Origin of the sequence: Pseudomonas koreensis (genome assembly GCF_012986595.1) — a bacterium.
GTDB lineage: Bacteria > Pseudomonadota > Gammaproteobacteria > Pseudomonadales > Pseudomonadaceae > Aquipseudomonas > Aquipseudomonas koreensis.
The window spans coordinates 340798-560191 of sequence record NZ_JAAQYM010000001.1 but is presented as its reverse complement, the minus strand read 5'-3'; the positions used below and the strand labels follow the sequence as shown (position 1 = coordinate 560191).

Here is a 219394-nt window from a genome sequence, read left to right as displayed (position 1 = left end):
AGCGTGGTTTGCAACGCACCGATATCGAACTCGCCCTACGTGAAAGCGGTATCGACTGGCAGGAGCAGCTACGGGATACGTGGCAGCGCAAGTTCTCCGGGCACCTGCCCATTGATGCCAAAGAACGGGCCAAGCAAGGCCGGTTCCTCGCGTATCGGGGCTTCTCGATGGAGATGATCAACCGCTTGTTCAGCGGCAGAGGGATGGACGACTAAGTCGGATTAAATAGAAACGGCCCGCTATGAAAATAGCGGGCCGTTTTTTTTGCCTTCAAATGACCTTCGAGGGCTCACGTGCGCGTTGTGGGGTTGGCGGTCGGGTGTCGGCCCAGTTTTCCGGAAGGTTGATGTAGTCCACCAGCTCCCTGAGCCGGCCATGATTCCGGGCATTGAACGCGAAGGCCAACCGCACCAGATGGCTGTACTGCGCTTCGTCGTATTCCTCGCCGCTGTAGGCGTGTTGATGGAACTGGTCACTCAGGCACAGATCGGCGAAAGCCTCCTGCATATGCGCCAACGCCTGGTCGCTGAGTTTATGGTTCATGCGGATCACGAACTGGCGCTTGAGCCAGCGACTGGAGTGGAAGTTGCTGTAGAACTGGTTGATCTGCTCCACCGCCTCGTCGACGCTGTAGACCAGCCGCATCAGTTTCAGGTCGGTAGGCAGGATGTAGCGATTGTCTGCGAGTTGCTGGCGTATGAAATCCAGCGCGCCTTGCCAGAACGTTCCGCCCGGCGCATCAAGCAACACCACCGGCACCAATGGACTTTTACCGGTCTGGATCAGCGTCAGCACTTCCAGTGCTTCGTCCAGTGTGCCGAATCCGCCAGGGCACAGCACCAGCGCATCGGCTTCCTTGACGAAGAACAGTTTGCGGGTGAAGAAGAAATGGAATGGCAGCAGGTTGCCGGTGCCGTTCACGGTCGGGTTGGCATGTTGCTCGAAGGGCAGGGTGATGTTGAACCCGAGGCTGTGATCGCGACCGGCACCTTCGTGTGCAGCGGCCATGATTCCGCCGCCAGCCCCGGTGATGACCATCATGTTCGAGCGTGTCAGGGCCGCGCCGAGTTCTCGGGCCATTGCATACAACGGATGCTCGACCGGCGTGCGGGCCGAGCCGAACACAGTGACCTTGCGGCGTCCCTTGAATTGTTCCAGCACGCGAAACGCCTGTTCCAGCTCGCGCAAGGCTTGCAGGGTGATTTTGGCGTTCCAGCGATTGTGGTCTTCCTGGGCCATGCGCAGCACGGTCAGGATCATGTCGCGATAAATCGGCAGGTTCGGGCTGTTGGGGGAAATCTGCTTGAGCTGTTCTTCGACCTTGCTGATGAGGTCGGGGCCGCTTTCCTGAAAATGACGGCTGAGCAGGTCATTCGGTTGGTAAGGCATTCAACGTCTCCTTCTGCACAGAGCTTGTGGCCCTGACGTGCGGCGTCAGTGCCGCGCTGCAAAAAACACACACATTCGGCAGCTCCTTTTTTCTGCCGTGAACAGGTGATCGGAAATACTTTGAATCTAGACCCTCGCGAGCCATTGCGCTGAGTTGATCATTACGCCGCGAGGTCTTTTCTGGCAACCGCTGGTTATCGATTGGCAACAGCGTTCACCGCTCGTCCGAACGTCCGCCGTAGAGCAATCACTCTGATTTACTAACCTACAGGCACTGTACGACAGCTTGGAGTCAGTAACCGTACACAGGGTGCGCGCTTTATCAAGGATTCGCGGGTAGCAGGCAAGGAGGCGGGACAGATGGCCAGAGTGGTTCTGGAAATCGATACGCAGCTGTATCGGATGCTCAAAGCATCAGCCGAGACCAATCAAGTGAGTCTCGAAGAGGAGTGCTGCCGTCGGTTGGCAGGTGGAGAACGACGTTCTCGTTACTTGCAGGCCTTGGTGGCCGAATTGCGCGCCGAGGATGAACAGCGGCGCGCCAACACCGGGTGATTACTTCTTCTTCGCCGGGGCCGCTTTCGGGCAATCGGACTCTTGATAGCTGGCCGAGCCGATTGCGCGGTTGGTCTTCACTTCACTGAAGTCATAACGCATGATCGCGCCCTTGGCCATCAGCTTGCGGTAAGACGGGTTATTGCACACCGATGCACCCAGCTGGAAATACACGGCTTTTGGATCAGCACGCATTTTGTCGGCGTGGCTGGCTTGCACGCTCAGGTGGTTGATCAGGGTAACGCCCTCAACGGTGTAGCCTTGGTCAAGAATGTCTTCATTGATTGCCCGAGGCGTGCCGACGCTACTTTGGGCGGCGACGTTGCGCAGCTCTCTGTTCAGATTCTGCTCACTCAAGGACGCTGCCTGAGCGGTGAAGGACGACGCCAGCAGAATGGCAGCGGTAGGAACGATAAGGCGCAGCATGAAACTCTCCTGATTCAGTGACTGGTGGTTCGACCAGCCCTGTGGCTGTGCGTTCAGTGGCGGCGGATTATAGGGGAGCCGGTCGGGACGGTACAGGCTTGTGCCCGTCGCTCTGGTAAACTGCCGGCCTTTATTGCCTTGCCGAGTGCTGTGCGTGTCGAGTTTTCCTGCAGTGGGGCGTTGCCCGTGACCCATCATGCCCCCAACGCCGTAGCCCGCTTGCGCGACCAGCGCGAGGACGAGGGTATCAAGCCGATTCAGGCCCGTGGTTTTCGCTCCGAGCGTTGCCGCGACTGCCGGGTGATCATCAGCCATTGCCTGTGTGCCTGGCGACCGACGGTCGAAGCCCGCTCCGGTGTGTGCTTGATCATGACCGGTAAGGAAGTGTTCAAGCCGAGCAATACCGGCTGGTTGATTGCCGATGTGCTGCGCGACAACCACGCGTTTATCTGGTCGCGCACCGAGCCTGATCCGCAGATGCTGGCGCTGCTCAACGACCCGCAATGGCAGCCCTACCTGGTGTTTCCCGGCGAATACGTCGAGCCCTCGCGCGTGACCAACACCGTCGCTCTCGATAGCAGCAAGCGTCCACTGTTTATTCTGCTCGATGCGACCTGGACCGAAGCGCGCAAGATCTTCCGCAAGAGTCCGTATTTCGAGCGCTTGCCGATTCTCAGCCTGTTGCCCGACAAGCTCTCGCGCTATCGCCTGCGCCGCTCCACCCGCAGCGAGCACCTGTGCACCGCCGAAGTCGCGGCGTTGTGCCTGGAACTGGCCGGGGACAGCGACGCGGCGTCGGCGCTGGACGCTTATTTCGATGTGTTCAGCCAGCATTACCTGGGCGCCAAGCAACAGTTGGATGTCAATGAGTCGACCCCGGCCCACGCCGAGTTGTTGCCCTATATACGAAAGCCGCAAGCGGTGTTGGCCCCATAGTGGCCCATACTTCACCCAGCGCCGGCCGTGCTGCTTGACCACCCCGGCTACGCTGGGCATGCTTGGCGCCGATTGGGGTGCGGCCAAGGTTTGAAACGCCGTGTTTGCAAGTGATTGGCGTTGAACGTGCCCCTGTGGATAGCGCTGTGCGGCGGTATCTTGAGTTGCTTTGGCGAGACCCGAATGCGTCGGGTCTGCCATCAAAAACAGGATCATTTGAAAAATGGCCACATACGACATCCTGATTGCCGATGATCACCCTCTGTTTCGTAGCGCACTGCATCAAGCGCTGACCCTGGGCCTTGGCCCGGATGTACGACTGGTAGAGGTGGCGAGCATCGCCGAACTGGGAGCGCGCCTGACCGAAAAGGCTGACTGGGATCTGGTCCTGCTGGACCTGAACATGCCCGGCGCGTTCGGGTTTTCCGGTCTGGTCATGTTACGCGGGCAATACCCGCAGATTCCGGTGGTGATGGTCTCGGCCCAGGAAGAAGCCTCGGTCATGGTCAAGTCCCGGGAGTTCGGCGCCAGTGGCTTCATTCCCAAGTCCAGCGATCTGAAAGTGATCCAGGAAGCGGTGCGCAAGGTGCTCGATGGCGACGTGTTCTGGCCACCGCAGGCATTTGAAGCAGTGAGTGTTTCCGACGAGGCCAAAGCCGCCAGCGATGGCCTGGCCAGCCTGACCCCGCAACAGTTCCGCGTATTGACCATGGTCTGTGAAGGCTTGCTGAACAAGCAGATTGCCTATGAGCTGAGCGTGTCCGAGGCGACCATCAAGGCCCACGTCACGGCGATCTTTCGCAAGTTGAACGTGCGCACCCGTACCCAGGCGGCTTTACTTCTGCAACAACTTGAGTCAATTCCGAACCCATAAAGGCTGGCGTCTTCACGCTTTTTTGACTTTTGTTGCTCTAGCTTTCCCACTCCTTTTTGGTTGGTTTCTACTTTATGTCACCTTTCAAGGGCCAGACCGGCCTGAAACGCATCCTCAACGCTTCCGGTTACTCGCTGGACGGCCTGCGCGCAGCCTTCACCGGCGAAGCGGCGTTCCGCCAACTGGTGCTGCTCAATGTGGTGCTGATTCCGCTGACGTTCTTCCTGAATGTCAGCCGTGTCGAGCAGGCGCTGTTGATCGCCGTGTGCCTGCTGGCGCTGATCGTCGAGCTGCTGAATTCGGCGGTGGAAGCGGCCATCGACCGCATATCCCTTGAGCTGCACCCACTGTCGAAGAATGCCAAGGACATGGGCAGCGCCGCGCAATTCGTGGCCCTGAGCATGATTGCCTTGGTATGGGCGGTGATCCTGCTTTAAGCGATGCTCGGCAACACGATCTCGTCGCTGCGCTGCACCCCGGCGGTGAAGGCGCGGCACAGCTCGAGAAACTCGCGCATGGCCGAGGTCTGGTATTTCTGCTTGTGCCAGATGAAGTAGAACTGCCGGGACAGATCCAGATCCGGCGTTTCCACGGCCACCAGACTCCCGCGCCGAAATGCATCGCGCAGCGCCAGCCGCGAGATGCAGCCAATCCCCAGCCCTGATTCCACCGCGCGCTTGATCGCTTCGGTGTGCTCCAGCTCCAGACGGATATTCAGCGCGCTGCGATGGTGCCGCATGGCCTGATCGAAGGTCAGCCGTGTGCCCGAGCCCTGTTCACGCAGAATCCATGCCTCACGGGTCAACTCTTCCATGGTCGCGCTGCCGCGTTTGGCCAACGGATGTTGCGGCGCGCAGAACACTACCAGCTCATCCTCGACCCAGCTCTGCACTTCGATGTCCGGATGGCTGCAATCGCCCTCGATTAGACCCAGATCAATTTCGTAGTGGGCGACCTGGTGCACGATATTGGCAGTGTTCTGTACGTGCAGTTTCACCTGGCTTTCCGGATGGCGTTGCATGAAGCCGCCGATCAACAGCGTCGCCAGGTAATTGCCGATGGTCAGGGTAGCGCCTACCGACAGCGAGCCGAAACCGGATTTGCCGTTGAGCAGATCTTCGATTTCCTTGGACTGGTCGAGCAGGGCCACCGCTTGCGGCAACAGCTGCTTGCCGAGAGCGTTGAGGCTCAGCCGTTTGCCGGCGCGATCGAACAGCTGGCAGCTGGACTGGCGCTCCAGTTCGGTGATCGAGGTGCTTGCCGCCGACTGCGAGAGGTTGAGCAGACCCGCAGCACGGGATACGCTTTCCTGCTGGGCGACGGCGACGAAGACTTGCAGTTGACGAAGAGTAAATCGCATATCGATATAACCGATAACCCTTATCTTAATAATCCAGTTAACAGATATTGTCGTCGCTATTAGAATGCGATGCAATTGCGCACTGTCGGCCGCAAAGGCGAGCGCAGACCCAATATCCAGGAGTCCCACGTACATGAGCAACATGAACCACGAGCGTGTCCTCAGTGTTCACCACTGGAACGACACTCTGTTCAGCTTCAAGTGCACCCGCGATCCGGGCCTGCGCTTCGAGAACGGTCAGTTCGTGATGATCGGCCTGCAACAGCCCAACGGCCGCCCGCTTATGCGCGCTTACTCGATTGCCAGCCCGAACTGGGAAGAGCATCTCGAGTTCTTCAGCATCAAAGTGCCTGATGGTCCGCTGACTTCGCAGCTGCAGCACCTGAAGGAAGGCGATGAGATCATCATCTCCAAGAAACCTACCGGTACCCTGGTACTCGATGACCTGAACCCGGGCAAGCATTTGTACCTGCTGAGCACCGGTACCGGTCTGGCGCCGTTCATGAGCGTGATCCAGGACCCGGAAACCTACGAGCGCTTTGAAAAAGTGATCCTGGTGCACGGCGTGCGTTACGTCAACGAAGTCGCCTACCGCGAATTCATCACCGAGCACTTGCCGCAGAACGAGTTCTTCGGCGAAGCACTGCGTGACAAGCTGATCTACTACCCGACCGTGACCCGCGAGCCTTTCGAGAACCAAGGCCGTCTGACCGACCTGATGCGCAGCGGCAAGCTGTTCAGCGACATCGGTCTGCCACCGATCAACCCGCAGGACGACCGCGCAATGATCTGCGGCAGCCCGAGCATGCTCGACGAGACCAGCGAAGTGCTCGACAGCTTCGGCCTGAAGATCTCGGCGCGTATGCGTGAGCCGGGTGACTACTTGATCGAGCGTGCGTTCGTCGAGAAGTAAGCTCCACAAAAAAGCCCCCATTGCCTATGCAGGCAATGGGGGCTTTTTTATGCTCGAAATATTTCCTTGATGCCCGCCACCATCCATGTAGGAGCTGCCGAAGGCTGCGATCTTTTAAGATCAAGATCAAAAGATCGCAGCCTTCGGCAGCTTCTACATAGAGCGAGGTCTCAGGGTGTGGCGGGAATGACTTCGAGCACGCGTATCTGCTCCGCTGTCGGGTAATGCCAGCGCACGTCCAGGTCCCAGAACTGCGCGCCGTACTCGCGCTCCGGCGCCGGTGTCTGATACGCCGGGCGCGGATCCTGCGCCAGACATTGCTCGATCAACTCGACCAAAGGCTCGGCAAGGCGCTGCGCATGCGCGTGCGCCTGTTGCAATGCCGTCTCCGTCCACTGCACGGCGATCCGCTGTGGCGCGGCGCTGGCGATGCTGTTGGCGGCGTCAGGGATGATGTCGGCGTAAGGCACATACGGTTTGATGTCGAGAACCGGTGTGCCGTCGAGCAAGTCGATACCCGAGATGAACAGCCGGTTGGCCTCGACCTTGTCCAGCTTCACCACCGATTGACCGATGCCATTGGGGCGGTGCGTGGCGCGGGTGGCAAACACGCCCATGGACTTGTTGCCACCCAGCCGTGGCGGGCGCACCTTCAGGCGCGGTTTTTCTTCCAGCGCCTGATGAAACAGGAACAGCAGCCAGACATGGCTGACCTGCTCCAGCCCTTGCACAGCGTCACCCTGATCGAACGGCGCCACCAGTTCCAGCACGCCACGGGCGGCGGGGGCCAGTTGCGGCTGGCGCGGGATGGCGAACTTCTCCTTGAAGCAGGAACGCACGAAGCCGATGGGGGAGACGCTGTAAGTCATGTTCCGCGATCAGCCGCGAACGCGCAGGGTCAGGCCCTTGAGGAAGTTGCGCAGCAACTGGTCGCCGCACGGGCGGTAGTTGGTGTGGCCGACCTTGCGGAACAGTGCGCTCAGCTCAGGCTTGGACACCGGAAACTCGGCGGCCTTGAGGATAGCGTGCATGTCGTCTTCCTTCAGTTCGAAGGCCACGCGCAGCTTTTTCAGGATGATGTTGTTGGTCACCGGCACTTCGATCGGCTGTGGCGGACGGCTTTCGTCCTTGCCACGCTTGAAGATCACCAGGCCATCGAGGAAGTGCGCGATGACTTCGTCCGGGCAGCGCACGAAGCCTTCTTCGTCTTCTTCTTTCTTGTCGAGCCAGGTGATCACGTCGGCGAGGGTGACGTCCATGCCGCCGAGTTTGATGATCTCGACAACCTTCTTGTCGCTGATGTCGAGCATGTAGCGCACGCTGCGCAGTACGTCGTTATGAATCATGTGGGCAATCCTGATAATCGTTGTGGGCAGCACGCAGGCGCGCTGCCGGAATGTGTGACGGCAGTGGAAGTCTTAGAACTTCTCTTTGCCGGACAGGTAGCGCCATTGGCCGAGCGGAACCTTGCCGATCGACACACCGCCAATGCGGATGCGGCGAATACCGATGACCTTCAGGCCAACCGCTTCGCAGAACTGGGCGATGATCCCCGGCTGCGGGTTCTTCATGGCGAAGCGCAGACGGTTTTCGTTCTGCCAGCTGGCCTTGACCGGCGGCAGCTCCTTGCCCTTGTGGGTGAGGCCGTGCTGCAGGCGGTTGAGGCCGTGGGCGACCATGTCACCTTCGACTTCAACGATGTATTCCTGCTCGATCTTCGCTGCGTCGGCGGTGAGCTTGCGCAGCACTTTCCAGTCCTGGGTAAACACCAGCAGACCGCTGGCCTTGGGCTGCAGGTCGGCGCTGGCGGTCAGGCGCAGGAAGTGGCCGCGCAGTGGCCGTTTGCTAAAACGGTGCTCTTCGCTGAGGGTTTCGGCGCTGAGCGATTGCATGGCCGTGTCGACGTCCATGCCTGCCGGGACGTTGAGCAGGATAGTCACCGGCTCCGGCGCGGTGGCCTGAGCGTCCTTGTCGAGCTCGACTTTCTGGTCGCCGACCTTGAACTGCGGCTCGTCGATCACTTCGCCGTCCACGGTGACCCAGCCGCCCTCGATGAACAGCTCGGCCTCGCGGCGGGAGCAACCCACCAGTTCGATGAGGCGTTTGGAGAGGCGAATCGGGTCAGTCATGACAGGGCCGTAACAAAAAAGGGGTGAGCATTGTACCTGTGTGGCGCCGGTTAAGCCCGGTTCCATTTGTAGGAGCTGCCGAAGGCTGCGATCTTTTGATCTTTGAAAGCAAAGATCGCAGCCTTCGGCAGCTCCTACACAGGGCTTTGGGTTATGTCAGCCATTGCTGGAGCGCTGCTGATTCTGCCGCAAGCGCATATGCAGCAACGGGTACGGCTGGCCCATGCCATCCACCTCCGAGCGGCCGATCACTTCGAAGCCTTGCTTGAAATAGAACCCCAGCGCCTGCGGATTCTGTTCGTTGACGTCCAGTTCATCGGCGTTCAGGTGCTGCATGGCGTAATTCAACAGCTTCTTCCCCAGCCCTTGGCCTCGATGGGCGGGATCGATGAACAGCATCTCGATCTTGCCCGCCGCGACCCCGGCGAATCCGGTGATGCGCTGTTGGTGATCTTTGGTACAGATCAACATCACCGCGTCCAGGTAACGGGTGAGCACCAGATTGCGCAGCAACTGGATGTAGCTGTCCGGCAGAAAATCATGGGTCGCGCGAACCGAGGCCTCCCAGACCCGGGTCAGTTCCTGATAGTCGCTGAGTTTCGGCGTGTGGATGACCGAATGCTGACGCATGCCCGTCTGCCTCTTTTCAAGTGGATAAGCGGGAGTCCTTCCCACAGCAAACGATAGCCGTAAAAAAGCCCCGCATCTTGTAAAAAGAGCGGGGCTTTTGATATCAGCGCAATCCCTGTAGGAGCTGTCGAGTGAAACGAGGCTGCGATCTTTTCAAGATCAAAAGATCGCAGCCTCCGGCAGCTCCTACAGTGGCTTCTGCGTCAGATCTGTTCAGCCCACAGGTCGTATTCGTCAGCGTCAGTCACTTTGCACCAGACCTTGTCGCCCGGCTTCAGATTGCTGCCGTTGTCGATAAACACGTTACCGTCGATTTCCGGGGCGTCGAAGAAGCAGCGGCCGACCGCGCCTTGCTCGTCGACTTCGTCCACCAGCACTTCGATTTCACGGCCGATGCGCATTTGCAGGCGTGCCGAGCTGATTGCCTGCTGGTGCGCCATGAAGCGCTCCCAACGGTCTTGTTTGACTTCGTCCGGCACCACTTCCAGGTCCAGATCATTGGCCGGAGCGCCATCTACCGGCGAGTATTGGAAACAGCCAACGCGGTCGAGCTGGGCTTCGGTCAGCCAGTTCAGCAGGTATTGGAAGTCTTCTTCGGTTTCGCCCGGGAAGCCGACGATGAAGGTCGAACGGATGATCAGGTCCGGGCAGATTTCGCGCCAGTTCTTGATCCGTGCCAGGGTCTTGTCTTCGAACGCCGGGCGTTTCATCGCCTTCAGCACTTTCGGGCTGGCGTGCTGGAACGGGATGTCCAGGTACGGCAGGATCTTGCCGGCGGCCATCAGCGGGATCAGCTCGTCAACGTGCGGGTACGGGTAAACGTAGTGCAGACGGACCCAGACGCCGAGGGTGCTCAGCGCTTCGCAGAGTTCAGTCATGCGGGTTTTCACCGGCGCGCCGTTCCAGAAACCGGTGCGGTATTTGACGTCGACGCCGTAGGCGCTGGTGTCTTGCGAGATCACCAACAGCTCTTTGACGCCCGACTTGACCAGGCGCTGGGCCTCATCGAGTACGTCGCCGACCGGACGGCTGACCAGTTTGCCGCGCATCGACGGGATGATGCAGAAGCTGCAGCTGTGGTTGCAGCCTTCGGAAATCTTCAGGTAGGCGTAGTGGCGCGGGGTCAGCTTGATGCCTTGCGGCGGCACCAGGTCGATCAGCGGGTTGTGATCCTGACGCGGTGGCACCACTTCGTGCACGGCGTTGACCACTTGCTCGTACTGCTGCGGACCGGTCACGGCCAGCACGCTCGGGTGCACGTCGCGGATATTACCTTCTTCCACGCCCATGCAACCGGTGACGATCACCTTGCCGTTTTCCTTGATCGCTTCACCGATCACTTCCAGCGATTCAGCCTTGGCCGAGTCGATGAAACCGCAGGTGTTGACCACCACGACATCGGCGTCCTGATAGGTGGACACCACGTCATAGCCTTCCATGCGCAGCTGGGTCAGGATGCGCTCGGAGTCGACCAGTGCTTTCGGGCAACCCAGAGATACGAAGCCAACCTTTGGATTGGCCGGCGCAGGAGTGGTGGACATGTCTAACCTCGGTATTTTGTGACGTCGCTCACCGTGAGGGAAAGCCGACGGACGGGCGCTTAGGGCGCGCCTCTGATCAAAAAGTGCGCAATTCTAGCGGTGAGCAACGCACTTGACCAGCTTTATGCAGGGAAATACGACGAGTGCTGCGCTATGCTTCGCGCCGTTGAGCTTTACCAATTTTTTACAGTCAACAAAACGTCTGTAACAACGGGTAAAACAGCGCATGCTGCACCACAAAGCATAGTGCTTCATTCAAAGAAGCCGGTTCTGAGAAGTAGGAGTGTTGGATGGGTCAGGCAAGTAGTCAGGCGGCGGGCGCCGAGCATTCGGCTGCAAAACCGTTGAGCATGCTGGTCGCGGCAGTCGGGGTGGTTTACGGCGACATCGGCACGAGCCCGTTGTACACCCTCAAAGAAGTTTTCGCTGGTCACTACGGGGTGCCGGTCAATCACGATGGAGTCTTCGGGATTCTCGCGTTGATTTTCTGGTCGTTGATCTGGGTGGTCACGATCAAGTACGTGTTGTTCGTCCTGCGCGCCGACAACCAGGGTGAAGGCGGGATCATGGCACTGACCGCCCTGGCGCGGCGCGCATCGAGTCGCTATCCGAAGTTGCAGGCGGTTCTGGTGATTCTGGGGCTGATCGGTGCCGCGCTGTTTTACGGCGACAGCATGATCACGCCGGCGATTTCCGTGTTGTCGGCAGTTGAAGGTCTGGAGCTGGCGTTCGACGGTCTGGAGCGCTGGGTGGTGCCATTGGCACTGGTGGTGCTGGTCGGGCTGTTCTTGATTCAAAAACACGGTACCGATCGCATCGGCAAGCTGTTTGGCCCGGTGATGGTGGCGTGGTTCCTGGTGCTCGGCGGTCTGGGTGTCAGCGGGATCGTCAGACACCCTGAAGTGTTGAATGCGCTGAACCCGATCTGGGGCGTGCGTTTCTTCATGGTGCACCCGGGCATGGGCGTGGCGATTCTCGGCGCGGTGGTGCTGGCATTGACCGGTGCCGAAGCGCTGTACGCCGACATGGGCCACTTCGGTCGCAAGCCGATTGCCCGTGCGTGGCTGGCGCTGGTCCTGCCGGCGCTGGTGCTGAACTACTTCGGTCAGGGTGCATTGCTGCTGGAAAACCCGGAAGCGGCACGTAACCCGTTCTACTTGCTGGCGCCGAACTGGGCACTGGTGCCGCTGGTGGTGCTGGCAACCCTGGCCACGGTGATCGCTTCGCAAGCAGTGATCTCCGGTGCGTTCTCGTTGACCCGTCAAGCCATTCAACTCGGCTACATCCCGCGCATGCACATTCAGCACACGTCCAGTGCCGAACAAGGGCAGATCTACATCGGTGCGGTGAACTGGGCGTTGATGGTCGGCGTGATCCTGCTGGTGATCGGTTTCGAGTCCTCCGGCGCGCTGGCGTCTGCCTACGGTGTGGCGGTGACCGGCACCATGCTGATCACCAGTATTCTGGTGGCGGCGGTGATTCTGCTGCTGTGGAAATGGCCACCGCTGCTGGCGGTGCCGATTCTGCTCGGCTTCCTGCTGGTCGATGGCATGTTCTTCGCCGCCAACGTACCGAAGATCATCCAGGGCGGTGCGTTCCCGGTCCTCGCGGGGATTGTGCTGTTTATCCTGATGACCACGTGGAAGCGCGGCAAGGAGCTTCTCGTCGATCGCCTCGACGAAGGCGCGCTGCCGCTGCCGATCTTCATCAGCAGCATCCGTGTGCAACCCCCGCACCGGGTGCAGGGCACCGCGGTGTTCCTCACCGCGCGCTCCGACGCCGTACCGCACGCGCTGTTGCACAACCTGCTGCATAACCAGGTGCTGCATGAGCAGGTGGTGTTGTTGACGGTGGTCTACGAAGACATCCCGCGCGTACCACCATCACGACGCTTTGAGGTCGAGGCACACGGGGAGGGCTTCTTCCGGGTGATCCTGCACTTCGGCTTCACCGACGAGCCGGACGTGCCGCAGGCGCTGAAGCTGTGCCATCTGGATGATCTGGATTTCAGCCCGATGCGCACCACCTACTTCCTCAGCCGCGAAACGGTGATTGCCTCGAAACTCGAGGGCATGGCGCGTTGGCGTGAAGCGTTGTTTGCGTTCATGTTGAAGAATGCCAACGGCAATTTGCGCTTCTTCAATCTGCCGCTGAACCGGGTGATCGAGTTGGGGACGCAGGTGGAGATGTAAGATTCTCCTCAACTGAAAAGCCCCCGTCGGCCTTGTGGCTGGCGGGGGCTTTTTTGTGGGCGGCAACTTCAGATCAAAAGATCGCAGCCTTCGGCAGCTCCTACATGGAATGCGAAACCTGTAGGAGCTGCCGAAGGCTGCGATCTTTTGATCTTCAAACCTCTAAAACCTCACAGGCACATCTACTTCAGACTCGGTATCCGTTCGCGCAGGTCGATGGATCAGCGCTTGGATCACGTCATCAATCAAGGCTTTGCCCATCACCGTCAGGTAATGCGCAGCCCAGGCATGGCGGTCGGTGTCTTTGATGAAGGCAGCGTCCTCGGCGAAGGATTTGGCGAGGGACAGTAGGTCGGAGGATTGGGACAGGGCATCCATGATCGGGATGCCGGCGCGGACGTTGAAGAACGCTTGATCCGAGTTGTAGAGCAAAGGGGTGAAGCCGACGGTTTTAAGGTGTGCGAGTCCGTGCTGATCAGTTTCGGTCATCGTGTTACTCCTTGGTTCGAAGTGCCGCGACTTTCGTTACCACGCGAAAGGGAGGCAGCTGTACGCAGGGTGGTAAACCGGGAACCAAAGAAACCGGCACGCCCGAAAGCGTCCCACGCACAGCCGCCAAAACTCGATGAGCTTGCTGTCGTATTGGTTTCTCCGGGTTACCACACCCGATCGCTGAATGAGTCAGCGACGTCTGGAGAGTATCCCGTCAAAAAACAGCGCAACAGGGCAGCAAGCCGCTCAAATATGAGATTCGGAGTTTGCCTACAAGGTCTGTGGGCGTCATCCGATATTGAGAGACGGGAAGTAAACAAAACTACACGTCGGACACGCAATTCCCTGTAGGAGTGAGCCTGCTCGCGATAGCGGAGTGTCAGCTTGCAAATCAGTGACTGACACTCCGCTATCGCGAGCAGGCTCACTCCTACAGGGGAATGGGATCATCGTCCGAGATGTAAAAAGCCCCCGCAACCGTAAGGCTGCGGGGGCTTTTGGTTTTGTCTGCTCAGATCACTCTGCCGGTTGATCCTTGTTCTGACGTTTCTCGATCAAGTCCACCAGACGCTTGGCCAGCGCCGGGTAGTTCTCGTCGAAGTGGTGGCCGCCAGGAAGCTTCACAGCTTCGCCCACTGCGGTCTTGTCGGTGCAGCCGCTTTCGTCGGTTTCCTCGGCGCCGTAGATGCACACCACTTTGGCGGCTGGCAGCTTGGCCATTTCCGGGCCGGTGGCGGCTTCTTTACCAGCGTTGCCGAGCCAGCCTTCGACTTCGATTTCGAAGCTGCCGGTGCGGGCGAAGGCCAGCAGGATAATGGCGTCGACGCGCTGCTGCTCGGTGTCCGGCAGGCGGTTGTAGATCGCCGGCAACACGTCAGCACCGAACGAATAACCGGTGAGGATGAAGCGCTTGGTGCCCCACTTCTGCCGGTAGTGCTGCATCAGTTCGGTCAGGTCCAGCGCGCTTTGCTCCGGGCTCTTGTGCTGCCAGTAGTAGCGCAGAGTGTCGATGCCGACCACCGGATAACCGATCTTGGCCATCTCGCCCGCCACATCGCGGTCGAGGTCGCGCCAGCCGCCGTCACCGGAGAGGAACAGGGTCACAGTGTCTTTGGCCTGACCGGCCGGCACTTCAACCACCGGGATCGCCAGACCACCGTTGGCCTTGTCGCCGCCGACGAGGATTTTGCGCAGTTCGTTGTTCAGCACTTGCGGCAGGTTGATGTCGTAGTCGCTGATGCTGGTTTCGGCGTTCGGTTGATCGCGTACGAAACCGGCGCTGGTATCGTCCGGGTTATCGTTCCACGCCACCAGCCAGTGACCGTGGGCAGCGGATTTCGGCAGCAGGTGGGTGCAGCCGGGTTTTTCCAGGGCCAGGTCAACCGAGATGGCCTGGGCCTTGTCGTCCTTTTGCTCGGACAACCAGCGCCAGGCCAGCACGGCGCCAGGGCCGATACCGCTGACCAGCGTGGCCGGGCCATTCAGTTCGCGCAGGCCGGTTTGCAGGGCGCGGCTCTGTTGCAGGCAGTCCTTTGGCAGAATCACCTGAACGATTTGCGCCGAGGCGCTGCGGCTCAGGGTGCTCAGTTGGTTGTCGGTCAGCTTCTGGTCGTCATTGACCGCCACCAGCACCTGCGCCTTGGGCTGGGTGCCCGGAATGACGCGGGTCATGACCGTGCCGTCGGCGGCCGTCAGCGGTTGCAGGGTCGGTTGCGGTGCCGGGCGTTTGAGGTACCAGTAACCGCCGCCGGCAATCACGGCCAGCACGATCAGTGCGGCCAGGATGTACTTCAGGGAGCGTTGAATCATCAGCGTTTCACCAATCCAGTCAAGCCGCCCGCGATCAGGGCAGCAGTATCGGCCAGCGCCACCAGCGGATCGAGTCCGGCGGGCACGGCCATATAACGGGGTTCCCAGTCAGGCTGGAACTTGTCTTTGAAGCGGCGCAAGCCTTGGAAGTTGTACAGCTGCTCACCACGGCGGAAGACCATCGAGCCCAAGCGCTGGGTCAGCGGTGCACCACGCCGGGGTTGCAACCCCGACAACGGCACCATGCCCAGGCTGAAGCGCGCGTATCCGTGACTCTTATAGTGTTGAATCAGGCCGACCATCATGAATTCCATGGTCAGCTTGGGGGCGTCCGGGTGCGCGCGCATCAGGTCGAGACTGGCCAGGTCATGGCTGTAGGTCTCGAGCAGGTTGGCGAACGCCACCGGGCGGCCTTCGAAGCGAATCACCGCAATGCGGAAATGCTTCAGGTAATCGTCGCTGAAGCGGCCGAGGGAGAAACCTTTCTCACGCACGTTCTTGCCCGTCAGCCACGCATCGGAAATCACTTTCAGTTCGTCCATCGGCGCCTGGCCCGGCTCGTGGATTTCCAGCGACAGGCCATCGCGGGTGCCACGGTTCCAGGTGTAGCGCAGGTCCTTCATCTCTTTGCCCTTGGCTTCCAGATCAAAGCGATGCAGATCGACCCGGGCTTCTTCGCCAAGCTTGATCGCGGTCAGGCCGATGTCCATGTAGTACGGCAGGTTCTCCGCGCGCACTTGGTAGAACACAGGGCGGGCGTGATGGATGTCGCACAGGTCGCGGAACTGCCAGATCATTTCTGCGCGCTGCTGGCCAGGGCCGATCGGGTCGTACAGCGCCACGAGGCTGCGGCCACGGCGGGCGTACATCAAGAAAGCTTCGTCGTTCTGATGAAACAGCAACGCCTTGTCGCCGGTCAGGGCGAGGCCGCCGTCGGGTTGCGACGAGGCCATCAGAATCTTCGCGGCGCGATCCAGTTCGTCCGGAGTCGGCAGATGGATCACCGGACGGGCAGTGCGCAGCAGCCAGGTCAGGGCGATCACCAGCAACAGCACGGCGGCACCGAGCAACGAACGCAAGCCGCGCGGTGCGTCAGCGTCGAGGGTGAACTGCCACCACAACTGATGGCTGTACGGCACGTCTTGATAGGCGAACAGCAGCAGCCAGGTCGACGCACCGAGTACGCACAGGCTGGCCACCAGATACAGCGGCGAGAACGGCAATTCGGTCAGGCGGCTCGGGCGATAGAACGAGCGCCGGAACACACCCAGCAACGCCGCGGTAAGGGTCATCAGCGTGGCTTCTTCCCAGTCGAAGCCTTTAAGCAGGGAGAGCAGGGCGCCGACCAGCAACAGAATGGTGGTCAGCATCCACGCGGCCGACAGACGACGGCGCAGGCCCTGAGCGAGCATCAGGCACAGTACGCCGATCAGGCTGGCACCGAAGTGCGAGGCGTCGACCAGACGATGCGGGATCAGGAAGCCGATGTGTTCCAGACGAGTGTCGATCTCCGGTGTCGCGCCGGAAAACAGCAGGACCACGCCAGACAGGAACACCAATACCGCCAGAATCGGCGCCGCCAGACCAGACGCCGCGCGCATGGTCTGGGTCTGGAACAGGCGCTGGCCTTCGTTGATCAGCAAAAACAGGCAGGCCACCAGCAACGGCAGCACCACGTAGATCAGGCGATAGAGCAGCAGAGCAGCGGCCAGTGGCGCGGCACCGAGCGTGTCGGCGAATGCGGCCAGCAGGATCGCTTCGAAAACCCCGACCCCTCCCGGTACGTGGCTGAGGACGCCAGCGGCCAGGGCCAGCAGGTACACCAGCAGGAAGGCGCCGAACGGTGGGGCTTCCGGCAGCAGTAGATAAAGCACGGTGGCCGCAGCGGCGACGTCGAGGGCGGTGATGATCAGTTGCAGGAAGGTCAGGCGTCGGCCCGGCAGGCGCAACGTCCGGCGACCGGCCCGGACCAGCAGGTTGTCGCGGTACGGCTGCTCCGGCAGGCGTCGGCGATAGATGCCGATCGCCAGAATCGCGCCAAGCCCCAGCACCACCATGGCTATCGTGCCGAGCAGGCCTGCTGACAGGCCCAGGGCGGCAGAGGCAGCGGGCAGGTTGCTCAGGGTCGCGAGGGCGGCCAGCGGGGGCAGGGCGCAACCCAGCGAGAGGCTGGCGAACAGGGTCATGTGCGCGACTTCCGACGCCCCCAGACCATGTCTTGCATATAAACGGTAGCGTACCGAGCCGCCGGACAGCAGCGACAGGCCGATGGCGTTGCCAATTGCAAACGCGGTGAAGCCGCCCAGCGCCAGCGTGCGCGGCGGCAGGGTCACGCCGGCATAGCGGCTGGCCGACCATTCATAGCCGAGCAGGATAATGAAGCCGACGACCGTCGCACCCAAGGCACCGAGCAGAGCCGGTTTTGGCACAGCCAGGATCGAGTCGTGCAGGGCGTAGAGATCGAGTTCGCTCAACAGGTGGCGACAGGCAATCAGCGCAATGGCAAACAGCAGCAACGTGACCGCCAGACCGATCGGCTGGCGATATTTGCTCAACCGATCCAGCAAGCGCAGGCGCTCGGGCTTGATCGGATGGTCTGCTGTGACGGTGTCTTGTGAATCAGACGAGTTGGCGCGCATCAATCACCTCTTGGATTGTGCGCGACAGGATGGAGGTATCCAGCCAAGTTACCAATCCCTGTAGAAAAAAATAATCACAAAATACTACGCCTCTCATCGGGTATCGGCGAGGGCGGGTCATGGATTGCAGACGTCTTGCCTGCGACTCAAGCATAGTCGCAACGCGGTGGGTCTGACGATCCTGAGCGTTTCACTGCAGCGTGACAGATCATTGTTGCGAAAGGACTTTTTCCACAGATACAAAAAAGGCCACTCTTTCGAGCAGCCTTTTTTGATGTTTGGTTGCGGGAGCCGGATTTGAACCGACGACCTTCGGGTTATGAGCCCGACGAGCTACCAGACTGCTCCATCCCGCGTCTGTGTGGCGGCATTCTACAGGCGAACGGCGAGGTGTCAACCGCTAATCCCGTAAAGGGTCAAATAAGTGTGAATTTGCGTCAAACGGTCGCAGCGACGCGGTAAGTTTCGGAAATGCAAAGAATTCCTGTGCGCGTCTCAATGTGTGATGCAGAGGCTGGCTGGAAAAACGAGCACGCACAAAAAAGGCCACTCTTTCGAGTAGCCTTTTTTGATGTTTGGTTGCGGGAGCCGGATTTGAACCGACGACCTTCGGGTTATGAGCCCGACGAGCTACCAGACTGCTCCATCCCGCGTCTGTGTGTCGGCATTCTACAGAGGATCGCCGGGCTGTCAACCTTGAATCTGGATAAATCTGTTCCTGTTCAATTGGTTAGCGGCTTTTTGGGGGCTGCGTAAGGGGCCGCAGGGCAGGTGGGGCAAGGCTTTCAGCTCTATCAGTGTGCGATTTACGATTGAGAAAATAAATTCAACGGTATTTTCCTACAGCCGGAAAAGAACATTCAGACCACTGGTGCTATATACAGGTGTCAGTGAGATACTGCGGATCCGGCTCGCCATGTTTCCTTTTCTGTCATGACCCAGCGAAAAATCATCCACGTCGACTGTGACTGTTTCTACGCCGCCATCGAGATGCGCGACGACCCGAACCTGGCCGGCAAACCGTTGGCGGTGGGCGGCTCGGCGGATCGACGCGGGGTGATTGCCACCTGCAACTATGAAGCGCGGGCCTATGGCGTGCGTTCGGCGATGTCGTCCGGGCATGCGCTGAAGCTGTGTCCGGACCTGACCATCGTCAAGCCACGCATGGACGCCTATCGCGAAGCCTCTAAAGAGATCCACACAATCTTCCGCGATTACACCGACCTGATCGAGCCCCTGTCGCTGGACGAAGCGTATCTCGACGTCTCCGATAGCGCGCATTTCGGCGGCAGCGCCACGCGCATCGCGCAAGATATTCGGCGGCGGGTGTCCAATCAGTTGCACATCACGGTTTCTGCCGGGGTCGCGCCGAACAAGTTTCTGGCCAAGATCGCCAGCGACTGGAAGAAGCCCAACGGGTTGTTCGTCATTACCCCGGATCAGGTCGAGGATTTTGTCAGCGGCTTGCCGGTGAGCAAGTTGCACGGTGTCGGCAAAGTCACCGCTGACAAACTGGGCAAGCTCGGCATCGTCGATTGTTTGCAGTTGCGCGAGTGGGACAAGCTGGCGCTGGTGCGTGAATTCGGCAGTTTCGGTGAGCGAATGTGGAGTCTGGCCCGTGGGATCGATGACCGGCTGGTGCACAACGACAGCCGTCGTCAGTCAATCAGCGTGGAAAATACCTACGATGTTGATCTGCCGGATCTGCGCAGTTGCCTGGACAAGTTGCCGGAGCTGCTGGAAACCCTGAAGACCCGTATGGAACGGATCGACAGCAGCTACCGGCCGGGCAAGCCATTCGTCAAAGTGAAGTTTCACGATTTTACCCAGACCACCCTGGAGCAGGCCGGGGCGGGGCGGGATCTGGGCAGTTATCAGTTGATGCTGACGCAGGCGTTCAATCGCGGTGGGAAACCGGTGCGCTTGCTGGGAGTGGGGGTAAGGCTGGAGGATTTGCGCGGTGGGTTTGAGCAGATGGAGTTGTTTGAGCGTTAAAAGTCAAAAGATCCCAGCCTGCGGCAGCTCCTGCATTGGAATGCGTTCCCTGTAGGAGCTGCCGCAGGCTGCGATCTTTTAAGGCTTAATTCGGTCCCGGATCCGCCACTAAGCGCCCGGCATCCTTGGTCAGCGACTTGAGAAACTCCGCCTGCAACTCAGGATCGTTGCGCGTCAGTTCGATCAGGCTTTGTTCCAGCTCGCTGGCTTCTTCTTCCAGACCCAGTTCCGACAGGCGTTTGACCCGGTGCACCCACTGGCTCACTTCGTCATCTTCCAGATCGTCGTAGATCAGACCGTGCGCTTCGAGCAGTTTGCTGCGCAGGTGGCTGCTGATGGTCAGGGACGTGTCGCTGTGCACGTCATCCTTGCCGTCCTCGACGCTGATCTGCAGCTTGCCGACATGATTGAGGTCATTTTCGGCGAACGGGCTGTCCAGCAGGTTCAGGCGCAGCACGCCGTTGCGGTCGGTGGTCATGTCGAAGGTCTGCTTGCCGGCCTTGACCTGCACCGGTCGCTCGCTCCACGGCAGGCTTGAATATTCCATGCGCTTGTCGCGCTGGACTTCATCGATACCGGCCAGGTTCTGTTGCGCACGACCATGGGACGGCACGTTCATGAACGGGTTGATCCCGGCAATGCCGTAGCTCAGCCAGTCCTTGGTCACGCTGTCCGGCAGGTTGCCCAGGGCGAACACGTTGACCACATTCGCGCCGACACCCGCCACCACGGCCACCGCACCCAGCGGAATCTCGTAGATTTCGCGCCAGGGCTGGTAAGGCGTGTAACGGTCATAACGGCGGGTGACTTCGAACTCGGTGACTTCGAAGGTCTTCTGCTCGTTGATTTTCACGCGTCGCTCCGGCAGCTCAAGCACCTTGGGCTCACCGACATCGATCTGCAGGCTGTGATCGAGCAATTTGCGCTCGACCCGCTCTTCGTGCTCGCTGCGCTGTGACATTTGATTGGCACAGCCGCTGACCAGCAGGGCGCCGCACAGGGCGGCGCCACCGAGGCCCAAGGTGTTTCGCTTGAACATGAGGTCTCTATCTGGATTCAGCGGCGGATACGGGCCTGAAGGAAGGACACCACATCGGCGACCGGCAGCGCTTGCGCTTCGGACTCGGTACGGCTCTTGTATTCCAGGTTGCCTTCGGCAAGACCGCGGTCGCTGACCACGATCCGGTGAGGAATGCCGATCAGCTCCATGTCCGCGAACTTGATGCCCGGGCTGGTTTTCTTGTCGCGATCGTCCAGCAGCACTTCGAAACCGGCCGCAGTCAGTTCTGCGTACAGCTTGTCAGTGGCTTCGCGCACCTGCTCGGTTTCGTAACGCAGCGGTACCAGGGCGATCTGGAACGGCGCCAGGGTGTCGCTCCAGATGATGCCTTTTTCGTCGTTGTTCTGCTCGATGGCAGCAGCGACCACGCGGGACACGCCAATGCCGTAGCAACCCATTTCCAGGGTGACCGGCTTGCCGTTCTCGCCCAGCACTTCGCACTTCATCGCCTTGCTGTACTTGTTGCCCAGCTGGAAGATGTGCCCGACTTCGATGCCGCGCTTGATTTCCAGGGTGCCCTTGCCGTCCGGGCTTGGGTCGCCAGCGACCACGTTACGCAGGTCGGCAACGGTCGGAACCGGCAGATCACGCTCCCAGTTCACGCCGAAGTAGTGCTTGTCGTCGATGTTCGCACCGATGCCGAAGTCGCTCATCAGCTCGACCGAACGGTCGATGATGATTGGCAGCGGCAGGTTCAGCGGGCCGAGGGAGCCGGCGCCGGCGCCAATGGCGTCACGCAGTTCGGCGTCGGAAGCCATGACCAGCGGGCTGGCAACGCCTGGCTGCTGGGCGGCCTTGATTTCGTTGAGCTCGTGGTCGCCACGGATGACCAGGGCAATCAGCTTGCCTGGCTCTTCGGCGTGGACGATCAGGGTCTTGATGGTCTTTTCAATCGGCAGATTGAATTTTTCCACCAGTGCGGCAATGGTCTTGGTGTCTGGGGTATCGACCAGGCGCAGTTCTTCGGTCGGCGCTGGACGCGAGGTTTCCCGTGGCACGGCTTCGGCTTTCTCGATGTTCGCCGCATAGTCGGAGCCGTTGCTGAAGACGATATCGTCTTCGCCGGACTCGGCCAGCACGTGGAACTCGTGGGAACCGGCACCACCGATCGAACCGTTGTCGGCTTCAACCGGACGGAATTTCAGGCCCAGACGGGTGAACACGTTGCAGTACGCCTGATGCATGCGGTCGTAGGTGACCTGCAGCGAAGCCTGATCGGCGTGGAACGAGTAGGCGTCCTTCATGATGAATTCGCGGCCGCGCATCAAACCGAAGCGTGGGCGGATTTCGTCACGGAATTTGGTCTGGATCTGGTACAGGTTGATCGGCAGCTGCTTGTAGCTGCTCAACTCGTTGCGCATCAGATCGGTGATCACTTCTTCGTGGGTCGGGCCCGCGCAGAAGTCGCGACCGTGGCGGTCTTTGATGCGCAGCAGCTCAGGGCCGTATTCTTCCCAGCGCCCCGATTCCTGCCACAGCTCGGCCGGTTGGGTGCTCGGCATCAACACTTCAAGAGAACCGGCAGCGTTCATTTCTTCGCGAACGATGGCTTCAACCTTGCGCATGACCCGCAAGCCCATCGGCAGCCAGGTGTACAGGCCCGAAGCGAGTTTGCGAATCATGCCGGCGCGCAGCATCAGCTGGTGGCTGACGACGACCGCATCGGAAGGCGTTTCTTTCTGTGTGGCGAGCAAAAATTGACTGGTGCGCATGGTTGGCCGTTGTCGGTTGCTATGACTGGAAATGACGGAGCAGTGTACCGGCGAGAGTTGCCGACGTACAGGATTGCGCTCGGCGGTGAGGCTCAACGGCGGGATTCCTCCCGCCGTATGTGAAATGTCCTACGACTCTTCCACGACGGACGTCGGCAAAGGCTCGGGCGTTGGTGTCGGGCCTTCGCGGCGGTTTTCCTGGAACCAGTGCAGGGCGATCAGCAACAGGGTCGGAACACCGAGCAGCGCGGTGATCATGAAGAAGTTGTGATAACCGAACTTCTCGACCATCACCCCTGAGTAACCGCCGATCAGGCGCGGCAGCAACAGCATGATCGAGCTGAGCAGGGCGTACTGGGTTGCCGAGAACTTCAGGTTGGTCAGGCTCGACAGGTAGGCGACGAACGCCGAGGTCGCGAGCCCGGAACTGAAGTTGTCGAGGGAAATGGTCACCACCAGCATCTGCAGGTTCGGGCCCATGTCGGCCAGCATCACAAACAGCAGGTTGGTGGCGGCCGAGGCCGCGCCGCCGATGAACAGGATCGGCAGGATACCGAAACGCACGATCAGCAGGCCGCCCATGCCCGCGCCGACGAGGGTCATGATCAGGCCGAAAATCTTGCTGACGCTGGCAATCTGGTCCTTGGTGAAGCCCTGGTCGATGTAGAACACGTTGGCCATCACGCCCATCACCGTGTCGGACATCCGATAGGTGGCGATCAACCCTAGCAACAGCAGCGCCTGCCAGCGGTAGCGCACGATGAAGTCGTTGACCGGGGTCAGCACCGGCGCCAGGCCGCGACGGCCCATGGTCGACAGGCACAGGCCGGTCAGCAGCGTATAGAGGATGGCGCGCAGGAAGGCACGGTCTTCGAGCAGCAGGTCGAGCGGGCTCATGCTGCCGAACAGCACGCTGGCGAAATCAGTGTTGTACAGCTGGGTGAACATGGCCGGAACGGACACCAGCAGCACGATCAGCACGAACACCGAGGCCAGTTGATGCACGAAGCTGTAGCGGCCGGCCTGCAACTGTGTGCGCAGCGGCACCGGCGGTTCGCGCATCAGCAGCGAGGTCAGCAGGGCAGGGACCATCAATGCCCCGAACAGGGCGTAGGTGCCGGTCCAGGCCGAATGCTGATAGTTGAACCCGGTGGAACCGAAGCCCTCGGCGAAGAACAGCGCGCCCGCCGTGGCGAGCAGGGCGGCGACGCGATAACCGGACATGTAACTGGCGGCGAGCGCGGCCTGACGACTGTCGTCGGCGATCTCCAGGCGATAGGCATCGACCGCAATGTCCTGGGTCGCGGACGCGAAGGCGACGATGACTGCAATGGCGATCAGCCAGGACAGGTGTTTCTGCGGGTCACAGAAGCCCATGCCGATCAGGCCGAGGATCACCAGCGCCTGCGAGAGCACCAGCCACGAACGGCGGCGGCCCAGCTTGCCCAATAAAGGCAGGCGCCATTGGTCGAGCAACGGCGACCAGACCCATTTGAAGGCGTAGGCCAGGCCGATCAGGCTCGCGTAGCCGATGGTTTCACGGGCCACGCCGGCTTCACGCAGCCAGACTGAAAGCGTGGAAAATACCAGCATGTACGGCAGGCCGGCAGCGAAACCGAGCAACAACAGCACGAGCGTCGAAGGACTGGCATAGGCGGCGAGCGCGGCGCGCCAGGTTTTACGGGGCATGGGCTGAAGTCTGCCTCAAGATTGCGAAAACAAAGCGCGCACTCTAACCGCTGTGCTCTACCGGACGCCAGCCATGGCGCTGAATATCCACACGATTGTTCAGGACGGTGACCCCTTCAGCGCGCAAGCGTGCCCGTTGCTCGTCCCCTGAAGGACTGCCCAGCGGCAGGCTGAGCCGACCGCCGGCGCCCAGAACCCGGTGCCATGGCAGTCGCGTATCGGCGGGTAACTGGCTCAGGGTCCGGCCGACCCAGCGGGCGGCGCGCCCCAATCCCGCCAGTTCGGCCAACTGACCATAGCTGACGACTTTGCCTTCCGGCACTTGGGCGAGTGTCGAGTAGAGCACCGTGCGTCGGATTTGCGCTTCGCTGTCTGGCTCGCGGGGTGTGTCTGTCACGTGCGCAATTCCTGAACATGGGGTTGTTGATGAGGCCAAGCCTAATCCGTGATGTGCCCATTGAGAAATGAACTCAATGGAAATCGCCCGGTCAGTCCTTGTCACGGGCGTATTCCTACGGATAATGCCGACCTTTTTGTAATCCTGAGCCCTCGATCCGCTTATGTTGTCCAGAACCCTGCTGTGCCTTGCTGTCTTCAGCGCGTCCACGCCCCTGCTTGCCGATACCGTCTGGTTGAAGAACGGTGACAAGCTGAGCGGCAAAATTTCCCTGTTCGATGGCGGCAAACTGCTGATCCAGACCCAATACGCGGGTGCGGTCACGATCGACTGGAAGCAGGTCAAGACCCTGGAAAGTGATCAAGAGTTGTTGGTCAAACAGGACGCTTACAACGGCGAAAAAGCCAAATCACTGACCGCCGCCGAAGACGGCAAGGTCACCCTGGCCAATGGCGAAGCGCCGAAAACAGTGGAACTGGCGAGTATCCAGCAGATTCTCAAGCCTAAACCGGTGGTCGAGGATCTGGTCTGGAAAGGCAACGTCGGCCTGGCCCTGGATTATCAACGCGCCGAAAAAGACACCGACGACTACGACATCGACTTCAAGACCACGGCACGTCATGGCCGCTGGCGCCATACCGCCGAAGGCGAATACAACCGCGAAGTGCAGGACGAACAGGTCACCACCAATAACTGGCGCGCGGAATATTCCCTCGACCGCTTCCTCACCGACAAGTGGTTCTGGCAGGGTCGTCTGAACTACAAGCGTGACTTCGTCGAAGAGCTGTCGCGTCAGCGTGTGGTCGGTACCGGTCCGGGTTACCAGTTCTGGGATGACGAGTTGGGCGCCTTCTCGCTGGGTTCGCTGCTCAACCGTACCGATTACGAGTATAGCGATGGCGGCAAGGACAACTTCTACTCGGTCGCCATGAAGTGGGATTACAACCGCTACCTGATTGGCAAGAAAGTCGAGTTCTTCACCAATGGCGAATTGGGCAAGCCACTGTCTGACGTCGCCAACTACGCGCTGGATGCCGAGATGGGCCTGCGCTACAAGGTCACCGACTGGGCGTCGCTTAACCTCAAGGCCGAGCGCGACATCATCAGCGGCACCAGGGACGCGGATTTGAACAAGACCCGCTACACCGCAGGGTTTGGCGTGGCCTGGTAAGTCAACAGCAAAAGATCGCAGCCTTCGGCAGCTCCAACGGGATGTACATCAATCCTGTGCAGGCGCTGCCGAAGGCTGCGATCTTTTTTTGCGCCCGGAAAACAAGCGCCCACAAAAAAGCCCCGCTTTTGAGGGCGGGGCTCTTTTCTAAAGAAGCTACAAGTTAGATAACTTGTACTTCTTCAGCTTGCATGCCTTTCTGACCGCGGGTAGCGATGAAAGAAACCTGTTGGCCTTCTTTCAGGCTTTTGAAGCCGTCGGATTGGATAGCTTTGAAGTGAACGAACAGGTCGTCACCGGATTGTGGAGTGATGAAGCCGAAGCCTTTTTCATCGTTGAACCACTTAACGGTACCGGTTTGGCGATTAGACATGGTGTAACTCCTTGAACAAAGATAACTGCGACTCAGGAAGAACCCTGGCCGAGACTGAGTGCAAAGAGCAGGAAAAATTCTTGTAGATGGTTGGATCGAAATTCAACATATCGTGTAGAGATTCTCAGTGACACAAGCAACACAGTGGCGCCACCTTAACCCTTTTTCCGGAACGTGCCAATGTTTCTTGCGAAGGTTTCTCTGATTTAGGGATCGGCGGTGTGACAGTTCGTCGCCACAGCCCGTATTTCCGGCGTGTTCGGCGAGAATTGCAGCGCGCACTTTGAACCCGGCGGCGCGCCCGGTAAGATGCCGGACAGATTTTTTCCACCTCGCTATTCAGGACACCCGCCATGAGCATCAAATCGGACAAGTGGATTCGCCGCATGGCGCAGGAACACGGCATGATCGAGCCTTTCGTCGAGCGCCAGGTGCGTGGCAGCGACGACAGCCGTGTGATCTCCTACGGTGTGTCGAGCTACGGCTACGACGTGCGTTGCACCAACCACTTCAAGGTGTTCACCAACATCAATTCGGCGATCGTCGATCCGAAAAACTTCGACGCCGGCAGCTTTGTCGACATCCACAGCGACGTCTGCATCATTCCGCCAAACTCCTTCGCCCTGGCCAGCACCGTCGAATACTTCCGTATTCCGCGCAATGTCCTGACCATCTGCCTGGGTAAAAGCACCTACGCGCGTTGCGGCATCATCGTCAACGTCACCCCGCTCGAGCCAGAGTGGGAAGGCCACGTGACCCTGGAATTCTCCAACACCACCAACCTGCCGGCGAAAATCTACGCCAACGAAGGCGTGGCGCAGATGCTGTTCCTCGAATCCGACGAGCAATGCGAAGTTTCCTACAAGGACCGTGGCGGTAAATATCAGGGCCAGCGTGGCGTGACTCTGCCGCGTACCTGATCCATCCGGCAGTTCTCGGGAATTCTTTGGCGGGCAGACACTCTATGGGGTGTACTGCCCGTTTTTGCTTCTGCCAAAGCGGGCCTTCGCCGAGGAGGGTTCCATGAAGATCGATCCGCATATCACTGCCGAGCTGGCAAGGCTTGAGCCCAACCAGGTTGGCGTATTGGCCTGGTCGCTGCTGGCACACCCGTCTATTCACATGGCTGGCGGCATTCCCGGCCAGCCTGATCCCGATACCCCCAACGAACAACCGACCGAGCCTGGCGAGCCGACGCTGCCGGACGAACCGCCACCCGCGCCTGTCGCCTGATCGCTACCCCGACAATGGCCTGTCCGCTCTGGTTTGCCGAAGACCTCAGCTGACGGGCCATATTTCGTTATCGCCGATGACGAATATTCTGCACTGAAGGTCTTTCTCTACCTGATAGCCGCCGGTAAAGGCGCCAAAGGCCGGCAGCAGGCTCAACCGCTCACCCAGTCTGAAGCACGCCAGGCGCAAACTTTGCCGCCCCCGTCCATTGAGCCGATAAACCGGATGCACGTGCCCCGCCAGCACGTGGCGTTCGGGGTGTGGATCAGGTTCGTGTTGCAAGGCGAATGGCCCCAGCAGCAGCGGCTCGGGCACCACGCGGATGTTCAGCGATGCCGGTGGGTCGCCGGCGCGCTTGTCGTGGTTGCCGCGAATCAACGTCATCGGCAGATTCGCGTGACGTGCACGCCATTCGGCCAAGGCATTCAGTGTGCCCGCCGCATGCGAACCGGGGCCGTGCAGGAAGTCGCCGAGGAAAATCAGCTGCCGGCAAGGCAGCTTCGCCAGCAGACGGTCGAGCACCGCGATGTTCGCCGCCGTGGTGCCCAGCGGCACTGGCTGACCGAGGCTGCGATAGGCCGCGGCCTTGCCGAAGTGTACGTCGGCAATCAGAAGGGCCTCTTGCGCCGGCCAGTACAGGGCTTTTTCCGGCAGCAACCAGAGTTCTTCGCCCGCCAGACGCACCGGATAGCCGCTGCTCATCAGGCGTTACCCTTGTCGGCGGATTTCTCCAGGTCGCCGACCATGCGTCTGATGCGATCGGCGAGCTTTTCCGAGCTCATGCTTTCACGCATGCGCTCGACCAGCAGCGGAAAGCCCAACGGTGTAGGGCGTTTGATCAGGTGCAGGTCCAGTTTCATCCGGTTGATCCGTTCCAGTGTCTGTTCCAGACGACGAATATCCAGCTCTTCGCGCAGGACTTCTTCCCCGGCCTGGGCCAGCAGCAGGTTGTCGGCGTCGTATTGCTTGAAGACTTCAAAGAACAACCCGCTGGAGGCCTGCACCTGACGCGTGCTTTTCGGCGCGCCAGGGTAGCCGGCGAACACCAGCCCGGCGATCCGGGCAATTTCACGGAAGCGCCGCAGCGCCAGTTCTCCGGCATTGAGGCTGGCCAGTACATCGTCCAGCAGATGCAGCGGGCTGAGCAGCGCGGCATCGAGTTGCTCAGACCAGTCGACCGGCGTGGCGCAGAGCAATTCCAGGCCGTAATCGTTCACCGCGATCGAGAACGTCAGTGGCTGGCGCTGGCTCACGCGCCACGCCAACAGGCTGGCGAGCCCCAGATGCACCTGGCGGCCGGCAAACGGATAGAGGAACAGGTGCCAGCCCTCGCGGGACTTCAGTACTTCTGCCAGCAGGTTATGGGTGGTGGGCAGCCCCGACCAGCGCGCCTGGGTTTGCAGCAACGGTTGCAGCGCGTGCATTTCCGGTCCGGCAAATTCCCCCTGCGCAGCAGCACTGAAGCGGCTGACCACTGCGGCAGCCAGCTCGTTGGAGAGCGGCATGCGTCCACCATTCCAGCGCGGCACGGCGGCTTTTTTCGCCGTGCTGCGTTTGACGTAAGCGGTCATGTTTTCCACCCGCACCAACTCCAGCAGACGCCCGGCAAACAGAAAGCCGTCGCCCGGTTTCAGCCGCGCAATAAAGCCTTCTTCGACGCTGCCCAATTGCTTGCCGCCGCCACCCTTGCTCCAGAATTTCAGATTGATGCTCGCGTCGCTGACGATGGTGCCGATGCTCATGCGATGCCGGCGGGCGAGGCGTGCATCGGGTACGCGCCACACGCCGTGTTCGTCCGGCTCGACCCGGCGGTAATCCGGATAAGCCGTCAGAGAAAGTCCGCCGTGGCGTACGAATGCCAGTGCCCAGGCCCAATCCGCCGGCGTCAGGTCGCGATAGGCCCAGGCGCCACGGACTTCTTCGTACAGCTCCTCGGGAATAAAGCCACCGCCCAAGGCCATGCTGACCAGGTGTTGCACCAACACATCCAGTGGTTGGTGCGGCGACAGACGCGGTTCGATGCGCCGTTGCTCCACGGCATCGAGTGCGGCCACGGCTTCGATCAGCTCCAGGCTGTGGGTCGGCACCAGCGTCACCCGCGAGGTGCGGCCCGGCGCGTGACCGGAGCGCCCGGCCCGCTGCATCAGCCGCGCCACGCCTTTGGCCGAGCCGATCTGCAGCACCCGTTCCACCGGCAAGAAGTCCACGCCCAGATCCAGGCTCGAGGTGCAGACCACCGCTTTCAGCTGGCCGTTTTTCAACGCTTGCTCGACCCAGTCGCGGGTGTCACGGGACAGTGAGCTGTGGTGCAGCGCGATCAGCCCAGCCCAGTCTGGCCGTGCTTCGAGCAACGCCTGATACCAGATTTCCGACTGCGCGCGGGTGTTGGTGAACACCAGACTGCTGGCGCAGGCGTCCAGTTCAGCGACCACTTGCGGCAGCATCTTCAGGCCGATGTGCCCGGCCCAGGGAAATCGCTCGATGGCGGGTGGGATCAAGGTGTCGACCTGCAGCGTTTTGTCGCTTTGGCCCTGCACCGTCACGCCGCCGCCCTGTGGGATCAGTACCTGTTCGGCGTGGGATTGATTACCGAGTGTCGCGGAAACGCCCCACACGATCAGCTCGGGCTGCCAGTGGCGCAAGCGTGCCAGCGCCAGTTGCAGTTGCACGCCGCGCTTGTTGCCGAGCAGTTCGTGCCATTCATCGACGACGATCATGCGCAGGCTCGATAGCGCGGTTTTGGCATCGGCGCGGGCGAGCAGCAGGGTCAGGCTTTCCGGGGTGGTGATCAGTGTGGTTGGCAGGCGCCGGCCTTGACGGGCGCGTTCGGCGCTACTGGTGTCGCCGGTGCGCAGGCCGATGCTCCACGGAATCTGCAAGTCGCTGAGCGGCGCTTGCAGGGCTCGGGCGGTATCGGCGGCGAGGGCGCGCATCGGCGTGATCCACAACACGGTCAGTGGTTCGGCCGGGGCTTTGCGTTTTTGGGGGGCTGTGGCGGGTGGCTTCGTGCGGGCGAAGCGGTTGAGTGCCGCGAACCACACGGCGTAGGTTTTACCGGCGCCGGTGCTGGCGTGGAGCAACCCCGACTCACCGCGTTTGACGGCGGCCCACACCTGCTTTTGAAAGGCGAACGGCTTCCAGCCGCGTGCGCTGAACCAGGTTTTTGCGAGGTCGGGAAGTTTCGCCATGCCGGCTGCGCGCGCTCTGGAAGTGTTCTTCCAATGACCACGCCGACGTACGAAAGGTTTAAAAACACCGCAATCTCAATGTAGGAGCTGTCGCAGGCTGCGATCTTTTGATCTTCAAAGGCAACATCAAAAGATCGCAGCCTGCGGCAGCTCCTACAGGGGGATTCGCGGTTACTTGAGGTTACCGCTCAGGAACTGCTTCAGCCGCTCGCTCTTCGGGTTGCCCAGCACGTCTTCCGGCGCGCCTTCTTCTTCCACCAGCCCCTGATGCAGGAACAGCACCTGGCTGGACACCTTGCGTGCAAAACTCATTTCGTGCGTCACCATGATCATCGTCCGGCCTTCCTCGGCCAGCCCCTGAATCACTCGCAACACTTCGCCCACCAGCTCCGGGTCGAGTGCCGAGGTCGGTTCGTCGAACAGCATCACTTCCGGCTCCATCGCCAGCGCCCGGGCGATCGCCACCCGTTGTTGCTGGCCGCCGGAGAGAAACGCCGGGTACTGATCGGCGACCCGCGCCGGCAGGCCGACCTTGTCCAGGTAACGGCGGGCGCGGTCTTCGGCCTCCTGCTTGCTGCAGCCGAGCACCCGGCGCGGGGCCATGGTGATGTTTTCCAGCACGGTCATGTGGCTCCACAGGTTGAAGTGCTGGAATACCATCGCCAGGCGCGTGCGCAGGCGTTGCAGTTCATTCGGGTCGGCGACGTGCATGCCGTGGCGGTCGGTGACCATGCGGATCGCCTGGCCGTCCAGGCTCATGGCGCCGTCGTTGGGTTGTTCGAGGAAGTTGATGCAGCGCAGAAACGTGCTTTTGCCTGAGCCGCTGGCGCCGATCAGGCTGATCACGTCGCCAGTCTTGGCCTTGAGCGAAACGCCTTTGAGCACCTGATGGTCGCCATAGCTTTTGTGCAGGCCTTCAACGGTCAATTTGTACATGGGACAGACATCCTCAAGGCGAAAGTAGGTAGCCGCTGCGATAGGCTTCGGCGCCCGCCACGTGGGCGATCACCATGCCGGCAGTGGCCATGCGCCGCAGCGAGCGGGCGTACAGCAGGCCGGCGGCAGAGCAATGAATGGGGGTGACCCGGTCGTGGATCGGGTCGATGATTTCGGCAATCTGTTGTCCGGCCTGCAGGTATTGCCCGGCCGTGGCGGTGTACACCAGCAGGCCGCCCACCGGCGTGGTCACCGGTTCGACACCGGCCAGCGGCGTGGCGGGGAAGGGCAAGGGCGGCTGCGGCTTGGTCTCGCCGACGATTGCATCGAACTGGATCAGGTAATCGATCAGTGCCTGGCAATCACGGCTGGCCATCGGATGATTGACGTCGCCCTGGCCGCGCAATTCGACGGTCACCGAGAAACTGCCCAGCGGAATCTCGAAGTGTTCGCCAAAGCGCTCCTTCAGTTGCCACCACAGCAGGGTGAAGCATTCGTCGAACGACTGGCCGCCGGAATCGGTGGCCAGCAGGCTCGCCTGAGATTCGATGTAACGCGCCAGTGGCTCGACCTGCGGCCACGCCTCGGGGGTGGTATAGAGGTGCACCACGGATTCGAAATCGCAGTGCAAGTCCAGCACCATGTCGGCATCGCACGCCAGCCGTTGCAGGGTCAGGCGCTGGGATTGCAGTTGCGTGGCCGGTGTCTGGCGGGCGAGGGCGTTGCGCAGGCTGGCGCGGATCAGCTCAAGGTTGCGTTGCGGGTCAGCGCTCAGCTGGCCTTCGATGTCATTGCCGATTTCTTCGCTGAGGTCGATGAAACAGCGATTGAAATTCTGCCCGCTTTCCATCTCGTAGCGGCCCAGTGGCACGTCCATCAGCACTTGTTCGAGGCCGACCGGATTGGCCACCGGCACCAGCACGATCTGGCTGCGCAGGCGCCCGGCGGCTTCCAGCTCCGCCAGGCGCTGCTTGAGGTGCCAGGCCACGAGCATGCCGGGCATTTCGTCGGCATGCAGCGAGGACTGGATGTAGACCTTGCCTTGGGCCTGCTCCGGGCCGAAGTGGAAGCTGTGGATCTGTCGTGCGGTCCCCGGCACCGGGGCCAACAGGTCATGGATCTGGTGTCGCATTACAGGTTTTCCTAGTGGGACGGCCCGAGGAAGGCCAGCCATCGGCGTTCGGCGAGGCGGAACAGGCCGACCAGCGCAAAGGTAATGGTCAGGTAGATCAGCGCGGCGATGCCGAACGACTGGAAAGTCAGGTAGGTCGCCGAGTTGGCGTCCCGTGCGACTTTCAGGATGTCGGGAATGGTCGCGGTGAAGGCCACGGTGGTCGAGTGCAGCATCAGGATCACTTCGTTGCTGTAATACGGCAACGACCGGCGCAGCGCCGAGGGCATGATCACGTAGGCGTACAGCTTCCAGCCGGTCAGGCCATAGGCCTTGGCCGCTTCGACTTCGCCGTGGTTCATGCTGCGGATCGCCCCGGCGAAAATCTCCGTGGTGTAGGCGCAGGTGTTCAGGGCGAACGCCAGGATCGTGCAGTTCATCGCATCGCGAAAGAAACTGTCGAGCAGCGGCTGCTCACGCACGGCGGCGAGGCTGTAGATGCCGGTGTAGCAGATCAGCAACTGGATATACAGCGGCGTGCCCCGGAACAGGTAGGTGTAGAACTGCACCGGCCAGCGCACATAGAAGTGCGACGAGACTCGGGCAATCGACAGCGGGATCGACACCAGGAAACCGATGAAGATCGAGGCGCTGAGCAGCCACAGCGTCATCGCCAGCCCGGTGATGTTGGTGCCGTCGGTATAAAGGAAGGGTTTCCAGTATTCCTGCAGGAGTTCGATCATCGCACGGCCTCCCGTGCGCCCGCGGCGTAACGGCGCTCGAGCCAGCGCAGGATGACGTTCGAAGCACTGGTGATCAGCAGATAGATCAAGGCGGCGAGTACCAGGAAGTAGAACAGTTGATAGGTGCTTTTACCGGCGTCCTGCGCGGCTTTGACCAGGTCGGCCAGGCCGATGATCGACACCAGTGCGGTGGCCTTGAGCATCACCATCCAGTTGTTGCCGATGCCCGGCAGGGCGAAACGCATCATTTGCGGGAACACCACGAAGCGAAAGCGCTGGCCGCGTTTGAGGCCGTAGGCGGTCGCAGCTTCCACCTGACCGCGCGGCACGGCAAGGATCGCCCCACGGAAGGTTTCGGTGAAATACGCGCCATAGATGAAGCCCAGGGTGATCACCCCGGCGGTAAAGGAGTCGATTTCGATGTAGTCCCACTCCATGACATCGGTCAGGGCGGTCAGCCAGGTTTGCAGGCTGTAGAAGATCAACAGCATCAGCACCAGGTCCGGCACCCCGCGGATCAGCGTGGTGTAGAGCTGGGCAGGCAGGCGCAGCAGTTTGGATTTCGACAGTTTGGCACTGGCGCCCAAGAGGCCGAGCAACACGGCCACCAGCAGCGACAACGCCGACAATTTGATGGTCATCCAGGTGCCTTCCAACAGCAACGGGCCGAAGCCCTTGAGGCTGAAGGCGGAGAGCCCCAGATTTTGTAAGAGGTTTTCGAACATAAATCAGCAACCTGAGCGAACGGAAAAGGCGCCCATCGCGTGATGGGCGCCAGGGCATTATTTACCGCTGTACAGATTCAGATCGCCAAAGTGTTTCTTTTGAATCTCGGCGTATTTGCCGTCATCGTGTAACGCTTTGATACCTTTATCTAAAAGCGCCTTCAGGTCTTTGTTACCTTTCTTAATACCGACAGCGGTTTTGGCGGGCAGCAATTCGCTGTCGACCGGCTTGCTGACTTCGTAGTTGGCCCCATCAGGCGACTTCAAAAAGCCCAGTTCGGCTTGCAGCATGTCCTGGATCGAAGCGTCGAGGCGGCCGTTTTTCAGGTCGGCGTACACTTGGTCCTGGTTGGCGTAAGCCTGGATTTTCACCCCGGCCTTCTCCAGAACGGCCTTGGCGTAGGCTTCCTGGATGGTGCCTTGCTCGTAACCGACGGACTTGCCCTTGAGGGAAGCGACGTCATCGCTCAGGCCGGAACCCTTCTTGAACACGTAGGAAGTCGGGCCGGAGAACAGCTCGCTGGAGAAGTCGATCGCCTTTTCACGGGCCGGGGTCACGGTCATCGACGAGATCACACCGTCGAACTTGTTGGCGTTGAGGCCCGGAATCATGCCGTCGAAGTCGCTTTCAACCCATTTGCACTTGACCTTCAGCTCGGCGCAGATCGCGTTGCCCAGGTCGATGTCGAAGCCCACCAGGCTGCCGTCGGCCGCTTTCGACTCGAACGGTGCGTAGGAAGGATCAACGCCAAAACGCAGCTCTTTGTATTCCTTGGCCAGCGCGGAGCCGGCAGCCATGCACAACGCCAGTGCAGAAAGGGTCAGCAATGCTTTTTTCATTATTCAATCCCTAAGAACCAATATGAGCGCTTGTGGCGCAGAATTATTGTTACTGGAACGCGTACGACCTATAGAAAGTAGCAATTTCCGAACCAGAGTCCCGAACAAGTGTTTTAAAAGGTTGGGGGAGGGAGCAGCGAGAGGGATTGGTGCACGGAAATGGGCGGTGGGAATGGGCTGCACCATTTCGGGTCGTGTGCGGGATTTGTGGGCGTGAAATTTCCTGTGGCGAGGGAGCTTGCTCCCGCTCGGCTGCGCAGCAGTCGCAAACCTGTCAATGCCCTATGCAATGCCAGGGAGTGCTGCGCCCTCCAGCGGGAGCAAGCTCCCTCGCCACAGGATTTCATTCAGTTAAAAGTGATAAATGTCCCGGGAAACCGGGTCAGACCAGCAAGTCCTGCAGTGTCGCCAGGCTATCGGCCTCATCCACGCTCTTGTCCTGGCGCCAGCGCAGCATCCTCGGAAAGCGCACGGCAATGCCGCTCTTGTGCCGTCGCGACAGGGCGATGCCTTCGAAACCCAACTCGAACACCAGGCTCGGCTTGACGCTGCTGACCGGGCCGAATTTTTCCACGGTGGTCTTGCGCACAATGCTGTCGACCTGGCGCATTTCCTCATCGGTCAGCCCCGAATAAGCCTTGGCGAACGGCACCAGCGCTCGTTGGCTGGAGTCGGGCGGGCCGTCCCATACCGCGAAGGTGTAATCGCTGTACAGACTGGCCCGGCGGCCATGCCCGCGCTGCGCGTAGATCAACACCGCATCGACGCTGAACGGGTCGACCTTCCACTTCCACCACACGCCCATGTCCTTGGTCCGGCCCACGCCATACAGCGCATCGCGGGCTTTGAGCATCATGCCCTCGACCCCCAGCCGGCGCGAGGCTTCACGCTGGCGCGCGAGGTCGAACCAGTCGCTGCCGGTGAGAACCGGTGAGGGCAGTAACACCGGGTTGTTACCGTGGGCGATGACCTGTTCCAGTTGCGCGCGCCGTTCGGCTTGCGGGCGGTTGCGCCAGTCTTCGCCTTGCCATTCCAGCAAGTCGTAGGCGAGCACTACCACGGGCAGATCTTCGAGGATCTTTTTATCGAGGGTCTTGCGGCCGATGCGTTGCTGCAGCAGGGCGAACGGTTGCACCGCCGGTGGCGTTGTCGATTGCGGATCGAAGGCGTCTTCGGTGGTCGGGTGGGTGCTTTTCCAGACCACGATCTCGCCGTCGATCACCGTTCCATCGGGCAAGCTGTGCACCAGTGTGTCGAACTCGGGGAACCGTTCAGTGACCAGCTCTTCGCCGCGCGACCAGACCCACAATCGCCCCTCACGCTTGACCACCTGCGCCCGGATGCCATCCCACTTCCACTCCACCTGCCAATTGCTTGCCGGCCCCAACAGCCCTTCAAATTCCTCGACCGATTGCGACAAGCCATGGGCGAGGAAGAACGGGTAGGGCTGGCCGCCACGTTGTGCGTGTTCGTCGGCGGACTCCGGTGCGATCAGTTTCAGGTAGCTGGCGGCGTTCGGCCGGTTCGACAGGTCGGTGTAACCCACCAGGCGCTGCGCCACGCGTTTGCTGTCGAGGCTGGCCATCGACGCCAGAGCGCGGGTGACCAGCAGTTTCGACACGCCGACGCGAAAGCTACCAGTGATCAATTTGATGCACAGCATCAGGCTCGGCCGATCCAGCTGCGCCCACAGCGCCGGCAACTGGCGGGCGAGGTATTCCGGGGTTTCACCGCGCAGCGGCAGCAGTTTGTCTTCGATCCATTCGGCCAGGCCGGCTTCGGAACTGTGCGGGTTTTCCGGCAGCACCAACGAAATGGTCTCGGCCAGATCGCCGACCGCCTGGTAGCTCTCTTCGAACAACCAGGGTTCAAGCCCCGAGACGTCGACGGCCAATTCGCGCAGGGTGCGCACCGGCACCAGTTGCCGCGGGCGACCGCCGGACAGAAAGTACACCGCCCACGCCGCGTCCTGCGGTGCAGCCTGGGCGAAGTAGTTTTGCATGGCCGCCAGTTTGGCGTTGCTGGACGTCGTGGCGTCGAGTTCGGCGTACAACTCGGCGAACGCTTTCATGCTTGCACCTCGGCAATAACCGGTTCGGCGTCGATGTTTTCCTCCTCATCGTCGCCGTATTCGGTGGTGAACCCCTGGGCATCCAGACCTTGTTCGCGCAGATGACGGACCAGTACCCCGATCGAGCCGTGGGTGACCATCACCCGTTCGGCGCCAGTCTGTTCGATGGCCCAGAGCAGACCGGGCCAGTCGGCGTGATCCGACAGCACGAAGCCACGATCCACCCCGCGCCGCCGGCGAGTGCCACGCAGACGCATCCAGCCGCTGGCGAAGGCGTCGCTGAACTCACCGAAACGCCGCATCCAGGTGCTGCCACCGGCCGAGGGCGGAGCGATGACCAAGGCCTGACGCATGATCGGGTCTGACTTTTTCACGTCGCCGGCGTAGATCGTCGGCGGCAGATAAACCCCGGCCTCGCGGTAGACCCGGTTCAGCGGTTCGACCGCGCCATGACTGAGGATCGGCCCGAGGCTGGCGTCGATGCCATGCAGAATCCGCTGGGCCTTGCCGAACGAATAGCAGAACAACACGCTGGCCTTGCCGGCGGCGATGTTCGCCTGCCACCACTGGTTGATTTCGCTGAACACCTGCGCCTGCGGCTGCCAGCGATAAATCGGCAGGCCGAAGGTCGATTCGGTGATGAAGGTGTGGCAACGCACCGGTTCGAATGGCGCGCAGGTGCCATCGGGTTCGATCTTGTAGTCGCCGGAAGCGACCCAGACTTCGCCGCCGTATTCCAGGCGCACCTGGGACGAACCGAGCACGTGGCCGGCAGGATGAAAGCTCAGGGTCACCCCGTGGTGGGTCAGGCGCTGGCCGTAGGCGAGGGTCTGCAGGTTGATGTCCTGCCCCAGGCGTGCGCGCAAGATCCCTTCGCTGGCGCTGCTTGCCAGATAGTGCTGGTTGCCGGTTCGCGCGTGATCGCCGTGGGCATGGGTGATCACCGAACGCTCGACCGGGCGCCACGGATCAATATAGAAATCCCCGGCGGGGCAGTACAAACCTTCGGGGCGGGCAATAACAAGGTCCATGTCGTTACCAGAATGGAGGACTTGTTAGCTAAGAGGCTGGTGCGGGTCTGGAAGTTCTATCGATTTTTTTCAGGGCGACACTGCGCCCATGTAGGAGTGAGCCTGCTCGCGATCGCGTTACATCAGTGACTTTTTCAGAAACTGGCACACCGCGATCGCGAGCAGGCTCACTCCTACAAGGGGGCTGCGCTTATTTGCCCGGCGTCAGGGTCAAGCGCGTCTTGCCATACACCCGGTCAAAGTTCTGCGGCTGCATCGGCAAGCCGATGTACTGGCCCTTGAGCCAGGCATCGATGCCGTTAAGGTAGTTCGGGCTGGCCGGGTTGCCGGACTGGCCGGTGCCGTTCTGCCCCATCAGCGGCTCGGTCTGGCTGAAGTCGACGATGAAACGCATCGACGGCGCGCGCGTAGTGTTGAAATCTTTACCCCAGGCAAACGCCGCGGTATTGAGCGTGGTGTGATCGCCGCCGGCTGCCAGTGGGCCGCGAACGGTCTGGCCGCTGGCGTTTTTCCACGTGTAGCCATGCAGTTTGCCCCACTGCCAGGCCTTGTGATCGCCACCCAACTGGCTGTCGCCGGCGCTGATCGCTGCCGCCAGGCTGCGGGCGAGGATCACCGCTTTGTCTTCTTTCTGCGGGGTGCGGATGTCATCCCAGAACGGGCTGTCTTCGCGACCGAGCAGGTGGTCGGCTTGTGCTGCGTAGGACAGGTCGCCATTGGCGATAAAGGCTTTCCACGCCGGGCTCGACTCGGGGCCGAGCTCGTCGAGGAAGATCTGTTTCATGCTTTCTTGCAGGAACAGTTCGTAGATCGCCGCATCGGCCGACGTCGGGCTGAGTTTGCCGTCGAACGCCATCAACCGGCTGAACGCCTCACGGGCCTTGCTGCGATCGGCTTCCGGCAGGGCGTCGATCGCCTGTTTCAGCGGCTGCTTCATGCCCGGGGCTTCAAACATTTTCTTCAGCTTGGCGGCAAATGTCGTGGTCTGGTCGTACTGCATGGCGATCACGCTGCGCCCGTCCTGTTTGCCGCTGCCGGCCAGTTCTGCCAGGCGCTCGCCACGCTCCGGCGCGGCCCAGGAGTTGGACAGCTGCATGCCGTAGCCGTGAGGAATCACCCGCTGGTTGGCGGTGCCGAGCCAGCCTTGGCTCGGGTCTTGATCGTACGGGTGCAGCATCGGGTCGGCGTAACCGTCCCAATCGTAGCGACCTTCCCAGCCCGGCGATGGCAGCAGGCCTTCGCCTTCGCGGCGGTTGGGGAAACGCCCGGTGACTTGCCAGCCGATGTTGCTGGCGTCGGCGAACACCATGTTCAGGGCGATGGCGCGGATCTCGCGACTGGCGTCCGAGGCGCGTTCAACGTTCTGTGCGCGGGTCAGGTCAAAAAACGCGTCCAGCGATTTGTCGTCGGTGAAGCTCGGTGTTTGCAGGGCGAGGCCAAAGCCATTGCCCTGCGCCGCAGCCTGGGCACTGTTGAGCAGCGCACCGTGGCGGGTTTCGTACACCGCTTCGCGAATCGGCCGCTGGCCTTTGACGAAATAGGTTTCGTTGCGCACGCCCAGCGGCTGCCATTTACCATTGACCTCATAGGTCAGGCTGCTGCCCTGACGGCGGATTTTTTCCAGGAACAGGTCCTGGTTGTCACCGAGCACGCTGGTGGCGCTCCAGGCGACTTTGCCGTTGAAGCCGCCGAGGACCATCGGCAGACCGGCGATGGTGACGCCGGCGGCCTGATATTTCGGCGCGCGGATCTGCACGAAGGTCCACAGCGACGGCGCCGTCAGTGGGCCATGGCTGTCGCTGGCGAGAATGCTCTTGCCATTGCGGCTGCGTTGCGGGGCGATGGCCCAGTTGTTCGAGGTGCTGGTGCCCAGCGGATTCACTGCGGCCAATTGTTGACTGGCGTTGCTCAACTCGCTGAGGCCAGGGATCTGCCCGTTGAGTTTGAGGCCTTGCAGTTTGTCGGCTTCGGCCAGCGGCAGGTTCTCGTCCGGTGCGGACGGGGTCAGCCAGGCGAGTTTGTCGGTGGTCACGGTTTGCGCCAGCACCAGGGAGGCGATCTCTTCCGGCAGGTTGGCCGACTGGCTGAAGTTCAGCAGCGCGAAGATCAGCGCCGAATCTTCCGGTTTCCAGTATTCAGGCTTGTAGCCGCTGGAGGCGAGGTCGCCCGGCAGTTTGTCGGCATAGCGGAACAGGTAAGCGTTGACGCCCCGCGCATAGACTTCGAAGAACCGCTTGAGCCGTGGCGACGAGGCCTTGTACAGCTCGTCGGCGCTTTTCTTCAGGTTGACTGCGCGCATGTAGCGGTCGGCGTCGAGCATCGACGCGCCGGACATTTCCGCCAGACGGCCCTGAGCCAACAGGCGCAGGGTGACCATCTGATTGATGCGGTCGCTGGCATGCACGTAACCGAGGGTGAACAGCGCGTCGTGGAAGCTGTTGCTTTCGATCAACGGCATGCCCATGGCGTTGCGGCGGACCGAAACGTTCTGCGCCAGGCCCTTTAGCGGTTGCACGCCGGAGGTCGGCGGGAGGGTGTCCTGAGCGTTCCAGGTCTGGCAACCGGACAGGCTCAAGACACCGGCCACTGCTGCGGCAACGCCGAACCGGGGAAGAAAATGTGTAAGGGCTGGCGAGGCCATGGCAAAGCTCCTGCGGGGGTGTAGAGGCTGGGGGCGCAATAAAGCCGCTACGTTAGTGAGCAGGCGGTGGCCGCGCAAGCGGGGCGAGTGGTTATTTCTGTATTTGTCTGACCAACAGCCAATCAGCAGAGAGAGCAGTGCTTTTGTGGCGAGGGAGCTTGCTCCCGCTCGGCTGCGCAGCGGTCGTTATCCAGGCTGCGCATTTTTCTGATAAATCGCGGCGAACAGTCTGGGAGCGCTTCGCACTCCAGCGGGAGCAAGCTCCCTCGCCACAAAAAGGGTTCATCCAAATATCAGGATTTCGGCGGGTTGGCATACGTGTTCACCGTCGCCGGGTGATCGTTGATTGGGTTGAACCAGCCCTTGCTCACCCTGTGGCGATGATGCTGAAGTGCGGGAAATTCAATGACCCTGCGTGAGACACATCGCCATGGAGCTTCAGACCAACGCCGCACTGATCATCATCGACCAGCAACAAGGCATTCTGGAACCGCGCCTGGGGCGGCGGAATAACCCGCAGGCCGAAGAACGCATGCTCGATTTGCTGGGGGCATGGCGCAGCAGTGGGCGACCGGTGATTCATGTGCAGCATCTGTCGCATTCGCCGCAGTCGGTGTTCTGGCCCGAGCAGCCGGGCGTGGAGTTTCAGCCGCGGTTTGCGCCACAGAAGGGCGAGTGGCTGATTCAGAAGCGCGTACCGGATGCGTTCTGTGCCACGGGACTGGAAGCGCAGTTGCGTGAGGAGGGAATCGGGCAATTGATCATGGTAGGTGTGGCGACTAACAACTCGGTGGAGTCCACGGCGCGCACGGCCGGCAATCTGGGGTTTGAGGCGTGGGTGGTGGAGGATGCGTGCTTCACCTTCGACAAGGCCGATTATTTCGGCACGCCGCGTTCAGCCGAAGAGGTGCACGGGATGTCGCTGGGGAATTTGCACGGGGAGTATGCGACGGTGAGCAGCGCTGCGCAGATTCTGGCGGCCGGCTGAAGGTTTTTGGTGAATGTACCGTCGGTATCGCGAGCAGGCTCACTCCTACAGTTGAACGCATTTCAATTGTAGGAGTGAGCCTGCTCGCGATAACGATGTTTCAGGCGAAGAAGGACTTCGCCCAAGGCATCAAGCGCCGTGGCACTTCTTGAATTTCTTGCCGTTGCCGCAGGGGCAAGGGTCGTTGCGGCCGACGTCTTTCAGGGCGTTGCGCACCGGTTCCTGGTGGGCGTGGCCGCAGTTCGGGCCGTGGACATGGCCATGGTCATGATCGTGATGATGGTCATGATCGTGGTTGCAGTCTGGGCCATGGACATGAGGTTGCTGAGTCATCGGTTTTGCTCCGGAATTAAATCGGCGGGGATTATCACGCCATTGCGCTCCAGGTGCACGTAGTGGGCGATGAATAAACCGGTTTCCATCTCGCCTTGCAGTCGATAAGGCACCTGCTGGTGCGGACTCTTGAGCATTTTCACCACGTCCTTCACCCGCGGCCACAGGTTTGTGCGGATCGGTATCCGGTAGAACGCGCTGCTTTTGGGCGCCACCGTGATCCAGTGTTCGTGCTCGCCTTCGGCCAGCAGCAGATCCGCCAGATGAATGCGGTATTCCATGCCGCGCACGGTCAGGTCGCTGTCGTTGGGGTTGTCGATGCGAAAATGCAGGATGAATTTCTGCTCGAGCAGCTTGGCCCGCACCACCTCGACTTTCACCAGGTGGACGGCGGGGTCGACGCTGTCATCGCTGAACCACGAGGCGCAACCGCCGAGGTTCAGGATCAGCATCAGCAACAAGCCATGTAGTGTGCGGCGGTGACCGAGCATCGATAAAACTCCCTTTGTGCCCCAGTCTAGTCGGCGCTTCCCTTTATGCGGCGAAATACCCCGCGCAGCACTTCTTGAACTTCTGCCCGCTGGCACAAAGACACGCATCGTTGCGCCCCGGCTTCACCTGCACGGTCGGGTCGATAAAGTACCAGCGATCGCCGTTCTGCACGAATGAGGAGCGCTCACGGTGGCTGTGTTCGCCCTGGCTGTCGTGCCAGCGCGCGGTGAAGGTGACGAAGGCGTGCTCGGGCTGGCCGCCAAACACTTCCGAGCTTTCGACATCAAGGCCGAGCCAGGTGCTCTGCGCACTCCAGGCGCTGATCGACTGGCGATCCAGACCCGCCTGTTGGGCGGGCAGGGTGGTGGCCACCAGATAATCGATCAGCCCCAGCACGTAGGCGCTGTAGCGCGAACGCATCAGCGCTTCGGCGCACGGCGCCGGGTGGCCGGCGTGATAGTGGCCGCAGCAGGCCTCCAGCAGGTTGCCGCTGCCGCACGGGCAAATGGCTGTACTCATTGCATTACCACCAGTATTTCCCGAAGTTTTCCGGATTAGCCCAGAATCGCGAGTTGAGCCAGTCGGGGACTTGTTTGTAGTCAAGCAGATCGTAGGTGAACAGGGTCAACACTTGATCGTCACGCTGGAAACGTTCACTGGCCTGCAGTGCCAGCGAGTAGAAATCGGTTTCCTGCCAGCCGCTGGCCGACAGATCCGCCAGCACCGCAATGCGGCTGGCGTTGAGGTTGCGGATCCCGCCCAGCAGGTTCAGGCCATCGCGCTTGGGCAGATGCTCCAGGCAATCGACCACCAGCGCCAGGTCGAAGCGCCGCGCCGCGAGTTCGGCGGGTAACGCACCGGGTTCGGCGTGGGCGACGCAACATTCCGGGTGCGCTTCTTTAAAGGCGGCGAGCGCCGGAAATTCGCTGGCGCCGATCAGCAGCAAGCGCGCCGGGGCATAGCGATCCAGTAAAGCAGCCAGCGCCTGTTGCGGCGTGCGCGAAGAAATGGCGACGTTCATCGAAGCTCCTCAATCAGATCGCCAAGACTAGCGCGCCAGACGGATCCGGCCTAGACCCCGATTTGCCGCGGGCAACAAAAGTGCCGAATCACTGTGAACACGGTCCCAAATGCCAGTGGCCTATTGCTGGCGGAGATTAAAACTCCGGTCTTTACTCCGTGAATCGGTTCTAAGCCGATCCCTCAGGAGAAAACCAGATGAGCATAGTTCGGACAGCATTACCTTTGATTCTGCTAACCAGTGTGTTGACTGGTTGCGCAGGTTTGCAGAAAACCGACTGGCCGACCTGTGCGGCGGTCGGTGGTGTAGTCGGTGCCGGTCTTGGCGCCACGGAAAGTTCGGCGTGGGCCGGTTATGGCGCACTGGTGGTCGGTGGTACGGCAGCCGCCTATTGCTGGGTGCACGGTGATGGCGACGAAGACGGCGATGGTGTGCCGGACAGTCGCGACAAGTGCCCGCACACGCCTAAAGGCGTGCAGGTCGATGCTGACGGCTGCCCTCCACCTGCCCCGGCGCCAGTGGTAGAAGAGGCCGTTGTGGTCAAGGAAGAAACCATTGTCATCCGCGACGTGCACTTCCAGTTCGACAAAGCCACCCTGACCGCTTCCGACAAACAGGTTCTGGACAAAGTCGCCACGCGCCTGAAACAAGAGTCGTCCACGGCGCAACTGACCGTGACCGGCCACACCGACAGCGTCGGCAGCGATGCCTACAACAAGAAACTGTCGGATCGCCGTGCGCACTCGGTGGTGGAATACCTGATCCAGCAAGGTGTGCCGCGCGCCAGCTTCGTCTCGGTCTCTGGCATGGGCGAGAGCCAGCCAGTGGCGGATAACAAAACCGCTGACGGTCGCGCACAGAACCGCCGTACCGAAATCAAAATCGTCCGCTAGCCCCTCTCGCATCCGCGGCTTGTGCAGTCGCGGATGCGGGTCTTTACTCCTGTGTAACCGGTATGGGCCGGTGACACAGGAGCTTTCACAATGACTGTTTTCTCAAGGTCCGTCTTGCCGGTGCTGCTGCTAGGCAGCTTGCTCACCGGTTGCGCCACCCACAGCGATGGCGATGCCCCCCTCAATCAACGTACGTGGCCAATCTGCAGCCTGATCGGCGGGCTGGTCGGTGGCGGTCTTGGCGCCATTGAAAGTGGCGGCTGGGCCGGTGGCGGTGCGGCGCTGGGGATTCTGACTGGCGGGCTGATCTGCTATGCCCAGGATGGTGATGAAGACGGCGATGGCGTGTTCGACCGCCGTGACCGTTGCCCTGACACCCCGGCCAATACCCCGGTTGATCATCGTGGCTGTCCGTTACCGCAATATCCGGTCACGGTAAAAGCCCCGGAGCCTGCGCCGCAATCGGAAGTCATCACCCTCAGCGATGCGGGCAATGTGCTGTTCGATTTCGACAAGTCGGACCTGACCCCGGCCGCCAAGGCCCAGCTCGACACGCTGATGGACAAGCTGCGCAATGCCGACGTGGTCAGCATCAAGGTTATCGGCCACACCGACAGCAAAGGTTCGGATGCCTATAACCAGGCGCTGTCCGAGCGGCGCGCCAGCAGTGTCGCGGCGTATCTGCTGAGCCAGGGCCTGGAACCGAGCAAACTCACCAGTGAAGGGCGTGGCGAGAGCGAGCCGGTAGCGGATAACGCAACGGACGAGGGCCGGGCGAAAAACCGTCGGGTGGAGTTGCATATCAATCGCTAGGACGTGTCTGTAGTCCGCAAGCTAGAGCTGCCGGGCGACGAAAATCGTCGAACCGGCAGCCATCCGACGACTGACAAAAGTTTTTTCTTTTGCCCCTCTGGCTTATCCCCCGTCGAAGCCGTTACTGTGCGCCCAAAGAATAATTCCGACACGGGGGAGCGTATGAAGGTTTTCTGGGGGCTGGGGCGTTTGTTGACCCTGCTGTTCTGGTGCGTGGTGGTGGTCAATCTGCTGCTGCCGTTTGTGCATCCGCTGCATGCGCTGGTCAATCTGGCCGGTGCCTCGCTGCTGGCGCTGCATGTGCTGGAGTTGCTTTTCTCGCGCCTCAAGGGGCGTCCCAACCCGTGGCGCGACCGTCTGCGCATCCTGCTGTTCGGCGTTTTTCACCTGCAAACCATCCCGGCCCCGGCCGCTCCGGAGGCTTCTTCCCATGCGTAAACTTTGCCTGCTCGCTGCATTGATCAGTCCCCTGGCCTGTGCCCAGGTGGTCAGCGTCGAACCCAACTCGCTGATGCGCCTGCCCAACACCGCCAGCACCTTGCAGCTGGAACGGCTGGAAGTGGCGGACTACGGCACCCTGCTGATTCCTTCGAACGTGACCGAGCTGAGCATCGGCGAATTGCGTCTGGGCCACGAAGCGCGCATAGCGATCGTCCCCAGCGAACAGGCGCTGGACCTGAAAGTCGGACAAGCGCAGTTGGCCGAAGGCAGTCTGATCACTGCTCGCGGTGCGCCGGGCACTTATGAAAAAGCCGCCCGCGCCGGACGCAATCTGAATTTGCAGTTCAAGGCGTTGACCGCACCCAAACTGTTTGTGGATGCTCGCGGCGGCACCGGAGCACCGGGTTTCGTCGGCCTCGATGGCGGCAACGGTGAAGATCCGGGTTGCACCTGGGGTGAGGCCGGTCACGGTTTTGATGGCAGCAACGGCAGCGACGGCCAACCCGGAGCGCCGGGAGCGCTGGTGCGTCTGGAAGTGCCGCGCGAGTTTCCGGCTGAGCTGATCAAGGTCAACGTCGCTGGCGGCGCCGGTGGTCCGGCGGGTGTCGGTGGCAAGGCCGGTAAGGGCGGCAAGTCCAAAGGCTGCCTGGTGTATCGCGCCGATGGCGGTAAGAACGGCAAGGCCGGGGCTGATGGTCAGCCGGGGCCGGTGGGGGCGGCGGGGGCCGTGACTGTGCAGCGCCTCTAAATAACAGCACTGTTCACCATTGTGGCGAGGGAGCTTGCTCCCGCTGGGCCGCGTAGCGGCCCCACCCCAGATACCGCGTTTCATCAGATTGAACGCGCCAGCTGATGTGGGGCTGCTGCGCAGCCCCGCGGGAGCAAGCTCCCTCGCCACAAAAAGTGTTTGTCTTCAGCCGCTCAGAACATCGGTCGAGCGGCGGCAATCGCCACCAGCACCAGCCCGACAATCAGATTGATCCCCACCACCCGGCGAATTCGCCCCAGCACTGCCGCACCCGCCGGCCAGTCCTTGGCTTCAACCGCTTTACGCAGTTCCGGGAGCATCAAACCCTGAATGCGGATAAACAGCGCAGTCATCACCACATACAGCCCCATCATCACCTGCACGTACTTCGGTGCGGTCTCGAAGCCGATGTGCTGCAAGTGCAGCATGCCCACGCCGCTGATCGGCAGCAGGATCACCGCCACCCAGACCCAACGGAAAAAACCTTGAAACACTTCCACCCACAGGGTCAGGCGGGCGGGGCCGTCGAGGGCCTTGACCGCCGCCGGGCGCAGGACCATCCAGGCGAAAAACATGCCGCCGACCCAGACCAGGGCGGCCAGGACATGCAGCGGATAAACGAGGCTAAAAGGTGTCATTGGGGCACTCCGTTCTGCGCGGGATTAATTAGCGGGGTATGATAGCCGCCATCCGAAACCACTGAAAATTTATCCAGCGTTTTTTGCGCCCGACAATCCATGATCAGCACTGAACTCAAAACCACGATCCAGGGCGCCTATTCGCGTTTTCTTGAAGCCAAGAGCCTCAAACCGCGTTACGGCCAGCGCCTGATGATCGCTGAAATCGCCAAAGTCCTCGGGGATATCGACACCGACGACGAAGGCCGGCGCAGTGGCGACCCCGCGATTGTCGCGGTGGAAGCCGGCACCGGTACCGGCAAGACCGTGGCCTACAGCCTGGCGGCGATTCCGACGGCGAAGCTGGCTGGCAAGCGCCTGGTGATTGCCACCGCGACCGTGGCCCTGCAAGAACAGATCGTCTACAAGGATTTGCCCGACCTGATGCGCAACAGCGGGCTGAATTTCAGCTTCGCGCTGGCCAAGGGCCGTGGCCGCTACATGTGCCTGTCCAAGCTCGACATGCTGCTGCAGGAAGGCCACGCGCAAACCGCTACCGCGCAGCTGTTCGAAGAAGAAGGTTTCAAGATCGAGGTCGACGAAGCCAGCCAGAAGCTGTTCACCAGCATGATCGAGAAGCTCGCCGGCAATAAATGGGACGGCGACCGCGACAGCTGGCCCAATGCGCTGGAAGACGCCGACTGGGCGCGCCTGACCACCGATCACAGCCAGTGCACCAACCGCCATTGCCCGAACTTCGGCCAGTGTGCGTTCTATAAAGCGCGCGAAGGCATGGGCAAGGTTGATGTGATCGTCACCAACCACGACATGGTCCTGGCTGACCTCGCGCTCGGCGGCGGTGCGGTGCTGCCGGACCCGCGCGACACCATTTATGTGTTCGACGAAGGCCACCACCTGCCGGACAAGGCCATCGGCCACTTCGCTCACTACACGCGGCTGCGTTCCACCGCCGACTGGCTGGAAACCACCGCCAAAAACCTCACCAAATTGCTGGCCCAGCATCCGCTGCCGGGGGATCTCGGCAAGTTGATCGAGCAGGTGCCGGAGCTGGCGCGGGAGATCAAGACCCAGCAGCAGTTCATGTTCACCGCGTGCGAGCAGATTGCCGATTTCAAGCCCGGGGAAGACGTCGAAGGTCGCGAGCGGCCCCGCCATCGTTTCGTCGGCGGGGTGATTCCCGAGCACATGCGCGAAATGGGCATCGAGCTGAAAAAGGGCTACTCGCGGCTCAATGACCTGTTCACCCGCCTGACCGACCTGCTCAAGGAAGGCATGGACGGTGAGGTCAACATCGGCATCGCCAGCAATCAGGCCGAGGAGTGGTATCCGCTGTTCGGCAGCCTGTTGTCCCGGGCTTCGGGCAACTGGGAGCTGTGGACCGCGTTCACCGCCGAAGACCCGGAAGACAGCCCGCCGATGGCGCGTTGGCTGACGCTGGCCGAAAGCGGTTCGCTGTTCGACATCGAGGTCAACGCCAGCCCGATCCTTGCCGCCGAGACCTTGCGCCGCAGCCTGTGGAACGTGGCCTACGGCTGCCTGGTGACGTCGGCGACCCTGACCGCGCTGGGCACTTTCGACCGCTTCCGCATGCGCGCCGGCCTGCCGAAAAAAGCCGTCACCGCCGTGGTGCCAAGCCCGTTCCACCACGCCGACGCCGGCGTGTTGCGGGTCCCGGACCTGAAGGCCGACCCGCGGGATGCCGCGGCTCACACGGCGGCGATCATCCGTGAGCTGCCGGATCTGGTCGAAGGCTCGCGCGGTACGCTGGTGCTGTTCTCTTCGCGCAAACAGATGCAGGACGTGTTCGACGGCCTCGACCGCGACTGGCGCAAGCAAGTGTTCATTCAAGGCAACCTGTCGAAACAGGAAACCCTGAACAAGCACAAGGCGCGGGTCGATGGCGGCGACTCCAGCGTGCTGTTCGGCCTCGCCAGTTTCGCCGAAGGCGTGGACTTGCCGGGCGCCTACTGCGAACACGTGGTGATCGCCAAGATCCCGTTTTCGGTACCGGACGATCCGGTCGAGGCCGCGCTGTCGGAGTGGATCGAAGCCCGTGGCGGCAATCCGTTCATGGAAATCTCGGTGCCGGACGCCTCGCTGAAACTGGTCCAGGCCTGCGGCCGCCTGCTGCGGACCGAAGAAGACCGCGGCACCATCACCTTGCTTGATCGGCGGCTGGTCACCCAGCGCTATGGCAAGGCGATCCTCAATGCGTTGCCGCCATTCCGTCGTGAAATATCCTGAGACAACGGTGGGCAGTTTTGCCCGCCGCGCTGTCTATCTCTCTGCCATGCTTTTCCATTGGCCTTTTGGTCGTTAGGGAGAACTCCGTTCTTATGATTCGCCGCTCGTTGCCTGCCGTGTTTGCCTTGATCTTCGCCGCCCCCTTGTTGGCGGCGCCTGCTGGTCAGCAGACCCTGTTCAACTTCGTTCGCCCCGCGGATGTGGTGAAAGTCGTCACCGAAAACACTGACTTGCCACAAGCCAACGCCGAGCAAACCGCGGAAGGTGAAGTGCTGCGCCGGGTGACGTTCAACCCGGTTGCGCGCCCGACCCTGCGCCTGACCCCGCAGACCGGCGCGTGGGACTGGTCGCAGTCGGGCATGATGAGCCTGCGCCTGCAAAGCGCGATGAACTGGGCCGTGACGGTCTACGTGCAAATCCAGAGCAACAACGGGCAGACGCTGACCAGTCGCGTCGACCTGCCCGCCGGGCCTGCGCAAACCCTGCTGGTGCCGCTGGTGGCAACCTCGCCGCTGAGCCAGGGCATGAAGGCCGGGCCGCCGATGCCGATGACCGTCGACGGTCAGCGGATTCTGCTGGCCAGCAGCAGCGGTGAACTGGACCGCAGCCAGGTGGTGTCGGTCAGTCTGTGGATGGATCAGCCAAAAGCCGCGCAGAGCTTGCTGCTCGAGCGTTTCGGCGTGCAGGACGGTGAGGCGGTGACCCGCGCCGTCTACGGCAATCTGGTGGACGCTTACGGTCAATCGACCCGCAGCAAATGGCCGGAAAAAATCAGCAGCGACGAGCAACTGAAATCCGCCGCCGCCAGGGAAGAGCAACAGCTGAAAACCTGGCTGGCCGAGCGCGAAAAGTCCTCGCTGGACAAGTTCGGTGGCTGGAGCAAAGGCCCGGCGTTCAAGGCCAGCGGCTTTTTCCGCACGGAAAAGCGTGACGGTCGCTGGTACCTGGTGACCCCTGAAGGGCATCCGTTCTATTCGCTGGGGGTCAACACTGTCAGCCCGGAGGTCAACCAGACCTACGTGGCCGGGCGCGAGTGGATGTTCGAATCCCTGCCCAAAGCCGACGAGCCACTGGCCAGCCATTTCGGCGAGGGTGATAACCGTGGCGGCAACGGCGCCGATCAGGGCCGGGGCTACAACGCCGGGCGCTGGTACGATTTCTACGCGGCCAACCTGCAACGCCTGTACGGCGAACCTTGTGCAGCGCAGGCGAAAAGCGCAGCGGCCGCAGAACCGACGAGCGCCGCGCCATGCAAGGCCACGGTCGATGAGAAGAAGTGGGCCACACACACCCTTGATCGCCTGCAAGCCTGGGGCTTCAACACCGTCGGCAACTGGAGCGCCGATTCGTTGAGCGATGCCGCGCGGGTGCCTTACACCTTGCCACTGTCGATCGTCGGCGATTACGCCAGCATCAGCACCGGTAATGACTGGTGGGGCGGTATGCCGGATCCGTTCGATCCGCGTTTTGCCATGGCCACCGAGCGCGCCGTGGCCATTGCCGCGCGCGATCACCGCGACGACCCCTGGTTGATCGGTTACTACGCTGACAACGAGCTGGCCTGGGCCGGTCCCGGCGATGATCCGAAATCGCGCTATGCCCTGGCTTACGGCACGCTGAAACTGACCACCGACGTGCCGGCCAAACGCGCGTTTCTCAAACAATTGCGCGACAAATACCGCAATCAGGAAGGGCTGTCGAAAGCCTGGGGCATTGAGTTGCCCGCCTGGGAATTGATGGAAGACCCGGGTTTCGTGCCGCCGGTGCCGAATCCGGAGCACCCGGAAATCGAAAACGATTTCAAATATTTCCAGAAGGTGTTCGCCGACACCTACTTCAAGACCATCTCCGATTCGCTGAAATGGCACGCGCCGAATCAGTTGCTGCTGGGCGGCCGTTTCGCTACCAGCACCCCGGAAGCCGTGGCGTCCTGCGCGCAGTATTGCGACGTGCTGAGCTTTAACATGTACACGCTGAAACCGCAGGACGGGTATGACTTCGCCGCCTTGCGCGCCCTCGACAAACCGGTGCTGATCACCGAATTCAACTTCGGCTCCAGTGATCGTGGCCCGTTCTGGGGCGGCGTGACGCAACTGGCGCGGGAAGAAGACCGCGGCCCGGCGTACGCCAACTTCCTCAAGCAGGCGTTGAGCGAACCGTCGATTGTCGGCGTGCACTGGTTCCAGTATCTGGACCAACCGGTGACCGGGCGTCTGCTCGACGGCGAGAACGGACACTTCGGTCTGGTGGGGGTTACCGATCTGCCGTATCAGGGGTTCGTCGAGGCGGTGCGCAAGAGCAACCTGCAGGCGCTTGATCAGTTGGGCAAGGAGGCTGAGAAAGCTGCTGCCGCCGCTGGTCATGAAGCCGAAGGCGGGCGCAAGGGTGAAGCCGGCAAAGGCCCGGGGGCCGGGCATGCGGGTGGGCATTCGGGCAATGGCCATTAAGGCTTGATGCCTTGAAAGATCGCTGCCGCAGGCTGCGATCTTTTGATTGCTCTTTGAAATGACCACCCGGCCCGCAGCTGTTCCCAAATCCCTCAAGGGCTGGAACAATGCGGGCCACTTTGTAGAGCGTTTTCGCGGGGGAGTTGCGGGTGCAGATTCAGGGACATTACGAACTTCAATTCGAAGCGGTGCGCGAGGCGTTCGCGGCACTGTTCGACGATTCCCAGGAACGCGGCGCAGCGTTGTGCATCAAGGTCGGCGGAGAAACGGTCCTCGACCTCTGGTCCGGTACCGCCGACAAGGACGGCACCGAGGCCTGGCACAGCGACACCATCGCCAACCTGTTCTCCTGCACCAAGACCTTCACTGCGGTCACCGCGTTGCAACTGGTGGCCGAAGGCAAACTGCAACTCGATGTCCCGGTTGCCCGTTACTGGCCGGAGTTCGCTGCCGCTGGCAAAGAATCCGTCACCCTGCGCCAATTGCTCTGCCATCAGGCCGGTTTGCCGGCCCTGCGCGAGTTGCTGGCGCCGGCTGCTCTCTACGAATGGCAAACCATGGTCGACGCCCTCGCGGCCGAAGCCCCGTGGTGGACGCCGGGCACCGGTCATGGCTATGCCGCCATCACCTATGGCTGGCTGGTCGGGGAATTGCTTCGTCGCGCTGACGGTCGCGGGCCGGGCGAGTCCATCGTCGCCCGTGTGGCCAAGCCGCTGGGGCTGGATTTCCACGTCGGTCTGGCTGACGAAGAGTTCTACCGCGTGGCGCATATCGCTCGCGGCAAGGGCAACGTCGGTGATGCCGCTGCCCAACGCCTGTTGCAGGTGACCCTGCGTGAGCCGACCGCGATGACCACCCGGGCCTTCACCAATCCGCCGTCGGTGCTCACCAGCACCAACAAACCGGAATGGCGGCGCATGCAGCAGCCGGCCGCCAACGGTCATGGCAATGCACGCAGCCTCGCCGGTTTCTACGCCGGTTTGCTCGATGGCAGCCTGCTCGAAAGCGACATGCTCGAAGAACTGACCCGCGAACACAGCTACGGCGAGGACAAGACCCTGCTGACCCGCACCCGTTTTGGTCTGGGCTGCATGCTCGATCAGTCGGACATGGCCAACGCCACCTACGGCCTCGGCCCGCGTGCGTTCGGTCATCCGGGGGCAGGTGGTTCGGTGGGTTTTGCTGATCCGGAGCACGATGTCGCGTTCGGTTTTGTGACAAATACCCTTGGGCCATACGTCTTGATGGATCCGCGCGCGCAGCAGCTGGCGCGGGTACTTGCCACTTGTCTGTAAAGCACGACATGCGGTTCCAGGGTTGGAACCAGATTCGGATTTTTGATTCAAAGCGTCTGTTTATCCGGGCAAAAGAGCTCTGATCTTTCATTACTTCACTTTGTGGATTTTCAATGTCATCCAAAAAAACTCTCGCCCTGGCCCTGTGCGTTGCGATTACCGGTTGTGCACAGACTCCTAAAAACGATGCGGACGGCAGCAGTTGGTGGCCGTTCGGGTCTTCCGACAAAGTGGCGGCCAAAGAGCCGGCACCGGCTCCAGCCCCGCTCAAACCTGCCGCCACGGCACCCGTGGCCAAGACTGAAAGCAGCAGCCACTGGTACTGGCCGTTCGGCGGTTCGGATGATGCGGCGGCCAAGGCTGATGTGAAGCCTGAAGTAAAACCTGAAGCCAAACCGGTCGCGGTTGCCAAGGCCGATGCCGACACTGGCAGCAAGTGGTGGTGGCCGTTCGGCGGCAAGGATCAGTCCACTGCCAAAGCAGTGCCGATGCCTGATCCGAAAGTCACCCAAGCCTGGCTGGATGACTACGAACCGCGCCTGCGTGCGGCGATCAAGGACAGCAACCTGCAACTCGAACGCCGGGACAACGTGCTGGTGGTAATCGCGCCGGTGGAAGGCTCGTTCAACCCGAAGCGTCCGGCCATGTTGCTGCCGGTGACCCTCAGCCCGTTCACCAATGTTGCGAAAATCCTCGAAGCTGATCCGAAAACCGCAGTATTGGTGCTCGGTCACAGCGACAACACCGGTGCTGCACCGGCCAACGTCAAACTCAGCCAGGAGCGCGCCCAGTCCGTGGCGGCGATCTTCCGCCTGAGCGGCCTGCAGCGTGATCGCCTGATGCTTCGCGGCATGGGCGGCGATGCCCCGCGTGCCGCCAACGACAGCGCCGAAGGCCGTGCCCTGAACCGTCGCGTGGAGTTGCTGGTGACCCCGCAGAACACCATGGTGGCCCTGCTGAGCAAGTACAACATGCCGGCGCCGGCACCGACCACGATGATTGCCGCCCAGGACGTCAAGCCTGCGGCCAAGCCGGTAACCCCGGCGCCAGCAGCGGCGAAGGCTGCGGTACCTGCGAGCAAAAAGGCGCCAGCGAAGAAAGCGGCGGCCAAGGCACCTGCGAAGAAGGCAGCGACCAAGGCTCCGGCGAAAACCCCTGCCAAGAAAACCGCTCCAGCCAAGGCAGCAACGGCTGACAAGAAAGTCGCCGCCACCGATACTGCCAAGCAGTGATCCGCTAACGAAAAGGAATGCGCCATGACCCAGGCTCTGGCAGATATGCGTCGTGATTACACCCGGGACGGTCTGACCGAGGCGCAAGCCCCGGGCGAACCGTTTGCGCTGTTCCACCAATGGTTTGCCGACGCGGTGAAAACCGAACAGGCGCCGGTGGAGGCCAACGCCATGACCCTGGCCACGGTCGATGCGGACGGTCGACCGCATTGCCGCATTCTGCTGCTCAAGGGCCTGGACGCGCAGGGCTTCACCTTCTTCACCAACTACGACAGCGCCAAAGGCCAGCAGCTGGCGGCCAACCCGTTTGCCGCCATGACCTTCTTCTGGCCGAGCCTGGAACGTCAGGTGCGCATCGAAGGGCGTGTGCAGAAGGTCACGCCTGAAGAGTCCGACGCGTATTATCAGGTGCGTCCGCTGGGCAGCCGCCTCGGGGCCTGGGCCTCACCGCAGAGTCGGGTGATCAACGGCCGTGGCGAGCTGGAGGATCTGCTCAAGGCGACTGAACAGCGCTTCAGCGACACCCAGCCCGACTGCCCGGAACACTGGGGCGGTTATCGTCTGCTGCCGGAGCGCATCGAGTTCTGGCAAGGCCGTCCGAGCCGCCTGCACGATCGCCTGAACTACCGTTTGCAGGACGCCAACTGGATTCTTGAACGTCTGGCGCCTTAAGCAGTCTACCGAGCGTGATAGCCTGCCGCAGTGGCCTCAAGCCACTTCGGCAAGTCCCGACGCTTGATTTTCTGCGCCCGGGCATGGGCCAGTTGTTCGAGCATGAAGGCGCGCTTGCCCTCATCCTTGCCCGCCAGGGACAGCGCCAGGTCACGATCCATCCAGCGTCTTATCCGCACGTACAGCCACCCGTGGAAGTACAGACCGGCGACGGTGGTGACGAAAATGATCAAGTAATCCATGAAAATCCTTGGCTCGGCAGGGCAGGTTGGGCGATTTGGCGCTACTGTTGGGTGGGTCTGCAGGTGCCTGTACCGGGCCTGAATAAAATCAAGTTTATCCAGGCTGTGTCGTGACAGGCGTCAAGCAGCGGGGTTTAATGAATACATGTTCTTTTGGAGTTGATGCTATGCGTAAGTCTGTTCTGCTGGTTGCTTCCTTTTCCACGATGGCGATGTTGCTGACCGGCTGCCAGTCGAGCCTGACCGGTGACTCCTACTCCCGTGACGAAGCGCGTCGTGTGCAGACGATTCGCATGGGCACCATCGAATCCCTGCGTCCGGTGAAAATCGAAGGCACCAAGACCCCGATCGGCGGCGCTGCAGGCGCAGTGGTCGGCGGTGTCGGCGGCAGCGCCATCGGTGGCGGCAAGGGCAGCATCGTCGCTGCGGTCATCGGTGCTGTGGCCGGTGGTCTGATCGGTTCCGCGACTGAAGAAGGCCTGACCCGCACCCAAGGCGTGGAAATCACCGTGCGCGAAGACGACGGCAGCATGCGCGCCTACGTGCAACAGGTTCAGGAAAACGAAGTATTCCGTGTTGGTGAGCGCGTGCGCATCTCCACCGTCGGTGGCACCAGCCGCGTTTCGCACTAAGCGGCAACGAGCGGTAAAGAAAAACCCCGATCAGGTGACTGGTCGGGGTTTTTTGTTTTTAGATTTCTCAACTGCGATGGCTATATCTCTATGCCAATAAACAATTCCAGGTTTGTTGGAATGGGCTCATCAGTCAGCGCGGCAATATGTTGCGCCTGCTCGGCGGTCAACAACCATTCTCCTTCTGCCATGGCGTCGAGGCTTTTATGGCCTAGAAGCTTCACGATTCGGTCGTTAAAAGCAGGATCAACATCCAGTTCATACTTGAGTGAGCTATCGTCGAAACTGTCGGGTAAGAACCCAGTGATGCACAAGTACATAAGCGCCTCTTGATTACTTGGGAGTGGTTCGCCCGGGTTTGGCAGGTTTGGTCTGTTCACCAGTTTGAGGGTTGAACTCTCCAAGGTGTTTCCCCTGTTTGTCGTACATTTCTACGGTTCCGTGTTGGCTATCCCATTCAAAAATGCGTCCTTTGAGATCTCTCCAGCGCTTACGACGCGCACCGCCACCTTGAACGCTGCTTTTTGACTTGTCTTTCATCGCGTCAGGAAATGCTGTTAAGCCTTTCGGAGCTTGATGGTAGTTGTGATCGCCTATGCTTAGAACAATGTAAACCGGCTTAACCCCTGAATCCGCCGGAAACACCAGAATGAAATCCCGATACTCCGGCGGATAAACCGGATTCACCAGAATTCCGTCAGCCGCTTTGGTCGGTGGATACACCCAGATGTGCGGCGCTTGCGGTGCAGCCTCCAGTGCTGGAATGCCAAGAGTTTCAGAGCCGTCCACCGCCGGCGTCCAGAGCAGTTCGATGCCTTCACCCAGGTCTGCAATGAACTGACTACCGCGCGTGCTGAACTGCACGACATCGACGGGAATCGCCGTGGCGCCGATTTTCTTCAGGGCAACGCCGCCGTTTTCATCGCTTTCGCGAGCGCCAAGCAGGATCAGCTCGCCGTAATCGTTGAGGCTGTCGGTCGGCACCATCCCTGAAGGATTCGAATAATCAATGATCGCGTCCGGCAACTTGCAGGACTTGGCGAACACGCACCCGGCGCGTACGGGATCAGGCTTTTTCGCCGCAACCTCTCGACTGCGCTCGAAAGCCTCCTGCCGCGCCAGCATGGCCTCGTAAGCGTTTTGTCGGGCTTCGCGCTCGGCCACTTCAGTGGCCGTCATGTAGCGGTAGGTGACGTGATGCCCATCGCCCGCCGGTGGGTTGGGAACCCGGGGAATGTCCTTGTTGCGAGCCACTGAGCGTCCTTTCGTTCATCCATCGACAGCCCTTCGAGAGGGCTGTGCGACGTTAACGAAGCAGGCAGAGGGTGGCTGTAGGACGCGTCGCTATTGAGGTGGGGATTAGTCGCTATCTGTCAGATAAGCCGGCTTGTGGTGAGGGGATTTATCCCCGTGATTGTTCGCTGGTTTTCAGACGAGCCTGGACTTGTGGCGAGGGAGCTTGCTCCCGCAGGAGCGCGAAGCGATCCCAATATCCCGGGTCTGCTGCGCAGCCCAGCGGGAGCAAGCTCCCTCGCCACAACGAGCCCATTCACAGGTCCTATGCAGGTGAATGTACGTTATGGCGACTCGCCGCCGCCGTCACCGCATACCCGATCAACGCCGCCAGAATCGAACCGGTCAGGATGCCCATCCGGTCCATCCCGGCGTAGTCGCTCACGCCCGGTTCAAAGGCCAGCGAGCCGACAAACAGGCTCATGGTGAAACCGATGCCGCAGAGGATCGCCACGCCCAGCACTTGACCCCAATTGGCGCCCTGGGGCAGGGCGGCGATGCCGATTTTCACTGCCAGCCAGGTCAGGCCGAACACGCCGACGGTCTTGCCCAGCAGCAGGCCGACGGCGATGCCCATGGGGACGTGATGGGTGAAGCTTTCGACGGTGACGCCGCTCAGCGACAGCCCGGCGTTGGCGAAGGCGAACAGCGGCAAGATGCCGTACGCGACCCACGGGTGCAGCGCGTGTTCGAGGGTCAACAGCGGCGAAGTCTCGGCATTGCGGGTGCGCAGCGGAATGCAAAACGCCAGCGTGACCCCGGCCAGCGTCGCGTGGACGCCGCTCTTGAGCACGCACACCCACAGGATCAAACCGATGATCATGTAGGGCCCAAGCTTGACCACCCCGAGCCGGTTCATCGCCACCAGCGCCGCGATGCACGCCGCCGCCAGCCCCAGCGACAGGGTCGAGAGCTCGCCGGAATAGAAGACCGCAATGATCACGATGGCGCCGAGGTCGTCGATGATCGCCAGGGTCATCAGGAACAGTTTCAGCGACACCGGCACCCGGTTACCCAGCAGCGCGAGTACACCGAGAGCGAAGGCGATGTCAGTGGCGGTGGGAATTGCCCAGCCGTCGAGGGCTGGCGGGTTGTCCCGATTGAGCCACCAGTAAAGCAATGCCGGCACGACCATGCCGCCAATCGCTGCGGCGCCCGGCAAGACGATCTGCGACGGTTTCGACAGCTGCCCGTCGAGCACTTCACGCTTCACCTCCAGGCCTATCAGCAGGAAGAACAGCGCCATCAGCCCGTCGTTGATCCACAGCAGCAGCGGCTTGGCGATCTTCAACGCCCCGATCTGCGCGACAACGGGGGTGTCGAGCAGCCCGGTGTACAGCCACGACAGCGGTGAGTTGTTGATGATCAGGGCGAGGAGGGCGGCGGCGATCAACAGCAGGCCACTGGCCGCTTCCAGCTGAAAGAAACGCGTGAAGGTTCTACGCAGCGGCAAGGTCGCTCTCCATCAACATTCGCAAAGGACTGACACCCGCGCACAACGCCTGTAACGGGTGACACTTGCACAGAGCCTAGCAGTTGGCGGATATATTGGGCCTCAGCTGTATCTGTGAGCCTTGTAGGTTTTTTCCTATGCTGGGTGACTGAGCCTGTGACGAGGCCATTCCTGCCCGATTCAACGAGAGCATGACCATGAGCGACAACCGACAGTGGGCCCGCGAAGCCATCCGCATCATCGAAGCGGACTTCCAGCGCAGCGCCGACACCCACCTGATCCCCTTGCCGCTGCCGGGTTTTGCGGGCATCGAGTTGTACTTCAAGGACGAGTCCAGTCACCCCACCGGCAGCCTAAAGCATCGCCTGGCGCGCTCGTTGTTCTTGTACGCGTTGTGTAACGGCTGGCTCAAACCCGGCGCGCCGGTGATCGAGGCGTCCAGCGGTTCGACGGCGATTTCCGAGGCGTATTTCGCGCGCATGCTTGGCCTGCCGTTCATTGCGGTGATGCCGGCGACCACCTCCAAAGAGAAGATCGCGCAGATCGCCTTCTACGGCGGCCAGAGCCATCTGGTAAAGGATCCGACGCAGATTTACGCCGAATCCGAGCGTCTGGCTCGCGAGCATGGCGGCCACTTCATCGATCAGTTCACCTACGCCGAGCGGGCCACCGACTGGCGGGCGAACAACAACATTGCTGAGTCGATCTTCCAGCAGATGCGTTTCGAGAAATACCCGGAGCCGAGCTGGCTGATTTCCAGCCCGGGCACCGGCGGCACCACCGCGACCCTTGGCCGTTACGTGCGCTATCGCCAGCATTGCACGCGGGTGCTGTGCGCCGATGCCGAGCGTTCGGTGTTTTTCGATTACTACCAGACCGGCGACGCCAGCCTGCGTCTGGACTGCGGTTCGCGGATCGAAGGCATTGGCCGGCCACGGGTGGAAGCGTCGTTCCTGCCCAAGGTGATCGATGCAATGGTCAAGGTGCCGGATGCCTTGTCGCTGGCGGCCATGCATTACCTGGCGCAGCGCCTGGGGCGGCATGTCGGCGGGTCGAGCGGCACCAACCTGATCGGCGCGCTGATGGCGGCGCAGCAGATGAAAGTGGCGGGGGAGTCGGGGTCGATCGTGGCGATTCTGTGCGATGGCGGCGAGCGCTATGCCGACACTTATTACGATCAGGCCTGGCTGAAGGCGCAGGGCTATGAGCTGGAGGGGTTGATCGCGGCGGTGGCGGCGAGTGCCGAGCGCGGTGAGGCGCTGCCGACTTCAGTGTTGCGCGCCAATATCTAAAAGCAAAAAGATCGCAGCCTGCGGCAGCTCCTACAGGGGAGTACATTCCTGTAGGAGCTGCCGCAGGCTGCGATCTTTTGATCTTGAGAATTAAGCCTCAATCCCCAGAATGTCGCGTGCCACGGCTTCGGCAATACGAATCCCGTCCACACCCGCCGACAGAATCCCGCCGGCATAACCCGCGCCTTCGCCGGCCGGGAACAGACCCTTCACGTTCATGCTCTGCAGCGACTCATTACGCGTGATGCGCAGCGGTGACGAGGTGCGGGTTTCGATCCCGGTCAACACCGCGTCATGCAGCGAGTAACCGCGAATCTGCTTCTCGAACGCCGGCAATGCTTCACGAATCGCTTCGATGGCAAAGTCCGGCAGCGCCAGGGCCAGGTCGCCCAGGGCCACGCCCGGTTTGTACGACGGCTCGACTTCGCCCAGTTCGGTCGAAGGAATGTCGTTGATGAAGTCGCCAACCAGTTGTGCCGGGGCCTTGTAGTCGCTGCCGCCGAGGATGAACGCGTGGGATTCCAGGCGCTCCTGCAACTCGATGCCGGCCAGCGGGCCACCCGGGTAGTCGACTTCCGGGGTGATGCCAACGACGATCCCGGAGTTGGCGTTACGCTCGTTACGCGAGTATTGGCTCATGCCGTTGGTGACCACGCGGTTCGGCTCGGAAGTCGCCGCCACCACGGTGCCGCCCGGGCACATGCAGAAGCTGTAGACCGAACGGCCGTTCTTGGCGTGGTGCACCAGTTTGTAGTCGGCGGCGCCCAGCTTGGGGTGACCGGCGTACTTGCCCAGGCGCGCACGGTCGATCAGCGATTGCGGGTGTTCGATGCGGAAACCCACCGAGAACGGCTTGGCTTCCATGAACACGCCACGGCTGTGGAGCATGCGGAAGGTGTCACGGGCACTGTGGCCGAGGGCCAGGACCACGTGTTTCGAATGCAGGGTTTCGCCGCTCGCCAGTTGCACGCCGACCAGTTGGCCGTCGTCGATCAGCACGTCAGTGACGCGCTCCTGGAAACGCACTTCACCGCCCAGAGCGCGGATTTCTTCACGCATGGTCTCGACCATGCCGGTCAGACGGAACGTACCGATGTGCGGTTTGCTGACGTAGAGGATTTCTTCCGGCGCGCCGGCCTTGACGAATTCGTGCAGGACTTTACGGCCAAGGAACTTCGGATCCTTGATCTGGCTGTACAACTTGCCGTCGGAGAACGTGCCCGCGCCGCCTTCGCCGAACTGCACGTTGGACTCGGGGTTGAGCACGCTTTTACGCCACAGGCCCCAGGTGTCCTTGGTGCGCTGACGCACTTCGGTGCCGCGTTCGAGGATGATCGGCTTGAAGCCCATCTGTGCCAGCAACAGGCCGGCGAAGATCCCGCACGGGCCGAAACCGACCACGATCGGGCGCTGGCTCAGGTCGCTCGGCGCCTGACCAACGAATTTGTAGCTGACATCCGGCGCCACGTTGACGTTACGGTCGTCGGCGAACTTGCCCAGCACCTTGGCCTCGTCGCGTACGTTGAGGTCGATGGTGTAGATGAAGCACAGTTCGGAGGACTTTTTGCGCGCGTCATAGCTGCGCTTGAACAAGGTGAAATCGAGCAGATCATCGCTGGCGATGCCCAGGCGCTGCACGATGGCGGCACGCAGGTCTTCTTCGGGATGGTCGATTGGCAGCTTGAGTTCGGTGATTCGTAACATGGCGAGGATCCGGATTCGCGGGGCGCACAACTGCGCCAGGGCGTTTGAAGGCCGCGATTATAAGCCGCAAAGGCCGGATCCGGTGAGGCTAAAACGCTCAGTCGTTGCGCGATCCGCCGAAATACCCGCAACCACGCTCGACCTTGCCGTCGATGCGCAGCTCGGCGCTCATGTGCTGCACGCTGCCGGTGCTGCTGTCGACGCAGCGTTGTGGCGCGACCCACAACTCGATGCGCTGGTTGTTGGCTTCGCTGCTCAGGTTGAAGCGGCCATCGCCCAGTTGTTCTTCGACATAAGGCACGGCCAGCGCCGGTTGGCCTTCACGGTCGATGACCATGCCCTTGCCGCTGACTTTGACGTTCCACTCGGGCGTGTGGCCGGCGGCACGCAGGATCAACAGCTTGAAGTTCGGGTCATCGCACGCGGTGCCGGAGCGCTCGACGCGGTACAACTGGGCGAGGTCGAGGCGGTCGCCGGCGATCTTCCCGCGCACGTCGGCAAACAGCTTGCCCTGCTGATCGGCAAGGGTCGCGGCCTCTTGCAGCACGCTGGTGCCGCCGATGTCGTTGACCACGTACTGACGCTGTTCGCCACACGGCTGGAACACCAGTCTGCCGTCAGCCGCCGTCAACTGCCCCTGCATCCGGCTCTGCCCGACGTGGGAAGCACTTTGACGCGGGCCATCGAGCAATTGGCAGGCGGCGAACAACGGCAGCAGGGCAACAACGATCAATGAACGGGCAACACGCATCTTCGGCTCTCCAGACAAGTGCCGCCACGTTACGCAGGCTGACAATCAAATGCAAAAGATCAGCTCCTACATGGAAACGCACGTTCCTGTGCAGGAGCGGCCGAAGGCTGCGATCTTTTGCTCTTAACCGACGTGAAAGGTCTGCCCTGTTTGCAGACCTTCGACACTTTTCGCGTAGGCCAGCGCCACATCCGCCGCCGGAACCGGTTTGTAGCCACGGAAGTACGGGGCGTAGCTGCCCATCGCTTCCAGCAGCACCGTCGGGCTGATCGAGTTCACCCGCAGACCGCGCGGCAGTTCGATGGCGGCGGCTTTCACGAAGCTGTCCAGTGCGCCATTGACCAGTGCCGCCGAGGCGCCGGAGCGGATCGGATCGTGGCTGAGCACGCCGGTGGTGAAGGTGAACGAGGCGCCGTCGTTGGCGTATTCGCGGCCGATCAACAGCAGATTGATCTGGCCCATCAGTTTGTCTTGCAGGCCCAGGGCGAAGCTGTCGGCGTTCATCTCGCCGAGTGGGGCGAAGGTCACGTTGCCGGCTGCGCAGATCAATGCGTCGAACTTGCCGGTTTGCTCGAACAGCCGGCGAATCGAGTCGCTGTCGCTGATGTCGACCCGGAAGTCACCGCTGCTGCGACCGATGCGAATCACTTCGTGGCGCTGACTCAGTTCTTTGTCGACGGCCGAACCAATGGTGCCGGCGGCACCGATCAACAGAATCTTCATGGGCTGTTCCTCAATGGGTTGAACGAGGTTTCAGTCTAGAGTGGTTTTTTCTGCGGATAAGCGCACTAATAGGCAACCTTTGGTTTTCAAATGGAAACAATCCATGAGTGAAATGGATGATCTGGCGGCGTTTGCGGTGTTGATCGAGGCGGGCAGTTTCACTTTGGCGGCGCAGCAATTGGGCTGCAGCAAGGGCCAGTTGTCCAAGCGCATCAGCCAGTTGGAAGCGCAGTTTTGCGTGGTGTTGCTGCAACGCACCACCCGCCGCTTGAGCCTGACCGCGGCGGGCGCTGCATTGTTGCCGCAAGCCCAGGCGCTGGTGGTGCAGGTGGAGCGCGCGCGTCAGGCGCTGGCGCGGCTGAAGGATGACATGGCCGGGCCGGTACGGATGACGGTGCCGGTGTCGCTGGGTGAAACCTTCTTCGACGGATTGCTGCTGGAGTTTTCACAAAAATACCCCGAGGTGCAGATCGAGCTGGAGCTGAACAACCACTATCGGGATCTGTCTCGGGATGGCTTCGATCTGGCGATTCGCACCGAGGTGGCCAATGACGAACGCCTGGTGGCCAAACCCTTGCTGGCGTGGCAGGAAATGACCTGCGCCAGCCCGACCTATCTTGAACAGTTTGGCGAGCCGCTGACCCCGCAGGAGCTGGCCGAACACCGGTGCCTGCTCAACAGCCATTACAGCGGTCGCGAAGAGTGGCTGTATCACCAACAGCACGAATTGCTCAGGGTGCGGGTCTGCGGACCGTTCGCCAGCAACCACTACAACCTGCTGAAGAAAGCCGCCCTGGCCGGCGCCGGCATCGCCCGCCTGCCGTCATATTTGTTGCAGGCGGAACTGGCTGACGGCCGTTTGCGCTGGCTGCTGCGCGACTTTCAGACCCGGCGCATGCCGATGTACCTGGTGCATCCCTATCAGGGCGGCTTGCCCAAACGCACGCAAGTGCTGGCGGATTATCTGATCGGCTGGTTCAAGCGCAGCGGCGAGGCGCTGGATCGACTTCAGCGATAACGTCGGGCGATCAGGTGATCGATCGACAATTTCCCAGGTCCGGTCGCCATCAGGTACAACAGCACCGCCGCCCAGGTGCCGTGGGTTGGATACGCATCCGGGTAGACGAACAGTTGAATGGTCAGGGTCATGCCCAGCAGCGCCAGTGCGGAAAACCGTGTGGCAAAGCCGATCAGGATCAGCACCGGGAAGAAGTGCTCGGCGAACGCCGCCATGTGCGCGGCGATTTCCGGTGACAGCAACGGCACGTGGTACTCGCTTTTGAACAGAGGAATGGTCGAGTCCGCCAGGCGTGGCCTGCCGAGTTGAAAGGTGCCGTCGATCAGGTCGATGGCCAGGCCTTCGACCTTGGTCTGCCCGGACTTCCAGAACACCGCGGCAATCGAAAAACGCGCGATGAAGGCGATCAGGCTGTGGGGGATTTTCTCCAGCAGCGTGATGGCGCGGACGATGAGGTTGTTCATGGCGATTCCTTGTTGTTCAGGTCAACGATGGCGTTGTGCGCAATCAGCAGCGCGAGGGTGTTGCTGAGGTCGAATGGCGGACTGTTTTGGGCGGCCGCCAACAGCGGCTGGTCATCGAGCAGGTGGCGCAGAAACACGCTGGCGCCGGTTTCGAGGGCAAACACCTCGACGTCGAGGCCATTGCGCAGCACCAGGGCGTGCTGCCCGTGGTGGATGTCGATGCCGGCCAGCGTTGCGTCCCCTTGATGTGCGGCCCAGATCGCGACCACAGCGTGGTGCGAATCCAGTAGATGCAGGGACGGATGAAGCATGAAGCGCAGGTGGCTCAGCCCATCGGGATTGGCCAGCGCTTCGGTGATCCGTTCAGGACGTACCGGCAACGCATCGGCGGCGTGGTAGGCGCGGGTACGCAGGCGTTCCAGACGTGCCACGTCGGCCAGATACGGCACGCTCGCCGCCGGTTCGAAGGCGTCGATGAAGGCTGGCAGGGCGTCGCCGTAACGGCTCATCAACGGGCTGTCGGGTGGCTGCTGTTGTACGAACACCGCGGCCATGGCGCGGAAGAACGCCTCACCGACCAATTGTTGCACCACCGGATAACTGTCTGCCAAGGCATTGATCAGCGATCCCTGCACATTGTTGCGGTACACCGAAAATCGACTTGCCGGATCGGCGCCATTGGCGCTGCACAAACCTTCGGGGCAGGGCCGTTGTGGGTCGAGCAGGGCCGCAGCAAAAGCCGCTTGAGCGCTCATGGCCGTGCTCCCGCGCCGAGCAAGATCTCGTCGGCCTGCCGTGCCTCCGCCAGCAACACATTGAAGGCTGGCACCTGATTGTCGCGCTCGATCAGGGTCGCCACCGCGCCAGTGCGCTGCAGCGCTTGCCGGTACAAGGTCCAGACCGCCTGATCGACCGGCGCACCGTGATCGTCGATCAGCAAGCGGTCGCCGAGGCTGTCACTGTCTTCGGCAAATCCGGCCAGGTGAATCTCGCCCACGGTGTGCAGCGGCAGGGCGTCGAGATAGGTCAGTGGATCGCGCTGATGATTGATGCACGAGACGTAAACGTTATTCACGTCCAGCAACAGGCCGCAGCCGCTGCGCCGCACCACTTCGGCGATGAAGTCCGGCTCATCGAGGGTGGAGCGCTGGAATCCCAGATAGGTCGCCGGATTTTCCAGCAGCATCGGGCGTTTCAGGGTGGTTTGCACCTGATCGATGTGTTCGCAGACCCGGTTCAGGGTCGGCGTGTCATAGGCCAGCGGCAGCAAGTCATTGAGGAACACCGGGCCGTGGCTCGACCAGGCCAGGTGTTCGGAAAAGGAGTGTGGTTGATAGCGCTCGATCAGGTTCTTCAGGCGTTGCAGGTGCTGAATGTCCAGTGGCCCTTCGGCCCCGATGGACAGCCCGACGCCGTGCAGCGACAGCGGATACTGCTCGCGGATCAAACCGAGAAAGTGATGAAACGGACCGCCGTCCACCATGTAGTTTTCGGCGTGGACTTCGAAGAAACCGAGGTCCGGCAGTGAACCGAGCACTTCAGTAAAGTGCCCGGTCTTGAGCCCCAGCCCGGCACGGGGCGGGAGCCCGGGGAGGGCTGCCTGAGTGCGGGGTGGGACAGGTTCGTCGAGGGTGAACATGATCGTCACTCAGGCAGGCCGTGGATCAGGACTTGGCTTTGAACGCTTCCATCTGACCGAAACCGGTCGGCGAGGTCTTGCTCTCGGTGGTGGCGCAGGTGCCTTTTGGCACGAGTTTCCAGGCGTTTGGCTGGTAGTCCGTTTTCGCGGTGCCGGCACAGGTGGTGCCTGCGCCCGCGGCGCAATCGTTGTGACCTTTCATGGCCACGCCGAAGCATTTTTCCATGTCGGCATCAGCGGCGTGGACGGTCGACACGGCGGCCATGCTCAGGGCAGAGCCAAGGGCTAGAACCAGGGCGGTAGCGGACAGGGTGCGGGTGGTAGCAGTCATGATGTTTCTCCAGGTTTGAGCTTGGGTTTTGCAAGCGAAGTGCGCTTGCTTACCCCACTAGAGAACGCTCATGGCGATGCGTTACAGCGCAGCCGAAATTTTTCAGAAAAAATGCAAAACCGTGTAGGAGCTGCCGAAGGCTGCGATCTTTTGATCTTGCTTGAAAAGGCAACGGCAAAAGATCGCAGCCTGCGGCAGCTCCTACAGGGGGATGTGTGAGGTAAAAAAAAACGGCCCGAAGGCCGTTTTCTTGTTCAACGAAAAGCATCAACCGCCGAGGTACGCCTCGCGCACTTTCGGGTCGGTGAGCAGCGCTTCACCGGTGCCTTGCATGACCACGCGACCGTTCTCCAGAACGTACGCACGGTCAGCGATTTTCAGCGCCTGGTTGGCGTTCTGTTCGACCAGGAACACCGTCACACCGTCCTTGCGCAGCTGTTCGATGATGTCGAAGATCTGCTGGATGATGATCGGCGCCAGGCCCAGCGACGGCTCGTCGAGCAGCAGCAGTTTTGGCTTGCTCATCAGCGCACGGCCGATGGCGAGCATTTGCTGTTCGCCGCCGGACATGGTGCCGCCGCGCTGGTTGAAGCGTTCTTTCAGGCGCGGGAACAGTCCGAGGACCTTGTCCATTTGCGCTTGATAGTCGCCCTTGTCGGTGAAGAAGCCGCCCATCGACAGGTTCTCTTCGACGGTCAGACGGGCGAACACCCGACGACCTTCCGGCACCACCGCGATGCTCTTGCGCATGATTTGCGACGAGTCCTGGCCGACCAGTTCCTCACCCATGTAGCGGATGCTGCCGCTGTGCGCCTGCGGCGAACCGCAGAGCGTCATCAGCAACGTGGACTTGCCGGCACCGTTGGCGCCGATCAGCGTCACGATCTCGCCCTGACGGACCTCGACGTTGACGCTGTGCAGGGCCTGGATCTTGCCGTAGAAGGTGGAAACGTTTTCGAACTGCAGCATTTACGCTTCCCCCAGGTAGGCTTTGATCACTTCAGGATTGTCGCGGATCTGTTCCGGCGTACCGTCGGCCAGAGGCGTGCCCTGGTTGATCACGACGATGTGGTCGGAAATGCTCATGACCAGTTTCATGTCGTGCTCGATCAGCAGCACGGTGACGTTGTGCTCTTCACGCAGCACGCTGATCAGCGCCTTGAGGTCTTCGGTTTCCTTCGGGTTCAGACCGGCGGCCGGTTCGTCGAGCATGAGGATCCGTGGGCGGGTCATCATGCAGCGGGCGATTTCCAGGCGCCGTTGCTGACCGTAGGCCAGGGTGCCGGCGGTACGGTTGGCGAACTCTTTCAGGTTGACCTTTTCCAGCCAGTACTCGGCATATTCCATGGCCTCGCGTTCGCTCTTGCGGAACGCCGGGGTCTTGAACAGGCCGGCCAGGAAGTTGGTGTTCAGGTGACGGTGCTGAGCGATCAACAGGTTCTCGACCGCTGTCATGTCCTTGAACAACCGCACGTTCTGGAAGGTGCGCACCACGCCCTTGAGGGCGATCTTGTGCCCCGGCAGGCCCTGGATCGGCTCGCCGTCCAGCAGGATGCTGCCGCCCGAAGGCTGATAGAAACCGGTCAGGCAGTTGAACACGGTGGTCTTGCCCGCGCCGTTCGGCCCGATCAGCGCCACCACTTGTTTTTCCTTCACGGTCAGGGCCACGCCATTGACCGCCAGCAAGCCGCCGAAGCGCATGCTGAGGTTTTCGACTTTAAGAATCTCGCGGCTCATTTTCGCAACTCCATGTGTGGGCGTTGCATCGGCAGCAGACCTTGTGGACGCCAGATCATCATCAACACCATCAGCGCACCGAACATCAACATCCGGTATTCGCTGAACTCACGCATCATTTCCGGCAACAGGATCATCACCACGGCCGCGAGAATCACGCCCAGCTGCGAGCCCATGCCACCCAGCACAACGATGGCGAGGATGATCGCCGACTCGATGAAGGTGAACGATTCCGGTGTCACCAGACCCTGACGGGCAGCGAAGAAGCTACCGGCGAAACCGGCGAAGCTCGCACCCAGGGTGAACGCCGACAGCTTGATGATCGTCGGATTCAGACCCAGCGCCCGGCAGGCGATTTCATCTTCACGCAGCGCTTCCCACGCACGGCCGATCGGCATGCGCAGCAGGCGGTTGATGATGAACAGCGCCGCCAGTGCCAGCAACAGGGCCACCAGGTAGAGGAAGATCACCTTGTTGATCGAGTTGTATTCGAGGCCGAAATACTCGTGGAAGGTTTGCAGGCCTTCCGCGGCCTTGCGTTCGAAGGTCAGGCCGAAGAACGTCGGTTTCTCGATGTTGCTGATGCCGTTCGGACCGCCGGTGATGTCGGTCAGGTTACGCAGGAACAGACGGATGATCTCGCCGAAGCCGAGGGTCACGATCGCCAGGTAGTCACCGCGCAGACGCAACACCGGGAAGCCCAGCAGGAAGCCGAATGTCGCCGCCATCAGGCCGGCAATCGGCAGGCAGATCCAGAAGCTCAGGCCGTAGTAGTGCGACAGCAGCGCGTAGCTGTAGGCGCCGACGGCGTAGAAGCCGACGTAACCCAGATCGAGCAGACCGGCCAGACCCACGACGATGTTCAGGCCGAGGCCGAGCATCACGTAGATCAGGATCAGCGTTGCGATGTCCACCGCGCCCCGGGAGCCGAAGAACGGCCAGATCAGCGCACCCAGAATCAGCGCGATGATGATGTAGCGCTGGGTGGTCGGCAGGGTCAGGAAGTTGCTGGCCTTGGCCGGGATCAACGGCAGGCCCGGCGAGGATTTCCACGCCTTGCTGATCTGCTGGTTGAACAGCACCCGCAGGAACATCAGCACCGAGCACACGGCGATGGTCGCCAGAATGGCCGGGCTGGTGCCGTGCACTTCGAGGTTGATGCCGACGATGGTCAGTTTCAGACCGAGTACCGGGTAGGCCACGGCCCACACCAGCAAAGCGCTGAACAGCGCCTGTTTAAGATTCCTAGTCATACTTTCTCAACCTCCGGACGGCCCAGAATGCCGGTCGGACGGAACAACAGCACCAGAACCAACAAGCCGAAAGCCACGACGTCCTTGTACTGGTCGCCGAAGATATCGGCACCGAACGCTTCCGCCACCCCAAGCACCAGCCCGCCGAGCATCGCTCCGGGGATGCTGCCGATGCCGCCCAGTACCGCGGCGGTGAAGGCCTTGAGGCCGACGAGGAAACCGGCGTTCGGGTTGATCACGCCGTACTGCATGCTCAGCAGCACAGCCGCGACGGCCGCCAGCGCAGCACCGATGACGAAGGTCAGGGCGATGATGTTGTTGGTGTTGATGCCCAGCAGGTTGGCCATCTTGATGTCTTCGGCACAGGCGCGGCAGGCGCGGCCCAGGCGAGAGCGGGAGATGAACAGCGTGAGGCCGAGCATGGCGACCAGGGTCACCACGAACACCACGATTTGCATGTAGGAAATCAGCACTTCATGTGCGCCACCTGGCCCGATGGAAATGTTTCCAGGGATCAGGTTGGGGATGGATTTGTCCTTGGAGTCTTGCGCCAGCAGAACCGTGTTCTGCAGGAAGATCGACATACCGATGGCGGAAATCAGCGGGATCAGACGGTTGCTGCCGCGCAGGGGGCGGTAGGCGATCCGTTCGATGCTGTAACCGTAGGAACTGGTGACGACGATGCTCGCGATGAACGCTGCGGTCATCAACAGCGGGACGTTGTCGATTCCCATCATGGCCAGCCCGGCAATGGCGATGAACGCCACATAGGAACCGATCATGTACACCTCGCCGTGGGCGAAGTTGATCATTCCAATGATGCCGTAGACCATCGTATAGCCGATGGCGATCAGGGCATACGTGCTGCCAATGGTCAGGCCATTAACCAGCTGTTGGAAGAAGTGATAGATGTCAGGCATTACAACGCTCCTAAAAACCTGATACGCATTTCACTGGTGGAGTCATTTTTCCGCCCGGCCCCGTGGATCTTTATCCACTTCGAATCCGGGTTTTGCCAGCGAACCGCTGATGACGGTTTTGAGATTTTCAGGTGGGGAGACTGGCGGATCACGCCAGCGCGGCCCATACATTCGTAAAACAAAGCCCACGGCACGCCGTGGGCTTTATTGGCAGTCAGTCAGGGCGCGCCTTACTGAGGCGAAACTTCAGTTTTTGGTTTGCCGAAGTGCCACTCGTAAACCACAAATTTGAAGTCCTTCAGGTCACCTTTGGCGTCGAAGCTCAGGTCGCCGGTCGGGGTCTTGAAGGTGCCGGCGTGAATGGCTTCGGCCACTTTGGCAGGGTCTTCGGATTTGGCTGCGGTGATACCGCCGGCAATCACTTCAACCGCCGAGTAGGAAGGGAACACGAACGGGCCGCTCGGGTCTTCTTTCTTGGCCTTGAAGGCATCTGCCAGGGCGACGTTGGCCGGATCCTGGTCGAAGGATTTCGGCAGGGTCACCAGTAGGCCTTCGGAGGCGTCTTTGGCGATCTGCGAAATGGAGTCGTTACCCACGCCTTCCGGACCCATGAACTTGGCTTTCAGGCCTTTTTCCTGGGATTGACGCAGGATCAGACCCAGCTCCGGGTGGTAGCCGCCGTAGTAAACGAAGTCGACGTTGGCTTGCTTGAGTTTGGCGATCATCGAGGAGAAGTCTTTGTCGCCGGCGTTGACGCCTTCGAACACGGCGACTTTCACGCCTTTCTTTTCCAGGGTCGCTTTAACGGCGGTGGCGATGCCTTCACCGTATTGCTGCTTGTCGTGCAGTACAGCAACGATTTTCGGCTTCACGTGGTCGGCAATGTAGTTACCGGCGGCAGGGCCCTGGGCGCTGTCCAGACCGATGGTGCGGAAGACCATTTTGTAACCACGAGCGGTGATGTCCGGGCTGGTGGCAGCCGGGGTGATCATGATCACGCCTTCGTCTTCGTAGATGTCCGAAGCAGGCTGAGTGGAGCTGGAGCACAGGTGACCGACCACGAACTTGACGCCGTCGTTGACGACCTTGTTCGCGACCGCAACGGCTTGTTTCGGATCGCACGCGTCATCGTATTCAACGGCTTCGAGTTTCTTGCCGTCGACGCCGCCCTTGGCGTTGATCTGCTCGATGGCCATTTTCGCGCCACTGAACTGCATGTCGCCGTATTGGGCAACAGGGCCGGTTTTAGGGCCGGCGATACCGATCTTGATGGTGTCAGCTGCGAACGAATGGCTGGCAACCCCGGCCAGAACCATAGCGGCAAACAGTTTGGAAATCTGCTTAGTAGCCTTAGTCATAGTGCTCCACTCTTACTGTTGTAATTTTTTTGAGTTCTGGCGCCGTAGCAGCAGAACCGGGTCAGATATCTTTGCGATACCCTCCGGAAATGCCCCCGGCAACTGTACCGGTACAGTGTAGAGCGCCGGTTGTTGGCCTGGGAAGCTGGCGCCAGGGGGCAAAACTTGTGGGTGTCGCATTTTTGAATGAAAAAGACAGAATTGCGGCGGGGCTTTCGTGGGGCTTATGCCCCAAACAGCAGCATTCCTTGGCGTTCCTGCTCTTTTCGTTCGGTGAAGCCATTTGCAACCGGGTTTTTCTGCCGGACCACCGACGTTATCATTCGCGTCGATTTCTTTTCCGGACAGTCCCATGAATCAAGAACCTAGCACCCTCTATGCCAAGCTGCTTGGTGAAACCGCATCTATTACCTGGAAAGAGCTGGAGCCGTTCTTCGCCAAGGGTGCCCTATTGTGGGTCGACCCGGCCCTGGATTTGATCGCCGCTGCCGAGGCCGTGGCATCGGATGATGGCGAGAAAGTCGCCGCCTGGCTGGCCGAAGACAAGGTCGCGAAGCTGTCTGAAACGCGGGCGCTGGATATTTTCGAGCGGGATCCCGCGCTGTGGGCGGTTGTGGTGAGTCCGTGGATTCTGATCCAGGAAAGGGCGTCGGCTTGAGCGGTCGCACCTTGATGGTGCGCGCCTCACCTGTAGGAAAGTGTGTAGCCGAGTAGCGTGATGGCACGTTGCCGTGAAGAAATGCCACAAGCAGGGGTGGCCTCACGGTGACGTAAACGTAACGGGAACAGTTTAGTAAGCAGCCTAACGGCTGCTTAATTGTTTCTGGATATTGGAAAAGCTGAGATTTTCAGGGGATTTGATGGCCTCATCGCGAGCAGGCTCACTCCTACAGGGGAATGCGTTCCAACTGTAGGAGTGAGCCTGCTCGCGATGGCGGCGACTCGGTCTCGGATCAGACCGAGTAAGTCTTGCCCGTATGGTTATTCAGGGAAATCACCTTGGTCTTGCCGATCCGGTGACGGTAGATCTCGCGTAGGTACTTGATCGACTTCTTCACGCAATCGCGTGACAGGCGAATGTCATTGATCGAGACGAACTTGTCCTTGTCGTTGATCAGTTCGCGGTATTTCTTCTCGTACATCGGTTTGATCGCGTACCAGTTGGTGTCGAGGATCTTCGCCGGGTTCTCGAACTCGTTGAGCAGGTCGTCGATGCGGTCTTCGTCGAAGTCTTCATTAATGATGAAGTCGAGGATCGAGTTGTCCAGGGTCTCATCGAAACGGTATGGCGTCTTCGCAAAGCAGCGCTTGATGAACGCCACGATCAACGTCAGGAAGTCGTCCGACAGGCACGGGCTCTTGGCGATCAGGGTGGTCAGCGACAGGTTGGCCGACGCACCGATCACCAGTGCATAACGCTTGAGCGTGGTGTTGGGGAATAGGCTGTTGAGGTGGGTCTTCAACCGGTTCAGGTCCATGTACGACAGCTTGTAGTCTTTGGGCAGCGAGACGATCGAGACCACCGACGAGCAGTTCTTGAAGAAGTGCAGGTCATGCAGGGCGGCGGCGTCGTAGCCGGAATTCTTGTACTGCTCCAGCGACGCACGATAGCGCTTGGACTCGATCGGCAGCAGGCTGATGCCTTCGATCGCCTGGGTGACCTTGTTGAAGTGCGGCAGGTCGATCGAGCGGAAAAACAGGTCGTCGATGTTCAGGCGCTGCGGCTCTTTGTCGAACACCTTGAACTTGTCGCTGCTCGGCGGCGGGGTTTCCGGCACCACCGATTCGGCGTAGGCGATTGCCACCGGACCGGCCAGGCTCATGAACAGGTCGTTGGCGTCCAGGCGAATGGTTTCGCCGATGTCGATGCCGGCGCGACGGAAGTAGTTCTGGTCGTAGTCGGTGGTCACCGCCTGCGCTGTCAGAATGTTGAAGATCTGCTGCGAGATGTACTGGTTGGCGTGCTTCTCCATTGCATTGACATCAATGTTCTGGATGTTGCCGTCATCGCTCTCTTCGGCGTAACGCATGATGTCGTTGGAGATCAGCATCATCGCGTTCCATGGGCGGATACGCCCCATGACGCTGGCTTCGCTGCTGTCTTCATTGGCGAAGTTGTACGAGAAATCCCATTCTTCCGACAGGTATTTGCACAGCAGGCGTCCGGCGTTGATGTGCAGCGCCTCGGACATTTCACTGCGGTGGTCGGAAATGTTCGGCAGCACGCAGATGCCGCTGGTGAAGATCGGCTCGAACACGAACGAATGCCCGCTCTTGCCGTCGTGCTCGTCCATCGGCTTGGTGTCGAACGTCTTGTTCATGTACGAGTGCTGCTGGGCCAGGCCGAACTCCGAGGCCATGCCCGAGCCGGTACCGCCGCCGGCACTGAAGATCGAGAAGTACAGGCGCGACTGGTTGGCCTTGATGCCGCAGCTGTCGATCAGGTACGAGTGGATCATTTTCCAGTCAGGGCTGGAGAAACGCTGGGTGTCCTTGTTGAGGATGATCTTCGCCAGGTACTGGCCGAGGATCGGCGCGTTACCGGCGCCACCGGCGTGGACTTCGGACAAGTCCATGATCTTCATTTTGCTGTAGTCGCGCAGGAAGCCGCTTTTTTCGCCCTTGCGCGAGAAACGGATGCGCCCGGCGATGTCCTTGTCGAGGTCGCCGAGCATCACCAGCGGTTCCACCAGGAACACCGGCTTGGTGGATTTGTTCGGGCCGATCCGCAGGTTGTGCTTGATCCACTGGGCCGGGCTGTAGCCCTTGTCGGCCAGCCGCCGATCAGCCGCGCGGTCTTCATTGTTGAATTCGTTGAGGTAGAACTTGCGCGCGTTGTACACCAGTTCGGCGACGTCGAGCGCGATGTTCGAGCCGCAGCGACCGAGGCCGATCAGGCACACCGACGGAAATTCCTGGTCGTTGTGCTGTTCGTTGTCGCCTTCCAGGTGCGGCGGACGCGGGAACACCAGGTCACGCAGGCCGTCGAGGTTATCGAGGATGCGGTCGGTATTGGTCTCGGTGTAGTACAGATATTGGTGAGTGCCCAGCGGGCGCGAAGGAGGCAATGGCTTCATTGGCGCCGGGCTGTTCGCCGCAGGGCTCAGGGTCAGGTCGGATACCGCAGTGGCCGGATTGTTTTTAGAAGTCATTGTGCGCCATATACCTGGACAGGATTGGCTCGGCGACCGGTGTCATCGAGCCTCAAGGAAAAGAGGATCTCGCGTCTTTGACTGCGCGTATTTGGCCCGGGCGTCAGGGGCTTGGCCTGATCGTCGCGCGGGGGAATCCTTTCCTGATCGTTCATGAATCGGCCATTATTCGGTGATCTTTAATCGAAAAGAGGCGAAATGATGTCAACGCTACCTTCGTTGGGCTTTGCCGGAATCGGCTTGATGGGCTTGCCGATGTGCCGGCGTCTGCTGGCCGCGGGTTACCCGCTGACCGTGTGGAACCGCAACCCGGCCAAGTGCGCACCCCTGGTCGAAGCCGGCGCCCGGCAAGTCGCGACCCCGGCCGAACTGTGCGAACACGCGGACGTGGTGATGCTCTGTCTGGCTGACACGGCGGTGGTGCGCGAGGTGGTGTTTGGCGCCGGCGGTGTCGCTGAAGGTGCAAAAGAAGGCCAGTTGCTGGTGGATTTTTCCAGTCTGGAACCGACCGCGACGCGTGAGATGGCGGCCGCACTGGCAGACCAGACCGGCATGCGCTGGCTCGATTCTCCGGTGTCCGGCGGCGTGGTCGGTGCCGAGGCGGGCAGCCTGGCAATCATGGTCGGTGGGACAGCGGCGGATCTGGATCGGGTGCGCCCGCTGCTGCTCAACCTCGGTCAGCGCGTTACCCACATGGGCGGCATTGGCGCCGGGCAGGTGACCAAGGCCTGCAATCAGATGATCGTCGCCTGCAATGCGCTGGTGATTGCCGAAGTGGTGGCGCTGGCCGAACAGGCCGGGGTCGATGCCGGCCTGATTGCCGAAGCGCTGGCCGGTGGTTTCGCCGATTCGAAACCGTTGCAGATCCTCGCCCCGCAAATGGCCGAGAGCCGTTTCGAGCCAGTGAAATGGCACGTGCGCACGCTGCTCAAGGATCTCGATACCGCGGTGAAGTTCTCTCGCGAACAGGGTTCGGCCACGCCCATCAGCGGATTGGCCGCACAACTGATGCGCCTGCATGGGGCGCAAGGCTTTTTGCAGCAGGATCCCGCGACACTGGTTCAAATGTACCGCGCGCCAGAATCAGCGGATTGACCGCGTGCGAGTGTTTGCGCTGATTGATTTCTTCCAGCACCGGGCGTAATTCGTCCAGCGGCACCGGTCGGCTTAGCAGATAACCCTGAATGTAGTCGCAGCCCGAGCGCTCCAGAAACTCGTACTGCTCCAGGCTTTCCACGCCTTCGGTCACCACCTGCAGATGCAGGGTGTGGGCCATGACGATGATCGCCTGGACGATCTCCATGTCGGCGGTTGCCGTGGGAATGTCGAGAATGAACGAGCGATCGATTTTCAGCGTGTTCAGTGGCAGGCGCTTGAGGTAGGCCAGCGACGAATAACCGGTGCCGAAGTCGTCGATCGACAGCGACACGCCGAGGGCGCGGATCTGCCGCAGCAGCACCAGGGTGTTGGCAATGTTGCCCATCAGTGCGTTTTCGGTGACTTCCAGTTCCAGCCGTTCCGGCGCAACCCCGGCGCTGCGCAGTGCGCTTTCGATCTCGTCGGCCAGCTCTTCCCGGGCGAGATTGAGTGGCGAGCAGTTCCAGGCGATTTTCAATTCTTCGCAGCCGTGCCGCGTCAGTTCGCCAAGGTCCGCGCAGGCTCTGCGCAGCACCCAGTTATCCAGTTCGGCGATCAGGCCGTTGGTTTCGGCAATCGCAATGAAACGGTCCGGGGCCAGCAGGCCATGCACCGGGTGCTGCCAGCGGATCAACGCTTCGAGTTTGGTTACCCGACCGGTTTTCAGCTCGAAGATCGGTTGGTAATACAGCGTTAACCCGTGCTCTTCACGCAGGGCCTGGCGCAGTTCTTCTTCCAGTTGCAGTTCGAGGCTGGCGCGGGTCTTCATGTTGGAACTGAAAAAGTGCAGGCCGTTACGCCCGGCCCCCTTGGACTGATACAACGCCAGATCGGCGTGCTTGAGCAGTTCTTCGCAGGTGGTGCCGTCGTCGGGGAACAGGCTGATGCCGATGCTGGTGGTCATCACCATGCGGCGTCCGGCGAGTTCGATCGGCTCCTTCATTTTCAGCATGATCCGTTGCGCCATGCTGCGCGCTTCCTCACGGTCACGCAGGCCGATCAGGATGCAGAACTCGTCGCCACCGAAGCGCGCAACCACGTCGTCATGGCTGCGCACCGAATTTTTGATGTGATTGGCGATGACTTTGAGCAGGGCGTCACCGGCGTCGTGGCCCAGGCTGTCGTTGATCCGCTTGAAGTGGTCAATGTCGAGAAACATGACCGCAAGCATGCCGCCTTCGCTGGTTTTCTGGCTGAGTTTCTCGGCGAAGATCTGATTGAAGCCGCGGCGGTTGATCAGGTTGGTCAGGGCGTCGTAGTTGGCCACTTGTTGCAGCGACATCCGCGCCTGATCGAGTTGGCTGAGCAGGGCGTTGACCCGACGCAGGTCGTGCTCCTTGCTCTGCAGTTTCTTGTCGGCCAGCGCCGCGCTGATCGCGCTGCCGAGAATCAGCAGGATGATCAGCGCCACCGTCAGGCCCAGTTGCAGGTGATTGGTTTCGCCGCTCAGGGTCGGCGCAGTGCCTTCGGGCAACACCAGGTGCAACGCGGCCATCGCGGTGAAGTGCATGCTGATGATGCCGGCGCCGAGGATCATCGCGGCGGTGTATTTGAGCAATTGATGAAAACGCCCACTGCCTTCACGCAAATAACCGGCAACCCACAACGCGGTGAAGCTGGCGCCAATGGCAATCATGATCGACAGGCAGAACAGCAGCGGCTGGTAGTAGGCAGTGGCCACCGAGTGCAGCGCCGCCATGCCGACGTAATGCATGCCGGCGATGCCCAGACCAATGACGATGGCGGTTTTCAGGTAGTGCACCAGGCGGGTTTGCGGATGACTCAAGGTGTGCATCGCCAGCCACGCCGCGAGCAGTGCGATCAGCAGGGAGAACAGGGTGATCGCCAGGTCGTAGTGGATTTCGATCGGCGCCTGGAACGCCAGCATGGCAATGAAGTGCATGGCCCAGATACCGCCGGCCAGGCAGGTGGCGCCGATCCAGCGCCACATCCGTTGCGAACCGAGGTCTTCCGCATGGGCGACCCGCTCGGCCATGTCGAGAGTGGCAAAACTCGCGGCGCAGGCGACCAGATAGGCCACCAGCACCAGCAGCGGGTTGTGGGTGCAATCGAGGATGACCTGCCCGCTGTCCGGCAGCTCGGTAACAAACTGCAAACCAAGCCACTCCATAGCATGCCCCGTCTCTGAAGTCGTCCCTGCGCCATCAACGCAAGCGAATGAAAGCAGTATAGAGGCGGTTTTTAACGTGCAAGCGGTAGTGGCATATTGCAGTCAACGATTTCGGCATTAGCGTCATAGCGATTGGCGCTAAGCGTCAGGCACTCCGGTCGTAATGGATCTGGTTCCACTCCGGGTCAAGAGGCGGCAAGCCGAATCGGGCACGGGCGGCGTCGCAATCGACGTTCTGTTCACCGTTCTCCCACGAGGCCTCGAACTCGCGGCAGGGGCTGGAGCGCTGTTCGTAGATCGAGCACTGCACGGTATTGCCCACCTCACCGACCAATGCCGTGCAGCGCGGCGATTTGCAGTCGGTGCCGTTCATCGCGACCCGGCTGGGGGTGATCTGCGTGACCAGTTCATCGGGCACCGTCCCCCCGGACGAGGCACACTCACCCCAGAAAAATGACACGCGAAAATGGGAACAGCAGGCACCGCAATTCAGACACGGACTGACTTCGGACATTAGGAGGGCATCAAAGGGGTTGATCGGCGAATCCGGACGGATCCGGCGGCTATTCTAGGCTTCGCCATGAACTTGGGAAGGGGGGCGCGAAAGTATTTTTTTGTAGCCGGGTTTTGCCATGAAACCCCCGGTTTACGGGGGATTTCATTGTTATCAAGGGCTTACGTTTCGTTACAGTGCCATGGCCTGTCATCAGCTTGACGAATGATCACAGACAGCCCCGGCAGGCCTGTCTAGATTGCAGGTTCCGGGCTCGGATGCGACGGCAGTGAAGCCCTATGACAATAAAGAGACGGACCCATGCAGAACTCGACCCAAGCGGCGAATGCCTGGCGCATTCTGTTCCTGTTGTTCCTTGCCAACCTGTTCAATTTCTTCGACCGCACCATTCCGGCGATCATCATCGAGCCGATCCGCATGGAATGGCACCTCAGCGACTTTCAGCTGGGGATCGTCGGCACGGCGTTCACTCTGGTGTATGCAATTGCCGGCCTGCCGTTGGGGCGGATGGCCGACACCGGTTCGCGCAGCAAACTGATGGGCTGGGGGCTGGCGACCTGGAGCGCGCTGACTGCGGTCAACGGTCTGGTCGGCAGTTTCTGGAGTTTCCTGCTGGTGCGCATGGGCATCGGCATTGGCGAAGCCAGTTATGCGCCGGCGGCCAACTCGCTGATTGGCGACCTGTTTCCGGCGCACCGGCGGGCCCGGGCGATGGGTATTTTCATGCTCGGGCTGCCGCTGGGACTGCTGCTGGCATTCTTCACCATTGGCGCGATGGTCAAGGCGTTCGACAGCTGGCGCGCGCCGTTCTTTATTGCAGCGGTGCCGGGGCTGATCCTTGCGGTGTTCATGTTCTTCATCAAGGAGCCCAAGCGCGGCGCGGCGGAAACCGTGCAGGTGTCCCAAGAGAAAGTCGACAAGCCGATCCGCCGGGTGCTCGCGGTGCCGACGTTCCTCTGGCTGGTGATGGCCGGTTTGTGCTTCAACTTCGCCACCTACGCCTGCAACTCGTTCATGGTGCCGATGCTGCAGCGATATTTTTTGATGCCGTTGCACGATGCGGCGGTGGCCACCGGGGTGATTGTTGGTATCACCGGGTTGCTCGGCCTGACCCTCGGCGGCTGGATCGCCGACAAGATCCATCAGCGGGTCGCCAACGGCCGACTGTTGTTTGCCGGGTTCAGCCTGATCATCTCGGCGTTGTGCACGGCGTGGGCGCTGCATGCCGGACGGGTCGAGATCGGCGTGTTCGTCGCGCTGTTCAGCGTCGGCTGGCTGTTTGCCTATAACTTCTACACCTGCGTGTACACGGCGATTCAGGACGTGGTCGAACCGCGCCTGCGGGCAACGGCGATGGCGCTGTTCTTTGCCGGGTTGTACCTGCTGGGCGGTGGTTTGGGGCCGGTGGTGGTCGGTGGCCTGTCGGATCACTTCGCCCAATCGGCGATGCTTTCAGCAGGGGCTGAACAGATGACCGAGGCGTTCAAGGCCGTGGGGCTGCATGACGCGATGTACCTGATCCCGGTGGCGCTGTTCTTGACCATGGTGTTTCTGTTTCTGGCGGCGCGGTGTTTTGTCCGGGATGCGCAGCGGATGAAGGAGGGGTTGGTGGCGGTGGTTGAGCCTGATGTTGCTGTAGCGACTGCATGATAGCTAACGCGAGCAGGCTCACTCCTACAGTTTGAAACGCATTCCAATTGTAGGAGTGAGCCTGCTCGCGATAGGACCATTAGCATCACCCGATAAATAACAGACAAACAAAAAGGCCCGCATCACTGCGGGCCTTTTCATTTATAGCGGTGGAGCAGAGGGCTTAACCCGCTACCAACACCCGGATCGCTTCCAGACGCAGCGCCGCTTTGTCCAGCATCGCCAGACCCTGTTCACGTTGCTTGCGCAGCGCATCCAGTTCGCTGTCACGCACGGTCGGGTTGACCGCTTGCAACGCGGTCAGGCGCGCCAGTTCTTCGTCGGTGTCGGCCGCCAGACGGCGACGGGCCTCGGCCACGCGCTCGGCGTGACGCGGGGCGATCTTGTCTTCACCGGCGTTGATCCGTGGCGTCAGCTGATCGCGCTGGGCCTGGATGAACTTGTTGGCGCTGGCGCGTGGCACGCTTTCCAGTTGATCGTTCAGGGTTTCGAACGAGACCCGTGGCGACAGGTCGTTGCCATTGGCATCGAGCAGGCAGCGCAGTGCAGCCGGTGGCAGGTAGCGGCCCAGTTGCAGCGAACGCGGGGCAACCACTTCGCTGACGTAGAGCAGTTCCAGCAGCACGGTGCCCGGTTTCAGCGCCTTGTTCTTGATCAGCGCGACGGCGGTGTTGCCCATCGAACCGGACAGCACCAGATCCATGCCGCCCTGCACCATCGGGTGTTCCCAGGTGATGAACTGCATGTCTTCGCGCGACAGCGCCTGGTTGCGGTCGTAGGTGATGGTCACGCCTTCGTCGTCACCCAGCGGGAAGCTGGCGTCGAGCATCTTCTCGCTCGGCTTGAGGATCAGGGCGTTTTCCGAGTGGTCTTCGCTGTCGATGCCGAAGGCGTCGAACAGGGTTTCCATGTAGATCGGCAGGGCGAACTGGTCGTCCTGCTCAAGGATCGCCTCGACCAGTGCGTCACCTTCGCCAGCGCCACCGGAGTTGAGTTCCAGCAGGCGGTCGCGACCGGTGTGCAGCTCTTGCTCCAGACGCTCGCGTTCGGTGCGCGCCTCGTCGATCAGCGCTTGCCACTCGCTGTCGTCGGCTTCTTCGAGCAGCGGCAGCAGGCGTGGGCCGAACTGGTGCTGCAAGGCGTTGCCGGTCGGGCAGGTGTTGAGGAACGCGTTCAGCGCTTCGTGGTACCACTGGAACAGGCGCTCTTGCGGGCTGGTTTCCAGGTATGGCACGTGCAGTTCGATGATGTGCTTCTGGCCGATCCGGTCGAGACGACCGATACGCTGCTCGAGCAGGTCCGGGTGCGACGGCAGATCGAACAGCACCAGATGGTGCGCGAACTGGAAGTTGCGACCTTCACTGCCGATTTCCGAGCAGATCAGCACTTGCGCGCCGAACTCTTCGTCGGCGAAGTAGGCGGCGGCGCGGTCACGTTCGAGGATGTTCATGCCTTCATGGAACACCGTGGCCGGGATGCCGGAGCGCACGCGCAGGGCGTCTTCCAGGTCCATCGCGGTTTCGGCGTGGGCGCAGATCACCAGCACTTTGGTGCGCTTGAGCATTTTCAGCTGATCGATCAGCCACTCGACGCGTGGGTCGAATTTCCACCAGCGCTCTTCTTCGCTGGCGTCCGGCTGGGCCTGGAAGCTGACTTCCGGGTACAGCTCGGCGTGATCGCCCAGCGGCAGTTCGAGGTATTCGTCCGGGCACGGCAGTGGGTACGGGTGCAGCTTGCGTTCCGGGAAACCCTGCACCGCGGCGCGGGTGTTACGGAACAGCACGCGGCCGGTGCCGTGACGGTCGAGCAGTTCACGCACCAGGCGGGCGCTGGCTTCGGTATCGCCATCGTTGACCGCGGTCAGCAGGGCTTCGCCCTCGTTGCCGAGGAAGCCGTGAATGGTCTTGTGCGCTTCCGGCGACAGGCGCCCTTTGTCGAGCAGTTCCTGAACGGCTTCGGCCACCGGGCGATAGTTGTCGCTCTCGGCGCGGAAGGCGGCCAGGTCATGGAAACGGTTCGGGTCAAGCAGGCGCAGGCGCGCGAAGTGGCTGTCCTGACCGAGTTGTTCCGGGGTGGCGGTGAGCAGCAGCACGCCGGGAATCACTTCAGCCAGTTGTTCGACCAGCGAATACTCGGGGCTGGCTTTCTCTTCGTGCCACACCAGGTGGTGCGCTTCGTCGACTACCAACAGGTCCCAACCGGCGGCGAACAGTGCGTCCTGGGCTTTCTCGTCATCGACCAGCCACTCCAGCGCCACCAGCGCCAGTTGGGTGTCTTCGAACGGGTTGGTGGCATCGCTTTCGATGAAGCGTTCTTCGTCGAACAGCGCGACCTGCAGGTTGAAGCGGCGGCGCATTTCCACCAGCCACTGGTGCTGGAGGTTTTCCGGGACCAGGATCAGCACGCGATTGGCGCGGCCCGACAGCAGTTGGCGATGGATCACCAGACCGGCTTCGATGGTTTTACCCAGACCCACTTCGTCCGCCAGCAATACGCGCGGCGCGATGCGGTCGGCGACTTCACGGGCAATGTGCAACTGGTGCGCGATCGGCTGCGCACGCACGCCGCCCAGGCCCCAGAGCGAGGACTGCAACTGGCGGCTGGTGTGTTCCAGGGTGTTGTAGCGCAGGGAGAACCACGACAGCGGGTCGATCTGCCCGGCGAACAGGCGGTCGCTGGCCAGACGGAACTGGATGAAGTTCGACAGCTGGGTTTCCGGCAGGGTGACCGCTTCGTTCTGCCCGTTGAGGCCGTGATAGACCATCAGCCCGTCGACGTCGTCGACTTGCTGCACGGTCATCTTCCAGCCTTCGAAGTGAGTAATGGTGTCACCCGGCGAGAACCGCACGCGGGTGAGAGGCGCATTCCGTAGCGCGTACTGGCGGGTTTCGCCAGTGGCCGGGTAAAGCACGGTCAACAAGCGGCCGTCCTGTGCCAGAACGGTGCCTAAACCAAGCTCTGCTTCGCTGTCACTGATCCAGCGTTGCCCCGGTTGATACTGCTGCGCCATGCTGCCTGACTCCCACCTTGAAAAAGCGGGCTATCTTAACGGAATGCAGGCTTCAGGGCCAAAGATTACTGGGTAGGAGCTGCCGCAGGCTGCGATCCTTTGATCTTTGGAAACACTTGAGATTTGTGGTGTCCGATTAAAAGATCGCAGCCTGCGGCAGCTCCTACAGGTGCCAAGTGCGTCACAGATTTGCGACGGATGGCTCAAGGCGCCTTTGCCGCAGCCGATAGCCTGCTGACAGGAGACCTTTATATGCTGCCACCGATGCTCCCCCTGAGCGCTGTGCCGATCACTTCCCAGCAGGATCCGATTCGCCAGCGGCCGGACATTCCTCCGGTGGTGCCGGTGCAGGAAAGCTCCAACGAAAGCACGATCGATCTGCAGAAACGCGACCCGGAAGAGGATCGACTGCTGGCGCGCGAAGAACAGCGTCGTCAGCAGGAACGTGATCGTCGCCGCCGCGAAGCCGACGAAGACCCGGAAGAACACCTCGCCGTGCCGGGCACCGAGCTCAATGCCGACAATACCGTGCCGGTGGTTCCGTTGATGGAAGATCAGCCGCGTCAGGGCTTGTGGGTCGATATCGAGATCTGAATCCGGTCATTCACATCAATTGTTGTCGAGCGCTGGTGTCAGGCTGCATGATTGGCGCAGTCCTGTCGGTGATTCGGCAGTTGTGAATTCTTCAAGCGATGCACCGAACGCCATGAGCCAAGACGACAAACTGATCGACCTCAGCACTGAACGCGCCAAGCGTGTGCATGACCTCAACGAGAAACGCCTGAACGAAGTGCGCAAGGCCTTCGAGCAGGCGATGCCGTTGGGAAAAGCTCAGAAAAAGTCGAAAAAGAAACCGAAAAAGCGTTGATCTCCCGCTGCATCCTTTGATGCAGGTCAGTTATTTTCCCGCCTTTGCCGTCTGAGTTGACCGGACTTGATCCTGGTCAATTTCTGCGCCTGCGTGATTGGTTAACTTAGCTCCATCGCAGCAAAGCAGGGGCCAGGAGGCCACAGTCATGTTTTTCGATAACGTGGTGTTTGCCGGGGTTCTGACCGTTGGGCTCATGGTTCTGTTTTTTGCAGGGTTTGGATTTTTTATCTGGAAGGATGCGAATAAGCGCAAGAAGCCTTAGTCCTTCTGGGTTTGATGAGCACGCAAGGCATTTTGGGCAACTTCGGTTGCCCTTTTTTTTGTGTCTTGGCGGCCTTTGGGCCGACCATGCTTTGGGTGTTCTTTGTGAATATCCGTATTTTTGGTAACGGCTTCCTATGGTTCCGCCCTTACGGCGGCTCACTTTTTCAAACGCCAAAAAGTAAGCAAAAGGCTTGGCCCCGGCGTTCGGCCCTCGCCGTGGCTCGGGTTCCTTCGTTACGGGGTTCATCCGGGGGCATCGTCTACGGTTTGCTTCGCTGCACCTCCTCTCGATGTGTTTGGCTGCGCCAAACGGTCGCTGCGCTCCCACCCCCGGATAAACCCCTCCACTCAGCCTGCCGAAGGGGCCGGTACGGCAAGATCAAGAGCTGCAGCCGAGCTAACGCTCATCCTGTTGAGTGGTGAGAAGCGGATGCGGTTTGCTGTTGATTTGTGTGGGAGCTGCGGTGCGACGATTCGACTTGCCAGCGATGGCGGCCTGACAGCCGACCAGTCTCCAACTGAACGCACCCAATCCAACTGTAGGAGTGAGCCTGCTCGCGATGGCGGCCTGACAGCCGACCAGTCTCTAACTGAATACACCCAATACCATGTAGGAGCTGCCGAAGGCTGCGATCTTTTGATCTGCTTTGGCTTTGGCTTTGGCTTTTGATGTGGTTTTTGACCTTCAGCCCCTTCGGCAGGCCGTACGCCGGGGCACAGCCTTTTGGGTTATTTTTTCGCTGGGCCGGCATTCCGGCGTTTGGAAAAAGTGACTCGCTGTAAGAGCGAAACCCGCCAGCAGCAACCCCCGCAGCAACGGATATGCTCATAAATCCAAACCCAAAAAAAAGGCGCGATCCTTAAGAATCGCGCCTTTCTCATGTGCTGCGGTTTATCAACTACCCAACGCCTTCGACGCCAGCCAGAACAAACCAGCCGACAGCGCCACCGTCGCCGGCAGGGTCAGGACCCAGGCCAGCAGAATGGTGCGCACGGTGCCACCTTGCAGGCCGCTCTTGTTAGCAACCATGGTGCCGGCCACGCCCGAGGACAGGACGTGGGTGGTGGACACTGGCAGGCTGAAGATGTTGGCCAGGCCGATCATGCTCGCGGCAGTGATCTGGGCCGACATGCCTTGGGCATAGGTCATGCCTTGCTTGCCGATCTTCTCGCCGATGGTCAGCACTACGCGTTTCCAGCCGATCATGGTGCCCAGGCCCAGCGCCAGCGCCACTGCCAGAATCACCCAGAACGGGGCGTATTCGGTGGTGGTGGTCAGGTCTTTGCGCAGTTTGTCCAGGTCAGCCTTTTCGCGGGCTTCAACGCCTGGCAGCTTGGCGACTTTCTTCGCGGTGTCGTCCAGGCACAGCAGGTAGCGACGCACTTCGATGCGGCTTTCAGCCGGCAGCGAGTGGTAGTCCGAGACCCCTTTGAGCGTGTGCAGCAGGGCGGAAATGGTCGGTTCGGTCTGCTGCGGGTTGCAGCGGAATTTCTCCGGCAGGTCGCCTTCTACGCTCTTGCCCAGGGCCAGAAACTCGCCGAGGGTCGCGGAGTTGCGCTGGTAGAACTGGCTCAGGTGCAGGGTCGCATCGCGGGTGCGTTCGATCTGGTAGGTGGTGCTGTTCAGGTCGAGGACGAACTGCGCCGGCACGATACCGATCAGCACCAGCATGATCAGGCCGATGCCTTTCTGACCATCGTTGGAACCGTGCACGAAGCTCATGGCCATGGCCGACATCACCAGCACCAGGCGATTCCAGAACGGCGGGTGCTTCTTGTCGTCGATCTTGCGGCGCTGTTCCGGCGTCTTGTGCATCTTCGACAGCGGGCGCCACCATTTCAGGCCGATCAGCACCAGGGCCGCGACCAGGAAACCGGCCATTGGCGAGAACACCAGCGAGGCGCCGATGTCGATCGCTTTCTGCCAGTTCACGCCGTCGCCCAGCGGAATGTCGTTGATCAGGGCGTTGGCCAGGCCAACACCGAGGATCGAGCCGATCAGGGTGTGCGAACTCGACGCCGGGATACCGAAGTACCAGGTGCCCAGGTTCCAGGCGATAGCTGCGGCGAGCAACGAGAACACCATCGCCAGGCCATGGCCGGTGTTCACATTGATCAGCAGTTCCACCGGCAGCAGGTGAACAATGGCATACGCCACGCCAACGCCGCCCAGCAACACGCCGAGGAAATTGAACACACCGGAGAAGAACACCGCCAGGTGAGGCGGCATGGCTTTGGTGTAGATAACAGTGGCTACCGCGTTAGCGGTGTCATGAAATCCATTGATGAACTCGAAGGCGAGGACAAACGTCAGGGCGAGCAAGAGGCTCACAAGCACCCAAGCATCCAGTCCGCTGAATAAATCGATCATGAAGGTTTTCTGACCCGGTCATAAGGGGGCGCGATTATGCCAGAAAAGACTGGAAATCGATCCCCTACCTGCTCATCGGTTGCCCACTTCAACGAATTAAATTGTTGCAAGGTGCAATGGCCGAGTGTTTTGCAGGGTTTTACAACTGCTTGATTCGCCTGAAAAAATACCGCGCAGGCAAGGGTTTTGCCGGGTTCGGAGACGGCTCAAACGCTTGTGTGAAATATCTCTGAAACCTGTACGACACGCTCCATTACCGTGCAGGACGGGGGGAGGTGGCCGCTGCCCGCGGGTAGCGGGCGCGCAAGGCATCGTCGCATCACCGCGCTTGTAACCGGTGCCGACGCAAACCCTCGAAAAACTCAGAATTGTCCGTTCATGGCTCTTCGGTTTTGAGTTCTTCTTCCATTTTTTTCAGTTCTTGCTGGAAAACCTGATCCTGGACAGTCGGGCGTTTACGCCATGCCTTGCGTTCCGGTTCGGGTTGAGCGGCGTAGGTGGTGACTTCCCCGCCGTAAACTTCCTTGTAACGTTGTTCCTGGCGCTCAAGTTCCGCGCGCAGTTCGTCTTTCGTCACAGTGCTACCTGTTTGAGTTGAGATAAATGTCTGGTGAAACGCACTGCAACGAATCGATTGAGCGGGTCCACCGACAGGTAATACCCGGACGGGCATTGGTGTTATCGGCAGGGCGATCAAGACTTCCATGTTGCAGGCGGCTACGGCACCAGATTAAAACTGACGCAGCATCAGTTTCCTGTTTCAGCGAGTGCTGGCGTTGCATGAGTCATGCGCGTCAGCGCTGGCCGGGGCTGTCGGCGATTGGCATCGCTTCGGCGGGTGGCGGTCTCGGCGAATAAAACCGGGCGCCACTGAAATGCATTATAGCGGTCGATTCGGGAATGACTATCTTTGCCAAGTTAAAAACGGTTCCGGATGTGTGATTGTTTTGTGACTGACGTTTTTTATCGATAGTTGCAGTCGCGCCGGATGTTTATTGGCCGAGTGTTGAGTTTCTGGCGTCATTAAGTCGAACAACTAAGCGATCGATCCAGCGGCTCGACAAGTTGAAAAAACATTCTCTGCAGGCCGGACAGTGCCGGCGAGGGCGATTGCGATAATCGGTCGACGGTTCGATAATCGCCCAATCTTGGCATCCCGGCCCTTGTGCATCGGCCGGCGAGCCGTTTGTATAGCCATTGATCCGTGCCGGAAAAAAGGACAAGAAATGAACGATCAAATGCGCAACTCCTTCACCTCCGTGGCGCCGCCGATCGTCGCTTCGCCGGCCAAGCGGATTCAGGCGCTGACGGGCGATCCGGATTTCATGACCTCGCTGGCCCGTGGTCTCGCGGTGGTGCAAGCGTTTCAAGAGCGCAAACGCCATTTGACCATCGCCCAGATCAGCCATCGTACGGAGATTCCCCGCGCCGCCGTGCGCCGGTGCCTGCACACCCTGATCAAACTGGGTTACGCCACTACTGATGGCCGCACCTATTCGTTGCTGCCCAAAGTGCTGACCCTCGGCCACGCGTATCTGTCTTCGACGCCTCTGGCGGTTTCGGCCCAGCCGTACCTCGACCGGATGAGCGAGCAGTTGCACGAGGCCTGCAACATGGCGACGCTTGAAGGCGACGACATTCTTTATATCGCCCGTTCGGCGACCACGCAGCGGCTGATCTCGGTGGACCTGTCGGTGGGCGGGCGTTTGCCGGCCTATTGCACATCGATGGGCCGCATCCTGCTGGCGGCGCTGGATGACACTTCGCTGGGCGAATACCTCGACCATGCCGAACTGGTGGCCAAGACCAGCCGCACCCTGCACACCCCGCAAGCGTTGCTCGAGTGCCTGCAGGAAGTGCGGCAGCAGGGCTGGTGCATCGTCGATCAGGAACTCGAACAAGGCCTGCGTTCGATTGCGGTGCCGGTCTACGATGCGTCGGGCCAGGTGGTCGCGGCGCTCAACGTCAGCACCCACGCCGGTCGCGTCAGCCGCACCGAGCTGGAGCAGCGCTTCCTGCCGGGCCTGCTCAGCGCCAGCCGCGACCTCAGCGCGCAGTTGTTCGCCTGATGAAGCTGTTCGATAAACGCACAGTGTTGCGTTTATCGAATTGACGCTAAAACCCTTCGCTCATTAATGTCGCGGCAGCGTCATCCGGCGTATGTGAATGAGCCTGCCGGATTGTCGACTCCCATAATAATGACAAGAGGCAACTCACCATGCGCATGCTCCCCGACTGTCTCAGCCCCATTCCCTGTTGCCGGATTCACCGCAACGCCTGATCCCGATCTTCTATTCTTGTGACCGTGCCGCGCTTTGGCCGGCCGCCGTTCGACTGCGTTTTTTGCGTGGAATAAAAATAATGAACCAGCCTCAGTCCGCTGTAGGTAACTGCCTCGACGTGCAGACCTTCATCAATGCCCAACCGATCTCGCGCTATCAATGGCGGGTGGTGATCCTGTGTTTCCTGATTGTATTTCTCGACGGCCTCGACACCGCCGCGATGGGTTTTATCGCCCCGGCCTTGTCCCAGGATTGGGGCATCGACCGCGCCAGTCTCGGCCCGGTGATGAGTGCTGCGCTGATCGGCATGGTCTTCGGCGCGCTGGGCTCCGGCCCTCTGGCTGACCGCTTCGGGCGCAAAGTCGTACTGGTCGGCGCCGTCCTGTTGTTTGGCGCCTTCAGTCTGGCCTCGGCGTACAGCACCAACGTCGAGCAACTGCTGGTGCTGCGTTTCCTCACCGGTCTCGGGCTGGGCGCGGGCATGCCCAACGCCACCACGCTGCTGTCGGAATACACCCCGGAGCGCAAGAAGTCGTTGCTGGTGACCAGCATGTTCTGCGGCTTCAACCTCGGCATGGCCGGTGGCGGCTTCATTTCGGCGAAGCTGATCCCGGCGTTCGGCTGGCACAGCCTGCTGCTGATCGGCGGGGTTCTGCCGCTGATCCTCGCGGTGGTGCTGCTGTTCTGGCTGCCGGAATCGGCGCGTTATCTGGTGGTGCGCAATCGCGGCACCGACAAAGTCCGCAAGACCTTGTCGCCGATCGATCCGGTCGCCGTGGCCCAGGCTTCGAGCTTCAGCGTGCCGGAGCAGAAAACCGTCAAGGCGCGTAACGTGTTCGCGGTGATCTTCTCCGGCACCTACAGCGCCGGCACCTTGTTGCTGTGGCTGACTTACTTCATGGGCCTGGTCATCGTGTATCTGCTGACCAGTTGGCTGCCAACCCTGATGCGTGACAGCGGCGCGAGCATGGAGCAGGCGGCGTTCATCGGTGCGCTGTTCCAGTTCGGCGGGGTGTTGAGCGCGGTCGCGGTGGGCTGGGCGATGGACCGCTTCAATCCGCACAAGGTCATCGGCACGTTCTACTTGCTGGCCGGGGTGTTTGCCTACGCGGTGGGGCAGAGTCTGGGCAACATCACCTTGCTCGCGACCCTGGTGCTGGTGGCGGGGATGTGTGTCAACGGCGCGCAATCGGCGATGCCGTCGCTCGCGGCGCGGTTTTATCCGACTCAGGGCCGGGCGACCGGTGTTTCGTGGATGCTCGGGATCGGCCGCTTCGGCGCGATTCTCGGGGCGTGGATGGGCGCCACATTGCTGGGCCTGGGCTGGAACTTCGAGCAAGTGCTGACGGCGCTGGTGATTCCGGCGGCATTGGCGACCACGGCGGTGGTGATTAAAGGCATGGTCAGTCATGCGGATGCGACCTGATATTTCGATGTAAAGCGAAAAGATCGCAGCCTTCGGCAGCTCCTACATGTGAACGCGTAACCCTGTAGGAGCTGCCGCAGGCTGCGATCTTTTTGCTGACAACGCGGAACGATAGGTAGACAACAATCTGTTCGATAAACGAACACTCAGTCGATTATCGGATTGTTTGGCGATTTTCAGCGGCTTAATCTGCAGTGACTCCGGCGCTGAACCTCGCGCCTTTTTATCACTGGCGATTCACTACAAAAACGGGAGCCTGCTCCATGGCTGAGATCCTTTCGCTGCACGACGCGGTGAAGCAATTCGTCAACGACGGCGACACCGTCGCGCTCGAAGGCTTCACTCACCTGATCCCTACGGCGGCAGGTCATGAAATCATTCGTCAGGGCAAGAAAGATCTGACCCTGGTGCGGATGACGCCTGACCTGATCTACGACCAACTGATCGGTGCCGGTTGTGCACGCAAGCTGATCTTTTCCTGGGGCGGCAACCCGGGTGTGGGTTCGCTGCACCGTCTGCGCGATGCGGTCGAGAAGCAATGGCCGCATGCGCTGGAAATCGAAGAACACAGCCACGCTGACCTCGCCAACGCCTACGTCGCCGGCGCGTCCGGCCTGCCTTTCGCCGTGCTGCGGGCCTACGCCGGCTCTGACCTGCCGAAGGTCAATCCGCTGATCAAGTCCGTCACCTGTCCGTTCACCGGTGAAGTGCTGGCGGCGGTGCCGTCGGTGCGTCCGGACGTCACCGTGATCCATGCGCAGAAAGCCGACCGTCAGGGCAACGTGCTGCTGTGGGGCATTCTCGGGGTGCAGAAAGAAGCGGCGCTGGCCGCCAAGCGCTGCATCGTCACCGTCGAGGAGATCGTCGACAACCTCAACGCACCGATGAACGCCTGCGTGCTGCCGACCTGGGCCTTGAGCGCGGTCTGCCACGTACCCGGCGGCGCGCACCCGTCCTACGCCCACGGTTACACCGAGCGCGACAATCGCTTCTATCAGGCGTGGGATCCGATCGCTCGCGACCGTGAGACGTTTACCGCGTGGATCAACGAATACATCCATGGCTGCGCTGACTTCAGCGAGTTCCAGGCCAAGTTGGCCGCTGCTTCGGAGGCCAAGTAATGACTTACACCACCAATGAAATGATGACCGTCGCGGCGGCCCGTCGCCTGAAGAACGGCTCGGTGTGCTTCGTCGGCATCGGTCTGCCGTCGAAAGCCGCCAACCTCGCGCGCCTGACTTCATCGCCGGACGTGGTGCTGATTTACGAATCCGGCCCGATTGGCGCCAAGCCAAGCGTGCTGCCGCTGTCGATCGGTGACGGCGAACTGGCGGAAACCGCTGACACGGTCGTCCCCACCGGTGAGATTTTTCGTTACTGGCTGCAGGGCGGACGCATCGACGTCGGTTTTCTCGGCGCCGCGCAGGTCGACCGTTTCGGCAACATCAACACCACCGTGGTCGGCGACTATCACGCGCCGAAAGTGCGTCTACCGGGTGCCGGTGGCGCGCCGGAAATCGCCGGTTCGGCGAAAAGCGTGCTGATCATCCTCAAACAGTCGGCGCGGTCGTTCGTCGACAAGCTCGACTTCATTACCTCGGTCGGTCACGGCGAGGGCGGCGATTCGCGCAAACGTCTGGGCCTGCCGGGCGCCGGTCCGGTCGGGATCATCACCGATCTGTGCATCATGGAGCCGGAAGCAGGCACCCACGAATTCGTGGTCACTGCGCTGCACCCGGGCGTGACCCGCGAGCAAGTGGTTGCCGCCACCGGTTGGGCAATCCGTTTTGCCGATGAAGTAGCCACCACCGCTGAACCGACGGAAGTCGAGTTGACCGCACTGCGCGATCTCGAAGCGCGCACTGCCGCGGCCCACGGCCAGGCACCGGGAGAAGCATGATGCGTGACGTGTATATCTGCGACGCGATTCGTACCCCCATCGGCCGGTTCGGCGGTGGTTTGTCCGCCGTGCGCGCCGACGATCTGGCCGCTGTGCCGATCAAGGCACTGATGGAACGCAATCCCTCGGTGGACTGGAACGCGATCGACGAAGTGTTCCTCGGCTGCGCCAACCAGGCCGGCGAAGACAACCGCAACGTGGCGCGCATGGCGCTGCTGCTGGCCGGCCTGCCGGAAACCGTCCCGGGCGTGACCCTCAACCGTCTCTGCGCTTCGGGCATGGACGCGATCGGTACCGCATTCCGTGCGATTGCCAGTGGCGAGATGGAGCTGGCGATTGCCGGCGGCGTCGAGTCGATGTCCCGCGCGCCGTTCGTGATGGGCAAGGCGGATGCCGCGTTTTCGCGCAACATGAAACTGGAAGACACCACCATCGGCTGGCGCTTTATCAATCCGTTGATGAAAGCCCAGTACGGCGTCGACGCGATGCCGCAGACCGCCGATAACGTCGCCGACGACTATAAAGTGTCGCGCGCCGATCAGGACGCCTTTGCCCTGCGCAGCCAGCAACGCACTGCCGCCGCGCAGGCCGCCGGCTACTTCGCCGAGGAAATCGTCGAAGTGCGCATCGCCCACAAGAAGGGCGAAACCGTGGTCAGCCAGGACGAACATCCACGCGCCGACACCACGATTGAAGCTCTGAGCAAATTGAAACCGGTCAACGGCGCGGACAAGACCGTCACCGCCGGCAATGCCTCGGGGGTCAACGACGGTGCTGCGGCGCTGATTCTCGCTTCGGCTGAAGCGGTGAAAAAACACGGCCTGACCGCCCGCGCCAAAGTGCTCGGCATGGCCAGCGCCGGGGTTGCGCCACGCGTGATGGGCATCGGCCCGGTGCCCGCGGTGCGCAAGCTCATCGAACGCCTCGGCGTGGCGGTCAGCGATTTCGATGTGATCGAACTCAACGAAGCTTTCGCCAGCCAAGGCCTGGCGGTGCTGCGTGAATTGGGTCTGGCCGACGACGCGGCGCAGGTCAATCCGAACGGTGGCGCGATTGCTTTGGGTCACCCGTTGGGCATGAGCGGCGCGCGCCTGGTGCTGACCGCGCTGCATCAGCTGGAAAAGACCGGCGGCAAGAAAGGTCTGGCGACCATGTGCGTCGGTGTCGGCCAAGGTCTGGCCCTGGCCATCGAACGCGTCTGACGCAAGCCGTGACGACTAAGAACAGAGGAAAGCGAAATGACTGACAAGCCTGGCTACCGTCGTCCGCAGGAAGGCACCCAGCCTGAGTACCTGCACCCGACGTATCAATCCACCAACCTGCGCTCGCCGTCCAAGCCGTTGGTGTTTCTGCCGCATTCGTTGTCGGAGATCACCGGCCCGACCATCGGTGCGGAACGCGTCGCCGAGAAAGACAATGACCTGACCGCCCAGCACGACGGCGAGCCGTTGGGCGAGCGGATCATCATTCACGGCCGTGTGCTCGACGAAAACGGTCTGCCGGTGCCGGGGATTCTGGTGGAGATCTGGCAGGCCAACGCCGCCGGCCGCTACAACCACAAGCGTGACCTGCACGACGCGCCGCTGGACCAGAACTTCACCGGCACCGGCCGCACCGTGACCGACGCCGACGGCTGGTATCAGTTCCAGACCATCAAGCCCGGCGCCTATCCGTGGGGCAACCACCACAACGCGTGGCGCCCGGCGCACATCCATTTTTCGCTGTTCGGGCCGAGCATCCTCACCCGTCTGGTGACACAGATGTACTTCCCCGGCGATCCGCTGCTGGCCTACGACCCGATCTACAACTGCGTGCCGGACACGTCCGCCAAGGAACGTCTGATCGCCGCTTTCGATCTGGAAAAAACCATTCCGTCCTACGCCCTCGGCTATCGCTGGGACATCGTCTTGCGCGGCCGCGACGCCACGCCGATGGAGAAATAAGATGACGCTGACTGCCACCACGTCCCACACCGTCGGGCCGTACTACCACATCGGCCTGACCTGGCTGAACCGCGAAAACCTCGCGGTCGAACAAACCCTCGGCGAGCGCGTGGCGATCACCGGCCAAGTCGTTGACGGCAATGGCGATGTGGTCAACGACGCCATGCTCGAAGTCTGGCAGGCCAACGCCGCCGGCAAGTACGCGCACCCGGAAGACGAGCAGGACAAACCGCTGGACCCGCATTTCGAAGGTTTCGGCCGGGTGCCGGTGGACGCTGAAGGGCGTTTCCGTTTCACCACGATCAAGCCGGGCACGGTCGAAGGCCTGAAGGGCTCGACCCAGGCGCCGCATCTGGTGGTGCTGGTGTTTGCCCGTGGCCTGGTCAAGCACTTGCTGACGCGCATCTACTTTGAAGGCGAACCGGCGAATGTGAATGATCCGCTGCTGGAATGCGTACCAGCCGAGCGTCGCGGGACGTTGCTGGCGAAGCCGGATGCGGCGGGGGTGTATCAGTGGAATGTGATTTTGCAGGGTACTGAGGCGGAGACAGTGTTCTTCGATTACTGAGGAACACCACCAATCCCTGTAGGAGTGAGCCTGCTCGCGATCGCGGTGTGTCAGATTTAAATGGTCTGAATGACGCACCGCCATCGCGAGCAGGCTCACTCCTACAAGAGAACGGTGTTGCTGATCCAATGTGGAACGGGACTGTTGCGAAGTGTGTCTAGACTCTCACCTGTCCCTTCAGAGTAAAAAACAATGACAACTACCACCGCTCATTACACCGGCGAAGAGCGCAGCAAGCGCATCTTCGCCATTGTCGGTGCCTCGTCCGGCAACCTGGTCGAATGGTTCGACTTCTATGTCTACGCCTTTTGCGCGATCTATTTCGCCCCGGCGTTTTTCCCTTCCGACAACCCCACGGTGCAACTGGTCAACACGGCCGGGGTGTTCGCCGCCGGGTTCCTGATGCGCCCGATTGGGGGCTGGATTTTCGGGCGGCTGGCGGACAAGAAGGGCCGCAAGACTTCGATGATGATTTCGGTGCTGATGATGTGCTTCGGCTCGCTGCTCATCGCTTGCTTGCCGACGTATGCCAGCATCGGTGTCTGGGCGCCGCTGCTGTTGCTGTTCGCGCGTCTGCTGCAAGGCTTGTCGGTAGGTGGCGAGTACGGCACCACTGCGACCTACATGAGTGAAGTCGCGCTCAAGGGGCAGCGCGGGTTCTTCGCCTCGTTCCAGTACGTGACCCTGATCGGCGGGCAACTGCTGGCGGTGTCGCTGGTGGTGATCCTGCAGCAGTTCCTCAGCGAAGACGAACTGCGCGCTTACGGCTGGCGGATTCCGTTTGTGGTCGGTGCGGTGGCGGCGGTGATTTCGCTGTTCCTGCGCCGTTCGTTGAAAGAAACCACCAGCAAGGAAATGCGCGAGAACAAGGACGCCGGCAGCATCCGTGCGCTGTTCCGCGATCACAAAGCGGCGTTCATCACCGTGCTCGGTTACACCGCCGGCGGCTCGCTGATTTTCTACACCTTTACCACCTACATGCAGAAATACCTGGTGAACACCGCCGGCATGCACGCCAAGACCGCCAGCTACATCATGACCGGCGCGCTGTTCCTGTATATGTGCATGCAGCCGCTGTTCGGCATGCTTGCCGACAAGATCGGCCGACGTAATTCGATGCTCTGGTTCGGTGCGCTTGGCACGTTGTTCACGGTGCCGATCCTGTTGAGCCTGAAAAGCATCAGCAGCCCGATCCTGGCCTTTGTACTGATCACCGTGGCGCTGGCGATCGTCAGTTTCTACACCTCGATCAGCGGCCTGGTGAAAGCCGAAATGTTCCCGCCGGAAGTCCGCGCCCTCGGCGTCGGTCTGGCTTACGCGGTGGCCAACGCGATCTTCGGCGGTTCGGCCGAATACGTGGCCCTGAGCCTGAAGGCCGGAGGCATGGAAAACGCTTTCTACTGGTACGTAACGGTGATGATGGCGGTGGCGTTCCTGTTCAGCCTGCGCCTGCCGAAACAGGCGGCGTACTTGCATCACGATCTGTAAACCCTGTGCGCGGGCCGCGTTGGCCCGCGCCGGCAAGGACTGTTTATGACTCAGCGACCGGGCAATCAATTGTTCGATGCCTACTTCACTGCCCGCGATATGCGCCAAGTGTTCTGCGATCAGGGCCGGGTGCAAGCGATGCTCGACTTCGAAGCGGCGCTGGCCCGGGCCGAGGCGCGGGTCGGGGTGATTCCGGCGTCCGCCGTTGCCCCGATAGCCAGCGCATGCGACGCCAGCCTGTATGACTTCGCGGCGCTCGGTGAAGCCATTGCCACGGCGGGCAATTCGGCGATTCCACTGGTCAAGGCGCTCGGCAAGCAGATTGCTGCGACCGATGCCGAGGCCGAGCGTTATGTGCATCTGGGCGCCACCAGTCAGGACGTGATGGATTCCGGGCTGGTCCTGCAATTGCGTCAGGCCCTGGCGTTGATCGAGCGCGATCTGGCAGACCTCGCCGATTCGCTCGCCACGCAAGCCAAACGTCATGCGGCGACGCCACTGGCCGGACGCACCTGGCTGCAACACGCGACGCCGGTGACCCTCGGGATGAAAATCGCCGGTTGGCTCGGCGCGGTGACCCGCAGCCGTCAGCGTTTGCGTGAACTCAAGCCACGGCTGCTGGTGCTGCAGTTTGGCGGTGCGTCCGGCACGCTGGCGGCGCTCGGCGAGCAAGCCTTGCCGATCGCCCAGGCCCTGGCCGAAGAACTGCAACTGACGCTGCCCGAGCAACCGTGGCACACCCAGCGTGACCGCATCGTCGAGTTCGGTGCAGTCCTCGGGTTGATCGCCGGCAGCCTCGGCAAATTGGGGCGCGATGTCAGTCTGTTGATGCAGACCGAAGCGGCGGAAGTGTTCGAGCCGTCGGCGCCGGGCAAGGGCGGTTCGTCGACCATGCCGCACAAGCGCAATCCGGTCGGCGCGGCGGTATTGATTGGCGCGGCGACCCGGGTCCCGGGGCTGGTCTCGACGCTGTTCAGCGCCATGCCTCAGGAGCACGAACGCAGCCTTGGCTTGTGGCATGCCGAATGGGAAACCCTGCCGGAAATCTGCTGCCTGGTGTCCGGTGCGCTGCAACAGGCGCGCCTGCTGGCCGATGGTCTGGAAGTCGATGCCGAACGCATGGCGCGCAATCTCCAATTGACCCAAGGGCTGGTGCTGGCCGAAGCGGTGAGCATCGTCCTCGCCCAGCGCGTCGGGCGCGACACCGCGCATCACTTGCTCGAACAATGCTGCAAACGCGCGGTGGCCGAGCAACGCCATCTGCGCGCGGTACTCGGCGACGAGCCGCAAGTGATTGCCGAACTGAGCAGCGCTGAACTGGATCATCTGCTCGACCCCGCGCATTACCTCGGCCAGGCGCACGTCTGGGTCGAGCGCGCAGTGGCCGAACACAACGCTTTGACTGTCTGAAGGAGAGGGCTGTGGCTTTCGTTCAACTCGCCGATGGCGAACTGCACTATCAATTGGATGGGCCGGCCGAGGCGCCGGTGCTGGTGCTGTCCAACTCGCTGGGCACCGATCTGCACATGTGGGACGCGCAGATGCCGGCGTTCACCGAACAATTCCGGGTGCTGCGTTTCGACACCCGCGGTCACGGCCAGTCGTTGGTGACACCAGGCCCGTACAGCATCGAGCAACTGGGCCGGGATGTGCTCGGCTTGCTCGATGCGTTGCACATCGAACACGCGCATTTCTGCGGATTGTCGATGGGCGGTCTGATCGGTCAGTGGCTGGGGATCAATGCCGGTCACCGTCTGCACAAACTGATCGTGTGCAACACCGCCGCGAAGATCGGCGACCCGTCGGTGTGGAATCCGCGCATCGAAACCGTGTTGCGCGACGGCCCGGCGGCGATGGTTGCGCTGCGCGATGCGTCGATTGCCCGTTGGTTTACCCCGGACTTTTCGGCGGCCAATCCCGCCGCCGCGAAGAAGATTACCGACATGCTCGCGGCGACTTCGCCTGAAGGTTATGCGGCCAATTGCGCGGCGGTGCGTGATGCCGATTTCCGTGAGCAACTGGCCTCGATCAACCTGCCGCTACTGGTGATCGCCGGCACTGAAGACGCGGTGACGCCACCGTCCGGCGGGCATTTCATTCAGGAGCATGTGCGCGGTGCCGAGTACGCCGAGTTCTATGCCGCGCACCTGTCCAACGTGCAGGCCGGCGCCGATTTCAGCGATCGTGTGTTGGCGTTTTTGAACGCTCATTGAGGGAAAGTCTGTGGACGAGAAACAACGTTACGACGAAGGCCTGCAAGTCCGCCGCGCGGTACTGGGCGATGCCCACGTCGATCGCAGCCTGAATGCGCTGACCGAGTTCAACTCGGAGTTCCAGGAGATGATCACCCGCCACGCCTGGGGCGACATCTGGACCCGCCCAGGCCTTCCGCGGCACACCCGCAGCCTGATCACCATCGCCATGCTGATCGGGATGAACCGCGAGGCCGAGCTGAAACTGCATTTGCGCGCCGCGGCGAACAACGGCGTGAGCCGGGGCGAAATCAAGGAAGTGATCATGCAGAGTGCGATTTATTGCGGGATTCCGGCGGCGAATGCGACGTTTCATCTGGCCGAATCGGTGTGGGATGAGCTGGGTGTCGAATCCCGGGAGTGAACAATGGATTCAACGGATCGTCCGATCGCGGCTCGGGCCTGCGGCAGCTCCTGCATTTGGAATGCGTTTCTCTGTAGGAGCTGCCGCAGGCTGCGATCTTTTGATCTTCAAACGCTGGCGACAATGAAAATCCGCTTGAACGGAAACAGCGTTTGCCCGTTTTTCTCTCGCGGATAATGCTCATGCACGCGCATCAGGAAGTGGTAGATAAACCGCGCCTGTTCCTGCAACGTCAGCGCCTGCATCACCGGCCGCAGCGCCGAGACCTTCACCCAGTCATAGATCGGTGACTTGCCGCCGACCACCTGCAATTGCTCGGTTTCCCAGATGTCCAGCGACGTGGTCAGCGGCGCCAGCAAGCGATAATAATCCTCCAATGCCAACAACGGCCGCGCCGCCATGCGCCGGCGCAGTTCTGGAGTGCCGATGGGGGTGTGTCTTGGGCCGGCATCGTCGAGGGTCTCGAGCATCAGTCGATACCACCGCGCATCGCGCCAGTCCGGCATGTGCGCCGCCAGACAACCACCGGGGTTCAGATGCCCCAGCAGGCGCGGCAGCAGTCGTTGATGATCGCCAATGAAATGCAGCACCGCCGCAGCAAGCAGCAGATCGGCGGGTTGTTCGGGTTTCCAGTCGAGCAGGTCGCATTCTTTCCATAACGCGTTGATCGGCAGGCAACGAGCCTCGTCGAGCATTTGTGCGGAGCTGTCGACCCCATGCAACTGCGCACGCGGCCAGCGCTTGGCCAGCAGTTGCGTGGCGATGCCGGTGCCGCAACCCAGGTCGTAAATGCGTTTGGGGAAGTCCAGTTCGACGCGGTCGAGCAATTCGTTGACCGGGCGCTGGCGTTGACGGGCAAACTGCTGGTACGCCTTGGCGTCCCAGTCGGGTGCAGCCTTGAGTAGATTGATCATGAGGTGGTCCTCCGATGATCAGCAGTGTCTTCCGATGACAATCTGGCCAAAGCTTGAGGACCAACAACTACAGATAACGGAAGCGGAGAGGGTGTGGCGCCTGAGTCCTTCAGGTAATTCCTACTTTATCCGAGGCCCGGCGAAGTGCCACAGATCCTGACGGATGGCTCTCTGATATTCCTTTACATGTAGGTGCTGCCGCAGGCGGCGATCTTTTGCTCTTAAACAGCACAAGATCGGAGCCTGCGGCAGCGCCTGCAGATAATCCGGGGCCATTCTCGAATCAGAGCAAGCTGATCGGATAGCTGATGATCAGGCGGTTTTCGTCGAACTCGTTGTTGCTGAAGTCACGCCGCATGGTCGAGTTGCGCCAGCGCACGTTCAGGTCGCGCAAGGTGCCGCTCTGCACGGTGTAGCCCAGTTCCGATTCGCGCCCCCATTCCTTGCCGTCGGTGATGGTCCCGTTGTGTACGTTGTCGCCGCTGATGTAGCGGTTCATCAGGGTCAGGCCGGGGATGCCCATGGCGGCGAAGTTGTAGTCGTGGCGCACCTGCCATGAACGCTCCTGCGCGTTGTCATAGCTGGCGTTGTAGCTGTCGTTGGCCAGGGTGCCGCCGCTGGTGCCGTTGACGCGCATCCAGGCGCTGTCGCCAGTGAGTTTTTGCAAGCCGACGTAGAAGGTGTTGCCGCCGTACCGGGCGGAAAACATTCCCGACCAGGTTTTGTTGTCGAGTTCGCCGGCGCGGGCGCTGCCGTCGTCCTTGCCATAGAAGAAGCCGAGGTTGGCGCCCAGGGTCCAGTCGCCCAGTGGCTGGCTGTGGATCAGGTTGACGTATTGCTGGCTGTAGATGTCCTTGAGCTCGGCGTTCCAGAGGCCGATCTGCGTGCGTTTTTCGTTGAACTGGTATTCAGCACCCTGAAAGTTGAAGCGATCGGAGGTGAACGCCGGTTTACCGAACATCGACATGTCGCTCATGCTGCTGTCGTCGCGCGGGCTGTTGGCGCGGAACTGCCCGCCGTAAAGCGTCAGGCCGTCGATCTCCTTGGAGGTGATCTGGCCGCCACGGAAGGTTTGCGGCAGCGAACGCCCGTCATCCGAACGCAGGATCGGCAGCACCGGCATCCATTCACCGACCTTGATTTCGGTCTGCGACAACTTGGCCTTGAACGCCACGTTGGTGCGGCCGAACGTGTCCGCCGGGCGCCCGTCGTGATCCAGCGGCAGCAGTTGGGTGCCGCCGGTGCCTTTGCCGCCATCGAGCTTGACCGAATACAGACCGAGCACGTCCATGCCGAAGCCGACGGTGCCTTGGGTGAAACCGGATTTGGCGTCGAGGATGAAGCTCTGCGTCCACTCTTCAGCCTTGCCCTGCGCCTTGGTCGGGTTGGTGAAGTTGCGGTTGATGTAGAAGTTGCGCAGGTTCAGGTTGGCCTTCGCCCCTTCGAGGAAACCGGCTTCTTCGGCGGCGGCGGGCAGGGCGACGCCGGTCAGGGCCAGGGCGATCAGGCCGGGAAGTGCGTACGGCGCAATTGGATGAGTCATCGCGGGGTCTCTTGTTATTTTTTTGGGGTCGAACGGGGCCGTTGCCGCCATTTTCGGGGCAGGCAAGAGCTTGCAGAATTTGTGATGAAGCGGCGGCGATCAGCCGGACGGGACAGGGCGCGGGAACATGGTGTCGAACCTGTTGTTATTGGTTTTGTGGGACGAATGGTGCGGGGCGCGGTGGGCGCGATTCAATCGGGGAAAGCGGGTTTTGGGCGATTATCGAACAGCATTGAAGGTCAAAAGATCGCAGCCTTCGGCAGCTCCTACATTTGAAATGCGTTCCCCTGTAGGAGCTGCCGAAGGCTGCGATCTTTTGATTTTCAAGCAACAAAAAGCCCGCCAAATGGCGGGCTCCTTGTATCACCGGATGATCAGAACAGCTTCATCTTCGGTGCTTCTTCTTTCAGCGGTTCGTTCTGCGCGGTTTGCGCATTCCAGCCACCACCCAATGCCTTGTACAGGTTGACCGCACTGGTCAGCTGCGCGAGGCGGTCGGTGATCAGAGCCTGTTGCGCACTGAACAGCTGACGCTGGGCATCGAGGAAGGTCAGGTTGCTGTCGACACCGATGCGGTAACGACGCTCGGCCAGGCGGTAGTAATCCTGGTTGGCCGCGACGAAGTCACGCTGCGCCTGCAACTGCTCGGTGTAGGTCTGGCGGGCCGCCAGGCCGTCGGCGACTTCCTGGAAGGCGGTTTGAATCGACTTCTCGTAGTTCGCCACGCCAATGTCCTTCTGGATCTTGGCGTAGTCGAGGCTGGCGCGCAGGCTGCCGGCGTTGAAGATCGGCAGATTGATCTGCGGCTGGAACAGCCACGTGCCCGAACCGCCCTTGAACAGGCCGGACAGGTCCGGGCTCAGCGAACCGGCGTTAGCCGTCAGGCTGATGCTCGGGAAGAACGCTGCACGGGCGGCGCCGATGTTGGCGTTGGCGGCCTTCAGGTTGTACTCGGCCTGGAGGATGTCCGGACGACGCTGCAGCAGGTCCGAAGGCAGACCGGCCGGTACGTCGCTGAGCAGGTCATCCGACAGCGGTTTGGCCGCTTGCAGATTGGCCGGAATACCGGTGCCGAGCAACAGGGTCAGGCTGTTTTCGTCCTGAGCCACCTGGCGGGTGTACTTGGCCAGTTGTGCACGGGCGTTTTCCACCGAGGTGCGCGACTGCGCCAGGTCCAGCGCCGAGGCCACGCCGACTTCGTTGCTGCGGCTGGTCAGTTTGTAGCTTTCTTCGAAGGCACCGAGGGTGTCTTGCGTCAGCTTGAGCAGTTCCTTGTCGGCCTGCCAGGTCAGGTAGGCATTGGCCACACTGGCCACCAGGCTGATCTGGGTGCTGCGCCGCGCTTCTTCGGTGGCGAAGTATTGTTGCAGCGCTTGTTCGCTCAGACTGCGAACCCGACCAAACAGGTCGAGTTCGTAGGCACTGATGCCGACGGTGGCGGAGTAGGAGCTGGTAATGCCCGCTTCACCGGTCTGCGACGCACGCGCCGGAACCCGCTGACGGCTGCCGCTGGCATTGGCCGAAACGGCCGGGAACAAGTCGGCACGCTGGATGCGGTATTGAGCCGCGTAAGCGTCGATGTTCAGCGCCGCGACACGCAGGTCGCGGTTGTTTTCCAGCGACACCTGGATCAGCTGCTGCAGGGCCGGGTCATGGAAAAACTGCTTCCAGCCCTGCTCGGCAGCGGCTTGCGCCGGGGCCTGGGCCGGCGAGTACGCCGGGCCCTGCGGGTATTGGCCCGCGACCGGTGCTTCAGGCTGCTGATAATCGGGTATCAGCGAGCAACCGCTCAGCACGAAGGCGGCGACTGCGATGGAGAGTAGCGACTTGCTCATTGGCCAGCCTCTTTAGGAGTTTCAGTCGTCTCGTCCTGGTCGGCGACTTTACGCTGGCCGAGGGACGAAACCGTGACGAAGAACAGTGGGACCCAGAAGATCGCCAGGATCGTGGCCGTGAGCATACCGCCAATCACGCCGGTACCGATCGCGTGCTGACTGCCTGAACCGGCGCCAGTGGAGATCGCCAACGGTACTACACCGAGGACGAACGCCAGCGAGGTCATGATGATCGGTCGCAGACGCATGCGGCACGCTTCGATCGCCGCGTCGCGCAGACTGCGCCCTTGCTCGTGCAGCTCCTTGGCGAATTCGACGATCAGAATGGCGTTTTTAGCCGCAAGACCGATGGTCGTCAACAGACCCACCTGGAAGTACACGTCGTTGGACAGGCCGCGCAGGCTGGTGGCCATCAACGCACCGATGATCCCCAGTGGCACCACGAGCATGACCGCGATCGGAATCGACCAGCTTTCATACAGCGCCGCCAGACACAGGAACACCATCAGCAACGACAGGGCATACAGCGCTGGCGCTTGCGAGCCGGACAGACGTTCCTCGTAGGACAGACCGGTCCAGGAGATACCGACACCGGCCGGCAGCTTCTTGGCAATCGCTTCGACTTCGGCCATGGCTTCACCGGTGGAGTAACCCGGCGCCGGGGCACCGAGAATCTCGACCGCTTCCACACCGTTGTAACGGGCCAGCTTCGGTGAACCGTAGATCCACTCACCCTTGGCGAAAGCCGAGAATGGCACCATGGTGCCGCTGGCATTGCGCACGTACCATTTCTTCAGGTCTTCCGGGCTCATGCGCGAATCCGGCTGGCCCTGGATATACACCTTTTTCACCCGACCGCGGTCGATGAAGTCGTTCACGTAGCTACTGCCCAGTGCAATCGACAGGGTGTTGTTGATGTCACTGATGGTAATGCCCAGTGCACTGGCCTTTTCGTCGTCGATTTCCAGCTGGAACTGCGGTTCGTCGTTCAGTCCGTTCGGACGTACTTGCGTAAGCACTTTGCTCTGCGCAGCCATACCAAGGAACTGGTTGCGCGCCGCCATCAGCTTTTCATGACCGATACCGGCACGATCCTGCAGGAATACGTCAAAACCGGTGGCGTTACCCAGCTCCAGCACCGCTGGCGGGGCGAACGCGAACACCATCGCATCGCGGAAGGTGAAGAAGTGCTGCTGCGCGCGGGCGGCGAGGTTGAACACGCTGTTGTCGGCGTTACGCTCATGCCATGGCTTGAGCATGATGAACGCCATACCCGAGCTCTGGCCGCGGCCGGCGAAGTTGAAGCCGGTCACGGTGAACACCGAGGCTACCGCGTCACCTTCTCCGCCATCCTTGGTCGGACGCAGCAGGAATTCACGCATTTCATCCACGACCACCTGGGTGCGCTGGGCACTGGAACCTGCCGGGGTCTGTACTTGAGCAAACAGTACGCCCTGGTCCTCTTCCGGCAGGAATGCAGTCGGAATACGGGTGAACAGCCAGATCATGCCAACCACGATCAGCAGATATGCCAGCAGGTACGGCGCCTTGCGCTGAAGGATGTTGCCGACACCGCGCTCGTAGCCGCGAACGCCGCGGTCGAAGTTGCGGTTGAACCAGCCAAAGAAACCCTTTTTCGGTGTGCCATGCTCACCGTGCGGGATCGCCTTGAGCATGGTCGCGCACAGCGCCGGCGTGAAGATCAGCGCAACCATGACCGACAACGCCATGGCCGACACGATGGTGATCGAGAATTGCTTGTAGATCACACCGGTGGAACCGCTGAAGAACGCCATCGGCAGCAGTACCGCCGACAGTACCAGGGCGATACCGACCAGGGCGCCCTGAATCTGACCCATGGACTTCTTGGTCGCCTCTTTCGGTGACAAGCCTTCCTCGCTCATCACCCGCTCGACGTTTTCCACCACAACGATGGCGTCGTCCACCAGCAAGCCGATGGCCAGCACCATGCCGAACATGGTCAGCGTGTTGATACTGAAACCGAATGCCGCGAGGATGCCGAACGTACCGAGCAATACCACCGGCACGGTCATCGTGGTGATGACCGTAGCGCGGAAGTTTTGCAGGAACAGGAACATCACCAGGAACACCAGCACAATCGCTTCGACCAGGGTTTCAACCACACCCTTGATCGACTCGGTCACCACTGGCGTGGTGTCGTACGGGAATACGACTTCCATGCCTTGCGGGAAGAACGGCTTGAGGTCGTCAATCGTCTTGCGCAGAGCCTTGGCGGTGTCGAGGGCGTTGGCGCCGTTGGCCAGTTTCACCGCCAGACCGGACGCCGGGCTGCCGTTGAACTGGGCGCTGATCGCATAGTTCTCACCACCCAGGCCGACGTCGGCGACGTCTTTCAGGCGAACCTGCGAGCCGTCCTTGTTGACCTTGAGCAGAATCTCTTTGAACTGCTCGGCGGTCTGCAGACGGGTCTTGCCGATGATCGTGGCGTTCAGTTGCTGGCCCTGCACCGCAGGCAAGCCACCGAGCTGACCGGACGAAACCTGGACGTTCTGCGCCGCAATCGCGGTTTTCACGTCGACCGGAGTCAGGTTGAAGTTGTTCAACTTGGCCGGGTCAAGCCAGATGCGCATCGCGTACTGGGCACCGAAGACCTGGAAGTCACCGACACCGGCGGTCCGCGAGATCGGGTCCTGCATGTTCGACACGATGTAGTTGGACAGGTCGTCCTTGGTCATGCTGCCGTCACGCGATACCACGCCGATTACCAGCAGGAAGTTCTTCACTGCCTTGGTCACGCGGATACCCTGTTGCTGCACTTCCTGCGGCAGCAGCGGGGTGGCCAGGTTCAGCTTGTTCTGAACCTGAACCTGCGCGGTGTCGGAGTTGGTGCCTTGCTCGAAGGTCGCGGTGATGGTCATGCTGCCGTCGGAGTTACTTTCCGAGGATACATAACGCAAGTTGTCGATACCGTTGAGTTGCTGCTCGATCACTTGAACAACGGTGTCCTGAACCGTCTGTGCCGAAGCACCCGGATAGGTCACGGAGATCGCAATGGCCGGCGGCGCAATGCTCGGGTATTGGTTGATCGGCAGTTTCAGGATCGAAAGTGCCCCGACCAGCATGATCACCAGGGCAATTACCCAGGCGAAAATCGGACGGTCGATGAAAAATTTTGACATGAGTTACTCCCCTTTGCCGCCAGCGGCTTTGTCAGCTGCCTGAGCGGGGGCCGGGTTCTTGTTACCGACGTTGGTGGCTTCGGTCGCTTTGACCTCAACTCCCGGTTTGACGAATTGCAGCCCTTCAGTGATCAGACGATCGCCGGCCTTCAGGCCGTCTTCGATCAGCCACTGGCTGCCGACGGTGCGGCTGGCCTTGAGCTGGCGCAGTTCGACTTTGTTGTCCGGGCCGACGACCAGCGCGGTCGGGGTGCCTTTGAGGTCGCGAGTCACGCCTTGCTGCGGTGCGAGAATCGCAGCGCTGTTCACGCCAGCCTGCAATTGTGCGTGGACGAACATGCCCGGCAACAAGGTGTGGTCAGGGTTCGGGAACACGGCGCGCAGGGTCACGGAACCGGTAGTCGGATCGACCGATACTTCGGAGAATTCCAGCTTACCGTCGAGCTTGTACTGGCTGCCGTCTTCGAGGGTCAGCCTGACCGCTGCCGAGTTGTCGCCGGCCTTCTGCAGGCGGCCGCTTTCCAGCTCGCGGCGCAGTTCCAGCAGTTCAACCGATGACTGGGTGACGTCGACATAGATCGGGTCCAGTTGCTGGATCGTCGCCATCGCGTCGGTCTGGCCGTTGCTGACCAGCGCACCTTCAGTCACCGAAGAACGACCGATACGCCCGGAAATCGGCGCATAGACCTTGGTGTAACGCAGGTTGATCTGCGCGCTCTGCAGCGAGGCTTCCGACTCCATGCGGTTGGACACTGCGGTGTCGTATTCCTGGCGGCTGACCGCCTGCTCATCGACCAGTTGCTTGTAGCGGTCGGAGATCGACTTGGTCGAACGCAGGCTGGCTTCGGCGCTTTTCAGGGTGGCTTCGTAGACGGCCGGGTCGATCTGATACAGCTGCTGACCGGCCTTGACGTCACTGCCTTCCTTGAACAGGCGCTTGAGAATGATGCCGTTGACCTGTGGTCGAACTTCAGCGATGCGGTACGCACTGGTGCGCCCCGGCAGTTCGGACGTGAGGGTGAACGCTTGTGGTTGCAGGGTGACGACGCCGACCTGAGGAGGCGGAGCGGCAGGGGCCGCTTCTTCCTTTTTACATCCGCTGAGCAGCGATGCCAGGGCGACGGCAGTGACCAGAGCGGTAACAGCTGGCTTGAATTGCATGAAGATCCTCGGGTCAGGCGCGCACATTGCGCACAAGAAGTGTGAAAGGGTAAAAAAATCGGGTCGAGTGGATAAGTAGCTTGCTAAGGAATATACTTACGTTCATGGTTGTTTGTAAACACCCTGGCGTCGTACCCACCCTGTTACAAAAGTCGTCGCAAGGTTTGAAATTGTAGGCCGGGGAGCCGATTCGTGAGAGATCGGCCCCCTCTTTATTCAGCGGATATTCAGCCATCCCTGAAACATCCTGTTTGAGGTTTTACTGCCATGGTCCGTCGTACCAAAGAGGAAGCTGCAGAAACGCGAAGCCAGATTCTTGAAGCGGCCGAGAAAGCTTTCTATGAAAGGGGCGTGGCGCGTACGACCCTGGCGGATATCGCGGCCCTGGCCGGCGTGACGCGCGGTGCCATTTACTGGCATTTCAGCAACAAGGCCGACCTGGTGCAGGCCATGCTCGACAGCTTGCATGAGCCGCTGGATGAACTGGCCAAGGCCAGCGAAAGCGAGGACGAAGTGGATCCGCTGGGTTGCATGCGCAAGCTGCTGATTCATTTGTTTCATCAAGTTGCGCTGGACCCCAAGACCCGGCGCATCAACGAAATTCTGTTTCATAAGTGCGAGTTCACCGATGAAATGTGCGATTTGCGCCAGCAGCGCCGAGCGGCCAGTCTCGATTGCAATCTGCGTATCGGGCTGACCCTGCGTAATGCGGTGAATCGCGGCCAGTTGCCGGAAGATCTCGACACTGCCCGGGCGGCCATCAGCATTCATGGCTATATCGATGGCCTTCTGTATGGATGGCTATTGGCGCCCGACAGCTTCGAATTGCACGCCGAAGCCGAGCGCTGGGTCGATACCGGGCTGGATATGCTGCGCCTGAGCCCCAGCCTGCGCAAATGAAACAAAATGCGTGATTGGCACAGGTTATAACAATCCGGTTGCTTTCATATAGCAGCGGGACGCGAGTTTAATCGTAGCGAGCTGCGGATTTTGTAGGGATTTTGTGTCGTCCTTGTGAACGAGTGTGAGCTGCCCGGCACCGGGCGCCCAAGAAAAAGCCCCCGACTTTCACAAGTCGGGGGCTTTTGCGTTTCTAGCGTTTCATGGGGTTTGGCTTACAGCGTCGGGTAGTCGATGTAGCCGACCGGGCCTTTGCCATAAAACAGCTCAGGACGCGGCTCGTTCAGCGGGGCATCGGCTTTCAGGCGTGCCGGCAGGTCCGGGTTGGCAATGAACGGTACGCCGAACGCTACAGCGTCAGCCTTGCCTTCAGCCAGCCACGCATTGGCGCTGTCCTTGGTGAAACGCTCGTTGGCGATGTACGCGCCGCCAAAGGCTTCTTTCAGTTGTGGGCCGAGGCTGTCGGCGCCTTCTTTCTCGCGGGAGCAGATGAAGGCGATGCCACGCTTGCCCAGCTCGCGAGCAACATAGGTGAAGGTCTCGGCGAGGTTGTCGTCGCCCATGTCGTGGGAGTCGGCGCGCGGTGCCAGGTGCACACCGACACGGCCGGCGCCCCAGACGTCGATCGCGGCATCAGTCACTTCCAGCAACAGACGCGCACGGTTTTCCAGGGAGCCGCCGTAATTGTCGGTGCGCTGGTTGGTGCTGCTTTGCAAGAACTGGTCGAGCAGGTAGCCGTTGGCGCCGTGGATTTCCACGCCGTCGAAACCGGCGGCCTTGGCGTTCTCGGCACCGGTGCGGTAGGCCTCGACGATCTCGGCGATTTCAGCGGTTTCCAGGGCGCGTGGAGTCGGGTAATCGGCCAGTGGACGCACCAGGCTGACGTGGCCTTTAGGCTGGATGGCGCTCGGCGCGACCGGTGCTTCGCCGTTCAGGTACGACGGGTGCGAGATGCGGCCGACGTGCCAAAGTTGCAGGACGATCTTGCCGCCGGCAGCGTGTACGGCTTTGGTGATGTTGGTCCAGCCGCGTACCTGATCGTTGGACCAGATGCCCGGGGTGTCCGGGTAGCCGACGCCCATCGGCGTCACCGACGTGGCTTCGCTGAGAATCAGGCCGGCGGAGGCACGTTGCACGTAGTACTCGGCCATCAGCGCGTTGGGTACGCGGCCTTCGTCGGCGCGGCAGCGAGTCAGCGGGGCCATGATGATGCGGTTGGACAGCTCGAGGTCGCCCAGTTTGATCGGATCGAAAATAGTTGCCATGTGTACAACCCTCGTCAGTGAAGTGGTTAATCAGTGGGTAGCAGGGGCCAGGCCGGCAGTGCCGTTCTGACGGAAAGTGATCAGGGTCACCAGCAGCGCGAGCACGGCCAGCGCGGCGGCGGCCAGGGGCACGCTGGTCAGGCCGAAACCGTGAGCGATGACGCTGCCGCCAACCCAGGCGCCCAAAGCGTTGCCGATGTTGAAAGCGCCGATGTTCAGGGTCGACACCAGATTCGGTGCAGCCTTGCCGAAGGTCACCACGTTGACTTGCAGCGCCGGCACGGCGGCAAACGATGCGGTGGCCCAGAGGAACAGGGTGATCTCCGTCGGGATCAGCGCGACGCTGGTCCAGCTCAGCACGGTGGAGATCACCGCCATTGCCACGAACACGCCGATCAGGGTGGCGCCGAGGCGTTTGTCCGCCAGCTTGCCGCCGATGATGTTGCCCACCGTCAGCCCCAGGCCGATCAGCAGCAGGGTCCAGGTCACGCCTTTGGGCGAGACGCCGGTGACATCACCGAGCAGCGGCGCGACGTAGGTGAAGAGGGTGAACATCGACGCGGCGAACAGCGCGGTCATGCTCAGTGACAGCCAGATGCCGGCGCCTTTGAGGGCCGCGAGTTCGGCACGCATGTCGAGTTTTTCCTCGTCACGCTTGGCCGGCAGGAAGCGGATCAGGCCGATCAGCGCCACAACACCAATCACGGTCACCGCCCAGAAGGTCGAACGCCAGCCGGCTTCCTGACCCAGCGCCGTACCCAGCGGCACGCCGAGCACGTTGGCCAGGGTCAGGCCGGTGAACATCAGCGCCACGGCCGACGCCCGTTTATTCGGCGCCACCAGCCCGGCGGCTACCACAGAACCGATACCGAAGAACGCACCGTGGCACAGCGCGGTGACGACACGGGCAAACATCAGCACGTTGTAGTCACTGGCGATGGCGCACAGCAGGTTACCGACGATGAAAATGCCCATCAGCGCGACCAGTGCAGCCTTGCGCGGCAGTCTGGCGGTGGCCAGTGCCATGAACGGCGCGCCGATGGCCACGCCCAGGGCGTAACCGGTCACCAGCCAGCCGGCGCCCGGGATCGACACACCGAGGTCAGCCGCCACATCGGGCAACAGGCCCATGATGACGAACTCGGTGGTGCCGATGGCGAAGGCGCTCAAGGCCAGAATGAGTAGCGAGAGGGGCATTTGAATCAATTCCTTGTGGGAGCGCTGAGCTCTTTGACGATGGCGTCGAGGAACGCCTGGATCACGTCCTCGTTGCGTTTGAAGAAGTGCCACTGGCCGGCTTTCTGGCTGCTGATCAGGCCTGCGCGTTGCAGGGTCGCCAGGTGGGCGGAGACGGTCGACTGCGACAGGCCGCAGCGTTGATCGATCTGCCCGGCGCAGATGCCGTACTCGTGGTTGTGAATCTGTTCCGGAAACTGTGCTTTGGGATCTTTCAGCCAGATGAGGATGTCTCGCCGTACTGGGTGCGCCAGGGCTTTTATTATTTCGTCGAGGTCGAGGTTCATGGCTTTATGCTCGTGATGTGTAGCGCTATATCGCGATGAGGCGAACTTTAAATCGGTATTTCGCGATATACCAATATGAATTTGATCTGACGACCGCATAAATCGGTATATCGGGTTATAACGATATGTGTGGTGTAACGATGAAAGCGCGCAGTGCTAAGCTGCGCCCATGAACTATCTCGCACATTTACACCTCGGAGGCCAGCACCCCGAGCAATTACTCGGCAGTCTGTATGGCGATTTCGTCAAAGGACGGCTGCAGGGGCAGTTTGCGCCGCAGATCGAAGCGGCGATTCACTTGCACCGGCGGATCGATGTGTTCACTGATCGCCACCCGTTGGTGGACACCGCGCTTGGACGCTTCACCCAGACCCGCCGGCGTTACGCCGGGATTGTCCTCGATGTGTTTTTCGACCATTGCCTGGCGCGCGACTGGGCGCTGTACGCCGAGCAGCCGCTGGAGCAGTTCACCGCCGACGTGTACCGCGTGCTGGCGAGTGAACGGCAATTGCCCGAGCGCCTGGCGAAGATCGCGCCGCACATGGTCGCCCATGACTGGCTGGGCTCGTATCAGGAGTTCGAAGTGCTGGAGCAGGTGCTGCGCGGGATCTCCCGACGCCTGACCCGGCCGGAGGAACTGGCGGGGGCGATGCAGGAGTTGCGGCGGTTGTATGAGCCGTTGAGTGAAGACTTCGCGTTGTTCTACCCGCATCTGCAGGATTTTGCACAACATCAGCCATCCCCCTGAAACCTTGTAGGAGTGAGCCTGCTCGCGATAGCGGTGGATCAGTCAAATAAATATCGACCGACCCTCCGCTATCGCGAGCAGGCTCACTCCTACAAAAGGGATCTGTGTTTCAGGCGGCGATCAGCTCGCCGGCACGCCGTGGTTCGGCCGGTTTGGCGATATCACCAAACAACGCCTTCTGCACTGCTTGCTGCGCCTCGAACGCCAAAGCCGCACGCTCGCGATCCTGACAGGCGATCGGCTTGAGCAGATGAACCTCGACATCGCCGCAATCATTGCTGAACAGGCGCATCAGGTGTGACAGCAAGTCATCGTCGCCAATGAACGGTGCCAGCGAGTCGATTTCGCCATCGCGCAGGTAACGGATCGCCACCGGTTGCAGCATCACTTCCGAATCGATGGCCGCCGACAGCAGGCGACCGTGGAAGGTGCGCAGCGAACGGCCGTCGGTGGTGGTGCCTTCCGGGAACATCAGCAGTGGATGCTGTGTTTGCAAATGGCGGGTCATCTGTTTGCGGATCAACTGGCTGTCGCCCGAACCGCGACGGATAAACAGGCTGCCAGCCTTGGCCGCCAGCCAACCGGCCACCGGCCAGGTGCGCACTTCGGCCTTGGACAGAAACGACAGCGGCGTGAGCATGCCCAGCAGGGGAATGTCGGTCCATGACACATGATTGCTGACCCACAGCATCGGCTGTTTCGGCAACTCGCCATGCACGGTCACGCGAAAGGGCAGGGCATTGCTCAAACGGGCCATGAAGAATCGCGACCAGCGCTGCCGACGTTGCATCGAGTGCGCCAGGCCAATGCGTTCGAACACCCCGAAAACGCTGGCCATGGTCAGGCCCAGCGCCACCACCAGCAGCACCCGCGCGATCCGCGCGTACACCCGCAACCGGCTCATCACACGGCCGCCTTGAAGTGCTTGGCATAGCGCGGGCAGAGTTCGTCGCGCTTGAGCAGGATGAACACGTCGGCGACCTGGAAGTCCTCGTCCCAGCACGGCTCGCCGCAGATCTTCGCGCCCAGGCGCATGTAGGCCTTGAGCAGCGGCGGCATTTCGGCGATCACGTTCGATGGAATATCCAGCGATGGCAGCGGATTTTTCGGTTCGGCGCGCAGGTGTTCGGTGCACAGGTAGCGTTCACGCAGACGCTGCATGATCGCATGGGCCTGCACGCCGCCGTCCTGCATCGGGATGCTCGCGCAACCCATCAGGTAGCTGTAGCCGCCCTGATTGAGGACTTCGGCCAGTTCACCCCAGAGCACGGCGATGGTGCCGCCGTTGCGGTAGGCCGGGTCGACGCAGGTACGGCCGATTTCCAGGATCGGGCCTTGCAGATGCGCCAGGCCATGCAGGCTGAATTCTTCTTCGCTGTAGAACCTGCCCAGGCTGCTGGCGGCGGTGTGATCGAGCAAACGGGTGGTGGCAACCAGACGCCCGGTGTTCAGGTCACGTACGCCGATGTGGCTGCAGTGAACATCATAGTCATCCATGTCCAGACCCAGTTCCGCGCCTTTCAGCTTGGCGTTGAACTCGCCGCTGAAGACGTTGAAACGCAGGGCCTGGGCTTGCTGCAGGGCCTCGGCGCCGATCAGGCGTTCGGCTTGCAGGCGGCGTTCATTGCCGGTGTCGCTGATGCGGGCGATCTGAGTCATGTGAATCTCCGTACGGGCCTTGAACCCGTCGTGGGTTGCAGCCGATCGACTTTCTTTATGCAGCCATGTTGTGCAAAGTCAGGCTATGTAGCCCCGGTGTCATCGCCATGAACGTTTGGTGATGCTTGTATGACAGCCCACAAGGAGCCTCTTATGCCCTGGCCCAACCTGCTCGAAAACCGTGAACGCCTGCCTGGCGCTGCTGATCTGGCGGAGGGTTTCGCCACGTTGCTGCATCAACTGGGCAACGTCACGCCGTTCGAACTGGCGGTCGCGGGAGGGCGGCGGATGGCGACACCGGGGCTGGCGTTTCTGGTGGGTTACCAGGCGGCATTGCGCATGCTCTGGCCGAGCGCGCCGCCAAGCCTTGGCGCGTTGTGCGCAACCGAACAGCGCAGCCTGCGCCCGGCGGACATGCAGACGCGCCTGACGGATTTGCGCCTCAGCGGGCAGAAAGATTTCGTCACGGCGGGGGATGCGGCGGACTGGCTGCTCGTCGCGGCGCGCAGTGAAGCGCCCGGCGAGTCACCACGTCTGAATCTGGCGGTGGTGTATCCCGGCGAACCCGGCGTTCGCGTGGAAAAACTCCCGGCGCTGCCGCTGATGCCGGACATCAGCCATGGCCGGCTGCATCTCGACGGGGCGCTGTGCGAGTTGCTCGCGGGGGATGGCTGGGAGGCTTATGTGAAACCGTTCCGCACCCTGGAAGACGTTTATGTGTTGAGCGCGATGACCGCGTGGCTGTATGGCGTCGGCCAGGACAGTGACTGGCCGCAGACGCTGCTGTTGCGCTTGCTGGCGCTGTTGGCCGGGTGTGCCGAAGTGAGCCGCCAGCCGCCGGACAATCCGGCCGGGCATGTGTTGCTGGGTGGGTTGTTTGCGCAGTTTGAAGCGCTGAAGGTTGAGGTGGATCAGGCGTTGTGCGAGGGAAATCCGCAGTGGGCGCAGATGTGGCAGCGGGATCAGTCGGTGATGCAGTTGGCGGCGGCCGCGCGGGCCAAGCGCTTGGCCAAAGCCCTGCACATTCCCCTGTAGGAGCTGCCGCAGGCTGCGATCTTTGATCTTTAAAGCACAATCAAAAGATCGCAGCCTGCGGCAGCTCCTACAGTGATCGGGAGATTGTCATTTTTCTGGGCGATGATCTTCGCACCCGTCGGTTGAGACTTTTCCATGTTCAAAGGCCTGTCCCTGTTTCTGCTGCTGATCAGCTTTACGGTCCACGCCGAGCAATGGCCCGGCGAACAATGGCCGAGCGGCGCGAAGCTCGGCGGCCCTGCTGTCGAGGCACTGGAAACCTACGCCTTCCCGGCCCGCGACGACACCACCCGCCAAGGCATCCGCACCGACGCCTTGTTGATCATTCGCGACGGCCAAATCATCTACGAACGCTACGCCGGCCCGACCCGGGCAGAGACCCCGCACCTGACCTGGTCGATCAGCAAAAGCCTGATGGCGACGGTACTCGGCGTGGCGTATGGCGAGGGCCTGTTCAAACAGGATGACCCGGTTTCGAAGTTTTATCCGGCGCTGGAAAAACACCCGGCAATCACAGTGGCTGATCTGTTGCACTGGGCCTCGGGGCTGGACTGGCAGGAAGACTACGAATACGCCCCGCTGAAATCCTCGGTGGTGGCGATGCTCTACACCCGAGGGCATCGCGACATGCCCGCGTTCACCGCCAATCACGACGCCTACGCCGCACCGGGTCAGGCGTTCCGTTATTCCAGTGGCGACAGCAATCTGCTGGCGGCGGCGCTGAAGAACATGGTCGGGCCGCAGCGTTATCCGGATTATCCGTGGACGGCGTTGTTCGAGCCGTTGGGCATTCGTCACGCCGTGTGGGAAACCGATGCCGGCGGCACCTTTGTCGCCTCGTCGTATGCCTACCTCACCGCACGGGATCTGGCCCGAATCGGCCTGTTGATGGCCCGCGACGGCCGCTGGCATGATCGGCAGTTATGGCCCAAGGATTGGGTGGCGTTCAACCGCACTCCCTTCGCCGGTTACAAAGCCCATCAAGACGAAGCCGTGCCCGGCGGCCACTGGTGGCTCAATCGTCCGGCCGATGGCGCCGCCTCGCCGTGGCCCGACGCACCGCCCGACACCTTCGCCGCCCTCGGCCACTGGGGCCAGGCGCTGTATGTGATCCCCAGCGAGAAACTGGTGATCGTGCGTTACGCCGATGATCGCGACGGCAGCTACCGCCATAACGAACTGCTCAAGCGCGTACTGAAGGCGGTGCAGCCATGAAGCGCTTCTTGTTGCTACTGCTTGTCCTGCTGCTCGGCTGGGTCGGCTACGAACGCGAAAATCTGTGGGCCTTCCCCGACATCATCAGCGCCTACACCGCCAAGGAATATTGTTCCTGTCGTTACGTGATGAACAACGACGCCGAATATTGCCGTGGCTATGTCAAACAATGGCTGCCGACCAGCGCATTCACCGATGACAGCGCCAGCAAAACCATCACCGTCAGCGGCATGGGTCGCAGCAATCGCGCCCAGTGGCACAACGAACGCCAGGGCTGTCGCCTCAATCCCTGATCCAAGAGACACCATCCCCCTGTGGCGAGGGAGCTTGCTCCCGCTGGAGTGCGAAGCGCTCCCAAAACCCGGCGCCGCGATGCTTCAGTCAGAACATGTGTTCAGGTTTTACGACTGCTGCGCAGCCGAGCGGGAGCAAGCTCCCTCGCCACAAGAAATCACCAGAATCCGGGGAGGTGATCTCTGAAAGTTTGCAATAACGCCCCAGCCAGTTAAGGTTCGTGCAGGTTTATCGCCCCCACGAGTATGCAATGTTCAACCGCCCCCTCTATAAAGCCTTCGCCAGTCTGCTGCTGGCCGCTGCCGCGTTGCCGGCGCAGGCCAATTGGTATCTGGACGGCGAGTCGTCGCGGCTGTCGTTTGTCAGCACGAAGAATGCCCACATTTCCGAAGTGCAGCGCTTTCTGGTGCTGCACGGCAAGGTCGACCCCAGCGGTCGGGCCGAGGTCGAAGTCGAAATGGATTCGATCAACAGCGGCATCCCGCTGCGTGACGAGCGCATGCGCAAGGAACTGTTCCAGATCGAGCAATTCCCCGAAGCGACCATCAGCACCCAGATCGACCTGCGCCCGATCAACGACCTGGCCCCCGGCGCGCAGCTGGAATTACGTCTGCCGCTGACCGTCAACCTGCACGGCAAGCAACACGAATACCCCGCCGAACTGCTCGCCACCCGTCTCGATGACCGGCGTTTTCAAGTCGTGACGCTGGAACCGCTGGTGATCAACGCCGAGGATTTCGATCTTGTCCCGGGCCTGGAAAGCCTGCGCAAACTGGCCGATCTGTCGGCCATCAGTCTGTCAGTGCCGGTGGGTGCGGTGCTGATCTTCACGGCGCGCTGACATGCGCGGCGCGGTGTTTCCGTGGCGTGACGGCAACCGGTTCGAGCTGTTGATCGACGGCCCGCAATTCTTCCCGCGCATGCTGGTGGAAATTGCCCGCGCCGAAGAGCAGGTCGAGCTGGAGTTGTATCTGGTGGAGGCGGGCGCCTGTGCCGAAGCCGTGGTGCAAGCGCTGGTGCAAGCCGCCGAGCGCGGTGTACGGGTGCGCTGCCTGTTCGATGACTACGGCAGTCTCGCGTTTACCCTGCACCTGCGTCAGCGTCTGATTCAGGTCGGGGTCGAACTGCGCTTCTACAATCGCCTGAACTGGCGGCGCTGGGTCGGCAATTTCTATCGTGATCACCGCAAATTGCTGCTGGTCGATCAGCGTCTGGCGGTGGTCGGCGGCACCGGTGTCACCGATGAGTTCTGGACGCCGGGGCAGGACACCAGCGAGTGGCACGAGGTGATGGTGGAAATCAGCGGCCCGCTGGTGCTCGACTGGCAAGTGCTGTTCGACCGCCAATGGATCGCCAACCGCCATCGCCGGGCGTGGAAACCGTCCGCGCATGTCGGTCTGCCACGCTTGCCCAAGGTCCCGGAAATGGGCGAGGGCATGGGCCGCGTGGCCTACGCCGATGCGCGCCAGCATCGCGACATTCTGCAATCACTGTTCCGCGCCTTGAACAGCGGGCAGAAACGCATCTGGATGGCCACCCCGTATTTCCTGCCAACCTGGAACATCCGCCGCTCGCTGCGCAAGGCTGCTGCCCGCGGGGTTGACGTGCGGCTGCTGCTGACCGGGCCGCGTACCGATCACCCGTCGGTGCGCTACGCCGGGCATCGCTACTACCCGCGCCTGCTCAAGGCCGGGGTGCAGATTTTCGAATACCAGCCGTGCTTCCTGCACCTGAAAATGGTGCTGGTGGACGAATGGGTGAGTATCGGCTCGTGCAACTTCGATCACTGGAACCTGCGCTTCAATCTGGAGGCGAACCTGGAGGCGCTGGACCCGTCGTTGACGGCAGCGGTGGTGCAGAGTTTCGAGAAGGACTTCGGCCTGAGTCAGCAGGTCAGTCTGGAGGAGTGGCAGCGCCGGCCGTTGTGGCGGCGGGTCAAGCAGCGGATTTGGGGCTGGGTGGATCGGGTGGTAGTCAACATTCTCGACAGACGCGGTTGAAGCAGAAGCAAGATCAAAAGATCGCAGCCTGCGGCAGCTCCTACAGGGGTGTACACCATCCCAATGCAGGAGCTGCCGCAGGCTGCGATCTTTTGCTTTTATCGGTTACAGCAACTCAAAGCTCTGCTGCGTCACGTCCTGCGAATCCAGGCCGATCTGCACGTTGAACTTGCCAGGCTCTGCGGCGTACTTGAGCTGGGCGTTGTAGAACTTCAGGTCATCCTCGGTGATGGTGAAGTGCACGACTTTCTGTTCGCCGGCCTTGAGCATGATTTTCTGGAAGTTCTTCAGTTCTTTCACCGGGCGGATCATCGAGCCGGTGACGTCCTGAATGTACAACTGCACCACGGTTTCGCCGTCGCGTTTACCGGTGTTTTTCAGCGTGACACTGGCGTCGAGCTTGCCGGTGGCGTTCAGCGTGGTCGACGACAGCGCCATGTCGCTCAGCGTGAACCGGGTGTAGCTCAGGCCATAACCGAAAGGGAACAGGGGACCTGTGGTGTCATCGAAATACTGCGAGGTGTAGTTGCCCGGTTTGCCCGGCGTGAACGGCCGGCCAATGCTCAGGTGGTTGTAGTAGGTCGGGATCTGGCCCACGGAGCGCGGGAAGGTCACCGGCAGTTTGCCCGACGGGTTGTAGTCGCCGAACAGCACGTCAGCGATGGCGTTGCCGCCCTCGGTGCCGCTGAACCAGGTTTCCAGGATCGCGTCAGCCGACTGGTTCTCTTCGAGGATGGTCAGTGGGCGGCCGTTCATCAGCACCAGCACCAGTGGCTTGCCGGTGGCTTTCAGGGCACGGATCAGCTCGCGCTGGTTTTCCGGGATGTTCAGGTCGGTACGGCTGGAAGATTCGTGCGACATGCCACGGGATTCGCCCACCGCTGCGACGATCACGTCGGCGTCCTTGGCGGCTTTCACCGCTTCGTCGATCAGGACGTTGGCCGGGCGCGGGTCATCGACCACTTCCGGTGCGTCGAAGTTGAGGAAGTTCAGGTAGTCCAGGACCTTCTTGTCGCTGGTGATGTTCGCGCCACGGGCGTAGATCAGGTTGGCTTTGTCGCCGATCAGCGAACTCATGCCGTCGAACAGGGTGACCGACTGCGCCGGCTTACCGGCGGCCGCCCAACTGCCCATCATGTCGATCGGTGCCTTGGCCAGCGGGCCGACCAGCGCGACTTTCGCGTCTTTCTTCAGCGGCAGGGTGTCGTTCTGGTTCTTCAGCAGCACCAGGCTGCGACGTGCCACTTCACGGGCCTCGGCGCGGTGCAGACGGCTGTCGGCATACGTGTCGGCCGGATCGTCTTCGGCCTTGCCGATGCGCAGGTACGGGTCCTTGAACAGGCCCATGTCGTACTTGGCGGCGAGCACTTCGCGCACCGCGTTGTCGATGTCTTTCTGTTCGATCTCACCGGACTTGAGCAGCCCCGGCAGCTCTTTGCCGTACAGGGTGTCGTTCATGCTCATGTCGATGCCGGCCTTGATCGCCAGCTTCGCCGCTTCGCGACCGTCGCGGGCGACGCCGTGCTTGATCAGCTCGAAGATCGCCCCGTGGTCGCTGACCGCCAGGCCCTTGAAGCCCCAGTCCTTGCGCAGCAGATCGTTCATCAGCCAGGTGTTGGCCGTGGCCGGAATCCCGTTGATCGAGTTCAATGCGACCATCACCCCGCCAGCGCCGGCATCAATCGCGGCGCGGTACGGCGGCAGGTAATCCTGATACATCTTCACCGGGCTCATGTCGACGGTGTTGTAGTCGCGACCGCCCTCGACCGCGCCATACAGGGCGAAGTGCTTGACGCTGGCCATGATGCTGTCAGCGGCGCTCGGCGTGTCGCCCTGATAGGCCTTGACCATCACTTTGGCGATGCGCGAAGTCAGGTAGGTGTCTTCACCGAACCCTTCGGAGCTGCGGCCCCAGCGCGGGTCGCGGGAGATGTCGACCATCGGTGCGAAGGTGATGTCGAGGCTGTCGGCAGCGGCCTCTTTGGCGGCAATGCGCCCGGACTGGCCGATGGCGTCCATGTCCCAGCTCGACGCCAGGGCCAGCGGAATCGGGAAAATCGTACGGTGACCGTGGATGACGTCGTACGCAAAAAACATCGGAATCTTCAGGCGACTGCGCATCGCCGCGTCCTGCATCGGACGGTTTTCCGGGCGAGTGATCGAGTTGAACGTACCGCCGATGTTGCCGGCGGCGATCTCTTTGCGGATCAGCTCACGCGGCATTTCCGGGCCGATACTGATCAGGCGCAACTGGCCGATCTTCTCGTCGAGGGTCATCTGGCTCATCAGATTGCTGATGAACGCGTCCTTGTTTTCCAGGGGTACCGGGGTCGTTGCGGCCAATACTTGATGACTGGCCAGGCTGACGAACAGACCCAGCAAACACAGCTTCTTCATGAATATTTTTCTCAAGGGCCCAAGCGGCAATGCAATGCCGGCCAGCCAAAAGTTAGGGAGCGACTATTGTTGTTCGGGTGCAGGCTCAAAATGACCGAGCCAAAAACGCACGCCGACGGTCGGCAGCGTTTGCGCAGGGCCTCTTTTTAGCCCATTGGCCCGTTGCAATCCAGTGGCGCGGCCGATTATGCCCCAACAGCCGATGCAGAAGGTTTTACGGTCGGCTTTTTATGAAATACGCCAGGGAGCATCACTTTGATGAATGTCAGTCCAACTTACCGCTCGCGTTTGCAGGTCGCCACGTTGCTAGTGCTCGCCACATTGTTGACCGCGTGCGGCATCAACAATATTCCAACCCTCGACGAACAGGCCAAGGCGGCCTGGGGCCAGGTCCAGAACCAGTATCAGCGCCGTGCCGACCTGATCCCCAATCTGGTGGAAACCGTCCGCGGCTACGCCAAACATGAAGAGGCGACTCTGACCGCAGTGGTCGAGGCCCGGGCCAAGGCGACATCGATCCAGGTTGATGCCAGCACCCTCGACAACCCGGAAAAACTCAAGCAGTTCCAGCAGGCCCAGGATCAGCTGAGCGGGGCCCTGAGCCGTCTGATGGTGGTGTCCGAGCGGTATCCGGACCTCAAGGCCAACCAGAACTTCCTCGCCCTGCAATCGCAGCTCGAAGGCACGGAAAACCGGATTGCCGTGGCGCGGCGCGATTTCATTCTGGCGGTGCAGAAGTACAACACCGAGATTCGCACATTTCCCGGTCGCCTCTGGCATAGCGTGATGTACAGCGACCTGCCGATTCGCGAAACCTTCGAAGCCACCACCCCCGGTGCGGAAAAGGCCCCGGAAGTGAAGTTCTGACAATCCCCTGCAGGAGCTGCCGCAGGCTGCGATCTTTTGCTTTTAAAGATCAACAGATCGCAGCCTGCGGCAGCGCCTACACAGGGAACGGTGGAGGGTATTCATGCGTGTGTTGAAGATAGGCCTGGTGCTGATGCTGTGGCTGTTCGCCCTCAGCGCCCGGGCCGAGTTGACGTTCCCGGCGCTGAGCGGGCGGGTGGTGGACGAGGCGCAGATGCTCGAGCCCTCGGTGCGCGCCCAGTTGAGCCAGCAGTTGCAGGCGCATGAGCAGGCGACCGGCGAGCAACTGGTGGTGGTGACGGTGCCTGATCTGCAAGGCACCACCATCGAGGATTACGGCGTGCAACTGGGCCGGCACTGGGGCATCGGCCAGAAGGACAAGAACAACGGCGCGCTGCTGATCGTCGCCCGGGATGAGCGCAAGTTGCGTATTGAAGTCGGTTACGGGCTGGAGGATCGGCTGACCGATGCGCAGAGTTCGGTGATCATCCATCAAGTGATCACGCCCGCGTTCAAGGCCGGCAATTTCAGCAAGGGCATCAGCGACGGCGTGGCGGCGATGCTGGTGGTGCTCGGCGGCAATCCGCTGGACGAACCTTCGACGGTGTATGAATCGAACGGCGACCCGCAAAACGATTTTGTCTCGCGCCATCCGCTGTTGTTCGTTTTTCTGGTGATGTTGTTCATCCTGACGGTGTTTGTCTGCCAGATGCTCGGTATCCTGCCCGCCGGCCGTGGCGGCTCCGGTGGCGGGGGTGGCTTCGGCGGTGGTGGATTTGGCGGCGGCGGTGGAGGCGGGGGCTTCAGCGGCGGCGGGGGCAGTTTCGGCGGCGGCGGTTCGTCCGGCGGCTGGTGAACACACAACAATAATGATCAGGCACTTTTCGACATGGCATTACTGACCGAACACGAACAACGCAAAGTCGCCGAGGCGATCGCCCGGGTCGAGCGCGACACCGACGCCGAACTGGTGACCGTACTGGCGGCCCGCGCCGATGACTACGCGTACATCCCGTTATTGTGGGCCAGCCTGCTGGCGCTGCTGGTGCCCGGCATCGTCCACTACCTGACCGGCTGGTTGACCATGCGCAGTCTGTTGCTGGTGCAATGGGGGCTGTTTATCGTCCTGTGCCTGCTGTTTCGCCTGCCGAAAATCACCACCCACCTGATCCCGCGCCGCGTGCGCCACTGGCGCGCCTCGAACCTGGCACGGCGGCAGTTTCTCGAACAGAACCTGCACCACACCGTCGGAGGTACCGGGATGCTGATCTTTGTCTGCGAGGCCGAGCGCTACGTGGAAATTCTGGTGGACGAGGGGATTTCCCGACGGCTGGACAACAAGAGCTGGGATTCGATTGTCGCCGCGTTTACCGAGCAGGTGCGGCAGGGGCGCACGCTGGAGGGGTTCGTGACCTGCATCGAGGCCTGTGGAGAGTTGCTCAAAGTGCATGTGCCGGTGACGCAGGTGAGGAATGAATTGCCCAATCGGTTGATTGTGTTGGGTTGATCCTCCGGCCGTAGTCATCCCCCGTGGCGAGGGAGCTTGCTCCCGCTGGGGCGCGAAGCGGCCCTGAAACCGGTAAACGCGGTCTGTCTGGATCAAGTAATCGCCTGTTTAACGACTGCTGCGCAGCCGAGCGGGAGCAAGCTCCCTCGCCACAGAAGACCCGGTGCATCGGGTTCTTGTGCCGTTGGGTAAATAAGAGCGTGTCCCCAACCCCCATCCCCCCTAAAATACCGGCCATTCCCGATTTCGCCTGCCCGAGGCCGCTTGTCCATGTCCGTTACCGCCCCTTCCACCAAACCCACGCCAGATCACCACGCCCAGTTCATCGAGCTGCTGCAAACCAGCCTCGACCAGAACGGCTTCATCAAACTGGTGCTGGCCAAGTACGTGGGCGAAGAGGCGGATCTGCAGCGGATCATCATCAAAGCGGTGACGGTCAAGGCCCAGCCCAACCTGTCCTTCGTCTATCGTTACAAGACCCGCGACATCACCAAGAACCTGCCGCTGAGCGAAGGCGTTGCGGTGATTGCCGAGCTGTTGCCGGCGGCGTTCAAAAATGCGCATTTGCTGACCGTGACCGACGAAGCCCAGCTCGAATACAGCAAAAAGGGCAAAAGCTCGCTGTTCAAGAGCAAACCTCAGCAATTGCGTGAAGCGCCGTCCGCCGAGCACAACCGCGAGAAAAACCGTTTTCTGGAATTGAGCCGACCGTTCCTCAAGGACCTGGGCGTGACCAATGCTCAGCACGAGCTGATTCCGGCGATGTCGCGCAAGTGGAAGCAGATCAACAAGTTCATCGAAGTCTTCAGCCATGCGCTGACCTCTTCACCGCTGGCGCTGGACAAACCGGTGCGGGTGGCGGATTTCGGTTCGGGCAAGGGTTACCTGACGTTTGCCATCCACGATTACCTGCGCAATACGCTCAAGGCCGAAGGCGAAGTCACTGGCGTCGAGCTGCGCGAAGACATGGTCGACCTGTGCAACGCCGCCGCCGCGAAACTGGAGCACCCGGGGCTGGTGTTCAAGTGCGGTGACGTGCGCAGTGTGGCGCCGAGCGAACTGGACGTGATGATCGCCCTGCACGCCTGCGACATCGCCACTGACTACGCGATCCACACCGGCATCCGCTCGGGCGCGTCGATCATCATGTGCTCGCCGTGCTGCCACAAGCAGATCCGCCTGCAGATCCAGAGTCCGGCGCTGCTCAAGCCGATGCTGCAATACGGTCTGCACCTGGGCCAACAGGCCGAGATGGTCACCGACAGCCTGCGGGCGCTGTTCCTTGAGGCGTGTGGTTACGAGACCAAGGTGTTCGAGTTCATCTCGCTGGAACACACCAACAAGAACAAGATGATTCTGGCGGTGAAACGCGCCGAGCCGGTGAACCCGGCTCAGCTGTTGGTGAAGATTGCGGAGTTGAAGGCGTTCTACAACATCAGCGAGCACTGCCTCGAAACGCTGTTGCGCGCCGACGGCTTTCTCGCCTGACCCCCTGATACTGATCCGACACAAACCCTGTAGGAGCTGCGGCACGCTGCGATCTTTTGATCTTTAAAGGCAACATCAAAAGATCGCAGCGTGCCGCAGCTCCTACAGGGTTATGCGCTCGCCATCCGAGGGGCGGTGGTCATGCAGTGGCCGGTTGAGCGGGGCGCACGGCGGTCTTGCGCCCGAGCATCACTGTCGCGATGACCCCGCAAGCAAACACCCAGGTGATCGGCTCGACATGTTCGCCAAAGAACAGCGCCGAAAAGGCGATGGTGAAGAAGATCTGCAGCAACTGGATCTGACTGACCCGCGCAATCCCGCCCATCGCCAGCCCGGCGTACCAGGCGAAGAAACCGAGAAACTGCGAGAACAGTGCCACGTAGCCGAAGGCCCACCAGGTCTTGGCCGACACCGCGCCCTGATGCTGCAGCGCCAGGTACAGCACCGGCCCGATCAGCAGCGGCGTCGACAGCACCAGCGCCCAGCAGATCACCTGCCAGCCGCCCATCTCTTTCGCCAGCCGGCCACCCTCGGCATACCCCAGACCGCCCACGGCGATCGCCCCCAGCATCAACAAGTCCCCGGCCTGAATGCTGCCGGCACCGGTGTACAACGCATAACCGAGCACCAGCGCACTGCCCAGCGCGGCGCAGGCCCAGAAGGCTTTCGACGGACGCTCGTGGGATAACCATGCGGCATACAGCGCCACGCACAGCGGCTGCAAACCATTGACCAGCGCACCGTGGGACGCCGGCAAGGTCTGCATGGCCCATGCTGACAGCACCGGAAACCCGAGAATCACCCCGGCGATCACCAGGCTCAGGCCTTTGATCTGCTGCCAGGTCGGCCACTTTTCCCGGCGCCATAACAGCAGCAGCGCCGCCGGAATCGCCGCGAACAACGCGCGGCCCAGGCCGTTGAGCAGCGGATGCAGTTCCTGCACCACGATGCGGGTGAAGGGCAGGGTCAGGCTGAAAATCACAACCCCGAGCAGGCCGAGGGCCATGCCGGTGTTTTCGCGCGAAGACATGATGAGAACCAGAATAGAAGGTGGCAGGGGATTGCCTTCATCAAGCCATAAACCGCGGCGCTCGGGCTGGTACAGCCAGGCACAGAGTTATCCATACAGTTGGATCCCCTGTGGCGAGGGAGCTTGCTCCCGCTGGGCTGCGAAGCGGCCCCCGCTTTTTTCAGGAAAACTGTGCAAACAGGTTTTGCGCCTGCTGCGCAGTCGAGCGGGAGCAAGCTCCCTCGCCACAGAGGTTTGGTGTACGTAGTAGTCGGTTATTACCTGCCGGCTCTGAATGGGTCTACCTTGAGTACTCCTGCAAGCCCTTTCCCAGAGGAGACCGCCCCATGGCCGCGAAAAAAATCCTGATGCTGGTCGGCGATTACGTCGAAGACTACGAAGTGATGGTGCCGTTCCAGGCCCTGCAAATGGTCGGTCACACCGTGCACGCCGTGTGCCCGGACAAGGTCGCCGGCAAGACCGTGCGCACCGCCATTCATGACTTCGAAGGCGACCAGACCTACAGCGAGAAACCGGGGCACCTGTTCGCCCTCAACTTCGACTTTGCCAAGGTTGCCGAAGCGGACTACGACGCGCTGCTGATCCCCGGCGGTCGTGCGCCGGAATACCTGCGCCTGAACGAAAAAGTCCTCGAACTGGTGCGCGCGTTCGACAAGGCCGACAAGCCGATTGCGGCGGTCTGCCACGGCGCGCAATTGCTGGCCGCGGCCGGTGTTCTGGAAGGTCGCGAGTGCAGCGCCTATCCGGCCTGTGCGCCGGAAGTGCGACTGGCCGGTGGCACGTTCATCGATATCCCGGTGACCGACGGCCACGTTCAAGGCAATCTGGCGACTGCTCCGGCATGGCCGGCGCACCCGAACTGGCTGGCCGGTTTCCTCGGCTTGCTCGGCACTAAAATCACTCTGTAACGAGGATTCGCCCATGTGCGAGCTCTACGTCAAGGCCGACCCGATTCTCTACGAATCCCGCTCGCGCTCGTTGCGCATCTGCGGGGTGGTGACGACCCTGCGCCTGGAAAACCAGTTCTGGGACATCCTCAGTGAAATCGCCGAAGTCGATGGCATGACCACTAACCAGTTGATCGCCAAGCTGTATGAAGAAGTGATGGATTATCGCGGTGAGGTGGTGAATTTTGCCTCGTTCCTGCGGGTGAGCTGCACGCGGTATCTGAGTCAGCGGCGGGTGAGTGTGCCTGAATTGTCGGTGGTGCGGGCGGGGGTGAAATAGCCAACACCGGGGTGACGCCTTCGCGAGCAGGCTCGCTCCCACAGTAGATCTCCAGTGAACACAAAACGTGTGAACACTTATGTGGGAGCTTGCTCGCGAAGAGGTCGGTACAGGCGACAGAGTTCTGGAGCTGGTCTTTACTCTGAAGCGCGAAACCTCTTAACCGCCAAGGAGAATCGAGCATGTCCGGATGGTACGAAGTGAGCAAAAGCAGCAACGGCCAGTTCAGGTTTGTGCTTAAGGCCGCCAACGCCGAAACCATTCTCACCAGCGAGCTCTACACCACTCGCGCGGCAGTCGACAACGGCATTGCTTCGGTGCAGGCCAACAGCCCGCTGGATGAACGCTACGAGAAGAAAACCACAAAGGATGGCCACCCATACTTCAACCTCAAGGCTGCCAACCACCAGATCATTGGCAGCAGCGAGTCGTACTCCAACGACGCCGCGTGCGCCAAAGGCATCGCCAGCGTCAAGGCCAACGGGCCGAGCAAGGTGATCAAGGACAAGACGTTGCCGGTACTCTGAGTCCAGCTCATCGCTCTGTAGGCGCTGCGGCACGCTGCGATCTTTTGATCCTTGATTGTAAAGATCAGGATCAAAAGATCGCAGCCTCGTTTCACTCGACAGCTCCTACAGGTTTTTTGTTTTGCCTGAGATCAGCGCAGGGTCTTGAGGATCGCTTGCAACTGACCTTGCCCAACCTCACTCAACGGGAACACCGGCAACCGTGGATCCCCGACCTCCAGCCCCGTTTCGCGCAACCCAGCCTTGATCGTCGCCGGCAAGCCGCCCTTGAGGATGAAGTCCAGCAACGGCAACTGGCGGTAGAACAGTTCGCGTGCCCGGTCCAGGTCACCGGCCAGCGCGGCGGCGTACAGGTCCAGGTTCAGCTGTGCAATCAGGTTCGGTGCCGCCGTGCACCAACCCTTGGCCCCAGCGGCAAACGCCTCCAGTGCCAGCGGATTGCAGCCGTTGTAGAACGGCACCTGGCCTTCACCGAGCAATTGCAGCTTGTGCATGCGTTGAATATCGCCGGTACTCTCCTTGACCATGGTTACGTTTTCCACGCCGTTGACGATGCGCAGAATCAGTTCCACCGACATGTCGGTGCCGCTGGTGGCCGGGTTGTTGTAGAGCATGATCGGCACGCCGATGCTGTCGCCGATGGCGCGGTAGTGAGCAAGGATTTCCGCTTCGCTGAGCTTCCAGTACGAGGCCGGCAACACCATCACCACATCGGCGCCATGAGCTTCGGCGAAACGCGCGCGGCGCACCGCTTTGGCGGTGGTCAGGTCGGACACGCTGACGATGGTCGGCACCCGTTTGGCCACGTGTTTGATGCTGAACTCAGCCACTTGATCCCACTCGGCGTCGCTCAGGTAAGCGCCTTCGCCAGTGCTGCCCAGCGGGGCGATGGCGTGGACGCCGCTGTCGATCAGGCGATCGATCGATTGGCCGAGTGCCGGCAGATCCAGCCCTTCGCCGTGGGTGCCGAACGGGGTAATGGTGTAGCCGATGATGCCGTGAATGTTGGACATGCGGTGTCTCCTTGAAAAACTCAAATCAGTTCAGGCAATCGGCGTGTTGGCGCAGATTCTGTCGGGCGTAGTAGTTGAAGGCGGCGGCGTGGCGCTTGGGTTTCGATACCCAGTCATGGGCCTCGCGTCCCAGCGCCGGGATGATCGGCTTGATCGTGCCGGCCGCCATCGCCAGCAGTTGCAGCTTGGCCGCGCGCTCGATCAGTCGGGCGATGACACAAGCCTCTTCGATCGTCGCGCCGGTCGACAACTGACCGTGGTGTGAAAGCAGAATTGCGCGTTTGTCGCCCAGAGCTCCGGCAATCAGTTCGCCTTCTTCGTTGCCCACCGGCACGCCCGGCCAGCCTTCGAGAAACGCACAGTCGTCGTACAGCGGGCACAGGTCCATGTGGGAAATCTGCAGCGGCACTTCGAGCATCGACAGCGCGGCGATGTGCGTCGGGTGGGTGTGAATGATGCAGTTCACGTCCGGCCGGGCGCGGTAGACCCAGCTGTGGAAACGGTTGGCCGGGTTGGCCATGCCGTGGCCTTCGAGCACTTCCAGGTCTTCGTTGACCAGCAGCAGATTGCTCGCGGTGATTTCATCGAAGCCCAGGCCCAGTTGCTGCGTGTAATAGGTGCCGGGTTGTGGGCCGCGCGCCGTGATCTGCCCGGCCAGACCGGAGTCATGTCCGCTTTCAAACAGGATCCGGCAGGTCAGCGCCAGCTTTTGCCGGTCAGTCCACGTATTATCCGCCAGGTTTTTTTGCATCTGAGTCAGCGCTTGCTTGACCAGTTGTTCTTTAGGTAGTGCTAATGTCTTGGCCATGTCTGTGTCCTTTGGGTGAGTGCAAATGACACGAAAGAGCCTATATGACACAAAGTGTCATAAGCAAGCATGAATTGTCGTTTCCATGATGGAATAACTGCTGCGCATGTCTATCCGTTTGAAATTATTGAGAAAAAAACTTGGGGTCACGCTTGAGGCACTGGCCGAAAAGTCCGGCATGACCAAAAGCTACCTGTCGAAAGTCGAGCGCGGGTTGAACACCCCGTCGATCGCAGCCGCGCTGAAACTGGCGAAAGCGTTGAATGTGAAGGTTGAGGAACTGTTCTCCGAGGACAACGTCAGCCTCGACAGCTACAGCCTGGTGCGCAGCCATGAGCGCCAGTCGCTGGCGGCCAACGATCAGAGCCCCGGTTATGCGGTGCTGGCGCATCAGGTCAGCGAACGCAGCCTGCTGCCGTTCATCATCTACCCGCCGAGTGAATTCACCGACAAGACCTTCAAAGAGCATTTGGGCGAAGAGTTTCTGTTCGTCCACGAAGGGCAGGTGGAAGTGGATTTCATGAGCGAGCGGGTGCTGCTGGAGCGCGGCGATGCGCTGCACTTCAATGCGCAGAAGCCGCACCGGATCAGGTCGGTGGGCGAGGTGCAGGCGCAGTTGCTGGTGGTGGTGCACAGCACCGAGGAATGAACCGATTCTGCTGTTGTGGCGAGGGAGCTTGCTCCCGCTTGGCTGCGCAGCAGTCATCGCTTTGCAGCTTGATATTTTTGGGGCCGCTTCGCTGCCCAGCGGGAGCAAGCTCCCTCGCCACAGGTGATGTATTGGCTTCAGACTTCGACGGGAACCGAAAGCTTCGGATTGCCCAGCGCGTGGCTCTTCGCATCAAAAAACCGCAACTCAACGCCCGTGCCCTCGAACACCTGCGCGTAATGGCGCTTCTGATGCTGGATGAACGCCGCACTGCGCGGATAAATCGAGATCGCCACGGTCTGCGGTTTCGCCAACCGCAAGGCGCGCACGATATGAGCGTCTTGCTCACCCAGGGCATGACCAAAGATGCACAGATTCTCCGCATGCCCCAATAACTGCTCATAACAGAACGACAGATAATCCGAGCTGCGGATGGTTTTGAGCTTGTCCGCACTCGGCCCTTCGTTGACGAACAGCGGCACGTCGTCCAGCGTCTTGATCGTGTTGTTGATCGCGAAACTGCCGAGCAGGGTGCCTTCGGTCGAAGTCAATTTGCGTGCAGTGCCGTCCTGATTGCGCACCAGGTGCAGGCCGCCGTGCAGGTACAGCAAGCGTGGTTTGGCGCTGGTGCTTTCACTCAGATCAAAACCGGCATCGGGGCCGTTGAACAGGTCATCGATGGCCTCGCTCTGATGCTGGATTGCCCAGTAGCTGAGCAGGTCGTAATTGGTGGTGAACACCGTGCGATAGCGCGCCAGTTCTTCGTTGAGCGTCGCCAGGGTTGTGGCTTGCACCAGTCGCCACGGGATGTGCACGGCGTGCACGGTGTTGATCAGCGCTTCCTTGATCGCGTAGTAGCGATTGCGCGGTGCGGCCGAGCTGACGGCCAGTGCCTTGTTGACCCGGCTGGTGGTTTTCAGGGCGCCAAGCACTTGCTCGAAGCTGCGCGTCTGCATCGCGTCGAACACGCTCAGCTCCGACGGGCTCAGCGGTTTCTCTTCCACCGTGCGTGCATTTTCGAACAGCGAGTCGTAGCCGAAGTCGTCCCATACCGCACGGCTGGCGCCATTGCCCACCAGCAGACCGTTGAAGTCGGCAGTGGCGCGCAGGGCGCTCCAGTCTTCGAGGGTGGCATCGACATCCAGAAAATCGGTCATTGCGGGGGCAGTCTCAAAACAAAGGGCGGATGGACGGCGACTTTATCACGAGCGGGCATTGAGCCAGATCAACATCGGTCGTGACCGATCAGTCGATCCTGTGCTCATCCGCCGTATCGGAGCAGTCGATTCGGCCTCAGTCAGGAGATGCGCATGAGCAGCACCTTTTTCATTCCGGCCGTAAACATCATGGGCAACGGATGCCTCGACGAGGCCATGGTTGCGATCCGCAACTACGGGTTTCGCAAGGCGCTGATCGTCACCGACGTGGGGCTGGCCAAGGCCGGCGTTGCGACCATGCTCGCCGAGAAACTGGCGATGCAGGACATCGACTCAGTGCTCTTCGATGGCGCCAAACCGAACCCGAGCATTGCCAACGTCGAGGCCGGGCTGAGCCTTTTGAAAGAGAGCCAATGCGATTTCGTGGTGTCGCTGGGGGGCGGTTCGCCCCATGACTGCGCCAAAGGCATTGCCCTGTGTGCGACCAACGGCGGGCAGATCCGCGACTACGAAGGCGTCGATCAATCGAGCAAGCCGCAACTGCCGCTGATCGCCATCAACACCACCGCCGGCACTGCCAGCGAGATGACCCGGTTCTGCATCATCACCGACGAATCGCGCCACGTGAAAATGGCCATCGTCGACCGCAACGTCACGCCGCTGTTGTCGGTCAACGACCCGGCACTGATGGTCGCCATGCCGAAAAGCCTGACTGCCGCCACCGGCATGGACGCGCTGACCCACGCCATCGAGGCCTACGTTTCGACCGCCGCCAACCCCATCACCGATGCCTGCGCGCTGAAGGCCATGACGCTGATCAGCAACAACCTGCGCCTGGCCGTGCGTGACGGCAGCGACCTCGCAGCGCGGGAAAACATGGCGTATGCGCAGTTCCTCGCCGGCATGGCGTTCAACAATGCGTCGCTTGGCTACGTGCACGCGATGGCGCACCAGTTGGGCGGTTTCTACGATCTGCCCCACGGCGTGTGCAACGCCGTGTTGCTGCCGCATGTACAGGCTTTCAACGCGCTGATCTGCGCCGAACGCCTGACTGACGTGGCGCATGCGATGGGCGCCGACATTCGCGGTTTCAGTCCGGAGGAGGGCGCCCAGGCGGCGATCAACGCGATTCGTTGTCTGGCTAAAGATGTCGATATTCCGGGCGGCCTGCGCGAACTCGGCGCCAAGCTCAGCGACATCCCGGTGCTTGCCACCAACGCACTGAAAGATGCGTGCGGCCTGACCAATCCGCGGGCGGCGGATCAGCGGCAGATCGAGGAGATTTTCCGCAACGCGTTTTGAGCAGGGTACAGCCTCGACAAGCTCCGAGGTCTTCAGCGCCACTTCTGACGCCATCGCGAGCAGGCTCACTCCTACAGGGGAATGCATTTCAACTGTAGGAGTGAGCCTGCTCGCGATGGCTGATTTCCAGACATTGAATAATCCTCTGGATTAACCAACCGCTGCCCCATTCCTCTCAAACACCCCGCCGAACTGAATCAACACCACCCCGCCAATCAACAACAACGCCCCCAACACCCGCGACACCGTCAGCTGTTTCTCCACCAATCCAAACAGCCCAAAGTGATCGAGCAGCATCGAAGCAATCACCTGCCCGGCCAACGCCAACGCAACAAACCCCGACGCGCCGAGCTTGGGCAGCAACATCACCGCCAGCGCCACAAAGCACACGCCAAACGCGCCGCCAGCCCACATCCACAACGGCGCCTTGCTGATGAACCCCAGCGACGGCAGCGGCAGGCGCAACGCCAGAATCACCGGCAACAGCACCAGCACGCTGACCAGCAACGAGGCCAGTGTCGCCCACAACGGATGTCCCAGCCCGCGCGCCAGATTGCTGTTGATCGCACTCTGGAACGGCACCACCGCCCCGGCAAACGCGGCCAGCAGCAACAGCCCGGCCCACTGCAACGTACTCATGATCACTCTCCAACAGGTTTTGCTGGACTCTAAGGTATTCGTCGCGCAGATTTAAATTCCGTTTTGTCATCCAGAACATGCACAAGATGAATGATCTGCGCCGTATCGATCTGAACCTGTTGGTGATTCTCGACGCCTTGCTCAGCGAGCAACACGTCACCCGTGCCGCCGAGCGACTGCACCTGAGCCAACCGGCGGTCAGCCATGCGCTGGCGCGATTGCGCGACGTGCTGGGCGATCCGCTGCTGGTGCGCGCCGGCTCGACCCTGGTGCCCACGGCGCGAGCGCTGGAACTGATCGCGCCGCTGGCCGAAGCACTGGCGCAGGTGCAATCGCTGCTGGCGCCGAATGCCTTCGATCCGGCCAGTGCGCGTCGGACCTTTCGTGTGGCGATGTCTGACTACGGCGCGGCCATCATCCTGCCCGGCTTGATCCGCACCCTGCGCCGCGAAGCGCCGGGCATCGACCTGCAAATCAGCCACGCCAGCCGCGAAGGTATGCTCGAGGGGGTGCTCAACGGTGACATTGATGTGGCCGCCGGGGTGTTCCCGGAGATGCCCCACGAATTACGCAGTTCGGTGCTGTTTGAAGAGCGCTACGTCTGCCTGCTGGATCGCCGCACCTTGCCAGCCGACGGCACTCTGGACTTGCCGACTTACCTGTCGCGCCCGCACGTTCTGCTGGAAATGCGCGGCAGCGGCACCCCGGAAATCGAACGCGCGCTGACCTCACTGCGCGAACGCCGCCGCGTCGCCATCAGCCTGCCGCACTGGAACGTCGCGCCACAGTTGATCAGCGGTACGGACCTGATCCTCACCGTGTCGTCGCGCAGCGTGCGTGAGATCGATCAGCAGGATTTGATCGTGCTGCCGCCCCCGTTCGAGATTGCGCCGTTCACGTTTGTGCTGGCGTGGCACAAGCGGCGGGGTGCGGATCAGGCGTTGCACTGGTTGAATCGCAGGATTGAGGAGGGGATAGTGCGCGGCTGAAAAAAATTATCAGGGAGTCGGGGATGACAGTGAAGTCTGGATGGGTTGGGTGTTGGGTCCTGTGTGGGTGGTTGATGGCAGGGCAGGCGTTCGCCGAGTGCTCGCCGCCAGCGGTGGCAGGACAGTGGGATTTTTCTGTCTGCAAGGAATGGCCTGTGGTTCCGGCCCTGACGATCAATGCGATAGCAAAGTTTGAATCGGATCCGGTGTATGCCCATGGTGATAGGATTGGCTCTTACGATCTGGATTTATCCGTGTCGTCAGTCGACAACTTGACCCCGCTCGCGACTTATCATCAACCGTCCGTGTTCCAGTCTGACGCCTTCGCGCTGGAGAGCTTGGAACTGGATACTGCGCGCTACAAGCTGGCTTCTGACATTCGTGCCTTTGGCATACGGGCCATTTTCAAAAACTCCTCACGCGTCAATCCCATGGATGAAACCCAGTTGTCGCTCTATGTGAAAGAAGGCGGCAAGCTGCGTCCGGTATTGGATCGGATGCTGGTTTACCGCTTTGGCGGCGAATGGGATGGCAACTGCGCGGGGGAACGTGCGACCACAATCAGCACGATCGAAATAGGTAAAACCAGCTCTCACGGATTTGCCGACCTGATCGTGAAATCGGTCACCACCGGCGTGAGTGGCGAGGGCCCGCCGGACAATTGCGAAATAAAAACCACGAACCATAAGCCCGTGCTGACCATTCTGCACTACGACGGAAAATCCTACGTTTTGCCTAAAGGTTTCCAAGGTCTGTAACCGGCTTGCTTAACACGACACTTATCAAGGAAGAACCATGCTCAACCTCTCCAGACTCCTGATCACCCTCGGTTTCCTGGCCATCACCACCCACGCCCAAGCCGCCTGCACCACCAAGAGTTTCGACGGCAAATCCATGTCGCGCTGCAACGTCTGGCCGGCGTTCCCGAGTCAGGCGATTTCGGTCAAATCCACCTATCTGGCCGATTCCGGTGGTGACGATGCCGGTGCGTTCGATCTGGATCTGGCGCTGCTCAATGCCAGCAACGCCAAACCGATCGCCACTTACCACAAACCGGGCGCCTACAACTCCGATGCCGTGCGGCTGGATGACGTACGCATCGATACGGCGCGCTACCGACTGACGCCGGACGTCCGGGCTTTTGGTCTGCGAGCGAAATTCGCGCACAGTTCTCAGGCCATGCCCTACGAGAAAACCGATCTGGCGCTGTATGTGCGCGAGGGTGACAGCCTGCGTCCGGTGCTCGAAGGCCTGGTGGTCTTCAAGAACAACGGTGAGTTCGTGAATGACTGCGAGGGCTACAGCAAAAAAATCCGCCGGACGCTCGAGATGGGTCCATCGAGTCACAATGGTTTCGCCGATCTGATCGTCACCACCAGCGGCAGCAAAATGAAAAACACTAAATCCGGCAATCAGTGCGTATCGAACACCACCGAGCTGAAGAAAAAGCAGATCACCCTGACGTACGATGGTCAGCAGTACAACGTCCCTGAAGACCTGCGAGGTTACTGACCCCATGCTCACCGGCCTCAACCACCTGACCCTCGCCGTCAGCGACTTGCCACGCAGTCTGGCGTTCTATCGCGACGTGCTGAGTCTGCGCGTCGAAGCTACGTGGGACGCCGGTGCCTACCTGTCGCTGCCGGGGCTGTGGTTGTGTCTGTCGCTGGACGCACAGCGCAGTTGCGAGCCGTCCGTCGACTACACCCATTACGCGTTCAGCCTCGATCAGGCGGATTTTCCATTGTTCGTGCAGAAGCTAAAAGCGGCCAACGTGCGGGAATGGCGCGACAACCGCAGCGAAGGTGCATCGTTCTACTTTCTTGACCCGGACGGGCACAAGCTCGAAGCCCACGTCGGCGATCTCGCGTCACGACTGGCAGCCTGTCGGTTGAGACCGTATGCGGGTATGCGTTTTTACGACGAGCAGTGATCAGACACAGGGCGCTGATATAGACTGGCCACCATTCGTGCTGGCGCTTGCAGGTATGTCATGACTCCATCGTTGCTTATGGCCGTTCTGGCCTCGGGTTTCATCTATGGCATTACGCCGGGGCCGGGTGTGCTGGCAGTGTTCGGCATCGGCGCGGCGCATGGGCGGCGGGCCGGGGCGGGGTTTCTCTGCGGGCACCTGCTCGGGGATGTGGTCTGGTGCAGCACCGCGTTGATCGCGATCGTCGGCGCCCGGGAAATCGGCAGCACCGCGTTTGATGTACTCGGCGTGCTCAGCGGCGTGTACCTGTTCTGGCTTGGCTGGCGAGCGGTGCGCGCCCAGCGGCGTAGCGATGACCAGCCCCAGGGCGCGGCGCGTCAGCCGTTCTGGCACGGCATCCTGTTCGGCCTGACCAATCCCAAGGCCTACCCGGTAGCGGTGGCGACGTTTACCGCGCTGCTGTCGAGCCGCGCCGAACTGCTCAACTGGTCGATGCTGCCGGCGCTGATCGCCTTGAGCTTCCTCGGCGGATTGCTGGCTTACGCTATCTTGATCGGTGTTGTCGGCGCCCGTCGGGTGCGCACGCTGTATCAACGCCATGAACTGATGATCACCCGCCTGTGCGGGGTGATGTTCATCGGTTTTGCGATCAACGCGCTGGTGCATGCGCTGCCGGGATTGCTGCCGAACAAGGCTTGACGCTGGTTGCAGGGATGCGGGAGCAAAAGGTCAGGGATGGTGGATCATTGTTGCATTGCCCGGACACCTACGCTGAACCATGGAAAGCCGAAATTCCGCGCCGTTGGCGAGTTATATGGACCTGTTGCTGGACGCCGTCTGTGCGGTGGACAAGCAAGGCCGTTTCGTTTTTGTCAGTGCGGCCTGCGAGCGCATTTTCGGGTACACGCCTGACGAGTTGATCGGCCGGCCAATGATCGAGCTGGTGCATCCGGCCGACCGCCAGCGCACGCTCGCCGCCGCCCGCGACATCATGGGCGGCGAGCCCAAGCACAACTTCGAAAACCGCTACGTGCGCAAGGATGGGCGCATCGCGCACATTCTGTGGTCGGCGCGCTGGTCCGAGGTCGATCAGTTGCGCATCGCCGTGGCCCGCGACATCACCGAACGCAAACAGGCCGAATCGCGCCAGGCGGCGTTGTACGCGATTTCCGAAGCGGCCCACGTGGCCGAAGACCTGTTGGCGCTGTTCAAGCGCATTCACCTGATCATTGGCGAGTGGCTGCCGGCGCTGAATTTCTCCGTGGCGCTCTACGACGAGCACTGCGCGCAGCTGAATTTTCCCTATCACGTCGACGATCACGAATTGCAGCCTGAGCAACCGGGCACTGCCACCGGTCGCCTGTGCGCGGAAGTCATCCGCAGCGGCCAGCCGATTCTGCTGACGCCGGACTGCCCTGATTCACCGCCGGAGTTCGCCGCACTGGTGGCGGGGCAAGATTCACCGTGCTGGCTCGGGGTGCCGCTGAACTCGAAAAACGGCACCATCGGTGCGCTGATCGTCAAAAGTCTGCCGGGCGGGGAGCGATACACCGAACAGGACAAGGAGCTGCTGCAATACGTCTGCGCCCAGGTCGCCACTGCCGTTGAGCGTCAGCAACTGCACGCGCGGCTCAAACGTATGGCGCAGTTCGATCAATTGACCCAGTTGCCCAATCGCGTACTGCTCAAAGATCGCCTCAAGGCTGCGATGGACGGTGCTCGCGAAGCGTCAGGAAGCATGGCGCTGCTGTACGTCGATCTGGATCGCTTCAAACAGGTCAACGATACCTTTGGTCATGCGGTCGGCGACATGCTGCTGCAAACGGTAGCGAGTCGGCTCAAGGGCTGCGTGCGCGACAGCGATACCGTGGCGCGCATCGGTGGCGATGAATTCGTGGTGCTGTTGCACAGCCTTCACGCCGCTGAAGACGCTGACAGCGTGGCCGAAAAAATCCGACAGGTGCTGATGCAGCCGATGCGCCTGGACGGTCACAATCTGCACATCGAACCGAGCATCGGCGTGGCCCGTTATCCCGAACATGGCCGCGAAGAACAGCAACTGTTCCGGCATGCCGACCAGGCGATGTACGCCGCCAAACGCCTTAATCATCGGGCGGTTGATCTCTGAAACAGTGCGCGCCGTTCGTCGCGGCGCGGGCAACTTTTCTAAACCTTTCTCGGTGCGGCAATTCTCAATCTAGGCGGGCACCCGCTCGCCAACGATCAACACCAAGAGGAAGAGAATCATGCCTAATTCAAGAAACTCGAACTCGGGAAACTTTGCCAACGATCGAACGAAGGCGTCTGAGGCCGGTCGCAAGGGTGGGAAAACCACCACCACGACGGTCGACAAAGAGCCTGCGAAAACCGAAATGGGTCGCAAGCCAGCGCAGAAATCGAAGTAAGTCGGTGAGGTCGTTTTGATTGAGAGGCGGGGGCGTAAGCTCCCGCTTGAATTTGAAGAGAAGGAGGGCGCGACCATGAGCCGGATGGCCACCCAGGTACGTCGTTTCAGTTTTGTCACGTTGTTGGGACTGTTCGCCAGCAGTGCATTTGCCAGCGGCGCCGCAGCCCAGTCGCCTGCCGATTTTATCAACGATGCTTCGGCCAAAGGCATGGCCGACATCGAAGCCAGTCGTCTGGCGCATCAGAAGTCCGAATCCAAAGAGGTCAAGGACTACACCATCGTGGTCATCAATGACCGCACGACCGCCAATCAGCATCTGGCGAAAATCGCGAAGAAACTCGACCTGCCGGTCGCTCCCCGCGAAGAAATCGCCGACAAGGCGAAAACCATGATCCCGCAGGTCAAGGACGGTGAAACCTTCGACCAGGCCTACGCCGCGAGCCAGGTGAAAGCGACCGAGGAAGCCATCCAGCAGATCCAGCAAGAGGCACAGAGCACCGACGTGCCGGAGATCAAGGCATTTGCCGACGAGACCTTGCCGAAGCTGCAAAACCATCTGGAAATGGCCCGGGCGCTGCAAGCTAGCCGCTGACCCGCGGGGTTACCTGTTTCCTGTGGCGAGGGAGCTTGCTCGCGCCGGGCTGCGTAGCAGACCTTTTTCATAGGCCGCTTCGCGACCCAGCGGGAACAGGCTCCCTCGCCACAAAGGTTGACCTGCCAGCAACGCTATCAGCAGTCATTCAAATCCTGTTTCGGCTTGCTCTTTTGCGCCAGCCCATCGAGGTCGAACACCTCGTTTTCGCCGAGGCCGCGGTAATGCTTGCGCAGCGCCTCCAGTTGCTTGAGGTCGAGCGACTCCAGCCCGAGCATCGCGTTCTGCGCTTCCTTGTTCACCCGCAATAACTCATCAAGCTTCAGGTGCAGGATGTCTGTATCGCGGTTCTGCGTGTTCTGGATCAGGAACACCATCAGAAACGTGATGATCGTGGTCGAGGTGTTGATGATCAGTTGCCAAGTATCGTTGAAGTGAAAAATCGGCCCGCTCAGTCCCCACAGGAAAATCAGGATCAATGCGCCCATGAAGGTTTTCGGGCTACCGGCCCACAATGCGAGGGTCTGGGAAATCTTCGCGAATTTCATTGCCGTGTTCCTTATTGGGATTGCCTGAAGTTCAGACAGTCACGGCGTTGCGAAAATTCGACTGAGCAAGCCTATTGCTGCTGAAAATTGTTATCGCTGGGGGTAGGGCTAAGCGCTTTGCAGGAGAAAACTTTCTTTGTGCTGGTTTGCGTCTAGGATCAATTGGCAATCAATTCGCCAGTATGCGAATGCACGGATAGAAACCAGTCAGAGGTCACTCATGGAATTCTTCGAGAAATTAGCCAGTCTAGCCGCTAAAGTTCGATTGCAGAGCGCTGCAATCCAGACTGAAGAGGCGACAAAGAATGCGTTTGTCATGCCCTTCATAAGCAATGTTCTAGGTTACGACGTGTTTGACCCAACCGAGGTGACGCCGGAGTTTGTCTGCGACATCGGTACGAAGAAAGGTGAGAAAATTGATTACGCCATCATGAAAGAGGGCGAAGTTCAAATACTCATCGAGTGCAAGAAAATCGGTGAGCCCTTGCACATCAACCACGCATCTCAGCTCTTTCGCTACTTTCACGTTACTAGCGCACGCATCTCTATCCTTACCAACGGGCAAGTCTACAAGTTTTTTACGGATCTGGACGCGCCCAACAAGATGGATGAGAAACCGTTTCTTGAGCTCGATCTTTTGGATATCGACGAGTACTCGGTTCCCGAGTTGATCAAACTGACGAAGTCGGCTTTTGATGTTGATTCAATCATCAGCGCGGCGGGAGAACTGAAGTACGTTAGTCAAATCAAAAAGGTGATAGCCGCTCAGGTCAGCAAGCCTGATGATGATTTTGTGAAGGTTTTCGCATCACGTGTCTACGATGGGGTAATTACCCAAAAGGTACGTGAACAGTTTCATGAGCTGACCAGAAAAGCCGTAGCACAGTTCTTAAATGACCAGATTAATGATCGGCTCAAATCAGCGATGAGTGGCGTAATTCAGCCAGTGCTGACGTCTTCACCATCAGCTACTGTCGGGACCGATCCGATAGACGCGCGCGATGAGTCGGAAGATAAAGTGTTAACAACACTGGAAGAGCTTGAGGGTTACCACATAGTTCGTGCGCTGGTTCGGTCTGTTGTAGACGCCAAGCGTATCGTTCAGCGTGATACGCAGAGCTATTTCGGGATATTGTTAGACGACAACAATCGCAAGCCAATCTGTCGATTGCATTTCAATCGCTCCCAGAAGTACATCGGCATCTTTGATGAGGATAAAAATGAAACGCGGCACCCGATAAACTCAGTTGATGAGATATACGAATTTTCAGATCACCTAAAAAAGACCGTCGGGTACTACGATTGATTAATAAACCGGCTCTTAAGGCCGGTTTTTTTATTTTTTTAGTGCGATTCCAAACATGGAAATCCCTTGCAATAAGCCTTTCTGGAACTGCCCGCAGCGCTGCGTGTATGGTGACGAATTACTGCCATGCCTCGACAGGAGAACGCAATGAGTTGGTCCGCCAAGCAATACGTCGCTTTCGAAGATGAACGCACCCGTCCGGCCCGAGATTTGTTGGCGGCGATTCCCACCGCTCAGGCGCACACGGTGGTTGATATCGGTTGTGGTCCCGGGAACTCGACGGAGTTGCTGATGCAGCGTTTTCCGGAGGCGACGGTCACGGGGCTGGACAGCTCGCCGGACATGATCGCCGCAGCACGCAAGCGCCTGCCGCATTTACAGTTTGAAGTGGCCGAGATCGACCGTTGGGCTGATGCCGGTCCATTCGATGTGATCTTCGCCAACGCCGTGCTGCAGTGGCTGCCGGATCACGCGACGCTGCTGCCGACGCTGGCCGGCAAGCTGTCCCCCGGCGGCAGTCTGGCGATCCAGATGCCGGACAACCTCAACGAGCCTTCCCATCGACTGATGCGCGAAGTCGCTGCCAACGGCCCATGGGCCGCCAAGCTGGCAGGTGCCGCCGGGCAACGGACCGAGATGGCGAGTGCCAGCGATTACTTCTCGATGTTGCGCCCGCACTGTTCGCGGGTCGATGTCTGGCGCACCACCTATCATCATCCACTGGCCAGTGGTGCGGCGGGGGTGGTGGAGTGGTTCAAGGGCAGTGGCCTGATTCCGTTTTTGAACCCGCTGAGTGAAGAGGAGCGGGTGCAATTTCTGGCGCAGTATCTGGCGGCCGTTGCCGAGGCTTATCCGGCGCTGGCCGATGGTTCGGTGTTGTTGCCGTTTCCACGGCTATTTATCGTCGCGACTCGCTAAAGGCAAACACCCATCCCGTGGCGAGGAAGCTTGCTCCCGCTGGACTGCGCAGCAGGCCCTGGCTCTATGGGGCACTTCGCACCCCAGCGGGAGCAAGCTCCCTTGCCACAATGCATCTGCCGCGATTTAGCGCTGCACCGCCACCAACATCATCATCGGCCGCTCTCGCTCTTCAGCCAGCGCCGGTTGCGCGGCCACCTCTGCATCGCTCGGCCCCCATTCATTGATGTGGCGAATAGTGAAGCCAGCGCCAATCAGTGAATTCAGCAGCGTGCCCATCGTGCGGTGCTGCTTGATCACCCCTTCAGCCAGCCAGTTCGTCACGCGCTCACCCTCCAACTGATAACTGTCCAGCGGCCAGTGCTTGCGACCGTCACTGTCGATCAGCCAGCCCGGGTTGCGCGGGGCCATGAAGATCGGATGCTCAATGGAAAACACAAAGTGCGAACCGGGTTTCAGCGCCGCGTACAGATGAGCGAACAGCCCCGGCAGATTCTTGATGTAGTGCAGCGCCAGCGAGCTGTAGGCCAGATCGAAGCTGCAGGCCGGCAAGTCGAGATGCTCAAGATCGGCGCGTTCGTAGCGGATGTTCGCCGCCGTGGTGGTTTCGCGGGCCCGCTCCAGCATCTTTTCCGAGACATCCAGGCCCAGCACATGGGCGGCGCCGTGTTCACTGGCCCAGCGGCTGAACCAGCCATAGCCGCAACCGAGGTCGACCACATTCAAGTCGTGCATCGCTGGCAGCAACGCCTTGAGCGCCGGCCACTCCGGCGCGGCATCGAGGCCGCCGATGGAGCGGTTCATCTGGCTGTAACCCTGGAAAAATTCCGGATCGTCGTAAATGTTTTGCGTCATGGAGGAAGTGCTCTTTGGAGTTCGGTGATCAGCGGCACAGGGGCCGCGCCATGGAGTCCCTCGAAAGTGAAAACGCGTATTCGTCGATGGCCGCGCAGGGGGAGGGTGGTGGGTGATGGGGAAATGCTAGCGGAGAGACGGATTTGCATTCAACCTTGCTGCAAAACCTTCAACGCTGCCGAAGCCAGAAACCCCGAGCGGCTTTTCTTTTTTGATCAACACTATAACCACCAAACGGTCATCGTCTTTTGTTCGGCTTGGGGTCAAGAACCAGTCCAGGCGGGGCGTGGGGTCGGGAGGATGGGTATGTTGCTGGTCTTTACGAGCCGATATGGTAAATCCCAGACACAAAAAAACCGGCCCTGTAGGCCGGTTTTTTCTGTTCCTGCATCCCCCGTCTTAACCGCGACGTGAGACCCAATTGAGTGGAGCGGGTAGAGGGAATCGAACCCTCAACTAAAGCTTGGGAAGCTTTCGTTTTGCCACTAAACTATACCCGCTCAAAGCGGCTGACTTTGTACCAGAGTCGGGCGCGGATTTGAAGTTTTCTTTTGCACGCAGTGCGTTACAACTTTGAAAACGGTCACTCGCGGGCGAGTCGGGCAGGGGCGATACGTTGATGTTCGAGCCTGCCGACTCGCGCGCGACGACGCTTTTTCAAATCGCCAGTGCATGGTGTTCCTGAACGAACGAGTAACGCGTTCGACTCGACTGCTGGGACGGTTTCAGGAAACCGAGCAGGGCGGTCTGGCTATCGCGGCATGCAGCCTTGTGCTCCATGTCGAGAAAGTGCCCGGTGGCCTGCAGTGTGGTGAAGGTGCTCTGCGCCACGTGGTTACCGAATATCCGGGCGTCTTCGGCGGCAGTGTATTCATCCCATTCGCCGTTAAGGAACAGCACCGGCACGTTGATCTTCTTCGCCGCATTCAGGTAGCACTGGCGATCGCTGTGCAGCACATCGTTGATGTGAAAGTGCATCTGCCCGTATTCGTGCTCGGCCAGGCTGCTGACGTGGCGGTAGTTGAAGCGCTTGAACAGTGACGGCAGGTGTTTGCCGATGGTGTTGTTGACCAGATGCCCGACGCGGTCACCGTCGCGCTGGCCGAGGTAATCGACACCGCGCTCCAGATAATCAAGCATGTGCGCGTTGATCACCGGCGAGAACGAGCTGATCACGGCTTTTTCGATGCGCCGCGGCTGGTGGGACAGGGCAACCAAGGTGGCCGCACCGCCCCAGGAAAACGACAGCACATGCTCGGCGCCGAAGTGGTCGATCAGCTCCAGCAGAATCTGCCCTTCGACTTCCTTCGTCAGATGTTTCTCGTGACGGTTGTGGATCTTTGATCTGCCCGCGTAGGGCTGGTCGTAGCAGACCACGTTGAATTGCGGGTGCAGGTTTTTCACAGTCTGTGCAAACGACGCAGTCGTGGCCATCGAGCCGTTGACCAGGATGATGGTCTTCTCTGCGGCGTCTGCGCGATAGAACTCCGTGTAAACCCGATACTGACCCTGTATATCCAGCACAGCGATTTCTGGCCTCATGTCATAAGACTCCTGGCAAGCAAGCGGGTATGCGCGCAAATAGAGATTGCACGAGCTTTGTGACAGGTAGGCATACGCCTGGAATGTGCTTGGCCCATGTCGATCCATGACTGCGGTCGACGGGTGTTGTTATTGGCGGGCAGTTTGCCGGCTGAGGCGCAGCCCAAGGGGCTGACGACCGGCAAAAAGTTTCTTAGAGGTATGGTGTGACTCATCGGTCACAATTTGGCCGACGTCCTGATTCAAGCAGTGGGAGAGGGATCGCGCAAGTGCCGTTGGTAAATTGTTCGACAACTTCTGCTGAGCGGTCGCCGGCTTAGAACAAATGAATCTCTTCGGTGCGCAAAGCGCGGTACTCGCCCGGTTTTAGCGCGTCATCGAGCTGCAGCGGCCCCATGGATTCGCGGTGCAGGCGCAGTACTTTATTGTTGAAGTGGCCGAACATGCGCTTCACCTGATGGTAGCGGCCTTCGACGATGCTCAGGCGCGCCGCTTTCGGGCCGAGCACTTCGAGCTGCGCCGGTTGCGTGGTCAGGTCTTCGAAGGCGAAGTAGATGCCCTCGGCAAACGTGAGCGCATACTCCGGGCCGATCGTCTGTTCGGTCTCGACGTAATAGACCTTCGGCAGTTTGGTCTGCGGTTGGGTCAGGCGTCGTGACCAGCCGCCATCGTTGGTAATCAGCATCAGCCCGGTGGTGTTGAAATCCAGGCGCCCGGCGATGTGCAAGTCGTCCTTGTCCGGTTCATCGATCAGATCGAGGACGGTCGGGTGTTGTGGATCGCGGGTAGCGCTGACGCACCCCGGCGGCTTGTGCAGCATGAAGTAGCGCGCCGGTTTACCGCGCTGCAGGATTTCTTCGTCGACTTCGACGCGGCTGAATTCCAGCACTTCGCTGTGCGGGTCGCTGACGACTTTTCCGTCAATCCGCACGCGCTTTTCCACCAGCAACAGGCGAACCTGCTGACGGTTGTAGCGGGGCAGGTTGCTGAGGAAACGATCAACGCGCATGTTCAGGTTTCGATGGAAGACGGGGCGCGCATCTTACGGGATCGGCCGCGCCGCTGCTTGCAGTTGCGCCTCGACCTGAGCGCAGCGCGGGCACAGGCAGGACTTGTCGCGCAGCGCCGCCGGCAGCGCTTCGAGCACCGCCGGATCGATGCTCACGCCGTAGCACCAGCAGGCCCGGTCGGCGGTGCGCGGGTCGGCCAGGCTGCAGTCGTTGCGGGCGCCGCAGGCCGGGCAGAGGTCGGGTTTAACGTCGGAATCAGGCATAAGTCGAGTGAGGCATTTCCACGCAGGTGCGGTTACGGCCAGTTTGCTTGGCCCGGTACATCGCATGATCGGCCCGGGACAGTAGCGTGTGCAAGGTGTCATCCGCTTGCAGGGTGGTGGCGCCGATGCTCACGGTCAGACTCAGGCGGTGACCATCGTAGGCATATTCCTGTTGTTCGACGTGTTGGCGGATCTTCTCGGCAATCTTCTGACCGGTGTCGCCGTCGGTGTCCTTCAGCAACACGATAAATTCCTCACCGCCCCAGCGGCAGACGATGTCGGAATGGCGCAGGCAACTCTGCAGGTCGCGGGCGAAACCGATCAGCACCTGATCACCGGCCAGGTGTCCGTAGGTATCGTTCAAGTTCTTGAAGTGATCCAGATCGAGCAGCAGCGCAGTCAGCGGCTTGGGCTCGCGTTGCGCTTCGTGCAGGGCTTGTGCGGCGAGCAGGTCGAAGCCACGGCGATTGGGCAATTCGGTAAGACTGTCGAGGGTCGCCTGCGCCTGGATCTTGCGCTGGTAACGGCGGATCACCCGGTTGAGCAGGGCCAGTACGCCCAGGGTCACTAGCAGACAGATCAGCAGATTGAGATACAGCGACTGGCGGATGTCACTCAGCGCACCGTCCTCGCGCTTGTCGACGAACAGGTACCAGTTCAACTCCGGAATAAACCGTACGTTAAGGAAATGCCCCTGACCGTGGGCGGAATATTCGTAGCTGCCACTGTGCGGTTTGGGTAACTGGCTGACCAGACCTTTCATGCTATCGAGCTCGCCGAGGCTCTGACCGATATGCGCGCCTTGCGGCCCGCCCTCGGCACCGGTCAGTACCAGTCGGCCGAAGGTGTCGACGAAATACACGCTGCGTTGATAGCGCTGCTGGTACTTGTCGATCAGTTTGATCACGGCGTCCACCGTCAGGCCCACGCCGGCGGCGCCGATGAAGCGGTTGTCGTAGTCATAGACCTTGTAGTTGATGAAGAACGTCAGGTTGTCCTTGTTGGCCAGGTCCGGGTCGACGTTGATCTCGTACGGGTCTTTCATGTCGCGTACGCGAAAGTACCAGGCGTCGCGCGGCTCATCGATCTTGACCTGCTTGAGCACGCCCTTGGCGTGATAGTAGGTGTGGCTGCTGTTGGAGACGAAGAACGCGGTGTAAGCGCCGTAATGGGTCATCACCTCGTTCAGATAGCGGGTCATCTGCAACGGGTCTTTTTCGCCGTTCACCACCCAGTCACGCATGAAGGTGTCGCGGGACATCATCGAGGAAATCAGGATCGGTCGGACCAGGTCTTTCTGGATTTCCGAATAGACCGTGTCGGATGTCAGCGGCAGTTCGGTGTTGACGATGCTGTCGCGGATCGACGCCCGGGAGGCGTAGTAGCTGAGCAGCGAGGTGGCGAGGAAGCCGGCGCCGAGCAGCGCGACCAGTGTCAGGACCAGGGAGCGTTGCGAGTACAGCGCAGATCTGTGCGGCATAGACGTTTCCGTTGGCATTGACCCGATGGCAGCATTCTAATGGCACTGCCGGGAAATAACTGCTTCATGCGCGGCGCGAATGGTCGTTCCTGAATTCCCCTTGAGGTGTCATTCCCGCAGGAGGAGCAACACCGCTGATCTGAAGCCTGCCCGAGTCCGGCACTTGCCCCGGGCCTGACAGTCAAAACCTTGTCGGCCGCGCTGTCCTGCTGCGGCCGTGGGTCTTTCAGGAGGCCGTCATGCATACGTTTAAACTGTTGCGTCGAGTGCTGCTGGGGGCGGTGCTCGGCCTGGGCTTGTCCGGTTGTTATTACTACGCCGGTCCTTACGATGCTTACCCCGCCACTTACTACTATCCCGGCTATTACTCGCCGTATTACTACGGCGGTTATTACGGACCGCGTTACTACGGAGGAGGCCGTTATTACTACGGTGGCTATGGCTATCGCGGCGGCTATGGGCGCGGTTACCACGGCGGCGGCTATCACGGTGGTCACCGCTAGGCAGCGGCTGAATGACAGTGTTTTCCAAATGAACAGGATTTCATTAATCACTTGTTTCAACTTGTTACGGAAACGCACCAGATTCGGAAAACGCTGTCAGATATTTCGTCAGTCACCGAATAAACGACTGATGCCTGCCAGCGTCGCTGGTGCGGCTACCCGCGGTCCAGGAGGCCGCCATGTATCGACGAATTCTTCTACTTGCTGCGATGATGTTTTCCGTTGCCGGTTGCGCTCCCTACTCCTACGCAGACAGTTATTACAGCTCGGAGGTCTACACCTCACCCGCACCGGCTTACTACAACACTGGCGGCACTTACTACAGCGGTGGCAGCACCTACTACTCGGCTCCGCGCTACTATCAGGCGGCTCCGCGCTACTACCAACCGGCCCCGCGTTATTATTCGGCGCCACGTTACTACCAGCCAGCGCCGCGCTACTACGAGAGCCGCCGTTGGCACGACAACGATCGCGGGCGTTGGGACGGTCACCGCGGTGGCGGCTGGGACCGCGACCGGGGCGGGCGTGATCATCACGGCAACCGGGGTGACCACGGCGGGCGAGGCGGTCGCTGGTAATCATCCGCAAACAAAAAAGCGGCGCATTGAGCGCCGCTTTTTTTGTGCCTGCGATTTGCCGGGCAGTCAGTAGCTCGTCAGATCCGCCAGCGGATGCCGACCTTCCCACACCTTGTGAAAATGCGCCTCGACCACCGCGTCCGGCACGGTATTGACGTCCGGCCAATGCCAGTGCGGTTTCTGATCCTTGTCGATCAGCCGCGCCCGCACCCCTTCGCTGAACTCCGGATGCCGACAGCAATTGAGGCTCAAGGTGTATTCCATCTGAAAGACTTCCGCCAGTGACAGGTAGCGGGCGCGGATGATCTGTTCCCAGACCAGGTGCGCGGTCAATGGGGAGCCTTCGCTCAGGGTCTTCGCGGCGCGGGCGATCAGCGGGTCGCTGCTGTCGCGTTGCAGGCTGATGGCTTTCCAGGCGCAAGCCACGTCACTGACGTCGAGCAGTTCGTCGATCGACTGACGACGCGGCAGCCACTGCGCTTCGGGCATTTGCCCTACGGCTTCCTGTTGCAGGGCCTTGAGCAGACTGTTGAGCTGCACGTCGGTCTGTTCCTGCCAGTTCAGCTGCAGCAGACCTTCGATCAGCTCCGGTTGCTGTTCGTCGAGCAGGAAGCGGTCGGCCAGATCCAGATCGATCGCATCGCGACCGTTCATGTGCGCGCCGGTCAAACCGAGGAACAAGCCGAGCTTGCCCGGCAAACGTGAGAGAAACCAACTGGCACCCACATCCGGGTACAGACCAATGGTGATCTCCGGCATCGCCAGACGGCTGCTCGGTGTGACGATCCGCGTGCTCGCGCCCTGCAGCAGGCCCATCCCGCCGCCGAGCACGTAACCGTGACCCCAGCAGATCAGCGGTTTGGGGTAGGTGTGCAGGCTGTAGTCCAGGCGATATTCCGCCGCGAAAAACTGCGCGGCCAGGGGCGGGACTTCACCGGGATGGGCGCGGCAGGCTTCCACCAGGCTGCGCACTTCACCGCCGGCGCAGAACGCTTTGGCACCGTTGCCGCGCAGCAGCACGCAGACGATTTGCGGGTCCTTGGCCCAGGCATTCAGTTTGTCGCTCAGGGCGTTGATCATCGGCAAGGACAGTGCGTTGAGCGACTTTTCAGCGTCCAGGCTGGCGATCCCGAGGCGGGCGCCGTCGGTGCCGGTGAGTTCTTCGAAGTGCAGATTCATCGTGACCTCGATCGGGAATTTGAACGATCAGTATGATCGCTGTGTGGGAAAGTGCCGGATCTGCGTCAGATCAATTGACAAGCATGGGCGGGTTTCCTAGGGTTCGCCCCAATTGTTTTCGCCGGATGTAACCATGACTGCTGACGACCGTATCAAACTCGAACCGAGCTGGAAGGAGGCACTGCGTGCTGAGTTCGACCAGCCTTACATGGCAGAGTTGCGCAACTTTCTGCAGCAGGAGCGGGCAGCCGGCAAGGAAATCTATCCGCCGGGCCCACTGATTTTCAACGCGCTGAACTCCACACCGCTGGACAAGGTGAAAGTCGTCATCCTCGGTCAGGACCCGTACCACGGCCCGGGTCAGGCCCATGGCCTGTGCTTCTCGGTGCAACCGGGCGTGCCGGCACCGCCGTCGCTGGTCAATATCTATAAAGAGCTGAAACGCGACCTGAACATCGACATCCCCAACCACGGCTACCTGCAAAGCTGGGCCGATCAGGGCGTGTTGATGCTCAACACCACCATGACCGTCGAGCGCGCCAACGCCAACGCGCACAAGGACAAGGGCTGGCAGTTTTTCACCGACCGGATCATTGAACTGGTCAGCGAACGGCAGCCGCATCTGGTGTTCATGCTGTGGGGCGCGCATGCGCAGAGCAAACAGAAGCTGATCGATGCGACCAAGCACCTGGTGCTGACGTCGGTGCATCCGTCGCCGTTGTCGGCGTATCGGGGATTCCTGGGCTGCGGGCATTTCAGCCGGACCAACAAGTTTCTCGAGCAGAATGGCGAAACGCCGATCGAGTGGCGGTTGCCGCCGGTTTGACCGGCTGAGTAAATCTGTGGCGAGGGAGCTTGCTGCCGCTCGGCTGCGTAGCAGGCGCAAAACCTGTGATTTCGGTCTGCCAGAAGCACCCGGTTCATGGATGTCGGGTCTGCTGTGCAGCCCAGCGGGAGCAAGCTCCCTCGCCACAGTGACTCGGTGTTACCCAGGATTTCGGTTCCAGTATTTGAACAACGGCTCCGCCAGAAACAGCACGAACAACAGCCGCATCACTTGCATCGCCGTCACCAGCGGCACCGACAGTTGCAGGGTCTCCGCCGTCAGACTCATCTCGGCAATCCCGCCGGGCATCATGCCCAGCGTCAGCGAGCGCAGATCCAGACGGGTCAGCGCACTCAAGCCCAGCGCCGCCAATGTGGCGATCAACATGGTCAGCGCCGTGCCGATCAACGTACGCCCCATGAATGACGGCGCGCGGCGGAAGAACTGTCGGTTGAAGTGACAGCCCAGCCCGCTGCCGATCAGCCACTGGCCGATCTGGCTGCCACCGTCGGGCAGGCCGATATGCAAATCCCAGGCAATGCTCACCGTGGCACTGACCAGCAGTGGCCCGAACAGCCAGGGGTTGGGTTGGCGCAAACGCTGCCAGAGCCAGGCGAGCAGGGCGCCTGTAGGAAACAGGATCGCCAGCCAGCGCCAATCGACGTTGCCGGCGTGGGAAATCGGCGTACCGTCCCCGAGCAGATACTTGAACGCAGCCGGCACGCACAGCACCACCACCAGCACCCGCAGACTTTGCCCCGCCGCTACGTGGCTGAGCAGCGCGCCGTTGCGTGCGCCGAGGTTGACCATCTCCCCGGAGCCGCCGGGCATGCTCGAGAAAAACGCCGTGGCGCGATCCTCGCCGGTGCGACGCATCAACCATACGCCGACGACTGCCGACAGACTGGTGACCAGCGCACCGAAGAAGATCAAACCGAAATGACTCAGTACCTGCTCCATCACCAGCGGAGTGAAGTGCAGGCCGATGCCGATGCCGACGATCCATTGGCCGCATTTGCGGCCGCCGGGGATTTCCGTGAGTTGCCACGGGGTCAGGCAGCGCACCAGGATGATCGCCAGCAACGAGCCGACCATCCACGGTAGAGGCCAGCCGATCTGGCTGGCGATAAAACCGCCAAGCAGACCGACCAGCGGGGTGGCCCACCAGCTTCTGAGGGACGACCGATCAGACATCGGCGATGGCGCGTTGCGCCGCCGAACGCTTGCGCCAGATGCGCAGCAACGGCAGCAGCAACATGATCGCGGTCAGGATCCACACGCCGAAAGTGATCGGGCTCGACCAGAGGATTTCCAGCGCACCGTTGGAGATCGACAGCGCGCGACGCAGGTTTTGCTCCATCAGGCCGCCAAGAATGAAGCCCAGCAGAACCGGCGACAACGGGAAATCCAGTTTGCGCAGGATGTAACCGAAGATACCGATGCCGACCATCAGGAACAGGTCGAAGGTGGTCGCATGCACCGCGTACACGCCGATCCCGGTGATGATCGCGATCACCGGCACCAGCGCCCAGTTCGGTACGGCGAGGATGCGGGTGAAGATGCGGATCATCGGGATGTTCAGGATCACCAGCATGATGTTGGCGATGAACAGCGACGCGATCAGGCCCCAGACGATGTCCGGTTGTTGCTGGAACAGCAGCGGCCCCGGGGTGATGTTGTACAGCGACAGGGCGCCGATCATCACCGCGGTGGTGCCCGAACCGGGAACGCCGAGGGTCAACATCGGCACCAGCGCGCCACAGGCCGAAGCGCCGATCGCGGTTTCCGGGGCCGCGAGGCCTCGGGCGTCACCCTGACCGAATTTGCCGCTGGTACCGGCGATGCGTTTTTCGGTCATGTAGGCCACGGCACTGGCGAGCGTCGCGCCGGCACCCGGCAACACGCCCATGATGAACCCCAGCAAGCCACAACGGATGTTCACCACGAACACCGACGCCGCTTCCTTGAAGTTGAACATCATGCGTCCGGTGGCTTTCACCGCTTCCTGCCCGCGATGGGTTTTTTCCAGCAGCAGGAGGATTTCACTGACCGAGAACAGACCCAGCACCAACACCACGAACTGGATGCCGTCGGTCAGGTGAATGTTGTCGCCGGTGAAGCGGTATACGCCGCTGTTGGCGTCGATGCCGACGGTCGACAGGAACAGCCCGATCAACGCCGCAATAAACGTCTTCAACGGACGGTCGCCGGCCATGCCGCCAAGGCAGACAATCGCGAACACCATCAACACGAAGTATTCCGCCGGGCCGAAGGCAATCGCCCATTTCGCCAGCAGCGGGGCGAACAGCACCATGCCGCAAGTGGCGATGAACGCACCAATGAACGAACTCCACGCCGACAGCGACAGCGCCACCCCGGCCAGGCCCTGACGCGCCATCGGATAACCGTCGAGGGTGGTCATCACGGTGGAAGCTTCGCCCGGGATGTTGAGCAGGATCGAACTGATCCGCCCGCCGTATTCGCAGCCCAGGTACACCGCAGCCAGCAGAATCAGCGCCGACTCCGGCGGCAGGCCGAGGGCGAACGCGATCGGGATCAGCAGGGCCACGCCATTGATCGGACCGAGGCCCGGCAACAGCCCGACCACGGTGCCGATCAGCGTGCCGGTCAGGGCCGTGACCAGGTTGTACGGACTCAGCGCAACGCCGAAGCCCTGACCCAAATAACCGAGAGTATCCATATCAGTTCTCCAGAACGTCGAGCAGGCCCAGAGGCAGCGGAACGTCCATCAGACGGTCGAACAGCAGGTACAGACCAATGGCCATCAACGTCGTCACCACAATGCTCGGCAGCCAGCGACCGCCATACAGGCGCGCCATCGGGATGCCGATCAGGATGCTGCTGAGAATGAAGCCCAGTGGTTCGAACAGGCCGGCGAAGACCAGCAGCAACAGCACGCAGATGCTGATCTTGGTCAGGGTTTCGCGGTCCAGCGGTGGCTCGTCTTCGCTGTGTTTGATCGGCGCCGGACGAAACACCATGTACAGCAGCGCCAGGCCCATCAGGCCAAGCATCAGCAGGGGAAAAGCGCGTGGGCCCACCGGTTCGTAAGAAAAAGCCGCTTGATACGGCCACGCCATCAGCGCCAGGCCGACGCAGGCCAGCAACAGCACCGAAGCGAAAATGCGTTGTAAGAGCATGGGAAACTCCTGTGCCGTGGCCTCGATGCGCGAGGCCACGACCGCTAGCTAGACAGAGACGATCACTGAATCAGGCCGAACTCTTTGGCCAACACCTTGTAGTCCGCGACCTGCTTCTTCACGTAGGTGTCCAGTTCCGGACCGGTCATGGCGAAAGGGAACAGTTCACGCTGATCGCGCAGCTTGGCGAAGTCGTCCGAGGCCAGCAGTTTGTCGAACGCGTCTTTCCACCAGGCGTAGTCCTCGTCGCTGACTTTTGGCCCGAGGTAGAAACCGCGCACCACCGGCCAGACGATGTCGTAGCCTTGCTCGCGGGCGGTCGGGATGTCCTTCATTTCCGGCTCGTCGATGCGCTTGTCGGCGAACACTGCCAGCAGGCGCATGTCACCGCTCTGGATGTGCGGCATGGAGTCGGAGATGTCGGTGCTGCCGACCTGGATGTGACCGCCGAGCAGAGCAGTGGCGATTTCGCCACCGCCTTCGAGGGCAACGTAGCGCAGGTCACGCGGGTTGATCCCGGCAGCCTTGGCGATCAGTGCGGTCTGCATCCAGTCCTGGCTGCCGACAGTGCCGCCGGAACCGATCACCACGGAGCTCGGATCTTTCTTCAAGGCTTTGACGAGATCGTCGAGGGTCTTGTAGGGCGAATCGCTTTTCACCGCGATCGCGCCGTAGCTGGTGCCGACGGCGGCCAGCCAGCGCACGTTGGTTTCATCGAAGCGGCCGAACTTGCCTTGCGCCAGGTTCAACAGCGAACCGCTGGACCACGCCACCAGCGTGCCGGCATCGGCCGGGCGCTGGGCCACCACCGCGTTGTACGCCACCGCGCCGACACCGCCGGGCATGTAGGTTACGCGCATCGGTTTGGTCAGCAGTTTTTCGTTGACCAGTGCGCTCTGCGCCAGTTTGCAGGTCAGGTCGAAACCACCGCCGGGGGAGGCGGGGGCGATGCATTCCGGGCGTTTCGGTTCGGCCATCAGTTGGCCGGCGAACAGCATGACGCCAGCGGTCAGAGCAACTTTACGCAGTGATAAGTTCATTCAAGTCTCCACAGTCTTTTTGTTGTAAGGGTTTTATGTAGGAGCTGCCAAAGGCTGCGATCTTTTGATTTTCCGATTTTTTGATCACAGCGCCCCGGCGTTTCAATCAATTACCAAAGGGCAACGCTATAGCTCACCAGCAGACGCACTTCATCGGCATCGCGAGCCGAGTAGTTGGAACGGTAAGTGGCATTACGCAAACGCACGGCGACATCCTTCAAGGCGCCGCTTTGTACTACATATTTGATCTCGGTGTTGCGCTCCCACTCTTTGCCTTCTTCGCCGTTCTTGAGCTTGATGTTGTCACCGCTCAGGTAGCGGCTCATGAACGACAGGCCGGGGATGCCGAGGCGCGCAAAGTCAAAGTCGTAACGGGCTTGCCACGAGCGTTCTTCGGCGCCAGCGAAGTCGTTGATCTGCACGAAGTTGACCAGATACGGGTCGCTGCCATCGACATACGGGAAGGCGCTGTCGCCGGACATGTGCTGGTAACCGGCCGTGAACTTGTGGCCGCTCAAGGCGTAGCTGACCAGGCCGTTGAGCGAGCGGTTGTCGATCTCGCCGCCACGGGCTGCGCCCTGATCGTCACTGACGGCAAAGCGCAGGTCAGTGGCGAACGTGCCCGGACCCATCGGCCGCGAGGCAACGAGGCCGAAGAAGTGCTGGTTGTAGACTTCATCGAGTTGGGCGAAGTGGTAGCTGCCGGTGATCTTGTCGGTGAACTTGTAGTCCACGCCGGCGAAGTCGAAATGCTTGCCGGCGACGGTACCGGCAAAACGGCTGTTCTTGTTGTTGAGGGCAATGTCCTCGAAGTCGGTGCTGTCGCGGTCCTTGGCCTTCTCCAGGCGGCCACCGGTGAAGGTCAGGTTCTTGATCTCTTTGGAGGTCAGCAAGCCGCCTTCGAACGTCTGCGGCAGAATGCGCCCGTCGTTCGGTTTGAGGATTGGCAGTTCCGGGATCAGGCTGCCGATTTTCAGTTCGGTGGCGGAGATTTTCATTTTCCCGGTCAGGCCGACCTTGGAATATTCGTTGGCGGCGCGCCCATCATCGTGGGTCGGCAACAGGCCGGTGCCGGTACGGTCCGGGCTCGAATCCAGTTTGACCCCGAGCATGCCCAGCGCATCGACACCAAACCCGACGGTGCCGTCGGTGTAACCCGACTGCAGGTTGAGCATGAAACCCTGCGCCCATTCATCGCGCTTGCTTTGCTGGGCACTGGTGCCGTCGCGAAAGTCGCGGTTGAAGTACATATTGCGGGTTTCGAAGGTGGCGGAACTGTCTTCGATGAAGTCGGCATGGCTCAGCGGCGAGAAGCCGGCGAGGGCCGCAGTGCTGGCGAGGGTGGCGTGGCGCAAACGAGAAGGACGAACAGGCGTAGAAGCCTTGGTCTGCAAGGACGGCATGCGGGTGTACTCCGTTTATTGTTCTTATTGGTCGAAAACGCTTCGAGGCGTTTTTCGTATCGCTGTGTGGCAGCAGCGACGGCAGTCGAAACTGTCCGTGACCGGACTCTAACGACCCAACCTTTCGCTAACCTTTCAGCTGGATTTCGCGGTTTTCGGGCTTCACAGCGACGGTTGCGGCTGTAAACTCCGCGGCAAAGAGTGGCGTCGGCCATCCCTGAATGAGGTAGAGATCCATGCGTGTTCTGCTCGTCGAAGACCATCTGCAACTGGCCGAAAGTGTCGCCCAGGCGCTCAAGAGCACCGGTCTGACCGTGGACGTGTTGCACGATGGCGTGGCTGCTGACCTGGCCTTGGGCAGCGAGGAATACGCGATGGCGATCCTCGATGTCGGCCTGCCGCGCATGGACGGTTTCGAGGTGTTGGCGCGCCTGCGCGCGCGGGGTAAAAACCTGCCGGTGCTGATGCTGACAGCGCGCAGCGATGTAAAAGATCGGGTCCACGGGCTCAATCTCGGCGCCGACGATTACCTGGCCAAGCCGTTCGAGCTGACCGAACTCGAAGCCCGGGTCAAAGCCCTGCTGCGGCGCAGTGTGCTCGGCGGCGAACGTCAGCAGCGTTGCGGCGTGCTGGCCTATGATCTGGACACCCGGCGTTTCAGCCTCGGCGAAGAATTGCTCACCTTGACCTCGCGCGAGCAGGCGGTGCTCGAAGCATTGATCGCTCGCCCGGGACGGGTGATGAGCAAGGAGCAACTGGCCGCTCAGGTGTTCGGTCTCGACGAAGAAGCCAGCCCCGACGCCATCGAAATCTACGTGCATCGTCTGCGCAAGAAACTCGACGGCCAACCGGTGGCGATCGTGACCTTCCGCGGCCTCGGTTATTTGCTGGAAAGCCGCGATGCATAAGCCCAGCAGCCTGCGCTGGCGGTTGCTGTGGAACCTCGCGTTGCTGCTGGTGGTGTTGATGCTCGCCAGTGGCTTGAGCGCCTACTGGAACGGGCGCGAAGCCGCCGACACCGCCTACGACCGCACCCTGTTGGCCTCGGCGCGGACCATCGCCGCCGGCCTGTCGCAGCGCGACGGCACACTCAGCGCCGATGTGCCTTACGTGGCCCTCGACACCTTCGCCTACGACAGTGCCGGGCGGATTTATTACCAGGTCAACGACATCCATCAGAAGCTGATTTCCGGCTATGAAAACCTGCCCGGGCCGCCACCCGGCACGCCACGCACCGATGACTATCCGGCGTTGGCGCGCTTCTACAACGCGACGTATCGCGGGCAGAACGTGCGCGTGGTCAGTCTGCTCAAAGCGGTGACCGAGCCGAACATGAACGGCATGGCGGAAATCCGTGTCGCAGAAACCGACGAGGCGCGGGTCGCCATGGCCCGCAGTCTGGCGGCCGACACCCTGTTGCGCCTGGGCATGCTGGCGATCGGCGCCCTGTTGCTGGTGTGGTTTGCGGTGAGTGCCGCGTTGCGTCCGCTGGAGCGCTTGCGCACGGCGGTGGAAGAGCGTCAGCCCGACGATTTGCGGCCGCTGCCGCTGGTCGAGGTGCAACGGGAATTGTGGCCGCTGGTACGGGCGCTCAATCATTTCACCGAACGGTTGCGCGGGCAGTTCGAGCGACAGGCGCAGTTCATCGCCGATGCCGCGCATGAGTTGCGCACACCGTTGGCGGCGCTGAAGGCGCGGCTCGAGCTGGGGTTGCGTTCCAGCGAGCCGGAAACCTGGCGCACAACCCTGGAATCATCGGCGCAAAGCACCGATCGCCTGACCCATCTGGCCAATCAATTGCTGTCGCTGGCGCGGGTGGAAAACGGTGCACGGGCGATTGCCGAGGGCGGGGCGCAACTGCTCGATCTGAGTCAACTGGCCCGTGAGCTGGGCATGGCCATGGCGCCGCTGGCCCATGCGCGCGGTGTCGCGCTGGCGCTGGAGGCGGATGAGCCGGTGTGGTTGCGCGGCGAGCCGACCTTGCTCAACGAACTGCTGAGCAATCTGGTGGACAACGCCCTGGCGCATACCCCACCGGGCGGCAACGTGATTTTGCGGGTGTCAGCACCGGCGGTGCTGGAGGTCGAAGATGACGGCCCGGGGATTCCGCTGGAAGAACGAGACCGCGTGTTTGAGCGCTTCTACCGGCGCAACCAGCAGGTCGCGGGTTCCGGGCTGGGGCTGGCGATTGTCGGAGAGATCTGCCGGGCGCATCTGGCGCAAATTACCTTGCATGATGGCGAGCAGGCCGGTTTGAAAGTTCGGGTGAGTTTTATTGCCGGATAGCAGCCGAGATGGTTTTTGTGGTGAGGGAGCTTGCTCCCGCTCGGCTGCGCAGCAGTCGTGATCCTGAGTGCACGGTTTGTCTGATGAAGGGAGGCCGCCTGGTTTTGGGGCCGCTTCGCAGCCCAGCGGGAGCAAGCTCCCTCGCCACGATCAGTAAAACATCGTCCGCGATTCTTCCAGATCCGCGCACAGTGCAGTGTTCTCTGGGTCGATCCCCAGTTTGCGAAACGCCGGGACACTCAACGGATCGATCCGGGCAAACGGATGATCGCTGTCCTTGTGGCAATACAGGCTCGCCACTTGCACCAGATCGACGTAATCGATCTTCAGTGAATCGCGCTTGAAGTCCTGATACAGCCCCGGCAACGCCACCAGTTGCTCGGGAAATTCCCAGACCCGCAACAACTTGTCGCCCAGCAGCGGGTGAATGTGGTCGATCACATGGTTGAGGCTGACCGGGTCCGACAGCAGCTCGTAATGATCTTCGGCGTAGGTCAGGATCGGCAGCACGCCAATCTGATGCACCAGTCCGCCGAGAGCCGCCTGATCAGGTTTGAGCTGGGTGTAGCGCCGGCACAACGCGTAGCTGACGCCGGCGATTTCCAGGCTCTTGCGCCAGACGTCACGCATTTTCTGTTCGACCACGTCGGAGCGGGCGTGGAAGATCTGTTCCATCACCAGGCCGATGGCCAGGTTGCTGCTGTAGTTCACGCCCAGCCGGGTGATGGCGGTGTGCAGGTCGGTGACTTCCTGGGTGGCGCGCAGCAACGGGCTGTTGACCACTTTGATCAGGCGCGCCGATAACGCCGTGTCCCGGCCGATGACTTTGCTCAGGGTGCTGACGCTGATTTCCGGGTCTTCGGCGGCCTTGCGGATTTGCAGGGCCACTTCCGGTAACGTTGGCAGAACCAGGTCATCGTTATCGATGGCCTCAACCAAATCCTGTTGGACTTTATCCGCCAGCTCGCTCATGTAGATTCTCTAGGGTGTTGCATAAGGCTGCGGTCAGCGCTGGATTTCGCGGTCGCGATCCAGTTCATAGGGCAAGTCGAGCAAATGCAGGGCCGGCCCTTCGAGGGCGCCCAGGTGCAAATCACCCGCTTCGGCAGCTTCGGCCTGCAACACCGCCAGCAGTTCAATTTTTTCTTCACCGCGAGCGGCCAGCACCACTTCGCCGATGGCACTGCCGTGGCTTGGAGCGAACAGCGGGGTGCCCGGCTCCGGCAGTTCGGCTGCATCCAGTTGTGCGCGATACAGGCGCCGCTTGAGCTTGCCCAGGTACTGCATGCGCGCGACGATTTCCTGGCCGGTGTAGCAGCCTTTCTTGAAACTCACGCCGCCGACGGCTTGCAGGTTGAGCATCTGCGGGATGAACAGCTCGCGGGTGGTCGGCATGACCTGACCGATGCCGGCGCGGATCTGCCCCAGCAACCATTGGTTCAGCTCGCCTTCAGGCAGGGCAGCGGCCAGTTGGGTCTTGAGGGTATCGGCCTGATCGGCCGGCACCCAGAGTTCGGCACGATTGGGCGAGACACGAAGGGCGATCAGACCGGCGCTGCGCACCACGCTGTCGGTTTGTGCAGGCAACGCCAGACCGAGGCTGCTCAGTGCCGCGTCGCCATATTCCAGACCAAAACGCACCCAGGCGGCGCTTTCGTCGGTCAATTTGGATTTGGAGAACACGGCGTACTTTTTCAGGTCCGCCAGTTGCGGCTCCAGCAACTCGCTGGCCATCGCCAGCAGCACGCCATCGCCGTCGAGCAGAATACGGAAGCTGGACTGCATCCGGCCTTTTTGCGTGCAGCGCGCGCCAAGGCTGGCCTGACTGTCGCTGAGGTAATTGAGGTTGCAGGTCAATTGGCCTTGCAGGAACTTGCCGGCATCCACGCCGCGAACCGCGAGTACGCCTTCATGAGACAGGGTGCAGAAAAAAGCAGAATCGGCCATGGGTCATCGCAGGGTAAAAAGTCTGGGGCACATCATAAGGGCGCGTTGTTGAAATGGGTAGTTGATAAAGGATCGGAGGTGCCCGACCAAAGCCGACTGTGCGACCCGCGCCGGGGCTGTATACTGCGCGCCTATTTGAGGAGGGCTCCATGGTCGAACAAGTTGAACTCAATCGCCTCTTCTGGCACAGCCGTCGCGGCATGCTGGAACTTGACGTGCTGCTGGTGCCGTTCGTGAAAGAGGTGTATCCGCACCTCAACCAGGTCGATCGCGATTTGTATGTCCGTCTGCTGACCTGTGAGGATCAGGACATGTTCGGCTGGTTCATGGAGCGCAGCGAATCCGAAGACCCTGAGCTGCAGCGCATGGTCCGGATGATTCTGGACCGTGTTCAGCCCAAGTAACACGTTCGAATGCCGCTGGCATGCCTCACGGCAGCTGCTGGCGGCGTATCTGTTGGCCCAGGCGTTCGCTCTGGGTGCTTTGACTCTGCTTTCGATTCCGCTCTGGGCCAGTCTGCTTGGGGCTTTTGCCTGTCTGGCACACGGGGTTTGGGTGTTGCCACGGCAGGTGCTGTTGACGCATCCCGAGGCATTTTGCGGTTTGCGGCGTGATGCCGATGGCTGGCAGTTGTGGAATCAGGCCGGCGGCTGGCAAGCGGCGCAACTGCGCCCCGACAGCCTGGCGCTGCCGCTGATCGTGGTGCTGCGGTTTCGTTTGCGTGGGGAGTGGCGCGTCAGATCGATCTGCGTACCACGCGACGCGCAGGCGGCGGATGTGCACCGACGCCTGCGGGTGCGGCTCAAGTTCAGCCGGCGTAGGTGGGCGGCACCAGAATAGTGTCGAGTGCCTCGGGCAGCAGGTTCGGGTAGTCGAGGGTGTAATGCAGGCCGCGACTTTCCTTGCGTTCCATCGCCGAGCAGATCATCAGTTCAGCGACCTGCGCCAGATTGCGTAACTCGATCAGGTCGCGGCTGACTTTATAGTTGCTGTAGAACTCGTCGATCTCGTCCAGCAACAGGCGCACCCGGTGCTGCGCCCGTTGCAGGCGCTTATTGGTGCGCACGATGCCCACGTAGTCCCACATGAAGCGCCGCAGTTCGTCCCAGTTGTGCGCGATGATCACGTCTTCGTCGGAATCGGTCACCTGACTGGCATCCCACTCCGGCAGGGCTTTCGGGGCACTGATGTCGTCCAGTTGCGCAAGAATGTCCGCCGCCGCCGAACGCGCATAGACAAAGCATTCGAGCAGCGAGTTGCTGGCCATGCGGTTGGCGCCGTGCAAGCCGGTGAAGCTGGTTTCGCCAATCGCGTACAGCCCCGGCACATCGGTGCGACCGTGCTGGTCGACCATCACCCCACCACAGGTGTAGTGCGCCGCCGGCACAACCGGGATCGGCTGTTTGGTGATGTCGATGCCGAAGCCCAGGCAGCGCTCGTAAACGGTCGGGAAGTGGCTTTTGATGAACGCTTCAGGCTTGTGGCTGATGTCGAGATAGACGCAGTCGACGCCCAGACGCTTCATTTCATGGTCGATGGCCCGGGCAACGATATCGCGCGGCGCCAGTTCCGCTCGTTTGTCGAAACGTGGCATGAAGCGTTCGCCGTTAGGCAGCTTCAGATGTGCACCTTCGCCGCGCAGGGCTTCGGTGATCAGGAAACTCTTGGCCTGTGGGTGATACAGGCAGGTGGGGTGGAACTGGTTGAATTCCAGGTTCGCCACCCGGCAGCCCGAACGCCAGGCCATGGCGATGCCGTCACCGCAGGCGCCGTCAGGGTTGCTGGTATAAAGGTAGACCTTGGCCGCGCCGCCCGAGGCGAGGATCACGAAGCGCGCGCCGTAGGTGTCGACTTCGCCGGTGGCGCGATTCAGCACGTAGGCACCGAGGCAGCGCTCGCCGTCCATGCCCAGGCGCCGTTCGGTGATCAGATCAACGGCGACCCGCTGTTCGAGCAACTCTATATTGGTGCGTTGTCTGGCCTGGGCGAGCAGGGTGGTGAAAATCGCCGCGCCGGTGGCATCGGCGGCGTGGATGATGCGCCGATGACTGTGACCGCCTTCGCGGGTGAGGTGAAATTCGAAACCACCGTCTTCGGTGCCGGACTGTTCGTCGCGGGTGAACGGGACGCCTTGATCGATCAGCCACTGAATAGCCTCGCGACTGTGCTCGACGGTGAAGCGCACCGCGTCTTCATGGCAGAGGCCGCCGCCGGCATTCAGGGTGTCATCGACGTGGGATTCGACAGTATCGGTATCGTCCAGCACGGCAGCGACGCCGCCCTGGGCCCAATAGGTCGAGCCGTTGGCCAGATCACCTTTGCTCAATACGGCAATGCGCAGATGACCCGGCAGGGTCAACGCAAGACTCAAACCGGCAGCGCCGCTGCCAATGACCAGAACATCGTGTTGAAACTGTTGGCTCATTTCAGGATTCCGCTCAAAGCGACCCGGATCGGGGGTGGCGCATGACCGCTGGATCGGCGAGTCAAGACAGCCACACAGCCCACTAGTATATAGAGGGGGGGAGCGGCACAATAGCCGGGCTCGTATGGCATTGTGAAACTACTGTGACGACAATTGCTTGACGCTTCGTCGGACGTTTTTTTCTGTCGTTTTGGGAAAAGGCGACTGTATCGAGGATGAAACAGGCTTTTTCAACGCATGGTCGCTCAATGTCGCTTCAGCATGACTATAAATAATTGGAACTTTTGCCAGAGGCCCAAGATCAATAGACAGTTGCCAGAAACACGGGACAGTGTCGGCTTCAATGCAGAACCTGCGGTTGGGTTTTTGCCGGCGAACCGATGACAAGATTATTCGCGCAGCCGGTTTATCCCGCGCTGCGTTTTTCGTGCGTGCCAAATCAGAGCCCGCAGGAAACTTGCCTGGAGGGGGAGAACTTTTGCGAAAAGCCCGAGTCTATGTTTGCAAGTCTGGTCGTTTAGTTATGCAAGCCTCCTCCATGCTTATCGAGGAGTGTTCATGCTAACCCAGGAAGAGGATCAGCAGCTGGTCGAGCGCGTTCAGCGTGGCGACAAGCGAGCTTTCGATCTGCTGGTGCTGAAATATCAGCACAAAATTCTCGGGTTGATCGTGCGTTTCGTGCACGACACCCATGAAGCCCAGGATGTGGCTCAGGAAGCCTTTATCAAGGCCTACAGAGCATTAGGAAACTTTCGCGGAGACAGCGCGTTCTATACGTGGCTTTACCGCATTGCCATCAACACGGCAAAAAACTATCTGGTTTCACGCGGCCGCCGGCCGCCGGATAGCGATGTAAGTTCTGAAGATGCAGAGTTCTACGACGGCGATCATGGCCTCAAGGATCTCGAATCACCGGAACGCGCATTGCTGCGGGATGAGATCGAAGGCACCGTCCATCGAACCATTCAGCAACTGCCAGAGGATTTGCGTACGGCGTTAACTTTACGTGAATTCGATGGTCTGAGTTACGAGGACATTGCGAGCGTCATGCAGTGTCCGGTGGGTACCGTGCGCTCTCGGATTTTCCGCGCCCGGGAGGCCATCGATAAAGCCCTGCAGCCGTTGTTGCAGGAAAACTGAGACAGCGGCGACAGCCAAGAGAGGAACGCCATGAGTCGTGAAGCCCTGCAGGAATCGCTGTCCGCAGTGATGGATAACGAAGCGGACGAACTGGAATTGCGTCGAGTGATCAATGCACTGGACGATGTTGAAACCCGTGAGACCTGGGCTCGTTATCAGATCGCTCGGGCAGCCATGCACAAGGATCTGCTGCTTCCGCGTCTGGACATCGCTGCGGCAGTCTCTGCTGCGCTGGAAGACGAAACGGCCCCGGCCAAAGTATCCCGTGGCCCATGGCGCAGCCTTGGTCGTCTGGCCGTCGCCGCTTCGGTGACCGTTGCCGTATTGGCCGGTGTTCGCCTGTACAACCAGGACGAAATCGCGGGTGTGGAGCTGGCTCAGCAGTCCAATCAGCCTTCGCTGGTAGCTCCGCAAGCCAAAGGCCCGGCAGTGCTGGCAGGCTATAAGGAAAGCTCGGAAACCACAGGCCCAATGGCCAATGGCGTTCTGCAAGGTCAGCCAGGCTGGCATGATCAGCGTCTGCCAGGCTACCTGCGCCAGCATGCCCAACAGGCTGCGTTGAAAGGTACTGAAAGCGCCTTGCCTTATGCGCGTGCAGCAAGCATGGAAAACCGTTAAGGAGGATCATGCGCGCCATACCTCTACTTTCGCTTCTGCTCAGTGGCTGGTTTGTTGTTCCAGCGCACGCCGACGAGGCCCAGGACTGGTTGACCCGTCTGGGCCAGGCCGAGCAGCAGCAAAGCTTCCAGGGCACCTTCGTCTACGAGCGTAACGGTAGTTTTTCTACCCATAACATCTGGCATCGTGTCCAGAATGGTCAGGTCCGCGAGCGGCTGGTTCAGCTCGACGGCTCTGCACAGGAAGTCGTGCGCATTGATGGGCATACTCAATGCGTCAGCGGCACCCTGATTGCGGGTTTGGGAGACTCTCCCAACTCGACCGCTCGTGCGCTTGATCCTCAAAAGCTGAAAAACTGGTATGACCTTGCTGTCATCGGCAAGTCGCGCGTGGCCGGGCGGGATGCGGTGATCGTATCGCTGACGCCGCGAGACCAGCATCGCTATGGCTTTGAACTGCATCTGGACAAACAGACGGGCCTGCCGCTCAAGTCATTGCTGCTCAATGACAAGGGGCAGTTGCTCGAACGTTTCCAGTTCACCAGCCTTGATACCGCCGAAGTTCCATCGGACAAGGATCTGCAAGCCGGCGCCGAGTGCAAGGCAATCAAGCTCGACAGCGACAAGGCTTCAGCGGTGAAAACTGCTCAGCTCTGGCATTCCGACTGGCTACCGCCAGGCTTCGAACTGACCAGCAGCACCTCGCACAAAGACCCGGAAACCAAAACCCAAGTCAACAGCCTGATGTACGACGACGGGCTGGCGCGATTCTCGGTGTTCCTCGAACCACTCAACGGTGCAACAGTGACCGATACCCGCACGCAGTTGGGCCCTACGGTCGCTGTGTCCCGCCGCCTGACGACGCCTGAGGGCGAGATGATGGTGACGGTGGTCGGCGAAATTCCAATCGGCACTGCCGAACGGATTGCTTTGTCGATGCGCAACGATGGCGCTGCAACCAGCAAGCAGTGAGCTGATTTCAGTCACTTCCACCTCTTCGTCGAGTCGTAGATGAAATGTTTGCTCAGCATTTTCATTTGCAAATCACCCAAAAGTTTTTTATAGGTCAGAGCCTCACGGCTCTGGCCTTGTATGTTGTTCCCGGAACAAAAATACCGGCCTGCGGTTCCCGGTGTTCCTTGCTCCATATCGCTTAACCCTGCTCGTCGTAACGGGAGCTGTATGTCGATACTTAGCTTGAAGTCTTATCTCTCCATCTTTGCCACCGTGCTGGTGCTAGGTCAGGCTGTCCCTGCTGCCCAGGCGGCTGACCTGCCGGATTTCACCCAACTGGTTGAACAGGCCTCGCCGGCAGTGGTGAACATCAGTACCACGCAGAAACTGCCGGATCGCAAAGTGAACCAGCAGATGCCTGATCTGGAAGGCTTGCCGCCGATGTTGCGCGAGTTCTTCGAGCGCGGCATGCCGCCTCAGCAGCGTTCGCCGCGCGGTGATCGTCAACGTGAAGCGCAATCGCTGGGTTCGGGCTTCATCATCTCTGCCGATGGCTACATCCTGACCAACAACCATGTGATTGCCGACGCCGACGAAATCCTCGTGCGCCTGGCTGATCGCAGTGAAATGAAAGCCAAGTTGATCGGCACCGATCCACGTTCCGACGTGGCCCTGCTGAAAATCGATGGCAAGGATCTGCCGGTGCTCAAGCTCGGCAAGTCCCAAGACCTGAAGGCCGGTCAGTGGGTCGTGGCGATCGGTTCGCCATTCGGCTTTGACCACACCGTGACCCAAGGCATTGTCAGCGCCGTCGGCCGGAGCCTGCCGAACGAAAACTACGTTCCCTTCATCCAGACCGACGTGCCGATCAACCCGGGTAACTCCGGTGGCCCGTTGTTCAACCTCAATGGTGAAGTTGTCGGCATCAACTCGCAGATCTACACCCGCTCCGGTGGCTTCATGGGCGTGTCGTTCGCCATCCCTATCGATGTGGCGATGGACGTTTCCAATCAGCTGAAGAGCGGTGGCAAGGTCAGCCGTGGCTGGTTGGGCGTCGTTATTCAGGAAGTGAACAAGGATCTGGCCGAGTCGTTCGGTCTGGATAAGCCGGCCGGTGCACTGGTTGCGCAGATCCAGGATGACGGTCCGGCAGCCAAGGGCGGCCTGCAAGTAGGCGACGTGATCCTGAGCATGAACGGCCAGCCGATCGTCATGTCTGCCGACCTGCCACATCTGGTGGGTGCACTGAAGGCGGGTGCCAAGGCCAGCCTTGAAGTGATTCGTGACGGCAAGCGCAAGAATGTCGAGCTGACTGTCGGCGCGATTCCGGATGAGGACAAAGAGCTGGCAGCACTGCCGAAGTCCGGCGCGGAAAGCAGCAGCAACCGCCTCGGCGTTTCGGTGGTTGAACTGACCGCTGAGCAGAAGAAAACCTACGACCTCAAAGGCGGGGTGGTCATCAAGGAAGTTCAGGACGGTCCTGCGGCCTTGATCGGTCTGCAGCCGGGTGATGTGATCACTCACCTGAACAATCAGGCGATCGGCTCTACCAAGGAGTTCGCCGACATTGCCAAGGCGTTGCCGAAGAACCGTTCGGTGTCGATGCGCGTTCTGCGCCAAGGCCGGGCCAGCTTCATCACCTTCAAACTGGCTGAATAATCCGGTTGCGGTGAAATAGAAAACCGCCTCGAAAGAGGCGGTTTTTTTGTGCCTGGAACATTTGCAACGCAGAGGAGAACTCAGCCCATCATGTCCTTGATCATGCGCTCCTGTTCCATCAGCTCGCGCTGGCGGGCATCAATGCGTGAAGACAGCGGGAAGTTGCTCCCGGCCTTGCGCTTGGCAAAGTCGAGTTGCTGGATCGCCTGACGATAATCACCCACCAGCGCGAAGTACTCGGCGCGAGCCTGGTGCAGACCAATGATATTGCCGGACAGGCCGCGAGTTTCGGCGACCTGATACCACACGTCCGGATCGTTCGGACGAGACTTGAGCAAGCTGTCGAGGGCTTTCTCCGCGTCGGCGGTGCGATTCTGTTTCAGCAACAGATCGACCCGAACCTGATTCAGCGGGTAATTGCCCGGATACTGCGTGAGCATCCGGTCGACTCGCGTTTGCGCATCCGGCAGGCGGTTGTTGGTGATGTCCAGGTCGATCTGCGCGAGGTTGTAGATGATCTCGTTGGGCGACTTGGCCAGCAGTTGTTTTAGGTTCTCCCGGGCTTCATTGAGCTGACCGCCCTTGATCTGGGCGATTGCCAGGCCATAGCGCGCCACGTCGTTTTTCGGATTCTCGTCCAGTTGCGCGCGGAAACGCTTGGCGCCCAGCCCCGGGGTTTCTTCGTAGATCAGTTGTACGCGGGCGCGAATCAGTTGATAGCGCATGCTGTCTTCGATGCCACCGGCCGGTGCCTGCTCTGCGCGGTTGCGGGTGTCGGCGATACGCGATTCGGTGACCGGGTGAGTCAGCAGGAATTCCGGTGGCTTGGCGTCGAAGCGGTACTGGCGCATCAAACGCTCGAACATGGTCGGCATCGACCGCGGGTCGTACCCGGCCTTTTCCAGGTTGAGGATGCCGATACGGTCGGCTTCTTGTTCGTTCTGCCGCGAGAAGGTCCGTTGCGACTGAATCGCCGCGGCCTGTGTGCCGGCGATGGTCGCGATCCCGGCATCACCGCCACCGGCGGCGGCAATCACGATGCCGGCCAGCAACGCAGCCATCATCGGCACCTGCATCCGCTGCGAGGCCTCGACGCCACGGGCAAAGTGGCGCTGCGACAAGTGAGCCAGTTCGTGCGCCAGTACCGAGGCGTATTCACCTTCAGTCTGCGCATTGAGGAACAGCCCGCCGTTGACCCCGACCACCCCACCAGGCGCGGCGAAGGCGTTGAGTTGCGGGCTGTTGATCAGGATGAATTCCAGGCGCCGGTCGGTGACCTGACTGGTTTCTACCAGTTTGTAGACGCTGGACTCGACGTAATCCTTGAGTTGCGGGTCATTGAGCTGTGCAACCTGGCTACGCAACATTGCCAGCCAGGCGCGGCCGAGCTGGTATTCCTGTTGCGGCGAGACAATGGCAGAACTGGCGTCGCCAAGTGACGGCAGATCGTCGGCAAAGCCCGGTGAGGCGAGCAGGCAAGCGAGCGTCAGCAGGGTAGGGCGCAGAAAAGTCATGCACAAAGCCTTAGAAGACAAAGACCTTACTGTAGCCGGACACCGGGCCTGCGACCAGATATTCTAGGCGCCTCAAACACCTGAACCGGAGTGACGCAATGACTGACGCTGTGGCCCATGACTGTGAATTGGACGCCAGTGGCCTGAATTGCCCGTTGCCGTTGCTCAAGGCCAAACTGGAGCTCAACAAGCTGCCCAGCGGCGCCGTGCTCAAGGTGATCGCCACGGATGCGGGCTCGCAGCGCGACTTCCGCACCTTTGCCCGTCTGGCCGGTCATACGCTGCTGCGCGAAGAAGACGAAGCGGGCGTTTACCGTTACTGGTTGAAAAAAGCCTGAAACCCACCGCGTAAAAGACCTAAGGATTATTGATGTTCAAAGTGTTACGCGACTGGATTCAGCGCTACTTCTCCGATGAGGAGGCGGTGGTGCTGGCGGTGCTGCTGTTCCTTGCCTTCACCGCGGTGCTTACCCTCGGCGGCATGCTCGCGCCGGTATTGGCCGGGATGGTGCTGGCGTATCTGATGCAAGGCCTGGTCGTCGCCCTTGAGCGCCTGCGAATGCCGGGTGCGGCGGCGGTGGGGCTGGTGTTTGCGCTGTTCATGGGCGTGTTGCTGGTGTTCATCGTGGTGGTCGTGCCGTTGCTCTGGCACCAGTTGATCACGCTGTTCAACGAGCTGCCGGGGATGCTCGCCAAGTGGCAGTCGTTGCTGCTGTTGCTGCCTGAACGCTATCCGCACCTGGTCTCCGACGAGCAGGTGCTGCAGGCGATCGAAGTGGCGCGTGGCGAAATCGGCAAGTTCGGACAATGGGCTTTGACCTTTTCCCTGTCGAGTCTGCCGCTGCTGGTCAACATCATGATCTACCTGGTGCTGGTGCCGATCCTGGTGTTCTTCTTCCTCAAGGATCGGGCCATGATCGGCGAGTGGGTACGGGGCTATCTGCCCCGTGAGCGGGCGCTGATCACCCGGGTTGCTCAGGAAATGAACCGACAGATCGCCAACTACATTCGCGGCAAGGTCATCGAGATCGTGATCTGTGGCGGCGTGACCTATATCGCGTTCGTCGCCCTCGGCCTCAACTATGCGGCGCTGCTGGCGTTGCTGGTAGGCGTGTCGGTGGTCGTGCCGTACGTCGGCGCGGTGGTGGTGACCGTGCCGGTGCTGCTGATCGCGCTGTTCCAGTGGGGCTGGAGCGATCAGTTCATCTACCTGATGGCGGTCTACGGGATCATTCAGACGCTGGATGGCAACGTGCTGGTGCCGTTGCTGTTTTCTGAAGCGGTCAACCTGCACCCGGTGGCAATCATCTGCGCGGTGCTGTTGTTTGGCGGGCTGTGGGGTTTCTGGGGGGTGTTCTTTGCGATTCCATTGGCGACGCTGTTCAAGGCCGTGCTGGATGCGTGGCCGCGCAAGGAACCTGTTGTAGCTCCATTGCTATAAAAGCAAGAAGATCGCAGCCTTCAGCAGCTCCTACAGGCAATGCATTCCCGATGCAGGAGTCGCCGCAAGCTGCGATCTTTCGATCTTCAGGCTTTATTCAGGGCCTGAGCTGCAGCCAAAACGGCATCCACATGCCCCGGCACTTTCACGCCGCGCCATTCCTGACGTAGCACGCCGTCCTTATCAATCAGGAACGTGCTGCGATCAACGCCAAGATATTCCTTGCCGTAGAGTTTCTTCAGCTTGATCACGTCGAACAGCTGGCAGACGGCTTCGTCCTTGTCGCTGATCAGCTCGAACGGAAACTCCTGCTTGCACTTGAAGTTCTCGTGGGACTTCAGGCTGTCGCGGGAGATACCGAAGATTTCCGTGTTGGCAGCCTTGAACGCCGCGTACTGGTCACGAAAGCCCTGGCCTTCAGTGGTGCAGCCCGGGGTGCTGTCCTTCGGATAGAAGTAGATCACCACTTGCTGACCCTTCAGGGCAGACAGGCTGACGGTTTGCCCGCTGGTGGCAGGTGCTTCGAAATCCGCAACGGGTTGGTCGATGACAACGGCCATGAGAGCTTCCTTACATTGGGTTTTGTGGGCGCCAAGGCTCGATGAGGGCATCCAGGTTCATCGCGTCGGCGAAATCCAGGAACTGGTCGCGCAGCCAACTGATCTGGGTGCCGGCCGGCAGCGTCACGGTGAATGTGGCGTTGAGCATGGTGCCGCCGGTCTGCGGGGCCTGATAGGTATCGCAGGTCAGGTTTTCCAGCTCGACGTTGTGGTCCATGAAGAACTGGCACAGCTCATTGATGATGTCCGGGCGATACGCCGAGCTGACGTAGGCCACATACGGCAGCGCCTGCGGGCGATTTTCCAGCGCCGCGCTGCGCACCACATTGACGGTGAACGCGTGACGCTTGGCCAGGGTCGGCAGGCTGCCTTCGAGGCGGGCCAGGGCGTCCCAACTGCCGGAGATCTCCAGCACCAGGGCACTGCACTCGCCGTGGCGGGTCAGGCGGGAGGTGACGACGGCGCAGCGATTTTCATGGCTGGCGCGGCACAGGACGTTAGTCAGCTCCATGGGGTTGGCGCCAAGGGCACTGATGACAAGGAATTGTTCGCGAACTGTGGGGGTGGACATGCAGCATTCCTAAAGCGATGAGCGGTCGGTAGGTCGATGGGCGTTGAGCGTCGGGATGCGTCTGCGTGTGCCGATTCAGAAAGCCCCGGGCCACGGCTCGCAATTCGCTCCAATAATAGTGGAGCGTGCCGCAGCGACGCTGGAACGGGACCTGGGAGGCCGAAAAGGGAGACTGGAACCCGGCGTACAAGCTGATCGGTACCGATCAAAGTCTGAAGGGTAGCGAAAACCGACGCCAAGGGGAATGGCGGCGCAGTACTTCGCTTGTGCAAGCATCTTGGCGCCAGTACCATTACCGCTCTCTTTTTCCGGCAGGAGCGTTTTCATGATTCGGGGCAGTATGGTGGCACTGGTCACACCCATGGATGCACAAGGGCGTCTTGACTGGGACAGCCTCCGAAAACTCGTGGACTTCCACCTTGAAAACGGCACCCATGCCATTGTCGCGGTCGGTACCACCGGCGAATCGGCGACGCTTGATGTAGAAGAACACATCGCCGTCATCAAAGCCGTGGTCAAGCAGGTTGCCGGGCGCATCCCGGTAATCGCCGGTACTGGCGCCAATTCGACTCGCGAAGCTGTCGAACTGACCCGCAACGCCAAGGAAGCCGGCGCCGACGCCTGCCTGCTGGTCGTGCCGTACTACAACAAGCCGACCCAGGAAGGCCTGTACCAGCACTTCAAGCACATTGCCGAAGCGGTCGACATTCCACAGATTCTCTACAACGTTCCCGGCCGCACCTCCTGCGACATGCAGGCCGAGACCGTGATTCGCCTGTCCACCGTGCCGAACATCATCGGCATCAAGGAAGCCACCGGCGACCTGAAACGCGCCAAAGCCATCATCGACGGCGTGAGCAAGGACTTCATCGTGCTGTCCGGCGATGATCCGACCGCCGTCGAACTGATCCTGCTGGGTGGCAAAGGCAACATCTCCGTGACTGCCAATGTCGCCCCGCGCGAAATGGCTGACCTGTGCGAGGCGGCGCTGAAGGGCGACGCCGATACCGCACGGGCGATCAACGAAAAACTGATGCCGTTGCACAAGGACCTGTTCATCGAAGCCAACCCGATTCCGGTGAAATGGGCTTTGGTCGAAATGGGCCTGATGCACGAAGGCATCCGCCTGCCGTTGACCTGGCTGAGCGCTCCTTGTCATGAAACGCTTCGCACGGCCCTGCGCCAGTGCAGCGTCCTGGTTTAATTGAGGAAGTACAACGCATGAAGCGAATGGCCGGACTTTCCGCACTTGCCTTGATTATCTCCAGCACCAGTGGCTGCGGATGGGTCTGGGGCCCGGAAGGTTATTTCCGTGACCGTGGTAGCGATTACCTGGAAGCGCAACAGACTGCACCGATGCAACTGCCACCGAACGTCAGCACCTCCAAGCGTCTGGATCCGCTGTTGCCGATCCCGCGCAACGTGGCCGATGACACGGCCAAGGGCGAATACGTGGTGCCGCGTCCGCAACCGCTGACGGCGGTTGCCGATGCCAGCGACTACTCGCTGCAGAAGAGCGGTGACTCGCGTTGGGTCGTGGCCCAGCACCCACCGGCCGAAGTCTGGCCAGTGGCGGTGCAGTTCTTCCAGGACAACGGTTTCCGTCTGGATGAACAGCGCCCGCAAACCGGCGAGTTCACCACCACCTGGCAGCATTCCGACGAGCTGTCCGCGGCCATGGCCAAGCGCCTGAGCGCAGCCGGTGTCGGCGCCGACAGCGAAACCCGCGTGCGGGTACGCATCGAGCCAGGCGTGCAGCGCAACACCAGTGAAATCTACGTGGTCAGCGCCGAGCGTCCTGCCGGCAGCACTGCCGACGTCGATTTCACCAACCGCTCGGTCAACACTGGCCTGGACGCAGCACTGGTCGACGACATGCTCGCGAGCATGAGCCGGATTGCCGAGAAGGGCGGTTCGGTGTCGATGCTGGCTTCGCGTGATTTCGATACCCCAAGCCGTGTCAGCCTCAGCGAAGACGGCAGCGGCAACCCGGTACTGAACGTCGGTCCGGACCTGGATCGTGCCTGGTCGAGCGTCGGTCGTGCGCTGGAGCAAGGGCAATGGCGCGTTGAAGACATCAACCGCAGCCTGGGCCTGTACTACATCAACCTGGCCGAAAAAGCCGAGAAGAAAGACGACAAGCCTGGTTTCTTCAGCAGCCTGTTCGGCAGTGCGCCGACCAAGGAAGAAGTTGAAGCCCGCGCCGAGCGTTATCAGGTTCGCCTGAGCAAGGTCGGTGAGAACGTTCAGGTAACCGTCGAGAAGAACATCAATACCGTTGCGCCGGCCGATGTGGCCCGCAAAGTGTTGAGCGTGATTCAGGACAACCTGGGCTGATCACATGCGCTTTGCCGTTCTCGGCAGCGGTAGCCAAGGGAACGGCACGCTGATCGCCAGCGCTGATACGTTTGTGCTGGTGGATTGTGGTTTTTCCCTGCGGGAAACCGAAAAACGCCTGTTGCGCCTGGGTGTGCACCCGGCGCAGCTGAGCGCGATACTCGTAACCCACGAACATGCCGACCACGTGCATGGCGTGGGTTTGCTGTCTCGGCGCTACAATCTGCCGGTCTACCTCAGTCGCGGCACACTGCGCGGGATGCGCAAACCGATCGAACCCGCAGGCTTTCTGGCCGGCGGCGAGCAGTTACAGATCGGCGCACTGAGCATCGGGGTCATTGCCGTGGCCCATGATGCGCATGAGCCGACCCAGTACGTATTCAGTGATCACGAGCAGCGGCGCTTCGGCCTGCTGACCGACCTGGGTTCCTACTGCGAGCGGGTGCTGGACGGCTATCGGGATCTCGATGCATTGATGATCGAGTCCAACCATTGCCGCGACATGCTGGCCCGTGGTCATTACCCCTACTTTCTCAAGCAGCGGGTGGGCGGCGAGCTGGGACATTTGAACAACCATCAGGCGGCATTCCTGGTGGCCGAGTTGGGGTGGCAGGGCTTGCAGCATCTGGTTCTCGCCCACCTGAGCAGCAAGAACAACCTGCCGCAGCTGGCCCGGCAATGTTTCGTCGACACCCTCGGGTGCGACCCGGACTGGCTGCAACTGGCCGATCAAGATTCAGGGCTCGACTGGCGCCATATCGCCTAGCCCATCTACTTAGCAAGCGGAGCCCATCATGGAAAAACGTGAAGAACTCTACCGCGGCAAAGCCAAATCGGTTTACAAGACCGACGACGCTGACCGCTTGATCCTGCTGTTTCGCAACGACACCTCGGCGTTCGACGGCAAGCGCATCGAGCAGCTCGACCGCAAAGGCATGGTGAACAACAAGTTCAACGCCTTCATCATGCAGAAACTCGAAGCGGCCGGCATCCCGACCCAATTCGACAAACTGCTGGGCGACAACGAGTGCCTGGTGAAGAAGCTGGACATGATCCCGGTCGAGTGCGTCGTGCGTAACTACGCCGCCGGCAGCCTGGTCAAGCGTCTGGGCGTCGAAGAGGGCATGAAGCTCAACCCGTACACCTTCGAACTGTTCCTGAAGGACGACGCCAAGGGTGACCCGTTCATCAACGAATCCCACGTCGTGGCGTTCGGTTGGGGCACCGCCGAGCAACTGGCGCGCATGAAAGAACTGTCGCTCAAGGTCAACGAAGTCCTGAGCAAACTGTTCGACGACGCCGGCCTGCTGCTGGTGGACTTCAAGCTTGAATTCGGTGTGTTCAGCGACGGCTCCATCGTCCTGGGTGACGAGTTCAGCCCGGACGGCTGCCGTCTGTGGGACAAGGACACCAAGAAGAAGATGGACAAGGACCGCTTCCGCCAGGGCCTCGGTGACGTTATCGAAGCCTACGAAGAAGTCGCCAATCGTCTGGGTGTACCGCTTTAATCGACGCAAGCATCTGATAGCACGGAGAAATTTTCGAAAGAGGGTTTGCTTTCGGTAAAAGTGTTGTTATGATGCGCGCCGTTGGAGAGATGCCAGAGTGGCCGAATGGGACGGATTCGAAATCCGTTGTACCTTCACCGGTACCTAGGGTTCGAATCCCTATCTCTCCGCCATTATTGAATAAGACTAAGCCCCCGTAATCATTGATGATTACGGGGGCTTTTTCGTTTTCACGGACAGAATTAGGGCAGATTTAGGGCAAAAACTGCCCGTTCTAAGCCACCGCTGCCCGCTCTGCGCCGTTTTCTTCAGCGCCTAAGCCCACCATTTCGAAAGCTCAGCGTGAATGCTCTTTTCACGAAATTATGGATAGCGGTGAACGGGAAGGCCTAGGTAGAATCAGCCGCCAATTTACGGAGGTGTAGCGTGAGCGAAAGCAAAGGATTGGCGAAGGCGTCGATTCACCTGGTGGGTCATATCATGGTTGGCACCGCAATGTTCGCTATCGTGGCTGGCGTTGCTACGGCACTTGAGCTGTTCGTTCACTGGCTCCAGACCATTGGTGCGAGCGAAACTCTGGTGACTGTGCTGGGATGGGTTGAGCGCCTTCTGTTGGCACTCGACGTTGGGCTTTTTGTGATAATGTTATTAGGTGCCACTTGGAAATACATCCGAGAAATCTGGATTGAGGCTACCGAAAAATGAGCATGCTGAAAGACGAGTTCCTGAAAGCAGCGAGAGAAACTCCTCGCATGTTTTTCGCTCCTTTGGTCGGAGCGATTGAGGCCGTTTGGCGTGAGTTTGACGACTCAGCAAAAAAAACTGATGAGAAGAAGAGCGGAAAAAAGGTTGTTATTTATCCTCGTAGCTACCGTCGCTTCAGAAAGGCGGCCCACAAAGCTCGTGTTGAGGCAGTAAAGGCAGCTGAAAAAACGGTATAACCGTGTATTCAGCCGCTCGCTGTCGTGCATTCAATACAATCAAATTGGCCGTTCAGCGCCATCCTTTTTAGCGCCAAATCCCATCATCTCGGAGACCATCGCCGCCATGCTTTTGGTGTCTGACGGTATCCAGCGCCCGTAGTGTCTCTTCACCATGGTGGTATCACTGTGACCTAGCTGGCGGGCCACCCATTCGACCGGAACATAGCTCGACAAAGCCTGGCTCGCGAACGTGTGACGGCACTGGTTAGCTCCACGGTGGCGAACCTCGGCTTTGGTCAAGTGGGCAGTGAACCAGTTACTGATGGTTTTGCCGCTCCATAGCAGGCCACTTGTAGAGCTGCGGAAAAGGAGCCTCACTTTCATTTTCTTGGAGGTGATGTTGTCACGCTGGATAACAGTGATCTCTTCGGCTTTTACATCCTTAGCGGCGGCCATAATCTCCCTCATGAGTTCGAGAGCAGGGCCTATCAGTTCAACGACTCTGACCCTGGAGCGCTCTTTGGGGACTTTGAATTCTCCCACAACCAATGCCCGTCGGATGTATACCAGTCCGGCTTCAAGATCGACGTCTTCAACGGCCAGTCCGATAAGCTCCGACAAAGACAGCCCGGTCCAGCAGTTGAACTCAATCATTCGGGCGTCAGCTCGTCTGTCCGGATCCGCTTTGCCGATCAACTCAATCTCTGTGCGACTGAAGGGATCGGCGTGCTCGAGGTCGACGTCCGAACCGACGTTGCTGATTCGGTCCAGTGGGTTGGCTTTCAAAATACCGTCGCCAAAGGCGTCAGCCCAGACTCCTCGGACGACGGTGAAGATGTCGTTCACTGTCTTTGGGGATAGGCCTTGCTTCAGCAGTTGCGCTTGAAACAGTTCTATATCGCTCTTGCTGATGTCCACGATTCGGCGTTTGCCGAATTTGTTTTCGACGTGCTTGGCCTTGCTGATGTAGTTAACGACGGTACTTGATGCTTTGAGTGCGCGCTGAACCTCCAGCCATCGGTCGATACCTTCCTTCACGGTGCGCTTAAGAGACGGTCCGCCTGTCCCTGTGAACATTGCTGCCCTGGGAGAGTTGGGAAAGTGGGCCGCATAGTCAAAGCGGCCCTCTTTGATCTCTGCAAGGATTGTGCGGCGTTTGTTGTCGGCATAGGCAATCGCAGCTTTGTTAACCTTCGAGATCCCCTCAAGTGGTTCCCGGCATCGCTGGCCATTGAAGATGAACCAGATGCGCAGCTGTTTGCCGTTCATCTCGACACCTGTGGGCATCTTGTCACTCATGGTTGACCTGCCATCCACTTTTCAATTGCTTCCTTGTTGTAAACCAGCACATTGGCGGGGTCGGTTCGGTAGTGCTTGCCCTCAAGCCAAAGTCCGCGAGAGCGATACTTGCGGACTGCTTCTGTGCTGAGTCCAAACACTGGGTAAAGCAAGTCTTGGCGGAACCAGGCTCCCGGGTTGATGTAGAGATCAATCTTCTCAGCTGCACTCATACTGCCGCCCTCCAGCCATGTACTGGCATATGGGGGCGAGCGGTGGGATGCTGCCTAAAGCTTGAATTAGTCAGGTTTTCAAGTTCATGGACGAGGCTTGTGGAAGTGTTCAAACTGCTTTTTTGAGTAATGGCTAGGAGCCATTTATGTGGTCCGCAGAGATCAAGATCAACACCAGCACGTTGTACAAAATAATCCTCTCTCCTCCTGGTAGCCTGTGTCTTGGGGTAGTGATTACGCTTCTTCTCAAAGGCTGGTCTAGTGAAAGTGCAGCTGCTTGGGTTCAGGCGATCGGAGGCATTGCAGCTGTAGGTGCGGCTTTCTACATTGGGAACAAACAGGCAAGAGATACGGCTCGCGCTCGCCGGCAGCGCGATGAAGTTATATTTCGACTGGTATGCGGTATTGCCAAGCGAGCAGCTGAGGTCAGCCACGTGCTGTTCGTTAACTTTGATTCGCTGCATGAGTCTGATACTGCCAAGCGAGTCGAGGTTTTGACTGAGGCCGAAGAGCATTTGATGGCTATGAAAGTTGTCAGCCCGGTTGACCTCCCGTTGCCGGAAATGGTCGAGCCGTTTATGGCTATTCGCGGCGCTTTGGAGAAGGCCACAGTAATGGCCAGACTTCTCTCTGAACCTCAGGTGGATCGTATGAGGTGCGCAACGGTGCTGGCTCATAGCTCCCAAAAGATCAAGATTGCGGCCGACGCCTTGATGAGTATGGAGCTTGTCAGCGACTAATTGAGCTTGCTTATACCCCACAACAGGCTGCGCGGGCGGGCGATTCTGAGCGATTAGCGTTGCATTGGGTGTAGCTGCCTCGCGCAGCTTTTCGTGGGGTATAAGCGCCTCGGTGGTGCTGCTGGAAGAGGCAATAATGCCTGCTGCTTCGCAGCAGAGACTGTTTGTTTCTAGTGTGTCGACGCCTGTTTCTTTGCAGAGCAAAGCGGTCGTGGATTGGGTGTTGTGCCGGTCCTTTTGCATGCCGCTTTCCTCTGAGGTTTGGTTGCGCGTTGGTTCGTCAGCCGCTGGTAAAGCGTGTGCCGTGTAGCGGGGGTTGCCGGGTTGAGTGAGGTTCTCGGTCATGCTGCGTCTCCTGCATTGAAAGGAGCCAATTGCTGAGCCATGTCGAGTGCCTTATCACGTAGTACGCGGGTGTCGCGCTCCAGCTTTTTACCGGTGCGGAAGGCACTGAATGTTTCTGCGGCAATCCGGAGTTTTTCGGCGATTTCCAGCAGTGCAAGATGTTCAGGGCCACCGAATGCCAGCGCTCCCTCCAGACGTTTGCTGTAGTGCGCCAAGCGGGTACGTTCGGCCGTGATGAAGTGGAGGGACGCCTTCAATTCGCGAATGTTCTTGGCGCTTGCGGCGTGCTGGATCTCTTGCCCTTCCTCCACGCCGGTAGATTTGCCGTCGCTGTAACCCATTCTGTAGCCCGCCCAGACAAGGAGGGCGGCGAGGGCGATTAGGGCGATGAGTGCGCAGATCTGAATTGCGGTCATGTGGTGTGCTCCTGGTGATGTCATTGGCTGGTGGTGGCAGCCGCTCTGTTTGTGGTTGTTACTCGTTGGTGTCGTCCTGCTGCCGTTGCATGTCTTCGTCAGCTTTGTAGGCACGGATGTCGATCAGGGAGGCGACGTGCCTGATGTGTGCGTACTTCGGTGCCTTGCGGCTGGTGTCCAGCGTGGTGATTGGGAGCTGGATGCGGCCGCTGCTGATCTCGGCCACGAACGATTGCTCATTGAGGTTGCGAAAGTACTGCTCACGCACTTTGTCGAGCGGGATCAGGACGTCGCCAAAGATGCGGTAAAGCAGTTCGACGGTGGCTGATTCCGGCGCCGGGTGCAGGCGCAGCGGGTTTTGTGCTGTGTTACTCATGGCTTTGTTGGGCCTCCTTGCGTTGTTTTTTGGCCGGGTGGTTCCAGGCGTTCAAGCAGTGCGTTCTGGTCAGCTCGCGCAGATGTTCGGGCACTTCGAGGAGCGCGGCGTTGCGCTCCTCTCGTGTCCGCATAGCGATGATCTGGCGGGCGTATTCCCTAGGCCACGTCACGGCTGTCTGCCGGGATTGCAGGCAGATCGATACCCAACTGTTCCGCTAGCCAGCGGATGCCAGGTTGTTTCACCTTGGTCGACTGGCTGTACTGCATGCCGAGCTGATCGTGGTACCACTGGCCGTCCTTGATTCGCAGGAAGTCGCGATCACGGTTGGGATAGGCCGGTAGGTTCCGCTCGTTAAGCAGACCTTTTTCACGCATGCGTGCGATGAGCTTCGGCCGAGTCAGACCGAGGTGGGTTGCGGCTTGGGCGAGGGTGCGTTCCATGGTGTGCCCCTCATGCCGCGTGCGCAGCTGGAGTTGCCGCTGCAGCAAGGTGGTTAATGGATTCGCTGACCTTGCCGTAGATCTCGACATCGCTGCCGTACACGGTGAAGCAACGCGTGTGTGGGCTTTTGTTACCGATGCTCAGGATGGTGGTGACACCTGATCGAGAGTGAGTGCGATGAAGCGCGACGATTAGTGGGTAGTCGAAACCCATGTCGAGGCTCAGCACGCCGCCGGTGCGTACCAGCTCGAACACCCGCTGCTTATCCGATACCTCAAAGCGGCCGTATTCGCGGCTGGCGTGGGGGCGATGCAGCAGGTCGCTGGTATTGCTCGCGTCGAACGGGCCGTTGGCGATTTCTTCGATGAAGTCGGCCAGCTTGAGATGCATCTTCTTTTCGTTCGGCAGGGTCAGCGTGTGGCGTTCGCTGCCCAGCTCCACGACGAAGGTGCTTTCCGAGATGCCACGTTCAACCTTGAGGCGAAACGCCAGGCACTCGCGCCTAGGCGCGGTCCGTAGAACGTGGTTGAAAGTCTCGGTCAGGTTGACCTGAGCATTGAGCAGCTGCAGGGTGCGGTTGTCGATTTTGTACTTGATCATGCTGCATGCCCTCCGCCGTTCGGATTGACTGGGGCAGGAGAGGTGCGTGCTGTCAGCTTCGGTTTGCTGATGGCGAACGCGCAGCCGCACTCGCGGGCTAGGCGCCGGATCTCAAAGATTTGGAAGGGGTTGGCAGCGGCCGGGTGGACGTGCAGGGTTGCTGTGGTGTGCATGGTGTTGCCTCGCTCTGTGGTGGAAGAGTGAGGCAAATATTAACCATAAAGGTTAACTATGCAACAATAAATTAACCCTTTTTCTACAAGCCTAGCTTGCTTTCGATATAGGTTTGGAGGATGCCGACACCGAGATCTGTTGCGTGCGAGCCGAGTCCAAGCAGGAATTTCTTGATTTTTTGTTTCGCTCCGAGCCTTTCTGGATCCGGTATACCGGGATCGGCTAACTCATGGACTGCTGATTCCAGACTCGCTTTCGACTTGCCACCAAACTGGCTAATCAGTTCGATGATTTTAAGGTCTTCAGTGCCGAGATATTGATTGCCGCGAATCTCTTGGGAAATTGCAATATTTGCAATATTTATTATTTGATTGCTTACGTTTGGTGGCGGGGCGATGTTGAAGTTGCTTTGAAGTCCCGTAGCCGTTGTGGTGCTAAAAGAAGATATAGGGCTGCTGTTCAGTACTGAGGGAATTATTGTGTTGACTATGTTTTCAATGAAAAGCTTTTCACTAGAATTTTGAGTTATATCTGCCAGTTCGGACTCCATGCGGTGTCTGAGGGAAAGCAGTTTTATTTCACTTTCGTGCTTTATGTCTAGTTGAAGTCGTTTCGATTCTTTAGCGAATTTAGTAATGATGGAAGTTGCTTCGTTTGGGTTCATTTCAGAGTCGCGCAGTAGTTCTTCCGCTGCGGCAATATCTGTGCTGCATAAGTCCATTAAAGAGGAGAAATCTTTAAACCTATCCTGCATGCTGCTATCAGAATGCTCTTCTTCGCCGTGAAACTCGTATACAGTTCCGTTGTCAGTCGTTCGCTGATCGAGCCGTGTTTTTATTTTTGATACGCGACCTAAGTAGTCTTTGAACAGTTGAAGCAATCTTTCAGTTTGTTCTGACCAAATACGGCCATTAGGTATGTACATCCGAAATATCAGGTTTTTCTCTGTCTCTACTAGAAAATGTTCAGATAGAACATTCATTTCTGCCGTTCGGCTGAAAGGCGTAATGTCTATCTCCATCTCTTCAAGCCAATCTAGCACCGACCGAGCAACAATTTTCGGTAAGCGAGAGTTAACCATGCTTACGTTTGAGATGTTGACTCTGTTAAGTGTGTGCTCGTCGATGAAAACAATATGTCGTACTTTCGATATTCGGGAAAATAATTCTTGTTTAACCAAGTCGTAGCGTTGGTCGTACAGGTTGTGGAATACGTTGTTGCTGATTTTTATAAGGACTGAATTTATTTCGAATACATCGAAATACTGGATGATCGACTCCCAGTTCTCCGGGGTTGATTCTAGAAGCTTTTTTTTGTATTGGCGTTTTGTGGTTGTTAGAAGGTTAAGTGCGCCTTCACCTCCAACTCTTCCAAGAAGTAGAACTAGTGGTTTTTCTGGATTGAGCGAAAATTCTTGATAGTTATAATCGTCAAAAGGTGGTTCATCTGGATAAAGGCCTGAAACCACTTCATCATCTTCAAAGTCATAGTTCAGATCGTTTTCGTCCATTGAGTCAATATTCCTTTTTGGTTAACTATAAGTCAGATATTTTCCATCTTGCTCTACCGCAGATACTCCACTCTTCCGTCATTCGAATGATTCGCTCAGGCCAGTCAGGGTTGAGAGCATACAAGTACTGCTCGCCACCTTCTTGTTTTAGCTGTTTAAGAGTTGCAGCTTGATCTCTGCTTCTCTTCGCGGCTACAAAGTGCCCAGGTAACGCCTCAAGTGAAGGGTCGATTACTATCTTATCCCCCTGCATAAATTTTGGTTCCATACTCATACCCTCTACTCGGAGGATGAACGCGCGGGGACCAACGGGCCCTGGTGCATCGATCCATTCCTCTGCGTCTCTAGGGTCAAAGCTGCCATGAGATTCGCACCAGCTTCCTGCGGCAATTGAACCTATGACTGGCAATTTACGTCCTGTATGGCTTAGCACTGTCGCGTTGTTGAATTCTCCTAGGCCGTAGGGCATGTCGAGATATCCATTGTGCAAATCGAGTGCCTTCTCTATCTCTCGAGCGATTTGATCACCAATGCCTTTGGAGGGGTTTTTACCGCCAAAGGCGCTTACTTGGGCGGGAGCTTTGCCCAAGAGATCAGCGATATCAGTCAAGCGCAGCTTTTTCTCTGCCAAGACTCTTCGGAAATTTTGGAGCCGGGTATCTGAGATTTTCATGAGCCGATTCTGGCCGGATTAACCTAATGGGTGAATGTCCATTCTGGTGTTGCAAAAATTAACCTTAATGGTTAAATTGGGGGCGAGGAGGTACATCGAAATGAAACTGCGTGAATACATAAACCGTTTGAATTCGAATGAGCTGGCGTCTTACGCACAGCGCTGTCGGATAGCAGTCAGCTACCTGCGCCTTCACGTTAAATATGCGAGCAAGGATCCCAGTGTTTCTTTGATCAAATCTTTGGCGCGTGAGAGTGAAGGGTTTGTCTCGTTAGGTGAGGTCTTGGAGCATTTCGGAGTCACTGAAGACGCTACATCTAAAGCTGCATAGTCAGAAAAAAGGCGACCCACAGGCCGCCCAGTTCCTCCCGGCACGCACCACCACAGCGCTGTCGGGTCGCGATAAAGGTAGGCGGGCACACCACATGCAACCACCTCCCTTTATCGCGCTTTTCCAGGGCTCGGAAGCCTTGGTGTTGCTGCCTCTTCCACCACAGATTTGGCAGCTGTTGCGCCAGGGGTGAGCAACGGATTGCTTGCCCCGGCACGGTGCCGGTATCGATCCCTAAGATCTAGCCGGCGTTTGGGCCCTTTCAAGCCACGCGGCAAATGTATCACCACTGCATGTCGCGCGGCACTGGCAACTTACAAGGATTAATGCCATGAGCCGTATCGCTCTGAGTTCTGTTGAGCGGGCGCAGCGGGAAGTTTTGCCGCTCGATCTCGCGCTTTACCATGCCGCGCGGGACTACCCCGGCGGCGCCGCAGCCATCGCCGCCACCACCGGCCGTAATGCGACCACGCTGCAACACAAGCTGTCCCCAACCCACCCAAGTCACACGGTGAATATTCAAGAGTTCGGCGAGATTCTGGAGTTGACCAAGGATCGCCGCATTCTGGATGCGGTGCATGCGTTGGTCGGTGACACGACTTGGCAGGAACTGGCGGAGGCGTACACCAACGATATGCCCGAGACGTTGACCACGGGGATTGCCGAGTACTTCCGACAAGTCGCGGATCTGGCGGATACCTGGGCCAAGAGCATTGGCGATGGTGTGGTTTCTGATGAAGAACTGGCCGCGATTCGCCTGCAGGTGTTTCGAGGCATTCAAGGGCTGTTGGGTTTGTTCAACCGCGCCACGTATGTCAACCAGACGACGCGGGGTGTTGATCGTGGCTGACATTGCTGACTTCGCAAATGACCTGGTGCAAGAGCGTATCGATCAGGCGCTCGCTGCACGCAACGCCGCTAAACCTGCATTGGCGGCGCATTCGTTTCTATTCTGTGAAAACTGCGACAGCCCAATCCCCGAGGGACGACGTTTAGCTGTTCCTGGCTGCACGCAATGCGTGAGCTGCCAGGAGGTCGAGGAGATCATGGAGGCCATCCATGCTCGATGAAGTGTTGGGGCAATTCGCGGACTACGGCCTTGAGCCTGCGCAGCCGCTGGTGTTTGGCAAGCTGACCCGGTGTAAGACTTCGCAGGACAAGGGCAAGGAAAAGAATGGTTGGTATGTCGTCCATGAACAACGCACGGAGAAAGGCGAGACGCTGATCTTCGGTGCGTTCGGTGACTGGCGTTCGGGTGAGTCGCAGAAGATCAAGATCAAGGCCGGGCGGATGTCGCCTGAAGAGCGCGAGGTTATGCGCGCTCGACAGGAAGAGGCGAAGCGCCGGGCGGCTGAGATCTCTGCAAACGCGGCACGTCGTGCGGCCAAGCGAGCGGCCGGTATGTTCAAGCGCATGCCGGAGAAGGGCCGTAGCGACTATCTGGATCGCAAGCAGATCGTTGGCTTCGGCGTTCGATACGCGCCGCGCTCTGGTGCGTTTCTGGTGCCGATGAGCAATGTGCGCGACGAGATTGTTGGCCTGCAGGTGGTGTTTCCGACCAAGCAAGAGGATACCGGCCGAGACAAGTCCTACTGGCCTTACGGCATGTCGAAGGAGGGCGCTTTCCATCTGATAGGGCCGCACCCGGATCCGGGCGAGCCGGTGCTGGTGTGTGAGGGTTACGCGACCGGCGCAAGTCTGCATATGGCCACCTCACTCACCGTGGCCGTTGCGTTTGACGCGGGCAATTTGCTGGTGGTTTGCAAGGCCATGCGCGAGCGTTTCGCCGGTTGCCCGCTGATCGTCTGCCGAGATGATGACTGGAAGACCACGAAGCCGAATGGCGACGCGTGGAACCCCGGTGAAGAGAAAGCCAACAACGCGGCGTTGATTGTCGGCGGCCAGGTGGTCGCGCCGATCTTTTCCAGTGAGCGGGAAGCCAAGTGGACCGACTTCAACGATCTGCATGTTGCGGAAGGTTTGGAGGCTGTGCGCCGTCAGGTGTTGGCGGTGGTCAAGCCGCCGGCTGCTGGTGGTTGGAAGGATCTGCTAGCCCGTAGCGAAAGCGGCGCGCTGATTGCGCACATGCAGAACGTCGAGTTGATCCTGGCCAACGATGAGCGTTGGGCCGGGGTGATCAGCTACAGCGCATTCAGTTCGAAGATCGTGAAGCTGCGTGCGGCGCCTTATGGCGGCGGCACGGGCGATTGGGCGGACATTGATGATGTGAGGGTGATGAAGTGGCTCGCGCAGCAGTACAACTTGCGGGTCAAGGCCTCGCATGTGATCGAGGCGGTGAGTGTGGTTGCGCATGACCATGCGTTTCATCCAGTGAGGCAGTACCTGCGCAAGCTGCAGTGGGATCAGGTGCCTCGGCTTGAAAGTTGGCTTACCGATGTCATGGGCGTGAAGGCGACAGATTATTCGGCAAAGGTTGGCAAGCGCTGGATGCTATCGGCTGTAGCACGGGTAATGAAGCCCGGCTGCAAGGCTGACTCGGTGATGATTCTGGAAGGTGCGCAGGGCGCTGGTAAGTCGACGGCGATGAGCATTCTCGGCGGCGAGTGGTTCATGGACACGCCGTTTGCGCTGGGCGACAAGGACGGGTTTCAGGCGATCCGAGGCAAGTGGATTGTCGAGCTGGGCGAGCTGGACAGCTTCAACAAGGCTGAGAGTACGAAGGCCAAGCAGTTCTTTTCGGCGTCCACCGACACTTACCGCGAGAGCTACGGCCGCAGAACAATGGACGTGCCACGCCAGTGTGTTTTCGTGGGCACCACCAACCAAGACGAGTACCTGAAGGACGCCACCGGCAACCGGCGTTACTGGCCGGTCGCATGTACCAAGGTGGATCTAGAATTGTTGCGTTTGATGCGCGATCAGCTGTGGGCCGAGGCGGTGTTCTGCTACGACGCGGGCGACCTCTGGTGGGTGACGCTGGATGAGGCGGCAATGTTCGGCGAGGAGCAGGACGAGCGCTTCGTGGTGGATGAATGGGAAGGGCCGATTCTGACCTGGCTCGAGGAGTCGCAGATCGGCGAGACCACCACCGGCAGTGACGTGCTCACCAGTGCGTTGAAGTTGGACTTCGGGCACTGGGGCAAGCCGGAGCAGATGCGCGTCGGCGCGATCATGCATCGGTTGGGCTGGCGGCGCGTGCGGTTGCCTGCTTTGGCGAAGAGCGGCCAGCGGCCTTGGGCTTACAAGAAGCCGGCAGGGTGGGGCGGTGCATCGGCGTTGCAGCGAGTGGAGTTCGAGGAGCCTTGCTTTGATTAAGGAGATCGATTCGCTGCTTCGGTTGTGGGCGCAGGAGCTGCATTCAGAACATTCGAAAGGGGGGCTTGCTGGGGGGAACATGGTTGCGATGATGATGGAGAGCAATGGGCAACTGATCAGGGGGCGGCGTGCTTTCCGGGCGCCGCTGGAGAGTTCGTTGGACATCGAACTGATCGTGACCAAGCACCTCGCGCCAGAGCTGGTGACGGTGGTGCGTGAGCATTACTGCACGCTCGATGTGGATATGCGCCTGCGGTATGCCCACTGCGGTTGTGGCCGCGACACGTACTACCAGCGTTTGCATGATGCCCATCTGCAGATCTACTGGGTGCTGATGGGGGCGGCTGCGTGACCCCAGGCAGCGCTCCGGTTGTGGTTGTCCCACTGGCCCGTCTTGTCTCGCCGCGTTTTGATGCAGTGGGACAGGTGCGGGCCTTGTCGTTGTTGGGCTGTCCCACCGTCCCGCCTAGAAGTGCCTACCGCCCGTGTGAGCGTAGCGGGCGAGCACTACGCGCTTACGCGCGAACGCGTGTTCTTTAAAATTCTTCCTTTACACGAGAAAAGAGAAAGATAAGTAGGACAGTGGGGCGAAGCCCCGAATTTAGGCGTTCTCAGGCGTCCCACTTCGATTCTGAAAAGTGGGACGTATGGGACACCACCGCTACAACAGATTGCCGTGGTGGTGTATTCACCGACATTCGCTAGGCGTTCACCCTGCGTTACCCACTTATTCACCGGGTGGCATTAAAACAGGGTTGCTGCCACCGGAATCGACCTGTAAAAAGTAGTCATCTTCGATAGGTGCGACCGCAGAGAGCGGCAGGCACCACACCACCAAACCCGGCCATTGCGCCGGGTTTTTGCGTTCATGGAGTAGGCGATGACAAGCGAGCAACAAGCACTGGCAGAAATGCCGATCTGGTTAGTGATCGTCCTGGCTCTGGTCGGTGGCGTATCGGGGGAGATGTGGCGGGCAGACAAGGACGGGGCGCGGGGCTGGGCGTTGTTGCGCAGGCTCGCGCTTCGGTCGGGTGCCTGCATTGTCTGCGGCGTGACGGCGATGATGTTGATGATTGCTGCCGGCATGACGATCTGGACGGCGGGCGCGTTGGGTTGCCTCACGGCAATGGCCGGCGCCGATGTTGCCATTGGGTTGTACGAACGCTGGGCTGCCAAGCGGCTTGGCCTTTCCGAGTCGTCATCGACCGATCGCACCTAAGAGGCGGGGGCGGAGCGGGGCGCCGGCTTTTTCCGGGTCCTCCCCGAAGGCCGCCCCCTACACGGGTTAGCGAACTCGCGGGATCTCTGCAGCTAAGAATTTGGCAGGGATGTCCGTCTTTTCAAAGGGTTAGATATGGGCAGGACAGTTAGCAAGGCTGACTTGAGCGAGATCGTCGGCCGTGATGAACGCACCCTGACCCGATGGCAGAACGACGGTATGCCTGTGACCGAGTTCGGCCTCGGTCGGGGCAACGAAAACCAATACGACACCGAAGCCGTCATTCAGTGGCTGATGCACCAGGCCGCACTCAACGGCAAAAAAGAATCTTCACGCGACCGGCTCGACCGGATCCGTGCCGACCGCGAAGAACTCGCGATGGCCAAGGATCTGGGCGAGGTTGTGATTGCGGCTGATCTGGTCGAGCGTTTCGAAGCCATGATCACCGCTGCCAAAGTGGAGCTGCTCAATTCCTTTCCGGACGCGTTAGCCGCCGAATTGTCGGCGCGCTACGACGTGGAAGTTGACGAGCAGCTCATTCGCGACCCTATTGAAGCCATCCTGAGGAGGCTTTCTGACTATGACAAGGATGATGCCCCGTCAGATGGATATTCTGACGAACCGGACGATTCGGAGGGCCTTGAGGAAGACGGCGACTAAAGCGCTGCGCGGCGCCTGCCGCAAGTGGGCACCGCCGCCCCGCATGAGCATTATCGAGTGGGCGGACAAGTACCGCTGGCTCGCACCGGAAGAAGCAGCACGCCCCGGCAAATATCGCTTTGATGTGACACCTCACCTGATCTGGCCCGGTGGGCCGTTGGAAGCACTGGACGATCCCGCTGTTAGCGAGATCGTCGGACGCAAATCGGCGCAGGTTGCTTGGACTTCTGGCGTGCTGGGAAACGCCCTGGGCAAATGGATCGACATTGACCCATCGCCGATCCTGGTGCTGTTCCCCAAAGCCGAAGCGGCCAAACAGTACGTCGGCGAAAAGCTCGAACCGATGATCGAAGCCACGCCACGGCTGCGCAAGAAAGTCGACCTGCGCAGCCGCAAGCTTCAGCAAAGGCAGGACTTCAAGCGCTTTCCTGGTGGCTTCTTGAAAATGGTTGGCTCCAACAGCCCGGCCAGCGTGAAGTCCACACCAGTGCCACGGGTGGCCATTGAGGAACCGGACGACTGCAACCTCAACCTGCGCGGGCAGGGCGATAGCATCAAGCTGGCGAAGGAGCGACTCAAAACCTTTCGTCGTTCGAAAATCATCATCGGCGGCACACCGACCATCAAAGGTCTATCGGCCATCGATGCGGAGTTGGAGCTGTCAGACAAGCGTGTTGGCTTGGTGCCCTGTCACGAGTGTGGGCAAGAGCACGCGCTGAGCTTCGACAACCTGCACTGCGATGAGGATCCTGAGTACCAGCATGAGGTGTACGGCAAGAAGCGTCCGGAAAAGACTTTCTACTCTTGCCCGCACTGCGGCGGGATCTGGGACGATAACCAGAAAAACACCAACCTCAAGCATGGGCGCTGGTCAGCTACAGCAGAGTTTCGCGGTATCGCGGGCTACATCCTCAACGAGCTCTACGCAACGTTTTGGGGATCTCGCTTTGAGGTGCTGATGGAAAAGAAACTCCAGGCTGAGCACGCGGCGGCGCAGGGCAACATCGGCCCGATGATCGCCTTCGTTAACAGCTCCAAAGGCGAAAGCTACGAATACCAGAGCGATGCTCCAAAGACTGACGAACTGGAGAAGCGCGCCGAACCCTACTCGGAACTCACCGCGCCCCAAGGTGTGCTCTTGGTCACCGTCGGTGTCGACGTGCAAGGCGACCGCTTGGCGCTAGTGATCACTGGATGGGGGCGGGGTGAAGAGTCATGGCGTCTGTATTGGGGCGAGCTGCACGGCAACCCCATCGATCCGCATGACGCTGTCTGGCAAGAGCTGGACAGGGTCATTTCCAGACCAATTCCCATCGCAAGCGGCGCCCAACTGGCGGTGTCGGCGGTCAGCATCGACAGCTCTGACGGTAACACCAGCGATGCGGTTTATGCGTACGTGCGTGATCGTCAACGCTACAACGTCATGGCGATCAAAGGTGCTTCCGTTGACAGTCGCGACAAGGAGATTTTTACCAAACCTCCGCAGTCAGTGGATACCTCGCAAGACAACACCAAGGCCGCCAAATACGGACTGCGTGTCCACATCGTGGGTACGCACAAAGCCAAGACCTTGATCGACGGTCGACTTCGGCTGAAAGGCTCAGGGCCGGGCCGCATGCACTGGTACAGCGAAATCCGCTCGGACTACTACGAGCAGCTCACCAACGAAGTGCTGGCGCCGCATCCACGCAACCCCAGCAAGATGGTTTGGCAGAAAAAGGCCGGCCGGCGCAACGAAGCGCTCGACTGCGAGGTATACGCCTTGCATGCGGCGCGCAGTCTGAAAACCCACCTGCTGCGCGATCACGAGTGGGATCAGCTGGAGCAGCAACTGCTACAGCCAACTCTGTTCACCACCGAACAACCGGTCGCACCGGTACCGCGCCGAGCCGTCGCTCGTGGGCGGGGCACCCGCAGTCGCGCGGGCTACTAGGAAAACAAACATGACAGACGCACAACAGCGCCTCGCGGAAGTCCGGGCGGCGATCTCTGACGTCCTGAAGAAAGGCCAGCGCTTGCGTCGTGCGGATCGCGAACTGTATCGCGCCGAGCTGAACAGCCTTCGCCTGCTAGAGCAGCAATACGCGAAGGAGGTCGCGCTGGAACAGGCCCAACAACAGGGACGCGGCCGTAACCGCATCTCCTACATGAAGATCTGACTATGGGATTTTTTCGAAAAGACCCGGCCGAGTTGCTGATGCGTGAGGCGATCAAGCTCGCCAAGTCGGCAAACGAAGCCCGACCTATCGTCGCTCAAGGCGGCGGCGGCGGTGTTGAGACTCGGTGGCGCGGTGCCTCCCGGGTGCTGCGTAGCATGGCCAGCTGGATACCCGGTCTTGGTAGCCCGCGTCGGGATCTCGATCAGAATGAGCGGCGAATGCTGGTGGCTCGCTCGCGAGATGCCATGCGCAATCACCTGATCGCCCGTGCAGCCATCACTCGCTTGCGTACCAATGTCGTTGGCACCGGACTGGTTTGCCGCGCACAGATCGACCATGACGCGCTTGGCCTCGACGAACTGCAGGCCGATGCAATCAACGCTCAGCTTGATCGTTTGTGGTCGTTGTATGCCGATGACCCGAGGGAATGTGACGCTGAGGCGTCGCTCAATCACTACCAGTTGCAGGCGTTGGTGTTGATCTCGTCGATGGTTGGCGGTGATGTATTGGTGGCTAGTCCCGACGATGAGCGTCCTGGCTGTGTGTTCAGTACCCGGCTGCAATTGATCGAGTCAGATCGGGTGTGCAATCCGCCTGGGCAACTGGATGGCGTCAACCTGGTGGACGGAGTGGAGTTTGACCGGCTCGGCGCGCCATCGGCCTATCACGTCTGCAGCGGCTACCAGAACGAATACACCTCCGGCCAAGCGCTTAAGTGGGAACGGTTGCCGGCCTTCGGAGAGGCCACTGGCCGGCGCCGTGTGATGCACGTCATGGCGGACAAGGAGCGGCCAGGGCAAAAGCGTGGCGCGCCCTATTTGGCTCCGGTGCTGGAGCCGCTGCAGAAGTTGGAGCGCTACAGCAGTGCCGAACTGATGGCGGCGGTGATCTCGGCGATGTTCACCGTGTTCATCAAGAAGACCAATGACTTTCAGGTTGGCAATCTGCCGCTGACGGCACTGGCCAACGAAGGTGACGGCGTTGGAGGCGACACCACCGGCGATGGTGAGTTGGCCTTGGGCGAGGGCGCCATTGTCGATTTGGGCCAAGGTGAAGAGCCTGTGATCGCCAACCCAGCGCGACCCAACGCGCAATTCGATCCGTTCTTTACCGCCGTCGTCAAGGAAATCGGCGCCGCGCTCGAACAGCCAATGGAAGAGCTTTTGCTGCATTACAGCAGCAGCTATAGCGCTGCCCGCGCCGCCATGTTGCAGGCGTGGCGGTTCTACAGCCTGCGTCGTTGGTGGCTGATCTGTGACTTCTGTCAGCCCAGTCGAGAGCTGCTGATTGATGAAGCGGTGGCGAGGGGGCTGATCAAATTGCCGGGCTACGCCGATCCGGCCAAACGCAAAGCGTACTGTCAAGCGATCTGGATCGGTCCGGCCCGTGGCGCTATTGATGAACTGAAGGAGGCCAACGCCGCCGGCAAGCGCATTGAAATCGGCGTCAGCAATGAAACGCTGGAAACAGCTGCAATGACCGGTGAACCGTGGCAGCAGGTGTACCGACAGCGTGTCCGCGAGGTCGAGCAACGCCGCAAGGATGGCCTACATGTCCTGCCCAAAGGACGCGAACAGGAAACCCCACCGCCTAATACCCCCAACGAGGAATAACCATGCCCCGCGCATTTGAGCTGGCTGCATCGCAGCCTTGGCTGATGCTGCCTGGCGCCCTGGACAACCTGCTGACCATTGCAGATCGGATGGGCGATCCGGCAGCGCTGGAAACCCGTACCGGCATGCGGCTGGATAACAGCCGCACCGTCAGTGTGCGCAATGGCGTGGCCATCATTCCGGTGGTCGGCCCGGTGTTTCGTTACGCCAATCTCTTCACGGAGATCAGCGGCGCGACGAGCACTCAGGTGTTAGCCACCGACCTGCAAACGGCGCTGGATGATCCCAAGGTCAGTGCAATCATCCTGAACATCGACAGCCCTGGCGGTGTAGCGGCTGGCATCAACGAGCTGGCCGACCAAATCCATTCGGCCCGAGATCGTAAACGCATTGTCGCCTACATCGGCGGCACTGGTGCCAGCGCGGCCTATTGGATTGCTTCAGCGGCCAGCGAGATCGTTATCGACGAAACCGCACTCGCCGGCAGCATAGGTGTAGTCGTCGAGGCTGTCGTCGGCGGTGAAGAAGCCAACGGTCGCAAGCGCTACCAGATCGTCAGTCGCAACGCGCCCAACAAGCGAGTTGATCTGGCCACCGAAGAAGGTCGGGCGAAAGTCGGCGAGACGGTCGACGCCATGGGCGACGTGTTCGTGGCCAAGGTGGCCCGCAACCTGGGCGTGGATCCTGAGCGCGTTCCCGAGATGGGCGACTTCGGCGGTTTGCGCGTGGGCGCCGCCGCCGTTGAGTCCGGCTTGGCCCACCGCCTTGGCTCACTCGAAACATTGATTACAGAACTGGCCAAACCGGCCGCAACCCAACCGAGGAAATACAACATGACCACCGTCAGCAGCACGGCGGAGTTGCGTGAGGCGCTGGCCGCCGGCACGGATCCGCAAACCATCGAGATCGCTCAAGCCCGCCAACCGGATCTGGAGAGTGTTCGTACCCAAAGCCGTGAGGAGGGAGCTACCGCCGAGCGGCAGCGCATCACCGGCATCAACGCCATGGCCAGCAAGGGTTTCGAGAGCGAGATCGCCGCCGCCATCGATGCCGGCACCTCGGTCGAGGCCACCGCTCTGCAGCTGTTTAAGGCGGCGCAGGATCGCGGTATTTCACTGAGTGCGATCAAGGCTGATGCCACCGGCGCGTCTACGTCCACTCCGACGGGCGATGCAGCTCAGGGTGAACGTAAAGCAGTTGTGAACGCCATTGTTGAAGGCGCCTCGCGCCGCTGATTGGAGATCCTCATGAGTAATCCTGAACGCCAAACCTACGCCCCCGACCAACTGTCGGCGGGCGCCTTTCCGGTGATCATCGACACCGCCGTGATTGCCTCCGGACAGAAACTCAACCGTGGCGCCGTCCTTGGCCAGGTGAAAACCAGTGGTGAGTTTGTCCTAGCCAAAGCAGCGGCAACTGATGGCTCCGAGGCGCCAGTGGCAATCCTCGATCAGGCCACCGATTCGACTAAAGGCGCGCAGATCGCGCCTATCCGCCTGACCGGCGAAGTGCTTGCAAGCCAACTCACTCTCGGCGAGGGCTTCGCCCTAGCGCAGGCGAAAGCCGCGCTACGTGCCCTGAGCCTTTTCGTTCGCTAATTCGGAGTTATAAATGGATATTTTTGATACTCGCACCATGCTCGAAGCGGTCGAGCAGATGCCGACTGCGCGCCGTTTTTTGTTGAACACGTTTTTCAACGGTGGCAGCCCAGTGACGTTCCCTACCAAAACGGTCGACATCGACATTATCAAGGGCAAGCGAAAAATGGCGCCCTTCGTCCACCCGCGTCTGCCTGGCAGTGTGTCTTTGCGTGAGGGCTACACCACCAGCAACTACACCCCGCCTTACATCCAACCCAAGCGCGAAACCACTGCCGAGTTGGTACTCAAGCGCTCGGCCGGCGACAACCCGTTTTCTTCGCGTACTCCATTGGAGCGGGCAGGGCAGTTGCTCGGCAAGGATCTGCGTGACTTGGATGATGAGATTGTACGCCGTGAGGAGTGGATGTGTGCTCAAGCTCTCACCACCGGCAAGGTGCGGGTGATCGGCGAAGGCGTGGACGACACCATCGACTTCCTGATGTCCAGTGATCACAAGATCAGCCTGGGCAGCGGACAATGGAACAGCTCTGACGGTGACCCTATTGCCAATCTGCGTGGCTGGAAACGCAAAATTGCCAGGGACTCTGGACGTACAGCCAACACCGTCGCCATGAGCGGTGAGGCACTGGATGCCTTCCAGTCGAACGCGACGGTGATGAAACAGCTCAATACTCGCCGTGTGGATATGGGGCTGATCAAACCCGAGGAGTTGCCCGACGGTGTGACGTACCTCGGCTATCTGAATGATCCGGGCGTCGACCTTTATGGCTATGACGAGTGGTACCTGGATGACGATGAAGAAGAACAGCCGATGATTCCGGCCGGCGGCCTGATTCTCGGTTCCACCTCGACGCGCAACGCCATGTTGTATGGCGCGATCCAGGATCTGGAAGCCGTGGAAAGCGGCTTGGTCGAAGCGGCGCGCTTCCCAAAAAGTTGGGTGACCCAAGAGCCAAGCGCTCGCTGGCTGAAGCTCCAGAGTGCAGCATTGGCTGGCCTGCTCGAACCGGATGCCTTCATCTACGCCAAGGTGGTGTGACATGGCCAAGAAAGCCGAATTTCTGGTGATCGATGGTTGCGTGCAGGATGGTCGCGTCGTTGTCGTAAAGGGCGAGCCATACAGTCCGCCGAATAAAGAAATCGAGGAAGCGTTACTCGCTGAGGGGCGTATCGCCCCGCTCAAGGATCCGCGAGCACTAGAACTGCTGCGCCAACAGTCGGACGTTGCTGATGAGGACGAAGACAGCGGAGGTGAGTGATGGGCTTTCGCGAATTGAGCGATGACATGGATGCCTTGGTTCTGGATGGCTTGGGCGATATGGCAACGGTCGGCGGTCGAGAGATCGCCGGTTTCTTTTCTGCGCCTTGGTTGCAGCCGCGCATGGGGCGAATCAACACTGCATTGCGCGAGCCGCAATTTGAGATTCGCGTCGTCGATGCTGCAGGTGTAGAGCCGGGACAGCTGGTGGTTGTTGATCTTGCGAGGCAAGACGGGGGAGGCCAGTACGACCTGGTCAAACTGGAGCCAGACGGCACCGGCTGGGTAGCATTGCTATTGAGGCCTAAAGCATGAGCGTTGGCAGTCACTTCAAGCCCTCTGCTGGCGGCGGGATGATCTCGTTGCAGACCTCGGCGGCAGACCTGAAAGCCTTTCAGGACTTTGCCGCCGTGCTGCCAAAAGCAGCGGCAAACGCCCAGCGCCGAGCCATCAACAAAACCCTGCGCTGGCTTGCCACACACATCGCCCGCGCCGTCGGCCGGCAGGAACGCATTGCGGTCGCTGCTGTGCGTCAGCGACTGCGGGCCTACCCGGTCAGCGGTGGAGCGAACAGCGGCAAATTATGGTTCGGTCTCAACGCCATGGAGGCCAGCCGCATCGGCCGGCCTCGGCAGAATCGCGCCGGTGTCTCGGTGGCCGGCCGGCGCTTTCAGGGTGCGTTCTTCAAGAAGGTCTACGGCAACAGCGCAGACGTCTGGATCCGTACCGGCAGCAAGCACTTTAGGGCGGACGATTATCCCGACAGCGATGTCAGCAGGGCCGTCGGCGCGAGTTCGGGCTGGATCGCCGAACACGACAACCGCTTCCCGCTGGCTAAAGCCAAGGTGTCTCTGGAGCAGGCCCGACCGCACTTCGAAAACTGGGTGCGCAAAGCTGACGAACACCTGGTGCATGTCTTGGAGCAGGAACTCAATTTCGAAGTGCAGAAGCACTTGAAGGGGAAATGACGTGACGGATCAAGTCGACGGACCGTTCAGTCTTGAACAGCTGTATCACGCCATCGAGCGGCGCATTCAGGAACACTTTCCGGGCCTGCAGACGGTGTCCATGTGGCCGGATGATTTGGATCGCTTACCGCTGCCAGCGGTGCTGATCGAACTGGCCGAGATAGAGCCGGGTCCCGATCCGGGAACCGGTGAAACCGGCTTGGCCTGCAAGTTCGAGGCGCGGGTGATCACCGATCCGATTCAGCGGGATCATCACCAACAGGCCGTGTTCCTGGCGGGCCACCTCGCCGCGTTGCTGCGCATGCAGTGCTGGGGCGTTGAGGTCGAACCGGCCGAGTTCGTTCAGGCCATGCAGGACTGGACCAAGCCCGAACTGGACGGCTACACCGTCTGGGTCGTGGAATGGACACAGCAGATCTACCTTGGCGAAGCACAATGGCCGTGGCCGGATCAGCCGCCGGGCACGCTGCTGTTTGGCGTTGATCCTGATGCGGGGCCAGCCAACCGGGACAAGTATTTTGCGCCGGAGAGTCTGGCATGAGTGGTGGCTATGTGAGCGCCCAGCATGACCGTATGCTCGCTGGGCTGGTGAAGGATTGTTATGTGGTGGCGGTGGATCTGGCCGCGTCACCACCGGTGTGCAGGGTGTCGGACGGTGAATGGGTTAGTGGCTGGGTGCGCTGGCACAGCATCGCCGCTGGTAAGGCGCGGCACTGGCGGGCGCCGAGCCTCAACGAGCAGGGCACCCTGATCAGTGCCAGCGGCGAGGTGGCGCAGGGCACATTCATTCCCGGACTTTATGGCAATGGCGGCGCGCCGCCGGACAATCGCGATCACGTCGAGGTCTGGCGTTTCGACGACGGCGGATCTCTGGTCTACGACTGGCAGACGAGCAGCTACACCATCAGCGTGCCGAGCGGCACGGTCACAATCAAGGTCGGATCAACGCAGGCCGAAGTCACTGACAATGCCGTCGCAGTGAAGTCCGGAACGATCGATCTGGAGGGCGTCGTGAACATCAAAGGCCAGGTCAAGATCGACGGCCCGCTGCACGCTACCCAAAGCATCACCAGCGATGCCGACATTCTGGCCGCCGGCCAAAGTGACAACCATCACAAGCACTAACTCAACATTTATCCAGCCCGCCGCGTGCGGGCTTTTTCATGCCTGGAGTTCCCATGGCCAAACATCAAGATGATTCAACTGCATCTGAGTCTTCCCCAGTCAGCCCAGTGGTGCTGCCCTCTTCGGTGACCTTTCGCGACACGCTCTACACCTCGCGCACGATCATCCTGCCGGACGGCCGCACGCTCGCCGTGGCGAAAAACAAGGTTACGGTCGATAGCGCCGACGATGTGGCGCTGAAAACCCTCAATGCCCATGCCGAGTTCGAGCAACTCAAGGAGTAAACCCGATGATTGGAATGGATCGCCACACCGGGCAACCCATTTCCGGCATTGAGCATTTACGCCAGTCCATCGGGGACATCCTCGGCACGCCATTGGTGAGCCGCCGTGAACGTCCGGAGTACGGCAGCAAACTGCGGCGCATGGTCGACCTTCCAGTCAACGAGGGTTGGAAAAGCGCCGTGCAGGCTGAAGCCGCCCGGGCGCTGGGCCGGTGGGAGCCACGTTTGAAGCTGGAACGGGTGCGCGTGCTGTCCGTGCTGGGCGGCAAAATCAACATACAAGTCAGCGGCGAATACCTCGGTGTGCGCGGCACGTTGGAGGTGTGGGTATGAGTACCCTGGTGGATCTGTCGGAGCTGCCGGCACCGGACGTGCTGGAACCGCTGGATTTTGAAGAAGTGTATGGCGAGGCACTCGACGTGTTTCGCGGCCACATGGGCGGGAACTGGACGGCCTCTCTGGAAAGTGATCCGGTGACCAAGCTGTTGGAGGTCGCCAGCTACATCAAGCTCGGCAACCGGGCACGGGTCAACGACGCGGCCAAGGCGCAGTTCCTGGCTTATGCCACGGGCGCCGATCTGGAGCACCTCGCGGCCAACGTCAATCTGAAGCGCCTGGTGATTCAACCTGCCGATCCACTGGCGGTTCCACCGGTCGAGTCGGTGATGGAATCACACGACGCTCTGCGCGAGCGTGTGCAATTGGCCTATGAGGGACTAACCACCGCAGGGCCACGAAACAGCTACATTCTGCACGCGCGCAACGCTTCGGCGCTGGTGGCGGATGCCACGGCGGAAAGCCCATCACCTGCCTGTGTGGATGTCACGGTGTTGGGCCTTGAGGGTGACGGTACGGCTGGGCCTGAATTGTTGAAGCTGGTTGCCACGGCCGTCAATGACGACGACGTGCGCCCGGTGGGTGACCGCGTCACGGTGCGCGGTGCGCAGATCCTGCACTACCGCGTCGACGCCGTGCTGCACATGAAAGGTACCGGACCGGAAAACGACGCCGCACTTTCCGAAGCGATCAAGCGGCTTGAGGCCTGGATCAATCCGCGGCGCCGCTTGGGCGTCGAGGTGGCGCGCTCTGGCGTCGATGCGCAATTGCACGTTGCCGGTGTGGCTCGCGTGGAGCTGAAGGACTGGCTGGATCTCAAGCCGACCAAGGCGCAGGCGGCTTACTGCACCGGCTATTCCGTCGTGTTGGGAGGTTGATGTGCGTAGTCTTTTGCCGCTCAACAGCACTCCTCTGGAACGGGGTATCGAGGCGACATTCGCCGAAAACACGTTGATTCCGCTGCGCACCTTGTACAACCCCGACACCTGTCCAGTGCACCTGCTGCCGCATCTGGCCTGGGCTTGGTCGGTCGACCGCTGGGATCCGGCGTGGTCTGAGTCGGTCAAGCGTGCTGCCATCAAGGCCTCGTTCTTCATCCACAAGCACAAGGGCACCATCGGTTCCTTGCGTCGAGTGGTCGAGCCGCTGGGCTATCTGATCGAGATCGTCGAATGGTTTAACACTGTGCCGCAAGGCGTGCCGGGCACCTTCGCGCTGAAGGTGGGAGTGCTGGACACCGGCATCACAGAGGAAATGTATCTCGAACTTGAACGCCTTATCGACGACGCCAAGCCCGTCTCCCGCCACCTCACCGGGCTGGCAATAAGCCTTGAAACGCAAGGCAACCTTAATGTTGGCGTGAGCCTGTTCGACGGCGACGAACTCGACATCTACCCACCTGAAATGCAGGTCATCGACATAACCGGCACCTTCGGCGTGGTCGGTCGGGAACACACCATAGACACTCTGGATATCTATTCATGATTGATGCGAACTCTAAGTTTTTCGCGATCCTGACGGACGTGGGGGCGGCCAAGCTGGCAAACGCCAACGTCTTGGGCGTGCCGTGGAATATCAAGGAAATGGGGCTGGGGGATGCGAACGGTGACGACCCGCAGCCCAGCGCCAAGCAAACCAAACTGATCAACGAGTGGCGCCGCCGGCCGTTGAATCAGCTCAAGATCGACCCGGTCAACCCGGCGGTGATCATTGCCGAGCAGGTCATTCCGGCCGATGAAGGCGGGCGCTGGATCCGAGAAGTCGGCCTGTACGACGCGGACGGCGATCTGGTGGCAGTTGCCAACTGTGCGCCAAGCTTCAAGCCCATCCTGTCGCAGGGTTCGGGCCGCACGCAGGTGGTGCGGATGAGCTTGATCGTTTCCAGCACCGCTAACATCACACTCAAGATTGACCCGTCCGTGGTGTTGGCAACTCGTGAATTCGTCGACGCCCGAATTCAGGAAGAACTTTACAAGCTCGACAGCAAGCAATCTGTTCGGCTGGCAACAACGGCCAATATTGCGCTTTCAGGGCTTCAGACCATCGACGGTGTGGCGCTGTTGGAGGGTGACCGGGTGCTGGTTAAAAATCAGACCCAAGCCAAAGAAAACGGTATTTGGATTGCTTCGGCGCCCGCTTGGAAGCGCGCACCTGATGCTGATAGCAATGCCGAGGTGACCTCGGCGCTGATCGTATCTGTTGAGCAGGGCGCTACGCTGGCCGACACACGTTGGCAGTTGGTCACGGACGGCCAGATTGTCCTGGGTACCACGGCGCTGGTTTTTCAGAACGTGACCCAAGGTTTTGCACCGATCAACTCGCCCGCCCTGATCAGTCCTACGGCGAACACGCCGGCTCAGTTCGACAGCTCGCAACTGCTGGTTAACGCGGCGTTTTTGAAGCGCGCCGGGGTCGAATACGGCGGGTACGTTAACTATTCCGTATCGACAGCGCTAACGCTTGCAGACGTGGGCCGCGTAGCGGCCTTTGGCAGCCCCAGCGCACCGCTGACAGCAACTTTGCCAACCGGTGCAGTGCTGACACCGGGTTGCACCGTGACAATCTTTTGCGTGCAGGGCACTGTGACCGCAACGGCCGCAGCCGGTGACAGCATTGGCGCCGTCGGCGCGCCGGGCAATATTGTCTTGGGCCAAGGCGACACCGCTGTATTCGTTCGCATTGGAACGCTCTGGAATCTGGTCGGAGGGTCTGTCGCGCTGAAATATGCGGCTGTCATGACCGGCGCCAATTGGCAGACGCCGCCGCAGTTCGACAGCAGCAAGTTGCTGGCGACGACCGAGTTCGTGCAGCGGGCAAGCGGGAGTTATCGCGGCTTTACCTTTCTGGTAGCGAACACCGTGTTAACCGCGGCGGCGATCGGTACGCTGGTTTCTACCAGTGGCACGTTCACCGTAACGCTGCCCGCTGCCAATACGGTTAGCCCGGGCGGGGCGATCCACTTTCGCAACGTCAGCGGCGGCGTAGTTACGGTGGTGTGTGCTGGCACGGACAACATTTACCCCGGCAGTGTTGCGCCGATTAGCACAATTACCCTGCAGCCCGGTGCGACGCTGGATCTTTCCAGCAATGGCGCAGGCAGTTGGTGGGCGTCGGGTTCGGCACAGCTTCAATATTCGCAGGTGTTTGGCTCAACGCCGGCTCAGTTCGACAATGGCAAGTTGCTCGCGACGACTGAGTTCGTACAGCGGGCCATCGGCAACAAGCGATCCTCGACGTCGATTATCGCCGGCCGCGCGCTGACAGCGGCGGACTTTGGTTGTGAGTTCGTGACCTCTTCGAACTCAAACATCACTTTGAGTATGCCGGCGCTCTCGACGATAGGAGACGGCGCCTCAATACGTTTTGTGAACCTGGGAGTGGGGCGCGTCACGTTCAACTCGCCGGCCGGTGATTGTTTTATCGGTGCGTTCAACATTTCCGGCACGTCCACCAGCTTTGCTCTGGAGTATTGCGACGAAATATCGATCACCAAATACGGCACGCTTTGGCTGGTGGTGGGTGTGGGCAGTCATGCGCAATCTCGCGCTGTTCAAGGCTATAAGCGAACCAGCGGCGGAGTGATTGAACAGTGGGGGATCTGGACGAGTTCGCCGACGGTGGGCGCGCCTGTTTCTGTGTTGTTCCCAATTACGTTTGCGGGGGGCGTTCTGTCGGTTGAGATGACGGCGATAGCACCGACTTCCGGCGCCGTCTCCGCGTGGCTGGAAAATAACTCGAACCTGAACGGATTTGTTGGCCGAGCTAGCGCCCCGTCTATTTCGGTGTATTGGCGTGCGATTGGCTACTAATTAGGGGAACAAGAATGGCGCTTTTTTTTCACGATAACCCGCATGCGTTCTACGACGAAAGTTTTCACGGGCCGCGCAAAATGCTGATTCAGGATCCCGAGTGGAGTCCTAGCGAGGATGAATCCGGCGATCCGCCTATGGTGTTGGTCGATAACCCGGATTGCTTGATCCCGGAGAGGGCCAAATTGATCGAGGTAGAACAGTATCAAGCGCTGCTTGATGGTCAGGCAGCGGGCAAGATTATTACAGCCGATGCAGGGGGTTATCCGGTGCTGGCCGATCCACCCGCGCCGACGGTTGAGCAACTTGCTGAGCAGGAACGCAAGTGGCGCGACGGCGAGCTGCTGGCTACTGACCAAATGGTTTCGCGGCACCGCGACGAGCTGGAAGAAAGCGCGGCCACAACGCTGACTGTCGACCAGTACTCCGAATTACAGAGCTATCGCCGGGCGTTGCGCAATTGGCCGGAGAACGGCGAGTTTCCACTCCTTGAGCATCGCCCACCGGCGCCGGATTGGCTGGCCGCGCAAATCGCCTGAACGCCCCGCACTCACGGGGCGTTTTCCATTCCACACCCATAATACAAACACCTTGAGCCTCGCACACACGTGGGGCTTTTTCGTTTCTGGAGAATGAGCCTAATGAGTTTCTTTCACGGCGTCACGACCACCTCGGTCGATACCGGCGCACGCACTATCTCGCTGCCGTCCTCGTCGATCATCGGCCTTTGCGATACCTTCAGTCCTGGCTTGGTGGGCGGCGGTACGGCCAAGGCTGGCGAACTCAAGCTGATCACCACCGAGCGTGAAGCCATTGCAGCGTTCGGCGCCGGCTCAGCGATCACCAAGGCCTGCCAAGCGATTTACGCCAAGGCCAAGGCGGTGATCGTCGCCATCGGCGTGCCGAAGATGGACGACCCGGCTCTGCAGACCTCGGCCATCATCGGCGGTGTTTTGGAGTCCGGTCAGCGTACCGGCCTGCAGGCACTGCTCGATGGCAAGAGTCTGTTCAACGCCCAGCCGCGATTGCTGATTGCCCCCGGCCATTCGGCAAAGCAAGCGGTGGCCACGGCCATGGATAGCCTTGCGCAGAAGCTACGGGCTATCGGGATCATCGACGGGCCATGCACCACCGATGAGGCCGCCATGGCCTACGCGAAAAACTTCGGCAGTCGTAACCTGTTCATGGTCGACCCCGGTGTGCAGTTCTGGGACACCGGTGAAAGCAAGACGGTGGACGCGCCCGGTTCGGCCTGGACTGCCGGCCTGTTTGCTTGGACGGATGCGACCTATGGTTTCTGGGCCTCGCCGTCGAACAAGGAGTTTACCGGCATCACCGGTACCACCCGTGCGGTGGAGTACCTGGACGGCGACGAGACCTGCCGAGCCAACCTGCTCAACAACGCGAACATCACCACGATCATTCGTGACGATGGTTTCCGTCTCTGGGGCAACCGCACGCTGTCGAGCGATCCGAAATGGGCTTTCGTCACTCGCGTGCGCACGTTGTTCATCCTCATGGATGCGGTACAGGCCGGCCACAAATGGGCGGTCGACCGCTCGATCACCAAGACCTACGTCAAGGACGTCACCGACGGCCTGGAAGCGTTCATGCGCGACCTGAAAAACCAAGGCGCGGTGATCAACTTCGAGGTGTTCCCGGATCACGAATTGAACACGGCCAGCCAGATCGAGCAGGGCAAGGTGTACTGGCGGATCCGCTTCACCGACGTACCGCCGGCTGAAAACCCGAACTTCCTTTTCGAGGTCACCAACGAGTGGATGACCGAAGTGCTTGAACCTGCCTAAGGAGGCACCCTGATGATTCCTGAAGTTCTCTCCAACTGCGCCGGGTTTATCGACGGCGTCAGTTTTGCCGGTGAAATGCCGAGCCTCACCTTGCCCAAGGTGGTCCTGAAAACCGAAGCCTACCGAGGCGGTGGTATGGCCGGCGAGGTCGAGATCCCGACCGGCGTGGAAAAGCTCGAGGCCGGTTTTACCACCAACGGTGTGCGCCGCGAAGCGCTGAAGTTTTTCGGCCTGTCTGATCGCACCGCCTGCAGCGCGGTGTTCCGAGGCTCATTCAAAGGCCTCAAGGGCAAGGTCACCCCGGTGATTGTCACCATGCGTGGCGGCATCAAGGAAGTCGACATGGGTGACTGGAAACCCGGCGACAAAGCTGAGACCAAACACAGCATGGCACTGACCTACTACAAGCTCGAAGTTGCCGGCCGAGTGGTTTACGAGATCGACATGCTGGGGATGGTCCTGGTCGTCGACGGCGTCGACCAGCTCGCTGATGAACGTTCGGCCCTCGGCCTTTAAGGACAAGATGAAATGACGCAAACCAATCAAGCCACTCAAGAAAAACCACTGCCAAGCTGGCTGCAACTGACCGAGGAAGGCTTTCGCATCTCCCTGCGACACCCCACCGAACTATCGGGTGTGCTGGTCGACACGCTGACCATCCGTGCGCCATGCGTGCGAGATATTCGGGCCGCGCAAGCGACCTGCAACGGCGATGAAGAAAAGCGCGAAATGTCGCTGTTTTCCTCGCTGACGCAGACCCCGGAACAGGATCTGATGGCCCTCAAGCTGGTCGACTACATGCGCCTGCAGAAAGGCTATTTTCGTCTGGTCCAAGACGACGAGATTTGACGGGCCAACGTTGAAGGGACTGGCCAAGCGACTGGCCAAGGAGACCGGTTTCTCGGCAGCCGAGATCATAGCCATGCCCTTCAACGACATCGTGTGGTGGCTCACGGACTGAGCCATTTCCAATCATCCTCGATCCCAGGACACGCACATGGCGAAGAACCTCGCACTCGGCTTTGTCATCGGTGGCGCCGTCGATCCGACGGTGGGCAAAGCGTTCAAGGACGTCGAAAGCAAGATCAAGCACCTCGACACGGTCGGCAGCAAAGCCCGGGTGCTGCAGAACACCATCGGCGACACCATGCGTCTGCGCGAGGAGTGGCGCAAGGCGCACGCAACCGGCGCCGCCGGTGCCGACAAGCTGTTGTCCAAATACGAAAAGAACCTCGACCTTCTCAAGAAACAGGGCGTCGAGGTCGGGCGGCTGAGTAAGGCCTACGCCACTATGGGCCGTGTCGCCGCCGGTGCTGAACTCAAGGCGCTCGGCCACCGGCAACTGGACGAAGGTCGGCAGGGGATGAAAAGCACCCTCGGCCAGGCCGGTGCGCTGACTGCCGCCGTAGCGATTCCAACCAAGGTCAGCGCGGACTACGGCGCGATCATTCGTGACATCGCAATCAAGGCCAACATTGCCAACACGCCAGAAGAAACTCAGCTCTCCAAAACTGTGATCGACACGTCGCGTGATACGGGCATGGCGCGCAACCAGGTCGCCGAGTTGGTCAACGCCCTGGTCGGCGCCGGCATGGAGCTGGACAAGGCACTGGCCTATGCGCCTACGGCGGCCAAGTTTGCTGTGGGGCAGGGATCGGACGGCACGGAAACCGCCAAGATGATCAACGCTCTGGGCCAGAACGCCAAGATCACCGATCCGGCTGTGATGCAAAAGGCCTTGGAGGCCATCGCCTATCAGGGACAGGCGGGCAGTTTCGAAGCGGTCGACATGGCCAAGTGGTTTCCTGAGCTGTTGGCCAGCATGGGCAAGCTGGGCATCACTGGCATGGACTCGGTGTCGCAATTGGGCGCGATGTTGCAGGTGCAGATGAAGACTGCCGGCGGCTCGGACGAAGCGGCCAACAACCTAAAAAACTGGATGGAGAAAATCGGTTCCGGCGAAACGGTCAAGGCTTATGAGAAGGCGGGCATTGACTATAAGGGGTCGATGCAAACCGGTCTGCAGAACGGTAAATCCACACTGGAGTCCAGTTTCGCGCTGGCCCAGAAATACATCGAAGCGACTGACCCCAAGCGGGCCGCAGAGATGGCCAAAGCTGTGGCCGGCATCAGCAAGGAGAGTGATCCAGAAAAGGCCAAGGGCATGATGAAGTCCCTGGAAGAAGCCTTGCGTACCGGCGACCTGTTCGCCGACATGCAGGTCAAGGCCGCTCTGACCGCGTACATGCAGAACAAGGAACTGTATGAGCAGTTGAAGAAAGACTCGGCCAATGCCACCGGGATCCTCGACAAGAACCTGGCTGAGCGCCGGCAAACGTCCGCGCAAAAATGGTCCGAGATGGCCCAGAGCATGGACGATGCCATGCGCAGCATCGGTGATGCGATTCGCCCGGTCACTGATGCGGTAGCGGAGGGCATCACCAGCGTCAGCCGCCAACTCGCAAGCCTCTCCGACGAGTCACCGCGTTTGGTGACGGCCATCGGCACCGCTGTGGCGGGCCTTGTCGCGCTCAAAGGTGCTGTCAGCGCATTCAAGATGGGCAAAGGCCTGATGAATATCGGGCGCGGCACGTTGATGGGCAACCCGAACATTCCGCAAAAAGTCATTGTTACCAACCTGCCTGGTGCTGGTGGTGGGCTCAATGGCGGTGATCTTGATGTCGGTGGAGACGGTAAGAAAAGCAAAGGGGGTAAAGGCGGCGGGAGAGGAGGTGGGGGTGGGCGGGGTGCCAAGATCGTGGGCGGCATGAAAGGCCCAGCGATCCTTGCAGTCGCGCAGGCGGGTTATCAGGCTTATGACACCTATGAGAACGCCGAGACGCAGGACGAAAAAGCCGAAGGCTATGGAAAAGCTGCAGGTGGTTTGGCCGGCACGTTGGCCGGCGCCGCTGCTGGTGCGGCCATCGGTACGGCAGTGCCGATCATTGGCAACATCGTCGGCGGTTTGATCGGTGGTTATCTCGGGTACATGGGCGGCGACGCACTCGGCGGCTTTGCGGGCAAAGAGCTGTTCGGAACCCCAGACTCACTCAAGAAAGTGCCGGACGCCGGCCCACTGATGATGGCCAATGCTGGGCAAAACATCCCGCCAGTGATGGGCAATATCGCCCGTTCATTCGCGCCGGTACCGGTTGTCAAAGACATGGTTCAGCCGCAACCGAAAATGTTACCGCTGCTGACCGGAGCGGCGCTTGTGCCTCAAGCAGCTCACGACAGTACCAAGCCAACGCAAGTGCTGCCTCCACTCGTTCCCGCGCCGCCTGTTTCCAAGCCACTGCTGCCTGAGCGGGAGTCGGCTGCAACAGCACTGGGAGACGTCACGCGAGCACTGAGTCAGCCGGCATCTCCAGCGGTACCGGCGATGCTCGCACCGCCTGCTGCTGCGAAACCTCAGTCGACCAAGGTCGAGCAACGGTTCGATATTCAGGCACCTCTGCATGTCACCGTGCAGGGCGATGTGAAGGACCCGGCGCAACTGGCGCGAGAGCTTCAACCCTACATCGATCAGCAGTGGCGTCAGTCCACGCAACAACTGCAGAACCGCTCGCTGTTCGACGAACCGCATGTGTAACGAGGAGGGCCAATGGCCTACATGGAACAGTTGCAGTCGGGACTGAAAAATCTGGCGGCAGCAGGAGAGAGTGGCCGGCGCAGCCTCGACGGCATGATGGGGCCAGTCAACGGTGCCATCAGTGAGATCAGCGGCGCGGCCTCGGAGCTTGAGGGGATTCCCTTTGTCGGTCCGGCGATGGGAGCAAAGCTGCAGCGTGTCATGCGCGGCGTCAACGCGGCTCAGGCCAAGGTCGGCCAGGTGGTGGCCACGTACAACAAAGCCACGCGTGCCGTATCGCAGATCGATGAGCGCATGGGCGAGCTGAAGGAACAGGCCGCCCGGGCGTCCACCGCGATCAACAAAGTCGCCGGCAAGATCAGCCCGTCGCTGGCCAACATCGTGCCGACCGGTTCGCTGGGTGGTGATGCCACGCCATTGCCGGAAGCGGTGAAGCCGTTCCCGCATCTGCTGATCGTGCAACCACAGGATCCGCAGGCGCAGCCTTACTACTTCAATTTGGACACCGCAGCCTTTGATGAACTGCGGCGCTCGACTGAGTTTCGCTGGGCCTCGCAGGAACGGCTGACTCGACGGCCGGCACAACAAGCGGTCGGTATCGGTGAGGAAAAGATCACGCTCAAGGGCGCGATCTTTCCCGGCTTCAAAGGCGGGATCAAACAACTGGACACCCTGCGCAGCCTCGGTGCCCACCTCAAGCCGCTGACCTTGACCACCGGCCATGGCGACGTGCTCGGCACCTGGTGCTTGAAGAGCGTTGAAGAAGAACAGAGCGCGCTGCTACAGGGCGGGATCCCGCGCAAGCAGGCGTTTACTTTGGAGTTTGTACGTTATGGCGACGACCTGCAGAACGTCTGATGGGGATCTGCTAGACATCCTGTGTTACCACGCATATGGGCACCTTGATGGCACGGTTGAGGCGGTGCTCGACGCCAATCAGGGGCTGGCCGATGAGCCGCAACCTTACCGCGCTGGCATCGTGATCGAGCTGCCGGATCTACCAGGTCCGATTGAAGAAGGACTGGCACTATGGAACTAATGAACTACATTGACGTTACGGCGAACGCCGTTTCTCTTGTTTCATTTCCTTCAAACCCGCCTCGTGCGGGTTTTTTTTATGGGGAAAATAAATGACCCCCGCCTTTCGTATCCTGGCCGACAGTGCCGACATCACGCTGCGGATCAATGATCGACTGTTGCAGCTCAAAACCACTGATAAACCTGGCATGGAATCCGATGAGTTCGAGTTACGCATCGATGACCGCGATGGTTCGGTGCTGCTGCCTCCGCGCGGTGCCAGCATCGAGGTGTACCTGGGTTACGTTGAAACGTCGCTGACCCGCATCGGCCGCTATATCGTCGATGAGATCGAGTTATCTGGTCCCCCGGATACATTGGTGATCACAGGCAAGGCCAGCGACATGCGCGGCAGTGGCAAGACGATCCGCAGCGGTAGTTGGGAGAACGTACCGTTGTCGCGGATCGTGGCCGACGTCGCCGCACGCAATGGCTGGCAACCGGTGTGCTCGGTCCAAACCAAAGTGCCGCGTGCCGATCAGCTCAATGAATCGGATTTCAACTTCATCACGCGTCTGGCCAAGCAGTACGACTGCACCGCCAAGGTCGCCGACGGAAAACTGCTGGTGATGTCACGTCAGGGTGGGCAGAGCGCCTCGGGCAAGTCCTTTGGCGTGGTGCTGATCCAACGGCGCGACGTCAGTCGCTTTCAGTTTCGGCTCGGTGATCGCAATACGCACAAGGCGGTGTCGACCAAGCACCAGGACAAGAAAACCGGGAAGCTCACGGTGGTCACCTTAGACAACGACGAGTCTCCGGATGGATTGCCACCGGTGCATACCGACCGCCACATCTACCCGAACAAGTCCGCAGCCGAAGCCGCCGCCAAGGCGCGTCTCACCGCGTTTAACCGTTCCACCGCCGGTGTCCGGCTGGAAATGGCAGGGCGCACCGACCTGTTCGCCGAACGCTCGATCAATGCCCAGGGATTCAAGGTCGGCCTCGATGGCGAGTACCTGGTCGACTCGGTGGAGCAGGTGTTCACCCAGGCCGGCTGGAGCACAACGGTCGAGTGTAACGGCGGCAAGAAGGGCAAAGCCAAAGCCAAGGGCAAGAAGAAAAAAGCGGCAAAGGATCTGAAGGTCGTTCAGCTCAAACAATAGCGCCGCATTCTCACAACTCAAGGAGACATCAATGTCACTGACCGAACAACAACTGCAACGCATCATGCCTAACGCCCGCCGCCAAGCGGGCGTTTTTGTATCTGCACTCAACGCAGCCATGGCGCACCGACAGATCAACACACCGAAACGCCAAGCCGCGTTCCTGGCTCAAATCGGACACGAGTCGGGTCAGCTGCAGTACGTCCGGGAGCTGGGCGGCGACCAATACCTGAGCAAATACGACACCGGTGCCCTGGCCGCTAAACTGGGCAACACCCCGGCAGCGGACGGCGATGGCCAGCGTTATCGCGGTCGCGGCTTGATCCAGATCACCGGCCACGACAATTACCTGCGCTGCAGCTTGGCGCTGTTCGGCGACGAGCGATTGCTGCGAACCCCAGAGCTGCTGGAGTTGCCACAGTTGGCTGCTGAATCGGCCGCATGGTTCTGGTCGGTGAATGGGTTGAACGCGCTCGCGGATCAAAACGAATTCAATGCGATCACCCGCAAGATCAACGGTGGTCTCAATGGCCTGCAGGATCGTCTGGAGCTGTGGGGACGGGCGAGGGAGGTTTTATGCGTCTCTGCGACCTGATACCTGCGCCTTATCGGCTGCTTGGCAAGGTGGTGCTGCTGATCGCCTTGGTCGGCATATCCGTCGCCATTACCTGGCAGGTGCAGGGCTGGCGCTACGGTAGTCGCCTCAGCGAGCAGTCCCGGCAGCACACCGAAACCCTCAATCAGTTGGCCCAGGCCACGGCCGCGCAACAGCGTGTCGAGCAGGACAAGCGCCTCGCACTCGAGCAGCGTCTGGCGACCAGCGAACAAACCCATTATCGAGCCTTGAGCGATGTCCAACGTGATCAAGGTCGCCTGCGCGACCGCCTTGCCACTGCTGATCTGCGCCTGTCAGTCCTACTCGGCGCCACCTCCGACGCCGGCAACAGATCGGTGTCAGCCACCACCGCCACCGGCGGCGTGGTTCATGGCCCCACAAGAGCCGAACTTGACCCAGCGCATGCTCAACGAATTATCGGCGTCACCGATGACGGCGACCGGGGGCTGATTGCCCTCGCGGCCTGTCAGGCATACGCCAAAGAAGTCTCAACACCGAAGTGAAAAAGAGCGGCCGGTCCGGATGCGCCAACATCCGAACCGGCCGCCGTCCCTGCAGATAGTCCCTGCAAGTCCAGCCAAGGCTCTTGCTCCGTGCACAAAGCGCGGCGAGCCTAGCACCTGTTTATCCATACAGTAAAGGTCTTGCTTTTTATGTCTACACCCATCATTCCTTGGATGGGCGGCAAACGCCGCCTGGCCGACCGCCTCATTCCGCTTTTTCCGCCACACGAATGCTACGTCGAAGTCTTTGCCGGCGGTGCCGCACTGTACTTCCTGAAGCCCCAGCCATCGCCGGTCGAAGTCCTCAACGACATCAACGGCGACCTGGTCACGCTTTATCGCGTCGTGCAGAACCACCTCGAAGAGTTCGTGCGCCAGTTCAAATGGGCGCTCAGCTCGCGGCAAGTGTTCGAATGGCAGAAAATGACCCGTCCTGAAACCCTCACCGACATCCAGCGCGCCGCCCGATTCTTTTACCTGCAGCACCATGCTTTCGCCGGCAAGGTTTCGGGTCAGACATTCGGCACGGCGACCACCGCACCGGCCATCAACCTGCTGCGCATCGAGGAAAATCTCTCGGCTGCGTGGCAGCGCCTGTCGGGCACCTACGTCGAAAATCTCCCCTGGCTTGAATGCGCTGAACGCTACGACCGTGCCCACACCTTCCATTACATGGATCCACCTTACTGGCAGACCGCCGGCTATGGAGTGGACTTTACGTTCGAGAACTACGAACGGATGGCCGATTTCATGCGCCGCTGCAAAGGTAAGGTGATGGTCAGCATCAACGACCACCCAGACATCCGCCGTGTGTTCGAGGGCTTCCACTTCGAGACACTGGATATCCGTTACAGCAACACGAACCAGCGGCAGGGTAAGGCTGAAGTCAGTGGTGAGCTAGTGATAATGAACTGGCAGCCAGCTGCGCTGGGAGGGCTGTTCTAGGAGAAATGTTTATAGTGCTTTAGCACTCTATCGATTATAGGATGCGTAAGGAAGGCCTTGGTAAGTGGTTCAAATCGCGAGGGAATTATGTTTGATCACTATATTTCTGGAATTAATGGGGCCGAAATAATCCGTCGCTATATGTCGCTTAAAAAATTCAAGCGGTTGATTGCTAGTCGCGGTCATTATTTTGCTGCCATGACTTCATTTGAAGATCATTTGGAAGGAGGGTTGCATACTATTAATCCCTATCTCTTAGAATATGAAAGGGTATTGCTTGACGTCGCATTAAATAAAATGTGGCCGTCAAGTGACGGAGTGAAAGCTGAAGTTCGAGATACACCCCCTGTCGTTAAGCTAGATACCGTTTTCGGTGAGTGCCTTATTTCTAGCATGGAGCAAAATTCCGAATTGTTATCCTGGCACAAGGAGAATCTATTCGTGAGCTGTTGGGATTCTAGTGAGTCTGAGAGACTGGAAATGTGGAGGATATACGGACGGGATAAGTGTGAAGGCGCCTGCGATGAATCTAGCGCAGTTTGTCTGGAGACTACCGTCGCTGAGTTCATCGGATCTCTATCGTTGTCTCCAGGGGTGGAGTTGAAAGCGGCTCGGGTAGAATACTTTCATCCAGTTAACTTTCATTACGAAAGAGAAATCCCGCTTGCTCCATTTCTAGCTAAACATAACTGCTACGCATTCGAGAGAGAGATTAGGTTTATCTGTTTTGATTCTTGGCTGGAACCGTTAAGTGAGTTGAAGTCCGAGCACGGACGTCTTATGCCAAATAATGGACTCGGAATCGGTAGGGTCTTGGTTTCGCCGCTTGGGGGGGAATTGCTTTTTGATGAGGTTACAGAATTGTGTCAGCCCCTAGGTTTGCTTGTCGCTGAGTCCGAATTACGCGGCGCGTTCATAAGGGATGCATGAGCTAGTCACCCCCAGTTATATGGGCATTCAAGTAAATTAGATCCACAAAGGCTCCATTTTATCAAGGCTCATGGCAAGGTCGCTGAAGTTCCTAATCGCGGCGGCTTCGTCTATTATCCATGCCACCCCAAGTCCGATGGGCAGTGCGGCAAGAATCGCTGTATATAGATTTTTGGCGATAGACTCTTGGTCTCCCACGAGCCATTCGTAATGCCAGCCCAGACCTTCCTCATTGTGCTTCATGTAATGGTTAAGCGATCGAGCTGTTACGTGAACAGAGTCATCCGACAAGCGTTGATATGCTAAATATTGGCCAGCTAGTGGCCCCATTAGTGCTACAGATTTTTGGTTTATTAGTTTTTGTTTGGGTTTGATGCTGTCGATTGATTCTTGTATTTTTTGAGCGGAATTAGAAGGTGGAATTAACTGTTGGTCGATAAGATATTTTAATTGATTTTTTCGACTGGCCTCCGAGTCGCTCTTGAGGAGGTTGATATAGTTTTCCGCGTCATCGTGTAAGGCAGCGATGCTAAACGAAGTTTCAAGTAATCCGCGCACGATTGTTCGGCTTTCTACAATCATACCTCTTTCGGACAGCAATATTACTGCCTGCAGTAATCCACATGAACGCATGAGTGCGCGCACGGCTACAGCTTTGGGATGCCAATTGGACTCTTTCACAGTTGATGCGCAGAATTCTGTTAAATGTATTAGCCGCTTGTTTACGGTTTCGGCTAATTCAAATAGCTCTTGGTTTTCAACGCGAAATCCAGTGATTTCTTGTTCGCCAAATCCGAGAAAACCTGCATCGTTAGAATGGGGCATTGAGCTTCCTTTCAATTCGGGTCTACTGGTTCAATTAAATGTGGACTTTGATTCCTGACGTTGCCCACCGCGCGGTCGACCTGAAACCATTCGAACATTTCAGATGACTCACCTTCCAGCAGCGCCATATGCTCGGCACGCTCTTTTGGGGTTGCCTGATCCAGCCATTCTCGCGCAAGTTCAGGTGAAAAAACTACCGGCCTGCGATCATGAATGTCCACCATGCCGCCGACGCTGTCGGCCGTGATGATCACGAAACCGTCGTGCTCACTAGGTAGACGCTCGGCACTGGGGTATTTGCCAATCGCGGCGCACAAGATCGGCGCTCGGTCTCGCCGACGAATCAAGTAGGGCTGCTTCTTGGGGCCGCCTTCGTCGACCCATTCAAACCAGTTGTTGATTGCAATTACTGCCCGATGCGGCCAGATCTCACGGAAGAAGGGGCCATGGGCAACTTTCTCTACTCGGGCGTTGATCGGTGCGGCGCGGTCCTTCGCCCAGTGTGGACACCATCCCCATCGGACCATGTCGGCGTGCAAGTGCTGGCCCTCCTGATGGAAAATCGCCAGCTGGGTGGTAGGAGCCGCGTTGTAGCGCCCGAAGGGTTGGTCGCCGGTGTGATTGACCAGCGCGTTCGGCATGCTCAACGCCGCAACAAAGTCGTGGATGCCGTCGTACTGCGAGAGTCGCCCGCACATATCGTCCGCCTATCAGATATTTCCTACAGAAATTGACCGCGAGCGCTTCTGAAAGTTAACTGTATGTTCGTACAGTGTTGGAAGTCGTGCGTCATGAGTTATTCAATTTTAGGCCCAATTGCCGAGGTAGGCCTGAAGCTGCCTCTTTGTTTGTTCCAGGTGCCCGCTGGTTTCCCTTCGCCGGCGGCTGATCACATTGAGGCACACATCTCCTTAGATGAGGTGCTCAACATCCGCGCCCCGCATGTCTACCTGGTGAAAATCACCGGGGAAAGTATGCAGGGTGCGGGCATCTTTGACGGAGATCTGGCGGTAGTAGATCGTTCGCTGGAGCCAGCCCATGGCCACATCGTCGTTGCGCTGCTGAACAACGATCCGCTGTGTAAACGACTGTGCGTCCGCGGAAAGGAAGTGATCCTATTGTCTGAGAACCCCAAGTATCCCCCACGCTATGTGTTGGAAGGTGATGAGCTGGCCATCTGGGGGGTAATCATCGGCAGCGTTCGTAGCCATGTCTAAAGTAACGCCGGTATTCGGCCTAATCGATTGCAACAGCTTCTACGCCAGTTGCGAACGCGTGTTCCGCCCTGACCTGGCAAAGGTGCCCATCGTGGTGCTGTCGAACAACGACGGCTGCGTCATCGCTCGGAGCTACGATGCCAAGCCCTACGTGAAAATGGGCGAGCCGTACTTTCAGATCAAGCACAAGCTCAAGCAGCACGGCATTATCCCTTTCTCATCGAACTACGCGCTGTACGGCGACATGAGCGAACGCGTTATGACCCTGATCGAGTCGATGGTACCGGCCGTTGAGGTGTACAGCATCGACGAAGCCTTCGTCGACCTTACTGGCATCAGCGACTTGGACAGTCTCGGCCGCAAGATCCGCAGCCAAGTACTGCGGTGCACTGGTATACCTGTCGGTGTCGGTATCGCGCATACCAAGACCTTGGCCAAGCTGGCCAACCACACCGCAAAACGCCTGCAGGCGCAAACCGGTGGCGTCGTGAACATCTGCGACCCGATCAAGCGCGACTGGGTGCTGCGTAACACGGACGTAGCGGAGGTGTGGGGGGTAGGGCGGCGCATGAAAGTGCACCTCGACGGCCTGGGTATCAAGACGGCCATGGATCTGGCAAAAGCAGACCCGTGGACGTTGAGAAAAAACTTCAGTGTAGTGATCGAGAAAACTGCCCGGGAATTGGCCGGCACACCGTGCCTTGAGCTGGATGAGCCAGATCCGCCCAAGCAGGAGATCTGCTGCAGCCGGATGTTCGGCAAAAGACTGAAGGAGCTGCCACCGATCAAGGAGGCAGTGGCGACCTACATGATGCGGGCATCGGAAAAACTCCGGGCACAAAAATCGCTTTGCAAGAAAATCCGGGTCAGCATCCGCACCGGAATGTTCAATCCCGATGAGTCTAAATACGCAAACGGTGTCGTGATCGATCTACCCTACCCAACGGATGACGTGCGACTACTAACGAAGGCGGCCGTCGATGCACTTGATCGCGTGTTCCGCCCTGGTTTCAGTTACAGCAAAGCGGAAGTTTTGCTGCTGAATCTGTGCCAACCGGGTGAATATACGGACGACCTGTTCGCCATTTCTCAGCCTAATGAAGCGACCAGGGTAATGGCGGTGTTGGACGAAATAAACGGACGGTGGGGTAAAGGTACGCTCCGGGCTGCGAGTGTGCCGAGCAATCCGGAATGGGGAATGCGGCGGGAGATGATGAGCAAAAGCTATACGACGCGCTTGGATCAATTGTGGACAGTTCACTGTAGATAATGAGCATCAGCTGTCGGCCAGTAGCGGCATGTCTTTTATCGCACATGGTCTGCTTTGCGCGATAAGTTGCTATACAAAATTCGGCCGTTTAGTGAACTGACCTGCGCGCTATGAAGCTAAAACGGCTAGTTCAGGAAGCTTCGATAGCGTGAGGATTGTTTCAGCTTGACAATGTTTTTCAGATCCTTGATATTTCCAGCTAAGCCGGACTGGTCTCGTTCGGCGCTGCTGGCCTTGCGCGAATTCTTTGGATACGAGACCAACCTGCTTCAATGGCAACCCCCATTCTTTTGATACGAAACTTGACCCTAGTCAGGTGCACCACGGCTCGCCAGCTGCTGTACGAACTCTGTGCCCCTGTATGAGGTGTTTTATGATTCGTATTCCCGTTACATCGGCCGACTTTGAGAGCGGTCGCATCAAAAGCTCTATTTCCAAGCTTAGAAAGCACCATACCGATCAGTCTGTTAAGCCAAAGCGCTCTTTCGCGGAGCAAGCCTTTGCTCAGATCCTCGGATATGGCGGATACGGAGAGTTGCGCTCGCAGGCCAAACATAATGGACCCGCTTATTTCGGGCCATCGCTGGCAATAGAGCAATTCATTGTGCCAATTTCACTGCGTATATCGCGCTACTGGGGTGTGTCTTCTGATAAAGCGGAGCATGTTGCGGCCGCACTGGGACTCATCCATCTTGACGCGTTCCGCGCCACAGCTCGCACAATTCATCAGCCGCTAATGCGAGAAGATCGTGTGAGCCCGCCCGGGCATTTGCCAAGCCTCGGCATATCACCCAGACCAATTTTGGACGCTATTCGTCGAGCGACAGTGATGCCATTGGCGGAGCTGGAAGCGCTTCAGGATGCAATGAAATCAATGGTACACGTTGCGGCGATTCAAGACGCAATGAAGCCTTCGGCCGCGATGGCTGCGATTCAAGACGCAATGAAGCCTTCGGCCGCGCTGGCTGCGATTCAAGACGCAATGAAGCCTTCGGCCGCGCTGGCTGCGATTCAAGACGCAATGAAGCCTTCGGCCGCGCTGGCTGCGATTCAAGACGCAATGAAGCCTTCGGCCGCGCTGGCTGCGATTCAAGACGCAATGAAGCCTTCGGCCGCGCTGGCTGCGATTCAAGACGCAATGAAGCCTTCGGCCGCGCTGGCTGCGATTCAAGACGCAATGAAGCCTTCGGCCGCGCTGGCTGTGATTCAAGACGCAATGAAGCCTTCAGCGATGGCCGCGATTCGAGACGCAATGAAGCCTTCATCGATGGCTGCGATTCAAGACGCAATGAAGCCTTCATCGATGGCTGCGATTCAAGACGCAATGAAGCCTTCAGCGATGGCCGCGATTCGAGACGCAATGAAGCCTTCAGCGATTGCTGCGATTCAAGACGCAATGAAGCCTTCAGCGATGGCTGCGATTCAGGACGCAATGAAGCCTTCAGCGATGGCTGCGATTCAGGATCTACTGAAACCTTCGGCGGCGATGGCTGCAGTACAAGACGCACTGAAGCCCATGGCGCATATAGCTGCGCTTCAGGATGTTCTGAGACCTTCGGTCAAGATGGCAGAGATTCAGGATGCACTGAAGCCATTGACGCGTATTACTTCAGATCTACACCGCGAGCGAATTCATAATGATGTTTAGGGCAAATTTAGGGCAAGTTTGAGACCGCAATAGGCCGCTTGACGACAAAGGAACGAGCGGATATTCCCGTTTTTGTTGGCCTTAAGCGGCCTGTGGCGACAACGGAAGGGGTTCGAATCCCTATCTCTCCGCCATACATAGAAAAAGCCCCGTAGCTGAGAAGCTGCGGGGCTTTTTTGTTTCTGCGGGGTTTATCGAACACCCGCTTCAGTCACTCACGGCTGCGAGTGCCCCAGTTTCTGTTTGATCAGGTCATACACTTCCTTGTGCGTCGAGTTGCGCAGCGTGTTGTCCTTGCAAGCCGTGGTCAGGAAGGTTCTCACTTCATCCTTGGCGTGCGGGTAGAGGCTGACGACGTAGTCGGCTTCGTGCGTTTGGGTGCAGTTGAAGTGCTTGTCGTCTTTCGCTTTGTCTCTCGCCATGGTGCAGCTCCTTTTTTGGGTTGAATGTTATGTGGCGCAACAGGGGCTGGATGGCCCCGTACGCTGAACAGCGTAGGGGCGCAAAAGTGCTTCGCCAGTGGTGCAGGCAAAAAAGGAAGAGGCTGTAGGAAACCGCGCTATAGCGACTGGCGCGGTCAGATTTCCTTCACTGGCGTTTCGCCCTGCACCGCCTTGATCAACTCGATCACATGCAAACAATCCGCCTTATTCACATACGACTCGCCACTGGCGATCGTTTCATGGTTACCCGCCCTCAGCCTCCAGCGCCATTGGCCTTTGCCGGTGCTCGGGGTGCCTCGGGATTGGCGGTAGATCTCGAAATACATTCAGTTCGCTCCTTGCGATGGTGTTTGCGACAACCTGTGTGGCGCATCGACGCAAGCCTAGCGGAGCGAGTTTTTTTCGCTATCGGGCATTTGTTTCCAATCGTTGGCAGATGTTTCTGAAAAGTGCGGGCTAGAGCGCACGCATTGGCGTCTGGATTGGCCAAAATGTCGCCATTTGCGTCTTGCAAGGCCTTCGACGCTACTGCTTAATACGGGACGGCTCATGGCGTTGAAAATGCTTCGACGACCGACAAACACTATAAAAAGAGCATTCCCTTGACTGAGCATGGAACGGCACAGGCCACACGGGTCACGTTATCGCTGGTTGTCCCGGTTTTTAACGAGGAGGACAGTCTCGATGCGTTCATCCTGCGCATCGATGAAGTCTTCCAGCACCAGGCCTCGATTGCTCTGGAGTTGGTGTTCATCAATGACGGCAGTACCGATGCCACGCTTGAGCGGTTGCTGGAGCGCCAGCGGCAGGACTCGCGTTTGCGCATCGTCGACCTGAGTCGCAACTTCGGTAAGGAGGCGGCGCTGTCTGCGGGTTTGCAGATCGCCACCGGGCAGATCGTCGCTCCCATCGATGCCGACCTGCAGGACCCGCCCGAAGTCATCCTGCACATGATCGAGCGTTGGCGCGAGGGTTACGAAGTGGTGCTCGGTCATCGCATCAGCCGCCGCAGCGATACCTGGGCCAAGCAGACTTCGGCCCACTGGTTCTATCGCCTGCACAACAAGATCGCCGAGCAACCGCTGCCGGAAAACGTCGGTGATTTCCGCCTGATGGACCGTTGTGTAGTCGATGCCTTGCTGACTCTGCCCGAGTCCCGGCGCTTCATGAAGGGCCTGTTCGCCTGGGTCGGGTTTCGTACCACCCACGTTGATTATGAGCGGCCTGAACGTGTGGCCGGGGAGAGCAAGTTCAACGGCTGGCGGCTGTGGAATTTCGCCCTGGAAGGCATCACCAGTTTCAGCACCGAACCACTGCGCATCTGGACTTACATCGGTGCGATGGTCTCGCTGATCTCTTTTGCCTTTGCCATTTTTATCGTGCTGCGCACGCTGATCCACGGTGTCGACATGCCCGGTTATGCCTCGCTGATGGTGGCCGTGACGTTCCTCGGTGGCCTGCAGTTGATCGGCATCGGCGTGCTCGGCGAGTACCTCGGCCGCACGTATATCGAATCCAAACGCCGACCGGTTTTTCTGGTGCGTCGCGTCTACGACCCCAAGGACTGAAACATGGATCTCAAGGAAACCGACATCCTCGGCGACAGCATCGGCGAGCATTGGTATTACTGCTCCAAGGCCGCAGCGACTCGTCGTCTGCTCGGTGATGCACCGATCACGCGGATTCTCGACGTGGGCGCCGGCTCGGGCTTTTTCTCGCACCATCTGTTGACCCAGACCGCTGCGCAGGAAGCGTGGTGCGTCGACATCAGCTACCCCGCCGATTCGGACGCCACTACCGCCGGCAAACCGGTGCATTACCGCCGTGACATCGAGGCCATCGATGCGGATCTGGTGCTGCTCATGGACGTGCTGGAGCATGTCGACGACGACCTCGGCCTGCTCAAGGCTTACGTCGATAAAGTGCCGTCCGGCAGTCGTTTTCTGATGACGGTGCCGGCGTTCCAGTTCCTCTGGAGCGGGCACGATGATTTCCTCGAACACAAGCGCCGCTACACCCTGCCGCAGTTTGAAACCCTGGCCCTTGATGCCGGTTTGACCGTGCAGCGCGGTGCCTACTATTTCGGTGCGGTGTTTCCGATCGCGGCAGCGTTGCGTCTGCTGCCCAAAGGGCCGCAGGCCGCCGTGCCGCAGTCTCAGCTCAAGCGCCATCATCCGCTGGTCAACGGCGTGCTCAAGACTCTCTGCAGCCTTGAACTGCCGCTGATGGGCATGAATCGCCTGGCCGGTCTGAGCGTGTTTGTTCTGGCGCGCAAACCGTGACCTCAGCCGACAGATCGGCGTTGATTCAGCGCGGTTTGCGCTTTGCCGTGACCGGTCTGTTCGTCACCGCCCTGCATGCGCTGATAGCGGTGCTGTTCATCAACTTTGTCACTCCGCAGCCGCCCTTGGCCAACGGTGTGGCATTTGCCGTGGCGACGGTGGTGTCCTACGTGATCAACACCACCTGGAGTTTTTCCGCCCGGCTGCATGGCAGAACGTTGGCGCGCTTCATGCTGGT

General features: G+C 60.2%; 228 protein-coding genes and 4 tRNA genes (2 of these 232 running past the window's edge). 129 read left to right on the top strand and 103 right to left on the bottom strand.

Annotation, left to right across the window (positions count from 1 at the left end):
* Positions 1-215, top strand: the 3' end of a protein-coding gene (gene recX / locus HBN98_RS02685) for a recombination regulator RecX (RefSeq protein WP_064586245.1). The gene continues 253 nt to the left of window position 1, outside the view; only the last 215 of its 468 coding nucleotides appear in the window; its start codon lies off the left edge, out of view; its stop codon occupies positions 213-215.
* Positions 216-270: 55 nt separating this feature from the next.
* On the opposite strand, the gene HBN98_RS02680 is transcribed toward recX, so the two are convergent.
* Positions 271-1389 carry an LOG family protein gene (locus HBN98_RS02680; RefSeq protein ID WP_083366834.1) on the bottom strand — a complete coding sequence of 373 codons (1119 nt, stop codon included), beginning with the start codon at positions 1387-1389 and terminating at the stop codon, positions 271-273.
* Between the two features lie 360 nt (positions 1390-1749).
* Between HBN98_RS02680 and HBN98_RS02675 the strand changes: the two genes are divergently transcribed.
* Positions 1750-1944, top strand: coding sequence for a hypothetical protein (locus HBN98_RS02675; protein WP_007964369.1), 195 nt, complete (start codon positions 1750-1752; stop codon positions 1942-1944).
* Here HBN98_RS02675 and HBN98_RS02670 read toward each other — a convergent pair whose 3' ends face one another.
* Complete coding sequence (locus tag HBN98_RS02670; RefSeq protein WP_064586249.1) at positions 1945-2370, bottom strand: PA3611 family quorum-sensing-regulated virulence factor; 426 nt, start codon at positions 2368-2370, stop codon at positions 1945-1947.
* Between the two features lie 186 nt (positions 2371-2556).
* On the opposite strand from HBN98_RS02670, the gene HBN98_RS02665 reads away from it, so the two are divergent.
* The 3 genes from HBN98_RS02665 to HBN98_RS02655 all read left to right on the top strand — a co-directional run bounded on the left by HBN98_RS02665 (position 2557) and on the right by HBN98_RS02655 (position 4617).
* A complete protein-coding gene (locus HBN98_RS02665) occupies positions 2557-3306 on the top strand; it encodes a tRNA-uridine aminocarboxypropyltransferase (RefSeq protein ID WP_064586251.1) in 750 nt (249 codons plus the stop codon).
* 223 nt (positions 3307-3529) lie between these two features.
* Positions 3530-4180, top strand: a complete 651-nt coding sequence (gene erdR / locus HBN98_RS02660) for a response regulator transcription factor ErdR (RefSeq protein WP_083366833.1) — start codon at positions 3530-3532, stop codon at positions 4178-4180.
* Positions 4181-4254: 74 nt separating this feature from the next.
* The gene (locus HBN98_RS02655) at positions 4255-4617 is read left to right on the top strand and encodes a diacylglycerol kinase (protein WP_003222276.1); all 363 of its coding nucleotides are present in this window, start codon (positions 4255-4257) and stop codon (positions 4615-4617) included.
* Here HBN98_RS02655 and HBN98_RS02650 read toward each other — a convergent pair.
* Positions 4614-5540, bottom strand: a complete 927-nt coding sequence (locus tag HBN98_RS02650) for a LysR family transcriptional regulator (RefSeq protein WP_083366832.1) — start codon at positions 5538-5540, stop codon at positions 4614-4616. The two genes, HBN98_RS02655 and HBN98_RS02650, sit on opposite strands and share 4 nt — an antisense overlap.
* A gap of 133 nt (positions 5541-5673) precedes the next feature.
* Between HBN98_RS02650 and fpr the strand changes: the two genes are divergently transcribed.
* Positions 5674-6453 (top strand): ferredoxin-NADP reductase, encoded by a 780-nt coding sequence (gene fpr / locus HBN98_RS02645; protein ID WP_003222277.1) that lies wholly within the window; start codon positions 5674-5676, stop codon positions 6451-6453.
* Between the two features lie 170 nt (positions 6454-6623).
* Here fpr and tsaA read toward each other — a convergent pair whose 3' ends face one another.
* From tsaA to rimO, 5 genes are all read right to left on the bottom strand, one after another.
* Positions 6624-7322, bottom strand: a complete 699-nt coding sequence (gene tsaA / locus HBN98_RS02640) for a tRNA (N6-threonylcarbamoyladenosine(37)-N6)-methyltransferase TrmO (protein WP_083366831.1) — start codon at positions 7320-7322, stop codon at positions 6624-6626.
* A 9-nt stretch (positions 7323-7331) separates the two neighbouring features.
* Positions 7332-7799 (bottom strand): YehS family protein, encoded by a 468-nt coding sequence (locus HBN98_RS02635; RefSeq protein WP_064586259.1) that lies wholly within the window; start codon positions 7797-7799, stop codon positions 7332-7334.
* A 72-nt stretch (positions 7800-7871) separates the two neighbouring features.
* Entirely contained in the window at positions 7872-8582 is a 711-nt protein-coding gene (locus tag HBN98_RS02630) for an rRNA pseudouridine synthase (protein ID WP_064586261.1), read from the bottom strand.
* A gap of 156 nt (positions 8583-8738) precedes the next feature.
* On the bottom strand, positions 8739-9212 hold the full coding sequence (locus HBN98_RS02625) for a GNAT family N-acetyltransferase (protein WP_083366830.1): 474 nt from the start codon (positions 9210-9212) through the stop codon (positions 8739-8741).
* Between the two features lie 203 nt (positions 9213-9415).
* Positions 9416-10753 (bottom strand): 30S ribosomal protein S12 methylthiotransferase RimO, encoded by a 1338-nt coding sequence (rimO, locus tag HBN98_RS02620; RefSeq protein ID WP_083366829.1) that lies wholly within the window; start codon positions 10751-10753, stop codon positions 9416-9418.
* 350 nt (positions 10754-11103) lie between these two features.
* On the opposite strand from rimO, the gene HBN98_RS02615 reads away from it, so the two are divergent.
* Positions 11104-12945 carry a potassium transporter Kup gene (locus HBN98_RS02615; RefSeq protein ID WP_373292944.1) on the top strand — a complete coding sequence of 614 codons (1842 nt, stop codon included), beginning with the start codon at positions 11104-11106 and terminating at the stop codon, positions 12943-12945.
* Positions 12946-13107: 162 nt separating this feature from the next.
* Here the strand turns inward: HBN98_RS02615 and HBN98_RS02610 are convergent, their stop codons facing one another.
* From HBN98_RS02610 to HBN98_RS02590, 5 genes are all read right to left on the bottom strand, one after another.
* The gene (locus tag HBN98_RS02610; protein ID WP_083366828.1) at positions 13108-13434 is read right to left on the bottom strand and encodes a DUF3077 domain-containing protein; all 327 of its coding nucleotides are present in this window, start codon (positions 13432-13434) and stop codon (positions 13108-13110) included.
* Positions 13435-13953: 519 nt separating this feature from the next.
* Positions 13954-15246 carry a virulence factor family protein gene (locus HBN98_RS02605; protein WP_064586275.1) on the bottom strand — a complete coding sequence of 431 codons (1293 nt, stop codon included), beginning with the start codon at positions 15244-15246 and terminating at the stop codon, positions 13954-13956.
* Positions 15246-17885 carry a bifunctional lysylphosphatidylglycerol flippase/synthetase MprF gene (gene mprF / locus HBN98_RS02600; protein WP_083366827.1) on the bottom strand — a complete coding sequence of 880 codons (2640 nt, stop codon included), beginning with the start codon at positions 17883-17885 and terminating at the stop codon, positions 15246-15248. The genes HBN98_RS02605 and mprF overlap by 1 nt, the downstream gene beginning before the upstream one ends.
* Positions 17886-18164: 279 nt before the next feature.
* Positions 18165-18241: transfer RNA gene (locus HBN98_RS02595), tRNA-Met, on the bottom strand.
* A gap of 220 nt (positions 18242-18461) precedes the next feature.
* Positions 18462-18538 (bottom strand) — tRNA-Met (locus HBN98_RS02590).
* A gap of 280 nt (positions 18539-18818) precedes the next feature.
* On the opposite strand from HBN98_RS02590, the gene dinB reads away from it, so the two are divergent.
* The gene (dinB, locus tag HBN98_RS02585; protein WP_083366826.1) at positions 18819-19880 is read left to right on the top strand and encodes a DNA polymerase IV; all 1062 of its coding nucleotides are present in this window, start codon (positions 18819-18821) and stop codon (positions 19878-19880) included.
* Positions 19881-19965: 85 nt separating this feature from the next.
* Here the strand turns inward: dinB and HBN98_RS02580 are convergent, their stop codons facing one another.
* From HBN98_RS02580 to HBN98_RS02565, 4 genes are all read right to left on the bottom strand, one after another.
* A complete protein-coding gene (locus HBN98_RS02580) occupies positions 19966-20919 on the bottom strand; it encodes a hypothetical protein (RefSeq protein WP_083366825.1) in 954 nt (317 codons plus the stop codon).
* A gap of 17 nt (positions 20920-20936) precedes the next feature.
* Positions 20937-22652, bottom strand: coding sequence for a proline--tRNA ligase (locus HBN98_RS02575; protein ID WP_064586282.1), 1716 nt, complete (start codon positions 22650-22652; stop codon positions 20937-20939).
* Between the two features lie 129 nt (positions 22653-22781).
* Complete coding sequence (locus HBN98_RS02570; RefSeq protein ID WP_083366824.1) at positions 22782-24341, bottom strand: AmpG family muropeptide MFS transporter; 1560 nt, start codon at positions 24339-24341, stop codon at positions 22782-22784.
* Positions 24342-24384: 43 nt separating this feature from the next.
* A complete protein-coding gene (locus HBN98_RS02565) occupies positions 24385-24747 on the bottom strand; it encodes an MGMT family protein (protein WP_373292943.1) in 363 nt (120 codons plus the stop codon).
* Positions 24748-24901: 154 nt separating this feature from the next.
* Here HBN98_RS02565 and HBN98_RS02560 point away from each other — a divergent pair, with 154 nt between their 5' ends.
* The gene (locus tag HBN98_RS02560) at positions 24902-25909 is read left to right on the top strand and encodes a DUF481 domain-containing protein (protein WP_064586288.1); all 1008 of its coding nucleotides are present in this window, start codon (positions 24902-24904) and stop codon (positions 25907-25909) included.
* A gap of 163 nt (positions 25910-26072) precedes the next feature.
* On the opposite strand, the gene HBN98_RS02555 is transcribed toward HBN98_RS02560, so the two are convergent.
* Positions 26073-26282, bottom strand: a complete 210-nt coding sequence (locus HBN98_RS02555) for a cold-shock protein (RefSeq protein ID WP_002554837.1) — start codon at positions 26280-26282, stop codon at positions 26073-26075.
* A 353-nt stretch (positions 26283-26635) separates the two neighbouring features.
* Between HBN98_RS02555 and dcd the strand changes: the two genes are divergently transcribed.
* Positions 26636-27202 (top strand): dCTP deaminase, encoded by a 567-nt coding sequence (gene dcd / locus HBN98_RS02550; protein WP_003222308.1) that lies wholly within the window; start codon positions 26636-26638, stop codon positions 27200-27202.
* A 103-nt stretch (positions 27203-27305) separates the two neighbouring features.
* The gene (locus tag HBN98_RS02545) at positions 27306-27515 is read left to right on the top strand and encodes a hypothetical protein (protein ID WP_064586289.1); all 210 of its coding nucleotides are present in this window, start codon (positions 27306-27308) and stop codon (positions 27513-27515) included.
* A gap of 45 nt (positions 27516-27560) precedes the next feature.
* Here the strand turns inward: HBN98_RS02545 and pdeM are convergent, their stop codons facing one another.
* From pdeM to HBN98_RS02495, 10 genes are all read right to left on the bottom strand, one after another.
* Positions 27561-28217 (bottom strand): ligase-associated DNA damage response endonuclease PdeM, encoded by a 657-nt coding sequence (gene pdeM, locus HBN98_RS02540; protein WP_083366823.1) that lies wholly within the window; start codon positions 28215-28217, stop codon positions 27561-27563.
* Positions 28217-30703 carry a ligase-associated DNA damage response DEXH box helicase gene (locus HBN98_RS02535; protein ID WP_083366822.1) on the bottom strand — a complete coding sequence of 829 codons (2487 nt, stop codon included), beginning with the start codon at positions 30701-30703 and terminating at the stop codon, positions 28217-28219. Before HBN98_RS02535 ends, pdeM begins: the two co-directional genes overlap by 1 nt.
* A gap of 171 nt (positions 30704-30874) precedes the next feature.
* Entirely contained in the window at positions 30875-31639 is a 765-nt protein-coding gene (locus HBN98_RS02530; protein ID WP_003222314.1) for an ABC transporter ATP-binding protein, read from the bottom strand.
* A 13-nt stretch (positions 31640-31652) separates the two neighbouring features.
* On the bottom strand, positions 31653-32771 hold the full coding sequence (locus tag HBN98_RS02525; protein WP_083366821.1) for a succinylglutamate desuccinylase/aspartoacylase family protein: 1119 nt from the start codon (positions 32769-32771) through the stop codon (positions 31653-31655).
* An 11-nt stretch (positions 32772-32782) separates the two neighbouring features.
* Positions 32783-33493, bottom strand: coding sequence for an ABC transporter permease (locus tag HBN98_RS02520; RefSeq protein ID WP_083366820.1), 711 nt, complete (start codon positions 33491-33493; stop codon positions 32783-32785).
* Positions 33490-34218 (bottom strand): ABC transporter permease, encoded by a 729-nt coding sequence (locus HBN98_RS02515; RefSeq protein ID WP_003222319.1) that lies wholly within the window; start codon positions 34216-34218, stop codon positions 33490-33492. Before HBN98_RS02515 ends, HBN98_RS02520 begins: the two co-directional genes overlap by 4 nt.
* Before the next feature lie 57 nt (positions 34219-34275).
* Positions 34276-35058 (bottom strand): transporter substrate-binding domain-containing protein, encoded by a 783-nt coding sequence (locus HBN98_RS02510; protein ID WP_064586299.1) that lies wholly within the window; start codon positions 35056-35058, stop codon positions 34276-34278.
* Positions 35059-35440: 382 nt separating this feature from the next.
* Positions 35441-37129, bottom strand: a complete 1689-nt coding sequence (locus tag HBN98_RS02505; protein WP_083366819.1) for an ATP-dependent DNA ligase — start codon at positions 37127-37129, stop codon at positions 35441-35443.
* The gene (locus tag HBN98_RS02500) at positions 37126-38160 is read right to left on the bottom strand and encodes a ligase-associated DNA damage response exonuclease (RefSeq protein WP_064586302.1); all 1035 of its coding nucleotides are present in this window, start codon (positions 38158-38160) and stop codon (positions 37126-37128) included. The genes HBN98_RS02505 and HBN98_RS02500 overlap by 4 nt, the downstream gene beginning before the upstream one ends.
* A gap of 190 nt (positions 38161-38350) precedes the next feature.
* Positions 38351-40801, bottom strand: a complete 2451-nt coding sequence (locus HBN98_RS02495; RefSeq protein ID WP_083366818.1) for a penicillin acylase family protein — start codon at positions 40799-40801, stop codon at positions 38351-38353.
* Positions 40802-41231: 430 nt separating this feature from the next.
* Here HBN98_RS02495 and HBN98_RS02490 point away from each other — a divergent pair, with 430 nt between their 5' ends.
* On the top strand, positions 41232-41789 hold the full coding sequence (locus HBN98_RS02490; RefSeq protein ID WP_083366817.1) for a cysteine hydrolase family protein: 558 nt from the start codon (positions 41232-41234) through the stop codon (positions 41787-41789).
* Positions 41790-41918: 129 nt separating this feature from the next.
* On the opposite strand, the gene HBN98_RS02485 is transcribed toward HBN98_RS02490, so the two are convergent.
* The 4 genes from HBN98_RS02485 to HBN98_RS02470 are packed head-to-tail and all read right to left on the bottom strand — an operon-like array spanning position 41919 to position 43635.
* Positions 41919-42122 carry an SEC-C metal-binding domain-containing protein gene (locus HBN98_RS02485; RefSeq protein ID WP_003198420.1) on the bottom strand — a complete coding sequence of 68 codons (204 nt, stop codon included), beginning with the start codon at positions 42120-42122 and terminating at the stop codon, positions 41919-41921.
* A complete protein-coding gene (locus HBN98_RS02480; protein WP_064586314.1) occupies positions 42119-42613 on the bottom strand; it encodes an LEA/WHy family protein in 495 nt (164 codons plus the stop codon). The genes HBN98_RS02485 and HBN98_RS02480 overlap by 4 nt, the downstream gene beginning before the upstream one ends.
* A 43-nt stretch (positions 42614-42656) precedes the next feature.
* Positions 42657-43133, bottom strand: a complete 477-nt coding sequence (locus HBN98_RS02475; RefSeq protein WP_083366816.1) for a YchJ family protein — start codon at positions 43131-43133, stop codon at positions 42657-42659.
* A gap of 4 nt (positions 43134-43137) precedes the next feature.
* On the bottom strand, positions 43138-43635 hold the full coding sequence (locus HBN98_RS02470; protein WP_083366815.1) for a DUF6231 family protein: 498 nt from the start codon (positions 43633-43635) through the stop codon (positions 43138-43140).
* 197 nt (positions 43636-43832) lie between these two features.
* On the opposite strand from HBN98_RS02470, the gene HBN98_RS02465 reads away from it, so the two are divergent.
* The 4 genes from HBN98_RS02465 (at position 43833) to HBN98_RS02450 (ending at position 46530) form a co-directional block, all read left to right on the top strand.
* Positions 43833-44528, top strand: coding sequence for a PA1041 family peptidoglycan-binding anchor lipoprotein (locus HBN98_RS02465; protein ID WP_064586320.1), 696 nt, complete (start codon positions 43833-43835; stop codon positions 44526-44528).
* A 90-nt stretch (positions 44529-44618) separates the two neighbouring features.
* Positions 44619-45341 (top strand): PA1041 family peptidoglycan-binding anchor lipoprotein, encoded by a 723-nt coding sequence (locus HBN98_RS02460; protein ID WP_083366814.1) that lies wholly within the window; start codon positions 44619-44621, stop codon positions 45339-45341.
* A gap of 162 nt (positions 45342-45503) precedes the next feature.
* Entirely contained in the window at positions 45504-45779 is a 276-nt protein-coding gene (locus tag HBN98_RS02455; RefSeq protein ID WP_027614360.1) for a DUF1145 domain-containing protein, read from the top strand.
* Complete coding sequence (locus HBN98_RS02450; protein WP_083366813.1) at positions 45772-46530, top strand: collagen pro alpha-chain precursor; 759 nt, start codon at positions 45772-45774, stop codon at positions 46528-46530. The genes HBN98_RS02455 and HBN98_RS02450 overlap by 8 nt, the downstream gene beginning before the upstream one ends.
* A gap of 173 nt (positions 46531-46703) precedes the next feature.
* Here HBN98_RS02450 and HBN98_RS02445 read toward each other — a convergent pair whose 3' ends face one another.
* Positions 46704-47168, bottom strand: a complete 465-nt coding sequence (locus HBN98_RS02445; protein ID WP_064586325.1) for a CopD family protein — start codon at positions 47166-47168, stop codon at positions 46704-46706.
* 99 nt (positions 47169-47267) lie between these two features.
* On the opposite strand from HBN98_RS02445, the gene dinG reads away from it, so the two are divergent.
* The 5 genes from dinG to pdxH all read left to right on the top strand — a co-directional run bounded on the left by dinG (position 47268) and on the right by pdxH (position 55058).
* Positions 47268-49412 carry an ATP-dependent DNA helicase DinG gene (gene dinG, locus HBN98_RS02440; protein WP_003222341.1) on the top strand — a complete coding sequence of 715 codons (2145 nt, stop codon included), beginning with the start codon at positions 47268-47270 and terminating at the stop codon, positions 49410-49412.
* 92 nt (positions 49413-49504) lie between these two features.
* A complete protein-coding gene (locus HBN98_RS02435; RefSeq protein ID WP_083366812.1) occupies positions 49505-51859 on the top strand; it encodes a beta-galactosidase in 2355 nt (784 codons plus the stop codon).
* Between the two features lie 149 nt (positions 51860-52008).
* Entirely contained in the window at positions 52009-53154 is a 1146-nt protein-coding gene (locus tag HBN98_RS02430) for a serine hydrolase domain-containing protein (RefSeq protein ID WP_083366811.1), read from the top strand.
* A 113-nt stretch (positions 53155-53267) separates the two neighbouring features.
* Positions 53268-54386 carry an OmpA family protein gene (locus tag HBN98_RS02425; protein ID WP_083366810.1) on the top strand — a complete coding sequence of 373 codons (1119 nt, stop codon included), beginning with the start codon at positions 53268-53270 and terminating at the stop codon, positions 54384-54386.
* Positions 54387-54410: 24 nt separating this feature from the next.
* A complete protein-coding gene (gene pdxH / locus HBN98_RS02420; protein ID WP_083366809.1) occupies positions 54411-55058 on the top strand; it encodes a pyridoxamine 5'-phosphate oxidase in 648 nt (215 codons plus the stop codon).
* A 5-nt stretch (positions 55059-55063) separates the two neighbouring features.
* On the opposite strand, the gene HBN98_RS02415 is transcribed toward pdxH, so the two are convergent.
* Positions 55064-55300, bottom strand: coding sequence for a 30S ribosomal protein S3 (locus HBN98_RS02415; RefSeq protein ID WP_083366808.1), 237 nt, complete (start codon positions 55298-55300; stop codon positions 55064-55066).
* Between the two features lie 167 nt (positions 55301-55467).
* On the opposite strand from HBN98_RS02415, the gene HBN98_RS02410 reads away from it, so the two are divergent.
* Positions 55468-55932 carry an outer membrane lipoprotein gene (locus tag HBN98_RS02410; protein ID WP_007969461.1) on the top strand — a complete coding sequence of 155 codons (465 nt, stop codon included), beginning with the start codon at positions 55468-55470 and terminating at the stop codon, positions 55930-55932.
* Positions 55933-56012: 80 nt separating this feature from the next.
* On the opposite strand, the gene HBN98_RS02405 is transcribed toward HBN98_RS02410, so the two are convergent.
* The 3 genes from HBN98_RS02405 to nhaA form a co-directional block, all read right to left on the bottom strand.
* Positions 56013-56252 (bottom strand): pyocin S6 family toxin immunity protein, encoded by a 240-nt coding sequence (locus HBN98_RS02405; RefSeq protein ID WP_083366807.1) that lies wholly within the window; start codon positions 56250-56252, stop codon positions 56013-56015.
* Between the two features lie 13 nt (positions 56253-56265).
* Entirely contained in the window at positions 56266-57186 is a 921-nt protein-coding gene (locus HBN98_RS02400) for a colicin E3/pyocin S6 family cytotoxin (protein WP_083366806.1), read from the bottom strand.
* Between the two features lie 304 nt (positions 57187-57490).
* Positions 57491-58678, bottom strand: coding sequence for a Na+/H+ antiporter NhaA (gene nhaA / locus HBN98_RS02395; RefSeq protein WP_083366805.1), 1188 nt, complete (start codon positions 58676-58678; stop codon positions 57491-57493).
* Positions 58679-58875: 197 nt separating this feature from the next.
* Here nhaA and HBN98_RS02390 point away from each other — a divergent pair, with 197 nt between their 5' ends.
* Positions 58876-59970, top strand: a complete 1095-nt coding sequence (locus tag HBN98_RS02390; RefSeq protein WP_083366804.1) for a PLP-dependent cysteine synthase family protein — start codon at positions 58876-58878, stop codon at positions 59968-59970.
* Between the two features lie 90 nt (positions 59971-60060).
* Here HBN98_RS02390 and HBN98_RS02385 read toward each other — a convergent pair whose 3' ends face one another.
* The 3 genes from HBN98_RS02385 to HBN98_RS02375 all read right to left on the bottom strand — a co-directional run bounded on the left by HBN98_RS02385 (position 60061) and on the right by HBN98_RS02375 (position 63148).
* Positions 60061-61674, bottom strand: a complete 1614-nt coding sequence (locus HBN98_RS02385) for an NAD(P)/FAD-dependent oxidoreductase (RefSeq protein ID WP_083366803.1) — start codon at positions 61672-61674, stop codon at positions 60061-60063.
* Between the two features lie 97 nt (positions 61675-61771).
* Positions 61772-62425 (bottom strand): COG3650 family protein, encoded by a 654-nt coding sequence (locus HBN98_RS02380; RefSeq protein ID WP_083366802.1) that lies wholly within the window; start codon positions 62423-62425, stop codon positions 61772-61774.
* A gap of 123 nt (positions 62426-62548) precedes the next feature.
* Positions 62549-63148: a short chain dehydrogenase gene (locus tag HBN98_RS02375; RefSeq protein WP_083366801.1), complete on the bottom strand. Its 600-nt coding sequence runs from the start codon at positions 63146-63148 to the stop codon at positions 62549-62551.
* A gap of 103 nt (positions 63149-63251) precedes the next feature.
* On the opposite strand from HBN98_RS02375, the gene HBN98_RS02370 reads away from it, so the two are divergent.
* Positions 63252-64166, top strand: coding sequence for a LysR family transcriptional regulator (locus tag HBN98_RS02370; protein WP_083366800.1), 915 nt, complete (start codon positions 63252-63254; stop codon positions 64164-64166).
* Here the strand turns inward: HBN98_RS02370 and HBN98_RS02365 are convergent.
* Genes HBN98_RS02365 through HBN98_RS02350 form a run of 4 tightly spaced genes read right to left on the bottom strand, consistent with a single transcriptional unit; the run spans position 64157 to position 66600 of the window.
* Positions 64157-64630 carry a DoxX family protein gene (locus tag HBN98_RS02365; protein ID WP_083366799.1) on the bottom strand — a complete coding sequence of 158 codons (474 nt, stop codon included), beginning with the start codon at positions 64628-64630 and terminating at the stop codon, positions 64157-64159. The two genes, HBN98_RS02370 and HBN98_RS02365, sit on opposite strands and share 10 nt — an antisense overlap.
* The gene (locus HBN98_RS02360) at positions 64627-65385 is read right to left on the bottom strand and encodes an HvfC/BufC N-terminal domain-containing protein (protein WP_083366798.1); all 759 of its coding nucleotides are present in this window, start codon (positions 65383-65385) and stop codon (positions 64627-64629) included. The genes HBN98_RS02365 and HBN98_RS02360 overlap by 4 nt, the downstream gene beginning before the upstream one ends.
* Positions 65382-66269 carry an MNIO family bufferin maturase gene (gene bufB, locus HBN98_RS02355; RefSeq protein WP_083366797.1) on the bottom strand — a complete coding sequence of 296 codons (888 nt, stop codon included), beginning with the start codon at positions 66267-66269 and terminating at the stop codon, positions 65382-65384. The genes HBN98_RS02360 and bufB overlap by 4 nt, the downstream gene beginning before the upstream one ends.
* A gap of 25 nt (positions 66270-66294) precedes the next feature.
* On the bottom strand, positions 66295-66600 hold the full coding sequence (locus HBN98_RS02350) for a BufA1 family periplasmic bufferin-type metallophore (RefSeq protein ID WP_064586348.1): 306 nt from the start codon (positions 66598-66600) through the stop codon (positions 66295-66297).
* A gap of 21 nt (positions 66601-66621) precedes the next feature.
* Between HBN98_RS02350 and HBN98_RS02345 the strand changes: the two genes are divergently transcribed.
* The gene (locus HBN98_RS02345) at positions 66622-66819 is read left to right on the top strand and encodes a hypothetical protein (protein ID WP_151101467.1); all 198 of its coding nucleotides are present in this window, start codon (positions 66622-66624) and stop codon (positions 66817-66819) included.
* Between the two features lie 48 nt (positions 66820-66867).
* Here HBN98_RS02345 and HBN98_RS02340 read toward each other — a convergent pair whose 3' ends face one another.
* The 5 genes from HBN98_RS02340 to HBN98_RS02320 form a co-directional block, all read right to left on the bottom strand.
* The gene (locus HBN98_RS02340; RefSeq protein ID WP_064586349.1) at positions 66868-67569 is read right to left on the bottom strand and encodes an ABC transporter ATP-binding protein; all 702 of its coding nucleotides are present in this window, start codon (positions 67567-67569) and stop codon (positions 66868-66870) included.
* Positions 67570-68337, bottom strand: a complete 768-nt coding sequence (gene livG, locus HBN98_RS02335; protein ID WP_025110759.1) for a high-affinity branched-chain amino acid ABC transporter ATP-binding protein LivG — start codon at positions 68335-68337, stop codon at positions 67570-67572.
* Positions 68334-69590 carry a high-affinity branched-chain amino acid ABC transporter permease LivM gene (locus HBN98_RS02330; RefSeq protein ID WP_064586350.1) on the bottom strand — a complete coding sequence of 419 codons (1257 nt, stop codon included), beginning with the start codon at positions 69588-69590 and terminating at the stop codon, positions 68334-68336. The genes livG and HBN98_RS02330 overlap by 4 nt, the downstream gene beginning before the upstream one ends.
* The gene (gene livH, locus HBN98_RS02325; protein ID WP_003222384.1) at positions 69587-70510 is read right to left on the bottom strand and encodes a high-affinity branched-chain amino acid ABC transporter permease LivH; all 924 of its coding nucleotides are present in this window, start codon (positions 70508-70510) and stop codon (positions 69587-69589) included. The genes HBN98_RS02330 and livH overlap by 4 nt, the downstream gene beginning before the upstream one ends.
* Before the next feature lie 230 nt (positions 70511-70740).
* Complete coding sequence (locus HBN98_RS02320) at positions 70741-71868, bottom strand: branched-chain amino acid ABC transporter substrate-binding protein (protein ID WP_064586351.1); 1128 nt, start codon at positions 71866-71868, stop codon at positions 70741-70743.
* Positions 71869-72220: 352 nt separating this feature from the next.
* Between HBN98_RS02320 and HBN98_RS02315 the strand changes: the two genes are divergently transcribed.
* Positions 72221-72526: a DUF2288 domain-containing protein gene (locus HBN98_RS02315; RefSeq protein ID WP_064586352.1), complete on the top strand. Its 306-nt coding sequence runs from the start codon at positions 72221-72223 to the stop codon at positions 72524-72526.
* Positions 72527-72821: 295 nt separating this feature from the next.
* Here the strand turns inward: HBN98_RS02315 and HBN98_RS02310 are convergent, their stop codons facing one another.
* The gene (locus HBN98_RS02310) at positions 72822-75020 is read right to left on the bottom strand and encodes a hypothetical protein (protein ID WP_064586353.1); all 2199 of its coding nucleotides are present in this window, start codon (positions 75018-75020) and stop codon (positions 72822-72824) included.
* Between the two features lie 198 nt (positions 75021-75218).
* Between HBN98_RS02310 and HBN98_RS02305 the strand changes: the two genes are divergently transcribed.
* Complete coding sequence (locus HBN98_RS02305) at positions 75219-76115, top strand: NAD(P)-dependent oxidoreductase (RefSeq protein WP_162276286.1); 897 nt, start codon at positions 75219-75221, stop codon at positions 76113-76115.
* Here HBN98_RS02305 and HBN98_RS02300 read toward each other — a convergent pair.
* Both HBN98_RS02300 and HBN98_RS02295 read right to left on the bottom strand, forming a co-directional pair.
* Entirely contained in the window at positions 76006-78288 is a 2283-nt protein-coding gene (locus HBN98_RS02300) for a putative bifunctional diguanylate cyclase/phosphodiesterase (protein WP_083366796.1), read from the bottom strand. The two genes, HBN98_RS02305 and HBN98_RS02300, sit on opposite strands and share 110 nt — an antisense overlap.
* A gap of 145 nt (positions 78289-78433) precedes the next feature.
* Positions 78434-78802 (bottom strand): YkgJ family cysteine cluster protein, encoded by a 369-nt coding sequence (locus HBN98_RS02295; RefSeq protein WP_064586355.1) that lies wholly within the window; start codon positions 78800-78802, stop codon positions 78434-78436.
* A gap of 300 nt (positions 78803-79102) precedes the next feature.
* Between HBN98_RS02295 and HBN98_RS02290 the strand changes: the two genes are divergently transcribed.
* Complete coding sequence (locus HBN98_RS02290; RefSeq protein WP_083366795.1) at positions 79103-80452, top strand: spinster family MFS transporter; 1350 nt, start codon at positions 79103-79105, stop codon at positions 80450-80452.
* A gap of 163 nt (positions 80453-80615) precedes the next feature.
* Here HBN98_RS02290 and rapA read toward each other — a convergent pair whose 3' ends face one another.
* Positions 80616-83462 (bottom strand): RNA polymerase-associated protein RapA, encoded by a 2847-nt coding sequence (gene rapA, locus HBN98_RS02285; RefSeq protein WP_083366794.1) that lies wholly within the window; start codon positions 83460-83462, stop codon positions 80616-80618.
* Positions 83463-83714: 252 nt separating this feature from the next.
* Here rapA and HBN98_RS02280 point away from each other — a divergent pair, with 252 nt between their 5' ends.
* The 3 genes from HBN98_RS02280 to ccoM all read left to right on the top strand — a co-directional run bounded on the left by HBN98_RS02280 (position 83715) and on the right by ccoM (position 84595).
* Entirely contained in the window at positions 83715-84056 is a 342-nt protein-coding gene (locus HBN98_RS02280; protein WP_003222394.1) for a hypothetical protein, read from the top strand.
* A 112-nt stretch (positions 84057-84168) separates the two neighbouring features.
* On the top strand, positions 84169-84330 hold the full coding sequence (locus tag HBN98_RS02275) for a hypothetical protein (RefSeq protein WP_099093330.1): 162 nt from the start codon (positions 84169-84171) through the stop codon (positions 84328-84330).
* A gap of 148 nt (positions 84331-84478) precedes the next feature.
* Positions 84479-84595, top strand: a complete 117-nt coding sequence (gene ccoM / locus HBN98_RS28045; RefSeq protein ID WP_007959205.1) for a cytochrome c oxidase subunit CcoM — start codon at positions 84479-84481, stop codon at positions 84593-84595.
* Positions 84596-85492: 897 nt separating this feature from the next.
* Here the strand turns inward: ccoM and HBN98_RS02270 are convergent.
* Positions 85493-86968 carry an inorganic phosphate transporter gene (locus HBN98_RS02270; protein ID WP_064586358.1) on the bottom strand — a complete coding sequence of 492 codons (1476 nt, stop codon included), beginning with the start codon at positions 86966-86968 and terminating at the stop codon, positions 85493-85495.
* Between the two features lie 376 nt (positions 86969-87344).
* Entirely contained in the window at positions 87345-87545 is a 201-nt protein-coding gene (locus tag HBN98_RS02265) for a hypothetical protein (RefSeq protein WP_003222398.1), read from the bottom strand.
* Positions 87546-88194: 649 nt separating this feature from the next.
* On the opposite strand from HBN98_RS02265, the gene pcaR reads away from it, so the two are divergent.
* The 11 genes from pcaR (at position 88195) to pcaC (ending at position 99191) form a co-directional block, all read left to right on the top strand.
* Entirely contained in the window at positions 88195-89037 is an 843-nt protein-coding gene (gene pcaR, locus HBN98_RS02260; protein WP_064586359.1) for a pca regulon transcriptional regulator PcaR, read from the top strand.
* A gap of 292 nt (positions 89038-89329) precedes the next feature.
* Positions 89330-90676: a 4-hydroxybenzoate transporter PcaK gene (gene pcaK, locus HBN98_RS02255; protein WP_083366793.1), complete on the top strand. Its 1347-nt coding sequence runs from the start codon at positions 89330-89332 to the stop codon at positions 90674-90676.
* A gap of 263 nt (positions 90677-90939) precedes the next feature.
* Positions 90940-91797, top strand: a complete 858-nt coding sequence (locus HBN98_RS02250; RefSeq protein WP_003222404.1) for a CoA transferase subunit A — start codon at positions 90940-90942, stop codon at positions 91795-91797.
* Entirely contained in the window at positions 91797-92576 is a 780-nt protein-coding gene (locus HBN98_RS02245) for a CoA-transferase subunit beta (protein WP_083366792.1), read from the top strand. Before HBN98_RS02250 ends, HBN98_RS02245 begins: the two co-directional genes overlap by 1 nt.
* Positions 92573-93778 (top strand): 3-oxoadipyl-CoA thiolase, encoded by a 1206-nt coding sequence (gene pcaF / locus HBN98_RS02240; protein WP_169841118.1) that lies wholly within the window; start codon positions 92573-92575, stop codon positions 93776-93778. Before HBN98_RS02245 ends, pcaF begins: the two co-directional genes overlap by 4 nt.
* 36 nt (positions 93779-93814) lie before the next feature.
* The gene (gene pcaH / locus HBN98_RS02235) at positions 93815-94519 is read left to right on the top strand and encodes a protocatechuate 3,4-dioxygenase subunit beta (protein ID WP_083366791.1); all 705 of its coding nucleotides are present in this window, start codon (positions 93815-93817) and stop codon (positions 94517-94519) included.
* Between the two features lies 1 nt (position 94520).
* Complete coding sequence (pcaG, locus tag HBN98_RS02230; protein WP_083366790.1) at positions 94521-95087, top strand: protocatechuate 3,4-dioxygenase subunit alpha; 567 nt, start codon at positions 94521-94523, stop codon at positions 95085-95087.
* A gap of 192 nt (positions 95088-95279) precedes the next feature.
* Positions 95280-96575 (top strand): MFS family transporter, encoded by a 1296-nt coding sequence (locus HBN98_RS02225; RefSeq protein WP_041070509.1) that lies wholly within the window; start codon positions 95280-95282, stop codon positions 96573-96575.
* Positions 96576-96620: 45 nt separating this feature from the next.
* Positions 96621-97985, top strand: a complete 1365-nt coding sequence (locus tag HBN98_RS02220; RefSeq protein WP_083366789.1) for a 3-carboxy-cis,cis-muconate cycloisomerase — start codon at positions 96621-96623, stop codon at positions 97983-97985.
* 11 nt (positions 97986-97996) lie between these two features.
* Entirely contained in the window at positions 97997-98788 is a 792-nt protein-coding gene (pcaD, locus tag HBN98_RS02215) for a 3-oxoadipate enol-lactonase (protein ID WP_083366788.1), read from the top strand.
* A gap of 10 nt (positions 98789-98798) precedes the next feature.
* Positions 98799-99191: a 4-carboxymuconolactone decarboxylase gene (gene pcaC, locus HBN98_RS02210; RefSeq protein WP_003222417.1), complete on the top strand. Its 393-nt coding sequence runs from the start codon at positions 98799-98801 to the stop codon at positions 99189-99191.
* Positions 99192-99298: 107 nt separating this feature from the next.
* On the opposite strand, the gene HBN98_RS02205 is transcribed toward pcaC, so the two are convergent.
* The 5 genes from HBN98_RS02205 to emhA all read right to left on the bottom strand — a co-directional run bounded on the left by HBN98_RS02205 (position 99299) and on the right by emhA (position 107805).
* Positions 99299-100105, bottom strand: coding sequence for a methyltransferase domain-containing protein (locus HBN98_RS02205; RefSeq protein WP_083366787.1), 807 nt, complete (start codon positions 100103-100105; stop codon positions 99299-99301).
* Positions 100106-100388: 283 nt separating this feature from the next.
* On the bottom strand, positions 100389-101648 hold the full coding sequence (locus HBN98_RS02200) for an OprD family porin (RefSeq protein ID WP_083366786.1): 1260 nt from the start codon (positions 101646-101648) through the stop codon (positions 100389-100391).
* 374 nt (positions 101649-102022) lie between these two features.
* Complete coding sequence (gene emhC / locus HBN98_RS02195) at positions 102023-103483, bottom strand: efflux RND transporter outer membrane subunit EmhC (RefSeq protein ID WP_064586368.1); 1461 nt, start codon at positions 103481-103483, stop codon at positions 102023-102025.
* Positions 103480-106644, bottom strand: a complete 3165-nt coding sequence (emhB, locus tag HBN98_RS02190) for an efflux RND transporter permease subunit EmhB (RefSeq protein ID WP_064586369.1) — start codon at positions 106642-106644, stop codon at positions 103480-103482. The genes emhC and emhB overlap by 4 nt, the downstream gene beginning before the upstream one ends.
* Positions 106645-106647: 3 nt before the next feature.
* Positions 106648-107805, bottom strand: a complete 1158-nt coding sequence (gene emhA, locus HBN98_RS02185) for an efflux RND transporter periplasmic adaptor subunit EmhA (RefSeq protein WP_083366785.1) — start codon at positions 107803-107805, stop codon at positions 106648-106650.
* Positions 107806-108072: 267 nt separating this feature from the next.
* On the opposite strand from emhA, the gene emhR reads away from it, so the two are divergent.
* Positions 108073-108705, top strand: coding sequence for an efflux system transcriptional repressor EmhR (gene emhR / locus HBN98_RS02180; RefSeq protein ID WP_064586371.1), 633 nt, complete (start codon positions 108073-108075; stop codon positions 108703-108705).
* A gap of 215 nt (positions 108706-108920) precedes the next feature.
* On the opposite strand, the gene HBN98_RS02175 is transcribed toward emhR, so the two are convergent.
* From HBN98_RS02175 to HBN98_RS02165, 3 genes are read right to left on the bottom strand one after another with little or no spacing between them, the layout of a single operon-like run.
* Entirely contained in the window at positions 108921-109970 is a 1050-nt protein-coding gene (locus HBN98_RS02175; protein WP_064586372.1) for an alkene reductase, read from the bottom strand.
* Positions 109971-110000: 30 nt separating this feature from the next.
* Positions 110001-111167: an MFS transporter gene (locus HBN98_RS02170; RefSeq protein ID WP_083366784.1), complete on the bottom strand. Its 1167-nt coding sequence runs from the start codon at positions 111165-111167 to the stop codon at positions 110001-110003.
* Between the two features lie 5 nt (positions 111168-111172).
* Positions 111173-111493, bottom strand: coding sequence for an ArsR/SmtB family transcription factor (locus HBN98_RS02165; protein ID WP_003222436.1), 321 nt, complete (start codon positions 111491-111493; stop codon positions 111173-111175).
* A gap of 169 nt (positions 111494-111662) precedes the next feature.
* Here HBN98_RS02165 and HBN98_RS02160 point away from each other — a divergent pair, with 169 nt between their 5' ends.
* Positions 111663-112241 (top strand): acyl carrier protein phosphodiesterase, encoded by a 579-nt coding sequence (locus HBN98_RS02160; protein WP_083366783.1) that lies wholly within the window; start codon positions 111663-111665, stop codon positions 112239-112241.
* A gap of 109 nt (positions 112242-112350) precedes the next feature.
* On the opposite strand, the gene HBN98_RS02155 is transcribed toward HBN98_RS02160, so the two are convergent.
* Positions 112351-113145: a lysophospholipid acyltransferase family protein gene (locus HBN98_RS02155; RefSeq protein ID WP_083366782.1), complete on the bottom strand. Its 795-nt coding sequence runs from the start codon at positions 113143-113145 to the stop codon at positions 112351-112353.
* Positions 113145-113900, bottom strand: a complete 756-nt coding sequence (gene olsB / locus HBN98_RS02150; protein WP_003222441.1) for an L-ornithine N(alpha)-acyltransferase — start codon at positions 113898-113900, stop codon at positions 113145-113147. Before olsB ends, HBN98_RS02155 begins: the two co-directional genes overlap by 1 nt.
* 153 nt (positions 113901-114053) lie before the next feature.
* On the opposite strand from olsB, the gene HBN98_RS02145 reads away from it, so the two are divergent.
* From HBN98_RS02145 to HBN98_RS02125, 5 genes are all read left to right on the top strand, one after another.
* On the top strand, positions 114054-114935 hold the full coding sequence (locus HBN98_RS02145) for an acyl-CoA dehydrogenase middle domain-containing protein (RefSeq protein WP_083366781.1): 882 nt from the start codon (positions 114054-114056) through the stop codon (positions 114933-114935).
* A 135-nt stretch (positions 114936-115070) separates the two neighbouring features.
* Positions 115071-116150 carry a serine hydrolase domain-containing protein gene (locus HBN98_RS02140; protein ID WP_083366780.1) on the top strand — a complete coding sequence of 360 codons (1080 nt, stop codon included), beginning with the start codon at positions 115071-115073 and terminating at the stop codon, positions 116148-116150.
* Entirely contained in the window at positions 116147-116443 is a 297-nt protein-coding gene (locus tag HBN98_RS02135; protein ID WP_083366779.1) for an amidase, read from the top strand. The genes HBN98_RS02140 and HBN98_RS02135 overlap by 4 nt, the downstream gene beginning before the upstream one ends.
* Before the next feature lie 251 nt (positions 116444-116694).
* A complete protein-coding gene (locus HBN98_RS02130) occupies positions 116695-117285 on the top strand; it encodes a YceI family protein (protein WP_083366778.1) in 591 nt (196 codons plus the stop codon).
* Between the two features lies 1 nt (position 117286).
* Entirely contained in the window at positions 117287-118444 is a 1158-nt protein-coding gene (locus HBN98_RS02125) for a phospholipase D-like domain-containing protein (protein WP_083366777.1), read from the top strand.
* A gap of 105 nt (positions 118445-118549) precedes the next feature.
* Here the strand turns inward: HBN98_RS02125 and bglX are convergent, their stop codons facing one another.
* Positions 118550-120841, bottom strand: a complete 2292-nt coding sequence (gene bglX, locus HBN98_RS02120; protein WP_083366776.1) for a beta-glucosidase BglX — start codon at positions 120839-120841, stop codon at positions 118550-118552.
* Positions 120842-121099: 258 nt separating this feature from the next.
* Between bglX and HBN98_RS02115 the strand changes: the two genes are divergently transcribed.
* From HBN98_RS02115 to HBN98_RS02100, 4 genes are all read left to right on the top strand, one after another.
* Complete coding sequence (locus HBN98_RS02115) at positions 121100-121708, top strand: LemA family protein (protein WP_007963199.1); 609 nt, start codon at positions 121100-121102, stop codon at positions 121706-121708.
* A gap of 103 nt (positions 121709-121811) precedes the next feature.
* The gene (locus tag HBN98_RS02110) at positions 121812-122564 is read left to right on the top strand and encodes a TPM domain-containing protein (protein ID WP_064586382.1); all 753 of its coding nucleotides are present in this window, start codon (positions 121812-121814) and stop codon (positions 122562-122564) included.
* 33 nt (positions 122565-122597) lie between these two features.
* A complete protein-coding gene (locus HBN98_RS02105) occupies positions 122598-123215 on the top strand; it encodes a TPM domain-containing protein (RefSeq protein ID WP_064586383.1) in 618 nt (205 codons plus the stop codon).
* 270 nt (positions 123216-123485) lie between these two features.
* Positions 123486-124703 (top strand): class I SAM-dependent methyltransferase, encoded by a 1218-nt coding sequence (locus HBN98_RS02100; protein WP_083366775.1) that lies wholly within the window; start codon positions 123486-123488, stop codon positions 124701-124703.
* A 139-nt stretch (positions 124704-124842) separates the two neighbouring features.
* Here HBN98_RS02100 and HBN98_RS02095 read toward each other — a convergent pair whose 3' ends face one another.
* Positions 124843-125733 carry a DMT family transporter gene (locus tag HBN98_RS02095; protein WP_064586385.1) on the bottom strand — a complete coding sequence of 297 codons (891 nt, stop codon included), beginning with the start codon at positions 125731-125733 and terminating at the stop codon, positions 124843-124845.
* A gap of 326 nt (positions 125734-126059) precedes the next feature.
* Between HBN98_RS02095 and HBN98_RS02090 the strand changes: the two genes are divergently transcribed.
* The 3 genes from HBN98_RS02090 (at position 126060) to HBN98_RS02080 (ending at position 127487) form a co-directional block, all read left to right on the top strand.
* Complete coding sequence (locus tag HBN98_RS02090; protein ID WP_083366774.1) at positions 126060-126641, top strand: DJ-1/PfpI family protein; 582 nt, start codon at positions 126060-126062, stop codon at positions 126639-126641.
* Positions 126642-126654: 13 nt separating this feature from the next.
* Positions 126655-126960, top strand: a complete 306-nt coding sequence (locus tag HBN98_RS02085; protein ID WP_083366773.1) for a ribbon-helix-helix domain-containing protein — start codon at positions 126655-126657, stop codon at positions 126958-126960.
* A gap of 182 nt (positions 126961-127142) precedes the next feature.
* Positions 127143-127487 (top strand): YegP family protein, encoded by a 345-nt coding sequence (locus HBN98_RS02080; protein WP_083366772.1) that lies wholly within the window; start codon positions 127143-127145, stop codon positions 127485-127487.
* Positions 127488-127618: 131 nt separating this feature from the next.
* On the opposite strand, the gene HBN98_RS02075 is transcribed toward HBN98_RS02080, so the two are convergent.
* Positions 127619-128500, bottom strand: coding sequence for a dihydrodipicolinate synthase family protein (locus tag HBN98_RS02075; protein ID WP_083366771.1), 882 nt, complete (start codon positions 128498-128500; stop codon positions 127619-127621).
* A 25-nt stretch (positions 128501-128525) separates the two neighbouring features.
* The gene (locus tag HBN98_RS02070; RefSeq protein WP_083366770.1) at positions 128526-129308 is read right to left on the bottom strand and encodes an aldolase; all 783 of its coding nucleotides are present in this window, start codon (positions 129306-129308) and stop codon (positions 128526-128528) included.
* A gap of 106 nt (positions 129309-129414) precedes the next feature.
* Between HBN98_RS02070 and HBN98_RS02065 the strand changes: the two genes are divergently transcribed.
* Positions 129415-129957 (top strand): helix-turn-helix domain-containing protein, encoded by a 543-nt coding sequence (locus HBN98_RS02065; RefSeq protein WP_083366769.1) that lies wholly within the window; start codon positions 129415-129417, stop codon positions 129955-129957.
* Positions 129958-130094: 137 nt separating this feature from the next.
* On the opposite strand, the gene HBN98_RS02060 is transcribed toward HBN98_RS02065, so the two are convergent.
* Positions 130095-131114, bottom strand: coding sequence for a DUF4917 family protein (locus tag HBN98_RS02060; RefSeq protein WP_083366768.1), 1020 nt, complete (start codon positions 131112-131114; stop codon positions 130095-130097).
* Between the two features lie 153 nt (positions 131115-131267).
* Between HBN98_RS02060 and yiaY the strand changes: the two genes are divergently transcribed.
* Positions 131268-132416: an L-threonine dehydrogenase gene (gene yiaY / locus HBN98_RS02055; protein ID WP_083366767.1), complete on the top strand. Its 1149-nt coding sequence runs from the start codon at positions 131268-131270 to the stop codon at positions 132414-132416.
* 150 nt (positions 132417-132566) lie between these two features.
* Here yiaY and HBN98_RS02050 read toward each other — a convergent pair whose 3' ends face one another.
* Positions 132567-133055, bottom strand: coding sequence for a DMT family transporter (locus HBN98_RS02050; RefSeq protein WP_083366766.1), 489 nt, complete (start codon positions 133053-133055; stop codon positions 132567-132569).
* A 77-nt stretch (positions 133056-133132) separates the two neighbouring features.
* Between HBN98_RS02050 and HBN98_RS02045 the strand changes: the two genes are divergently transcribed.
* From HBN98_RS02045 to HBN98_RS02010, 8 genes are all read left to right on the top strand, one after another.
* The gene (locus HBN98_RS02045) at positions 133133-134044 is read left to right on the top strand and encodes a LysR family transcriptional regulator (RefSeq protein WP_169844028.1); all 912 of its coding nucleotides are present in this window, start codon (positions 133133-133135) and stop codon (positions 134042-134044) included.
* A 23-nt stretch (positions 134045-134067) separates the two neighbouring features.
* Positions 134068-134802 carry a PA3715 family protein gene (locus tag HBN98_RS02040; protein WP_083366764.1) on the top strand — a complete coding sequence of 245 codons (735 nt, stop codon included), beginning with the start codon at positions 134068-134070 and terminating at the stop codon, positions 134800-134802.
* A 37-nt stretch (positions 134803-134839) separates the two neighbouring features.
* Positions 134840-135556 (top strand): PA3715 family protein, encoded by a 717-nt coding sequence (locus HBN98_RS02035; protein ID WP_083366763.1) that lies wholly within the window; start codon positions 134840-134842, stop codon positions 135554-135556.
* Between the two features lie 4 nt (positions 135557-135560).
* Positions 135561-135977: a fosfomycin resistance glutathione transferase gene (fos, locus tag HBN98_RS02030; RefSeq protein ID WP_083366762.1), complete on the top strand. Its 417-nt coding sequence runs from the start codon at positions 135561-135563 to the stop codon at positions 135975-135977.
* A gap of 60 nt (positions 135978-136037) precedes the next feature.
* Positions 136038-136676: a LysE family translocator gene (locus HBN98_RS02025; protein WP_064586399.1), complete on the top strand. Its 639-nt coding sequence runs from the start codon at positions 136038-136040 to the stop codon at positions 136674-136676.
* 79 nt (positions 136677-136755) lie between these two features.
* A complete protein-coding gene (locus tag HBN98_RS02020; RefSeq protein ID WP_083366761.1) occupies positions 136756-138105 on the top strand; it encodes a sensor domain-containing protein in 1350 nt (449 codons plus the stop codon).
* Between the two features lie 118 nt (positions 138106-138223).
* Positions 138224-138382: a KGG domain-containing protein gene (locus HBN98_RS02015; protein WP_003222499.1), complete on the top strand. Its 159-nt coding sequence runs from the start codon at positions 138224-138226 to the stop codon at positions 138380-138382.
* Between the two features lie 75 nt (positions 138383-138457).
* A complete protein-coding gene (locus HBN98_RS02010) occupies positions 138458-138976 on the top strand; it encodes a DUF4142 domain-containing protein (protein WP_064586401.1) in 519 nt (172 codons plus the stop codon).
* 137 nt (positions 138977-139113) lie between these two features.
* Here the strand turns inward: HBN98_RS02010 and HBN98_RS02005 are convergent, their stop codons facing one another.
* A complete protein-coding gene (locus HBN98_RS02005) occupies positions 139114-139524 on the bottom strand; it encodes a low affinity iron permease family protein (RefSeq protein WP_083366760.1) in 411 nt (136 codons plus the stop codon).
* 220 nt (positions 139525-139744) lie between these two features.
* On the opposite strand from HBN98_RS02005, the gene HBN98_RS02000 reads away from it, so the two are divergent.
* Positions 139745-140830 (top strand): type I restriction endonuclease, encoded by a 1086-nt coding sequence (locus HBN98_RS02000; RefSeq protein ID WP_083366759.1) that lies wholly within the window; start codon positions 139745-139747, stop codon positions 140828-140830.
* Positions 140831-140977: 147 nt separating this feature from the next.
* Entirely contained in the window at positions 140978-141748 is a 771-nt protein-coding gene (gene tam / locus HBN98_RS01995) for a trans-aconitate 2-methyltransferase (RefSeq protein ID WP_083366758.1), read from the top strand.
* Positions 141749-141874: 126 nt separating this feature from the next.
* Here tam and HBN98_RS01990 read toward each other — a convergent pair whose 3' ends face one another.
* The 6 genes from HBN98_RS01990 to HBN98_RS01965 all read right to left on the bottom strand — a co-directional run bounded on the left by HBN98_RS01990 (position 141875) and on the right by HBN98_RS01965 (position 146898).
* On the bottom strand, positions 141875-142603 hold the full coding sequence (locus HBN98_RS01990) for a class I SAM-dependent methyltransferase (RefSeq protein WP_083366757.1): 729 nt from the start codon (positions 142601-142603) through the stop codon (positions 141875-141877).
* 426 nt (positions 142604-143029) lie between these two features.
* A tRNA-Gly gene (locus tag HBN98_RS01985) sits at positions 143030-143103 on the bottom strand.
* 157 nt (positions 143104-143260) lie between these two features.
* Positions 143261-144145, bottom strand: a complete 885-nt coding sequence (locus tag HBN98_RS01980) for an alpha/beta fold hydrolase (protein ID WP_083366756.1) — start codon at positions 144143-144145, stop codon at positions 143261-143263.
* A gap of 316 nt (positions 144146-144461) precedes the next feature.
* Complete coding sequence (locus HBN98_RS01975; protein ID WP_083366755.1) at positions 144462-145154, bottom strand: pseudouridine synthase; 693 nt, start codon at positions 145152-145154, stop codon at positions 144462-144464.
* A 33-nt stretch (positions 145155-145187) separates the two neighbouring features.
* A complete protein-coding gene (locus HBN98_RS01970; protein WP_064586407.1) occupies positions 145188-145418 on the bottom strand; it encodes a cysteine-rich CWC family protein in 231 nt (76 codons plus the stop codon).
* Positions 145411-146898, bottom strand: a complete 1488-nt coding sequence (locus tag HBN98_RS01965) for a sensor domain-containing diguanylate cyclase (RefSeq protein WP_083366754.1) — start codon at positions 146896-146898, stop codon at positions 145411-145413. The genes HBN98_RS01970 and HBN98_RS01965 overlap by 8 nt, the downstream gene beginning before the upstream one ends.
* Positions 146899-147137: 239 nt before the next feature.
* Between HBN98_RS01965 and HBN98_RS01960 the strand changes: the two genes are divergently transcribed.
* Together HBN98_RS01960 and HBN98_RS01955 are read left to right on the top strand one after the other, a co-directional pair.
* On the top strand, positions 147138-147401 hold the full coding sequence (locus HBN98_RS01960; protein WP_083366753.1) for a hypothetical protein: 264 nt from the start codon (positions 147138-147140) through the stop codon (positions 147399-147401).
* Positions 147402-147580: 179 nt separating this feature from the next.
* On the top strand, positions 147581-147979 hold the full coding sequence (locus tag HBN98_RS01955; RefSeq protein WP_007963255.1) for a hypothetical protein: 399 nt from the start codon (positions 147581-147583) through the stop codon (positions 147977-147979).
* Between the two features lie 66 nt (positions 147980-148045).
* Here the strand turns inward: HBN98_RS01955 and HBN98_RS01950 are convergent, their stop codons facing one another.
* The gene (locus HBN98_RS01950; protein WP_064586410.1) at positions 148046-149158 is read right to left on the bottom strand and encodes an enoyl-CoA hydratase/isomerase family protein; all 1113 of its coding nucleotides are present in this window, start codon (positions 149156-149158) and stop codon (positions 148046-148048) included.
* Between the two features lie 133 nt (positions 149159-149291).
* Here HBN98_RS01950 and ung point away from each other — a divergent pair, with 133 nt between their 5' ends.
* Positions 149292-149984, top strand: coding sequence for a uracil-DNA glycosylase (gene ung / locus HBN98_RS01945; RefSeq protein ID WP_064586411.1), 693 nt, complete (start codon positions 149292-149294; stop codon positions 149982-149984).
* A gap of 159 nt (positions 149985-150143) precedes the next feature.
* On the opposite strand, the gene HBN98_RS01940 is transcribed toward ung, so the two are convergent.
* The 5 genes from HBN98_RS01940 to HBN98_RS01920 form a co-directional block, all read right to left on the bottom strand.
* The gene (locus tag HBN98_RS01940; protein WP_083366752.1) at positions 150144-151178 is read right to left on the bottom strand and encodes an AbrB family transcriptional regulator; all 1035 of its coding nucleotides are present in this window, start codon (positions 151176-151178) and stop codon (positions 150144-150146) included.
* Positions 151171-152685: a tripartite tricarboxylate transporter permease gene (locus HBN98_RS01935; RefSeq protein WP_064586413.1), complete on the bottom strand. Its 1515-nt coding sequence runs from the start codon at positions 152683-152685 to the stop codon at positions 151171-151173. The genes HBN98_RS01940 and HBN98_RS01935 overlap by 8 nt, the downstream gene beginning before the upstream one ends.
* 1 nt (position 152686) lies before the next feature.
* Positions 152687-153145, bottom strand: coding sequence for a tripartite tricarboxylate transporter TctB family protein (locus tag HBN98_RS01930; RefSeq protein ID WP_064586414.1), 459 nt, complete (start codon positions 153143-153145; stop codon positions 152687-152689).
* A gap of 62 nt (positions 153146-153207) precedes the next feature.
* Entirely contained in the window at positions 153208-154185 is a 978-nt protein-coding gene (locus HBN98_RS01925) for a Bug family tripartite tricarboxylate transporter substrate binding protein (protein WP_083366751.1), read from the bottom strand.
* Positions 154186-154295: 110 nt separating this feature from the next.
* Positions 154296-155588, bottom strand: coding sequence for an OprD family porin (locus HBN98_RS01920; protein WP_083366750.1), 1293 nt, complete (start codon positions 155586-155588; stop codon positions 154296-154298).
* Between the two features lie 236 nt (positions 155589-155824).
* On the opposite strand from HBN98_RS01920, the gene HBN98_RS01915 reads away from it, so the two are divergent.
* Together HBN98_RS01915 and HBN98_RS01910 are read left to right on the top strand one after the other, a co-directional pair.
* Positions 155825-156496, top strand: a complete 672-nt coding sequence (locus HBN98_RS01915; RefSeq protein WP_003222545.1) for a response regulator — start codon at positions 155825-155827, stop codon at positions 156494-156496.
* Positions 156489-157874, top strand: a complete 1386-nt coding sequence (locus HBN98_RS01910) for a sensor histidine kinase (protein WP_083366749.1) — start codon at positions 156489-156491, stop codon at positions 157872-157874. The genes HBN98_RS01915 and HBN98_RS01910 overlap by 8 nt, the downstream gene beginning before the upstream one ends.
* Before the next feature lie 150 nt (positions 157875-158024).
* Here HBN98_RS01910 and HBN98_RS01905 read toward each other — a convergent pair whose 3' ends face one another.
* Positions 158025-158846: an HDOD domain-containing protein gene (locus HBN98_RS01905; RefSeq protein WP_064586418.1), complete on the bottom strand. Its 822-nt coding sequence runs from the start codon at positions 158844-158846 to the stop codon at positions 158025-158027.
* Positions 158847-158879: 33 nt separating this feature from the next.
* A complete protein-coding gene (gene ygfZ / locus HBN98_RS01900; protein WP_083366748.1) occupies positions 158880-159821 on the bottom strand; it encodes a CAF17-like 4Fe-4S cluster assembly/insertion protein YgfZ in 942 nt (313 codons plus the stop codon).
* A gap of 149 nt (positions 159822-159970) precedes the next feature.
* Between ygfZ and HBN98_RS01895 the strand changes: the two genes are divergently transcribed.
* Both HBN98_RS01895 and HBN98_RS01890 read left to right on the top strand, forming a co-directional pair.
* Positions 159971-160225, top strand: coding sequence for an FAD assembly factor SdhE (locus tag HBN98_RS01895; RefSeq protein WP_003222550.1), 255 nt, complete (start codon positions 159971-159973; stop codon positions 160223-160225).
* Complete coding sequence (locus HBN98_RS01890; protein ID WP_083366747.1) at positions 160209-160661, top strand: protein YgfX; 453 nt, start codon at positions 160209-160211, stop codon at positions 160659-160661. The genes HBN98_RS01895 and HBN98_RS01890 overlap by 17 nt, the downstream gene beginning before the upstream one ends.
* Here the strand turns inward: HBN98_RS01890 and nadB are convergent.
* Positions 160630-162246 (bottom strand): L-aspartate oxidase, encoded by a 1617-nt coding sequence (gene nadB / locus HBN98_RS01885; RefSeq protein ID WP_064586421.1) that lies wholly within the window; start codon positions 162244-162246, stop codon positions 160630-160632. The genes HBN98_RS01890 and nadB overlap by 32 nt on opposite strands.
* Before the next feature lie 558 nt (positions 162247-162804).
* On the opposite strand from nadB, the gene rpoE reads away from it, so the two are divergent.
* The 4 genes from rpoE (at position 162805) to HBN98_RS01865 (ending at position 166616) form a co-directional block, all read left to right on the top strand.
* Positions 162805-163386, top strand: coding sequence for an RNA polymerase sigma factor RpoE/AlgU (gene rpoE, locus HBN98_RS01880; RefSeq protein ID WP_003172477.1), 582 nt, complete (start codon positions 162805-162807; stop codon positions 163384-163386).
* A gap of 30 nt (positions 163387-163416) precedes the next feature.
* Positions 163417-164004, top strand: a complete 588-nt coding sequence (locus HBN98_RS01875; RefSeq protein ID WP_064586422.1) for a sigma-E factor negative regulatory protein — start codon at positions 163417-163419, stop codon at positions 164002-164004.
* Positions 164005-164012: 8 nt separating this feature from the next.
* Positions 164013-164975, top strand: coding sequence for a MucB/RseB C-terminal domain-containing protein (locus HBN98_RS01870; protein ID WP_064586423.1), 963 nt, complete (start codon positions 164013-164015; stop codon positions 164973-164975).
* 210 nt (positions 164976-165185) lie between these two features.
* Positions 165186-166616, top strand: coding sequence for a DegQ family serine endoprotease (locus tag HBN98_RS01865; RefSeq protein WP_064586424.1), 1431 nt, complete (start codon positions 165186-165188; stop codon positions 166614-166616).
* A gap of 80 nt (positions 166617-166696) precedes the next feature.
* Here HBN98_RS01865 and HBN98_RS01860 read toward each other — a convergent pair whose 3' ends face one another.
* Complete coding sequence (locus HBN98_RS01860) at positions 166697-168130, bottom strand: M48 family metalloprotease (RefSeq protein WP_007963277.1); 1434 nt, start codon at positions 168128-168130, stop codon at positions 166697-166699.
* Between the two features lie 98 nt (positions 168131-168228).
* On the opposite strand from HBN98_RS01860, the gene HBN98_RS01855 reads away from it, so the two are divergent.
* Both HBN98_RS01855 and HBN98_RS01850 read left to right on the top strand, forming a co-directional pair.
* Positions 168229-168468: a sulfurtransferase TusA family protein gene (locus tag HBN98_RS01855; RefSeq protein ID WP_064586425.1), complete on the top strand. Its 240-nt coding sequence runs from the start codon at positions 168229-168231 to the stop codon at positions 168466-168468.
* Positions 168469-168500: 32 nt separating this feature from the next.
* The gene (locus HBN98_RS01850; RefSeq protein WP_064586426.1) at positions 168501-169571 is read left to right on the top strand and encodes an AI-2E family transporter; all 1071 of its coding nucleotides are present in this window, start codon (positions 168501-168503) and stop codon (positions 169569-169571) included.
* A gap of 86 nt (positions 169572-169657) precedes the next feature.
* Here the strand turns inward: HBN98_RS01850 and HBN98_RS01845 are convergent, their stop codons facing one another.
* Positions 169658-170131, bottom strand: a complete 474-nt coding sequence (locus HBN98_RS01845; protein ID WP_064586427.1) for a peroxiredoxin — start codon at positions 170129-170131, stop codon at positions 169658-169660.
* Positions 170132-170141: 10 nt separating this feature from the next.
* Positions 170142-170702 (bottom strand): glycine cleavage system transcriptional repressor, encoded by a 561-nt coding sequence (locus tag HBN98_RS01840; protein ID WP_007963284.1) that lies wholly within the window; start codon positions 170700-170702, stop codon positions 170142-170144.
* A 325-nt stretch (positions 170703-171027) separates the two neighbouring features.
* Here HBN98_RS01840 and dapA point away from each other — a divergent pair, with 325 nt between their 5' ends.
* The 7 genes from dapA (at position 171028) to HBN98_RS01805 (ending at position 175488) form a co-directional block, all read left to right on the top strand.
* Positions 171028-171906, top strand: a complete 879-nt coding sequence (gene dapA, locus HBN98_RS01835) for a 4-hydroxy-tetrahydrodipicolinate synthase (RefSeq protein WP_064586428.1) — start codon at positions 171028-171030, stop codon at positions 171904-171906.
* Positions 171907-171923: 17 nt separating this feature from the next.
* On the top strand, positions 171924-173039 hold the full coding sequence (gene bamC / locus HBN98_RS01830; RefSeq protein WP_064586429.1) for an outer membrane protein assembly factor BamC: 1116 nt from the start codon (positions 171924-171926) through the stop codon (positions 173037-173039).
* A gap of 4 nt (positions 173040-173043) precedes the next feature.
* Complete coding sequence (locus HBN98_RS01825; protein ID WP_083366746.1) at positions 173044-173805, top strand: MBL fold metallo-hydrolase; 762 nt, start codon at positions 173044-173046, stop codon at positions 173803-173805.
* 28 nt (positions 173806-173833) lie between these two features.
* Positions 173834-174547, top strand: a complete 714-nt coding sequence (gene purC / locus HBN98_RS01820; RefSeq protein WP_007963288.1) for a phosphoribosylaminoimidazolesuccinocarboxamide synthase — start codon at positions 173834-173836, stop codon at positions 174545-174547.
* Positions 174548-174630: 83 nt separating this feature from the next.
* Positions 174631-174720 (top strand) — tRNA-Ser (locus HBN98_RS01815).
* A gap of 253 nt (positions 174721-174973) precedes the next feature.
* Positions 174974-175252, top strand: a complete 279-nt coding sequence (locus tag HBN98_RS01810; protein WP_083366745.1) for a hypothetical protein — start codon at positions 174974-174976, stop codon at positions 175250-175252.
* Positions 175249-175488 carry a hypothetical protein gene (locus HBN98_RS01805; protein WP_083366744.1) on the top strand — a complete coding sequence of 80 codons (240 nt, stop codon included), beginning with the start codon at positions 175249-175251 and terminating at the stop codon, positions 175486-175488. The genes HBN98_RS01810 and HBN98_RS01805 overlap by 4 nt, the downstream gene beginning before the upstream one ends.
* Positions 175489-175527: 39 nt before the next feature.
* Here the strand turns inward: HBN98_RS01805 and HBN98_RS01800 are convergent, their stop codons facing one another.
* The 9 genes from HBN98_RS01800 to HBN98_RS01760 form a co-directional block, all read right to left on the bottom strand.
* A complete protein-coding gene (locus HBN98_RS01800; RefSeq protein WP_083366743.1) occupies positions 175528-176769 on the bottom strand; it encodes an Arm DNA-binding domain-containing protein in 1242 nt (413 codons plus the stop codon).
* A complete protein-coding gene (gene xisR / locus HBN98_RS01795) occupies positions 176766-176981 on the bottom strand; it encodes an excisionase family protein (RefSeq protein ID WP_083366742.1) in 216 nt (71 codons plus the stop codon). Before xisR ends, HBN98_RS01800 begins: the two co-directional genes overlap by 4 nt.
* On the bottom strand, positions 176978-178066 hold the full coding sequence (locus tag HBN98_RS27880) for a hypothetical protein (RefSeq protein ID WP_229754983.1): 1089 nt from the start codon (positions 178064-178066) through the stop codon (positions 176978-176980). Before HBN98_RS27880 ends, xisR begins: the two co-directional genes overlap by 4 nt.
* On the bottom strand, positions 178063-178482 hold the full coding sequence (locus HBN98_RS01785) for a hypothetical protein (protein ID WP_083366741.1): 420 nt from the start codon (positions 178480-178482) through the stop codon (positions 178063-178065). Before HBN98_RS01785 ends, HBN98_RS27880 begins: the two co-directional genes overlap by 4 nt.
* Positions 178483-178540: 58 nt before the next feature.
* The gene (locus HBN98_RS01780; protein ID WP_083366740.1) at positions 178541-178858 is read right to left on the bottom strand and encodes a pyocin activator PrtN family protein; all 318 of its coding nucleotides are present in this window, start codon (positions 178856-178858) and stop codon (positions 178541-178543) included.
* 158 nt (positions 178859-179016) lie between these two features.
* Positions 179017-179301, bottom strand: a complete 285-nt coding sequence (locus HBN98_RS01775) for a phage antirepressor KilAC domain-containing protein (RefSeq protein WP_083366739.1) — start codon at positions 179299-179301, stop codon at positions 179017-179019.
* 10 nt (positions 179302-179311) lie between these two features.
* Complete coding sequence (locus HBN98_RS01770) at positions 179312-179902, bottom strand: hypothetical protein (protein ID WP_083366738.1); 591 nt, start codon at positions 179900-179902, stop codon at positions 179312-179314.
* Positions 179903-180158: 256 nt separating this feature from the next.
* A complete protein-coding gene (locus HBN98_RS01765; RefSeq protein WP_083366737.1) occupies positions 180159-181586 on the bottom strand; it encodes a hypothetical protein in 1428 nt (475 codons plus the stop codon).
* A gap of 25 nt (positions 181587-181611) precedes the next feature.
* Entirely contained in the window at positions 181612-182259 is a 648-nt protein-coding gene (locus HBN98_RS01760; protein WP_083366736.1) for a LexA family protein, read from the bottom strand.
* A gap of 100 nt (positions 182260-182359) precedes the next feature.
* Here HBN98_RS01760 and HBN98_RS01755 point away from each other — a divergent pair, with 100 nt between their 5' ends.
* From HBN98_RS01755 to HBN98_RS01585, 35 genes are all read left to right on the top strand, one after another.
* Positions 182360-182590 carry a hypothetical protein gene (locus HBN98_RS01755; RefSeq protein ID WP_083369366.1) on the top strand — a complete coding sequence of 77 codons (231 nt, stop codon included), beginning with the start codon at positions 182360-182362 and terminating at the stop codon, positions 182588-182590.
* A gap of 331 nt (positions 182591-182921) precedes the next feature.
* Complete coding sequence (locus HBN98_RS01750) at positions 182922-183440, top strand: phage regulatory CII family protein (protein ID WP_083366735.1); 519 nt, start codon at positions 182922-182924, stop codon at positions 183438-183440.
* Positions 183433-183660 (top strand): TraR/DksA family transcriptional regulator, encoded by a 228-nt coding sequence (locus HBN98_RS01745; protein ID WP_083369365.1) that lies wholly within the window; start codon positions 183433-183435, stop codon positions 183658-183660. Before HBN98_RS01750 ends, HBN98_RS01745 begins: the two co-directional genes overlap by 8 nt.
* Complete coding sequence (locus HBN98_RS01740; protein WP_083366734.1) at positions 183650-185866, top strand: virulence-associated E family protein; 2217 nt, start codon at positions 183650-183652, stop codon at positions 185864-185866. The genes HBN98_RS01745 and HBN98_RS01740 overlap by 11 nt, the downstream gene beginning before the upstream one ends.
* Positions 185859-186218, top strand: a complete 360-nt coding sequence (locus tag HBN98_RS01735) for a PA0613 family protein (RefSeq protein ID WP_083366733.1) — start codon at positions 185859-185861, stop codon at positions 186216-186218. Before HBN98_RS01740 ends, HBN98_RS01735 begins: the two co-directional genes overlap by 8 nt.
* Before the next feature lie 528 nt (positions 186219-186746).
* Positions 186747-187085 carry a phage holin family protein gene (locus HBN98_RS01730; protein WP_083366732.1) on the top strand — a complete coding sequence of 113 codons (339 nt, stop codon included), beginning with the start codon at positions 186747-186749 and terminating at the stop codon, positions 187083-187085.
* A 135-nt stretch (positions 187086-187220) separates the two neighbouring features.
* Positions 187221-187745, top strand: coding sequence for a terminase small subunit (locus HBN98_RS01725; protein WP_083366731.1), 525 nt, complete (start codon positions 187221-187223; stop codon positions 187743-187745).
* Positions 187690-189678, top strand: a complete 1989-nt coding sequence (locus HBN98_RS01720; protein WP_331715098.1) for a phage terminase large subunit family protein — start codon at positions 187690-187692, stop codon at positions 189676-189678. The genes HBN98_RS01725 and HBN98_RS01720 overlap by 56 nt, the downstream gene beginning before the upstream one ends.
* Positions 189679-189688: 10 nt before the next feature.
* Positions 189689-189904 carry a hypothetical protein gene (locus HBN98_RS01715; protein WP_083366729.1) on the top strand — a complete coding sequence of 72 codons (216 nt, stop codon included), beginning with the start codon at positions 189689-189691 and terminating at the stop codon, positions 189902-189904.
* A gap of 2 nt (positions 189905-189906) precedes the next feature.
* Complete coding sequence (locus HBN98_RS01710) at positions 189907-191517, top strand: phage portal protein (protein ID WP_083366728.1); 1611 nt, start codon at positions 189907-189909, stop codon at positions 191515-191517.
* Between the two features lie 2 nt (positions 191518-191519).
* Positions 191520-192752, top strand: a complete 1233-nt coding sequence (locus HBN98_RS01705) for a S49 family peptidase (protein ID WP_083366727.1) — start codon at positions 191520-191522, stop codon at positions 192750-192752.
* A gap of 12 nt (positions 192753-192764) precedes the next feature.
* Positions 192765-193115 (top strand): head decoration protein, encoded by a 351-nt coding sequence (locus tag HBN98_RS01700; protein ID WP_083366726.1) that lies wholly within the window; start codon positions 192765-192767, stop codon positions 193113-193115.
* Positions 193116-193128: 13 nt separating this feature from the next.
* Complete coding sequence (locus HBN98_RS01695) at positions 193129-194157, top strand: major capsid protein (protein WP_083366725.1); 1029 nt, start codon at positions 193129-193131, stop codon at positions 194155-194157.
* 1 nt (position 194158) lies between these two features.
* On the top strand, positions 194159-194377 hold the full coding sequence (locus HBN98_RS01690; protein WP_083366724.1) for a hypothetical protein: 219 nt from the start codon (positions 194159-194161) through the stop codon (positions 194375-194377).
* Complete coding sequence (locus tag HBN98_RS01685) at positions 194377-194691, top strand: head-tail joining protein (RefSeq protein WP_083366723.1); 315 nt, start codon at positions 194377-194379, stop codon at positions 194689-194691. Before HBN98_RS01690 ends, HBN98_RS01685 begins: the two co-directional genes overlap by 1 nt.
* Positions 194688-195344, top strand: a complete 657-nt coding sequence (locus HBN98_RS01680) for a hypothetical protein (protein WP_083366722.1) — start codon at positions 194688-194690, stop codon at positions 195342-195344. Before HBN98_RS01685 ends, HBN98_RS01680 begins: the two co-directional genes overlap by 4 nt.
* Position 195345: 1 nt before the next feature.
* Entirely contained in the window at positions 195346-195885 is a 540-nt protein-coding gene (locus HBN98_RS01675) for a hypothetical protein (protein ID WP_083366721.1), read from the top strand.
* Complete coding sequence (locus HBN98_RS01670) at positions 195882-196469, top strand: phage baseplate assembly protein V (protein WP_083366720.1); 588 nt, start codon at positions 195882-195884, stop codon at positions 196467-196469. Before HBN98_RS01675 ends, HBN98_RS01670 begins: the two co-directional genes overlap by 4 nt.
* A 53-nt stretch (positions 196470-196522) precedes the next feature.
* Positions 196523-196753, top strand: coding sequence for a hypothetical protein (locus tag HBN98_RS01665; protein WP_083366719.1), 231 nt, complete (start codon positions 196523-196525; stop codon positions 196751-196753).
* Between the two features lie 5 nt (positions 196754-196758).
* On the top strand, positions 196759-197085 hold the full coding sequence (locus HBN98_RS01660; RefSeq protein ID WP_047598902.1) for a GPW/gp25 family protein: 327 nt from the start codon (positions 196759-196761) through the stop codon (positions 197083-197085).
* Positions 197082-197966, top strand: coding sequence for a baseplate assembly protein (locus tag HBN98_RS01655; RefSeq protein WP_083366718.1), 885 nt, complete (start codon positions 197082-197084; stop codon positions 197964-197966). The genes HBN98_RS01660 and HBN98_RS01655 overlap by 4 nt, the downstream gene beginning before the upstream one ends.
* A 1-nt stretch (position 197967) precedes the next feature.
* Complete coding sequence (locus HBN98_RS01650) at positions 197968-198573, top strand: phage tail protein I (RefSeq protein ID WP_083366717.1); 606 nt, start codon at positions 197968-197970, stop codon at positions 198571-198573.
* The gene (locus tag HBN98_RS01645; RefSeq protein ID WP_083366716.1) at positions 198570-200897 is read left to right on the top strand and encodes a phage tail protein; all 2328 of its coding nucleotides are present in this window, start codon (positions 198570-198572) and stop codon (positions 200895-200897) included. Before HBN98_RS01650 ends, HBN98_RS01645 begins: the two co-directional genes overlap by 4 nt.
* Positions 200898-200911: 14 nt before the next feature.
* Entirely contained in the window at positions 200912-201436 is a 525-nt protein-coding gene (locus HBN98_RS01640) for a tail fiber assembly protein (RefSeq protein WP_229754981.1), read from the top strand.
* Between the two features lie 102 nt (positions 201437-201538).
* Positions 201539-202705 (top strand): phage tail sheath subtilisin-like domain-containing protein, encoded by a 1167-nt coding sequence (locus tag HBN98_RS01635; RefSeq protein ID WP_083366715.1) that lies wholly within the window; start codon positions 201539-201541, stop codon positions 202703-202705.
* Between the two features lie 12 nt (positions 202706-202717).
* Positions 202718-203221, top strand: coding sequence for a phage major tail tube protein (locus HBN98_RS01630; RefSeq protein WP_083366714.1), 504 nt, complete (start codon positions 202718-202720; stop codon positions 203219-203221).
* A gap of 12 nt (positions 203222-203233) precedes the next feature.
* A complete protein-coding gene (locus HBN98_RS01625; protein ID WP_083366713.1) occupies positions 203234-203554 on the top strand; it encodes a phage tail assembly protein in 321 nt (106 codons plus the stop codon).
* A 148-nt stretch (positions 203555-203702) separates the two neighbouring features.
* Complete coding sequence (locus HBN98_RS01620; protein WP_083366712.1) at positions 203703-206297, top strand: phage tail tape measure protein; 2595 nt, start codon at positions 203703-203705, stop codon at positions 206295-206297.
* A 12-nt stretch (positions 206298-206309) separates the two neighbouring features.
* Complete coding sequence (locus HBN98_RS01615) at positions 206310-207155, top strand: phage tail protein (protein ID WP_083366711.1); 846 nt, start codon at positions 206310-206312, stop codon at positions 207153-207155.
* Positions 207130-207336, top strand: coding sequence for a tail protein X (locus HBN98_RS01610; protein ID WP_083366710.1), 207 nt, complete (start codon positions 207130-207132; stop codon positions 207334-207336). Before HBN98_RS01615 ends, HBN98_RS01610 begins: the two co-directional genes overlap by 26 nt.
* A gap of 91 nt (positions 207337-207427) precedes the next feature.
* Entirely contained in the window at positions 207428-208477 is a 1050-nt protein-coding gene (locus HBN98_RS01605) for a phage late control D family protein (RefSeq protein ID WP_083366709.1), read from the top strand.
* A gap of 31 nt (positions 208478-208508) precedes the next feature.
* The gene (locus HBN98_RS01600) at positions 208509-209072 is read left to right on the top strand and encodes a glycoside hydrolase family 19 protein (RefSeq protein WP_083366708.1); all 564 of its coding nucleotides are present in this window, start codon (positions 208509-208511) and stop codon (positions 209070-209072) included.
* A complete protein-coding gene (locus tag HBN98_RS01595) occupies positions 209054-209596 on the top strand; it encodes a lysis system spanin subunit (RefSeq protein WP_083366707.1) in 543 nt (180 codons plus the stop codon). Before HBN98_RS01600 ends, HBN98_RS01595 begins: the two co-directional genes overlap by 19 nt.
* Positions 209597-209746: 150 nt before the next feature.
* Positions 209747-210541, top strand: coding sequence for a DNA adenine methylase (locus HBN98_RS01590; RefSeq protein WP_083366706.1), 795 nt, complete (start codon positions 209747-209749; stop codon positions 210539-210541).
* An 87-nt stretch (positions 210542-210628) separates the two neighbouring features.
* Positions 210629-211471 carry a hypothetical protein gene (locus tag HBN98_RS01585; RefSeq protein ID WP_083366705.1) on the top strand — a complete coding sequence of 281 codons (843 nt, stop codon included), beginning with the start codon at positions 210629-210631 and terminating at the stop codon, positions 211469-211471.
* A gap of 36 nt (positions 211472-211507) precedes the next feature.
* On the opposite strand, the gene HBN98_RS01580 is transcribed toward HBN98_RS01585, so the two are convergent.
* A complete protein-coding gene (locus tag HBN98_RS01580) occupies positions 211508-212296 on the bottom strand; it encodes a DUF5677 domain-containing protein (RefSeq protein ID WP_151101464.1) in 789 nt (262 codons plus the stop codon).
* 11 nt (positions 212297-212307) lie between these two features.
* Positions 212308-212994: an SOS response-associated peptidase family protein gene (locus HBN98_RS01575; RefSeq protein ID WP_083366703.1), complete on the bottom strand. Its 687-nt coding sequence runs from the start codon at positions 212992-212994 to the stop codon at positions 212308-212310.
* A 93-nt stretch (positions 212995-213087) separates the two neighbouring features.
* Here HBN98_RS01575 and HBN98_RS01570 point away from each other — a divergent pair, with 93 nt between their 5' ends.
* The 3 genes from HBN98_RS01570 to HBN98_RS01560 all read left to right on the top strand — a co-directional run bounded on the left by HBN98_RS01570 (position 213088) and on the right by HBN98_RS01560 (position 216431).
* Positions 213088-213513, top strand: a complete 426-nt coding sequence (locus HBN98_RS01570) for a LexA family protein (RefSeq protein WP_083366702.1) — start codon at positions 213088-213090, stop codon at positions 213511-213513.
* Complete coding sequence (umuC, locus tag HBN98_RS01565; protein WP_083366701.1) at positions 213506-214783, top strand: translesion error-prone DNA polymerase V subunit UmuC; 1278 nt, start codon at positions 213506-213508, stop codon at positions 214781-214783. Before HBN98_RS01570 ends, umuC begins: the two co-directional genes overlap by 8 nt.
* Positions 214784-215156: 373 nt before the next feature.
* Positions 215157-216431, top strand: a complete 1275-nt coding sequence (locus HBN98_RS01560; RefSeq protein WP_169844027.1) for a hypothetical protein — start codon at positions 215157-215159, stop codon at positions 216429-216431.
* A gap of 215 nt (positions 216432-216646) precedes the next feature.
* Here the strand turns inward: HBN98_RS01560 and HBN98_RS01555 are convergent, their stop codons facing one another.
* Positions 216647-216853 (bottom strand): hypothetical protein, encoded by a 207-nt coding sequence (locus HBN98_RS01555; RefSeq protein ID WP_064586431.1) that lies wholly within the window; start codon positions 216851-216853, stop codon positions 216647-216649.
* 155 nt (positions 216854-217008) lie between these two features.
* A complete protein-coding gene (locus HBN98_RS01550; RefSeq protein WP_064119674.1) occupies positions 217009-217200 on the bottom strand; it encodes a YegP family protein in 192 nt (63 codons plus the stop codon).
* A 276-nt stretch (positions 217201-217476) separates the two neighbouring features.
* On the opposite strand from HBN98_RS01550, the gene HBN98_RS01545 reads away from it, so the two are divergent.
* The 3 genes in view from HBN98_RS01545 to HBN98_RS01535 are tightly spaced (at most 3 nt apart) and all read left to right on the top strand, a layout consistent with a single transcriptional unit that may run on beyond the window.
* A complete protein-coding gene (locus HBN98_RS01545; protein WP_083366700.1) occupies positions 217477-218442 on the top strand; it encodes a glycosyltransferase family 2 protein in 966 nt (321 codons plus the stop codon).
* Positions 218443-218445: 3 nt separating this feature from the next.
* Positions 218446-219156, top strand: a complete 711-nt coding sequence (locus HBN98_RS01540) for a class I SAM-dependent methyltransferase (protein WP_083366699.1) — start codon at positions 218446-218448, stop codon at positions 219154-219156.
* On the top strand, positions 219153-219394 hold the 5' portion of the coding sequence (locus HBN98_RS01535; RefSeq protein ID WP_064586434.1) for a GtrA family protein. It continues 145 nt past the right edge of the window; only the first 242 of its 387 coding nucleotides appear in the window; its start codon is at positions 219153-219155; its stop codon lies beyond the right edge, outside the window. The genes HBN98_RS01540 and HBN98_RS01535 overlap by 4 nt, the downstream gene beginning before the upstream one ends.

What these genes read in the sequence shown, in the direction of transcription:
- HBN98_RS02680 (WP_083366834.1), bottom strand. Translation starts at nt 1,389, where the DNA reads ATGCCTTACCAACCGAATGACCTGCTCAGCCGTCATTTTCAGGAAAGC.
- HBN98_RS02675 (WP_007964369.1), top strand. Translation starts at nt 1,750, where the DNA reads ATGGCCAGAGTGGTTCTGGAAATCGATACGCAGCTGTATCGGATGCTC.
- HBN98_RS02670 (WP_064586249.1), bottom strand. Translation starts at nt 2,370, where the DNA reads ATGCTGCGCCTTATCGTTCCTACCGCTGCCATTCTGCTGGCGTCGTCC.
- erdR (WP_083366833.1), top strand. Translation starts at nt 3,530, where the DNA reads ATGGCCACATACGACATCCTGATTGCCGATGATCACCCTCTGTTTCGT.
- HBN98_RS02655 (WP_003222276.1), top strand. Translation starts at nt 4,255, where the DNA reads ATGTCACCTTTCAAGGGCCAGACCGGCCTGAAACGCATCCTCAACGCT.
- HBN98_RS02650 (WP_083366832.1), bottom strand. Translation starts at nt 5,540, where the DNA reads ATGCGATTTACTCTTCGTCAACTGCAAGTCTTCGTCGCCGTCGCCCAG.
- fpr (WP_003222277.1), top strand. Translation starts at nt 5,674, where the DNA reads ATGAGCAACATGAACCACGAGCGTGTCCTCAGTGTTCACCACTGGAAC.
- tsaA (WP_083366831.1), bottom strand. Translation starts at nt 7,322, where the DNA reads ATGACTTACAGCGTCTCCCCCATCGGCTTCGTGCGTTCCTGCTTCAAG.
- HBN98_RS02635 (WP_064586259.1), bottom strand. Translation starts at nt 7,799, where the DNA reads ATGATTCATAACGACGTACTGCGCAGCGTGCGCTACATGCTCGACATC.
- HBN98_RS02630 (WP_064586261.1), bottom strand. Translation starts at nt 8,582, where the DNA reads ATGACTGACCCGATTCGCCTCTCCAAACGCCTCATCGAACTGGTGGGT.
- HBN98_RS02625 (WP_083366830.1), bottom strand. Translation starts at nt 9,212, where the DNA reads ATGCGTCAGCATTCGGTCATCCACACGCCGAAACTCAGCGACTATCAG.
- rimO (WP_083366829.1), bottom strand. Translation starts at nt 10,753, where the DNA reads ATGTCCACCACTCCTGCGCCGGCCAATCCAAAGGTTGGCTTCGTATCT.
- HBN98_RS02615 (WP_373292944.1), top strand. Translation starts at nt 11,104, where the DNA reads ATGCTGGTCGCGGCAGTCGGGGTGGTTTACGGCGACATCGGCACGAGC.
- HBN98_RS02610 (WP_083366828.1), bottom strand. Translation starts at nt 13,434, where the DNA reads ATGACCGAAACTGATCAGCACGGACTCGCACACCTTAAAACCGTCGGC.
- HBN98_RS02605 (WP_064586275.1), bottom strand. Translation starts at nt 15,246, where the DNA reads ATGATTCAACGCTCCCTGAAGTACATCCTGGCCGCACTGATCGTGCTG.
- mprF (WP_083366827.1), bottom strand. Translation starts at nt 17,885, where the DNA reads ATGCGCGCCAACTCGTCTGATTCACAAGACACCGTCACAGCAGACCAT.
- dinB (WP_083366826.1), top strand. Translation starts at nt 18,819, where the DNA reads ATGACCCAGCGAAAAATCATCCACGTCGACTGTGACTGTTTCTACGCC.
- HBN98_RS02580 (WP_083366825.1), bottom strand. Translation starts at nt 20,919, where the DNA reads ATGTTCAAGCGAAACACCTTGGGCCTCGGTGGCGCCGCCCTGTGCGGC.
- HBN98_RS02575 (WP_064586282.1), bottom strand. Translation starts at nt 22,652, where the DNA reads ATGCGCACCAGTCAATTTTTGCTCGCCACACAGAAAGAAACGCCTTCC.
- HBN98_RS02570 (WP_083366824.1), bottom strand. Translation starts at nt 24,341, where the DNA reads ATGCCCCGTAAAACCTGGCGCGCCGCGCTCGCCGCCTATGCCAGTCCT.
- HBN98_RS02560 (WP_064586288.1), top strand. Translation starts at nt 24,902, where the DNA reads ATGTTGTCCAGAACCCTGCTGTGCCTTGCTGTCTTCAGCGCGTCCACG.
- HBN98_RS02555 (WP_002554837.1), bottom strand. Translation starts at nt 26,282, where the DNA reads ATGTCTAATCGCCAAACCGGTACCGTTAAGTGGTTCAACGATGAAAAA.
- dcd (WP_003222308.1), top strand. Translation starts at nt 26,636, where the DNA reads ATGAGCATCAAATCGGACAAGTGGATTCGCCGCATGGCGCAGGAACAC.
- HBN98_RS02545 (WP_064586289.1), top strand. Translation starts at nt 27,306, where the DNA reads ATGAAGATCGATCCGCATATCACTGCCGAGCTGGCAAGGCTTGAGCCC.
- pdeM (WP_083366823.1), bottom strand. Translation starts at nt 28,217, where the DNA reads ATGAGCAGCGGCTATCCGGTGCGTCTGGCGGGCGAAGAACTCTGGTTG.
- HBN98_RS02535 (WP_083366822.1), bottom strand. Translation starts at nt 30,703, where the DNA reads ATGGCGAAACTTCCCGACCTCGCAAAAACCTGGTTCAGCGCACGCGGC.
- HBN98_RS02530 (WP_003222314.1), bottom strand. Translation starts at nt 31,639, where the DNA reads ATGTACAAATTGACCGTTGAAGGCCTGCACAAAAGCTATGGCGACCAT.
- HBN98_RS02525 (WP_083366821.1), bottom strand. Translation starts at nt 32,771, where the DNA reads ATGCGACACCAGATCCATGACCTGTTGGCCCCGGTGCCGGGGACCGCA.
- HBN98_RS02520 (WP_083366820.1), bottom strand. Translation starts at nt 33,493, where the DNA reads ATGATCGAACTCCTGCAGGAATACTGGAAACCCTTCCTTTATACCGAC.
- HBN98_RS02515 (WP_003222319.1), bottom strand. Translation starts at nt 34,218, where the DNA reads ATGTTCGAAAACCTCTTACAAAATCTGGGGCTCTCCGCCTTCAGCCTC.
- HBN98_RS02510 (WP_064586299.1), bottom strand. Translation starts at nt 35,058, where the DNA reads ATGAAAAAAGCATTGCTGACCCTTTCTGCACTGGCGTTGTGCATGGCT.
- HBN98_RS02505 (WP_083366819.1), bottom strand. Translation starts at nt 37,129, where the DNA reads ATGAAAGCGTTCGCCGAGTTGTACGCCGAACTCGACGCCACGACGTCC.
- HBN98_RS02500 (WP_064586302.1), bottom strand. Translation starts at nt 38,160, where the DNA reads ATGGACCTTGTTATTGCCCGCCCCGAAGGTTTGTACTGCCCCGCCGGG.
- HBN98_RS02495 (WP_083366818.1), bottom strand. Translation starts at nt 40,801, where the DNA reads ATGGCCTCGCCAGCCCTTACACATTTTCTTCCCCGGTTCGGCGTTGCC.
- HBN98_RS02490 (WP_083366817.1), top strand. Translation starts at nt 41,232, where the DNA reads ATGGAGCTTCAGACCAACGCCGCACTGATCATCATCGACCAGCAACAA.
- HBN98_RS02485 (WP_003198420.1), bottom strand. Translation starts at nt 42,122, where the DNA reads ATGACTCAGCAACCTCATGTCCATGGCCCAGACTGCAACCACGATCAT.
- HBN98_RS02480 (WP_064586314.1), bottom strand. Translation starts at nt 42,613, where the DNA reads ATGCTCGGTCACCGCCGCACACTACATGGCTTGTTGCTGATGCTGATC.
- HBN98_RS02475 (WP_083366816.1), bottom strand. Translation starts at nt 43,133, where the DNA reads ATGAGTACAGCCATTTGCCCGTGCGGCAGCGGCAACCTGCTGGAGGCC.
- HBN98_RS02470 (WP_083366815.1), bottom strand. Translation starts at nt 43,635, where the DNA reads ATGAACGTCGCCATTTCTTCGCGCACGCCGCAACAGGCGCTGGCTGCT.
- HBN98_RS02465 (WP_064586320.1), top strand. Translation starts at nt 43,833, where the DNA reads ATGAGCATAGTTCGGACAGCATTACCTTTGATTCTGCTAACCAGTGTG.
- HBN98_RS02460 (WP_083366814.1), top strand. Translation starts at nt 44,619, where the DNA reads ATGACTGTTTTCTCAAGGTCCGTCTTGCCGGTGCTGCTGCTAGGCAGC.
- HBN98_RS02455 (WP_027614360.1), top strand. Translation starts at nt 45,504, where the DNA reads ATGAAGGTTTTCTGGGGGCTGGGGCGTTTGTTGACCCTGCTGTTCTGG.
- HBN98_RS02450 (WP_083366813.1), top strand. Translation starts at nt 45,772, where the DNA reads ATGCGTAAACTTTGCCTGCTCGCTGCATTGATCAGTCCCCTGGCCTGT.
- HBN98_RS02445 (WP_064586325.1), bottom strand. Translation starts at nt 47,168, where the DNA reads ATGACACCTTTTAGCCTCGTTTATCCGCTGCATGTCCTGGCCGCCCTG.
- dinG (WP_003222341.1), top strand. Translation starts at nt 47,268, where the DNA reads ATGATCAGCACTGAACTCAAAACCACGATCCAGGGCGCCTATTCGCGT.
- HBN98_RS02435 (WP_083366812.1), top strand. Translation starts at nt 49,505, where the DNA reads ATGATTCGCCGCTCGTTGCCTGCCGTGTTTGCCTTGATCTTCGCCGCC.
- HBN98_RS02425 (WP_083366810.1), top strand. Translation starts at nt 53,268, where the DNA reads ATGTCATCCAAAAAAACTCTCGCCCTGGCCCTGTGCGTTGCGATTACC.
- pdxH (WP_083366809.1), top strand. Translation starts at nt 54,411, where the DNA reads ATGACCCAGGCTCTGGCAGATATGCGTCGTGATTACACCCGGGACGGT.
- HBN98_RS02415 (WP_083366808.1), bottom strand. Translation starts at nt 55,300, where the DNA reads ATGGATTACTTGATCATTTTCGTCACCACCGTCGCCGGTCTGTACTTC.
- HBN98_RS02410 (WP_007969461.1), top strand. Translation starts at nt 55,468, where the DNA reads ATGCGTAAGTCTGTTCTGCTGGTTGCTTCCTTTTCCACGATGGCGATG.
- HBN98_RS02405 (WP_083366807.1), bottom strand. Translation starts at nt 56,252, where the DNA reads ATGTACTTGTGCATCACTGGGTTCTTACCCGACAGTTTCGACGATAGC.
- HBN98_RS02390 (WP_083366804.1), top strand. Translation starts at nt 58,876, where the DNA reads ATGAGCGACAACCGACAGTGGGCCCGCGAAGCCATCCGCATCATCGAA.
- HBN98_RS02385 (WP_083366803.1), bottom strand. Translation starts at nt 61,674, where the DNA reads ATGTTACGAATCACCGAACTCAAGCTGCCAATCGACCATCCCGAAGAA.
- HBN98_RS02380 (WP_083366802.1), bottom strand. Translation starts at nt 62,425, where the DNA reads ATGCGTGTTGCCCGTTCATTGATCGTTGTTGCCCTGCTGCCGTTGTTC.
- HBN98_RS02375 (WP_083366801.1), bottom strand. Translation starts at nt 63,148, where the DNA reads ATGAAGATTCTGTTGATCGGTGCCGCCGGCACCATTGGTTCGGCCGTC.
- HBN98_RS02370 (WP_083366800.1), top strand. Translation starts at nt 63,252, where the DNA reads ATGAGTGAAATGGATGATCTGGCGGCGTTTGCGGTGTTGATCGAGGCG.
- HBN98_RS02365 (WP_083366799.1), bottom strand. Translation starts at nt 64,630, where the DNA reads ATGAACAACCTCATCGTCCGCGCCATCACGCTGCTGGAGAAAATCCCC.
- HBN98_RS02360 (WP_083366798.1), bottom strand. Translation starts at nt 65,385, where the DNA reads ATGAGCGCTCAAGCGGCTTTTGCTGCGGCCCTGCTCGACCCACAACGG.
- bufB (WP_083366797.1), bottom strand. Translation starts at nt 66,269, where the DNA reads ATGTTCACCCTCGACGAACCTGTCCCACCCCGCACTCAGGCAGCCCTC.
- HBN98_RS02350 (WP_064586348.1), bottom strand. Translation starts at nt 66,600, where the DNA reads ATGACTGCTACCACCCGCACCCTGTCCGCTACCGCCCTGGTTCTAGCC.
- HBN98_RS02340 (WP_064586349.1), bottom strand. Translation starts at nt 67,569, where the DNA reads ATGCTGCAGTTCGAAAACGTTTCCACCTTCTACGGCAAGATCCAGGCC.
- livG (WP_025110759.1), bottom strand. Translation starts at nt 68,337, where the DNA reads ATGAGCCGCGAGATTCTTAAAGTCGAAAACCTCAGCATGCGCTTCGGC.
- HBN98_RS02330 (WP_064586350.1), bottom strand. Translation starts at nt 69,590, where the DNA reads ATGACTAGGAATCTTAAACAGGCGCTGTTCAGCGCTTTGCTGGTGTGG.
- livH (WP_003222384.1), bottom strand. Translation starts at nt 70,510, where the DNA reads ATGCCTGACATCTATCACTTCTTCCAACAGCTGGTTAATGGCCTGACC.
- HBN98_RS02320 (WP_064586351.1), bottom strand. Translation starts at nt 71,868, where the DNA reads ATGACTAAGGCTACTAAGCAGATTTCCAAACTGTTTGCCGCTATGGTT.
- HBN98_RS02315 (WP_064586352.1), top strand. Translation starts at nt 72,221, where the DNA reads ATGAATCAAGAACCTAGCACCCTCTATGCCAAGCTGCTTGGTGAAACC.
- HBN98_RS02310 (WP_064586353.1), bottom strand. Translation starts at nt 75,020, where the DNA reads ATGACTTCTAAAAACAATCCGGCCACTGCGGTATCCGACCTGACCCTG.
- HBN98_RS02305 (WP_162276286.1), top strand. Translation starts at nt 75,219, where the DNA reads ATGATGTCAACGCTACCTTCGTTGGGCTTTGCCGGAATCGGCTTGATG.
- HBN98_RS02300 (WP_083366796.1), bottom strand. Translation starts at nt 78,288, where the DNA reads ATGGAGTGGCTTGGTTTGCAGTTTGTTACCGAGCTGCCGGACAGCGGG.
- HBN98_RS02295 (WP_064586355.1), bottom strand. Translation starts at nt 78,802, where the DNA reads ATGTCCGAAGTCAGTCCGTGTCTGAATTGCGGTGCCTGCTGTTCCCAT.
- HBN98_RS02290 (WP_083366795.1), top strand. Translation starts at nt 79,103, where the DNA reads ATGCAGAACTCGACCCAAGCGGCGAATGCCTGGCGCATTCTGTTCCTG.
- rapA (WP_083366794.1), bottom strand. Translation starts at nt 83,462, where the DNA reads ATGGCGCAGCAGTATCAACCGGGGCAACGCTGGATCAGTGACAGCGAA.
- HBN98_RS02280 (WP_003222394.1), top strand. Translation starts at nt 83,715, where the DNA reads ATGCTGCCACCGATGCTCCCCCTGAGCGCTGTGCCGATCACTTCCCAG.
- HBN98_RS02275 (WP_099093330.1), top strand. Translation starts at nt 84,169, where the DNA reads ATGAGCCAAGACGACAAACTGATCGACCTCAGCACTGAACGCGCCAAG.
- ccoM (WP_007959205.1), top strand. Translation starts at nt 84,479, where the DNA reads ATGTTTTTCGATAACGTGGTGTTTGCCGGGGTTCTGACCGTTGGGCTC.
- HBN98_RS02270 (WP_064586358.1), bottom strand. Translation starts at nt 86,968, where the DNA reads ATGATCGATTTATTCAGCGGACTGGATGCTTGGGTGCTTGTGAGCCTC.
- pcaR (WP_064586359.1), top strand. Translation starts at nt 88,195, where the DNA reads ATGAACGATCAAATGCGCAACTCCTTCACCTCCGTGGCGCCGCCGATC.
- pcaK (WP_083366793.1), top strand. Translation starts at nt 89,330, where the DNA reads ATGAACCAGCCTCAGTCCGCTGTAGGTAACTGCCTCGACGTGCAGACC.
- HBN98_RS02250 (WP_003222404.1), top strand. Translation starts at nt 90,940, where the DNA reads ATGGCTGAGATCCTTTCGCTGCACGACGCGGTGAAGCAATTCGTCAAC.
- HBN98_RS02245 (WP_083366792.1), top strand. Translation starts at nt 91,797, where the DNA reads ATGACTTACACCACCAATGAAATGATGACCGTCGCGGCGGCCCGTCGC.
- pcaF (WP_169841118.1), top strand. Translation starts at nt 92,573, where the DNA reads ATGATGCGTGACGTGTATATCTGCGACGCGATTCGTACCCCCATCGGC.
- pcaH (WP_083366791.1), top strand. Translation starts at nt 93,815, where the DNA reads ATGACTGACAAGCCTGGCTACCGTCGTCCGCAGGAAGGCACCCAGCCT.
- pcaG (WP_083366790.1), top strand. Translation starts at nt 94,521, where the DNA reads ATGACGCTGACTGCCACCACGTCCCACACCGTCGGGCCGTACTACCAC.
- HBN98_RS02225 (WP_041070509.1), top strand. Translation starts at nt 95,280, where the DNA reads ATGACAACTACCACCGCTCATTACACCGGCGAAGAGCGCAGCAAGCGC.
- HBN98_RS02220 (WP_083366789.1), top strand. Translation starts at nt 96,621, where the DNA reads ATGACTCAGCGACCGGGCAATCAATTGTTCGATGCCTACTTCACTGCC.
- HBN98_RS02205 (WP_083366787.1), bottom strand. Translation starts at nt 100,105, where the DNA reads ATGATCAATCTACTCAAGGCTGCACCCGACTGGGACGCCAAGGCGTAC.
- HBN98_RS02200 (WP_083366786.1), bottom strand. Translation starts at nt 101,648, where the DNA reads ATGACTCATCCAATTGCGCCGTACGCACTTCCCGGCCTGATCGCCCTG.
- emhC (WP_064586368.1), bottom strand. Translation starts at nt 103,483, where the DNA reads ATGAGCAAGTCGCTACTCTCCATCGCAGTCGCCGCCTTCGTGCTGAGC.
- emhB (WP_064586369.1), bottom strand. Translation starts at nt 106,644, where the DNA reads ATGTCAAAATTTTTCATCGACCGTCCGATTTTCGCCTGGGTAATTGCC.
- emhA (WP_083366785.1), bottom strand. Translation starts at nt 107,805, where the DNA reads ATGCAATTCAAGCCAGCTGTTACCGCTCTGGTCACTGCCGTCGCCCTG.
- emhR (WP_064586371.1), top strand. Translation starts at nt 108,073, where the DNA reads ATGGTCCGTCGTACCAAAGAGGAAGCTGCAGAAACGCGAAGCCAGATT.
- HBN98_RS02175 (WP_064586372.1), bottom strand. Translation starts at nt 109,970, where the DNA reads ATGGCAACTATTTTCGATCCGATCAAACTGGGCGACCTCGAGCTGTCC.
- HBN98_RS02170 (WP_083366784.1), bottom strand. Translation starts at nt 111,167, where the DNA reads ATGCCCCTCTCGCTACTCATTCTGGCCTTGAGCGCCTTCGCCATCGGC.
- HBN98_RS02165 (WP_003222436.1), bottom strand. Translation starts at nt 111,493, where the DNA reads ATGAACCTCGACCTCGACGAAATAATAAAAGCCCTGGCGCACCCAGTA.
- HBN98_RS02160 (WP_083366783.1), top strand. Translation starts at nt 111,663, where the DNA reads ATGAACTATCTCGCACATTTACACCTCGGAGGCCAGCACCCCGAGCAA.
- HBN98_RS02155 (WP_083366782.1), bottom strand. Translation starts at nt 113,145, where the DNA reads ATGAGCCGGTTGCGGGTGTACGCGCGGATCGCGCGGGTGCTGCTGGTG.
- olsB (WP_003222441.1), bottom strand. Translation starts at nt 113,900, where the DNA reads ATGACTCAGATCGCCCGCATCAGCGACACCGGCAATGAACGCCGCCTG.
- HBN98_RS02145 (WP_083366781.1), top strand. Translation starts at nt 114,054, where the DNA reads ATGCCCTGGCCCAACCTGCTCGAAAACCGTGAACGCCTGCCTGGCGCT.
- HBN98_RS02140 (WP_083366780.1), top strand. Translation starts at nt 115,071, where the DNA reads ATGTTCAAAGGCCTGTCCCTGTTTCTGCTGCTGATCAGCTTTACGGTC.
- HBN98_RS02135 (WP_083366779.1), top strand. Translation starts at nt 116,147, where the DNA reads ATGAAGCGCTTCTTGTTGCTACTGCTTGTCCTGCTGCTCGGCTGGGTC.
- HBN98_RS02130 (WP_083366778.1), top strand. Translation starts at nt 116,695, where the DNA reads ATGTTCAACCGCCCCCTCTATAAAGCCTTCGCCAGTCTGCTGCTGGCC.
- HBN98_RS02125 (WP_083366777.1), top strand. Translation starts at nt 117,287, where the DNA reads ATGCGCGGCGCGGTGTTTCCGTGGCGTGACGGCAACCGGTTCGAGCTG.
- bglX (WP_083366776.1), bottom strand. Translation starts at nt 120,841, where the DNA reads ATGAAGAAGCTGTGTTTGCTGGGTCTGTTCGTCAGCCTGGCCAGTCAT.
- HBN98_RS02115 (WP_007963199.1), top strand. Translation starts at nt 121,100, where the DNA reads ATGAATGTCAGTCCAACTTACCGCTCGCGTTTGCAGGTCGCCACGTTG.
- HBN98_RS02110 (WP_064586382.1), top strand. Translation starts at nt 121,812, where the DNA reads ATGCGTGTGTTGAAGATAGGCCTGGTGCTGATGCTGTGGCTGTTCGCC.
- HBN98_RS02105 (WP_064586383.1), top strand. Translation starts at nt 122,598, where the DNA reads ATGGCATTACTGACCGAACACGAACAACGCAAAGTCGCCGAGGCGATC.
- HBN98_RS02100 (WP_083366775.1), top strand. Translation starts at nt 123,486, where the DNA reads ATGTCCGTTACCGCCCCTTCCACCAAACCCACGCCAGATCACCACGCC.
- HBN98_RS02095 (WP_064586385.1), bottom strand. Translation starts at nt 125,733, where the DNA reads ATGTCTTCGCGCGAAAACACCGGCATGGCCCTCGGCCTGCTCGGGGTT.
- HBN98_RS02090 (WP_083366774.1), top strand. Translation starts at nt 126,060, where the DNA reads ATGGCCGCGAAAAAAATCCTGATGCTGGTCGGCGATTACGTCGAAGAC.
- HBN98_RS02085 (WP_083366773.1), top strand. Translation starts at nt 126,655, where the DNA reads ATGTGCGAGCTCTACGTCAAGGCCGACCCGATTCTCTACGAATCCCGC.
- HBN98_RS02080 (WP_083366772.1), top strand. Translation starts at nt 127,143, where the DNA reads ATGTCCGGATGGTACGAAGTGAGCAAAAGCAGCAACGGCCAGTTCAGG.
- HBN98_RS02075 (WP_083366771.1), bottom strand. Translation starts at nt 128,500, where the DNA reads ATGTCCAACATTCACGGCATCATCGGCTACACCATTACCCCGTTCGGC.
- HBN98_RS02070 (WP_083366770.1), bottom strand. Translation starts at nt 129,308, where the DNA reads ATGGCCAAGACATTAGCACTACCTAAAGAACAACTGGTCAAGCAAGCG.
- HBN98_RS02065 (WP_083366769.1), top strand. Translation starts at nt 129,415, where the DNA reads ATGTCTATCCGTTTGAAATTATTGAGAAAAAAACTTGGGGTCACGCTT.
- HBN98_RS02060 (WP_083366768.1), bottom strand. Translation starts at nt 131,114, where the DNA reads ATGACCGATTTTCTGGATGTCGATGCCACCCTCGAAGACTGGAGCGCC.
- yiaY (WP_083366767.1), top strand. Translation starts at nt 131,268, where the DNA reads ATGAGCAGCACCTTTTTCATTCCGGCCGTAAACATCATGGGCAACGGA.
- HBN98_RS02050 (WP_083366766.1), bottom strand. Translation starts at nt 133,055, where the DNA reads ATGAGTACGTTGCAGTGGGCCGGGCTGTTGCTGCTGGCCGCGTTTGCC.
- HBN98_RS02045 (WP_169844028.1), top strand. Translation starts at nt 133,133, where the DNA reads ATGCACAAGATGAATGATCTGCGCCGTATCGATCTGAACCTGTTGGTG.
- HBN98_RS02040 (WP_083366764.1), top strand. Translation starts at nt 134,068, where the DNA reads ATGACAGTGAAGTCTGGATGGGTTGGGTGTTGGGTCCTGTGTGGGTGG.
- HBN98_RS02035 (WP_083366763.1), top strand. Translation starts at nt 134,840, where the DNA reads ATGCTCAACCTCTCCAGACTCCTGATCACCCTCGGTTTCCTGGCCATC.
- fos (WP_083366762.1), top strand. Translation starts at nt 135,561, where the DNA reads ATGCTCACCGGCCTCAACCACCTGACCCTCGCCGTCAGCGACTTGCCA.
- HBN98_RS02025 (WP_064586399.1), top strand. Translation starts at nt 136,038, where the DNA reads ATGACTCCATCGTTGCTTATGGCCGTTCTGGCCTCGGGTTTCATCTAT.
- HBN98_RS02020 (WP_083366761.1), top strand. Translation starts at nt 136,756, where the DNA reads ATGGAAAGCCGAAATTCCGCGCCGTTGGCGAGTTATATGGACCTGTTG.
- HBN98_RS02015 (WP_003222499.1), top strand. Translation starts at nt 138,224, where the DNA reads ATGCCTAATTCAAGAAACTCGAACTCGGGAAACTTTGCCAACGATCGA.
- HBN98_RS02010 (WP_064586401.1), top strand. Translation starts at nt 138,458, where the DNA reads ATGAGCCGGATGGCCACCCAGGTACGTCGTTTCAGTTTTGTCACGTTG.
- HBN98_RS02005 (WP_083366760.1), bottom strand. Translation starts at nt 139,524, where the DNA reads ATGAAATTCGCGAAGATTTCCCAGACCCTCGCATTGTGGGCCGGTAGC.
- HBN98_RS02000 (WP_083366759.1), top strand. Translation starts at nt 139,745, where the DNA reads ATGGAATTCTTCGAGAAATTAGCCAGTCTAGCCGCTAAAGTTCGATTG.
- tam (WP_083366758.1), top strand. Translation starts at nt 140,978, where the DNA reads ATGAGTTGGTCCGCCAAGCAATACGTCGCTTTCGAAGATGAACGCACC.
- HBN98_RS01990 (WP_083366757.1), bottom strand. Translation starts at nt 142,603, where the DNA reads ATGACGCAAAACATTTACGACGATCCGGAATTTTTCCAGGGTTACAGC.
- HBN98_RS01980 (WP_083366756.1), bottom strand. Translation starts at nt 144,145, where the DNA reads ATGAGGCCAGAAATCGCTGTGCTGGATATACAGGGTCAGTATCGGGTT.
- HBN98_RS01975 (WP_083366755.1), bottom strand. Translation starts at nt 145,154, where the DNA reads ATGCGCGTTGATCGTTTCCTCAGCAACCTGCCCCGCTACAACCGTCAG.
- HBN98_RS01970 (WP_064586407.1), bottom strand. Translation starts at nt 145,418, where the DNA reads ATGCCTGATTCCGACGTTAAACCCGACCTCTGCCCGGCCTGCGGCGCC.
- HBN98_RS01965 (WP_083366754.1), bottom strand. Translation starts at nt 146,898, where the DNA reads ATGCCGCACAGATCTGCGCTGTACTCGCAACGCTCCCTGGTCCTGACA.
- HBN98_RS01960 (WP_083366753.1), top strand. Translation starts at nt 147,138, where the DNA reads ATGCATACGTTTAAACTGTTGCGTCGAGTGCTGCTGGGGGCGGTGCTC.
- HBN98_RS01955 (WP_007963255.1), top strand. Translation starts at nt 147,581, where the DNA reads ATGTATCGACGAATTCTTCTACTTGCTGCGATGATGTTTTCCGTTGCC.
- HBN98_RS01950 (WP_064586410.1), bottom strand. Translation starts at nt 149,158, where the DNA reads ATGAATCTGCACTTCGAAGAACTCACCGGCACCGACGGCGCCCGCCTC.
- ung (WP_064586411.1), top strand. Translation starts at nt 149,292, where the DNA reads ATGACTGCTGACGACCGTATCAAACTCGAACCGAGCTGGAAGGAGGCA.
- HBN98_RS01940 (WP_083366752.1), bottom strand. Translation starts at nt 151,178, where the DNA reads ATGTCTGATCGGTCGTCCCTCAGAAGCTGGTGGGCCACCCCGCTGGTC.
- HBN98_RS01935 (WP_064586413.1), bottom strand. Translation starts at nt 152,685, where the DNA reads ATGGATACTCTCGGTTATTTGGGTCAGGGCTTCGGCGTTGCGCTGAGT.
- HBN98_RS01930 (WP_064586414.1), bottom strand. Translation starts at nt 153,145, where the DNA reads ATGCTCTTACAACGCATTTTCGCTTCGGTGCTGTTGCTGGCCTGCGTC.
- HBN98_RS01925 (WP_083366751.1), bottom strand. Translation starts at nt 154,185, where the DNA reads ATGAACTTATCACTGCGTAAAGTTGCTCTGACCGCTGGCGTCATGCTG.
- HBN98_RS01920 (WP_083366750.1), bottom strand. Translation starts at nt 155,588, where the DNA reads ATGCCGTCCTTGCAGACCAAGGCTTCTACGCCTGTTCGTCCTTCTCGT.
- HBN98_RS01915 (WP_003222545.1), top strand. Translation starts at nt 155,825, where the DNA reads ATGCGTGTTCTGCTCGTCGAAGACCATCTGCAACTGGCCGAAAGTGTC.
- HBN98_RS01910 (WP_083366749.1), top strand. Translation starts at nt 156,489, where the DNA reads ATGCATAAGCCCAGCAGCCTGCGCTGGCGGTTGCTGTGGAACCTCGCG.
- HBN98_RS01905 (WP_064586418.1), bottom strand. Translation starts at nt 158,846, where the DNA reads ATGAGCGAGCTGGCGGATAAAGTCCAACAGGATTTGGTTGAGGCCATC.
- ygfZ (WP_083366748.1), bottom strand. Translation starts at nt 159,821, where the DNA reads ATGGCCGATTCTGCTTTTTTCTGCACCCTGTCTCATGAAGGCGTACTC.
- HBN98_RS01895 (WP_003222550.1), top strand. Translation starts at nt 159,971, where the DNA reads ATGGTCGAACAAGTTGAACTCAATCGCCTCTTCTGGCACAGCCGTCGC.
- nadB (WP_064586421.1), bottom strand. Translation starts at nt 162,246, where the DNA reads ATGAGCCAACAGTTTCAACACGATGTTCTGGTCATTGGCAGCGGCGCT.
- rpoE (WP_003172477.1), top strand. Translation starts at nt 162,805, where the DNA reads ATGCTAACCCAGGAAGAGGATCAGCAGCTGGTCGAGCGCGTTCAGCGT.
- HBN98_RS01875 (WP_064586422.1), top strand. Translation starts at nt 163,417, where the DNA reads ATGAGTCGTGAAGCCCTGCAGGAATCGCTGTCCGCAGTGATGGATAAC.
- HBN98_RS01870 (WP_064586423.1), top strand. Translation starts at nt 164,013, where the DNA reads ATGCGCGCCATACCTCTACTTTCGCTTCTGCTCAGTGGCTGGTTTGTT.
- HBN98_RS01865 (WP_064586424.1), top strand. Translation starts at nt 165,186, where the DNA reads ATGTCGATACTTAGCTTGAAGTCTTATCTCTCCATCTTTGCCACCGTG.
- HBN98_RS01860 (WP_007963277.1), bottom strand. Translation starts at nt 168,130, where the DNA reads ATGACTTTTCTGCGCCCTACCCTGCTGACGCTCGCTTGCCTGCTCGCC.
- HBN98_RS01855 (WP_064586425.1), top strand. Translation starts at nt 168,229, where the DNA reads ATGACTGACGCTGTGGCCCATGACTGTGAATTGGACGCCAGTGGCCTG.
- HBN98_RS01850 (WP_064586426.1), top strand. Translation starts at nt 168,501, where the DNA reads ATGTTCAAAGTGTTACGCGACTGGATTCAGCGCTACTTCTCCGATGAG.
- HBN98_RS01845 (WP_064586427.1), bottom strand. Translation starts at nt 170,131, where the DNA reads ATGGCCGTTGTCATCGACCAACCCGTTGCGGATTTCGAAGCACCTGCC.
- HBN98_RS01840 (WP_007963284.1), bottom strand. Translation starts at nt 170,702, where the DNA reads ATGTCCACCCCCACAGTTCGCGAACAATTCCTTGTCATCAGTGCCCTT.
- dapA (WP_064586428.1), top strand. Translation starts at nt 171,028, where the DNA reads ATGATTCGGGGCAGTATGGTGGCACTGGTCACACCCATGGATGCACAA.
- bamC (WP_064586429.1), top strand. Translation starts at nt 171,924, where the DNA reads ATGAAGCGAATGGCCGGACTTTCCGCACTTGCCTTGATTATCTCCAGC.
- HBN98_RS01825 (WP_083366746.1), top strand. Translation starts at nt 173,044, where the DNA reads ATGCGCTTTGCCGTTCTCGGCAGCGGTAGCCAAGGGAACGGCACGCTG.
- purC (WP_007963288.1), top strand. Translation starts at nt 173,834, where the DNA reads ATGGAAAAACGTGAAGAACTCTACCGCGGCAAAGCCAAATCGGTTTAC.
- HBN98_RS01805 (WP_083366744.1), top strand. Translation starts at nt 175,249, where the DNA reads ATGAGCATGCTGAAAGACGAGTTCCTGAAAGCAGCGAGAGAAACTCCT.
- HBN98_RS01800 (WP_083366743.1), bottom strand. Translation starts at nt 176,769, where the DNA reads ATGAGTGACAAGATGCCCACAGGTGTCGAGATGAACGGCAAACAGCTG.
- xisR (WP_083366742.1), bottom strand. Translation starts at nt 176,981, where the DNA reads ATGAGTGCAGCTGAGAAGATTGATCTCTACATCAACCCGGGAGCCTGG.
- HBN98_RS27880 (WP_229754983.1), bottom strand. Translation starts at nt 178,066, where the DNA reads ATGACCGAGAACCTCACTCAACCCGGCAACCCCCGCTACACGGCACAC.
- HBN98_RS01785 (WP_083366741.1), bottom strand. Translation starts at nt 178,482, where the DNA reads ATGACCGCAATTCAGATCTGCGCACTCATCGCCCTAATCGCCCTCGCC.
- HBN98_RS01780 (WP_083366740.1), bottom strand. Translation starts at nt 178,858, where the DNA reads ATGAGTAACACAGCACAAAACCCGCTGCGCCTGCACCCGGCGCCGGAA.
- HBN98_RS01775 (WP_083366739.1), bottom strand. Translation starts at nt 179,301, where the DNA reads ATGGAACGCACCCTCGCCCAAGCCGCAACCCACCTCGGTCTGACTCGG.
- HBN98_RS01770 (WP_083366738.1), bottom strand. Translation starts at nt 179,902, where the DNA reads ATGATCAAGTACAAAATCGACAACCGCACCCTGCAGCTGCTCAATGCT.
- HBN98_RS01765 (WP_083366737.1), bottom strand. Translation starts at nt 181,586, where the DNA reads ATGGACGAAAACGATCTGAACTATGACTTTGAAGATGATGAAGTGGTT.
- HBN98_RS01760 (WP_083366736.1), bottom strand. Translation starts at nt 182,259, where the DNA reads ATGAAAATCTCAGATACCCGGCTCCAAAATTTCCGAAGAGTCTTGGCA.
- HBN98_RS01755 (WP_083369366.1), top strand. Translation starts at nt 182,360, where the DNA reads ATGAAACTGCGTGAATACATAAACCGTTTGAATTCGAATGAGCTGGCG.
- HBN98_RS01750 (WP_083366735.1), top strand. Translation starts at nt 182,922, where the DNA reads ATGAGCCGTATCGCTCTGAGTTCTGTTGAGCGGGCGCAGCGGGAAGTT.
- HBN98_RS01740 (WP_083366734.1), top strand. Translation starts at nt 183,650, where the DNA reads ATGCTCGATGAAGTGTTGGGGCAATTCGCGGACTACGGCCTTGAGCCT.
- HBN98_RS01730 (WP_083366732.1), top strand. Translation starts at nt 186,747, where the DNA reads ATGACAAGCGAGCAACAAGCACTGGCAGAAATGCCGATCTGGTTAGTG.
- HBN98_RS01725 (WP_083366731.1), top strand. Translation starts at nt 187,221, where the DNA reads ATGGGCAGGACAGTTAGCAAGGCTGACTTGAGCGAGATCGTCGGCCGT.
- HBN98_RS01720 (WP_331715098.1), top strand. Translation starts at nt 187,690, where the DNA reads ATGGATATTCTGACGAACCGGACGATTCGGAGGGCCTTGAGGAAGACG.
- HBN98_RS01715 (WP_083366729.1), top strand. Translation starts at nt 189,689, where the DNA reads ATGACAGACGCACAACAGCGCCTCGCGGAAGTCCGGGCGGCGATCTCT.
- HBN98_RS01710 (WP_083366728.1), top strand. Translation starts at nt 189,907, where the DNA reads ATGGGATTTTTTCGAAAAGACCCGGCCGAGTTGCTGATGCGTGAGGCG.
- HBN98_RS01705 (WP_083366727.1), top strand. Translation starts at nt 191,520, where the DNA reads ATGCCCCGCGCATTTGAGCTGGCTGCATCGCAGCCTTGGCTGATGCTG.
- HBN98_RS01700 (WP_083366726.1), top strand. Translation starts at nt 192,765, where the DNA reads ATGAGTAATCCTGAACGCCAAACCTACGCCCCCGACCAACTGTCGGCG.
- HBN98_RS01695 (WP_083366725.1), top strand. Translation starts at nt 193,129, where the DNA reads ATGGATATTTTTGATACTCGCACCATGCTCGAAGCGGTCGAGCAGATG.
- HBN98_RS01690 (WP_083366724.1), top strand. Translation starts at nt 194,159, where the DNA reads ATGGCCAAGAAAGCCGAATTTCTGGTGATCGATGGTTGCGTGCAGGAT.
- HBN98_RS01685 (WP_083366723.1), top strand. Translation starts at nt 194,377, where the DNA reads ATGGGCTTTCGCGAATTGAGCGATGACATGGATGCCTTGGTTCTGGAT.
- HBN98_RS01680 (WP_083366722.1), top strand. Translation starts at nt 194,688, where the DNA reads ATGAGCGTTGGCAGTCACTTCAAGCCCTCTGCTGGCGGCGGGATGATC.
- HBN98_RS01670 (WP_083366720.1), top strand. Translation starts at nt 195,882, where the DNA reads ATGAGTGGTGGCTATGTGAGCGCCCAGCATGACCGTATGCTCGCTGGG.
- HBN98_RS01665 (WP_083366719.1), top strand. Translation starts at nt 196,523, where the DNA reads ATGGCCAAACATCAAGATGATTCAACTGCATCTGAGTCTTCCCCAGTC.
- HBN98_RS01660 (WP_047598902.1), top strand. Translation starts at nt 196,759, where the DNA reads ATGATTGGAATGGATCGCCACACCGGGCAACCCATTTCCGGCATTGAG.
- HBN98_RS01655 (WP_083366718.1), top strand. Translation starts at nt 197,082, where the DNA reads ATGAGTACCCTGGTGGATCTGTCGGAGCTGCCGGCACCGGACGTGCTG.
- HBN98_RS01645 (WP_083366716.1), top strand. Translation starts at nt 198,570, where the DNA reads ATGATTGATGCGAACTCTAAGTTTTTCGCGATCCTGACGGACGTGGGG.
- HBN98_RS01640 (WP_229754981.1), top strand. Translation starts at nt 200,912, where the DNA reads ATGGCGCTTTTTTTTCACGATAACCCGCATGCGTTCTACGACGAAAGT.
- HBN98_RS01635 (WP_083366715.1), top strand. Translation starts at nt 201,539, where the DNA reads ATGAGTTTCTTTCACGGCGTCACGACCACCTCGGTCGATACCGGCGCA.
- HBN98_RS01630 (WP_083366714.1), top strand. Translation starts at nt 202,718, where the DNA reads ATGATTCCTGAAGTTCTCTCCAACTGCGCCGGGTTTATCGACGGCGTC.
- HBN98_RS01625 (WP_083366713.1), top strand. Translation starts at nt 203,234, where the DNA reads ATGACGCAAACCAATCAAGCCACTCAAGAAAAACCACTGCCAAGCTGG.
- HBN98_RS01620 (WP_083366712.1), top strand. Translation starts at nt 203,703, where the DNA reads ATGGCGAAGAACCTCGCACTCGGCTTTGTCATCGGTGGCGCCGTCGAT.
- HBN98_RS01615 (WP_083366711.1), top strand. Translation starts at nt 206,310, where the DNA reads ATGGCCTACATGGAACAGTTGCAGTCGGGACTGAAAAATCTGGCGGCA.
- HBN98_RS01610 (WP_083366710.1), top strand. Translation starts at nt 207,130, where the DNA reads ATGGCGACGACCTGCAGAACGTCTGATGGGGATCTGCTAGACATCCTG.
- HBN98_RS01605 (WP_083366709.1), top strand. Translation starts at nt 207,428, where the DNA reads ATGACCCCCGCCTTTCGTATCCTGGCCGACAGTGCCGACATCACGCTG.
- HBN98_RS01600 (WP_083366708.1), top strand. Translation starts at nt 208,509, where the DNA reads ATGTCACTGACCGAACAACAACTGCAACGCATCATGCCTAACGCCCGC.
- HBN98_RS01595 (WP_083366707.1), top strand. Translation starts at nt 209,054, where the DNA reads ATGCGTCTCTGCGACCTGATACCTGCGCCTTATCGGCTGCTTGGCAAG.
- HBN98_RS01590 (WP_083366706.1), top strand. Translation starts at nt 209,747, where the DNA reads ATGTCTACACCCATCATTCCTTGGATGGGCGGCAAACGCCGCCTGGCC.
- HBN98_RS01585 (WP_083366705.1), top strand. Translation starts at nt 210,629, where the DNA reads ATGTTTGATCACTATATTTCTGGAATTAATGGGGCCGAAATAATCCGT.
- HBN98_RS01580 (WP_151101464.1), bottom strand. Translation starts at nt 212,296, where the DNA reads ATGCCCCATTCTAACGATGCAGGTTTTCTCGGATTTGGCGAACAAGAA.
- HBN98_RS01575 (WP_083366703.1), bottom strand. Translation starts at nt 212,994, where the DNA reads ATGTGCGGGCGACTCTCGCAGTACGACGGCATCCACGACTTTGTTGCG.
- HBN98_RS01570 (WP_083366702.1), top strand. Translation starts at nt 213,088, where the DNA reads ATGAGTTATTCAATTTTAGGCCCAATTGCCGAGGTAGGCCTGAAGCTG.
- umuC (WP_083366701.1), top strand. Translation starts at nt 213,506, where the DNA reads ATGTCTAAAGTAACGCCGGTATTCGGCCTAATCGATTGCAACAGCTTC.
- HBN98_RS01560 (WP_169844027.1), top strand. Translation starts at nt 215,157, where the DNA reads ATGATTCGTATTCCCGTTACATCGGCCGACTTTGAGAGCGGTCGCATC.
- HBN98_RS01555 (WP_064586431.1), bottom strand. Translation starts at nt 216,853, where the DNA reads ATGGCGAGAGACAAAGCGAAAGACGACAAGCACTTCAACTGCACCCAA.
- HBN98_RS01550 (WP_064119674.1), bottom strand. Translation starts at nt 217,200, where the DNA reads ATGTATTTCGAGATCTACCGCCAATCCCGAGGCACCCCGAGCACCGGC.
- HBN98_RS01540 (WP_083366699.1), top strand. Translation starts at nt 218,446, where the DNA reads ATGGATCTCAAGGAAACCGACATCCTCGGCGACAGCATCGGCGAGCAT.